The 230,686-nt window shown below is 59.9% G+C and carries 196 protein-coding genes, 10 tRNA genes, 2 pseudogenes and 1 CRISPR repeat array (1 of these 209 cut by a window edge); of the genes and pseudogenes, 43 read left to right on the top strand and 165 right to left on the bottom strand.

Features of this window, described 5'->3' with window-relative positions; translation table 11 throughout:
* On the top strand, nt 1–405 hold a 405-nt coding region (locus tag P272_RS0102595), incomplete at its 5' end, for a hypothetical protein (protein ID WP_029678016.1).
* Here the strand turns inward: P272_RS0102595 and P272_RS0102600 are convergent.
* On the bottom strand, nt 402–1,616 hold the full coding sequence (locus P272_RS0102600; protein WP_029678017.1) for a hypothetical protein: 1,215 nt from the start codon (nt 1,614–1,616) through the stop codon (nt 402–404). The genes P272_RS0102595 and P272_RS0102600 overlap by 4 nt on opposite strands.
* A gap of 241 nt (nt 1,617–1,857) precedes the next feature.
* On the opposite strand from P272_RS0102600, the gene P272_RS09055 reads away from it, so the two are divergent.
* Nucleotides 1,858–2,136, top strand: coding sequence for a helix-turn-helix domain-containing protein (locus P272_RS09055; protein WP_029678018.1), 279 nt, complete (start codon nt 1,858–1,860; stop codon nt 2,134–2,136).
* A gap of 286 nt (nt 2,137–2,422) precedes the next feature.
* On the opposite strand, the gene P272_RS0102610 is transcribed toward P272_RS09055, so the two are convergent.
* The 4 genes from P272_RS0102610 to P272_RS0102625 all read right to left on the bottom strand — a co-directional run bounded on the left by P272_RS0102610 (nt 2,423) and on the right by P272_RS0102625 (nt 6,888).
* Complete coding sequence (locus P272_RS0102610) at nt 2,423–3,322, bottom strand: ribokinase (protein WP_029678019.1); 900 nt, start codon at nt 3,320–3,322, stop codon at nt 2,423–2,425.
* Between the two features lie 175 nt (nt 3,323–3,497).
* Complete coding sequence (rpe, locus tag P272_RS0102615) at nt 3,498–4,181, bottom strand: ribulose-phosphate 3-epimerase (protein ID WP_029678020.1); 684 nt, start codon at nt 4,179–4,181, stop codon at nt 3,498–3,500.
* Between the two features lie 12 nt (nt 4,182–4,193).
* Nucleotides 4,194–5,195, bottom strand: a complete 1,002-nt coding sequence (locus tag P272_RS0102620; protein WP_029678021.1) for a LacI family DNA-binding transcriptional regulator — start codon at nt 5,193–5,195, stop codon at nt 4,194–4,196.
* A gap of 115 nt (nt 5,196–5,310) precedes the next feature.
* Nucleotides 5,311–6,888 (bottom strand): PTS transporter subunit IIC, encoded by a 1,578-nt coding sequence (locus P272_RS0102625; RefSeq protein WP_081709020.1) that lies wholly within the window; start codon nt 6,886–6,888, stop codon nt 5,311–5,313.
* Nucleotides 6,889–7,288: 400 nt separating this feature from the next.
* Between P272_RS0102625 and P272_RS0102630 the strand changes: the two genes are divergently transcribed.
* The 3 genes from P272_RS0102630 to P272_RS08585 are packed head-to-tail and all read left to right on the top strand — an operon-like array spanning nt 7,289 to nt 11,571.
* Nucleotides 7,289–9,301, top strand: a complete 2,013-nt coding sequence (locus P272_RS0102630) for a DUF4037 domain-containing protein (protein WP_029678023.1) — start codon at nt 7,289–7,291, stop codon at nt 9,299–9,301.
* Between the two features lie 12 nt (nt 9,302–9,313).
* Nucleotides 9,314–9,970 (top strand): DUF4125 family protein, encoded by a 657-nt coding sequence (locus tag P272_RS0102635; protein ID WP_029678024.1) that lies wholly within the window; start codon nt 9,314–9,316, stop codon nt 9,968–9,970.
* 44 nt (nt 9,971–10,014) lie between these two features.
* On the top strand, nt 10,015–11,571 hold the full coding sequence (locus tag P272_RS08585) for an alpha/beta hydrolase family protein (protein WP_052323151.1): 1,557 nt from the start codon (nt 10,015–10,017) through the stop codon (nt 11,569–11,571).
* Here P272_RS08585 and P272_RS09220 read toward each other — a convergent pair.
* Both P272_RS09220 and P272_RS0102645 read right to left on the bottom strand, forming a co-directional pair.
* The gene (locus P272_RS09220) at nt 11,512–11,925 is read right to left on the bottom strand and encodes an ABC transporter permease (protein ID WP_172636698.1); all 414 of its coding nucleotides are present in this window, start codon (nt 11,923–11,925) and stop codon (nt 11,512–11,514) included. The genes P272_RS08585 and P272_RS09220 overlap by 60 nt on opposite strands.
* Nucleotides 11,918–13,822, bottom strand: coding sequence for a PspC domain-containing protein (locus tag P272_RS0102645; protein ID WP_029678026.1), 1,905 nt, complete (start codon nt 13,820–13,822; stop codon nt 11,918–11,920). Before P272_RS0102645 ends, P272_RS09220 begins: the two co-directional genes overlap by 8 nt.
* A 113-nt stretch (nt 13,823–13,935) precedes the next feature.
* On the opposite strand from P272_RS0102645, the gene P272_RS0102650 reads away from it, so the two are divergent.
* Both P272_RS0102650 and P272_RS0102655 read left to right on the top strand, forming a co-directional pair.
* Nucleotides 13,936–15,351 carry an ATP-binding protein gene (locus P272_RS0102650; protein ID WP_253269654.1) on the top strand — a complete coding sequence of 472 codons (1,416 nt, stop codon included), beginning with the start codon at nt 13,936–13,938 and terminating at the stop codon, nt 15,349–15,351.
* Nucleotides 15,348–16,049, top strand: coding sequence for a LuxR C-terminal-related transcriptional regulator (locus P272_RS0102655; protein WP_029678028.1), 702 nt, complete (start codon nt 15,348–15,350; stop codon nt 16,047–16,049). The genes P272_RS0102650 and P272_RS0102655 overlap by 4 nt, the downstream gene beginning before the upstream one ends.
* A 120-nt stretch (nt 16,050–16,169) precedes the next feature.
* On the opposite strand, the gene P272_RS0102660 is transcribed toward P272_RS0102655, so the two are convergent.
* Nucleotides 16,170–16,736, bottom strand: a complete 567-nt coding sequence (locus P272_RS0102660) for a hypothetical protein (protein WP_029678029.1) — start codon at nt 16,734–16,736, stop codon at nt 16,170–16,172.
* A gap of 229 nt (nt 16,737–16,965) precedes the next feature.
* Between P272_RS0102660 and P272_RS0102665 the strand changes: the two genes are divergently transcribed.
* Nucleotides 16,966–17,577, top strand: a complete 612-nt coding sequence (locus tag P272_RS0102665) for a Type 1 glutamine amidotransferase-like domain-containing protein (protein WP_029678030.1) — start codon at nt 16,966–16,968, stop codon at nt 17,575–17,577.
* A 28-nt stretch (nt 17,578–17,605) separates the two neighbouring features.
* Here P272_RS0102665 and P272_RS0102670 read toward each other — a convergent pair whose 3' ends face one another.
* The 7 genes from P272_RS0102670 to P272_RS0102700 all read right to left on the bottom strand — a co-directional run bounded on the left by P272_RS0102670 (nt 17,606) and on the right by P272_RS0102700 (nt 23,795).
* Complete coding sequence (locus P272_RS0102670) at nt 17,606–19,099, bottom strand: ClC family H(+)/Cl(-) exchange transporter (RefSeq protein ID WP_029678031.1); 1,494 nt, start codon at nt 19,097–19,099, stop codon at nt 17,606–17,608.
* Nucleotides 19,100–19,292: 193 nt separating this feature from the next.
* Nucleotides 19,293–19,829, bottom strand: a complete 537-nt coding sequence (locus P272_RS0102675; protein ID WP_029678032.1) for a YbaK/EbsC family protein — start codon at nt 19,827–19,829, stop codon at nt 19,293–19,295.
* Nucleotides 19,830–19,902: 73 nt separating this feature from the next.
* Nucleotides 19,903–20,400, bottom strand: a complete 498-nt coding sequence (locus tag P272_RS0102680; RefSeq protein ID WP_029678033.1) for a hypothetical protein — start codon at nt 20,398–20,400, stop codon at nt 19,903–19,905.
* Nucleotides 20,401–20,590: 190 nt separating this feature from the next.
* A tRNA-Ser gene (locus tag P272_RS0102685) sits at nt 20,591–20,675 on the bottom strand.
* A 93-nt stretch (nt 20,676–20,768) separates the two neighbouring features.
* The gene (gene serS, locus P272_RS0102690) at nt 20,769–22,055 is read right to left on the bottom strand and encodes a serine--tRNA ligase (RefSeq protein WP_029678034.1); all 1,287 of its coding nucleotides are present in this window, start codon (nt 22,053–22,055) and stop codon (nt 20,769–20,771) included.
* A gap of 174 nt (nt 22,056–22,229) precedes the next feature.
* Nucleotides 22,230–23,105, bottom strand: a complete 876-nt coding sequence (gene sdaAA / locus P272_RS0102695; RefSeq protein ID WP_029678035.1) for an L-serine ammonia-lyase, iron-sulfur-dependent, subunit alpha — start codon at nt 23,103–23,105, stop codon at nt 22,230–22,232.
* A gap of 12 nt (nt 23,106–23,117) precedes the next feature.
* Nucleotides 23,118–23,795: a serine dehydratase beta chain gene (locus P272_RS0102700; RefSeq protein ID WP_029678036.1), complete on the bottom strand. Its 678-nt coding sequence runs from the start codon at nt 23,793–23,795 to the stop codon at nt 23,118–23,120.
* A 220-nt stretch (nt 23,796–24,015) separates the two neighbouring features.
* Here P272_RS0102700 and P272_RS0102705 point away from each other — a divergent pair, with 220 nt between their 5' ends.
* The 4 genes from P272_RS0102705 to rpiA all read left to right on the top strand — a co-directional run bounded on the left by P272_RS0102705 (nt 24,016) and on the right by rpiA (nt 28,733).
* On the top strand, nt 24,016–25,110 hold the full coding sequence (locus tag P272_RS0102705; protein WP_029678037.1) for a diacylglycerol/lipid kinase family protein: 1,095 nt from the start codon (nt 24,016–24,018) through the stop codon (nt 25,108–25,110).
* Nucleotides 25,111–25,171: 61 nt separating this feature from the next.
* Nucleotides 25,172–26,845 carry a phosphoglucomutase (alpha-D-glucose-1,6-bisphosphate-dependent) gene (pgm, locus tag P272_RS0102710; protein WP_029678038.1) on the top strand — a complete coding sequence of 558 codons (1,674 nt, stop codon included), beginning with the start codon at nt 25,172–25,174 and terminating at the stop codon, nt 26,843–26,845.
* A gap of 87 nt (nt 26,846–26,932) precedes the next feature.
* A complete protein-coding gene (locus P272_RS0102715) occupies nt 26,933–27,928 on the top strand; it encodes a ribonuclease H family protein (protein ID WP_029678039.1) in 996 nt (331 codons plus the stop codon).
* Nucleotides 27,929–28,034: 106 nt separating this feature from the next.
* The gene (gene rpiA, locus P272_RS0102720; RefSeq protein WP_029678040.1) at nt 28,035–28,733 is read left to right on the top strand and encodes a ribose-5-phosphate isomerase RpiA; all 699 of its coding nucleotides are present in this window, start codon (nt 28,035–28,037) and stop codon (nt 28,731–28,733) included.
* A gap of 137 nt (nt 28,734–28,870) precedes the next feature.
* On the opposite strand, the gene P272_RS09060 is transcribed toward rpiA, so the two are convergent.
* Both P272_RS09060 and P272_RS0102730 read right to left on the bottom strand, forming a co-directional pair.
* Nucleotides 28,871–28,960 (bottom strand): 30S ribosomal protein bS22, encoded by a 90-nt coding sequence (locus P272_RS09060; protein ID WP_004268639.1) that lies wholly within the window; start codon nt 28,958–28,960, stop codon nt 28,871–28,873.
* 67 nt (nt 28,961–29,027) lie between these two features.
* Entirely contained in the window at nt 29,028–29,681 is a 654-nt protein-coding gene (locus P272_RS0102730; RefSeq protein WP_029678041.1) for a hypothetical protein, read from the bottom strand.
* Between the two features lie 90 nt (nt 29,682–29,771).
* On the opposite strand from P272_RS0102730, the gene radA reads away from it, so the two are divergent.
* From radA to P272_RS0102750, 4 genes are all read left to right on the top strand, one after another.
* Nucleotides 29,772–31,181, top strand: coding sequence for a DNA repair protein RadA (radA, locus tag P272_RS0102735; RefSeq protein WP_029678042.1), 1,410 nt, complete (start codon nt 29,772–29,774; stop codon nt 31,179–31,181).
* A 124-nt stretch (nt 31,182–31,305) separates the two neighbouring features.
* The gene (locus P272_RS0102740; RefSeq protein ID WP_029678043.1) at nt 31,306–32,169 is read left to right on the top strand and encodes an ABC transporter substrate-binding protein; all 864 of its coding nucleotides are present in this window, start codon (nt 31,306–31,308) and stop codon (nt 32,167–32,169) included.
* A gap of 25 nt (nt 32,170–32,194) precedes the next feature.
* The gene (locus P272_RS0102745) at nt 32,195–33,052 is read left to right on the top strand and encodes an amino acid ABC transporter permease (RefSeq protein WP_029678044.1); all 858 of its coding nucleotides are present in this window, start codon (nt 32,195–32,197) and stop codon (nt 33,050–33,052) included.
* Nucleotides 33,049–33,816, top strand: coding sequence for an amino acid ABC transporter ATP-binding protein (locus tag P272_RS0102750; RefSeq protein WP_029678045.1), 768 nt, complete (start codon nt 33,049–33,051; stop codon nt 33,814–33,816). The genes P272_RS0102745 and P272_RS0102750 overlap by 4 nt, the downstream gene beginning before the upstream one ends.
* Nucleotides 33,817–33,837: 21 nt before the next feature.
* On the opposite strand, the gene ribF is transcribed toward P272_RS0102750, so the two are convergent.
* The 6 genes and pseudogenes from ribF to nusA all read right to left on the bottom strand — a co-directional run bounded on the left by ribF (nt 33,838) and on the right by nusA (nt 40,779).
* Nucleotides 33,838–34,971 (bottom strand): bifunctional riboflavin kinase/FMN adenylyltransferase, encoded by a 1,134-nt coding sequence (gene ribF, locus P272_RS0102755; RefSeq protein WP_029678046.1) that lies wholly within the window; start codon nt 34,969–34,971, stop codon nt 33,838–33,840.
* A gap of 119 nt (nt 34,972–35,090) precedes the next feature.
* Nucleotides 35,091–36,149 carry a tRNA pseudouridine(55) synthase TruB gene (gene truB / locus P272_RS0102760; protein ID WP_052323153.1) on the bottom strand — a complete coding sequence of 353 codons (1,059 nt, stop codon included), beginning with the start codon at nt 36,147–36,149 and terminating at the stop codon, nt 35,091–35,093.
* Nucleotides 36,133–36,636, bottom strand: coding sequence for a 30S ribosome-binding factor RbfA (gene rbfA, locus P272_RS0102765; RefSeq protein WP_029678048.1), 504 nt, complete (start codon nt 36,634–36,636; stop codon nt 36,133–36,135). The genes truB and rbfA overlap by 17 nt, the downstream gene beginning before the upstream one ends.
* 129 nt (nt 36,637–36,765) lie before the next feature.
* A pseudogene (gene infB, locus P272_RS0102770) lies at nt 36,766–39,018 on the bottom strand (translation initiation factor IF-2); the annotation flags it as partial.
* A 368-nt stretch (nt 39,019–39,386) separates the two neighbouring features.
* Nucleotides 39,387–39,537 (bottom strand): annotated as a pseudogene (locus P272_RS09665) (translation initiation factor IF-2 N-terminal domain-containing protein); the annotation flags it as partial.
* 183 nt (nt 39,538–39,720) lie between these two features.
* Nucleotides 39,721–40,779, bottom strand: a complete 1,059-nt coding sequence (gene nusA, locus P272_RS0102775; protein WP_029678050.1) for a transcription termination factor NusA — start codon at nt 40,777–40,779, stop codon at nt 39,721–39,723.
* 140 nt (nt 40,780–40,919) lie between these two features.
* Here nusA and P272_RS08845 point away from each other — a divergent pair, with 140 nt between their 5' ends.
* Both P272_RS08845 and P272_RS08850 read left to right on the top strand, forming a co-directional pair.
* Nucleotides 40,920–41,522, top strand: a complete 603-nt coding sequence (locus tag P272_RS08845) for a hypothetical protein (protein ID WP_029678051.1) — start codon at nt 40,920–40,922, stop codon at nt 41,520–41,522.
* Nucleotides 41,523–41,527: 5 nt separating this feature from the next.
* A complete protein-coding gene (locus tag P272_RS08850; protein ID WP_029678052.1) occupies nt 41,528–41,734 on the top strand; it encodes a hypothetical protein in 207 nt (68 codons plus the stop codon).
* A gap of 578 nt (nt 41,735–42,312) precedes the next feature.
* Here P272_RS08850 and P272_RS0102790 read toward each other — a convergent pair.
* The 9 genes from P272_RS0102790 to P272_RS0102830 all read right to left on the bottom strand — a co-directional run bounded on the left by P272_RS0102790 (nt 42,313) and on the right by P272_RS0102830 (nt 47,391).
* Nucleotides 42,313–42,398 (bottom strand) — tRNA-Ser (locus P272_RS0102790).
* Between the two features lie 108 nt (nt 42,399–42,506).
* A complete protein-coding gene (locus tag P272_RS0102795; RefSeq protein WP_029678053.1) occupies nt 42,507–43,448 on the bottom strand; it encodes a tRNA pseudouridine synthase A in 942 nt (313 codons plus the stop codon).
* A 101-nt stretch (nt 43,449–43,549) separates the two neighbouring features.
* Nucleotides 43,550–44,194, bottom strand: a complete 645-nt coding sequence (rplQ, locus tag P272_RS0102800; RefSeq protein ID WP_029678054.1) for a 50S ribosomal protein L17 — start codon at nt 44,192–44,194, stop codon at nt 43,550–43,552.
* Between the two features lie 126 nt (nt 44,195–44,320).
* On the bottom strand, nt 44,321–45,316 hold the full coding sequence (locus P272_RS0102805) for a DNA-directed RNA polymerase subunit alpha (protein WP_015022327.1): 996 nt from the start codon (nt 45,314–45,316) through the stop codon (nt 44,321–44,323).
* A 75-nt stretch (nt 45,317–45,391) separates the two neighbouring features.
* Nucleotides 45,392–45,790 carry a 30S ribosomal protein S11 gene (gene rpsK / locus P272_RS0102810; protein WP_015022328.1) on the bottom strand — a complete coding sequence of 133 codons (399 nt, stop codon included), beginning with the start codon at nt 45,788–45,790 and terminating at the stop codon, nt 45,392–45,394.
* Nucleotides 45,791–45,877: 87 nt separating this feature from the next.
* On the bottom strand, nt 45,878–46,255 hold the full coding sequence (gene rpsM / locus P272_RS0102815; RefSeq protein WP_015022329.1) for a 30S ribosomal protein S13: 378 nt from the start codon (nt 46,253–46,255) through the stop codon (nt 45,878–45,880).
* 132 nt (nt 46,256–46,387) lie between these two features.
* A complete protein-coding gene (rpmJ, locus tag P272_RS0102820) occupies nt 46,388–46,501 on the bottom strand; it encodes a 50S ribosomal protein L36 (RefSeq protein ID WP_015022330.1) in 114 nt (37 codons plus the stop codon).
* A 25-nt stretch (nt 46,502–46,526) separates the two neighbouring features.
* Entirely contained in the window at nt 46,527–46,745 is a 219-nt protein-coding gene (infA, locus tag P272_RS0102825; RefSeq protein ID WP_015022331.1) for a translation initiation factor IF-1, read from the bottom strand.
* A 184-nt stretch (nt 46,746–46,929) separates the two neighbouring features.
* A complete protein-coding gene (locus tag P272_RS0102830) occupies nt 46,930–47,391 on the bottom strand; it encodes an Hsp20/alpha crystallin family protein (protein WP_029678055.1) in 462 nt (153 codons plus the stop codon).
* 376 nt (nt 47,392–47,767) lie between these two features.
* Here P272_RS0102830 and gdhA point away from each other — a divergent pair, with 376 nt between their 5' ends.
* A complete protein-coding gene (gene gdhA, locus P272_RS0102835) occupies nt 47,768–49,114 on the top strand; it encodes an NADP-specific glutamate dehydrogenase (protein WP_024626778.1) in 1,347 nt (448 codons plus the stop codon).
* Between the two features lie 87 nt (nt 49,115–49,201).
* On the opposite strand, the gene P272_RS0102840 is transcribed toward gdhA, so the two are convergent.
* From P272_RS0102840 to adhE, 28 genes are all read right to left on the bottom strand, one after another.
* Nucleotides 49,202–51,880, bottom strand: a complete 2,679-nt coding sequence (locus P272_RS0102840; protein ID WP_029678056.1) for a glycoside hydrolase family 2 TIM barrel-domain containing protein — start codon at nt 51,878–51,880, stop codon at nt 49,202–49,204.
* Entirely contained in the window at nt 51,877–55,242 is a 3,366-nt protein-coding gene (locus tag P272_RS0102845; RefSeq protein WP_029678057.1) for a DUF5107 domain-containing protein, read from the bottom strand. The genes P272_RS0102840 and P272_RS0102845 overlap by 4 nt, the downstream gene beginning before the upstream one ends.
* Before the next feature lie 286 nt (nt 55,243–55,528).
* Nucleotides 55,529–57,541, bottom strand: a complete 2,013-nt coding sequence (locus P272_RS0102850; RefSeq protein ID WP_029678058.1) for an ABC transporter ATP-binding protein — start codon at nt 57,539–57,541, stop codon at nt 55,529–55,531.
* A complete protein-coding gene (locus P272_RS0102855; RefSeq protein WP_029678059.1) occupies nt 57,534–59,360 on the bottom strand; it encodes an ABC transporter ATP-binding protein in 1,827 nt (608 codons plus the stop codon). The genes P272_RS0102850 and P272_RS0102855 overlap by 8 nt, the downstream gene beginning before the upstream one ends.
* Before the next feature lie 293 nt (nt 59,361–59,653).
* Complete coding sequence (locus tag P272_RS0102860; protein ID WP_029678060.1) at nt 59,654–60,226, bottom strand: adenylate kinase; 573 nt, start codon at nt 60,224–60,226, stop codon at nt 59,654–59,656.
* A 247-nt stretch (nt 60,227–60,473) separates the two neighbouring features.
* Nucleotides 60,474–61,802, bottom strand: a complete 1,329-nt coding sequence (gene secY / locus P272_RS0102865; RefSeq protein WP_029678061.1) for a preprotein translocase subunit SecY — start codon at nt 61,800–61,802, stop codon at nt 60,474–60,476.
* Between the two features lie 184 nt (nt 61,803–61,986).
* Complete coding sequence (gene rplO / locus P272_RS0102870; protein WP_029678062.1) at nt 61,987–62,451, bottom strand: 50S ribosomal protein L15; 465 nt, start codon at nt 62,449–62,451, stop codon at nt 61,987–61,989.
* Nucleotides 62,452–62,453: 2 nt separating this feature from the next.
* A complete protein-coding gene (gene rpmD, locus P272_RS0102875; protein ID WP_015022341.1) occupies nt 62,454–62,639 on the bottom strand; it encodes a 50S ribosomal protein L30 in 186 nt (61 codons plus the stop codon).
* Nucleotides 62,639–63,400: a 30S ribosomal protein S5 gene (gene rpsE, locus P272_RS0102880; protein ID WP_029678063.1), complete on the bottom strand. Its 762-nt coding sequence runs from the start codon at nt 63,398–63,400 to the stop codon at nt 62,639–62,641. Before rpsE ends, rpmD begins: the two co-directional genes overlap by 1 nt.
* Nucleotides 63,397–63,768: a 50S ribosomal protein L18 gene (gene rplR / locus P272_RS0102885; RefSeq protein WP_029678064.1), complete on the bottom strand. Its 372-nt coding sequence runs from the start codon at nt 63,766–63,768 to the stop codon at nt 63,397–63,399. The genes rpsE and rplR overlap by 4 nt, the downstream gene beginning before the upstream one ends.
* A gap of 1 nt (nt 63,769) precedes the next feature.
* Entirely contained in the window at nt 63,770–64,309 is a 540-nt protein-coding gene (rplF, locus tag P272_RS0102890) for a 50S ribosomal protein L6 (RefSeq protein ID WP_029678065.1), read from the bottom strand.
* Nucleotides 64,310–64,325: 16 nt separating this feature from the next.
* Nucleotides 64,326–64,724, bottom strand: a complete 399-nt coding sequence (gene rpsH / locus P272_RS0102895; protein ID WP_024626787.1) for a 30S ribosomal protein S8 — start codon at nt 64,722–64,724, stop codon at nt 64,326–64,328.
* Nucleotides 64,725–64,804: 80 nt separating this feature from the next.
* Nucleotides 64,805–64,990, bottom strand: coding sequence for a type Z 30S ribosomal protein S14 (locus P272_RS0102900; RefSeq protein ID WP_015022346.1), 186 nt, complete (start codon nt 64,988–64,990; stop codon nt 64,805–64,807).
* Between the two features lies 1 nt (nt 64,991).
* Nucleotides 64,992–65,564: a 50S ribosomal protein L5 gene (gene rplE / locus P272_RS0102905; RefSeq protein WP_024626788.1), complete on the bottom strand. Its 573-nt coding sequence runs from the start codon at nt 65,562–65,564 to the stop codon at nt 64,992–64,994.
* Complete coding sequence (gene rplX / locus P272_RS0102910; RefSeq protein ID WP_015022348.1) at nt 65,561–65,896, bottom strand: 50S ribosomal protein L24; 336 nt, start codon at nt 65,894–65,896, stop codon at nt 65,561–65,563. The genes rplE and rplX overlap by 4 nt, the downstream gene beginning before the upstream one ends.
* A gap of 1 nt (nt 65,897) precedes the next feature.
* Nucleotides 65,898–66,266 (bottom strand): 50S ribosomal protein L14, encoded by a 369-nt coding sequence (rplN, locus tag P272_RS0102915; RefSeq protein WP_015022349.1) that lies wholly within the window; start codon nt 66,264–66,266, stop codon nt 65,898–65,900.
* 79 nt (nt 66,267–66,345) lie between these two features.
* Nucleotides 66,346–66,612, bottom strand: coding sequence for a 30S ribosomal protein S17 (gene rpsQ / locus P272_RS0102920; RefSeq protein WP_015022350.1), 267 nt, complete (start codon nt 66,610–66,612; stop codon nt 66,346–66,348).
* A gap of 2 nt (nt 66,613–66,614) precedes the next feature.
* Nucleotides 66,615–66,878, bottom strand: coding sequence for a 50S ribosomal protein L29 (rpmC, locus tag P272_RS0102925; protein ID WP_015022351.1), 264 nt, complete (start codon nt 66,876–66,878; stop codon nt 66,615–66,617).
* Nucleotides 66,878–67,297 carry a 50S ribosomal protein L16 gene (gene rplP, locus P272_RS0102930; protein WP_015022352.1) on the bottom strand — a complete coding sequence of 140 codons (420 nt, stop codon included), beginning with the start codon at nt 67,295–67,297 and terminating at the stop codon, nt 66,878–66,880. Before rplP ends, rpmC begins: the two co-directional genes overlap by 1 nt.
* A 3-nt stretch (nt 67,298–67,300) precedes the next feature.
* Entirely contained in the window at nt 67,301–68,146 is an 846-nt protein-coding gene (gene rpsC, locus P272_RS0102935) for a 30S ribosomal protein S3 (RefSeq protein WP_029678066.1), read from the bottom strand.
* The gene (gene rplV, locus P272_RS0102940) at nt 68,146–68,505 is read right to left on the bottom strand and encodes a 50S ribosomal protein L22 (protein ID WP_024626790.1); all 360 of its coding nucleotides are present in this window, start codon (nt 68,503–68,505) and stop codon (nt 68,146–68,148) included. The genes rpsC and rplV overlap by 1 nt, the downstream gene beginning before the upstream one ends.
* Nucleotides 68,506–68,526: 21 nt before the next feature.
* A complete protein-coding gene (rpsS, locus tag P272_RS0102945) occupies nt 68,527–68,805 on the bottom strand; it encodes a 30S ribosomal protein S19 (RefSeq protein ID WP_015022355.1) in 279 nt (92 codons plus the stop codon).
* 15 nt (nt 68,806–68,820) lie between these two features.
* Nucleotides 68,821–69,651 (bottom strand): 50S ribosomal protein L2, encoded by an 831-nt coding sequence (gene rplB / locus P272_RS0102950; RefSeq protein ID WP_015022356.1) that lies wholly within the window; start codon nt 69,649–69,651, stop codon nt 68,821–68,823.
* A 35-nt stretch (nt 69,652–69,686) separates the two neighbouring features.
* Complete coding sequence (gene rplW, locus P272_RS0102955) at nt 69,687–69,989, bottom strand: 50S ribosomal protein L23 (protein WP_015022357.1); 303 nt, start codon at nt 69,987–69,989, stop codon at nt 69,687–69,689.
* A 5-nt stretch (nt 69,990–69,994) separates the two neighbouring features.
* Nucleotides 69,995–70,669, bottom strand: coding sequence for a 50S ribosomal protein L4 (gene rplD, locus P272_RS0102960; protein ID WP_029678067.1), 675 nt, complete (start codon nt 70,667–70,669; stop codon nt 69,995–69,997).
* A 4-nt stretch (nt 70,670–70,673) separates the two neighbouring features.
* Complete coding sequence (gene rplC / locus P272_RS0102965; protein ID WP_015022359.1) at nt 70,674–71,327, bottom strand: 50S ribosomal protein L3; 654 nt, start codon at nt 71,325–71,327, stop codon at nt 70,674–70,676.
* Between the two features lie 16 nt (nt 71,328–71,343).
* Nucleotides 71,344–71,652, bottom strand: coding sequence for a 30S ribosomal protein S10 (gene rpsJ, locus P272_RS0102970; RefSeq protein ID WP_029678068.1), 309 nt, complete (start codon nt 71,650–71,652; stop codon nt 71,344–71,346).
* A 285-nt stretch (nt 71,653–71,937) separates the two neighbouring features.
* On the bottom strand, nt 71,938–74,721 hold the full coding sequence (gene adhE, locus P272_RS0102975) for a bifunctional acetaldehyde-CoA/alcohol dehydrogenase (RefSeq protein WP_155804955.1): 2,784 nt from the start codon (nt 74,719–74,721) through the stop codon (nt 71,938–71,940).
* Nucleotides 74,722–74,853: 132 nt separating this feature from the next.
* Here adhE and P272_RS09225 point away from each other — a divergent pair, with 132 nt between their 5' ends.
* Nucleotides 74,854–75,000: a hypothetical protein gene (locus tag P272_RS09225; protein ID WP_155804957.1), complete on the top strand. Its 147-nt coding sequence runs from the start codon at nt 74,854–74,856 to the stop codon at nt 74,998–75,000.
* A gap of 30 nt (nt 75,001–75,030) precedes the next feature.
* Here P272_RS09225 and rpsI read toward each other — a convergent pair whose 3' ends face one another.
* From rpsI to P272_RS0102990, 3 genes are all read right to left on the bottom strand, one after another.
* Nucleotides 75,031–75,522, bottom strand: coding sequence for a 30S ribosomal protein S9 (gene rpsI / locus P272_RS0102980; RefSeq protein ID WP_015022361.1), 492 nt, complete (start codon nt 75,520–75,522; stop codon nt 75,031–75,033).
* Between the two features lie 20 nt (nt 75,523–75,542).
* Entirely contained in the window at nt 75,543–75,992 is a 450-nt protein-coding gene (gene rplM / locus P272_RS0102985) for a 50S ribosomal protein L13 (RefSeq protein WP_029678070.1), read from the bottom strand.
* Nucleotides 75,993–76,195: 203 nt separating this feature from the next.
* Nucleotides 76,196–76,828, bottom strand: a complete 633-nt coding sequence (locus tag P272_RS0102990; RefSeq protein ID WP_029678071.1) for an AbrB family transcriptional regulator — start codon at nt 76,826–76,828, stop codon at nt 76,196–76,198.
* A gap of 108 nt (nt 76,829–76,936) precedes the next feature.
* Between P272_RS0102990 and P272_RS0102995 the strand changes: the two genes are divergently transcribed.
* Nucleotides 76,937–77,602, top strand: a complete 666-nt coding sequence (locus tag P272_RS0102995) for an IMPACT family protein (RefSeq protein ID WP_029678072.1) — start codon at nt 76,937–76,939, stop codon at nt 77,600–77,602.
* Between the two features lie 215 nt (nt 77,603–77,817).
* Here the strand turns inward: P272_RS0102995 and P272_RS0103000 are convergent.
* Nucleotides 77,818–77,904: transfer RNA gene (locus P272_RS0103000), tRNA-Ser, on the bottom strand.
* A gap of 226 nt (nt 77,905–78,130) precedes the next feature.
* Between P272_RS0103000 and dinB the strand changes: the two genes are divergently transcribed.
* Complete coding sequence (gene dinB, locus P272_RS0103005; protein ID WP_029678073.1) at nt 78,131–79,402, top strand: DNA polymerase IV; 1,272 nt, start codon at nt 78,131–78,133, stop codon at nt 79,400–79,402.
* On the opposite strand, the gene dapC is transcribed toward dinB, so the two are convergent.
* The 5 genes from dapC to P272_RS0103030 form a co-directional block, all read right to left on the bottom strand.
* On the bottom strand, nt 79,399–80,529 hold the full coding sequence (gene dapC / locus P272_RS0103010) for a succinyldiaminopimelate transaminase (protein ID WP_029678074.1): 1,131 nt from the start codon (nt 80,527–80,529) through the stop codon (nt 79,399–79,401). The genes dinB and dapC overlap by 4 nt on opposite strands.
* Before the next feature lie 71 nt (nt 80,530–80,600).
* Nucleotides 80,601–80,918, bottom strand: a complete 318-nt coding sequence (gene fdxA, locus P272_RS0103015) for a ferredoxin (protein ID WP_029678075.1) — start codon at nt 80,916–80,918, stop codon at nt 80,601–80,603.
* 56 nt (nt 80,919–80,974) lie between these two features.
* Nucleotides 80,975–82,498 carry an amino acid permease gene (locus P272_RS0103020; protein ID WP_029678076.1) on the bottom strand — a complete coding sequence of 508 codons (1,524 nt, stop codon included), beginning with the start codon at nt 82,496–82,498 and terminating at the stop codon, nt 80,975–80,977.
* Nucleotides 82,499–82,661: 163 nt separating this feature from the next.
* A complete protein-coding gene (gene uxaC, locus P272_RS0103025) occupies nt 82,662–84,068 on the bottom strand; it encodes a glucuronate isomerase (protein WP_029678077.1) in 1,407 nt (468 codons plus the stop codon).
* A 189-nt stretch (nt 84,069–84,257) separates the two neighbouring features.
* The gene (locus P272_RS0103030) at nt 84,258–85,289 is read right to left on the bottom strand and encodes a LacI family DNA-binding transcriptional regulator (protein WP_044097722.1); all 1,032 of its coding nucleotides are present in this window, start codon (nt 85,287–85,289) and stop codon (nt 84,258–84,260) included.
* 246 nt (nt 85,290–85,535) lie between these two features.
* Here P272_RS0103030 and P272_RS0103035 point away from each other — a divergent pair, with 246 nt between their 5' ends.
* Together P272_RS0103035 and P272_RS0103040 are read left to right on the top strand one after the other, a co-directional pair.
* On the top strand, nt 85,536–87,179 hold the full coding sequence (locus P272_RS0103035; RefSeq protein WP_029678079.1) for a mannitol dehydrogenase family protein: 1,644 nt from the start codon (nt 85,536–85,538) through the stop codon (nt 87,177–87,179).
* Between the two features lie 74 nt (nt 87,180–87,253).
* The gene (locus P272_RS0103040; protein WP_029678080.1) at nt 87,254–88,381 is read left to right on the top strand and encodes a mannonate dehydratase; all 1,128 of its coding nucleotides are present in this window, start codon (nt 87,254–87,256) and stop codon (nt 88,379–88,381) included.
* 328 nt (nt 88,382–88,709) lie between these two features.
* Here the strand turns inward: P272_RS0103040 and P272_RS0103045 are convergent, their stop codons facing one another.
* Together P272_RS0103045 and P272_RS0103050 are read right to left on the bottom strand one after the other, a co-directional pair.
* Nucleotides 88,710–90,200, bottom strand: a complete 1,491-nt coding sequence (locus tag P272_RS0103045; protein ID WP_253269657.1) for a tagaturonate reductase — start codon at nt 90,198–90,200, stop codon at nt 88,710–88,712.
* 255 nt (nt 90,201–90,455) lie between these two features.
* Nucleotides 90,456–91,688, bottom strand: a complete 1,233-nt coding sequence (locus P272_RS0103050) for an FAD-binding protein (RefSeq protein WP_029678082.1) — start codon at nt 91,686–91,688, stop codon at nt 90,456–90,458.
* Nucleotides 91,689–92,017: 329 nt separating this feature from the next.
* Here P272_RS0103050 and P272_RS0103055 point away from each other — a divergent pair, with 329 nt between their 5' ends.
* Nucleotides 92,018–93,349: an O-acetylhomoserine aminocarboxypropyltransferase/cysteine synthase family protein gene (locus P272_RS0103055; RefSeq protein ID WP_029678083.1), complete on the top strand. Its 1,332-nt coding sequence runs from the start codon at nt 92,018–92,020 to the stop codon at nt 93,347–93,349.
* A 134-nt stretch (nt 93,350–93,483) separates the two neighbouring features.
* Here the strand turns inward: P272_RS0103055 and rpmG are convergent, their stop codons facing one another.
* The 13 genes from rpmG to P272_RS0103115 form a co-directional block, all read right to left on the bottom strand.
* Nucleotides 93,484–93,651, bottom strand: coding sequence for a 50S ribosomal protein L33 (rpmG, locus tag P272_RS09065; RefSeq protein WP_015022386.1), 168 nt, complete (start codon nt 93,649–93,651; stop codon nt 93,484–93,486).
* 46 nt (nt 93,652–93,697) lie between these two features.
* Nucleotides 93,698–93,771: transfer RNA gene (locus P272_RS0103060), tRNA-Met, on the bottom strand.
* A 4-nt stretch (nt 93,772–93,775) separates the two neighbouring features.
* Nucleotides 93,776–93,847: transfer RNA gene (locus tag P272_RS0103065), tRNA-Thr, on the bottom strand.
* 1 nt (nt 93,848) lies between these two features.
* Nucleotides 93,849–93,930, bottom strand: a tRNA-Tyr gene (locus tag P272_RS0103070).
* A gap of 117 nt (nt 93,931–94,047) precedes the next feature.
* On the bottom strand, nt 94,048–95,043 hold the full coding sequence (gene nrdF / locus P272_RS0103075) for a class 1b ribonucleoside-diphosphate reductase subunit beta (protein ID WP_029678084.1): 996 nt from the start codon (nt 95,041–95,043) through the stop codon (nt 94,048–94,050).
* 170 nt (nt 95,044–95,213) lie between these two features.
* Complete coding sequence (nrdE, locus tag P272_RS0103080) at nt 95,214–97,409, bottom strand: class 1b ribonucleoside-diphosphate reductase subunit alpha (protein WP_029678085.1); 2,196 nt, start codon at nt 97,407–97,409, stop codon at nt 95,214–95,216.
* 51 nt (nt 97,410–97,460) lie between these two features.
* Nucleotides 97,461–97,958: a class Ib ribonucleoside-diphosphate reductase assembly flavoprotein NrdI gene (nrdI, locus tag P272_RS0103085; protein WP_029678086.1), complete on the bottom strand. Its 498-nt coding sequence runs from the start codon at nt 97,956–97,958 to the stop codon at nt 97,461–97,463.
* A gap of 175 nt (nt 97,959–98,133) precedes the next feature.
* Nucleotides 98,134–99,129, bottom strand: coding sequence for a class 1b ribonucleoside-diphosphate reductase subunit beta (gene nrdF, locus P272_RS0103090; RefSeq protein ID WP_044097768.1), 996 nt, complete (start codon nt 99,127–99,129; stop codon nt 98,134–98,136).
* 65 nt (nt 99,130–99,194) lie between these two features.
* Complete coding sequence (gene nrdI / locus P272_RS0103095; protein ID WP_029678089.1) at nt 99,195–99,683, bottom strand: class Ib ribonucleoside-diphosphate reductase assembly flavoprotein NrdI; 489 nt, start codon at nt 99,681–99,683, stop codon at nt 99,195–99,197.
* A gap of 178 nt (nt 99,684–99,861) precedes the next feature.
* Complete coding sequence (locus tag P272_RS0103100) at nt 99,862–100,962, bottom strand: histidinol-phosphate transaminase (protein WP_029678090.1); 1,101 nt, start codon at nt 100,960–100,962, stop codon at nt 99,862–99,864.
* A gap of 119 nt (nt 100,963–101,081) precedes the next feature.
* A complete protein-coding gene (gene groES, locus P272_RS0103105; RefSeq protein WP_015022393.1) occupies nt 101,082–101,375 on the bottom strand; it encodes a co-chaperone GroES in 294 nt (97 codons plus the stop codon).
* 182 nt (nt 101,376–101,557) lie between these two features.
* A complete protein-coding gene (locus P272_RS0103110; protein WP_029678091.1) occupies nt 101,558–102,988 on the bottom strand; it encodes a hypothetical protein in 1,431 nt (476 codons plus the stop codon).
* Nucleotides 102,989–103,064: 76 nt separating this feature from the next.
* Complete coding sequence (locus P272_RS0103115) at nt 103,065–103,718, bottom strand: GNAT family N-acetyltransferase (RefSeq protein ID WP_029678093.1); 654 nt, start codon at nt 103,716–103,718, stop codon at nt 103,065–103,067.
* Between the two features lie 79 nt (nt 103,719–103,797).
* On the opposite strand from P272_RS0103115, the gene P272_RS09070 reads away from it, so the two are divergent.
* Both P272_RS09070 and P272_RS0103125 read left to right on the top strand, forming a co-directional pair.
* Nucleotides 103,798–104,475 (top strand): 5-formyltetrahydrofolate cyclo-ligase, encoded by a 678-nt coding sequence (locus tag P272_RS09070; protein ID WP_172636699.1) that lies wholly within the window; start codon nt 103,798–103,800, stop codon nt 104,473–104,475.
* A 101-nt stretch (nt 104,476–104,576) separates the two neighbouring features.
* The gene (locus P272_RS0103125) at nt 104,577–104,792 is read left to right on the top strand and encodes an FmdB family zinc ribbon protein (protein WP_044097723.1); all 216 of its coding nucleotides are present in this window, start codon (nt 104,577–104,579) and stop codon (nt 104,790–104,792) included.
* A gap of 276 nt (nt 104,793–105,068) precedes the next feature.
* Here the strand turns inward: P272_RS0103125 and P272_RS09410 are convergent, their stop codons facing one another.
* Nucleotides 105,069–105,359, bottom strand: a complete 291-nt coding sequence (locus P272_RS09410; RefSeq protein ID WP_172636700.1) for a hypothetical protein — start codon at nt 105,357–105,359, stop codon at nt 105,069–105,071.
* Between the two features lie 562 nt (nt 105,360–105,921).
* Between P272_RS09410 and P272_RS0103135 the strand changes: the two genes are divergently transcribed.
* Nucleotides 105,922–106,332, top strand: coding sequence for an MscL family protein (locus P272_RS0103135; RefSeq protein WP_441293856.1), 411 nt, complete (start codon nt 105,922–105,924; stop codon nt 106,330–106,332).
* 9 nt (nt 106,333–106,341) lie between these two features.
* Here P272_RS0103135 and P272_RS0103140 read toward each other — a convergent pair whose 3' ends face one another.
* The 21 genes from P272_RS0103140 to rpsO form a co-directional block, all read right to left on the bottom strand.
* Entirely contained in the window at nt 106,342–106,575 is a 234-nt protein-coding gene (locus tag P272_RS0103140) for a hypothetical protein (RefSeq protein WP_044097724.1), read from the bottom strand.
* Complete coding sequence (locus P272_RS0103145) at nt 106,575–110,285, bottom strand: helicase (protein ID WP_155804961.1); 3,711 nt, start codon at nt 110,283–110,285, stop codon at nt 106,575–106,577. The genes P272_RS0103140 and P272_RS0103145 overlap by 1 nt, the downstream gene beginning before the upstream one ends.
* A gap of 8 nt (nt 110,286–110,293) precedes the next feature.
* Entirely contained in the window at nt 110,294–111,883 is a 1,590-nt protein-coding gene (locus P272_RS0103150) for a variant leucine-rich repeat-containing protein (RefSeq protein WP_029678100.1), read from the bottom strand.
* 259 nt (nt 111,884–112,142) lie between these two features.
* On the bottom strand, nt 112,143–113,678 hold the full coding sequence (locus tag P272_RS0103155) for a glycoside hydrolase family 30 protein (protein WP_029678101.1): 1,536 nt from the start codon (nt 113,676–113,678) through the stop codon (nt 112,143–112,145).
* Nucleotides 113,679–113,729: 51 nt separating this feature from the next.
* Nucleotides 113,730–115,271, bottom strand: a complete 1,542-nt coding sequence (locus tag P272_RS0103160; protein WP_029678102.1) for a glycoside hydrolase family 30 protein — start codon at nt 115,269–115,271, stop codon at nt 113,730–113,732.
* A gap of 325 nt (nt 115,272–115,596) precedes the next feature.
* A complete protein-coding gene (gene rplL / locus P272_RS0103165; protein ID WP_015022403.1) occupies nt 115,597–115,977 on the bottom strand; it encodes a 50S ribosomal protein L7/L12 in 381 nt (126 codons plus the stop codon).
* 103 nt (nt 115,978–116,080) lie between these two features.
* Nucleotides 116,081–116,602 (bottom strand): 50S ribosomal protein L10, encoded by a 522-nt coding sequence (gene rplJ / locus P272_RS0103170; RefSeq protein WP_024626821.1) that lies wholly within the window; start codon nt 116,600–116,602, stop codon nt 116,081–116,083.
* 376 nt (nt 116,603–116,978) lie between these two features.
* On the bottom strand, nt 116,979–117,713 hold the full coding sequence (gene mtnN, locus P272_RS0103175; RefSeq protein ID WP_044097726.1) for a 5'-methylthioadenosine/S-adenosylhomocysteine nucleosidase: 735 nt from the start codon (nt 117,711–117,713) through the stop codon (nt 116,979–116,981).
* 64 nt (nt 117,714–117,777) lie between these two features.
* The gene (locus P272_RS0103180) at nt 117,778–118,998 is read right to left on the bottom strand and encodes a 3-deoxy-7-phosphoheptulonate synthase (RefSeq protein ID WP_029678104.1); all 1,221 of its coding nucleotides are present in this window, start codon (nt 118,996–118,998) and stop codon (nt 117,778–117,780) included.
* Nucleotides 118,995–120,116, bottom strand: a complete 1,122-nt coding sequence (locus P272_RS0103185; RefSeq protein WP_155805001.1) for a 3-deoxy-7-phosphoheptulonate synthase — start codon at nt 120,114–120,116, stop codon at nt 118,995–118,997. Before P272_RS0103185 ends, P272_RS0103180 begins: the two co-directional genes overlap by 4 nt.
* A 177-nt stretch (nt 120,117–120,293) precedes the next feature.
* Nucleotides 120,294–121,658 carry a C1 family peptidase gene (locus P272_RS0103190; RefSeq protein WP_029678106.1) on the bottom strand — a complete coding sequence of 455 codons (1,365 nt, stop codon included), beginning with the start codon at nt 121,656–121,658 and terminating at the stop codon, nt 120,294–120,296.
* Nucleotides 121,659–121,770: 112 nt separating this feature from the next.
* Complete coding sequence (locus P272_RS08855) at nt 121,771–122,787, bottom strand: CPBP family intramembrane glutamic endopeptidase (protein WP_081709025.1); 1,017 nt, start codon at nt 122,785–122,787, stop codon at nt 121,771–121,773.
* A gap of 191 nt (nt 122,788–122,978) precedes the next feature.
* A complete protein-coding gene (locus tag P272_RS0103200; RefSeq protein ID WP_029678108.1) occupies nt 122,979–124,703 on the bottom strand; it encodes a cell division protein in 1,725 nt (574 codons plus the stop codon).
* A gap of 144 nt (nt 124,704–124,847) precedes the next feature.
* Entirely contained in the window at nt 124,848–125,567 is a 720-nt protein-coding gene (locus P272_RS0103205; protein ID WP_029678109.1) for a pyroglutamyl-peptidase I, read from the bottom strand.
* Between the two features lie 22 nt (nt 125,568–125,589).
* Nucleotides 125,590–126,381 carry an IspD/TarI family cytidylyltransferase gene (locus P272_RS0103210; protein WP_044097727.1) on the bottom strand — a complete coding sequence of 264 codons (792 nt, stop codon included), beginning with the start codon at nt 126,379–126,381 and terminating at the stop codon, nt 125,590–125,592.
* A gap of 119 nt (nt 126,382–126,500) precedes the next feature.
* A complete protein-coding gene (locus P272_RS0103215; protein ID WP_081709026.1) occupies nt 126,501–127,484 on the bottom strand; it encodes a polyphenol oxidase family protein in 984 nt (327 codons plus the stop codon).
* Nucleotides 127,481–128,362, bottom strand: coding sequence for an aldo/keto reductase (locus tag P272_RS0103220; RefSeq protein WP_029678112.1), 882 nt, complete (start codon nt 128,360–128,362; stop codon nt 127,481–127,483). The genes P272_RS0103215 and P272_RS0103220 overlap by 4 nt, the downstream gene beginning before the upstream one ends.
* 78 nt (nt 128,363–128,440) lie before the next feature.
* A complete protein-coding gene (locus P272_RS09480; RefSeq protein WP_029678113.1) occupies nt 128,441–130,693 on the bottom strand; it encodes a DUF2207 domain-containing protein in 2,253 nt (750 codons plus the stop codon).
* Nucleotides 130,690–131,274, bottom strand: coding sequence for a LemA family protein (locus P272_RS0103230; protein ID WP_029678114.1), 585 nt, complete (start codon nt 131,272–131,274; stop codon nt 130,690–130,692). The genes P272_RS09480 and P272_RS0103230 overlap by 4 nt, the downstream gene beginning before the upstream one ends.
* Before the next feature lie 109 nt (nt 131,275–131,383).
* Complete coding sequence (locus P272_RS0103235; protein ID WP_029678115.1) at nt 131,384–134,164, bottom strand: polyribonucleotide nucleotidyltransferase; 2,781 nt, start codon at nt 134,162–134,164, stop codon at nt 131,384–131,386.
* 250 nt (nt 134,165–134,414) lie between these two features.
* The gene (gene rpsO, locus P272_RS0103240; RefSeq protein WP_024626835.1) at nt 134,415–134,684 is read right to left on the bottom strand and encodes a 30S ribosomal protein S15; all 270 of its coding nucleotides are present in this window, start codon (nt 134,682–134,684) and stop codon (nt 134,415–134,417) included.
* Between the two features lie 419 nt (nt 134,685–135,103).
* Here rpsO and P272_RS09075 point away from each other — a divergent pair, with 419 nt between their 5' ends.
* Both P272_RS09075 and P272_RS0103250 read left to right on the top strand, forming a co-directional pair.
* On the top strand, nt 135,104–135,307 hold the full coding sequence (locus P272_RS09075) for a DUF4176 domain-containing protein (RefSeq protein WP_044097728.1): 204 nt from the start codon (nt 135,104–135,106) through the stop codon (nt 135,305–135,307).
* 636 nt (nt 135,308–135,943) lie between these two features.
* Nucleotides 135,944–137,170, top strand: coding sequence for a hypothetical protein (locus P272_RS0103250; protein ID WP_029678117.1), 1,227 nt, complete (start codon nt 135,944–135,946; stop codon nt 137,168–137,170).
* Between the two features lie 159 nt (nt 137,171–137,329).
* Here P272_RS0103250 and P272_RS0103255 read toward each other — a convergent pair whose 3' ends face one another.
* The 11 genes from P272_RS0103255 to P272_RS0103305 all read right to left on the bottom strand — a co-directional run bounded on the left by P272_RS0103255 (nt 137,330) and on the right by P272_RS0103305 (nt 150,401).
* Entirely contained in the window at nt 137,330–138,046 is a 717-nt protein-coding gene (locus P272_RS0103255; RefSeq protein WP_029678119.1) for a hypothetical protein, read from the bottom strand.
* A 351-nt stretch (nt 138,047–138,397) separates the two neighbouring features.
* Nucleotides 138,398–138,682 (bottom strand): hypothetical protein, encoded by a 285-nt coding sequence (locus P272_RS0103260; RefSeq protein WP_253269658.1) that lies wholly within the window; start codon nt 138,680–138,682, stop codon nt 138,398–138,400.
* 333 nt (nt 138,683–139,015) lie between these two features.
* Nucleotides 139,016–140,972: direct repeats of the CRISPR family, unit length 32 nt; unit sequence ATTTCAATCCACGCTCCCGTGAAGGGAGCGAC.
* 460 nt (nt 140,973–141,432) lie between these two features.
* Nucleotides 141,433–141,723, bottom strand: a complete 291-nt coding sequence (gene cas2, locus P272_RS0103265) for a CRISPR-associated endonuclease Cas2 (protein WP_029678121.1) — start codon at nt 141,721–141,723, stop codon at nt 141,433–141,435.
* Between the two features lie 12 nt (nt 141,724–141,735).
* Entirely contained in the window at nt 141,736–142,767 is a 1,032-nt protein-coding gene (cas1c, locus tag P272_RS0103270; RefSeq protein WP_029678122.1) for a type I-C CRISPR-associated endonuclease Cas1c, read from the bottom strand.
* 59 nt (nt 142,768–142,826) lie between these two features.
* Nucleotides 142,827–143,528, bottom strand: coding sequence for a CRISPR-associated protein Cas4 (cas4, locus tag P272_RS0103275; protein WP_253269660.1), 702 nt, complete (start codon nt 143,526–143,528; stop codon nt 142,827–142,829).
* 10 nt (nt 143,529–143,538) lie between these two features.
* Nucleotides 143,539–144,471 carry a type I-C CRISPR-associated protein Cas7/Csd2 gene (cas7c, locus tag P272_RS0103280; RefSeq protein WP_029678124.1) on the bottom strand — a complete coding sequence of 311 codons (933 nt, stop codon included), beginning with the start codon at nt 144,469–144,471 and terminating at the stop codon, nt 143,539–143,541.
* On the bottom strand, nt 144,464–146,257 hold the full coding sequence (gene cas8c / locus P272_RS0103285) for a type I-C CRISPR-associated protein Cas8c/Csd1 (protein WP_029678125.1): 1,794 nt from the start codon (nt 146,255–146,257) through the stop codon (nt 144,464–144,466). The genes cas7c and cas8c overlap by 8 nt, the downstream gene beginning before the upstream one ends.
* Nucleotides 146,254–146,910 carry a type I-C CRISPR-associated protein Cas5c gene (gene cas5c / locus P272_RS0103290; RefSeq protein WP_029678127.1) on the bottom strand — a complete coding sequence of 219 codons (657 nt, stop codon included), beginning with the start codon at nt 146,908–146,910 and terminating at the stop codon, nt 146,254–146,256. Before cas5c ends, cas8c begins: the two co-directional genes overlap by 4 nt.
* A gap of 45 nt (nt 146,911–146,955) precedes the next feature.
* Nucleotides 146,956–149,100, bottom strand: a complete 2,145-nt coding sequence (gene cas3 / locus P272_RS08595) for a CRISPR-associated helicase Cas3' (RefSeq protein ID WP_052323158.1) — start codon at nt 149,098–149,100, stop codon at nt 146,956–146,958.
* Nucleotides 149,087–149,335: a hypothetical protein gene (locus tag P272_RS0103300; RefSeq protein WP_029678130.1), complete on the bottom strand. Its 249-nt coding sequence runs from the start codon at nt 149,333–149,335 to the stop codon at nt 149,087–149,089. The genes cas3 and P272_RS0103300 overlap by 14 nt, the downstream gene beginning before the upstream one ends.
* Nucleotides 149,336–149,915: 580 nt before the next feature.
* Nucleotides 149,916–150,401: a helix-turn-helix domain-containing protein gene (locus P272_RS0103305; RefSeq protein ID WP_029678132.1), complete on the bottom strand. Its 486-nt coding sequence runs from the start codon at nt 150,399–150,401 to the stop codon at nt 149,916–149,918.
* A 1,157-nt stretch (nt 150,402–151,558) separates the two neighbouring features.
* Between P272_RS0103305 and P272_RS08600 the strand changes: the two genes are divergently transcribed.
* Nucleotides 151,559–152,563 carry a hypothetical protein gene (locus tag P272_RS08600; protein WP_044097729.1) on the top strand — a complete coding sequence of 335 codons (1,005 nt, stop codon included), beginning with the start codon at nt 151,559–151,561 and terminating at the stop codon, nt 152,561–152,563.
* 372 nt (nt 152,564–152,935) lie between these two features.
* Here P272_RS08600 and P272_RS0103320 read toward each other — a convergent pair whose 3' ends face one another.
* Nucleotides 152,936–153,427 (bottom strand): holo-ACP synthase, encoded by a 492-nt coding sequence (locus P272_RS0103320; RefSeq protein ID WP_044097730.1) that lies wholly within the window; start codon nt 153,425–153,427, stop codon nt 152,936–152,938.
* Between the two features lie 643 nt (nt 153,428–154,070).
* Between P272_RS0103320 and P272_RS09080 the strand changes: the two genes are divergently transcribed.
* The gene (locus P272_RS09080) at nt 154,071–154,472 is read left to right on the top strand and encodes an RDD family protein (protein WP_081709027.1); all 402 of its coding nucleotides are present in this window, start codon (nt 154,071–154,073) and stop codon (nt 154,470–154,472) included.
* A 901-nt stretch (nt 154,473–155,373) separates the two neighbouring features.
* On the opposite strand, the gene P272_RS0103335 is transcribed toward P272_RS09080, so the two are convergent.
* The 5 genes from P272_RS0103335 to P272_RS0103360 all read right to left on the bottom strand — a co-directional run bounded on the left by P272_RS0103335 (nt 155,374) and on the right by P272_RS0103360 (nt 171,193).
* Nucleotides 155,374–155,447, bottom strand: a tRNA-Gly gene (locus P272_RS0103335).
* A gap of 2,103 nt (nt 155,448–157,550) precedes the next feature.
* A complete protein-coding gene (locus tag P272_RS0103345; protein ID WP_029678140.1) occupies nt 157,551–166,910 on the bottom strand; it encodes a type I polyketide synthase in 9,360 nt (3,119 codons plus the stop codon).
* Nucleotides 166,911–166,961: 51 nt separating this feature from the next.
* Nucleotides 166,962–168,533 (bottom strand): acyl-CoA carboxylase subunit beta, encoded by a 1,572-nt coding sequence (locus P272_RS0103350; protein WP_029678141.1) that lies wholly within the window; start codon nt 168,531–168,533, stop codon nt 166,962–166,964.
* Entirely contained in the window at nt 168,530–170,317 is a 1,788-nt protein-coding gene (locus tag P272_RS0103355) for an acetyl/propionyl/methylcrotonyl-CoA carboxylase subunit alpha (protein WP_441293853.1), read from the bottom strand. Before P272_RS0103355 ends, P272_RS0103350 begins: the two co-directional genes overlap by 4 nt.
* A gap of 114 nt (nt 170,318–170,431) precedes the next feature.
* The gene (locus tag P272_RS0103360; protein WP_052323170.1) at nt 170,432–171,193 is read right to left on the bottom strand and encodes a biotin--[acetyl-CoA-carboxylase] ligase; all 762 of its coding nucleotides are present in this window, start codon (nt 171,191–171,193) and stop codon (nt 170,432–170,434) included.
* 522 nt (nt 171,194–171,715) lie between these two features.
* On the opposite strand from P272_RS0103360, the gene P272_RS0103365 reads away from it, so the two are divergent.
* Together P272_RS0103365 and P272_RS08860 are read left to right on the top strand one after the other, a co-directional pair.
* The gene (locus tag P272_RS0103365) at nt 171,716–173,608 is read left to right on the top strand and encodes a DUF6020 family protein (RefSeq protein WP_155804965.1); all 1,893 of its coding nucleotides are present in this window, start codon (nt 171,716–171,718) and stop codon (nt 173,606–173,608) included.
* Nucleotides 173,605–174,837 carry a PucR family transcriptional regulator gene (locus P272_RS08860; RefSeq protein WP_052323171.1) on the top strand — a complete coding sequence of 411 codons (1,233 nt, stop codon included), beginning with the start codon at nt 173,605–173,607 and terminating at the stop codon, nt 174,835–174,837. The genes P272_RS0103365 and P272_RS08860 overlap by 4 nt, the downstream gene beginning before the upstream one ends.
* A gap of 90 nt (nt 174,838–174,927) precedes the next feature.
* Here the strand turns inward: P272_RS08860 and rplA are convergent, their stop codons facing one another.
* From rplA to dapE, 12 genes are all read right to left on the bottom strand, one after another.
* Nucleotides 174,928–175,617, bottom strand: a complete 690-nt coding sequence (gene rplA / locus P272_RS0103375; protein ID WP_029678147.1) for a 50S ribosomal protein L1 — start codon at nt 175,615–175,617, stop codon at nt 174,928–174,930.
* Between the two features lie 64 nt (nt 175,618–175,681).
* The gene (gene rplK / locus P272_RS0103380; RefSeq protein WP_015022451.1) at nt 175,682–176,113 is read right to left on the bottom strand and encodes a 50S ribosomal protein L11; all 432 of its coding nucleotides are present in this window, start codon (nt 176,111–176,113) and stop codon (nt 175,682–175,684) included.
* 138 nt (nt 176,114–176,251) lie between these two features.
* The gene (gene nusG / locus P272_RS0103385) at nt 176,252–177,109 is read right to left on the bottom strand and encodes a transcription termination/antitermination protein NusG (protein ID WP_029678148.1); all 858 of its coding nucleotides are present in this window, start codon (nt 177,107–177,109) and stop codon (nt 176,252–176,254) included.
* Between the two features lie 30 nt (nt 177,110–177,139).
* A complete protein-coding gene (gene secE, locus P272_RS0103390) occupies nt 177,140–177,364 on the bottom strand; it encodes a preprotein translocase subunit SecE (RefSeq protein WP_029678149.1) in 225 nt (74 codons plus the stop codon).
* Between the two features lie 44 nt (nt 177,365–177,408).
* Nucleotides 177,409–177,484, bottom strand: a tRNA-Trp gene (locus P272_RS0103395).
* 119 nt (nt 177,485–177,603) lie between these two features.
* Nucleotides 177,604–178,812, bottom strand: a complete 1,209-nt coding sequence (locus P272_RS0103400) for a pyridoxal phosphate-dependent aminotransferase (protein ID WP_029678150.1) — start codon at nt 178,810–178,812, stop codon at nt 177,604–177,606.
* A gap of 43 nt (nt 178,813–178,855) precedes the next feature.
* On the bottom strand, nt 178,856–179,998 hold the full coding sequence (gene proB / locus P272_RS0103405; protein WP_029678151.1) for a glutamate 5-kinase: 1,143 nt from the start codon (nt 179,996–179,998) through the stop codon (nt 178,856–178,858).
* Entirely contained in the window at nt 179,995–181,674 is a 1,680-nt protein-coding gene (gene obgE / locus P272_RS0103410) for a GTPase ObgE (RefSeq protein ID WP_029678152.1), read from the bottom strand. The genes proB and obgE overlap by 4 nt, the downstream gene beginning before the upstream one ends.
* Nucleotides 181,675–181,800: 126 nt before the next feature.
* On the bottom strand, nt 181,801–182,052 hold the full coding sequence (rpmA, locus tag P272_RS0103415) for a 50S ribosomal protein L27 (RefSeq protein ID WP_015022457.1): 252 nt from the start codon (nt 182,050–182,052) through the stop codon (nt 181,801–181,803).
* A 32-nt stretch (nt 182,053–182,084) separates the two neighbouring features.
* Complete coding sequence (gene rplU, locus P272_RS0103420) at nt 182,085–182,393, bottom strand: 50S ribosomal protein L21 (protein WP_024626855.1); 309 nt, start codon at nt 182,391–182,393, stop codon at nt 182,085–182,087.
* Between the two features lie 155 nt (nt 182,394–182,548).
* Nucleotides 182,549–185,200, bottom strand: a complete 2,652-nt coding sequence (locus P272_RS0103425; protein WP_029678153.1) for an Rne/Rng family ribonuclease — start codon at nt 185,198–185,200, stop codon at nt 182,549–182,551.
* Nucleotides 185,201–185,436: 236 nt separating this feature from the next.
* A complete protein-coding gene (dapE, locus tag P272_RS0103430) occupies nt 185,437–186,666 on the bottom strand; it encodes a succinyl-diaminopimelate desuccinylase (protein WP_029678154.1) in 1,230 nt (409 codons plus the stop codon).
* Between the two features lie 144 nt (nt 186,667–186,810).
* Here dapE and P272_RS0103435 point away from each other — a divergent pair, with 144 nt between their 5' ends.
* Nucleotides 186,811–187,755: an AEC family transporter gene (locus P272_RS0103435; RefSeq protein WP_029678155.1), complete on the top strand. Its 945-nt coding sequence runs from the start codon at nt 186,811–186,813 to the stop codon at nt 187,753–187,755.
* Between the two features lie 22 nt (nt 187,756–187,777).
* Here P272_RS0103435 and P272_RS0103440 read toward each other — a convergent pair whose 3' ends face one another.
* The 9 genes from P272_RS0103440 to P272_RS0103480 all read right to left on the bottom strand — a co-directional run bounded on the left by P272_RS0103440 (nt 187,778) and on the right by P272_RS0103480 (nt 199,785).
* Complete coding sequence (locus tag P272_RS0103440; protein ID WP_029678156.1) at nt 187,778–189,127, bottom strand: Maf family nucleotide pyrophosphatase; 1,350 nt, start codon at nt 189,125–189,127, stop codon at nt 187,778–187,780.
* Nucleotides 189,117–190,169 carry a homoserine kinase gene (gene thrB / locus P272_RS0103445; RefSeq protein ID WP_029678157.1) on the bottom strand — a complete coding sequence of 351 codons (1,053 nt, stop codon included), beginning with the start codon at nt 190,167–190,169 and terminating at the stop codon, nt 189,117–189,119. Before thrB ends, P272_RS0103440 begins: the two co-directional genes overlap by 11 nt.
* Entirely contained in the window at nt 190,169–191,509 is a 1,341-nt protein-coding gene (locus tag P272_RS0103450; RefSeq protein WP_029678158.1) for a homoserine dehydrogenase, read from the bottom strand. Before P272_RS0103450 ends, thrB begins: the two co-directional genes overlap by 1 nt.
* Nucleotides 191,510–191,619: 110 nt before the next feature.
* The gene (locus P272_RS0103455) at nt 191,620–193,191 is read right to left on the bottom strand and encodes a diaminopimelate decarboxylase family protein (protein ID WP_081709029.1); all 1,572 of its coding nucleotides are present in this window, start codon (nt 193,189–193,191) and stop codon (nt 191,620–191,622) included.
* A gap of 26 nt (nt 193,192–193,217) precedes the next feature.
* Nucleotides 193,218–194,975 carry an arginine--tRNA ligase gene (gene argS, locus P272_RS0103460; RefSeq protein WP_029678160.1) on the bottom strand — a complete coding sequence of 586 codons (1,758 nt, stop codon included), beginning with the start codon at nt 194,973–194,975 and terminating at the stop codon, nt 193,218–193,220.
* A 43-nt stretch (nt 194,976–195,018) separates the two neighbouring features.
* Nucleotides 195,019–195,408 (bottom strand): Rid family detoxifying hydrolase, encoded by a 390-nt coding sequence (locus tag P272_RS0103465; protein WP_029678161.1) that lies wholly within the window; start codon nt 195,406–195,408, stop codon nt 195,019–195,021.
* Between the two features lie 103 nt (nt 195,409–195,511).
* Nucleotides 195,512–197,266 carry a pyruvate oxidase gene (gene spxB / locus P272_RS0103470; RefSeq protein WP_029678162.1) on the bottom strand — a complete coding sequence of 585 codons (1,755 nt, stop codon included), beginning with the start codon at nt 197,264–197,266 and terminating at the stop codon, nt 195,512–195,514.
* 1,180 nt (nt 197,267–198,446) lie between these two features.
* Nucleotides 198,447–199,292 carry a hypothetical protein gene (locus P272_RS0103475; RefSeq protein WP_029678163.1) on the bottom strand — a complete coding sequence of 282 codons (846 nt, stop codon included), beginning with the start codon at nt 199,290–199,292 and terminating at the stop codon, nt 198,447–198,449.
* Between the two features lie 420 nt (nt 199,293–199,712).
* Nucleotides 199,713–199,785: transfer RNA gene (locus P272_RS0103480), tRNA-Arg, on the bottom strand.
* A 366-nt stretch (nt 199,786–200,151) separates the two neighbouring features.
* On the opposite strand from P272_RS0103480, the gene P272_RS0103485 reads away from it, so the two are divergent.
* The gene (locus P272_RS0103485; RefSeq protein WP_029678164.1) at nt 200,152–200,781 is read left to right on the top strand and encodes a hypothetical protein; all 630 of its coding nucleotides are present in this window, start codon (nt 200,152–200,154) and stop codon (nt 200,779–200,781) included.
* Between the two features lie 12 nt (nt 200,782–200,793).
* On the opposite strand, the gene P272_RS0103490 is transcribed toward P272_RS0103485, so the two are convergent.
* From P272_RS0103490 to P272_RS0103500, 3 genes are all read right to left on the bottom strand, one after another.
* The gene (locus P272_RS0103490) at nt 200,794–201,759 is read right to left on the bottom strand and encodes a tetratricopeptide repeat protein (protein ID WP_029678165.1); all 966 of its coding nucleotides are present in this window, start codon (nt 201,757–201,759) and stop codon (nt 200,794–200,796) included.
* Between the two features lie 117 nt (nt 201,760–201,876).
* A complete protein-coding gene (locus P272_RS0103495) occupies nt 201,877–202,902 on the bottom strand; it encodes a hypothetical protein (protein WP_029678166.1) in 1,026 nt (341 codons plus the stop codon).
* A 2-nt stretch (nt 202,903–202,904) separates the two neighbouring features.
* Nucleotides 202,905–203,933 carry a hypothetical protein gene (locus P272_RS0103500; RefSeq protein ID WP_052323172.1) on the bottom strand — a complete coding sequence of 343 codons (1,029 nt, stop codon included), beginning with the start codon at nt 203,931–203,933 and terminating at the stop codon, nt 202,905–202,907.
* A gap of 112 nt (nt 203,934–204,045) precedes the next feature.
* On the opposite strand from P272_RS0103500, the gene P272_RS0103505 reads away from it, so the two are divergent.
* Nucleotides 204,046–204,981 (top strand): FKBP-type peptidyl-prolyl cis-trans isomerase, encoded by a 936-nt coding sequence (locus P272_RS0103505; protein ID WP_029678168.1) that lies wholly within the window; start codon nt 204,046–204,048, stop codon nt 204,979–204,981.
* A gap of 103 nt (nt 204,982–205,084) precedes the next feature.
* Here the strand turns inward: P272_RS0103505 and P272_RS0103510 are convergent, their stop codons facing one another.
* From P272_RS0103510 to P272_RS0103580, 15 genes are all read right to left on the bottom strand, one after another.
* Nucleotides 205,085–205,996: a cysteine ABC transporter substrate-binding protein gene (locus tag P272_RS0103510; protein WP_029678169.1), complete on the bottom strand. Its 912-nt coding sequence runs from the start codon at nt 205,994–205,996 to the stop codon at nt 205,085–205,087.
* Nucleotides 205,997–206,083: 87 nt separating this feature from the next.
* Nucleotides 206,084–206,959: an amino acid ABC transporter ATP-binding protein gene (locus P272_RS0103515; RefSeq protein ID WP_029678170.1), complete on the bottom strand. Its 876-nt coding sequence runs from the start codon at nt 206,957–206,959 to the stop codon at nt 206,084–206,086.
* Nucleotides 206,952–207,626: an amino acid ABC transporter permease gene (locus P272_RS0103520; RefSeq protein ID WP_024626872.1), complete on the bottom strand. Its 675-nt coding sequence runs from the start codon at nt 207,624–207,626 to the stop codon at nt 206,952–206,954. Before P272_RS0103520 ends, P272_RS0103515 begins: the two co-directional genes overlap by 8 nt.
* Complete coding sequence (locus P272_RS0103525; RefSeq protein ID WP_029678171.1) at nt 207,613–208,266, bottom strand: amino acid ABC transporter permease; 654 nt, start codon at nt 208,264–208,266, stop codon at nt 207,613–207,615. Before P272_RS0103525 ends, P272_RS0103520 begins: the two co-directional genes overlap by 14 nt.
* Nucleotides 208,267–208,787: 521 nt before the next feature.
* A complete protein-coding gene (gene nrdH / locus P272_RS0103530) occupies nt 208,788–209,030 on the bottom strand; it encodes a glutaredoxin-like protein NrdH (RefSeq protein ID WP_029678172.1) in 243 nt (80 codons plus the stop codon).
* A 235-nt stretch (nt 209,031–209,265) separates the two neighbouring features.
* Nucleotides 209,266–210,069 (bottom strand): endonuclease NucS, encoded by an 804-nt coding sequence (gene nucS, locus P272_RS0103535; RefSeq protein ID WP_029678173.1) that lies wholly within the window; start codon nt 210,067–210,069, stop codon nt 209,266–209,268.
* An 88-nt stretch (nt 210,070–210,157) separates the two neighbouring features.
* Nucleotides 210,158–210,454 (bottom strand): F0F1 ATP synthase subunit epsilon, encoded by a 297-nt coding sequence (locus tag P272_RS0103540; RefSeq protein WP_029678174.1) that lies wholly within the window; start codon nt 210,452–210,454, stop codon nt 210,158–210,160.
* A 2-nt stretch (nt 210,455–210,456) separates the two neighbouring features.
* Nucleotides 210,457–211,941: a F0F1 ATP synthase subunit beta gene (atpD, locus tag P272_RS0103545; RefSeq protein ID WP_029678175.1), complete on the bottom strand. Its 1,485-nt coding sequence runs from the start codon at nt 211,939–211,941 to the stop codon at nt 210,457–210,459.
* Nucleotides 211,942–211,949: 8 nt separating this feature from the next.
* Nucleotides 211,950–212,900, bottom strand: a complete 951-nt coding sequence (locus P272_RS0103550) for a F0F1 ATP synthase subunit gamma (RefSeq protein ID WP_029678176.1) — start codon at nt 212,898–212,900, stop codon at nt 211,950–211,952.
* A 3-nt stretch (nt 212,901–212,903) separates the two neighbouring features.
* Nucleotides 212,904–214,562 (bottom strand): F0F1 ATP synthase subunit alpha, encoded by a 1,659-nt coding sequence (gene atpA, locus P272_RS0103555; RefSeq protein WP_029678177.1) that lies wholly within the window; start codon nt 214,560–214,562, stop codon nt 212,904–212,906.
* 46 nt (nt 214,563–214,608) lie between these two features.
* Nucleotides 214,609–215,436: a F0F1 ATP synthase subunit delta gene (locus P272_RS0103560; protein WP_029678178.1), complete on the bottom strand. Its 828-nt coding sequence runs from the start codon at nt 215,434–215,436 to the stop codon at nt 214,609–214,611.
* A gap of 51 nt (nt 215,437–215,487) precedes the next feature.
* Nucleotides 215,488–216,030, bottom strand: a complete 543-nt coding sequence (locus tag P272_RS0103565; protein WP_029678179.1) for a F0F1 ATP synthase subunit B — start codon at nt 216,028–216,030, stop codon at nt 215,488–215,490.
* Between the two features lie 50 nt (nt 216,031–216,080).
* Nucleotides 216,081–216,308 carry an ATP synthase F0 subunit C gene (gene atpE, locus P272_RS0103570; protein ID WP_015022486.1) on the bottom strand — a complete coding sequence of 76 codons (228 nt, stop codon included), beginning with the start codon at nt 216,306–216,308 and terminating at the stop codon, nt 216,081–216,083.
* Between the two features lie 131 nt (nt 216,309–216,439).
* A complete protein-coding gene (gene atpB, locus P272_RS0103575; protein ID WP_029678181.1) occupies nt 216,440–217,255 on the bottom strand; it encodes a F0F1 ATP synthase subunit A in 816 nt (271 codons plus the stop codon).
* Between the two features lie 191 nt (nt 217,256–217,446).
* The gene (locus P272_RS0103580; protein WP_029678182.1) at nt 217,447–218,493 is read right to left on the bottom strand and encodes a homoserine O-succinyltransferase; all 1,047 of its coding nucleotides are present in this window, start codon (nt 218,491–218,493) and stop codon (nt 217,447–217,449) included.
* 95 nt (nt 218,494–218,588) lie between these two features.
* On the opposite strand from P272_RS0103580, the gene P272_RS0103585 reads away from it, so the two are divergent.
* Nucleotides 218,589–218,665 (top strand) — tRNA-Met (locus P272_RS0103585).
* A 654-nt stretch (nt 218,666–219,319) separates the two neighbouring features.
* Here the strand turns inward: P272_RS0103585 and P272_RS09415 are convergent.
* On the bottom strand, nt 219,320–220,042 hold the full coding sequence (locus P272_RS09415) for a hypothetical protein (protein ID WP_029678183.1): 723 nt from the start codon (nt 220,040–220,042) through the stop codon (nt 219,320–219,322).
* A 252-nt stretch (nt 220,043–220,294) separates the two neighbouring features.
* On the opposite strand from P272_RS09415, the gene P272_RS09420 reads away from it, so the two are divergent.
* Nucleotides 220,295–220,489: a hypothetical protein gene (locus P272_RS09420; RefSeq protein ID WP_172636701.1), complete on the top strand. Its 195-nt coding sequence runs from the start codon at nt 220,295–220,297 to the stop codon at nt 220,487–220,489.
* 641 nt (nt 220,490–221,130) lie between these two features.
* Nucleotides 221,131–222,063 carry a hypothetical protein gene (locus P272_RS09245; protein ID WP_155804971.1) on the top strand — a complete coding sequence of 311 codons (933 nt, stop codon included), beginning with the start codon at nt 221,131–221,133 and terminating at the stop codon, nt 222,061–222,063.
* A 2,016-nt stretch (nt 222,064–224,079) separates the two neighbouring features.
* Here the strand turns inward: P272_RS09245 and P272_RS08610 are convergent.
* Complete coding sequence (locus tag P272_RS08610; RefSeq protein ID WP_044097731.1) at nt 224,080–225,606, bottom strand: DUF2130 domain-containing protein; 1,527 nt, start codon at nt 225,604–225,606, stop codon at nt 224,080–224,082.
* A gap of 1,243 nt (nt 225,607–226,849) precedes the next feature.
* Between P272_RS08610 and P272_RS09250 the strand changes: the two genes are divergently transcribed.
* Entirely contained in the window at nt 226,850–227,419 is a 570-nt protein-coding gene (locus P272_RS09250; RefSeq protein ID WP_155804973.1) for a hypothetical protein, read from the top strand.
* A 321-nt stretch (nt 227,420–227,740) separates the two neighbouring features.
* Entirely contained in the window at nt 227,741–228,748 is a 1,008-nt protein-coding gene (locus tag P272_RS0103605; protein WP_029678184.1) for an aldo/keto reductase, read from the top strand.
* Between the two features lie 443 nt (nt 228,749–229,191).
* Here the strand turns inward: P272_RS0103605 and P272_RS0103610 are convergent, their stop codons facing one another.
* Complete coding sequence (locus P272_RS0103610; RefSeq protein WP_029678186.1) at nt 229,192–230,196, bottom strand: LacI family DNA-binding transcriptional regulator; 1,005 nt, start codon at nt 230,194–230,196, stop codon at nt 229,192–229,194.
* Between the two features lie 192 nt (nt 230,197–230,388).
* Between P272_RS0103610 and P272_RS0103615 the strand changes: the two genes are divergently transcribed.
* Nucleotides 230,389–230,686 carry the beginning of a glycosyl hydrolase 115 family protein gene (locus P272_RS0103615; protein WP_029678187.1) on the top strand. 3,407 nt of this gene lie beyond the right edge of the window, so only the first 298 of its 3,705 coding nucleotides appear in the window; its start codon is at nt 230,389–230,391; its stop codon lies off the right edge, out of view.

The following is a 230,686-nucleotide window of genomic DNA, read 5'->3' on the forward strand; positions in this document are numbered from 1 at the left end:
AAGTACGGCAGCCAGTTCAGAGAAGTAAGAGTGCATTATGTCTGGGGTAATCCTGGGGTCGGTAAGACCTATAGTGTCTACGCCGAGAATTCGCCTTCCGACATTTACAGAATTACCGATTACACCAGTCACCCTTTTGATGGGTACGAGGGCCAAACGATTCTGGTTCTTGATGAGTACGACAGCCAGCTGCCGTTCTCTTTCCTCCTCAATGTGCTTGACCGGTATCCTTTGACTCTTCCCGCTCGGTATCATAACCGGCAGGCGGCTTTCGATGAGGTGTGGATAATCAGCAACAAGCCCGTGGATGACCAGTATCCGAGAATCTCTTATATCCAACGCCGAGCGCTCATGCGACGTATAACAGATATGCGCTTGATTGAGCGACAGTCGAGTGAGAGCTAGTTTTCACCCACTTTAACGCCCGACTGCCCCTCACGCTTGATCATCCCCGCAAGGCAGGCCCGCATTTCCGTTGCGTACGCTGGCAACCTGTCCACATCCGCGAGACCAGGCACGGAATTATCAGGAAGTTCTTCCGGGCATGGCCACATAGCACTCCTTATGTTGTCGAAAATCCGCAGAATGGATTGGGTATATACATCTATGTCAATCTCGCTCCACACGGTTGCGGTTGGCAGAACCCGGTTGATTTCATCTTCCAGTTCGGCGCGTCTTTTCTTGAGGTTGGCGAGAGCGTCCTGCTTCTCTTGGTTGCGCCTTTTAACCTCGGCCACTTCGTGCCTGTAAGCTTGAATCTTTTGCTCATACTGCGCCTGAATTACACTATTCTGCGCCGCTATTTTCTTCCTCTGCCCTGAACACCATATACCTTCCAGCCAGTCAGCAATCATCTGGCATATAGGGTGCGCCAGCCACATGAGTCCCCAGAGAGCTACGACTACAAGACCTATGAAGAGAATGAGCATCGACAGTAGTTGGAGACCGCTTGAATGGACGGCTACGCTGTCGATAACCGCGAACACCACCAGCGCCAAGAGTCCCAAGAGGAACTGTTTTTTGTAGGCAGCCGATGCTTTGGGATGCCACCCTCGAGGATTGAAGGCAGGGTTCCTCATCAAGTCAGGGCTTTTCTCCGGGATTCTCCCGAAAGTTCCGTGCACAGGGTAATCCGGCGCGGGCTCCATTTTCGCTTCGAGAACCGCGGGATCCACCAGCTCGGGATGGTTACCGATTTCATCTTTTGCAATGCGCAGGAAGTCTTGAACCCGTGCCCGCTGCATAGCGTCGGTGCGTTGTTTGATGGTGTTTATGGATTGCTGGGCCTTTTTGCTCCACTGGCTGTATTGCTTTCCTGCATCGGTGGATGTTCTCCAAGTCGAAAACTGGGCGCGAACATTGGCTTTGGTCGCGTCAATCTGCTCTTCCTGGCCCGCAATGAGTGCTTTGGTGTTTTCAATGAGTATTGACTGGTTATCTGCTGAACGTTTAAATCCGGCCAGGAAGATTTTCTTTTGATCCGACAAAAGCACGTTGGTGTTTTCGATGGCTTTATTGGCTTGGGAGCTCTCACGTTTGAGGCTTTCCAGATAATTGTTGGTCTCCGCCTGCCGGGCTTGCAGCAGGTTTAGGTTCTGGTTCTGCTCAGCCAGCAATTCATTGTTTCGTTCCTGGGCGGCAGTCTGCGCACGTTCTTCCGCAAGTTGCGCCTTGCCATGAGTCCCACGGCTTTCTTCAAATCGTGAATTTGATTGCTACCGCTCTATCTCGCGCTCATTGCGATTGCCCAGATTGAATACATAACTGCTCCCTTAAGCACTATCCCAAATATGGCCTCTCAGAAGATGCCATACACAGGAGGCTAACAGATGGAAGTGACCAATTTAGCTTCGTATCATGGCAGTAGAGGAATCTTCAAAAAACTGGACAGCTTACATGAAACAGGTGGGATTGCGCCTGCAACAAGAACGCCTGGCACAAGGATTGAGCCAGGAGCGCCTGGCATATGCCGCAAACCTTTCCCGATACACATACCAAAAATTCGAGAAAGGCGAATCAAAGCCAGGTACGCCCGCGAACCCAAGCTTGCATAACATTATGGCAATTGCGCAAGTTCCGAACATAACCCTCGACGAACTATTGCCAGCCGAATGGCCTGATTTGAGAGCAAAATAGAGAACCGCAACACCCCCCCCCCCAGTTATTGCGGATTATTTGCCCACATTTTGCCCACAATCTATCACAAACACATCAGAATCAACGCGAACGACAAGTAACATAATCGCTGCAATTACAACGTTTTCCACAATCTCCCGCAGAATACCAAGCCTCTGACAAGGGTTCAAATCCCCCTACCCCGACAAATGCAATAAATAAGAGGCCGGCAATATTTGTAGGCCTCTTATTTTTTCCTGTTACTTCGTATAATCACCAAGCTGCATGATCCGGTGCTTAATCCATGTCAGCTCATATCGGCCAAGGTTGGGAAGACCTGATGATTGCCGACACGACTGACCTTGATGGCCGCTGCCTTGTTGGCAAAATTCACCGCCTTCAGGAAATCACCGTGCTGGGCATAATTGACGGCAAGGGCGCCGGCAAATACGTCACCGGCACAGACGGAGTCCAGTGCGTGGACCTTGACTGAGTCAATTTCGTAGATCTCCCCCTCGTGCAAAACCACGCTCCCATCGGCACCCAGCTTGACGATGACGGTCTTTGGACCCATGCCGGCTATGGCCTTGGCAGCCTTAACCGCCTCCACCTTGTCGGTCACGCGAATACCGGTGATCCGCTCAGTTTCCTGCTGGTTGGGCGTGACACAATCAGCATATGCGAGGGCCTCGAGGAAGAAACCATCCGCCGGAGCTGGGTCGAGGATGATATACATGCCCTTGCGTCTGCCGGCCTTCAGAGCCGCCAAGACGGACTCGCGACTGGTCTCCAGCTGCATAAGCAGAACCGGAGCCTCCATCTGATCCAAGGCTGTGTCCACTTCTGCGGCAGTGATGGTGTCATTGGCACCAAGCGTCCCCACCATGGTATTCTCGGAAGTCTGATCCACCTGGACGATGAACGTTCCGGTCCCCTCATTGCCATTGCGCATGACGAACCGGGTATCGACACCCCAATCGCTTAAATTGTCAAGCATCTGCTTGCCTGCGCCGTCCTCACCGACCGCGCCCAGCATGGCCACCTTGCCGCCCAACTTGGCTGCAGCCACGGCCTGATTCGAACCCTTCCCGCCTGGCAGCATGGTGATGCTCTTTGCTGTAGCCGTATCCCCATGTCTGGGATAGCTGGTCACCAGGGCCTTGACATCCAGGTTGATGCTGCCCAGAACTATAACGTCATAATGCATGATAATCTCCTCAAAATTGATATGAATTCGCCGCTATCAGGCAAGGCTTCGCCTCACGCAGCGGCTCTCGGCCTTAGCGTGTGTGTGATTTACGATTGGTATGGACTCAGCTGACAGGCATCATGGTGCGTAGAGATGGGATCGTCAGCAACAGCCCGAGCACAAGGGACGGATATCAGACCTCTTGCGGGCCCACCGCCTCCTTGAAGAGTTCACGCGTGGCACGAACATTTTCGGCAAGGCTGTGACCTTCGCGGAATATGGCGCTGGTGCCTCCGATGAATCTAGTCGCTCCTCTGCGTACACATTCAGGAATGGTTTGGCGGCCGATGTTCCCATCCACCTCAATGGGGATATTCATGCCTCGGCTGCGGATTCGATCGGCCAAATCACTGATTTTGCCGTACATGGGTTCGATGAATCGCTGCCCTGCGAAGCCGGGATTGACCGTCATCAGAATCACATAATCCGTGACGTCGTATATGTAGTCCAACACGTCCAGCGGCGTAGCAGGGCTGATGGCCACTCCCGCCTTGAGGCCTGCCTTATGGATTGCCGTCAGAGTCCCCTGCAGGTTTCTGGTGGACTCTGCATGAACGGCGATTCCGGAAGCCCCGGCCAGAGCGAACATGTCAATATAGCGTTCGGGCCGCTCCACCATCATGTGCAGGTCCAACGGCTTGTCGGTAATGGCCCGCACCTTGTGTACGAAGTCGGGACCAAGGGTGAAATTCGGAACGAACGATCCGTCCATCACATCGATATGGTAGAAATCAACGCCCGCCGCATCAAGCTCCCTGACATCACGTTCCAGGTTGCCCAGATCGGCGCACATGAGCGATGGCCCTATTTCCAGCATTACATCTCCTATTTACACGCCCCTTGTCTGTGAGCTGTCACGAATGACAAGGTGCGGTTCGATTGAACGTTTCTGCGGCTTCCCCTTGGTGGACACGGTGCTTTCAAACAGATCCATGATCTGCTCGCCTATGTCCTCGGGAAGCTGATTGACCGTGCTTAGACGTGGCACGGAATATTCAGCCAGTTCGATGTCGTCATAGCCAAAGACCCGCATGTCCTCAGGTATCCGGATTCCCAGGTCGGCACAGGCTCTCATGGCTCCGATGGCCATAATGTCATCAGAGCAGAAGATGCCATCCACGGACCCTGGGTGATCCTCAAGGAAACCCTTTGCCGCCTGGTATCCTCCGGTCAGGGAGAAGGAAGTCGTCAGTTTGACAACCGGCTTCACCCCTGCCTCGGTGATCGCCTTCAGGTACCCGGCATACCGATCCTCAGAACTTTTTTCCTGCTCAGGTCCTGATATGAACATGAGATGGCTGCAGGAACCCTGTTGGATCAGATACCTGGTGGCCTTGTACCCTCCCGCTCGGTGGTCCACATATAAGGCCGAATACGGATGGGAGAAGCATGCCCGATCCATCGTGAGTGTGAAGATACCCTGCTTATTGAGCTTGGTCAGGTCTTCTTCATCAACGAACAAGGAGCTGATGATGGCCCCGCGGACTCGGATGCCCTCCATAAACCGCAGATAATAATCGACCTTATCGCGTTCATCCTTGCTGTTGCATAGATATATATGGAGTCCTCGCCGGTCTGCGGCCTGTTCTATCCTCCCTGATAAATCAGCAAAGTAGGGATTGCCCAGGTCGGGAACCAAGAGAGCGACCAAATCCGATGACTGCTCGGACAGGGTCCTTGCCACGAAGTTCGGCTGATATCCAAGCTTTTTGACTATGGCGTTGACCTTGCTTACCGTCGCATCGCTGGCCCCTCCTTTCTTGTTGAGAATGCGCGACACGGTTGCTGTGGAAACACCGCTCAGCTCCGCAATATCCCTAATCGTCACCATCAGTCGATCCTTATATCTTTGCGATGGAGGGCCCTACATGGGATAGATTCCCTGGGCCTAACCGGTTACTTCAGGTTAAACCGGAGACGTGATTTCAGCGAGGTTTCCAGGACTTCTATAGACTCGAGGCATCACCCCCGACTCCAGCTCTGTCCGGCTCGTCCGCGCGCTTGCCGACAGGGGATAGAGAAGAAGATGATGAAGGCTCAAGGTCTGCGGCAACTCCACCTTGTACCGAAACCGAACCAGCCCCAGGGGCGGCATCGAGCTGGTCAACAGCAACCGAACCGACGCTGATTCCTGCTGCCGACTCCCTGCGAAGCCTTCTGACATACCAGGCGAAAAGCCCGATATAAGCCAACAAGGCCAGCAGAGCCAAGCCGATGGTTTTCAAGTCGAGGGTTCGAACCGCATTGCCGATCAGCATGGCCAACATCTTCTCCAGCGGGTCCGAATCCACGGCCGAAAACATCTCGTTCTTGCCAAGCCCGGCGGGGAAGACGCCCATAGCCTTCGAAGTCTGGGTCAGGAAGGGCGATATCAGGCTTGCGGCCCAAAGGAAGAGGGGAATCATAATGGTTCCTATCAGGGTCATTCTCACCACCTTGCCCCTGGCTCCTATGAGGAGTGAGGGCGCCAGCACGGTGAGGATGATCCCTCCGAGGGGAAGCACTGAATTGCCTGGAAGAATCATGGCGATCAGCAACAGAATGGGCGCCAGGATGTTGGCCACAGCCCAGAGCTCAGCCCGGGAGGCCAGAATGGGCCAATCAATGGCGATATACAGCTTGCGCCCTTTCATGCGACGCTCCATGAAAGAGGTGACACCCTCAGATAGGGGGCCAATAGCGGGAGCAAACCAGTCCCCTACGACTCCGAAAAGCTCCAAGCAGACACCGGAGGAGAATGCGAGTGCGCAGATATGGGCGGCATCCTGGCGACCCAGCAGACCCACGAATACACCCAAATATGCGCCTATGGCCCCCTTGCTTCCCAGGAATCCGATCTTCTTGTTCAGAGTCTCGGCATCGAAATCGAATCGATCAATGAAAGGCAGGACTTTGCTGATCAGACGATCGAGGAGGACAACCACTGGGGTGACAAGCAGCGCAGGGTGAGCCGTAGTGGTGATGTTGTCCTGATCGTACCCAAGCAGATCATCGATGGTAGGCTTCATGGCATCAGCGTTGAAGAGCATCAAAGCATAGATGAAAACCACGAAAACGGACATAAGGAAGAAGTTCCCACCAGCGCTCCAGTTGATGAGAAGGCCGAGTATGGATACATTCCAAATGTTGAACAGATCGACGTTCAGGGTGTTGGTAAGCTTCAAAGCCAGCATGACCAGATTGGTCACAATGCAGATAAGAGCGAAATAGAGCGTGTACAAGGAGCTCCAGGTAATGACGGCAATGGGCGCCCATCCCAGATCCGTGACCGACAGATGAAGGCCGGTATAACGCACAAAGGCCTTGAGAGCCGGACTGAAGGTGTTGGTCAACAGTCCAATGACCGCACTCATGCCGGTCAGAGCCATGGCCATTCTCAAGCCGCCCTCAAACGCCTTGGACAGTTTGACACCGAAAGCCAGCGACAACAGGGTGATGATGAAGAACATCATGGCTGCGCCGCCCAGGCCTATGAACCAATTGAAACCGTGGTCCAGTGCCTGCACAACTGAATCGAGATTCATGGTGCTGCGATACCTCCTTGTACGACACGATTGCGTAACCGGTTACTCAAAGTCTTATACCATTTGCAGCGATCGCGCAAGCAGCCGCAAGGCAAAAACGTCAATCACAAGAGACTAGGAAGTTGATTTTTCGCTGTTATAACAGCGTTTTGGATACTAAGAAAATCGCAACACCATTTGGACGAACAGCCCATTCCGCCTTTGACATCCTTATATATCCCACTAGATTACGAAACCGATTACTCATTGACGATAAATAACTGATCTCCTGACTGTGAGCAAACCGACCCAGACCCGCAGGTCCCCGCGGAAGTTCAAGCCGTAGAATGTATATGAATAATTGACGCATCGTATAATCGCGTGCATCACGATTCCATCATTGATGACGAGCGGAGGCCACATGGACGAGGTCGGTTGGCAGGACAGCAAGCAGAAAAAGCCTCAACAGTCCTACATGCAACCGGACGGCAGCTTCGACACCCAAGCCTTCCTGGATGGACTGGATGCCATCTTCAACGCCGGCAAGGCCCGCGACGAGGCCGAGCCATACCTGCAGCAGGCGTTGGTGGATGCGGAAAATGCGGGTGATGACGCCGGACTGCTGACCGTGCTCAACGAAACCATCGGATTTTACCGGTCCCAGGGGCGCCACCAGGAGAACATGTGGATGATTCAGCGTGCCATCGAACTGGCCTCACGCATGCGCATCGAGGGGTCCGATGCCTGGACGACCACGCTGATCAATGCAGCCACAGGTCTACGGGCAGCCAAGAAGTACGACCAGGCTGAGGATCTCTACCGGCAGGCGCTTGCCTCTGCAGCCAAAACCCTTGGGCCCAAGGACCGGCGGTTGGCGGCCCTGCACAACAACCTGTCCATGCTCTACAGCGAAACCGATCGACCCGACCAGGCCGAGCAGGAGCTGCGCCAGGCCATGGGCATCCTGGAGAATTCCAGTACTGATCCTTCCCGGGATCTGGATCTGGCCACCACACACACCAATCTGGCCCTTATGCTCATGCAACGCAATGACAATCCGCAGACCCTGCAGGAGGCCTGGGGCCAGGCTCGCACAGCCTTGGACATCTATCGAACCGGCCACCTGGAGAACAGCGCACACTATGCCTCGGCCCTGGCAGGCTTCGCCCAGGTCTGCTATATGACCGGACGATTCAGCCAGTCGGCAGACACCTACCGCAAGGCCCTGGCCATCATTGAGGATCGGTACGGCAAGGGCAGCGACTACTACCAGATCACCAAGGCCAATCTGGACCAGGCCCAGACCGCCGCCGAAAAAGCCAAAGACGAGGACCAATCCGACCAGGCCGGTGAAGCTGCACCCAGCCAACCGAAGGCCGGGAATCACAACAGTGACAAGGGTCCGCGTGATTCCCGCCCGGATATTCAAGGGCTGGACCTGGCCAAGGCCTACTGGGAGCAGGTGGGCCGCCCCATGCTGGAGGAAGGCTACCCCCAATATCGCAGCCGAATCGCCGTAGGCCTGATGGGCCATGGCTCGGACTGCTACGGCTTTGACGATGCCATCTCCCAAGATCACGATTTTGGCCCCGGCTTCTGCCTGTGGCTGACCAGCGAGGATTACCAGGCCATCGGCAACCAGCTGCAGAAGGACTACGAGGCTTTACCCACTGAGTTCATGGGGTTCGGCTCACGGACCGACAGCGTCAGAGCAAAGGGAGCCAACCGCCGCGTGGGCGTCTTCGAAATCGGCGCCTTCTTCGAATCCCTGACCGGCTATCGGCAGGCGCCCCCGGAAAATCATCCACACGAGTGGCTGCTCCTGGACGAGGCCACGCTGGCGGCGGCCACCAATGGCAGGATTTTCGCGGATCCTCTGGGACAGATGCTGGCCACCAGGCAGGGGTTCAAGGCCATGCCCGACGATGTGCGCTTCTGTCTGATCTCCCGCCGGCTGGGCATGATAGCCCAGGCTGGCCAGTACAACCTGCCGCGGAGTCTGCAGCGGGGCGACGGGGCAGCCGCCATGCTGTCAATCAATGAATTCGTGCGGGCCTGCGCCTCCTTGATCTTTCTGATCAACAATCCGCTGACAGTCGGTTATCTGCCCTATTACAAGTGGACCTTCGCGGCCCTGCGGCGGCTGAGCGGACGAATGGCTACCAGGCTGGCCGACCTTACCGGGCAGCTGGAGAGTATCCTGCGCCTGGCTTCGGCTGCCTGTTACGGAGGGCAAGGCTTTGGCGAGGGTGGCAAGGGATTCCGGCCGGCCGCCGAACGCGTAACCAAGCTTGTGGAGTCCATCTGCGCAAGAATCGTTGAAGAGTTGCAGGCGGAGGGCTTGACCAACAGCCCGGAAACCTTCCTGGAATGGCAGCGCCCCTATGTCGAGGCCCACATCTCCAGCGACGATCCGGTTCTGCACAGCATCTGAAAGGAGCCAAAGATGGCTAACGACGAGCAATGTCAGGATGAGGAATCCCTGCGCGAGCGGATCGTCCGCCACGAATGGGAACAGTTCCAGCAGGTCAACAATGAGGGTGGTCCGGCCAACTGTCAGGGCAACTGGCCCATGTTCCACCAGATGCGCTTGAGCCAGTTTCTGACTTGGCCGCATCCCCTGCTGACCAGCTATGCGGACGACCTGGATCAGGCCGACAAGGCAGGACGCAACCTGTTGACCGAGAAATATGGGCGGATGATGGAGTCCACAGCCCCGGACCTGTACCACAGCAATATCGCCCCCTACCTGCCCAAGCTGGGCCTGGATCGCCAGGAGCAGCAGGAGCGCATCATCGACCGGCAGGTGGCCTGGGCCAAGGACTTCCGCGAGCGCTACCCACGCTTGGGTCAGGAGATGCGGGTCCTGCGCACCAGCGAGGACACGCCGGAAGCCACCTCCTTCGAGACCTATCTGCGTGGCGAACTGGGCACCTACTCGGCCCGAACACTGGATCTTTACCAGTCCATGGTGGAGCAAATCAAAGCCAAGGGCGGCAACCTTACCGAGGAAACCATCCTGGCCACGGTGCAGTTGAACGGCTTTGAAACCCTGGACGAAGCCGAACAGGCCCAGGATAAATCACCTGAACCACAATCATGAGGTCCATCTGACCAACCAGTCGAGCGGTCAGGTAGAGTTGACGGGTGCAAAAGCTGAAACGGGCGGGCTTTACCGCCGCCTCCTTTGTGGTCATCCTGCTGGTCATGCTCATTTTGGGCCGGGCCATGACGCCGGACTGGCAGGTGGAACCCTACCGCGACCATCTGCAGGTCTCGACTCGGTCCACTGCCGTCGCTTCAAGCCTGGGCCCCACCACTCCTGAGGGCACCCACCCAGTCAGGGAACGGAAAATCGGCATTACTCTGGACGGCGGAGTCCGTATCCAAGCCATCGTCAGAGAGCCAAGCGACCGAAAGGGCACCGGACCGGCCTGCCTGTTCATCCATGGCGCCGGAACAGGCAAATCCTCCGAAGTATACGGCGACCTGGCTTCAGCCATGGCCTCGGCCGGTATCACCACCCTGGTGCCCGACAAACGTCTGGACACCTACACCACCTTCCACCGCGACTATCAGGCCATGGCCGCCGACTACGGGCGCTCCCTTGATCTTCTGCGCTCCTGGCCCGGTGTGGATCCAACCAAGGTTGGTCTTTACGCTGAGTCCGAAGGCACCTGGATATCGTCCATCATGACCGCCAAGGACCCCAGCATCGCCTTCTCCATCCTCACTTCGCCTCCCGTCTACCCGGGACGACAGCAGATGGCCATGGCGGCCACCAGCTACTTGGATCTGATTGGCGCACCCAAGGGAATCCGCAACGTGATACCCCGGCTCATGGGCATGGACCTGTCCCTGCTGGGCCTGGAGTACGCCGACTTCCCATCCCTGCCCTATCTGGACCAGCTGCGGATGCCGGTCATGATCAACTTCGGCACCAAGGATGTCTCCATGCCAGTCGAGCAGGGGGCGCGCGAGATCATCCGCAGAACTCATGCAAGCGGCAACGACAACGTGACCCTGCGCTACTACCCCACCAACCATCAGATACGTACCGGCAGTCGACTGGCCAAGGCCGGGTTACCCCTGGAACCCAGATATACCCATAATCTGGAAGACTGGATCAACGCCGTGGCACTGGGCACCCAGGCCAACCAGTGGTCAACTCCTATGATTGCCGGCAGCCAGCCCCATCAGCTCAATCAAGTGCCCGAGCACACGAATACAGGGTTGATACCTTCGCTCACCGCCCTGCTGGCGCTAATGGCCTGTGGCCCCATCCTGCTGGCTGCCGCCCTGGTATCTGCCCTGATTGGAGCCTTGAGTTCACATCTGCGAGCACGAGGCAATAACCACCGACGGTCAGGTTTCGGCAAAGGCCTGGCCGGACGGCTCTGGTCGCTAGGCCTGCTAGCCGCAGGACTTATGGCTGCCCTGCTGGCCTATGCATTTACTGTGGTCCGCCAGGCGCTTGGCCTTATGCACCTGTCCTCGATGATGGCATCATGCTGGTCCCTGTTATCCGTCCTGTGCCTGGTACTCATCCTGCTCCTGGCGAGCACCCTGACCTCTATCTTCAGCCGATCTGACGGCAAACCAGCTGTTGCCGGGGCTGGCCACTGGCTGACCCTGATCCTGACCCTACTGGGGTCTCTGGCCATCCTTGGCAGCCTGATCTTCTGGAATATCCTGGTCTTTTGAGACAGAGCGGGTGCGCCTTGCTGATGCCAGCCAGGCTAATACAGACGCGCCAATCAGCACTACGCCCAGGCCGGCAAAAATCAATGGAATAATCCGCTGCCAGGGTACGACTATGGTCAGATCCGTACCGTAACGCAGAAAGACCAATCCTAGAGCCAACATGGTCAGAGCCAAAAGTCCAACCAGGGCGCCAAAAATGATGGTAGGCAGGCTGGGCCCGCTAGGACGGACCGGCTCCGGCGGCTGCATCCGAACCTGGTATATCGGGGGTGGGGATTCAACCGGCATGGCCTTGGTGATGCGTTCCTGACGATCCATCGGCTCGTCTCCTTCTGGTTGCTGCGTATCAGTCATCTTCCTGATCCTCCCCAAACTGCCATGGATTGTAGCTGTAATCCCAATAATCATTGATCAAGCCGCTGTAGAGCTGCGCCCGCTTCGGCTGGGTAGCACTCCCCTGGGCTTGCACGGTGACCCGTGCACCGGCCATGAGATTGGCTTCGACAATCAATTCGGGCTCGTCGGGCATATGCCACTGATCCTCCTTGGACGCTCGCAGGGCTTCCTCCCAATCGCGTCGTTCAGCTGATGACGACGTATTGCCCCACCACATCCAGTTCCCTTGTTCCGTCTCGGTTATCCAGTCAGCCGCTCCTGATCCCAAGACCCTGTAGAGATCGGCGTGTTCCCTATAGGACAAACTGCATCCCTTAGGTATGAGCAGGCGAACGTCAGCATAGGCCACAGCCAGGCGGACGGTGCCCGTCGGGCAGCCTGAGACTGTACTCACCGCATCATCCATAATCTGAACACGATGGGTGCCGTGTTTCTGCTCATAACCAGTCAGGTCAATGACGGCACTTCCCTGATCGTGCTGGTCTCCGACCAGCTTGATACCGCGGCGATAACGCCTCATGTCTGCACTGTCCGCCCCCAACAAACGCCCATGGTTATTGCCGTTAACCTGAACTGTGGCGTAGTCGGCCAAGACCCTGCGGTTCTGAGTTTGCTCAATGCCTGGTATGGCCGAACCGGTGGCCAGAATCAGGACAACCAGGCAGGCCATCAAGGCAATGGGGGTCAACCCTCCAGACCTGCGGCCCATCAAGCCCAGGACCAGTATGACCACGCCAAGTGCCAGCGTGACGCCTCCAGCCCAGATCAGAGCATAGGCCAAGGCAGCATTCAATCCGCGATAGGGGTTCGCGGCCATCCACCAGACCCCTGCTCCGGAGACCAGGATCAGTCCTGATAGAAGACTGACCAGCACAGGTCCGGCGGGGCGACGTCGTAGCCGAGGCGGAACCGACGGAACCTTAGGGGCTATTCCCGGCCCTGTCGAGAATGACCCCCCTGTACCATAGCCCGGCCAGGCACTGAATCCATATGACTGATTCATATTCCCAGCAGGTTCTGCAGGGCCTTCCGCCCCCGTCCAACCTTCGGGAGCTGCACCAGCGATGGGATTGCCCCCATCTTGAGTATTATTCGAATCGCTGCCAGCGTTTGCCGAATCCTCTGTCTCAGAGATGGGTCCAAGAGAGGTTACCTCCCCTTGTTGCCCCAAAGTTCCATACGAATCGGAATGCTCCGGCTGATTCTTGAATCCTTCCGAGCTCGCATTGCTTGCCGTCTGTGCATTGCTTCGCGTCCCTGTGTAATCCTGGTATCCCTCATACCCCGAAAAGCTTGGGTACTCAGGCTGATTCGAATACCGCTGCGAACCTGTGCCACTCGGCCGTTCCGAATACTGCGGTCCCATCACCCAAGGATCGCCCGAAACCGGCCTGCCGGCATCCGGCCCAGCCCAGTACCCTCTTTGATACTCCAGGGCCTTGTTGCGGCTCCACCGGATGAGCAGGTACAGGATCAACGCGCCCAAAGCCAGGGAAAAGATTCCGACTCCAGGAATCAGGATTGCCAGCAGCCAATAAATGATGATGCCCACCATGGAAGCGTGCCAAATCCCGTGAATCAGCTCCTGGGCAATGATGACCCCACGCCGGTCCGGCAAGACGAACCAGGCAAAACCGTAGAAGGCAGCACCGGTGCCGAAGAAAAAGACCGCCAGAATCATCAGCGCTCTGACCAGGGTCACGCTCCAGCCCAGCCGACGGGCCAAGGCTACGCAGACGCCACCGATCCATCCCTGGTCACGAATCAGATAGGACTCCCTGCAGGCGCGGAAGAACCTGTCGGACTTCCACTGCCAGCCGTTCTCAGGGCCATTGCCGTTCATCTCACCATTCATGTCTTCATTACAACACCCAGCGAGCGTGAATCTTATGGGGGAACACCCTGATTCAACCCTGATTTCTTCCCCTTACTGCCTTATCGGCACCGTCCGAAAACGATAATGGAAGCATGAACGCAACCATGCAGGAACAACAAACGCTGAAGGAACCGCCTCCTCTGCACCCTGCGCGCATGCCCCTGATGAGGCCGCACAAGGGCAGGATCCTGTGCGGAGTCTGCAAGGGCGTCAGTTTGCACCTGGGTATCCCCGTCTTCTGGATACGCCTGGTCATGGTTCTCCTGGCTCCCAAAATGATCACCTGCGTGGTCTACTGCTTTCTTTGGTTGACACTTCCCCAGGGCGATCCCACCCAGGCAGTCCAACCGCATGATCCGCGGTCAGCCCCGCTGGCGCCCAGCATCCTTACTGGGCAACCAGGTCAGAAGGAGGATCACAGCATCACTCCCGGGCGGGTAACCAGACTGCTGGCAGGCCTGGGCATCATCCTCCTACTGACCGCGGTCATTCTGCTCAGCAGCGGTATGCGCCCCGCCTTTGTCGTCCCCTGCCTGCTTTTCTGCGCTGGACTGGTCCTGGCCTGGCTGAGGCCGGAGAACCAAGGAACCGGCTACCACCTGCCGGCCCTGATCGGAAGCCTGGCCCTGATCCTGTCGGCTGCGGTAATCTTCCTGCTGTCCACCCAGGAATTGCATTGGGCCCTGACCCTGATAGTCCTGGCCGGCCTGCTTCTTGTAGGCGTAACCGCAGTGGTCGTGCCCTGGGTCGGCTCAATCATTAGCCAGCTGGGTGATGAACGCGCCATGAAGGAACGCGAGGAGGAGCGGGCCGATATGGCGGCCCATCTGCACGATGGCGTTCTGCAGACCCTGGCCCTGATTCAGCTGCATGCCGACGACCCGCATACCGTCTTCACCCTGGCCCGATCCCAGGAGCGCGATCTGCGCAACTGGCTCTATCAGGAACGCACCCCCTCAGACCGGTCCGTCAGCACCGGGCTGAGCCAGATAGCCGCACAGGTGGAAGACGAATCCGGCAAGCCAATCGAGGTGGTCACCGTGGGCGACGCCATGCCCTGCGCCCAGACCGATGCCTTGCTCAACGCGGCCCGGCAGGCCCTGGTCAATGCCGTCACCCACGGTGGTGAACCCATCTCCGTATATTGCGAGGCCCGCAGGAATCAGGTTGAGGTCTACGTGCGCGACCACGGTTCGGGCTTTGATATGGATGCGATTCCAGCTGACCGTCTGGGAATACGCGAGTCCATCATCGGCCGGATTCGTCGGCGGGGCGGCAGGGTCGAAATCGTCTCCCGCCCTGATTGGGGCACCGAGGTCAGGATGCACATGCCGCTGTCCGAGGCCAGCCAGCATCAGGAGGGTAAGGTTGGTCGGGCCGAAAAAGGGCTGATGCCCAGCAATGATAGGATGCATGGTGAACCATTCATTCACAGACGCATGCCGGTCCGATCCCATCCACACTTGAGGACCCCGCGTCGGGAAAGGCGGGCTGAACCACGCCCATGACCACGACTGCAGCAGAGCCTCATCAAGCCCAGGATGGGTCCGCAAACATTCGCGTAGCCGTCGTCGACGACCATGAGATGTTCCGCACCGGCGTCATCACCACCCTGCAGCCGCATTTTCACATCGTGGGTCAGGCGGCGGACGTGGAGTCCTCCATCCTCATGGTCAGGCAGACCCGTCCCGACGTGGTTCTGCTGGATGTGCACGTGCCCGGCGGCCAGGGCGGCGGAGGTGCCGAAATTCTGAGCCGTTCCCATCCCCTCTCCCCCCAGTCGGTCTTTCTGGCCCTTTCCGTATCCGACTCACCCAGGGACGTGGGTTCGGTCATCCGCGCCGGAGCCCGTGGTTACGTGACCAAGACCATCTCCGCCAAAGATCTGGTCTCTTCAATCCGCCAGGTGCACGAAGGATACGCTGTCTTCTCGCCCAAGCTGGCCGGATTCGTGCTCTCCGCCTTCCAGGAAGACGAGGTCGCAGATGCCGGCCTGGCAGAAGACGACGAACTGGACCGGCTCTCCGCGCGCGAGCAGGAGGTCATGCGCCTGATCGCCCGGGGCTACACATACCGCGAGGTGGCCTCCGAGCTGTTCATCTCCATAAAGACAGTTGAGACCCACGTCTCCAACGTCCTGCGCAAACTTCAGCTGTCCAACCGGACCGAACTGACCCGCTGGGCCGCAGACCGCCGCATCGTCTGAAAGTCCGCTCAGCAGGCGATACCGCGTTGACGAAGATGCTGGCGGAGACTGCTGATGTCCTGGGCAAGAATTCCATCCATGCCTAGCCTGTCAGCTATAGCCACATGTTCAGGGTCTGCATCAACGAAAATCGTATGCCCGGGGCTGATGGCGAAGCGGCGTAGGGCCAGACGATAGAAGAGCGGATCGGAGAGATCCAGATGCTCCTTGGATGAGATGAGCGTGCCTTTCAGAGCAGAGAGCGGCGAAAGGACCTCGGATGCCGCTGCAATCAGCTGACTGGTCGTCGCCGCCAGGCCCCCAAAGGGTCAGGCCAGCTCGCCGCAGATCCCCCAGCAGCTCCGATGCACCAGGAAGAAGGCCTTTCACTGCCAGGGTGTAGTTTTCCAGACAGACCCTAACCACCCAGGCGACCGCAGGCCCGTGAGTGGCTTCATAGTCGGCCAGTGCCTGCTGCGGATCCACACCCAGATTGATCTGTCTTCTGACGCAGGCGAAGCCCCAGGGGTCTTCCGGGTCCAGCACCATATCGACCACCCCGTCAGGGTACTGTCCAACCAGAGCTCGGCGCGGATCCCAATCCACCAAGGTCCCAGGCAGAGCGAGGAGGATACTGCCGCCGGAGGCTGCGAGATCGGGACGGTCGTCGCTGAACCTGTCATTGCTGGAGAAATCATAACCAGACATGTCACTTGAGATGTCTTGACCGGATCCCTGCTGTAACTCCCGATGCCGCCTTGCCATGCCCCCAGAATAAACATCTGGACCTACAGGGCCTACGGCAGATTCCAGTAAGCACGCGGTCAATCACTAGGCGAAAGCCGCGGGATGGATATATTGAAACCAGCAATGATTGGATCTTACGTTTTGCAACCTGCCCTGGGCGGGAGTCCCGCCCGGTACGAAAGGAGCCGTCATGCGTCGGCTGCTGCTCACATCCTCATTCTCCGCTACCGCTGACAGGCTGCCCGCCTTCCTCGGGGACTCGCCCAAGAATCATATGGTGGCCTTCATTCCCACGGCCAACCTCCCACAGCGTTCGGATGGTTATGTCCAGGAAGCTCGCAAGGCATTCACTGACATGGGCTGCAGGATCGACGACCTGGAAGTCTCGACCGCCGATCCGGAAACCATACGCCGAAGCCTGGAGGAGGACGACCTGATCTACTTATCCGGCGGCAACACCTTCTTCCTGCTGCAGGAGCTGCGTCGCTCAGGCGCTGCGGATCTGATCAGACAGCAGGTGAATCAGGGCAAACCCTATATCGGAGAATCGGCTGGCGCTGTGGTGACCGGTCCCGATATCGGCTTCCTGGATGCCATGGATCCACGCTCGGCCGCCCCGGATCTGGACTCCACTACTGGGCTAGGTCTGGTGGACTTCCGCCTCCTCCCCCACCTTGATTCCGAACCCTTCGCCGAGGTGACCAGGAAAATTCTGGACCACTACGGCGACGATGGTCCCATGGTGGCCATCAGCAACAGCCAGGCCGTGGCTGTCCACGGGCAGTGCCTGACCATTCTTTAGAGAAAACTCCAGTTTAGAAAAGTACCTGTCAGCGACAGAGGCCTTCCATGACCCGGCGGGCCTGATCCAAGCTATCGCCCGGACAGAGCAGGATGACACCGTCTCCCGCGAGCAGCCGCAGGTCGCCTGCGGGAATCAGCCGATGCTCGCCCCTGCGCAGACCGACCACGGCACATCCATGCGGCCAGGGAACCTGCCCCAGCAGACGACCAGCCGCTGGGCTGCCATGCTCTATGGGGAACTCCACAGTAACCCTGTCAGGAACCTGGGCATCTGGAGCATGCCCCCGGCGGTAACGCTCCAACAGAGCCTCGTATATGGGCTCGACACGCAGCAAATCGGATACCATCAGGGCCGTGAAGGCACATAGGGCCACGGGCAGCATATGAACCAGAGAGCCAGACATCTCCACCGTCAACAGAATGGACGTTATAGGAGCCTTGACCGAGGCCGTCAGGGTACCTGCCATGGCACAGACCGCGCAGACCGGAATGATTCGAGCGGGCATTCCCAGGGCGGCCGCACCCATACCGCACAGGGACCCGGTCAGCGTACCAACCGCCAGAATAGGCATAAAGATGCCGCCGGGGGCGCCGCTGCCAAAGGAAGTGGCCGTAAAGAGCATCTTGACCAGAAGCAAAACCAAAAGGTTGATGGCCACCGACCAAGCCACCTCGCGAACGCCTTCCGCCTTGCCGATCAGGTCCTCGCCGCCACCCAGAACAGCAGGCAGCAGCAATCCTACCGGCAGGGCCAGGAAGAGGGAGATCACCGGTCCCAGCTTCGAGGGCAGGTGACTGTAAAGGCTCTGCGCGCCCAGCAACAGACGGTTCATGGCAGCTCCCACAAGGCCGGCCACCAGCCCAAGGGGAATCATCAGCAGATACTGGGCAATGGTCAACTGGGGCAGAGCCGTAAAGTCCAGGACCGGGCGCAGGCCGAAGCGGTTTTTGGCGATGAAATCAGCACTCAGGCAGGCCATGGCCGCCGAAAGAAGAATCATTGGCGAAAAGGACCGGTGGATCTCCTCCAGAGCAAAGACCATCCCCGACAAGGGCGCGTTGAAGGCTGCAGACAGACCGGCAGCCGCGCCCGAGGTCACCAGGCAGGTCTCCTCCACACGGTCCCGGCGCAATCCTCGGGAAACCAGCTGGGAACCGGCTGCGCCGATCTGCACCGAGGGCCCCTCGCGACCCAAAGACAGGCCGAACATGCCGCAGGCCAGACCGCCTAGAAACCGTACACCCAGCACGGGGAGGGCAGGCATGCGCATGCCGTGGATGACCACACCCTCCACCTGCGGAATGCCGGAGCCGGAGGCCATGGGAACCCGGCGGACCATCCAGGCCAGGGCCAGGCCGACCAGCAGGGCGGCCAACAGCCAAGGAAGGATTATCAGAGGTTGGTCACGCATCTGTGCGTAGGCCCATCGAGCGAACCGGGTGCCGTAACCGATGCCCTGCCGGTAGAGCACCACCAGTACTCCCACCAGCAATCCGCAACACGCTGCTCTGAGGGCCACTAGCCACCGGCCGGCTCGACCTGGTCGGGTCGCCTCCAACTGTTCGGAACGATGGGTCTGATCCGTCTTATCTGCCGACGACCCTCTGTTAGACAGATTCAGCCTCACCGGCCTGCTCCTTCCCTCCTTCGCGCACAACGGTTTCCAGCATCCCCCAAGGCAGAGACCAGAAGCAATGACCTGGTCGACGACTTCAACCCTCCGGCAGTATGAACACCCGGGATACCAGCTTCCGTGCAAGATCCGGAAGGCAGGAGCCAGGCAGACAGACGGATACATCGTCGGAGCCCAATGGCAGTGCTGTCTGTTCGTCTGTTGCCGTCAGACTACCGTCCAGGACGACGGTGTCAACCTGGCCGCGATGGCCCACAAGATCCAGTAGCGAGACCCGACCCGGCACCGTATCCAGACACTGGCGCAGGGTAGCAGCCGAGGCCATGTGCAGTCTTCTGCATCCGACCACTTCCCGCACCTGGCGCAAATCAGGCCGCACTATGCCCTTGGACACCAGGAGTATCAGCAGACCTCCAGCATCCTCCAACAGCAGGAACTTGGAGAGGTTTTCTACAGAGAGCCCCAGCAGATCAGCAATGCCCAGCTCCATGCCCTGGTCGATGGTGTCCAAGGGCGGATGCTGTACGACACGCCAATCGATTCTCAAACCGTCCAGTAGCGCTCGAACAGGCACAGGCATCTTCCTGTCCTCCGAGCCTATTGACTTCTGGCCCATATCGCCTGTAGAGCCACAGTCAGCTCCGGTTGCAGGTTCAGCGTTGTCACTGCCTGGTCTCATGGACGTCCCATCAGTCGTTGGCCACCTCTGAGTCGGGCTTCAGCTCCTTCTCCTTCTGGCCTATCCGCTTCCTGTCTATGCGGTAGTAAGCATTGAAGAGACCGCCGGAGGTCAGTAGAACGATCAGAAGGACCAGCAGCCATATGTTCTCTTTGGCCTCGTATGTCTCAAGCAATTCATAAGAGGAGGAGATCATCTTCAACCAGCCTGCAACTGACACGAAGTACCAGGCAGTCGCCTGGTCAAGGAAGCTCAGCGCCCGTCGCCGTTCTGATCGGGTCCTGGTGGCCTGACGGAGAATTTCGTGCCCGCGTTTGCGCTCCAAGTGGATCTTGACGATGGGGGCCAGCCACCACCAGGGCGAGACCTCATCCCAATTCTTGCTGAGCTGATCAAAGTCGTCCAGGAGCTCCTGATATTCCTGCAGCTCCATCAGCCCCTGGAAGAGTGGAAATGTGAAAAGCAACCAATCCCCGATCAGAGAGACAATGGCGATGAATTGATCCACGACCCGACCTTTCCCTTGCAGAGTCGGCACCCAAGGGTCGGCTCGCGTGATTAAGCATGGCTACCATCCAACATTGTAGACACCAAGTTCCAGCCCAAACCGCTCTGCAATCGCTGACCTCAGGACTGCAAGCATAGGATTCCAGCAAATACAAAAATGCCCCGGATATGGCTCCGGGGCATCAACCAAGCGGACAGGGCGGGATTCGAACCCGCGGTGGCTTGCGCCACAACGGTTTTCAAGACCGTCTCTTTCGGCCGCTCAGACACCTGTCCAAAAGACGTGCCAATCAGGCACGTCACTCATCATACGACATCAAGGTTGGTCCAACCACCAACGGAATGTCGGTCGCTTCCGACAGAGTCGGCTCAGGCCTCCCAGGTCTTGGGCTCGATGACCTCCTTGCCACCCACATAGGAGCGCATGGCCTCAGGGATGACGATGGAGCCGTCGGCGTTCTGGTGGTTCTCCAGGATGGCGACCAACCAACGGGTGGTGGCCAGGGTCCCATTCAGGGTGCTGACAGGACGGGTAGAGCCATCCTCCAGCCGCTCGCGTTCGTTGAGGCGGCGGGCCTGGTACTCGGTGCAGTTGGAGGTTGACGTCAGCTCGCGGTAGCGACCCTGGGTGGGCACCCAGGCCTCGCAGTCGAACTTGCGCGCAGCCGAGGATCCCAGGTCTCCTGCAGCGGTGTCGATGATCCGATAGGGCACGTCCACCTTGGCCAACATCTCCTGCTCCATGGCCAACAGCTGCTGGTGCTGGTCGCGGGAGTCCTCCTGCTTGCAGTAGACGAACATCTCCACCTTGTCGAACTGGTGGACGCGAATAATGCCCATGGTGTCCTTGCCGGCGGAGCCAGCCTCTCGCCGGTAGCAGCTGGACCAGCCGCAGTAGCGCAGCGGCCCCTTGCTCAGATCCAGAATCTCGTCCTCGTGCATGCCGGCCAGGGAGACCTCCGATGTACCCACCAGATACTGGTCGTCAGGCTCACGTAGACGATAGATCTCGTCGGCATGGGCATTCAGGAAGCCGGTGCCGGCCATGACTTCAGGACGGACCAAGGTGGGCGTAATGGTAGGAATGAAACCATGCTCCATGGCCTGATCCACGGCCATGGTCAGCATGGCGATCTCCAGCCGGGCCACATCCCCGCGCAGGAAGTAGAAGCGGGATCCGGAGACTTTGACGCCCCTGCGCATGTCGATACCGGCCACGCCCACACCCAGGTCCAAATGGTTCTTGGGCTCAAAGCCCTCCTTGGCGAAGTCGCGCGGAGTGCCGACCTTCTTGACCACCACGTAGTCATCCTCGCCACCCTCGGGGGCCTCGGGCTCCACTACGTTGCTGAACTTCCACATGAGATCGGTGTACCTGGAGTTGGCCTCATCGGAGGCTGCCTTGCAGGCGTTCACCTTGTCCGACAGGCTCTTGGTCCGGGCCAGAAGGTCGGCTTTCTCATCAGGAGAGGCCGAGCCCATGCGCTTACCGAGCGACTTCTGCTCGGCCCTGTAGCTCTCGTAATCCTGGAGTGCAGCCCTGCGCTCGCTGTCCGCCTTCAGCACTTCGTCGACGAGTTCGACCGATTCGCCGCGTTTGCGCTGTGATTCACGGACAACATCCGGATGTTCCTGAATGAACCTGATATCTAACATATCTGAATTCTATGACTTTCAGGGGACACGAAAACCGGCCCCGCACACCTCTTTCCGAGCCTTATGACCTCTGCCGCAACCGGCCTGGCCACCGCCGACCAGTCAGGAAGAGCAACCACGGCGAGAAGGCGAGCGGGAGCCATCCGTCCCTTATATATATGCGCCTGCCCCGCATCACTTGCCAAATACAGTCCTGCGGAACCGTTTACCGGTGGGAGTGCCCGCCAGCCCGCCGATGCCGGTCTCCCTCAGTGATGAGGGCATGCTCTCGCCTATGGACTTCATGGCTGCGATGACCTCATCGGGCGGGATCCTGCTGACGCCGCCCGATAAGGCGATGTCAGCAGCAATCAAAGCGTTGGCGGTTCCGATGGCGTTGCGATTTACGCAAGGCACCTCCACCAGGCCAGCCACGGGATCACAGACAAGGCCCAGCAGATTGCTCATGGCTATGGCAAAAGCCTGGGCACAGGCATCAGGATCGCCCCCTGCGCCCTCAACCGCTGCAGCGGCAGCCATGCCGGATGCGCTGCCCACCTCGGCCTGACAGCCGCCTGTAGCTCCGGAGATCATCGCCTTGTTGGCCGTAACCAGTCCAAAAGCCCCTGCAGTGAACAGGCAGCGGATCAGTCCATCGTCATCCAGTCCCAACCGATTTTTGAGCACGGTGAGTACTCCAGGCAGGGTGCCCGAGGAGCCGGCAGTAGGCGTCGCGCAGATGATGCCCATGGCCGCGTTGACCTCATTGGTAGCCATAGCGGCCTCAACGGCCTGCAGGATGGCATCGCCGCTCAGGCTGGTCCGCGTCTTCCGGTAATGCTCCAGCAGGGCCGCCTGACCACCACTCAGCCCAGTCTTGGAGAACACGCCATCGCCCTGGGATCCCCTGGCCACGGCGGCCTGCATGACCTGCAGGTTCTTGGCCATTCTTGCCCAGATATGTTCTCGGGTCTGATGCGAACGCCGCACCTCCTCGTCGATGGCCACTTCAGATATCGACGAGCCGCGCTCTTCGGCCATACTCACAAGTTCAGCGATTGAAGTGAACATGCGCCATGCCTCCTAGTCGATATAAATCATCCGGGACGAGTGACCCGCGATTTGCTTCTGCTGTTGCGCGGACAGCGGATTGTCCAAATCGAACTCGTACACCGCCATGCCAGCAGGACCATCGGGTTCATACCTGGTCTGCTTGGTCACGCCCTCCTCCCGAAGCAGATCGCGTATGCGCTCCAATCGCCGACCGGCGTCGTTTGCGGATTCATCCAGTTCCACCAGCAGGATGGGTAGAAGCCCTGGAGGAGTGATCAGGCAGCCGTCCAAGTTGATACGCCGCACTTCAATGGTCCCGCCCCCGATGGAACAAGCCGCATAGATCACCCGACCGGCTGGTCCCTGGAGGTCCAGGACGGCGGTGTTCGGGTGGTCGATGGGGCTGGGTTCGTCCTCCTCATGGAAGGTCAGCTCCATGCCCTGCCTGCGGGCGATGCCAATGGCATCAGGCACCCGGGGGTCGTCCGGGGCAAAACCCAGCAGGCCGCTGATGATGGCATAGTCGGTACCGTGGCCGCTGTGCGTGCGAGCGAAGGAATCATAATAATGAATATCAGCACGGCTCGGAACACCTCCGGCAAGGATGTGCCCAACCCGGCCGATGGCCACGGCCCCAGCTGTATGAGAGCTGGAGGGTCCAATCATGATGGGACCTATGATGTCGAACACGCTCTTGTACTTGTCCATGACTGCCTCCTCTCCCCATACCCCCTGGCTTTCCCAGACTTCCCGCGTACGAAGCCGTTGCAGCTCCAGACCGAGGGGACCACATGGACCGAGTGCAATCATAACTTTGCAGTTTTCATAACTCAATCAGCTCATACTGTCAGCGTGATTGCTGTAGAGAGTTCGTTCACGTCGGACACACCCAGATGTATCGGGTCGGCACGGCGCGCAAAATAGAGTCATGCCAATTCCAGCGGTCGTCATCCTCGCCATCCTGGCAGCGGCGGCCATTGTCGTCACTGCGGTGGTGCTGATTGTCCGCGCCCAAAGACGGCATAAGTTCGCCATGCAAATCCTGGCCCGGGACGATGACCAGCTCAGCTACGCTTTCGTCATCAACCCCTCCAAACCCCAGGCCGCCGCCGCCCGCGAGCGCATCCAGCAATACTGCCGGGACAAGGGCATCCGCGAATTCAGCTTCATAGAAACCCAGCTGGACCGGGATGGGAAAGCCTGTGCCCGCATGGCGCTGGAGCGTGGGGCAAACGTAGTCGTTGCCGTGGGCGGGGACGGAACCGTACGCACTGTAGCCAGCGCCATGGCCTCCAGCGACCATGTCATGGGCATCATTCCCATCGGGACCGGAAACCTCTTCGCCCGCAACATGGGCATTCCCGTAGGCGATCTGGACGCCGCCCTGGCCGTGGCCACCTCGCACGGGTCCACCCAGGTGGATGTGGGCCGCATGGCTCTGCTCGACGCAGACGGTCAGGAGCAAGGCCATGGTCATGCATTCCTGATCATCGCCGGCATCGGCTTCGACGCCCTGATGATTGACGACACCGACCCCAACCTGAAAAAGACGGTCAGCTGGCTGGCCTACTTCATCAGTGGCGCCAAGCATCTGTTCGCCCCCAAATACACGGCTGACATCTCCATCACCAGGCCCGACCAGGTCACACAGACCAACACCTCAGTGACCTTCCGCACTTTCATGGCCGGCAACTGCGGGGAGATTCCAGGATTCTCCCTGATGCCCGACGCCTCCTACGATGATGGCATCCTGGACTTCGAGATCATCGACACCTCCGCCGGCCTAATCGGCTGGGCCAACCTCTTCGGTGATGTGATGCATCAGACCATCACCCGCAAATCCAGCCAGAGCCCCCTGTCGACCAACTCCACGATCGTCCAGCTGCAGGGAACCAAGGCGGAGATCCGCCTGGAGAAGCCCGCCCTGGCCCAGGTGGACGGCGACATTCTGGGCGAGACCTGCCACATCGCACTCAGCGTGGAGCGCCAAGCCTTGGACGTGCGTGTGCCCCAGTCCGACTGAGACCGAAGTAGCCTGTCGCCCCTCCGGCCGTTTTTCATGCCGGGGTGGCATGATGGGAGCCATGACAGCACAGAATGCGGGCAAACCTGCCAGCCCAGAAGATCTGATCAACGTCGACGATCTGATCGGCAGGTACTACGATCTCGTCCCCGACCCTTCCAACCCCTCCCAGCGCGTATCCTTCGGCACCTCCGGGCATCGAGGCTCCGCCCTGACCACCTCCTTCAACGAGGCCCACATCGTGGCCATCAGCCAGGCCATAGCCGAACAGCGGACCAGGAACGGGGTCACGGGACCGCTTTACCTGGGCCGCGACACACACGCCCTCTCCCTGCCCGCCTGGAAGACGGCCATCGAGGTCCTGACCGCAAACGGGGTACGGGTGCGCATTGACGCCAATGATGACTACACTCCCACTCCCACCGTGTCCCAGGCCATCCTGACACACAACCGGGCGGCCGACGGCACCCAGCGCTTCTCCGGCAAGGACCTGGCTGACGGCATTGTGGTCACCCCCTCACACAACCCGCCCACCGACGGCGGATTCAAGTATGACCCGCCCACAGGCGGTCCTGCTCCGGCCGAAACCACCAACGCCATAGCGCAACGGGCCAATGAGCTTCTGGGCGACTACAGGCAGATCAAGCGAATCCCCTTCGAGGATGCCATCAAATCCGACCTGGTGGAGCGCTTCGACTACCGGGAACACTACGTGGCCGACCTGGGCAATGTCATCGACTTCGACCTGATCAGATCCTCAGGGGTCCGTCTGGGCATTGATCCGTTGGGTGGCGCCTCGGTCAACTACTGGCCGCTGATCAATGAAAAGTACGGCCTGAACATCGGCGTCGTCAACCCAGAGGTGGATCCGACCTGGCGGTTCATGACCATCGACCACGATGGAAAGATCCGCATGGATCCCAGCTCCCCGTATGCCATGAAGGGGCTGGTGGATCGCCTCAACGCCGGAGCCTGGGACTCCTACGACCTGGTGGGCGGCACCGATCCGGATGCCGACCGACATGGCATCGTCTGCCCGGGAACCGGCGTCATGAATCCCAACCATTACATCGCCGTCTGCGTGGAATACCTCTTCTCCGGGAACCGACCCGGTTGGCCCCAGGGCGCCGGCATCGGCAAAACCCTGGTCTCCTCCTCCCTGATCGACCGCGTGGCTGCCTCCATCGGTGCCAGGCTGATCGAGGTGCCTGTGGGCTTCAAGTGGTTCGTCGACCCCCTCTTCAAGGGCGAGGTGGCCTTCGGCGGCGAGGAGAGCTCCGGGATGAGCTTCCTGCGCCGGGACGGCCGTGTCTGGACGACCGACAAGGACGGGCTGATCCCCGACCTTCTGGCTGCCGAAATCACAGCCAAGACCGGGAAAAACCCGGCACAGCTCCACCAGGAGCAGGTGGAGCGCTTCGGCCAAAGCTGGTACAAGCGGGTGGACACCCCGACCACCTTGGAGCAGAAGCAGAAGTTCGCCCAGCTGAACGGCGACGATGTGACGGCCTCCACCCTGGCCGGCGAACCCATCACTGCCAAACTGACCGAGGCACCGGGCAATGGGGCCAAAATCGGCGGCATCAAGGTGACCACCCGGAACAACTGGTTCGCTGCCCGCCCCTCCGGCACCGAGAACATCTACAAGGTCTACGCCGAATCCTTCGTTTCCCCTGAGGCCCTGGACCAGGTTCTGGACGACGCCGACCAGGTGGTCGCCAAGGCCCTGGGCTGAACCGCAGACAAGACCGCCCGTCTTCCTCCCCCCGCATCGGTCATCACTGGCGCGGGGGTTCTCTATTTTCTCGCTTAGACTGAAACCATGACCAATGACACGAATCTGGTCGTCTCCACCGACGGCAGCGCACTGAGCAATCCCAATGGCCCCATGGGCTGGGCCTGGGCCGATCATGAGGGCGGCGACGCGGATGCGGGCGGCGCCAGCAACGGTACCAATCAAATCGGCGAACTCTGCGCTGTGCTCCAGGCCCTGCGCGCCCACCCAGGCGAGCGCCCTCTGGTCATCGAAACCGATTCCCAATACGCCATCAACTGCTCCACCACCTGGGTGCCCGGGTGGAAGAAGAAGGGGTGGAAGAACTCCCAGGGCAAGCCGGTCAAGAACCGCCCTCTTATCGAAGCAATCGACCGGGAGATCCAAGCGCGGACGGGATCGGTCAGGTTTGTCTGGGTCAAGGGCCACGCGGGCAACACCTTCAACGAGAAAGTGGACACCCTGGCCCGCGGCTACGCCACAGCTGCAGGCAAGGGCGACCGGGAAGGCTGTCTGCCCATCGAGGGCTGGCGTTCGCTGCTGGCCTCCCCCTATGCCCAGGGCACACGGGTGCCGCCCGCAGTCAAGGCTGAGCTGGACGGAGGACCGCAAGTTCTGAACGAGCTGGGTCGAAAGAAGACTCGCCTGAACCAGGAGGAGCAGAAGGACCTGGCCGAAACCGCCGTCGAGTCCGAGGCTGTGGATCCCGAGCAGGCCGAATCTGTGGCAGCAACAGCTGACGCAGGCAATGGCGCACCCGACCATGGCATAGCCGATGGTCAGGAAGACGAACCCGTATCGGCGCTCAAGGACACCTCGGACGCCGATACAGCTGACCAGGAGACCAAGAACTCCGGAGCTCGGGGACTGAGAGCCAGCGGCCGCATCCGCATCACGCCACCCCCGTCCGGCAGCAGCATGTTCACCGGGCAGGACCTGCATATCATCGGCAGCATCGATATAGATGCGGACATCGACCCTGACGGCTACGTGGCCATCCAGGAGGCGCCTTTCCGCCTGCATGCCATCGAAGTGGAGGATTGAGCGGTTCCTGGACCGTCAGGGGCCATCGTCTACACTGGAGTGAACCTGAACCAACAAGACCCGCAGATATCAGCGGTTGAGCGCATGCGGGCATGAAGGAGCGTGTATGGACAAGACCGAGCAGGACAGACTGAAGAAGGCCGCCGGCATCGAAGCAGCCAAGCTGGTCGAGAATGGCATGACCGCCGGACTGGGCACCGGATCCACGGTCCGGTTCTTCGTGGATGAACTGGGACGGCGAGTCAAGGAAGAGGGCTTAGAGTTCACCGGCGTGACCACCTCCCGGCGGACCAAGGAGCAGGCTGAGGGCTATGGAATCCGCATTGTCGACATCGACCAGGTGGATCACATCGATGTCACCATCGACGGGGCCGATGAGGTCGACAAGGACTTCAACGGCATCAAGGGCGGCGGCGCAGCCCTGCTCTGGGAGAAGATCGTGGCCGTCAACTCCCGAAGGATCGTCTGGATTGTGGACGAGTCCAAGGTGGTCGACACCATCGGCCGCTTCCCGCTGCCAGTGGAGGTCATCCCCTTCGGCGAGCGCCACGTCCTTGATCGTTTCAAGGAGCGCGGCTATAACCCCGTACTGCGGCTGGACGGCCAGGGGCAGCCTGTTCTGACCGACGAGCACAACCACATCATCGATTTGCATCTGGATCGGATCGAGCACCCGCAGGATCTGGCCCAGGACCTGATCACAACCGTGGGTGTCGTGGAACACGGACTCTTCCTCAACATGGTCGACACGGTCATCGTGGGCGACCCCAACGGGCCCCGGGTCATGACCAACGCCAACAAGTGATCATCCGCGAACATCTTGCCTCTCGGCTGGAAACATCCGGCTGGCCACGATGACCAGCGATGATATGAACATGAAGCCCCCCGCGTCCATTCGATGCGGGGGGCTTCGTTGGCCCTGATGGGCCATAAGTCATAAAGCTACTTGCGCTGGTGACGAGTCTTGCGCAGCAGTTTGCGGTGCTTCTTCTTGCTCATCCGCTTGCGGCGCTTCTTGATGACAGAACCCATCCGAGCCTCCGATCCTTAGTTACCTGGAAGTGTCCAACTTGCTTATCGTACACCGCTTGCGGGACGACTAAAGCGGGAAGGCCTTGTAAAAAGCCTCCAGAGCAGTCCGCTGGCCCTGGGCACGGAAGACCACGGTATCATTCTGCCAAATGACCAGCGCCTTGTGCTCGTCGTCGCCATCCGCCTTTTCCAGATAGGATCCGGTGACCGTGCCGCCGCTGCGAACATTGCCCGAGGCCAGCTCCTTGCCGGACATGCCCGTGGACTGGCTGTCGTAGAGTGCCTTGGCATCCTCGCTCCTGGACCACTGAGCCAGGTGAAGGGTCACATCCCCGCCCGACCTGCCTGTGGAGTAGACCAGGTTGTACTCCTCGATAGGTGTACGGGTGCTCCACTCACTGTCAGGATCCGCCTTGACGCGGGCGAACTCGCCCACCGTATCGGGCATGGCCTTGAGCAGCTCGGAAGCCGAATCGGGCAGAGGAACCGCCTTGGCCTTGGGACTGCTGGCTTGCGAAGGCTGTGAAGATGCGGAGGCCGAAGCCTGAGCGACGGGCTCTTGGCTGCGCACCGCCCAGTGAGGCCAGACGAAGGCCGATAGGAGCACCAGGACCACCACCGCCGCCAGGGCGATGACCAGACCGATCCGTCGACGGCGCTGCTTGGCGTGCGCGGAGGAGTCAGAGGAAGAGGTCAGGGGTGCAGAAGGATTGTCAGCCATGTCTCCATTCTCTCATGGGCAGGGTGTCGGCACTGCGAAGATGCCGTAAAAGCCCAGTTCCTCGTCCCTGAATCCCGATAGCGTGCAGGTATGGCCAAGACGACGACGCAATACGTGTGCACGGAGTGCGGATGGACCGGCGGCAAGTGGTTCGGACGCTGCCCGGAATGCGGCCAGTGGGGAACCATCGAGGAATTCCACGAAGCCCGTGTCGTAGGTGCAGGTGGGGGTTTGTCCTCCTCCGGCGGCAGCCATACGGCACCTGCGCCCCCGAAGAACGGCATGGCCCGACCCATCACCCGGATAGGTACGGACCAGGTAAAGCGCATCCCCACAGGATTCGAGGAGTTCGACCGGGTCCTGGGCGGGGGCATCGTACCCGGGTCGGTCATCCTCTTGGCCGGCGAGCCAGGCATAGGCAAGTCCACCCTCCTGTTGGAGACCGCCGGCCGCGTGGCCGACCGTGGCGGCGAAAAAGGCAAGGTGCTCTACGTATCCGGTGAGGAGTCCCAGGCCCAGGTACGGATGCGGGCCAGTCGGGTGGGAGCGCTCAAGGATTCACTGTTGCTGGCTTCGACGACCGACCTGGCCACGGTGCTGGGGCTGATCGAGCGTGAGAAGCCGGCACTGGCCATTGTGGACTCCGCCCAGACCATCGTCTCCAGCCAGGTTGACGGCATCTCCGGGGGCTCGACCCAGGTACGAGAGGTGGCCATCAGCCTGATCGACATGGCCAAATCGCACGACATCCCCATCCTCCTGGTCGGCCATGTGACCAAGGACGGCTCCATCGCCGGGCCGCGGACCCTGGAGCATCTGGTCGATGTGGTCTGCCAGTTCGAGGGCGACTCCCAGACCGCCCTGCGCCTGCTGAGAGCCGTCAAGAACCGTTTCGGCCCCACCGACGAGGTGGGCTGTTTCGACATGGGCGAGCAGGGCATTGAAGAGGTCAGCGACCCCACAGGGCTCTTCCTGTCCACGGCCGGGCAGGAGGTGGAGGGCACCTGTGTGACCTTCACTTTGGACGGCCACCGCAGCCTGCCCATTGAGATTCAGGCCCTGGTTACTTCATCTGTTCTGCCCACACCCAGACGCAACACCAACGGAATCGACGCCAACCGTCTGGCCATGCTGGCCGCGGTGCTCTACCGTCACGGCCGCGTCAACCTGCTGACACGGGACCTGTATGTGTCCACCATTGCCGGCGGGCTGGCCAAGGAACCCGGATGTGACCTGGCCATCGTGGCCGCGCTGGCCAGTGCAGCCAAGTCCCGGCCCATCCTGCGCACGACCTGTGCCATGGGCGAGATTTCGCTGACCGGGCAGGTCAGGCCCGTGCCTCAGCTCAATCACCGGCTGCAGGAGGCCGCTCGGCTGGGATTCACCCGGGCGCTGGTCCCGCCCGACCGGCATTCAGGAGGCCGAAAGCCCATTCCGGGACTGGAAGTGGTCGAGGTCACCTATCTGGCCGAGGCCCTGGAAGCCCTGGGACTGGTCTGAACCCGGTGGCCGCTGGTCCCCTACCGCACCCTATGGCACCCACCTGCCGACTCGTTAACCTGCCGGACTAGGATGGAGTCGCCGGAAGACCGACACCCATCATCATCGCGAGGAGCAGATCAGCATGACCATCTTCACCAGGAAAACCATACGCAGGCTGACGGCGGCCGCACTCACGACAGTCACGCTCATGGCCGGCGCGGCCTGTGGCTCCTCATCGAGCAACGGCGGGCAGTCAGCTACCAAACAGGACATCACCCAGCAGACCATCAAACCCGGCACCCTGACCATTGCCACCGGAGACCCGGCCTACGCCCCCTACGTGCAGGACAACAAGCCCGAATCCGGCAAGGGCTACGAGGCGGCCGTGGCCTATGCAGTGGCAGAGAAAATGGGCTTCGACAAGGCGCACGTCACTTGGACCCGGACCACCTTTGACGCCGCCATCGCCCCGGGGAGCAAGGACTACGACCTGAACATCCAGCAGTTCTCCATCACCCCGGAACGTCGACAGGCTGTGGACTTCACTCCCAGCTACTACAACTCCACCCAGTCGCTGGTGGTCAGGAACAACTCCCAGTACGCCTCCGCCACCTCCCTTGCCCAAATCAAGGACGCCAAGATAGGAGCCATGGTCGGCTCCACCTCCTACGAGATGGCCCACAAGCTGGTCAAGCCTGACATCGACACCTTCAACGACGACGTGGCCTCGTCCCAGGCCTTGGACGCCAATCAGATCGACGCGCTTGTCGTGGACACCCCCTCAGCCGTGACCATGGTCGATTCCGGGCAGGTCAAGAACGCCAAGATCCTCGGGCAGATCAAGGGCTCGCAGGACCCGGAGGGCATGGGCATAGTCCTACCCAAGGGCTCCAAGCTGACCCCGGCTGCTTCCAAGGCTGTCACCGCCCTGAAGAAGGATGGGACCTTGGACAAGCTGCAGAAGCAGTGGCTGCACGTCTACACCTCCCTGCCCACCCTGGGCTGAGAGAAGAAAGGAAACCTTGTCGTTCATGGCCACCTCGGCACAGGACGCGGTCAGCGATATCCAACGGGAACGGGAACGCTACGGCCGTCGACAGAATCTGCGCTCAGTGGGGATCAGCATCGCCAGCACGCTTGTACTGGCCCTGCTGATCGCCCTGGGGCTGCACGCCTCACCTGGCTGGCCCCGAGTCAAGCAGTCGTTTTTCTCCGGCGCCTACTTCGCCCAAGCCTTTCCCAAGGTCCTCCAGGGGCTTTGGCTCAATCTGGAGGTCCTTTTCTTCGCGGTCATCGGCGTGGCCATCCTAGGCACCCTCTTGGCCATGATCCGCACCAGCCGAAACCCGCTGCTATTTCCCCTACGGGTGCTGGCCCAGGTCTACACCACGATCATGAGGGGGATCCCCATGATCGTGGTCCTCTACCTGATCGGCTTCGGCATCCCTGGACTGGCCATCTTCAACCGGATTCCGGCAGCCCTGCTGGGCACTGTAGCAGTCATCCTCTCCTATTCGGCCTACATCGCCGAGGTGCTGCGGGCCGGCTTCCAGGATGTAGGCCCCTCCCAGAGGGCGTCTGCACGCTCCCTGGGCTTGACCTCGGGACAGACCATGCGTTTGGTGGTCATCCCCCAGGCCCTGCGCAAGGTGGCTCCGGCACTGATGAACGACTTCATCTCCATGCAGAAAGACGTGGGGCTGATCTCGGTTCTGGGAGCTGTTGACGCGGTCAGGGCGGCCCAGATCATTGTGGCCACCTCCTACAACTTCACCCCCTACGTGGTGGCCTCGGTGCTCTTCATCGCCACATCGGTCCCCTTCATTCTTCTCAACGACTGGTATTCCAACCGACTGCGCAAGCGCGAACAGAGCGGAGGCATGGTATGAGCGAACAGGCAGGCACCGATCAGAACCAGCCGGTGCTCCGTCTGGAGGATGTGCGCAAGACCTACCCCGGAGGCAACCAGGTCCTTCGCGGCATCTCCATGACCATCATGCCTCATGAGACCGTGGCCCTTCTGGGCCCATCCGGGTCGGGCAAGTCCACCCTGATGAAGTGCATCAACCTGCTGGAGACCGTCAACGACGGCAGGATCTGGCTGGGCGGCACCGACATCACCGATCCCAGGATCAACCAGGATGCCTGCCGGGCCAGAATCGGCGTGGTCTTCCAGCAGTTCAACCTCTTCCCCCACATGAACGTTCTGAAAAACGTGACCCTGGGAGCCATCAAGGTCCACGGCATGCCCAAGGACCAGGCCAAGGAGCGGGCCCTGGATCTGTTGGATCGGATTGGCATGAGAAAGAAGGCCGGTGCCTACCCCGACCAGCTCTCCGGCGGTCAGCAACAGCGGGTGGCCATCGTCCGAGCCCTGATGACCGACCCGGAACTGCTCCTGTTGGATGAGATCACCTCAGCCCTGGACCCCATGCTGGTGGGCGAGGTACTGGCCATGGTCTCGGAGCTGACCGCCGGAGGCACCACTATCCTCATGGCCACCCACGAAATGAGTTTCGCGCATCACGCAGCCAACCGGGTGGTTCTCCTGCTGGACGGAGTCATCGCTGAGAACGGAACTCCGCAAGAGGTCATGGACGAGTCGCAGAATCCGCGCACCAGGGAGTTCTTCAGCCACTTCCGGGGACTGTGAGCTCCCAAGCACCTTCAGCTTTCAGTTGGCGGAGAACACCCTTCCTGCAGCCTTGGTCAGCTCCAAGGTGCGATTGGCATCCAGGGCCAGCTGTCGTTTGAGGGGTTCCTCGCCTGCATACCGCTTCTGGCCACGCAGACGGCTGAGGAACTCCACCCGGACACGATGACCATACAGGTCCACCCAATCCGGCCGGACGGCATTGGCCTCCAGGATTCTCGGCACCCGCTCCCCCGGGGCCAGGAAGGTCTCCTTGGTGCCGATGGAGATGGCGGCAGGCATCCGCCAGGGCGAACCCTGAGCCAGCCGACCCTCCCGGCCCTCCGGCGTCGCCATCGGATCCGTAGGCAGTCCCAGGTCGACCAGCCAGCCTGCATAGACTCCATCAGCGGGCATCATCCCCTGACTGTCGGGAGCAAGGTTGGCAGTTGGAAATCCCAAACGGCGACCCCGCTGCTCCCCATGGACCACTGTGCCTTGGACCATGTGCGGCCGACCCAGAATATCCAGTGCCGCATCCACATCTCCATCCAGGATCAACTGCCGAAGATGCGAGCTGCTCCAGGCTCGTACCCGATGCCGCTCCAGGCCGTCAGCGTCATGCAGGGTGCAGTCGCCGGGACCCTGGTCGTCCACTACTTCCAGGTTGAACAGTCCAGTGTCCGCCAGATCACCAATGGCCTTGATGTCACCTACCCGCCCTGCACCCATCTGCGCATCGCGACCCAGGACCAGCGTCCGCATGGCCAGTTGCTCGGTAAGCTGCTTGAGGAAGAACCGATAGGACTTGGCTGCAAAGGTCAGCGTGTATCGCACCACCAGAACCTGATCCAGCCCCAGCTGGGCCATCAGTCGTAGGCGCTCCTCCAGAGGCATGATCTGATCAGGGTCATGGCGAATCAGGTCCAGGGACGGCTCAGTCATGTCATGGCTGTCGGCATAGCTATGGACCAGCTTGGGACTAGGGTCGAAGACCAGGGCCATAGGCCGGTCCTGTGCCTTGGCAGCGAGCTCCACCACTCGGCGCAGAAGGGCCTGATGACCCCGGTGCATACCGTCGAAGACACCGATGGTAATCACGCTGGACCGGGCCCCCAAGGTTCCCGGCCACCTGACAATGCCCGACTCATTCGGGCTGACCTGACTGACCTTCATCCGCTTCCCATCACCTAGTCATGGCGACCCCCGAACCCGGGCGCCGAAAATTCCTTAAGCACTGTATTCCCACCGTCGCACCCTGGCAAGACCCTGAGTTTAAACCCGAAACCGCACACTCAGGCCTCGGGGTGGAAGACCACATCCGGCTTGGCCCCGCCTCGTGAACCGGGCACTAGAATGGCAGCCAGCCGCTGCCTGTCCCCAGGTCCGGCCAGGGCGGCCGTGGGCCCGGTGACATGCAGATCCAAGAATCCTCCGTTGGCCACCCTGGCGGCCTGGTCGGCATTCAGGTTCAGGACAGGCATACTCATGCGTGCTGCCTGCTCAAGACTTAGGGAACCATCCAACATCCCCTGCCGGTCGCGGTCTGGGACCATACGACTGCGGACAACCGTCTGACCTTGTCGGTTCCGGTAGGTGTGCGGGACCACCTGACCGCCCAAAACCCTGGATGCCAGATTGGAATCCCCCAGATCGAATGGACCTACCCGAATCCTTCGTAGAGCGGTCAGGTAGCCGCCCAAATCCAGCCGCTCGCCCAGGTCGCGAGCCAGGGCCCTGATGTAGGTGCCGCTGGAGCAGGTCACCTCCACATCCGCATCGACCACCCTGACACCCTGGTCAGGCAGATCCACACGACGAAAGTCGAGCAGACGGAAGGATGCAATCCGAATGCGGCGGGGTTCCAGCCTGACCTCCTGGCCTGCGCGAGCCAGATCATAGGCCCGCCTGCCCCTGACCTTGATGGCGGAGAATACATCTGGCACCTGGTCGATCCAGCCGGTGAAGCAACGATCAATCAGGTCCTGCAGACCCTGGGCTGTCAGCTCGTCCACCCTCTGCACAACTCCAGGACGGGCCGGCAGCAATTCCCCGTCCGCATCGTCCGTGGTGGTACCCAGTCCCAGGCGCATGGTGGCCCGGTAGGTTTTGTCATGGCCGACGATGACCGTCAGCAACCGCGTAGCCTGGCCGAATCCAAGGACCAGCAGGCCGGTGGCCATGGGATCCAGGGTCCCGGCATGGCCTACGCGACGCATGCCGAGGCCAGAACGGACGGCGGCCACCACGTCATGGCTAGTCACACCGCTCGGCTTGTCAACAAGGATGATGCCCGAGGTCGGTTCACCATGACCAGAATCCATCACGTCCGACGACTCAGCGGTCGGCTTCATCCGCATCCTCTGCCGCAGGTTCATCAGGGACGGAGTCCGACCCACCGGTCTCTTCTTCGTCGTCATGCCTATATGGATCGGGGTCACCGGCATAGCTGGCATTGACCCGGGCCTTGGCCATGGCCTCGTCTCTGTGACGGGCCGCAGTCAACACATCCTCAATCTCGGTAGCCTCGGCAGGCACCTCATCGTAGATGAAGCGCAGCGTAGGCGTCAGTCGCAGACCGGCCCGGGCGCCGACCAGGGTGCGAAGCCTGCCTGAGGCCTGCCGCAGGGCCTGCTGGGCCCGCTTGCGCTCACCGGCCTCGTGTCCGGACCGACCCAGCTGGGTCCAGTAGATCTTGGCTATCTGCAGGTCGTTGGTGACCCGAACCTCAGTGACGGTGACCCCTGCCAGGCGCTTGTCGTGCATCTGGGACTCCAGCGCAGAGGCCACAACCCGTTGTATCAGGGCTGCTATGCGTACAGCGCGGGGATTTCCAGCCATCATGATTCCTTTCTCAAACCGTCCATAACCAATCGTCTCATTCATGGACATCCGCCCCGGCCAGGGAGTACCCAGACCGGGGCGGATCACCACAGACCCTCCGACATGTGGTCGGATGGTCGACAGGCCCTACTTGCGTTCCACTTCCCGCATCTCGTAGGTCTCGATGATGTCGCCCACCTCGATGTCGTTGAAGGAGCCCAGGTTGATGCCAGCCTCGTATCCTTCGGATACCTCGTTGACGTCGTCCTTGAACCGGCGCAGGGAGGAAATCTCCAGGTCGTTGATGGTGACCACCCCGTTGCGGGCGATGCGAGCCTTGGTGCCCCGCTTGACGGTGCCATCCTGGACCATGACGCCAGCGATGTTGCCGAACTTGGAGGAGCGGAAGATCTCGCGGATCTCGGAGTGGGAGGTGGTGACCTCCTCGTACTCCGGCTTAAGCATGCCCTTGAGCGCAGCCTCGATGTCCTCGATGGCATTGTAGATGACCGAGTAGTACTTGATCTCCACGCCCTCGCGGTCGGCCAGATCCTGAACCTGTCTGTTGGGCCGGACATTGAAACCGATGATGACGGCCTTGTCGACCGTAGCCAGGTTGACGTCGTTCTGGGTGATGGCGCCCACGCCCCGGTGGATGACCTGGATCCCGACCTCGTCGGAGACCTCGATCTTCATCAGGGAGTCTTCCAGGGCCTCGACCGAGCCGGAGGAGTCGCCCTTGATGACGATGTTGAGCATGTCCACCTCGGACTTGGCGAACTGCTCCTTCAAGCTCTCCAAGGAGACCACCTTGCGGCGCTTGGCCAGCTGTGCGGCGCGGGCCGAAGCCTCGCGCTTCTCGGCAATCTGACGGGCTGTGCGGTCGTCGGGTGCGACCAGGAAGAGGTCACCGGCGGTAGGCACCGAGGTAAGGCCCAGCACCTGGACAGGCGTGGAAGGACCGGCAGCGTCCATCTGCCGACCGTTCTCGTCCAGCATGGCACGTACACGGCCATAGGCCGATCCAGCCACAATGGCATCGCCTACATGCAGGGTTCCCTGCTGGACCAACACAGTGGCCACAGCTCCACGGCCCTTGTCCAGGCGGGCCTCGACCGTGGCACCGCGAGCGTCCATGTCGGGGTTGGCCCGAAGGTCAAGATCTGCATCGGCAGTCAGCAGGACGGCCTCCAGGAGCTTGTCCACGTTGGTACCCAGCTTGGCGGAGATGTCGACGAACATAGTGTCGCCGCCGTACTCTTCGGATACCAGTCCGAACTCGGTCAGCTGACCACGTACCTTCTGGGGATTGGCTCCCTCGACATCAATCTTGTTGACAGCCACCACGATGGGCACATGTGCGGCCTGTGCATGGTTGATGGCCTCCACGGTCTGCGGCATGACGCCGTCGTCCGCGGCCACCACCAGGACAGCCACATCAGTCAGCTCGGCACCACGGGCACGCATGGCCGTAAAGGCCTCGTGGCCAGGGGTGTCCAGGAAGGTGATCTTGCGATCCTCCCCATCCAGGGTGACCGTGGCCTGGTAGGCCCCGATGCGCTGGGTGATGCCGCCAGCCTCCTGGGTGGTCGTGTTGGTCTTGCGGATGGTGTCCAGCAGCCGGGTCTTACCATGGTCGACATGGCCCATGACCGTAACCACCGGAGGCCTGGGCTGCAGGTTCTTGTCGTCCTGGTCCTCACGTTCTTCGTCCAGGTTGATGTCGAACTGCTGAAGGAGCTCCTTGTCCTCCTCCTCAGCGGAGACGATGCGGATCTTCCATCCAATCTCGTCGCCCAGAATCTGGAAAGTGGCCTCATCCAGGGACTGGGTGGCCGTAGCCATCTCGCCCAGGTGGAAGAGCACCGTGACCAGGGCGGCAGGGTTGACGTTGATCTTGTCGGCCAGGTCGGCCAGGGTTGCGCCCTGACGCAGCTTGACGGTACGTCCATTGCCTGCGGGGATGCGCACACCGCCGATGACGGGTGCCTTCATCTCCTGGAATTCATGCCTCTTGGCCATCCGATTCTTGCGGGCCTTGGAGGACTTACCTCCCTGGCGACCGAATGCTCCAGCAGCACCGCCGCGACCACGACCACCACGGCCGGAACCGCCACGGAAGCCACCCGAAGGCGCCGACGAAGCACCGCCGAAACGGCTGCCGCCGCCCTGATGGGTCTGCTGGCCTGGACGGCTATGGCCCCACTGCCCTGGACGGGCGCCCTGCCCGGGGCGACCGCCACGACCGTTGCGGAATCCGCCCCGGCCCCTGCGGGAGTCGTTGACGGTGGGCCTGGCCATAGGATGCGGCCTGGGGATATCCGAAGGCATGGGGGCCTTCATCCCCTGCTTTCGGCTGAAAGGATTATTGCCCGGACGGGGCGTGGATGCTCCCGGCCGTGCGCCATGACGTGCCGCCGCAGCGTTGGAACCACCAGGACGACCGTTGTTGCGCGAGCCCTGGGGGCCGGGCCTGCCCATGGCTGAAGGCTTGGGTCCACGGGACTGGTTGCGCTGCTCATGCTCGTTGCGATTACCCTGGGATGCACCGGGCTTGGGGAAGTGGCCACCGTGACGCTGCTGACCCCGTGGCGCCTCGCCGTCGGCCGAGGACCGATGATTCTGTCCGGGCTTGGGCCCAGGTGTTGGCGGCTGGGTGCCGCCGGACTGCGCACGGCCATGCTGACCCTGGCCGCTTCCGTGATTAGGGCTACCGGGGCGGGCATTTCGCGCAGCGGCCTGCCCAGCGTCGCTTTGTCCCTTCTGGGGGAAAGCGTTCTTGAGTCGACGAACCACAGGGGCCTCGACAGTGGAGGATGCGGACTTGACGAATTCGCCCATGTCCTTCAATTTCGCCAGAACAGTCTTGCTGTCTACGCCAAATTCCTTGGCCAGCTCATACACGCGTGCTTTGGGCACTTACTTTCTCCTTACCGGACCGCGCATATGACCGGCGCGATCACTCTTTCATGACGGCGAACATATCCTGTCTCATCGTGCGACCATGATCGTGTTACCTCGTCTCTGTGCCGGGGCCGACGGCATGAACCTCCGGACTCGGGATACCGGGTCCAGCATACTCGCGTCGTCGGATGTTTGCTCTCAGGCGTCTTCACCAGCAGCCGAAGCCGATTGCGCCTGCAGTTCACGTAGTTTTTGCTGGTGGGCCTCCTCGGACTCGATGCCAATCTTCCATCCGGTCAGCTTGGCGGCAAGACGGGCGTTCTGGCCCTCTTTACCAATGGCCAGGGAGAGCTGGGCATCCTTGATGAAGGCAATGGCCGTGCGGTTGGGCTCGCTGACGATCTGCACCTGACGGACCACGGCCGGGGACAGGGCCGCAGCCACGAATTCGGCGGGGTCCTTGGACCAGTCCACGATGTCGATCTTCTCAGGTCCCAGGTTCTCCATGACGGCACGAACGCGAGCACCCGCCGGGCCGATCAGCGCGCCCTTGGGATTGACCCCCTTGGTGTTGGCACGAACCGCGATCTTGGTTCTGGCACCGGCCTCACGGGCAATGGCCATGATGGAGACTGCACCAGAGACCAGCTCGGGCACCTCCCGCTCAAAGAGGCGGCGAACCAGCTCCGGGTGGGAACGCGACACGATGATTTCCGGCCCCTTGAGCCCACGGGAGACATTGACCACGTAGACACGGATCCGCTGGCCGTGCTGGTAATGCTCTCCAGGCACCTGCTCACGCCGGGGCAAAATGGCCTCGACATTATCTACGGCCACATGCACGTTGCCGGGATCGCTGGCATCCTGCTGCACGACTCCGGTGATCAGATGGCCCTTTTGGCCCGAGAAAGCTCCGAAGACTCGCTCATCGTCGGCCTGGCGGAAGAGCTGACGGATGACCTGGCGGGCTGTGGAAGCCGCCAGCCTATCGAAGTCCTTCGGTGTGTCGTCGTATTCCTCGCCCAGATCATACCCCGGTTCGGGCTCTTCGGGGGTGGGTTCACGAGCGATCTCGTCCTGTGCCCAGATGGTAAAAGTCCCCGCACGTTCGTCCAGCTCCACACGTGCGTGTTTGGCTGCATGAGGCGACTTCTGGTAGGCCAGAAGAAGAGCCTCGCTCAGTGCTTGATCCAAGGTCTCGGCATCAATCCCTTGTTCGTGTGCCAGCTGATGAATTTCAGCCAGGTCCAGTTCCATGTCAAGACCTCCTATGAAGTTATTCAGACCGTGCTTCTTTTAGTCTGCAATGCCTACTATTCTAACCTTTCATGCAGACACAGCCGGTTCCTGAATACCACGGGTGGGCGAGTCGTCGGCCAACGATCCTGGCACGACGAATGAGGGCCGGTATCGCAGTTCTTCTGCTGGCTGCCACCATCTCAGGATGCGCACCCTCAGCGGTGCATGTCAGCCAGCACGACCCCGACAATCTCCGTCCCACAGCATGTGAGCAGGCATGGACGCGAGCCCGGCAGTCAGAACAGCTTCAGAGGGATCAGGCAAATAGCCGGGCCCAGGCCTGGATCCAAGCGGCCCGTGAGTGCCCTGCCCGCTTGGACGAAGCCACGGTACACGCAGCCCAGGCTTTGACGGCCTCCCAGGGCGGACAGGCCAATCGCCAAACGGCTACATTGAGGCTGGTTCAGGCTGCACAGCAGTTGGATCCACTGGCCAAGGCACTGCCGGTCGAATTGGCCGATCAGGCCATCATAGGCGAAGACCGTTCAGGATTCGAACTTTCGGTGCTCGCAGCACGCAAGACGGATGCCGCGTGGATGCTCACCCTGGCCGATGCACACACTGCAGCCGCACAGATTCTGGTCGGTCGCGCCAAGCACGATCCCCGGCAGGGGGTCTATTCTACCACTGATCTACTGGCGCACCCTCGAAAAGTCCACCGACCCCGCCAACCGGAATACAGACCCCTACCCCTGCCCTGATCGAGATGGATACGGCACGGACCCTACTGGCCGTGGGGAGAAAACTGAACGGCTCCTCAGGCGCCATACGAACCGATGCCAGTCAGAACGAGAAAAGCCACCGGCAGGCCACATCGGCCCTGGTCGACATGATCGTAGCCCACATGTCCATGGCCATGAACCTCGGCTACCCGGCCACTTCGTCAGCCCTGCTACAGGTGCCAAAGCACTGACGTCCAGGACGGACCAACCACCGGCAGGTTCCACTAGTAGCGTTCGCACGTCTCCTCATCCGCATATGCGAGCAACCCTTGCCCATTCATGCCCAAAACCTGGTCAATCATGAAGCGCAATCATCAAGCACAGCACATTAACTATTGCTTACCGCAGATTTCACGAAACCTTACGAGTGGCGCCAAAGTTTCAGACGGTGCTAATATAGAACGTGTTCCACAGGAGTATTCCACAGGAACGCAGGGGGGTATGAACCCGTGCAATGTAGGAGGCGAGCCGGTGTGACCACCACATCGCCTTCTGCATTGGACGGTCTTTTCATTTGCTGAGTATCGCTGCTCATGGTCATGCCAAACTAGGTAGTCAAAGATTGCATACGGAAAACCAATCACATCTGACATCCATGAACCAAACGGGTGCCATTCTCTCGGTCACTCCGCAAAAAGTCGGTCTTCTATGGACCGCATATCAGCAGCAATTATGAAACCTGATACTCCAAGTGTGCCACTAAACCGTGAAAGGCAGCAACAGGGTAAAACGTAAAAGGCCCCGACCATCGGGCCGGGGTCGATAAGGGCGGTTGAGGCGAGATTCGAACTCGCGGAGGGAGTTGCCCTCACACGCTTTCGAGGCGTGCTCCTTAGACCGCTCGGACACTCAACCATAGTCGTTGCCCGACACTGCCGAACAACAACTTTTCTATTATGCCACAGAGTCCCTACCTGGCAAGCGGCGTGGCGCAGCCAACGGCCACTGTGAACAACCAGGGAATCACAGTGTCCGGCGTGCTCGGATGGCCTGCGCCCGCTCAGCAAGCTGGTCATCAGGCGGGTAGGCCACATGCTCCAGGGTCAACCCTCGAGCATCTATAGGACCAGTGGAACCTTCACGCAGGGGGTGGGCCACCTTGTCGGCAAACCATTGCACGGAGCGTCGCCCCTGGCCCACCTGGATGCAGGCCGCAACCAGTGAGCGGACCATGTTATGCGCAAAAGCATCGGCTACAATCCGAAAGACGGTCAGCCCGGACTCCATAAAGGTCGGAAGGTATCCGACGGCATCCTGTCCCTGAGCAGCCTCGCACAGATTCACAGTGGGAACCAGGTCCCAGTGTGCTGCCAGGACCTTGCGGATGGTCGTGCCGCCAGGGTTTGGCCTGGCAAAGGATCCGAAGTCATGCAGACCGATACACTTCGCTGCGGCCTCGTTCATAGCTTGCAGATCCAGGCTCCCCTCCAGGTCCAGCACATAGCCCCGCATGCGCGGATCTCCTGGCTGACCCCCCTGGCTGACCCGATACAGGTAGGTACGTTCCAGGGCAGAGAAGCGGGCATCGAAACCTGTAGGGGCCAATCCGAGACCGAGCAGAACGATGTCGGCAGGCAACAGGTGCCGGAGGCGGCGTTCCAGGGCCAAAACACCATCGACCCCCATATGTCCCCTGCAGGATTCGAGCACAGCGACGGGAACGTCCAAGTGTGCCACTTGGTGAGATGCGTGGACCCCAGTGTCTGTCCTTCCAGCCACGACCAGTCTGGGTTCCCAGTCGGCTTGGCGATAGGAAACCTCACCATTCGATCTGCGGGCTCCGGTAATCAGAGACAGAGCATGCTCGATGCAACCCTGGACCGTGCGTAGCCCGGGCTGCCGGGCCCAACCATGGAAGCCGCCGCCGTCGTAGGCCAGGTCCATACGCAGCCTGACAAGGGACATCTTCCCTTTCTGATCCTCCATCACGACCTCCCTGGCAGCAATGACAAACGGGGCCGGAGAGCCATGCTCCCCGACCCCGTCACCAGATACACAAGGACCGATTACTCGGCAGCCTTCTCGGCATCCTCAGCCACGTCGGCATCTTCCTGAGCCTGGGCTTCAGCCTGATCAGCCTTGTCAGCGGTCTGCTCCAGATCCTCGGCCGCCTGGTCGGCCTGGGCCACGTCCTGATCGGACTCGTTGGCCTCAACGGCCTGGTCGACGGCATCCTTGGCAGCGCCTTCGGCGACAGCGGCATCGGTGGCTGCTGCCACCTCGGCGTTGTCGTCCTTGGCAGCCACCTTCGCCGCGGACTCAGCTTCCTTGACGACGGCCTTCTTGGCCGACAGGGGCTCGGTGACCAGCTCGATTACGGCCTGCGGAGAGTTGTCTCCGCGGCGGGGTGCAATCTTGGTGATGCGGGTGTAGCCACCCTCACGCTGCTGCATCTGCTCGGCAATCTGCGTGAACAGGATATGAACCACAGACTTGTCGCGGATGACGCGCATAACGCGGCGGCGGGCGGGCAGATCCCCGCGCTTGGCGAAGGTGATCAGCCGCTCAGCGAGCGGACGCAGGCGCTTGGCCTTGGGCAGTGTGGTCGTGATACGGCCGTTGGCGAAGAGGCTGGTGGCCATGTTGGCCAGCATCAACCGCTCGTGGGCCGGGCTGGAGGCCAGACGTGGGCCCTTGCTAGGTTTTGGCATTGGATTATCTCCTTACGGCCCGGGAGGACAGGTGGGCATACGCCCGAACATCCGACTTCCCGGAATTTCTGTCGGCAGACGACGGAACCCTTCCCCCTCGTCCGCTCATACGAAGGCTGCTATCCTTCACTCGTCGTCAGGCGAGAAGAAGGTGCCTCCCTCGAGATTATTGGTGTCGAAGCCCAGCGGGGAGGCCTTCAGCGACAGCCCCATGCCCTCAAGCTTCTCCTTGACCTCGTCGATGGACTTCATGCCGAAGTTACGGATGTCCAGCAGATCCTGCTCGGTATGCGAGACCAGTTCGCCGATGGTGTGGATTCCTTCGCGCTTGAGGCAGTTGTAGGAACGCTGCGTCAGGTTCAGGTCCTCAATCGGCACGGACATCTGCGGATCGGCCTCTTCCACCACAGGCTCGGGTCCGACCTCCACGCCTTCGGCCTGGGTGTTGAGCTCACGGCAGAGGCCGAAGAGCTCGACCAGGGTCGACCCAGCTGATGCCACCGCGTCACGCGGCGAGATGGCAGGCTTGGTCTCCACATCCAGAATCAGCTTGTCGAAATCCGTGCGCTGCTCGACACGGGTGGCCTCGACCTTGTAGCTGACCTTGAGCACAGGAGAGTAAATGGAATCGACCGGGATGCGGCCAATCTCATCGTTGTCCTGCTTGTTGAGCTGGGCCTGGACGTATCCACGCCCACGCTCCACCGTAAACTCGATCTCCAGCTCGCCATCCTCAGCCAGGGTCGCAATATGCAGATCAGGATTGGCCACGGTGACGCCGGCCGGCGGGGTGATGTCCCCGGCGGTGGCCTCACCCTTGCCGCTCTTGCGCAAATACATGACCACAGGCTCGTCGTACTCGCTGGTCAGCACGATGCCTTTGATGTTGAGCAGGATCTCAGTGACGTCCTCCTCCACACCAGGCAGCGTGGTGAACTCGTGCAGGGCACCCGAAATGCGGACCGAGGTCACAGCCGCACCGGGTATGGAGCTCAGCAGGGTACGACGCAGGGAGTTGCCCAAGGTGTACCCGAATCCGGGCTCCAAGGGCTCGATGGTGAAACGGGAGCGCTGGGCATTGACGACTTCTTCAGTAAGAGTCGGACGCTGTGCAATAAGCACTGTTGCTATCCTTTCAGCTCCGACCGGTGGTGCACTCACCGATCTTCGCGGGTGGATTCATGGGTTTTCTAGTGCTCAGACGCGACGGCGCTTGGGAGGACGAACGCCATTGTGTGCCTGGGGGGTCACATCGGAGATGGAACCGACCTCCAGGCCTGCGGACTGCAGGGAGCGGATGGCGGTCTCACGGCCCGAACCCGGGCCCTTGACGAAGACATCCACCTTCTTGACCCCATGCTCCATGGCCTTGCGGGCTGCGGATTCGGCGGCCATGCCCGCAGCGTAAGGAGTGGACTTGCGGGAGCCCTTGAAGCCTACGTCGCCGCCTGAAGCCCAGGCCACTACAGCACCGGAAGGATCGGTGATGGAGATGATGGTGTTGTTGAATGTTGACTTGATATGCGCCTGCCCGACCGGAACCGACTTGCGATCCCGACGACGAGGCTTGCGCGCGGCCTGCTTTGCTGCTGCCATTGATCCTCGTTTCCTTGTCACGAATAACGAATAACTAATTGCTAGTGCGAACCATCGGGGACCCTCATCCCCGCTTCGCATTCGGCCTTACTTGGTCGCCTTCTTCTTTCCGGCGACGGTGCGCTTGGGTCCCTTGCGGGTGCGGGCGTTGGTCTTGGTCCGCTGGCCGCGCACGGGCAGGCCCCGGCGGTGGCGCTGGCCCTGATAGCAGTTGATTTGGATCTTACGGCGAATATCAGCGTCGATCTCACGACGCAGATCACCCTCGATCTTGTAGTTTCCCTCGAGGTAATCACGCAGCGTAATGAGCTGCTCGTCCGTGAGATCCTTGACGCGGGTGTCCGGATTCACTCCGGTCGCGGCAAGTGTTTCCTTGGCGCGAGTACGCCCCACACCGAAGATATAGGTGAGGGCTATCTCTATGCGCTTCTCGTTGGGGATGTCGACTCCGGCAAGACGTGCCATTGCGATTCCTTTTTGTTCTACGCAGGTCGTGCACCGAGTCTTCCGGTCTCCCGGCCCGGGCCTGCGCACCCGGGGTTCAGCCTGCTGGCTGTGACTCAGCGCCTTTGGTGTTCGTTGCCGCTGGGAATCCGCTCAGCCCTGGCGCTGCTTGTGGCGTGGGTTTTTGCAGATCACCATGACGCGGCCGTGACGACGAATCACGCGGCAGTTCTCGCAGATTCTCTTCACACTAGGGCTGACCTTCATGGTTTTCCTTTGCTTGTGTACCTTGTTACTTATACCGGTACGTAATCCGTCCGCGGTTCAGATCATAGGGACTCATTTCGAGCACCACCCGATCCTGGGGCAGAATGCGGATGTAATTCTTGCGCATCTTGCCGGAAATGGTGGCCAGCACCAGGTGCTTGTTCTCGAGCTCGACGCGGAACATCGCATTCGGGAGGGCCTCGACCACACGCCCTTCCACCTCGATCACACCATCTTTTGCCATAAGCCTTCTATCCGATCCTCGGCCGGTTACACAGCGCGCCGAAAGACACGCCAAATGGCAAGTATAGCATTGATGGACCCAAAATTGGGCAATAGCGTGTTGACACGACAAAAGGGCCGTCTGAACGGCTGTCGCTCAATCAGTATAGCAGTCGTTCAGACGGTCCGATAAGGACCAGAATCCCTCAGTCCTCGATGGCGATGTTCTGCGTGTTGTCAGCCGGCTCAATGCTGGTCTTGGGCAGGGTCACCTCCAGGGTGCCGTTGGCATAGTGGGCATGAATGTCCTCCTGACGGACCTTGTCGCCCACATAGAAGCTGCGGGAGCAGGACCCGGTGTAGCGCTCACGCCGAATCCACCGTCCCTGGTCGTCCTTGTCGCCCTGGTCACCGTTCTTCTGGGCGGAGACAATCAGGTAGCCATCCTCCAGACGCAAGCCAATGTCCTTCTTGTCGAAGCCGGGCATATCGATGGAGAGCTGGTACTGCCCATCCTTCTCACGTACATCCGTGTTCATCAAGGGGCTGTTCAGCGCGTTCTTGGCGCCCTGACCCTGCCGACGCCCGTCACGCCAGTTGTTGAAGAAGGGATCGTCGAAGAAGTCACCGAAAATCGAGTTGTTCATCAATGCGGGAAACATAGCCATAATCACATCTCCTGATTCTGTAAGTCATAGTTTCTGCGGACCGGAACCCCAGGCGGACATCCTGACCTGTCTTCCCGGGATCCCTGCCCTTCACTTTGTCCAAACCGCGGACCCCGGGTTCCATGCCCGATGTTCACCCAAGGAATAAAAGTTGAGTCATATAGACTCAACTTTGCTGGCTGCTTTGATTGCTCGTTCTCTCACTCTTCGGGCCTTGAATGACCATATGTCAGACATTACGGACCAAAATTCTTGTGACGTAACTTTGAGGCATTTACCATAGGATAAGATTCCGCCAGCCCCCGTAGGCTCTTGAGGGCGGACCCAATCGTATGTGGACCGGATGGACCGGCCATTCCTAGTCAAAGGAGCTCAGATGCTCACCAACGAATACATCAAGCGCGTGTACCAGCAGGTCGAGAAGCGCGACGGCGACCAGCCGGAATTCCTGCAGGCTGTGCGCGAAGTTTTCTCCAGCCTGGAGCCCGTGGTGGAGCGGCATCCCGAGTATGAGGCCAACGGCGTGCTGGAGCGCCTGGTCGAGCCCGAGCGTGCAGTCAAGTTCCGTGTGGCCTGGACCGACGACCAAGGCCATGTCCAGGTCAACCGCGGCTACCGGATCCAATTCAATTCGGCCATCGGCCCATACAAGGGCGGCCTGCGCTTCCACCCGACCGTGACCGAGTCCGTCATCAAGTTCCTGGGCTTCGAGCAGATTCTGAAGAATTCGCTGACCGGACTGCCCATGGGCGGTGCCAAGGGCGGATCCGACTTCGACCCCAAGGGCCGCTCGGATGCCGAGGTCATGCGCTTCTGCCAGGCCTTCATGACCGAGCTGCAGCGTCACATCGGACAGTTCACCGATGTGCCCGCCGGCGACATCAACGTAGGATCTCGCGAAATCGGCTACCTGTTCGGCCAGTACAAGAGAATTCGCGACGAGTACTCGGGTGTTCTGACCGGCAAGGACCTGACCTTCGGCGGCTCGCTGGCCAGGACCGAGGCCACGGGGTACGGCCTGTGCTACTATACCCAGGAGGCCCTGCAGACGCTGCGCAAGGATTCCTTCCAGGGCAAGACCGTAGTCATCTCCGGTTCGGGCAACGTGGCCATCTTCGCCACCGAAAAGGCACAGCAGCTGGGCGCCAAGGTGGTAACGGCATCCGACTCCAACGGATACGTCTACGATCCCAACGGGATTGACCTCGACGTCGTCAAGGACATCAAGCTTGGTCACCGCGGCCGAATTCGCGAGTATGCGGACCGCGTGGACTCCGCTGAGTACCACGAGGGCTGCAAGGGCGTCTGGACTGTACCCTGCGACATCGCCCTGCCCTGCGCCACGCAGAACGAAATCGATGAGGAATCCGCAAAGACCCTGGTCGCCAATGGATGCACCGTGGTCTGCGAGGGCGCCAACATGCCCTCCACCCCCGAAGCCATCCAGGTCTATCAGGACAACAAAGTGCTCTATGGACCCGCCAAGGCCGCCAATGCCGGCGGCGTCGCAGTCTCCGGTCTGGAGATGAGCCAGAACTCGCTTCGGCTGCAGTGGACCTTCGACGAGGTGGATCAGCGGCTGAAGGACATTATGACCGGGATCTTCCAGAAGTCCTACCAGGCATCCAAGGAATACGGGCATGAGGGCGACCTGATGCTGGGCGCCAATGTGGCCGGCTTCACCAAGGTGGCCGATGCCATGGTGGCCCAAGGCATCCTCTGAGATAGTACTTAGCCCATCCGAGCAAAAGGGGCCGGCCCGCTGAAATTGTGGGTCGGCCCCTTATTGTGCTTTAGCGAACAGCAGGACTCAGGCGACCAGCTGGTCGATGACCTCGGGATCAATCCTCTGACGCGGGTTGAAGTCCTTGGAGCCCAGATACCGGTAGATGCTGGCCTGTAGGGCCCTGGCCTCAGGATATTCGGACAGATTCTGCAGGCCCATGGAGGAGAGGAGAAGCCGGCCCTTGCCGCAACGGCATTCCAGCAGCTGCGTCATGGGTCGCAGGTAGGCGTAGCTATCCATCTCGGTGATGATGGACTGGTAGCGCTCGGGCAGGACGATGGCCCGCTGGGTGGCCATGGGCCACCACTGCCAGTCAGTGTGCGAGTCGGTCGGAAAATCGGCAAAAACAGGGTGGTCGGCCTGAATGAACTGCCCCATGGTGCCGCTCTGGTCCTTGAACGTTCCCACCGACCAGAAGTCCGTGGAGAAGTGGGCCTGAACAGATCCGGGCAGGGACTGGGCCGTGGAGTCTGGACTCAGATAGACCGTGCCCCCCTGGTCCAGGACCCGACGCGCCTGCCGGTCGAACCTCCTGGCTTCGTACAGACCGTCTGGCCGGTCAGGCTGGCTGTCCTGGTAGACCCAGACCGAATAGACGTTGGCCACGCCGTCGATCTCGAGACTCAAACGGCAGCGTTGGTTGCCTTCAACTCCGTCCAGAGGCAATTCGAAGGCTCCCAGATCGGTCAGCTTGTCCACCGGACAGGTGACCTTGCGGAAGACATGTTCCAGATCAACCCCCGGGCCCTGCAACCGCAGCCGCAGATCACCCCGAAGGGTGCGTCGGCCGTAGTTGGCCACCCTGACCGTCCCTGAAAGCTTCTCCCGGTTGGTATAGGCGTAACGGTCCATGACTGCCAGCGGCAACTGATCGGTGAAGAAGGACCGGAAACGTTCAGGACGGGCGAAGGAAAAGCGCTTGGGGTGCAGGTGGGCATCCATCATGCCCACCAGAGCCGTGCCTTGTCCGGGAAAGTCCTGAAGACCCAGCAGCGAAAGCCCCGACATGGAAGGAGTTCGCAGGACGGACTCCACCTCCTCCCGGTAGCAGATCCGTGACAGTTCGCCTGTAGCGGCCACCCAATCCAGCCAGGTACGCTGGTCAAGGCCCGATTCACGAACCCTGTCACGGATCATTTCGTAATTGTCAGGACGGGTGACCCCGGTGAACTCTTCAATCTCCCGGAAGTCAGGCAGCACCTCATACTGCCCTACCTCGAATCCATAGACCGGCACCTCGCACTCTTTGCGGACTTCCTGCATGGTGTCCTCGAAATTGTGGGCAGTGCCCGGATGAACCGCGTTGGTGGACCCACGCATGTTGGCAAAGCAGCAGCGCAGGTCGTGGCCCTTATAAGACTCAGAGGTGTAGACCTCGTTGCAGTCGTCGCTGCCAAGCTGACCATAGTGCGGGTTGGAGGAATTGGCATAGAGCCGGGTATCGTCAATGCTCCGGGCATCCTGCACCAGCTGAGCCATGCGCTGGTGACCGGTCGCATCCGCAGACAGCTCGTTGCCCAGGGTGAGCATGACGAAGGAGGGATGGTTGGCCAGGAAGAGCAGTGTCTGCTCCAGTTCGGTGCGATAGTAGCGGTAGCTGACATCCTCCTGGAAGGCATGTTGGTGGTCCCAATGGGAGAGCTCGGGCTGCATCATCATACCCATCCGGTCCGCCGCGATGAAGGCTGCCTCGGGCGGGCAGTGCGAATGGAAGCGGACCACATTCACTCCGTATGAACGGTAGGCCTCCAGAATACGAATCCAGGAGCCCACGTCCATGGGCGGGAAGCCTGTCTGCGGGAACTCAGCGCAATTGGCCTCTCCACGCAGGAAGAAGGCCCTGCCATTCAAAGCCAGTCTCCCCTGCTCATCGGCAGCGAAGTCACGGATGCCGAAGTCCGTGCTGACCCGCGAGAGCACCCTGGACCCGTCCGGCGTCAAAAGTTCAACCGTTATGCCGTGCAGACAGCCCTGGTATTCGTCCCAGCGATCCGCATGGGCGTCAAGCGGCAGATCGGACCAGGTCAGTGTTCGCCGCCCAGGTTCCAGGTCTGCAGCAACCTCCAGAGGCTGGGCCAGCGCATCGGAAGAGAGCCTCAGGCGACCATGGAATCCCTGTCCCGAATCCACATCAGCCTCTACAGTCAGCGCATCGCCACGCGGGTAGGCACGGACCCTATCTATAAAGGTATCCTCCTCCACACGCAGGCCGATGTCCCCCAGAAGCCCGTTCCAGTTGGTCTGGGTGTGGTCAGTGGCGGTCGAGGAATCCAGAATGGCGTCGTGGGGCATGCCCTTGTAAGCATTGTCGGAATCCACCTGCAGCAGGTCATCGCCCGTCAGCAGTCCAGTCAGCTCGAAAACATGGGGGGTGTTCAAGGTCTGAGGACGGTAGGGCTCAACCAGGCGTTCACCGACCCTGACCTCCAGGCGGCGAGCGCGCTCCACCTCGAAAAAGACCCTCCGCCCCGGCTGCGGGGTCCATCGAATCTGCCGGGACAATCTGACTGTCCCCTCGAAGGTGTGCCGCCTGGTCAGCCGGGAGCCGATGGGTCCGGGCTTGCCGCTGCCATAGTCTGCGGACAACTCCTGATCATCATGTCCGAGTCCGTTGGTGTCCAGCGTGCCCGGCATCAGGACGGTTCCCTGCAGCTCAGACGGGGACTGAACCTGCCAGGCTCCAGCCAATGCAACCTTGGTCATGACTTCCTCCCGGCAAGAATTGTCCTGTGGTCCAATTCATCAGTGAACAACCCGGCCTGGATATGACCGGCATCCAGTTCCAGAACCTGCTTCAGACACTCCCGAGCCTGGTCGATCTGCCCTGTGCCGATGCGTGCCAGGGCCATCAGGTAGAGGCAGTGGACCCGGTTCATGCGGGTATAGTCCGCATCGAAGGTCAGGAAGTCAGGCAGGGAGACTGCAAAGTAGTCCTTTTCCACATGGTCGTCCAAGTGTTGCTCGCCGAAGTCCAGCAACCGGTAGTAGCAGGCGTTGGCCGGACCCTGCTCGCCCAGGGCCTGGTGGGCCAACCCCTGGAAGAGGACCATCTCGGCGGGCTGATCGTTGTAGTAGAGCGACTCCCCCACCTGTCCGGAGCCTAGGCAGGCCAGACGGAACTCCTGATCCGCAGCTTCCTCGTCACCCGCGGCCCGTCTGACCAGCCCCAGGTAGTAGTGCAGATCGTTGTCCTTCTGGCCTTCCAGTTTGCCTTCGCCCAGGTTTTCAGGATATGTCATGGCACGCTCCAGCAGGTCCGCAGCACGGTCCCAATCCTGGGCCGCCATGGCATCCTTGGCCATCAGCTTCAGGGAGATTCGGTATTGGGCGGTGATTTTGCCCTCGCCGCCCTCCCAGGGATGGAATCGCCGGCCACTCATCAGCTGATAGGCCCGTTCATAACTGCCAGTCTGGTTGAGCAGACTCAGGTATTCGATATAGAGATCGTCCCTGCGGGCCACAACCTCTGGATGCTTCTCGAATTCCTGCAGGCGGCGGGCAAAGCTCCAGCCCATCAGCCTGTGAAGTTGATCCCGTTCCAAAAAGACCCGTGCATCTTCAGGATCCAACCGACAGGCGGTCTCGATTTCCTGATCGGCGGCCTGCCAATCGTGTCGCTTGTTACCGTAGGCGATGGCCAGGTTGCGGTGGACGGTGGCGAAGTCGGGGTCCAATTGCCGGGAATGCTCCCAAAGCTTGATAGCCCGGTCCGCCAGAGACTTGTCATAGTAGAGGCAGCCCAGATAATAGGCTGCCTTGGGACCATCGACCAAGGTCATGGCTGTGCGCAGGGGGGCGACATCATCCAGGGAATTGGGAAAACAGTAGTCCGAAGGCGCGGCTTCAGCGGCCCGGAAGGCCTGAATGGCCTGATCCTTCCGCCCCAGCAGGTGCAGATACCAGCCTTGATAATACCCGACCATGGGCTGATGCTGATCGGCCTGGCCCAGCAACTGCAGCGCCTCCTCATAGGCGCCGAATGCAGCATAGTCTCGTGCCGTCCGCAGTAGGTTGAGGTAATCACCGCGCATCAGTCTGGACAGCTCGTCCGGATCACCGCCTGCCAAAACCCGCTCGTAGCCGGATACAAAGTCGAACCGATCCAGGGCCAGATTCTCGCGGACCACTTGGTTCGCCTGATCCCGCCTGCCCAGACGGCGCAGCAGATAGGCCTTGAGCCCGCGAGCCCTGATGTTGTCGGTGTTGCGCGTCAGAGCACGCTGAACGAAGTCCAATGCCTGCTCCAGCTGACCGCGACATGTCTCGATACAGGCCAGGCAGAAGAAGGCCCGTTCCTTTTGGGCATCGTCCCAGGTGGCCTTGTAGAAAGCGTCGTAGGCCTCGTCCATTCGTCCCTGATAGCTCAAGGCGAGACCCAGATTGTAATGAGCCTCGGAATCATAAGGTTGGCTGTTGCGCCAGGTCAGCCGCTTGATGGCCGTGCGGAAGTGCTGTTCGGCTCCGGCGAAGTCGCCGCGTCGAAGCAGGAGTCGGCCATAGGCGTTGTTGATGCGTGCATCGCCCGGGTCACGCTTGAGCCCCTCCAGGTAGTAGGGATCAGGCCGGTAGGTGGCATGGCGGTACTGTTCCAGGTGCAAACCGGTCAGCAGCAGTTCCTCATTGGTGGCGATACGCTCCGGCCGATCGGCGGCCTGCGCCGGCTCGGGAATCTTTCCATCGGCAGGTGGCTGTGGACGATAGCTGACCAGGAGCCGCCCTTGGGCGTCCTCCACTCGGGCTGTCAGTGCAGTTGCCGGATGATCGCCTGTCTCGAATTCGGCCCTGACCTGATTGTCGGGGCCAAGGGTGCCCTGCCACTGGTAAAGGATGGATCCGTCGTCTGCAGTGACCTGGACGCGCGCGTCCTTTTGAACCCGTGTGGCGTAGACGGTGACTCGCCCTTGCCCGGCCTTCAGCCCCTGGGCCTCGATCCCCTCATGCTCGCCGGCGGCTCCGAAGGTCTGCTCGGGGCCGACTTCCAGGTTGAGGGCCGCATCCACACTGGCGTTCTTGACCAGCCCCACCTGCTTGTAGGGCATGAAGTACTGGGTGAAGGTCTTGCCCTCGTAGGGCTTGAGCCAGGTGAAGTCAGGCTGGTTGTCAGTGAAAACACCGGTCATCAGCTCCACATAGGGACCGTCGGCATCGGTCAGATTGCGATCCCAGGCGTGGCCGAAGTCTCCGCAGCCCCAGGTCCACTGCTTCTTGCCCGGCGAGATGTGATGGTCAGCCACATGCAGAATGCCCGCCTGCCGCGAGAAATCGTAGCCGCCGACGAAGTCATAGTCCGAATGCGCGGCCATATAGGAGGTGGGCACCGGCACGTTCTTGTAGCGGCTGATATCCACTCCCTGGGAGTAGTCGTGCTTGTAGTAGATTCCCGTCGCGATGGGATAGCGGGAGACGTCGCGCTTGCCGTGGTCCATGACCGCAGTGACATCGGGTGGCATGACGGTCCTGGTGTGTTCGTTGACCGCCACGGCCGGGTTGGCCCACCAGAGGAAGGACTGGGGCAGGGGCGTGCCGTTGTAGAGCCGGGCCGAGATTTCGATGACGCTGACCCCGGGATGCAAGGCGATGGTGGTGGTGACCTGGGTGCCGTAGATGCGGTCGGTATCGTGGCAGACCACCGCCTTGCCACCGTCCGGCAGGTCCTTGAGGGTGCAGTCCACCGGAAGGAAGGTGCTGGGCCGATGGTGCTGCGGCCAGTTGAACTCGATGCCCCCGGAAATCCAAGGGCCGGTCAGGCCTACCAGGGCAGGCTTTATGACCCGGTTGCGGTAGACGAAGTCATAGTCGTTGGTCTTGTCCCGGGCATACTGGATTCGTCCGCCCAACTCAGGCAGGACGGTCACCTCCAAGTATTCGTTCTCCAGAATGACCGCCTTGTAGTCCTGATCCTTGCATTCATCCGAGATGGTCTCGATGACCGGATAAGGATAGACCCGTCCCGAAGAGCCCTGGTAGACTCGATTTTCAATAAATTGCGGATTCTTATCCGGTTTTCCGATTCCGTAGGTTGGAATCGTAAGCTCTGTGACTTTCACTGTGACGCCCATGGTCATCAGCCCCTTGTCTGCTCAGCAAAACTGTATATATTTGCTCTCAGTCTATAGTCGGAATCAGCCCTCAGAACTGCATAAATTGTTTGAAAATATTAAAAAATTGCTACTAGGCTGTCTTGGCTGATCAACACTTGTTCAGCTCGGGTCAACTGCTGAAAACGGACGGTCGCATATACATGAAAGGGGGTCGGCCCATCAAGAACCGACCCCCTAGGCTGGCGTTCGTCTAATGCCTGATCACGCCTTTCGGCATCTTCCCCCGACCGCTCGGCAATCCCATAGAGCCCTACTCCAGTTCCAGGGCTCCGGTATAGAGCTGGTAGTACTCGCCATGCTTGGCTATCAGCTCATCGTGGTTGCCGCGCTCGATGATCCGCCCATGGTCCAGGACCATGATCACATCGGAGTTGCGAACCGTAGAGAGCCGATGGGCGATGACGAAGACCGTCCGGCCTCGCATGAGTGCGTCCATGCCCTGCTGGACCACCTCCTCGGTCCTGGTATCGATTGAGGAAGTGGCTTCGTCCAGAATCATGGCTGGAGGATCGGCCACAGCCGCCCTGGCAATTGAGATCAGCTGACGCTGACCCTGGGACAGTCCGCTTCCATCCCCCTCAAGAACAGTCTGGTAGCCCTGGGGAAGCATGCGGATGAAGCTGTCGGCGTTGGTCATCCTGGCGGCTTCGATGCACTCCTGGTCCGTGGCATCCAGACGTCCGTAGCGGATGTTGTCCAGGACGGTACCCGTAAAGAGGTTGACATCCTGAAGGACGATGCCCAATGAGCGGCGGAGATCAGGCTTGCGGATGTTCTTCACATCGATCCCGTCATAGAGGATCTGGCCCTGCTGGATGTCGTAGAAGCGGTTGATCAGGTTGGTGATCGTGGTCTTGCCGGCACCGGTGGCACCGACCAGCGCAACCTTCTGCCCTGGCTTGGCGAACCAGGTGATGTCGTGCAGGACAGGCTTGCTCGGGTCGTATCCGAAGCTGACATCGGTGAATCGCACATCCCCTTGAAGGAGGGTGTATCGCCCATCAGGAGAGGTGATGGCTTGATCCTTGGCCTTAAGGGCCACGTCACGGGCATCGCCGGGAAGCTTCATGGCGGCCTCCAGCGAGCGCCTGCCGTCGTCATCCGCCTCGCGCTTCCAGGCCCAGTGCCCTGTTTCGTGGTCGACAGGGGTCATGGTCCGGCCGTCCGAGGCCAGTTCGACGCTGACCAATCTGACCGTACCCTGGTCGGACTCGACGGGCTGGTCCATCAGGTCGAAGATTCTGGAGGCACCGGCCAGGGCCATCATGACCATGTTGAACTGCATGGAGACCTGGCCGATGGGGTTGATGAAGGAGCGGGAGAGGGTCAGAAGGGAGACGATGGTCCCCAGGGTCAGCGGCCCCGCCCCGGTCAGTCCTACATTGCCCATGCCCGCAATACCGGCCAGACCTCCGACGATGGCCAGGATGACATAGAGCAGGTAGCCCATGTTGCCCACGACCGGCATGGTGACATTGCCGTAGGTGTTGGCCTGGGCCGAAGCCTGGAAGAGCTCCTCATTCCTCTCCTCGAAGACCTTGGCGGTGGCATCCTCATGGTTGAAGACCTTGATGACCTTCTGCCCGTTGACGGCCTCTTCCACGAAGGCGTTCACCTGGCCCAGATAGCGCTGCTGGTGAACGAAGTAGCGACCGCTTCGGGTGACCAGAACCCGGACCACCACAATCAGAACCGCCGCGAAGACCAGAGTCAGAACAGTGAATGGAATGGAGAGCCAGAGCATGGAGATCAGGGCCGCCAACGCGGACAGGACCGAGGAGACCATCTGCGGGAAGGACTGGGAGATGGCCTGACGGAGGGTATCCGTGTCGTTGGTGTAGCGGCTCATGGTGTCGCCATGCTCATGGGTGTCGAAGAAGCCGATGGGCAGCTCCTGCTGGTGGGCGAACATCTGATCACGGATGGTCTTCAGGGTGCCCTGCTCCACCTTGACGATCAGCCAGTTCCAGAACCAGGAGCAGAAGGTCCCCACCGCATAGAGGCAGCCCATCAGGATCAGGGTCCTCATCAGCGGTCCCCAGTCAGGGTCGGAGGCCCCGACCAGCGGCAGGATGTAGTGGTCGATCAGTGGCTGCAGGAAGAAGGCCGATGCGGCTTGGGCCCCGGCGCTGATGATGATGCAGACCACGATCACCGCCAGCTGCCAGCGGTAGGCCAACAAGTAGCTCAGGATGCGGCGGGTCGTTCCCGGCGCGGCCTTGTCCAGGCGGGGTTTGCGGTCCTTGAATGATCCGTCACTCATGGTCCTTGTCCTCCTCGCTCTGGTTCCTGGTCTGTGATTCGTAGATGGATCGGTACTCCTGACATGTTCGCAGAAGCTCATGGTGGGTGCCCTTGTCGAGAATCCTGCCCTCCTCCAGGACCACGATCATATCGGCGTCCTCCACGGAGGCCAGACGCTGGGAGATGATGATCTTGGTGGTGTCGGGGATCTCCTGGCTGAAGGCCCGGCGGATCAGCTGGTCGGTCTTGGTGTCCACGGCGCTGGTTGAGTCATCCAGAATCAGGATGTCAGGCTTCTTCAGAAGGGCCCGCGCGATGCACAGACGCTGTCGTTGGCCGCCGGAGAGGTTGGTGCCGCCCTCGTCCAGATAGGTCTGATAACCATCGGGAAACTCCCGCACGAAACCGTCGGCCTGAGCCAAAGTACAGGCGCGCACCAGCTCGTCGTCCGTGGCCTCAGGGTTGCCCCAGCGCAGGTTCTCGGCGATGGTCCCGGTGAAGAGGACATTCTTCTGGAGCACCATGGCCACCTGGTCGCGCAGGACCGTCAAATCGTACTGGCGCACGTCCACCCCGCCCACCTGGAGGGACCCATCGGTGACGTCATAGAGACGGGGAATGAGCTGGACCAGGCTGGATTTGGAGGAGCCGGTCCCGCCCACGATGCCCAGGGTGGAGCCCGAGGGAACGTCCAGATTGATATGGCTCAGAACCGGACGTTCGGACCGGTCCGAGTAGCGGAATGTCACATCCTGGAAGCTGATGGATCCGTCGGCCACCTTCATGACCGGCTTGGCGGGATCGTGCACGGTGCTGACCTCGTCCAGCACCTGGCAGATACGCTCGGCGGAAGCCTGGGAGATGACGACCATGACCACAATCATGGAGACCATGTTCATGGCCATCATGATCTGGATGGCATAGGTGACCAGGGCGGTCAGATCGCCCGTGGTCAGCCCCAGGGCAGCGTTGTTCCCGGAGGCAACAATCTGGGAGGCGCCCATCCAGGATATGACCAGCAGAGAGGCATAGATGCAGAAGTTCAACAATGCCGGGTTCAGACTCATGATCCGCTCGGCCTTGCAGAAGGCACGATAGATGGCCAAGGAAATACTGTTGAACTTGCGCTCCTCGTAGTCCTCCCGGTTGTATGACTTGACCACTCTGATTCCCTGGAGGTTCTCGTCCACCACATTGTTGAGGTGGTCGTAGGTGTGGAAGACGCGCTCGAAGATGGGGTGAACCAGCAGGGACAGCCCGATCAATCCGAAGCCCAGGATGGGGATGGCGATCAGGAAGACCAGGGATATGGGCCTGGAAATCTTATAAGAAAAGAGCCAGGCCACAATGACCATGATCGGCGCTCTGACACCGACCCTGATGACCATCTGATAGGCATTCTGCAGGTTGGTCACATCGGTGGTCAGCCTGGTGATGATGGATCCGGTGGAGAAGCGGTCGATGTTGGTGAAGCTGAAGGACTGCACCTTGGCGAACAGATCGCTGCGGACATTCTTGGCCAGGCCGGAAGAGGCGATGGCCGCATACCGCCCGGACATGAACCCAGAAAACAGGGAGACGGCCGAGCAGGCCAGCAGAATCAGCCCGAATTTGAAGATGGCCGGCATGGACCTCCCCGAGACCCCCTGATCGATCAGGGAGGCCATGATGGTCGGGATCACAATCTCTAGAACGCTCTCAAGAAAGACGAAGGCCGGAGCCAGAAAGCTGGCCTTCCGGTATTCGCGCAGGGAGCGCAGGATGGTGCGGATGGTATGCTTCGGACGCGCTGGTTCCTGTTTATCCGATCTGACTACGGATGCCGTAGACCCCTTCAAGTGAACCTCTTCTGTTTCTGTGCTGATTTCTCTATCTTTTACGGCCAATCACCGACATGCAATACCCTCGAAAGAGGGTCTGAATGCACCTAGGCTATCATCCTGTCCGTCAGGGTTGGGCGGACGCGCAGGGATTTCCGCCCTCCACAAAAAGAAGCTGTCACGCCCCTCGGGGTCATGCAGCTTCTATGCCTCGGTCAGTCGTATCAGCGAGTCTTGCCGGTGGATTCTAAGCTTGGCATTCCTACGATTGATTCAACTGGCGACAGGACTCTCGCCTGACAGGCTATGAATTATCGCTCGTCCAACTCTGTGATGATCTCCTTGGAGATCTGGTCGACCTCGCCCTGGCCATCCACTGCGACCAGAAGACCACGGGACTTATAGGTATTCAGCAGGGGGGCCGTCTCCTTGGCATAGATATCCAGGCGCTTGGCAATGGCCTCGGGTGTATCGTCTGCCCGCCCCTCTTCCTTGGCCCGCTTGGCGATGCGCTGCATGAGCACGTCATGGTCTGCATCCAGGGCCACCACAGCTGTCAGCGGAGTGCCAAGCTCCTGGAGCATCTTGTCCAGCGCCTCGACCTGGGAGGCCGAACGGGGGTAGCCGTCCAGAATCCAGCCCTGGGCGGCGTCGTCCATGCCAAGGCGGTCCTTGACGATCTTGTTGGTCAGCTCGTCTGGAACCAGTTCACCCTTGTCGGTGTAAGCCTTGGCCTGCTTGCCCAACTCGGTTCCGTTCTTCAGGTTGTAGCGGAAAATGTCGCCGGTGGAGATGGCAGGAATCCCGTAATGCTTGCTGAGCAAGGCCGCCTGTGTGCCCTTGCCAACACCTTGAGGTCCCATGATCAACAGTCGCTGTGCCATTCCCTATCCTTTGTTCGATCTTCTATTGTTCTTGGCTCTAAGGCCCAGACGATTTTAGCTGTCTGAGCCGTGTAGAACTCTCATTTACGTATGCTAGCGGCTATCTGGCCCAACGCAGGTTGCACTCACTAAACTCGTGCAAACCGTCTTCCGGATACAACAGGGTCCGACCCCATGCCACCAAGGGCCAGGGTCGGACCTTCAACTGTTTCGGTCAGCCATTACTCGCGGGTTTTCGGCAGAAGGGTCAGCCCTCCTTGTGTTCGCCCTCCAGCAGGAAGCCGGTGTACTGGAACTGTTCGGTCTGTGCCCTGGCCTGGCGCAGGGTGTCCAGGCCGACACCGGCGATAATCAGAATGGTGGTGCCGCCGAAGGGCAGCTTGGAGTTGATCTTCAGCAGCATGATCAGCACCGTCGGAATCAGGGCCACGAAGAGCAGATAGATGGCACCCACCGTGTTCAGCCGATTCATCACATATGACAGGTATCGACTGGTGGCCCGCCCGGCCCTGATGCCCGGGATGAAGCCGCCATACTCTTTCATGTTGTCGGCAGTCTCGTCCGGGTTGAAGGTGATGGACGTGTAGAAGAAGCAGAAGAAGACAATCATGACCGAGTAGAGCACGATGTACCAGACCGAGGTCGTGTTGGCCATGTTGGCATCAATCCACTTGACCCAGCTCTGATCGGAATTGCCGAACTGGGCAATAAGGGTAGGGATGGCCAAAATTGACGAAGCGAAGATGGGGGGAATCACGCCAGACATGTTGATCTTGAGCGGCAGATAGGTGGAAGATCCGCCGTACATCTTACGGCCAATCATCCTGCGGGTGTACTGGACGGGAATACGACGCTGAGCCAGTTCCACGTAGTCGACCAGAATCAGGATAACCAACAAGACGGTCACGACAATGCCGAACTTGACCCAGTCGCCATCCTTGCCGTTGGTCCCCCAACCGATGTTCCAGAGCTGCGGCAGGAAGCCGGAGCAGATGGAGATGAAGATCAGGACGGACATGCCGTTACCGATGCCCTTGTCGGTGATCAGTTCGGCCATCCACATAATCAGACCGGTGCCGCCGGTCATGATCAGAACCATGACGGCCATATTCCACCAAGAGCTGTCAGGGATGACATGCTGTTGGCAGGCACCACCGAAAAGCGCGCCCTTGCTGGCCGTAACCAGAATGGTCGTGGACTGCAGCACGGCCAGACCCATGGTCAAATACCTGGTGTACTCGGTCAACTTGGCCTCGCCTGACTGACCCTCCTTGTGCAGAGCCTCGAAACGAGGAATAACCACGCGCAGCAGCTGCACCACGATGGATGCAGTGATGTAAGGCATGATGCCCAATGCGAAGATGGACAGCTGCAGTAGAGCTCCGCCCGAGAACAGGTTCACCAGGCCGATGAAGTCCTCATTGCCAGCCGTGGTGATGCACTTCTGCACGGCGGGATAATCCACGCCTGGGGTAGGTATGAACGACCCGATGCGATAGATGATGATGATGCCAAGAACGAAGAAGATTTTCTTCCTCAACTCCTTGGTCCTGAAGGCCTGGATTAACGTCCTCACCTAAGTTCCCTCCCTACGCGCCCACGCGTTGGTCCCGGTGCATCGCACCTTCTTGCTCCGACCAGCTTAGCCGATGGCTCCGTCAAAACCGACGGCAACCAGGCCGGAAACGAGTTCCGGCCCCCGCCCGCTTGGAGCGGGGAGGGCCGGAATCATCTGCCTTACGGTCTGTCCCCTATGAGTATCAGTCCTCGGAGACGGACCCGCCTGCGGCTTCTATCTTGCTTCTGGCCGAGGCCGAGGCCTTGACGCCCTTGAGGGTGAAAGCAGCCTTGACGTCACCATCACCCAGGACCTTGACGGGGTGACCCTTGCGGACCGCTCCCTTATTGACCAGATCCTTGACGGTGACTTCGCCACCCTTGGGGAAGAGCCCTTCCAGAGCACCCAGGTTGACCACCTGGTACTCCTTCTTGAAGGGGCTCCTGAACCCGCGCAGCTTGGGCAGCCGCATGTACAGGGGCAGCTGGCCGCCTTCAAAGCCCGGACGGACCTGGTAGCGGGCCTTGGTGCCCTTGGTGCCACGACCGGAGGTCTTGCCCTTGGATCCCTCGCCACGACCGACGCGGATACGGTCGCGCTTGGCGCCTGGAGCCGGACGCAGGTCATGCATCTGCAGGATGGTAGGCTCTTGCTTGTCGCTGGCCATAATCAGTCTGCCTCCTCTACGTTCACCAGGTGGCGGACCTTGTCAGCCATCCCCCGGTAGACGGGGGTGTCCTCACGAAGGACTGACTGGCCGATCTTGTGAAGGCCCAGAGACCTGACGTTCTCCTTCTGGCGGTCGGTGGCATGAGCCACGCCCTTGACCAGGGTGATCTTGATCTGCTTGGTCATCACTCACCTGCCTTCGACTGCTCGTCAGCCTTGGCCTTGGCCTCTTCGCGCTCCTTACGCTCGTCGGCGATGCCGGCGGCACGTGCGCGCAGGAGGGAATCGGGGGCGACCTCCTCCAGAGGCAGACCGCGGCGTGCCGCGATCTCCTCGGGCTCCTCCAGCTGCTTCAAGGCAGCTACAGTGGCCCGCACCATGTTGACGGCGGTGGCCGATCCCATGGATTTGCTCAGGATATCAGTGATGCCGGCACACTCCAGGACGGCGCGGACCGGACCACCGGCGATAACGCCGGTCCCGGGGGCTGCAGGCCGCAGGAGAACCGTGCCGGCCGCATCGTGGCCGATCACCGGGTGGGTGACAGTGCCGCGGATACGGGGGACGGTGAACATGTGCTTCTTGGCATCCAGCTGACCCTTGGAGATGGCTGCAGGAACCTCACGGGACTTGCCGTAGCCAACGCCCACAGTGCCCTTGCCATCGCCCACGACTACCAGAGCCGCGAAGCTGAAGGTACGGCCTCCCTTGTGGACCTTGGAGACACGGTTGATGGTGACGACCCTGTCGAGCATGTCGTCACGCTCGTCGCGGTCGCGACGACCACGACGGCCATCCCTGCGGCCGTCACGGGAACCGCCACGACGACCACCGCGGCGATCATCGTTCCGGTCGTTCCGGTCCCTTCTGCCACCCTGGCTGGACTGAGTATTTGTGGAATCTTCAGTCACCTGGGTTGTTTCCTTTGTCGTTTCGTTGTCGCTCACAGTGCCAAACCTCCCTCACGGGCGCCTTCCGCAACCGCTGCGACCCTTCCGTGGTACTTGTTGCCACCACGGTCAAAGACCACGGTGGTGATGCCGGCCTTCTTGGCCTTGGCCGCAATCTGCTCGCCCACCTTGCGGGCGGCCTCGGTCTTGGTGCCTTTGAAGGAGCCGTAGTCCGAAGCCATGGTCGACTCGCTGACCAGGGTGACACCCCTGGTGTCGTCGACAATCTGGGCGATCATGTTGCGGTTGGTTCGTGTGACCACCAGACGGGGGCGCTCTGCCGTGCCGGAAACGCGCTTGCGCAGACGGGCATGGCGGCGCAGACGGGCGATCTTCTTGCCTTTGCCTAGTATCGAGACCGTCATATCACTTACCAGCCTTTCCAGCCTTGCGCAGGATGTGCTCGTCGGCGTACTTGATGCCCTTGCCCTTGTAAGGCTCGGGCGAACGCAGGGCGCGGATGTTGGCGGCAGCCTGGCCGACGGCCTGCTTGTCGATACCGGAGACGACCACTTCGTTGGCGTTCGGCGTCTCGAAGGTGATGCCCTCCGGGGGGTCAACGGTGATGGTGTGCGAGTAGCCCAGCGAGAACTCCAGGGACTTGCCCTTGGCGACCACGCGATAGCCGGTGCCGACGATCTGCAGGTGCTTGCTGTAGCCCTTGGAGACGCCTTCGACCATGGAAGCCACGATGGAGCGGCTTAGTCCGTGCTTGGCCTTGGTGGTGCGGTCCTCGTCGGCGGGGGTCATGATGATCTCATTACCCTCGACCTTGCCGGTGATGCCCTCGGGCAGCGTGTATCCGTCCGAGCCCTTGGGACCCTTGGCGGTGAATTCCTGGCCCTTGAAGGCCACCTCCACACCTGCCGGAACGGCGATGGGGAGCTTACCGATATGCGATGCCATGTTCAGCTCTCCTTTCTCACCATACGTAGGCGACGATCTCGCCGCCGATGCCCCTGTCGAGGCATTCCTTTTGGGTCATCAGTCCCGAGCTTGTCGAGATGATGGCGATTCCCAGCCCGCCCAGGGGCATGGGCAGGGAATCCGACTTGGCGTACCGGCGCAGACCGGGCTTGGAGACGCGCTTGATCCCCTGAATGGACTGGCGTCCATCGGGGCCGTACTTGAGCGTGATCTCCAGATCCTGCCCGACGCGCGCCTCCTTGGCGCGGTAATCGGCGATGAAACCTTCGCGCTTGAGGATCTGCGCGATGTTCGCCTTGAACTTGGAGTACGGCATGTCGACTGTTTCATGCTTGGCCGCACTCGCATTACGCAGACGTGTCAGCATGTCTGCGATGGGATCTGTCATTGTCATGTGGGCTTATGCCCTTCCTCGCCGTGGTTTCCGCCGCCCGGCAGCAAACTGCCGCGACCGCGGACCTTCAGCGTCGATCTTTACCAACTGGACTTCGTCACACCCGGCAGCTCACCGCGATGGGCCTTCTCGCGAAGGCAGATGCGGCACAGGCCGAACTTGCGATAGACGGAATGAGGACGACCGCAGACCTGGCAGCGCGTGTATCCACGCACCTTGAACTTCGGCTTGCGTGCCGCCTTGTTTCTCAGAGCGGTTTTTGCCATATCAGTTCTCCTTGAAGGGGAAGCCCAGCTGCTTGAGCAGCGCGCGGGCCTCCTGATCGTTCTTGGTGGAGGTCACCACGGTGATATCCATACCACGCTGGTGATCGATCTGATCAGGATCGATCTCGTGGAACATGGACTGCTCCGTGAGACCGAAGTTGTAGTTGCCCTGGCCGTCGAACTGACGGTCACTGATGCCGCGGAAGTCGCGGATACGGGGCAGAGCCAGTGTCAGCAGACGATCCAGGAACTCCCACATGCGCACGCCGCGCAGGGTGGCGAAGGCGCCGATGGCCTGTCCCTCACGCAGATGGAACTGCGCCACGGACTTCTTGGCCTTGGTGATCTTGGGCTTCTGGCCGGTGATGGCCGTCAGGTCCTTGACTGCGCCCTCAATCAGCTTTGAGTCGCGTGCCGCGGCACCCACACCCATGGAGACCACGACCTTCTCGATCCTGGGAACCTGCATGGGGTTGGAGAATTTGAACTCCTTCTCCAGCTCGGGCACGATGCTCTCGCGGTACTGCTGCAGCAAACGAGGGACTGCCGGTGCTTCAACGGTGGTATCGCTCATGACAGCTCCTTGCCTGACTTCTTGGCGAAGCGGGTGCGCACGACCTTGACCTTGCCGTCACGCGCCTCCTCCTTGATGTTCACGCCGATGCGAGTCGGCTTCTTGGTCTCCGGGTCGATGACCATCACGTTGGAGCGATGGATGGGCGCCTCGGTCGGGACGATGCCCGACTCCTGACCCTGCTGGGTGGCCCGCACATGCTTCTTGACGATCTGAATACCCTCGACGATCAAGCGGTCATTGGGCAGAATTCGCAGAACCTTGCCCTCCTTGCCGCGATCCTTGCCGCGGATGACCTTGACCTGGTCGCCTGTCTTGATCTTGGCTACCACTTCAGATCACCTCCGGTGCCAGGGACACGATCTTCATGAAGCGCTTGTCGCGCAGCTCACGACCGACCGGTCCGAAGATACGAGTGCCGCGGGGCTCACGACCTGTGCCGAGGATGACCGCCGCGTTCTCGTCGAACTTGATGTAGGAGCCGTCGTGACGACGATGCTCCTTGACCGTACGGACGACGACCGCCTTGACGACCTCGCCCTTCTTGACCGACCCGCCGGGAATGGCATCCTTGACGGTGGCGACGATCACATCGCCAATGCCGGCATAGCGTCGCTTCGACCCGCCGAGCACGCGGATGGCCAGGATCTCCTTGGCACCCGTGTTGTCGGCGACCTGAAGCCGCGATTCCTGCTGAATCATTGATTCTCCTTAGCCGCGCTGGTTCTCCGCAGACACCCCGCACCGGGGCGGGATGAAATGCGGAGCCTGGCCGAACTTGTTACTTGGCGCGCTCGACGATGGAGTCGAGACGCCAGCGCTTGGTCTTGCTCAGAGGACGGGTCTCCATGATACTCACGAAGTCGCCCACATGGGCCTCGTTCTTCTCATCATGGGCCTTGACCTTGCGGTTGCTGCGGACGACCTTGCCGTACAGGGGATGGGTCGAACGCTGCTCCAGCTCGACGGTGATGGTCTTGTCCATCTTGTCGGACACGACGTAGCCGCTGCGAACCTTGCGGAAGTTGCGCTCCTGCTTGTCAGCCATGCTTACTTCTCCTCAGCTTTGCTCTCGGCCTTTGCTTCGGCGGGCTCCTGGCTGATGCCCAGCTCGCGCTCACGCAGGACGGTGTACATCCTGGCGATGTCGTGCTTGACGGCCTTGAGGCGGGAGGTGTTCTCCAGCTGACCGGTTGCCGACTGGAAGCGCAGGTTGAACAGCTCTTCCTTGGACTTCTTCAGGAAATCCTCGATCTCCGCATTGGTCTTTTCATTCAGATTCTTGATGGAATACTCGGCTGTTCCGACTGACATCAGATGTCACCGCCTTCACGTGCAATAATCCGGCACTTCATGGGAAGCTTGTCAGTAGCGCGGCGAAGGGCCTCGCGGGCCACATCCTCGCTCACGCCGCCGATTTCGAAGAGCACCCGGCCGGGACGGACGTTGGCCACCCAGAACTCGGGCGCACCCTTGCCGGAACCCATTCGGGATCCCAGGGCGTGCTTGGTCAGGGGGCGATCCGGGAAGACCGTGATCCAGACTCGGCCACCACGCTTGATGTACCGGGTCATGGCGATACGGGCCGCCTCGATCTGCCTATTGGTCAGGTAGGCCGGAGCCAGGGCCTGGATGCCGTAATCGCCGAAAGCGATCTCGTTGCCGCCCTTGGACATGCCCGAACGACCCGGACGATGCTGTTTGCGGTATTTAGTCCTCTTTGGGATAAGCACGGCTCACTCCTTTGCTTCGGTTGCGACGGGGGCCGAGGCGGTCTGCTCCTGAGCCGCCGCCGGCGGCGCGGCCACACCGCTGTTCTGCTTGGCTGCATCCTGCTCGCGGCGGGTGCGTCCCTCGGAGGGACGGACGCCACGACGGGGACGACGATCGCCGCGCCGACCGGGGCGGTTGTTCTGCTGAGCCTGCTGCTCCTCGAACTGACGCTCGGTCATATCGCCCTTGTAGATCCAGACCTTGACGCCGATGCGGCCGTAGGTGGTCCTGGCCTCGAAGAAGCCATAGTCGATCAGGGCGCGCAGAGTCTGCAGAGGCACACGGCCCTCGCGGTAGAACTCCGAACGGCTCATCTCGGCTCCGCCCAGACGGCCGGACAGCTTGATCCTGATGCCCTTGGCGCCGGCCCGCATGGCATCCTGCTGAGCCTTGCGCATAGCCCGACGGAAGGTGACGCGGTTAGTCAACTGCTCGGCGATGCCCTGAGCCACCAGCTGGGCATCGATGGAGGCGTTCTTGACCTCGAAGATGTTCAGTTGGACCTGTTTGCCGGTGATCTTCTCCAGCTTGGCGCGCACGCGCTCGGCCTCTGCTCCACGACGGCCGATGACGATGCCCGGCCGGGCGGTGTGGATGTCGACGCGCACACGGTCACGGGTCCGCTCGATGACGATCTTGGAGACGCCTGCGCGCTCCAGATCCTTGTTCATCTCCTTGCGGATCTTGTCGTCCTCGAGGACGAAGTCGCTGTAACGCTCCCCCGCCTTGTTGGAGTCGGAGTACCACTTGCTGCGGTGCTCCTCGGTGATGCCGAGTCGGTACCCAAACGGGTTGATCTTCTGCCCCATTATCGGGCTCCTTCCTTGTCGGCCACCACGACGGTGATGTGGCTGGTCCGCTTGTTGATGCGGGCCGCACGACCCTGGGCGCGGGCGCGGAACCGCTTCAGGGTGGTTCCCTCGTCCACGTAGGTCTCACGAACCATCAGCTCGTTCTCGCGGAAGGGCTGGTTGGCCTTGTCCGCCTTGACACGCGCGTTGGCGATGGCGCTCTCCAGGCACTTGCGGACCGGAACGGCCGCGTCCTGGGGGGCGAACTTCAGAATGGTCACGGCCTCGGTCGCCTGCTTGCCTCGGATGAGGTCGACGACGCGGCGAGCCTTGCGAGGCGTCACGCGAACGTGACGTGCAATTGCCTTAGCTTCCATGTGTCTCTACTCTCCCTCGCCTCAGCGGCGTGCTTTCTTGTCGTCCTTCACGTGACCCCTGAAGGTCCGGGTGGGGGCGAACTCGCCGAGCTTGTGACCGACCATGGCCTCGGTGACGAAGACCGGGACATGCTTACGGCCATCGTGCACAGCGAAAGTGTGCCCGATGAAGTCCGGGGTAATCATGGAACGACGGGACCAGGTCTTGATGACGTTCTTGGTGCCCTTCTCGTTCTGCTCGTCGACTTTCTTCTGCAAGTGGGCGTCGACGAATGGGCCCTTCTTGATGCTACGAGTCATCTTTCCGACACTCCCTTACTTGCGGTTCTTACCATTTGGACGACGACGCACGATCATCTTGTTGGAGGCCTTCTTGGGCCTGCGGGTGCGGACCTCGCCCTTGCCCCAGGGAGACACTGGCGGCTTTCCGCCGCGAGTGCGTCCGCCATGCGGGTGGTCGACCGGGTTCATGGATTCACCACGGGTGATGGGCCTGCGTCCCATCCAGCGGGCACGTCCTGCCTTGCCAAGCTGGACGTTGGCGTGGTCGTTGTTGCCGACCTCGCCCACCGTTGCACGGCAACGGGAGTCGACGTTGCGAATCTCGCCGGAGGGCATACGCAGCTGGGCGTAAGCCCCGTCCTTGGCCACCAACTGGACGGCAGCACCGGCCGAGCGCGCGATCTTGGCGCCACCCAGGGGCCGCAGCTCAATGGCGTGGACGATGGTGCCGGTGGGGATGTTCCGCAGGGGCAGGTTGTTGCCGGGCTTGATGTCGGCCTGGGGACCGGTCTCGATGACGTCACCCTGCTTGATGCCCTGCGGGGCGATGATGTAGCGCTTCTCGCCGTCTGCAAAGTGCAGAAGGGCGATGCGGGCCGAGCGGTTGGGATCGTATTCGATCTCAGCAACCTTGGCGGGCACGCCGTCCTTGTCCCAGCGACGGAAGTCGATGAGGCGGTACTGGCGCTTGTGTCCGCCGCCCCGATGGCGGCTGGTGACACGACCATAGGAGTTGCGTCCGCCGGTCTTACTCAGCTTGCGAACCAGCGACTTCTCGGGCTTGGAGCGCGTGATTTCGGCGAAGTCCGAAACCGAGGCGTTGCGACGGCCCGCGGTCGTCGGCTTGTATGTACGGATAGCCATAATCTAGTTCTTCCTTAACTTTTCTCGGCTAGCCTTCAGTTGTTGGTACCGAAGACATCGATCGACTGGCCCTCGGCCACCTTGACGATGGCGCGCTTCTCGGCGGCGCGACGACCCCAGCCCGTACGGGTCCGGGTCCGCTTGCCCTGCCGATTGAGGGTGTTGACCGATGTGACCTTCACGTTGAAGATCTGCTCGATGGCCTGCTTGATGGCGACCTTGTTGGCATCAGGGTCCACCACGAATGTGTACTGGCCGCGGTCCGAGTTGGCATAGCTCTTCTCGGAGACGACCGGGCGCAGAATGATGTCGTGTGCTGGCTTGTGAATAGCTGCCATGAAAATCAGGCCTCCTTGACGGTCTCGGACTTGGCGCCGCCCTTGGCAGCCAGGAAGGCATCAAAGCCATCCTTGCTGAAGACGACATCCTCGGCCGTGACCACATCGTAGGTGTTGAGCTGATCGGCGAAGAGGACATGGACGGTTGGCAGGTTCCTGACGGAGAGCCACTCGTTGATGTTCTCACGGGACAGCACGACGGTGGTGAATCTGTTGTCGACCAGGGGCAGCAGGGCTGCCTTGGCGGCCTTGGTGGACGGGGTCTCGCCAATGCCGAAGTCAACCACGTGCACGCGCCCGGCATTGACCCGGTCGGACAGAACGTAGCGCAATGCTGCGGCCTTCATCTTCTTGGGGGTGCGCTGGGAGTAGTCGCGCGGCTGCGGGCCGTGGACAATGGCGCCTCCGGTCCACTGGGGAGCGCGGATGGAGCCCTGACGAGCACGTCCGGTGCCCTTCTGCTTCCAAGGCTTACGGCCACCACCTGAGACGGTGGACCGGGTCTTGACCGAGTGTGTGCCCTGGCGGGCTGCAGCCAGCTGGGCGACAACCACCTGGTGGATCAACGGCACGTGTGAGCGGACATCCTCTTCGGCAATGCCGAAGATCTGCTCGGGTGCATCCACAGTCCCGGTGTTCTTGCCCTGGGCGTCGGTGATGTTCAGAGTCAACTTAGCCATGATTTCAGGCTCCCTTCACTGCCGAACGAACCAGGACGATGGCGCCGCGGGGCCCGGGCAGGGCACCCTTGATGGCGATGACGCCCTTCTCGGCATCTGCGGAGACGATGGTCAGGTTCTGGACGGTCGAGGTGTCATGACCCATACGGCCGGCCATCCGCTTGCCCTTGAGGATGCGGCTGGGCGTTGCGCAAGCGCCCACTGAACCGGGACGGCGCTCGTTCTTGTGCGAACCGTGGGTGCGGCGGTAGGACTTGAAGCCCCAGCGCTTGATGGTGCCGGCAAAGCCCTTGCCCTTGGTGGTGCCGGTCACGTCGACCTCGCTGCCCTCGGGCAGCAGGTCCAGACCCAGCTCCTGGCCGGGCTGATAGCTGTCAGCATCGGCGGTGCGGACCTCGACCAGGTGGCGACGCGGGGTCACTCCGGCCTTCGCGAAGTGGCCAGCCAGCGGCTTGGTCACCTTGGTGGGGTCGATCTGCCCGTAGCCGATCTGGATGGCCTGGTAGCCGTCCTTCTCCTGGTTCTTGACCGCGGTCACCACGTTGGTGGACACGTCCACCAGGGTCACCGGGACGAAGAAGCCGTTCTCGTCCCAGACCTGGGACATGCCCAGCTTGCGGCCCAGGAGAGCCTTGCGGTTCCTCTGCTCTTCAGCCATGCGGTTTCCTCCTCCCCTACAGTTTGATCTCAATGTTGACGTCCGCCGGCAGATCGATGTGCATCAGCGAATCCACAGCCTTGGGCGTGGGATCCACGATGTCGATCAGGCGCTTGTGGGTGCGCATCTCGAAGTGCTCGCGGGAGTCCTTGTACTTATGAGGAGAACGGATGACGACATACGCGTTCTTCTCAGTCGGCAGCGGAACGGGGCCAACCACAGTTGCGCCCGCGTTCGTCACCGTCTCGACGATCTTCTTCGCCGATTGGTCGATGACCTCATGGTCATAGGACTTTAGCCTGATGCGGATTTTCTGTCCCGCCATTGCCGTCCGCCCTTTCTAGCGATCTATGAACTGATTACCCAGTCTGTTTCGAGGGCACGGAACGACGGCCACAGGAGACATTCCTCCCGACAGGCCTCAGCCGGATCCATGCGCAGCCGTGGAGAATCCCGTGGGGATGGGATTCCTCGCTGCACCCGCTATTGTGATTGACAAAATGCGAGCCCAAAACAGGCAACTTTCTTATTAAAGCACGAGGGTTCCCCTAGAAGAATCCGGGCGTGTCGCGCCGCTTCCAGAGGAACCCTCGGTTCAATTCTGGCCTCGTCAGGCCCCTTGTGAGGCCTCCTGGACCACATCCTTGCCCTGCCGGGCAACCCTCATCCGGTGGCCCTCCTCCTGGCTGACCCCATAGTAGGCGGCCACGGCGATGTCCTTCATGTCCTCAATCAGCGGAATGCGCGGGTTGGCCGGCGTGCACTGGTCCTCATAGGCTCGCATGCCGATCTGATCCAGGGACTGCCAGTAGAGGTCCTCGTCCACTCCGGCCGCCTGGAAGGAGTCATCCATACCCAGGCGCTCGTCCCTGTAGGATTCCACAGCACGGGCCAAGAGCTCCACACCCTCCTCGGGAGTAGCGGATTCGATGCCCAGTACGTGTGCCATCTCCCGGTAGCGCTCCGGGGCCACATACTCGCTGTACTTGGGCCAGCTGGTCGGCTCGTCCGGAATCCGTCCATTGTAGCGGATCACATAAGGCAGGAGGATGGAGTTGGCGCGCCCATGGGCCACATGGCAGAGGGCTCCGATGGTATGCGCCATGCCGTGGCACATGCCAAGGAAGGCAGAACCGAAGGCCATGCCCGCCATGGTCGCCGCATTATGCATCTTCTCCTGTGCGCGCACCTTGGCCTCGCCGCCGGCAGTGCCTACGGCAGGCTCCAGGTTGTCCCAAATCAGCTTGGCCGCATGCAGGGCCATGGCGTCGGTGTAGTCATTGGCATAGACGGAAACAAAAGCCTCCATGCAGTGGGTCAGGGCATCGAAGCCCGAGTCGCAGGCCAGCTGCTTGGGCTGGGTGCGGGCCAGAACCGGATCGACGATGGCCACGCTGGGGGTCAGGGCGTAGTCGGTGATGGGGTACTTGTACCCGGTCTTATGATCGGTGATGACCGCGAATGGGGTGACCTCCGAACCCGTGCCCGAGGATGTGGGGATGCAGACTAGCCTGGCTTTGGTGCCCAGGGGCGGAATCTTGAAGGCCCGCTTGCGGATGTCGAAGAACTTCTCCCGAACATCGGCAAAGGAGATCTCCGGGTGCTCATAGAGCAGCCACATGATCTTGGCTGCATCCATAGGGCTCCCTCCACCCACGGCGATGATGGTGTCGGGGCCGAACTCATGACGCATCATGGCCGCACCGCGCTCCACCGTCTCCACGCTGGGCTCCGGTTCCACGTAGTCGATGATGCGGAAGGTGACCGGCTCGGGCCGCGCCCGCAGCTGATCGATGATCTTGTCGACAATCCCCAGCTGCTCCATGACCTTGTCACAGACGATGACGGCCCGGCGGATACCGAACATGTCGCGCAGGTAGCGGATTGAGTTGGGCTCGAAGTAGGTCTTGGGGGGCACCTTGAACCACTGCATGTTGTTGTTCCTCCGCGCGATCCGCTTGATGTTGATCAGATTGACCGCCTGGACGTTGCCTGACACCGAATTGCCGCCATAGGAGCCGCAGCCCAGGGTCAGGGAGGGAGCGATGGCATTGTAGATGTCGCCGATGCCGCCCAGGGAGCTGGGCTGGTTCCAAACAATCCGGCAGGCGTGCATGCGTTGGCCGTACTCGCGTACCAGCCTCTCGTCATCGGTATGGATGGCGGCTGTGTGCCCGGCGCCGTAGCGCAGCATCTGCTCACAGAGGGTGAAGCCCTCCTCCTTGTTGCTGGCCTTGAGCACAGCCTGAACCGGAGCCAGCTTCTCCAAGGTCAGGGGTTCCATGGGGCCGACCTGGTCGCATTGGGCAGCCAGGATTGTCGCATCCTCAGGTATCTCGAAGCCGGCCTGACGGGCGATGAACTGGGGGGACTTGCCCGGAACCTCGGAGTTGAGTTTAGGAGCTGGTGCATCGGCGCCGGCATGGGCCCGCACGCCGAACATGTACTCCTCCAGCTTGGCCTTCTCCTCGGGGTTGACGAAGTAAGCCTTGCGCCGCTTCATCTCCTGGATTACCCGGTCATAGACATCCTGATGGGCGATGATGGCCTGCTCTGTAGCGCAGATCATGCCGTAGTCAAAATGCTTGGACAGGATCAGGTCGTTGACTGCCCGGGGAACGTTGACCCTGCGGTCCACATAGGCCGGGGCATTGCCGGCTCCTACACCCAGGGCAGGCTTGCCCGAGGAGTAGGCGGCCTTGACCATGCCAGTGCCGCCGGTGGCCAGAATGGTGGCCACGCCGGGGTGCTGCATGAGGGCGCCGGTAGCCTCGACCGAGGGGTGCTCAATCCATTGGATGCAATCCTTTGGAGCACCTGCTTCGATGGCCGCGTCGCGGACGATCCGGGCCGCCTCCACCGAGCAGCGCTGGGCGTAAGGGTGGAATCCGAAGACGATGGGACAGCGGGTCTTCAGGGCCAGCAGCGACTTGAAAATGGCAGTCGAGGTAGGGTTGGTCACCGGGGTCACACCGGCCACGACTCCCACCGGCTCGGCCACCTCGATGATGCCGTCCACGTCGTTCTCGCTGATGATGCCCACGGTACGCTGCCTGGCCAGGTAGTTGGTCACGTGCTCGCAGGCGAAGATGTTCTTGGTGGCCTTGTCTTCCACCAGGCCGCGTCCGGTCTCCTCCACGGCCATCTGAGCCAGGGACAGATGCTTGTTCAGGGCCGCGATCGAGGCCTTGGCCACGATCCGATCCACCTGTTCCTGGTTGAGCTCCTCAAAGGCGCGTAAAGCCGACTGCGCGCGTACGACCAGAGCATCCACCTCCATGCGAGCCGGCTCACTGCCGTCGACCTGGCAGCATCCCCTGCCAGCTGACGACTCCTCCACTTGATGCTCATGCTTTTGCTTCTGCGTTCCAGCCAAGATATTGGCCCTCCTCATGTTCCGCGAATGCCGATAAGGGCCAGCAGAAGGTCTCAGCAGTCTCAAGACCGTGCCCGTCCATGAAAAGCATTCGTCATAACGTGACGAAAGTCACAATATAGACCCGAGGGGGCACCATTGAGCCCCAGGATGAGCGAACGTTCACTTGAAGCGTGTCGTGTGGGAATTCGTGGTTTTTCTGGTCATTTTCCGCACCGCAACGTGCGCTTTGTCGTTCGCTTGGGACTTGGCCGTCCAAGCGTGAATCCAGGCATGAAAAATCCCCAAGGTCCGTGAGGACCTCGGGGATAAAGGAAACTGCGAACGTCAGCGCTTGGAGAACTGCGGTGCGCGACGGGCCTTGTGCAGACCGGCCTTCTTGCGCTCCACCACGCGGGCGTCACGGGTCAGGAACCCGGCCTTCTTCAAGGCAGGACGGTTGGCGTCACGGTCGATGGCGTTCAGGGCGCGTGCGACACCCAGGCGGACTGCGCCGGCCTGGCCGGTCACACCGCCGCCCTCGACGCGCACAACCACATCGAACTTGTTCTCGAGCTTGAGCAGCACGATGGGCGAGTTGACCTCGCGCTGATGCAGCTTGCTGGGGAAGTACTCCTCCAGGGTGTGCCCGTTGATGCTCCACTTGCCGGAACCGGGAATCAGACGGACGCGGGCGACTGCCTCCTTGCGGCGGCCGGTGCCATAGCCCGGCTCGATGGCGGAGGTGCCGGTGCCTGCACCGGCGTTGGTCTCGGAAGTGTAGGAAGCGCTGGTCTCCTCGGCCTCAAGAACCGCGGAGCTGTTGTTGTTGTCAGCCATAGTGATTATCTCCTCTGGTCCTACTTGGCCTGCTGGGCGACCTGATGGATCTTGTACTCAATGGGCTGCTGAGAGGTGTGAGGATGCTCCTCGCCTGCGAACACCCGCAGCCTGGTCAGCTGGACCTTGGCCAGCTTGTTCTTGGGCAGCATGCCCTTTACCGCCGTCATGACGATGCGCTCGGGGTTGTGCTCCATCAACTGCCCGTAGGAGTCGCGACGCAGACCGCCAGGACGGCCGGAGTGGGTGTAGAGCACCTTGTCGGTCTTGTTGCCCGTCAGCACCATCTTGGAAGCGTTGATGACGATGACGTTGTTGCCTGAGTCAGCGTAGGGCGCATAGGTGGGCTTGTTCTTGCCGCGCAGCAGATCGGCCACCTGGGCTGCCAGACGCCCCAGCACCACACCGGAAGCGTCGACGATATACCAGTCATGTGTCAGATCGGCTGGTTTCGGGGTGAAAGTCTTCACGATTCAACCTTTTCCTTGCATTGTGTTTCGGGCTCTCCGCGCCGCATGCTGCCATGCTGGCCGAAAGCCATGTATTCCGTGGGCTCCCTGAAAGTCCTAGACGGCGAGTGGGAAAAGCGCTTTGAGGACCCCTTAGGGAAACACAACAATCCATTATTGTAACGCCTGAGTGCCGTTCGTCAAAATTCGCGTCGGACCCAGTCTCAGCGGGAGGCCGCTGCCCTTGCCACCTGCCCGTCCGGGTCCTCGCGAAGGGCATCAAGGGTCGCCTGCCCGGTGTTGGGATTCAGGGCCACGGCCCGGCGCACCATAGCGGCCAGCACACGAGGGGCATTCTGTTCATTGCGAGTGCCCAGAGCTCCCAGAAAGTCCAGGGTGTCAGCATCGGTACGCTCGTCCTGGGCACCTTCCAGGCGCATCTTCCAGGAAGTCATGGGGTTGGTCAACGCAGCAGCCCTGACTCCGGCATCCTCGTCCTTGGTGAGCAGACCAGCCAGCCAGTTCTTGTCGTCCTTGTTGGCAGCCACCGCCCGACGGACCTCCGGGCTGGAATCCTGGGAGAGCTTGACCAGGATGTTGGGGAAGGGCATGGTCTGCGCCAGGTAGATCCTGTCCTCCACCGGCGTGTGCTCGTTGCCGGCCACGGCCTCCAACAATGCCGTGAAGCGGGAGAAGGCGGCCTGGTCGGACCTGTCGGGCAGGGGGCTGCGGGCGAATTCGTGCAGCTCGGCCGTATCTGTAGAGTGCCTGAGCCTTTCATAGAAAACGGTCAGGGCCTCGTGGGGCTTGCCGGCTGACGGGGATTCGGTTTCCGGTTGGTCCTGGGGATTGGTCATGCGGCCAGCTTAGGTCGCCTCCTTGATAACAGGCTCGGCCCGGGATCCCCTCTAGCATGGAGATAGCGCAGGAACCGAGGAGACGATAGGCATAGGAGGCAAACCGATTTGCTCACCATACTGGATACGCCGCAGAAACCGGCCGCAGGCTCTCTGACCGATCGGAAGTCCGAGTTCATCGGCCAGGCCTGCCATATAGAGGACCAGGAGGCGGCCATGGCCTTCGTCCAGGAGGTCCGCCTGCAGCACCCCAAGGCCCGGCACGTCTGCCACTGCGCGATCTGGGGACCCGAGGGCCGCACCAGCGAGCGCATGAGCGATGACGGTGAGCCCTCCGGAACGGCCGGTAAACCCATACTTGAGGTCATGCGTCGGCAGGGGCTGACCGACTGCGTCCTGACCGTAACCCGATACTTCGGAGGGATCCTTCTTGGGTCGGGAGGATTGATCCGGGCCTATTCCTCGGCAGCCTCCCTGGCACTCAAGGCGGCGAAATCGGCACGCATACTCCTGACGCAGCGCTTCACGATCACTGTGGACTACCCGGAGTACGACCCTCTCCGCCGTCTGATCCGCAACTATGGAGGCCACGTGGAGACCGAGGACTTCACCGATAGGGTCCGATTGACCTACGACCTGGAGCCCACAGCGGTGCCGGCTTTTGATGGTCGGCTGGACGACCTTCTGCAGGGCCGGGCCCAACCCAGTGCACTGGGTGAAGGCCGCAGGCTGATTCCCCTGTCGAAGGACAAGGCTTCATCTGCCTCCCGATAGCCAAGGAAAACCGTACAGCCGCTGCCTGGCTGTGGTCTACCCTGCCGGACAGGTTCATGCCAAGTACCGCCGGTCCTCTGCCACGCAGACCAGGACCCTTCCAGGCCACGACATGAGAAAGAATATAGAAACCAAAGAAAACACAGAGAAATAAAGGCCATTGGAAATCGACAAGACCGGCAATCGTCCAAGATCAACGATCACCGGTCATCAGGCGGAGACGAGGAGATTCGAACTCCTGGACCGCTTGCGCAGTCAACACCTTAGCAGGGTGCCCCTTTCGGCCACTCAGGCACGTCTCCATGCAGGCTCCCGAGCCGGGACCTTAGCCCCAAAGTTTCGAGAACAAAACAATAGAATACCATGATTGACCGACCTGACTCGCCGGGGCGACAGGAAGCGGCGAGGTGGAGCACAGAACCGTTTACTTTTATGGACAAAAACCACAAAAATGAATTTTTCCCGAGAATTTACGTTTGAGAATAATTTATCGCATGTTCCTCCGGGGCCTCCTTATATCATGGAGCCATGAGTACCGCACCAAGGCTTGCAGCCGCCAAGAAGGACTGGGGACATGACGAGACCGGCTGCACGGTGCTGCACATTGACATGGATGCCTTCTACGCCTCCTGCGAAGTCGCCCGACACCCGCAATTGCAAGGCCGGCCGGTCATCATAGGTACAGGACGGCGTTCGGTGGTCTCCGCCGCCAGCTACGAGGCCAGGTCCTTCGGCATCAACTCGGCGATGCCCCTGGCACGCGCCAGACGACTGTGCCCTCAAGGGGTCTTCCTCCCGGTTGACATGGCCTATTACCGGGGCATCTCACGACGGATATTTGATACGGTTTTCTCACGAATCACCGATCAGATCGAACAGGTCTCTGTGGACGAATGCTACATGGACGTGTCCGGGGCGCTCATGCACTGGGGTATGCCCACGGCCATCGCCCGGTGGATCCGATCCAGCGTGGCATGTCAGTTCCACGTGACCTGTTCAGTGGGCATCGCCACCAACAAGTTGGTGGCCAAGATGGCCTCAACCAATGCCAAGCCCGACGGCATGCTGCTGATCCCCAAGGCCCGGCAGGCCGAGTTCGTCCAGCTGATGCCCCTGCGCGGCATTCCCGGCATCGGCCCTGCCTTGGAGAAGCGGCTCAACGCCTGGGCCATCAAGGATGTAGCCGACCTGGCCACCATGAGCGAGCGCGATCTGACTCGGGCCACAGGCTCGAGTCTTACAGCCAGGAAGCTGGCACAGGCCTCCCATGGACTGGACGACGATCCGGTCCAGCCGCGGGCGCCAGAGAAGTCCCTGGGCGCGGAACGCACCTTTCTGCACGACACCACCAGCATGAAGCAGGTCTGCGACCTCCTGCGCGTCTGCAGCAACGAGGTGGCCACGGGACTGCGATCGCACGACCTGATCGCCCGGACCATCACTGTCAAACTGCGCTTCGATGATTTGCGCTATATGACCAAGGCCCACACCCTGGAAACACCGGTCAACTCAGCCAACCGCATCTATCCGCAAGCGGTCGGCCTGCTCAAGGCCATGCTGGGGCTGCCCGATGGTGTGCCCATGGACACACCCCTTCCCCGGCTGATCCGTCTGGCCGGTGTCAGCGCATCCGGTCTGAGCCGGGTGGAGGACACTCCCATCCAGCCGTCCCTGGACGACATCATCCACGAGAGCAAACGTCACACGGGCAGCGAGGCCCAACGCCTGGATCAGGCAGAGGCCACCATGGACTCCATCAGGAGCCGCTATGGCAAGGGCTCAGTCAGCATGGGCCTCTAAGCGACGCTTCGCAGACGTCCCAGCGCCAGCTCCAGCTGCTCGTCAGCGATGGTTGACGAGAACCGCAGATAGTGGCCATCCCCATAGAATTCACCGGGACTGGCCAGAATACCCAGACGGGACAGGTCAGCCATATCGGCCCAACAGTCTCCCGAGCGGGCTTGTGCCCAGATATAGAGACCTCCCTGAGGCATGACGGCATCGTACCCGTAAGAGCTGAGAGCTTCAGCCAGGACATGCAGACGACGGGCGTAGACCTCGCGCTGTGCCATCACAGCCTCGCCGTCCTCCAGAGCGGCCCTCATGGCCCGCTGCACCGGACCCGGCACAATCAGTCCCACCTGCTTGCGGTAGGCGGTCATGGCCTCCACCAGATGAGCATCTCCGGCAACCAGTGCTGCCCTGTACCCAGCCATGTTGGACTGCTTGCTCATCGAGTACAGACAGAGTATCCCAATGGCATCGCCGCCACAGACTTGAGGCTCCAGGATGCAGGGCGCGGCTCGGGTGGGCCCTGACCAATCCAGCATGGCATAACACTCGTCGCTCATGACCGTCGCCCCTATCGAACGGGCCGCCCGCACGACCTTAGCGAGCCCAGCTTGGTCGATGATCCGCCCACTGGGGTTGCCTGGCGAATTGATCCATATTGCACGCACACCAGGCAGATTCACCCAAGAATCTATATCTGTCGGATCGTCCACGGTCGTGACCTGTGCTCCGGCCAGCTGGGTTCCGATGGCATAGGTGGGATAGGATACCTTCGGCTGCACCACCCGGTCCCCTGGTCCCAGATGCAGAAGGGAGGCCATGAGCGCCACCGCCTCCTTGGACCCAACCGTGGGCACCAGGTCCGCGTCCACGGCATCCAGATCGACCCCCCGATAGCGAAGGAACCAGTCGACCGCAGCCTGCCTCAGGGGACCATCACCGGCAGTTTTTGGATAACCTCGTGCCTGGCCATCATCCGAAGCCGCCGCCAAAGCATCCCTGACAGACCTGGGTACAGGATCCACCGGCGAACCCACCGACAGGTCGACCAGACCGCCGGGGCACTGCTCAGCACGCCGCCGGTAAGAATCAATCCTTGACCAGTCGTAGGGGGATTCGAAAGAGTGGAAGCCCATGGCCCGCCTTTCTCTTATAAATAAGCCGCGGTGGGATGGCTCCCATCCGCGGCTCGTCAGCCTTTATCGACTTACTTGTTGGGTGGCAGGGCCGCCACACCCTCCGGATCGTGATCGTAGGGGCCGACCGCAGCAGCGCCGCCGGCATCCCCCACCTCGGCGAAGAAATCAGTAGCCGCGTCCTTGTACCAGGTCCACTCCTCGGGCAGGTCGTCCTCGTAGAAGATGGCCTCCACCGGGCAGACCGGCTCGCAGGCACCGCAGTCCACGCACTCGTTGGGGTTGATGTAGAGCGAACGGACGCCCTCATAGATGCAGTCCACCGGGCATTCGTCCACGCAGGCCTTGTCCTTGACGTCCACGCAGGGCTGAGCGATGACGTAGGTCATGGGTTACCTCCTGAGTATGCGAGTACTCACTCTACACTGCAGCGCCGACGCTCCAGTCAGTCCAAACCGGCCTGCGTGGCCTTGGATATCTTCCCGCTGAGCTGATGCCGACCGAGCAGGGAGTGCCGGTAGGAATAGCCGAAGTATATGGCCAATCCTGCAGCCAGCCAGACTACGAATCGGATCCAGGTCAGCACGGTGAGGTTGAGCATGAGCCAGAGGCAGGCCAGGGCGATCAGAATGGGAACCCAGGGGTTGCCTGGCATCTTGAAGGACCGGGGCAGGTCAGGCCGGCGCTTGCGCATGATGGGCAGAGAGATGGCCACCAGCAGGAAGGCCGAGAGCGTGCCGATATTGACCATGTCGGACAAGACGTCTATGGGGAAGCAGGAGGCCACCACGGCCACCACGATGCCACCCAGGATCTGAATGCGGGCAGGCGTGCCATGACGACCAGTGCGGGACAGGGCACGTGGAAGAAGTCCGTCGCGGCTCATGGCGAAGACAATACGGGTCAGCCCCAGCAGGAGCACCATGACCACGGTGGTCAGCCCCACCACGATGCCGAAGGAAATGATCTTGGCGGCCCAGGGAGCACCGACCATCTCGAAGCCGGTGGCCAGGGAGGGGTTCTTGGCCTTGGCCAGATCCTTGTAGGAGACCATGCCGGTGGTGACGATGGCGACCAGTATGTACAGGGTGATGACGATCAGCATGCCCAGGCCGATTCCGCGGGGAATGGTCTTGTGAGGTTCCTTGGCCTCCTCGGAGGTAGTAGCTACAATATCAAAGCCCACGAAGGCGAAGAAGACCAGGGCAGCGCCTGAGAGGATGCCGGGGACACCGTAGATGGTGGGCTGCATGCCCGAGACCCACTGCCAGAGCGGCTGGCCCATGATTCCCGGCACGCTGGCACCAGGAACAGCCGAGGCCGGTTCGGACGGCGGGATGAAGGGCCGGTAGTTGTCCAACTTGACATAGAAGAAGCCCACCACGATGACGAAGACCACAATGCCGATCTTGAGGACGGTCAAGGCGCCGTCGAACCGGGCAGAAAGTTTGGTGCCCAGAACCAGAAGGACCGTGAAGAGGGTGACTACCGCCAGCGGGGCCAGGTCCACGTCCAGGCCGCCCACATGGAAGCTGGAGCTGAATGAGGTGCCCCCCATCAGATGGATGAAGTCGTTCAGGTAGACGCCCCAGTACTTGGAGATGACCGAGGCGGCCATGAGCATCTCCAGAATCAGGTCCCAGCCGATGATCCAGGCCACCAGTTCACCCATGGTGTTGTAGGTAAAGGTGTAGGCCGAGCCTGAAACCGGGATCATGGAGGCGAACTCCGCGTAACACATGACGGCTGCCGCGCAGACGATGCCTGCGATGACGAAGGAGATGATGACGGCCGGCCCCGCATGGAAGGCCGCCGCCTGGGCCCCCACCGAGAAGATGCCGGCGCCTACGGCCACTGCGACGGCCATGATGGCCAGGTCCCAGGTGGTCAGCGTCCGTTTGAGCGACCTGCCCTCCTCCCCGGTCTCTGCCAGGGTCTGTTCAACCGATTTCTTCCTGAATAATTCCATCCTGCTCCCAATCGTGAGGTATTGTGCCGTAAGCTCCTCCGGCCCATCACTATAGGAGATGGGAATACACAAGTCCGGACTTTGCCCATTTCGGGATACTACCCGCTGGGGAGCACGACCGGAACCACCTAATGCAAGCCGTGCGCTTCCGCTAACCTGCGCATCAGCTCTTGAAAAGTGCCAGGGCGTTCTCATAGGAGACCGCGCGGACCAGAGGGGCAAGATACTCCTCGTCATCAGGAATGACGCCTTGGGCCGCCCAGTCGCCCAGGAGACCGCAGAGCACCCTGCGGAAGAGCTCGTGCCTGGGGAAGGACAGGAAGCTGCGGGAGTCAGTGGTCATACCCACTGCATTGCCCAGGAGTGAGGTTTCTGCCAGAACCTCAAGCTGGCGGCGCATCCCGGTGATGGTGTCGTTGAACCACCAGGCGTTGCCAAGCTGAAGCTGGCCCCGATCATCGCCGCCGAAGCAGCCCAGGTCAGTGGCTATGGCCATGTAGTCGTTGGGATTGAGGGAATAGACGATGATCCTGGGCAGGGTGTTCGAGCGCTGCGCCTGGTCAAGGAGGGCCGCCAGGGGGGCGGCCACCGAACCGTCCGCCATGGCGTCATAACCCGTGTCGGCACCCAGCCGCTGGAAGGCTGTCGAATTGTTGTTGCGGCTGGCATGAAGATGGAGCTGCATGGTCCAACCTTTATCCTTGTAGATCCGCATGAGCTCAAGGAGGAGGGCTGCACGGTATTGGGCCTGCTCCTGCCTGCCCAGCCCGGACCCGGCTCTGGCCTTGCTGAAGATGGCATCCAGCTGCTCAACAGTCGCCGGAGCGAACTCCACCACATCGACAGCATGGTCGGAGAGTCTGGAACCATGCTGATGGAAGTAATCCACACGACTGTGCAGAGCGTCGACCAGGTCGCTGAAGTCATTGATAGGCTTGCCACAGACCGACTCCATTATGCCGATCCACTCGCCATACCCCTTGGCGGTCGGGTTCAGGGCCGCATCCGGGCGGAAGGCAGGGACCATCCTGAAGGACTCCCCCTCCTCAGCAAATCGATCGTGGTACTCCAGACTGTCCTCAGGGGAATCCGTGGTGCAGACCACCTTGACGTTCATGCGACGCAGAAGCGCTCTTCGCGAGAAGTCCGGAGTGGCCAGCTGCTCGTTGGTCTTGTCAAAGATGGACCTGGCGGTCTTGGTGGTCAAGGGTTCGCAGATGCCGAAGTACCTCCGTAGCTCCATGTGCGTCCACAGATAGACCGGGCTGCCCACAGCCTGTTCCATGGTCCGGGCATAAGCCATGAATTTGCCCCAAGGGTCGCCGTCACCGGTGATCAGCCGTTCCGGAACGCCATTGGCCCTCTCCAACCGCCATTTATAATGGTCTCCATAATTGTGACCATCCGTCAGCCAGGCATCGACGATATTATCGAAGTTGGGGTCCTCATAGATCTCCTTGGCGTGCAGATGGCAATGATAATCCACCAAAGGAAGATTCTCAGCCACATCATGGAACAACTCCCGAGACAGCTGCGTCCCGAGAAGAAAATCGTCATCCAGAAAAGCCACTACAAACTCCTTAGTCGAAAACAGCAGGTCCGGCATTCGAATTTCCGCGTTGCTCTCAATTCTCCTGTACGGGCCAAGGGGCAGGCGGGGCATCTACACGATCGGAACTCTCATATGCTGTTAGTCAGACTATGCGCGCCAGAAAAGGCACAGCATGATGTTGCCATGATTTGTCGGGACCTGCCCTGATCAGGAACCTGACGCAGCCTTGCCCGTACTCTGTCTGATGACCAGACGGGCCGGAACCGTCGGGGCTACAGACAGGTTGGCTCCGGAAAGGCGCTGCATGAGGAGGTCGGCGGCTCCCCGTCCAAGGGCTGAAAGGGACATATGAATGGTGGTCAGAGGCGGACTGCTCACCATGGACATGATGTCGTTGTCGAACCCGATGACCGAGACATCACGAGGACACTCGCAACCAAGCCGTCTTAAGGCCGCGATCAGGCCTATCGCCATCAAGTCGTTGTGGGCAATGACCGCTCCCGTAGGATTCTCCAGATATTTCTCGGCAAAGGAATAGCCTCCGTAAAAGGTGGGGGCGCAAGGCAGCGAGCGCTTGACGTTCATCCCCTTGGCCTCACCCTCATTGAAGATGTGCCGCCACCGTATGCCACCTGACCAGGAGGCTGCCGGTCCGTCCAAATAGGTAAGACTCCGGTACCCCAATGCGTGCAGGTAATCGACCGCCTGACATGCCCCCTTGGACGAGTCGATGCTGATGCTGGAGACGCCCCGAACATTACGGTTGACGCTGACCAGAGGACGCAGCTGGGCGCACTTGCGGATCATGGCATCGGGCATCCTAGGAGAGACCAGGATGATTCCCGAGACCACGGGGGCGACCGCATCGATGATCCTGCGCTCCCTGGTGATGGACTCCCGCGTATCAAGAATCAGGGTTTCGAAGTGGAAACGCTCGCACTCGTCCTGGATATTGCGGATGACGCCTGTGAAAAACTGATTGCCCAGGTCGGGCACAATGACCGCCACCAGCCCCCTGCCCTGGGAGTCTGACCTGCTGTCGACCATGTCGCTGTGATAACCCAACGAATCAGCGACCCGCTGAACCATCCGAGCGGTCGAAATGCTGACCCGATCCGGACGCGAAAAGGTGCGCGAGACCGTTGAAGGAGACACACCAGCCTGGCGGGCCACATCATATATGGTGATGCGGCGGCTGCCCTTGGAGGAACCGTCATCCGAATCTGCTTCGGTCTTCATCTATCCGTATCAGCCTTTCCTCCTCAGCCCCATGGCGCATGGAACACAGGCTAACGAGGCCGAGTACTTCTTAGCTTCCAAGTATAAGAAATTCCCCAGTGCCCATAACAGCCCACAGCAGTCTGGTGAGAAACAAACGGCAACTCCGAAGGTACACAAGCTCCGACTTGGGTAGGTTCGCAAGCAGGGGGTCTAGCGAATACGCCCAGTCCCCGCGGAATGGCTTTTTGATAAAGGAAGACACCGATGCTTCACCTGAGCGACGAGATACATAATAAGACTGCAGCCTGGCAGGAAGCGGGCGTGACCTTGCCAACCTATGACATTGAGGCCATGCGCCAGGCCACCAAGCGCTCGCCTACCTGGGTCCACTTCGGAGCAGGCAACCTCTTCAGGGCAGTTCACGCCCCCATTGCCCAACAACTTCTGGATTCAGGAGCCACCGACCGAGGCATATTGGCAGCCGAATCCTTCGACCCTGCCATCATCGACCAGGCCTACACCCCCTTCGACGGCCGCTATCTTCAGGTCATCCTGAAAGCGGATGGATCCATGAAAACCTCCTTGGTCGCCTCCGTTGCGGGCGCCTACCCGCTGGGCGAGGACCCGAAGCCCTTGCATGATCTGAAGCTGGTCTTCCGCAATCCAAGCCTGCAGATGGTCACCACGACCATCACCGAGAAAGGCTATGCCCTGGTCGACTCCCAAGCCCGGCCGCTGCCGTGGATCGCTCCGGAATTCGAGGGCGGACCCGACAAAGCCAAGAGCGCCATCGCAGTCATCACGGCCCTCCTGCTGGAGCGCTACCAGGCCGGTGCCCTTCCACTGGCCCTGGTCAGCACCGACAACTTCTCACGAAACGGTGAGCGGTTCGGCCAAGCCGTCAGACAGATGGCTGACGAATGGATAGGAAGGGGCCTGGCCGAAAAAGGCTTCGGCGACTACCTCAGAGACAAGAACAAGATCACCTTCCCGCTGACCATGATCGACAGAATCACTCCCAACCCTGACAAGGAGGTGGGTCGCCGTCTCAAGGCTCTGGGCATCGCCGATGCGGAACCTTTCCGGACCAGGGGCGGAACCGCTATGGCCCCCTATACCAACACTGAGGAAACCTGGTATTGGGTTGTCGAGGACGACTTCCCTGCAGGACGCCCGCCTCTGGAGAAGGCAGGGGTCTACATGGCCGACAAGGATACGGTCAACGCCGCCGACCAGATGAAGGTCACCACCTGCCTGAACCCCCTGCACACGGCCCTGGCCGTCTTCGGGATGCTCCTAGGATATCCGACCATGTCAAAGACCATCGCCGACCCGGACCTCAAGGCTTTGGTCACCCGCCTGGGGTATGTGGAAGGACTGCCCGTGGTCGAGGACCCGGGCATCTTCTCCCCCAAGGAGTTCCTCCGCCAGGTCATCGAGATCAGGGTCCCCAATCCTGGCCTGCCCGATACACCGGCACGCATCTGCGCCGACACCTCCCAGAAGATTCCGGTCAGATACGGAATCACCATCAGCAAGTACATCCAAGCCAAGGACCTTGACACCGCCGATCTGGAAGCCATCCCACTGATCATCGCCGCCTGGCTGCGGCTGCTGATCGGTTCGAACAGCAATGGAACTAACGATGCCGGACGGCCGGTCAAGTTGAGCCCAGACCCGCGCCTGGAGGAGCTTCAAAGGATTCTGGTTGACATCCCACTCAATGGGTCAGCCAAGAAGGAGACTCTGACGACGACCATCAAGTCCATCCTGGCCGATACCTCCATCTTCGGAACCGATCTGAACACCACCCCGCTGGCCGACAAAATCGAGACCTTCCTGACCGCCATGTGCCAGGGCAATGGCGCTGTAGCGAGCACCCTTCACAAGGCTGCAAGCGCCTGGTGACATCGGCAGTCCACTGATTGAACAAGGCAGGCAATGGCCGGGTCCGCCCGATCCGGATGTAAGGAGAAAACATCATGCACATGGGATTCCGCTGGTATGGCCAGGGCAACGACACCATCAGCCTGGACGATATTCGTCAGATTCCTGGGGTGGAGACCATCGTCTGGTCCCTGCACCATAAACAGGCAGGCGAGGTTTGGCAGCCGGACGAAATCGAAGATGCCATGTCCACAATCACCGAGTTGTCCGCCAGGGATCGGGCGGCAGGCGTAACCAAGACCTTCAACGCCGACGTGGTTGAGTCTGTCAACGTTCATGAGTCCATCAAGACCGGTTCGACGGTCCTCGGAATCAGCCGGGACCAGGCCATTGACGCCTACATCGAGACCGTAGCCAACCTGGGCAAGGCCGGGGTCAAAGTCGTCACCTACAACTTCATGCCGGTCTTCGACTGGCTGCGCACGGAGATGTTCCACCCTTGCCCAGACGGGTCCACCGCCCTCTACTACAACCAGCACCAAGTGGACCAGCTCAGCCCGCAGGGAATCATCGACGAAACCCTGAAGGGGGCCGGATCCCTGACTGTGCCCGGCTGGGAACCTGAACGGCTTGCCCATCTTCCTGAACTGATGGAGGCTTATCAGGGAATGGACCACGAGCAGATGTACGCCAACTACAAGTACTTCCTGGACGCCGTGGTCCCCACCTGCGAGCGCTACGGGGTCAAACTGGCCGTCCACCCAGACGACCCTGCCTTCGACCTGTTCGGCTGGCCGCGCGTGGTCTCCAGCAAGGAGGGAATCCAGCAAGTGCTGGACCTGAATCCCAGCCCCTGCAATGGGCTGTGCCTGTGCCTGGGATCCTTCTCATCCAGACGGGGCAACGACGCCGTGGATGCAGTCAAAACCTTCATGGACAGGATCTACTTCAGCCACGTGCGCAACATCCGGTTCACCGATGAGCAGGGCTCATTCTACGAGGTGGGTCACCGCGCTAGCGAGGGGAACGTGGACACCGTCGGCATCATGAAGGCCTACGCCGAGGCCGATTACCAGGGCTACATCCGCCCCGACCATGGACGGCATTTGTGGAGCGAGAACACGGAGGCCGGCAGACCGCGGCCAGGCTACGGCCTTTATGACCGTGCCATGGGCATCCAGTATCTGCTTGGAGTCTGGGACGCTTACCGCTACAACCGTTGATGAAGTATAAGCCAGGCAAGGGGGCCCTTTATTTTCTCATTGCCGCCGCTCTAGCACCTTATTGCTTGGTCTCATCCGCCAAGACAAGCCTGGCCCGACGGCGAAGCAGACCTGAAATGTGAAGCAGAAGGAATCCTTAACAATAAGGAAGTGTCTGATGCCAGTCAGGGTCAATCGCAAACCCGACCCGGCATCAGACACTTATTCAGTGTTCCCGCCAGGACCACGCCCTGCAGGAAGTCTCTTTCAACCTTGGAAAGCCAACATACTGCAAATGCGATAGTCAAAATTGCCTCGAGGCAACTGACCCCTCGTTTGCGCTGTTGGCTCATGCCAATCGGTCAATCAGGGGCTGGACACCCCGGTCAGCCAAATCGTCCAGGTTCTTCTGCATAGCTTCCGTTAGTCCAGCAATCCTGGTCAGGTCATGGCCCCAAATGGAAGCATCGGAAAGAATCCGATTGACAAAATCCTCCTGACCAGCAGCCTTGTGGAAGGCATCGATGACCTTTTGATCATCCTGAATCTTCACAGCCTCACCGGCCTTGCCGCCATAAGTCCACAATAGGCAGGACAGCGCCAGGATGATGCGTTCGGGAAGCCCACACCCCTGCTCTAGGTTGGCCGTGACCAGCGGGAGAAGACGGGAGACGAATTTGGAGACCGAGTTCAACCCTATCGAGTCCAAAGAATGCTGGACAAAGGGGTTGTCGAACCGCTCGCGAACCGCAGCAGCGAAGTTCTCCAGCTCCTCCTTGGGCAGGGTCTGAACGGGAATAATCTCCTCCTCCATCTCGCGGGTAATGAAAGAGCGCATGGTCTTATCGCCCATGACCTGTCCTACAGTCTTGAATCCGGCCAGCCGAGCCACCTGGGCCATGGTGGTATGAGGACCGTTGAGCAGATAAACCTTGCGCTCACGGTAGGGCTGTACAGCATCGCAGGTCACCAGGTCGATTCCTGCCTTCCGCGCGGGAAGCAGCTCTTGAACCTTGCGCTGGGCGGTCTGGTCTCCGGCTACGACCCAGAGCAGAAAGGGTTCGGCCTTGACCATGTTCTGGTCCTCGTAGCCCAGCATCTCCCAAAGCTCCTGGGCATCTTCGCGCGGGTAGCCGGGGACTATCCGATCCACGAGAGTGGATACGAAAGTGTTCTCCCGATCGAGCCATTCGATGAAGTCCTTACCCCATCCGAACCGTTCAGCGACATTTATCAGAGCCCGATGCAAGGCCGGACCGTTGTCAGCGATGAGCTCACAGGGCATAATCAGGTAGCCTGGCATGGACCTGTCGAACCTCCGCTTGAGCAGATCAGCCAACTTCGCCGGATATCCCGCTGGTGGCTGATCCGTGACCTTATCCCCATCGTTGACGGCAATGCCTGCTTCGGTGGTATTGGAGATGATGATCTGCGTGTCGGGATCATCGGCAAGAGCCAGAAACCCCTCCCAGTCCCGGTAGGGGTTGATAGTCCTGCCGATGGAGTCAATCAACTCATGGCTGCGGACCGGCTGTCCATCCTTGAGACCTTCCAAAACGACTGTATAGAGCCCTTCCTGGTCCTCCAGGGCTTGGACTCTGCCATTTGCACGGGGCTGGACCACTGCTACGTTTCCCCCAAACACGCCCTTGTTGTTGAGCTGCTGCACTATCCACTCAACAAATCCTCTGAGGAAATTTCCCTCACCGAACTGTATGATCCTGATGGGCCGTCGAGTTGCCTTTGAACTGGTCAATCCCAGATGCATGGCCACTGCTTCCTGCAGTCTTTCCACAATGCTTCCTCTCCGTCCTTTTGCCTGGCGCCCGCTGACCGCCATGTCCTGGGAAACCGCATAACTTTCCTTCCATAACCAGGACTGATGGATCCGACAGGCCTGTCTCAACCAGCGACAAAGCGGGTGAAGGTCCGATTCGATCATTGCAGTTTTCAAGCTATGCGATAGGGGAATGGCAGAGGAATATGTTGCCGGCTGTTGCTTGTCCTGGCATTGCTGATGGGCATCTGTCAAAAACAGACCCTCAGATCTTCGGATCGATCTGAGGGTCGGAAGAAGAGGATCCTGAAGATGGGGCTACCAGGCCAAGTCGATGCCCGGAGTAACGGGCTCGGGAATCAGGCGGATGCCGAAGGTGGAATCGACGCCTTTCTGTATGGCACGGGCCAGGGCCACCATGTCGTCTGAGCCGGCACCTCCCCGGTTGGTCAAGGCCAGCGTGTGCACGTCGGACAGGGCGGCAGCCGACCCCTGCTCCAAGGCGAATCCCTTGTGGAAACCTGAATGATCAATCAGCCAAGCTGCAGAGGTCTTGACCAATGCCGAACCCTCGACAGGGTAACGAGGGGCATCCGCCGGCAGGGCATCAGCGGCCTCACGAGTGATGATCGGATTGGTGAAGAAACTCCCGCAGCTGTGGCGGTCAAGCAACACCCGCTCGCCCCTGGGGCCGTGAAGGTCATCCTGGACCGACTCCAGAGCCTCTTCCAGGTCGGAGGTTCGACGGCATGATCCCATCCAATCGGTCAGGTACCGGTAGGGATCCTCCAACATCCCCTTGTCTGCTCTGACGGTCAGAACCGCCTGTCGAATCCGCTCAAGGGGAAGCGTTGCTCCTGGCTCCACGCCCAGTGCCTTGGCCAGCTGGACCGAACCCACCCGAGCTTCTGATCCGTGTCGCAGGACCAGGGTGACCGAAAGCACCACGTAGCGCGGCGTTGGGAAGAACCGTGCGTCGGGCACAGCCGGCGCCTGGTACATGGTCTGCTTGAGCAGGGAGGTCCTGTATCCGAAATCCAAATCCGAGGCGTGCAAATAAGCGGTGACTTTGTCCTGGCGATCCCAGACCTCAACCGAGTCGACCAGGCGTCCGACCTCCTGGCCGTAGGCGCCGATGTTCTGGACTACCGAAGCCCCGACAGTACCTGGGATGCCGGATAGACCCTCCAACCCGATCAGGTGCATGCGCACGCAGTAGGAGACGAGGTCATCCCAGTTGGTCCCAGCCGTGGCATTGATGTGAACGACGGGAAGGCCACCCTCAGGCGGTGCCACCTCGTCAGGCACGCTGATGTCCTGACGGGTATCACGCACAACCACGCCCGGGAAATCCTGGTCAGAGGCAAGCAGGTTGGACCCCCCACCGATCAGGCAGAGAGGCAGCCTCTTGGAATCCGCGCCCTCCACAGCCTCGATCATATCCACACGGCTTCGGGGCTGAACGAAGGCGGCCATGCTCCCGCCCACACCTATGGTGGTGATATCGGCAAATGTCGGAGTTGAGATGTTGGCAGTGGCTGCTTCTGACATGTATTTCACTGTATCATCGCAGGCGACAGAGTTGATCTAGAGCCTTTCTTGCCTACCAGCCATCTGATCTGCTGTCCTGATCTGCCTTCTCGACCCACTGGCTCGATACAGTGAATTACGGCAGACAAAAGCAAAATATAGAGCCGCACATGGGTAGGTGCTCTTGATTTATCCGCGGTCAGCCGATGCTACCAACAAGGACGGCAGAGTCTGAATAACCTCTTATAAGGAACGCCTATAGAGGCGCTGTTGTCTCAGCATCCGAAAACGGGTTTGATAATCCCTGAAGCACGCCAACGTCTAGGCCACATTCAGAGGAGCGGGCCGTCATGAGCAAAGGATTCGCAACAAAAGCCGTCCATGACGGCTATGACTGTCAAAACCTTGTCGGAGGCGCGGCCAGCGTCCCCATCTATCAGTCGGCCGCCTTTGACATGGTCACTGCCGACCGGGGGGATGCCCTGGCCGCCGGTGAAATTCAAGGATTCTCCTACTCACGCCTGGCAAACCCCACGGTCAAGGTCCTGGAGGACCGCCTGGCCAGCCTGGAGGGGGGCAAGGGGGCCGTGGCCATGGCCTCAGGGATGGCCGCCGTGTCATCAGCCCTCATGTGTGCAGCCGAGGGCGGCGGGAGGCTGATCTCCCCGGTCGACCTCTATGGGACCTCCGTGGATGCCATGAAGACTTTCTTCCCCAACTTCGGTATTGAGACGGATTTCGTGGACGACATCAACGACCTTGATGCAGTGGAATCCCTGATCCAGGACAACACCAGGGCCATCTTCGCCGAGTCCGTGGCCAATCCGTCCACAGCCATCGCCGACATCCCCGGTCTGGCCGACCTGGCCCACCGGCATGGGCTGGCCCTGATCATAGACAATACGGTGCCCACGCCATATCTGCTCAACCCAATCGACTTCGGTGCCGACATCGTCGTCCACTCGACCACCAAGGGGATCAGCGGCCACGGCAACGCCCTGGGCGGGGTCATCGTGGATGCAGGACGGTTCGACTGGGGCAACGGCCGCTTCCCGCAGATGAGCCAGCCCGAACTGATCATCAGCGACGAGCGGCACGGGTCCATGGTCAGCTTTCTGGAAGCCTTCGGCAAGATGGCCTTCCTCCACAGGGTCCATACCAAGTACCTGCATACCTTCGGGGCGGTCATGAGCCCCTTCACCGCCTACCTACAGCTGACCGGCCTTGAGACCCTGGCACAGCGGGTCGCTGCCGAGGTGAAGACGGCGGAAGTCCTGGCCCGCCATCTGCTGACCATCCCCCAGGTGGAGCGGGTCAACTATTCGGGTATTCCCGAGGGCCGGCACCAGGGCGATGCGGACCAGCAGGACCGCCTGGCCTCGACCCTGCTGCCCAAGGGTGTCGGCACCATCCTCTCCTTCAAAGTCCAGGGAGGCTATGAGCAGGTCAAGCGCATCGTGGACTCGGTGCGTCTCATGAGCTACATGCCCAACATCGGCGACTGCCGCACCCTGATTGTGGACCCGGCCAGGATCACCCACAGGGAGGTTCCGGGCCCCTATCGCCTCAGCGCAGGCGTGGGCGACGATCTGATTCGAATCTCCGTGGGTCTGGAGAACCCGGGCGACCTGATCGCCGACCTGGATCATGCCTTTGCGGCCGCCTACCGGGACACTCTCTGAAGACCGAGCCCCTATATCGCAAAACCCATAATGCAGGGCAGGCATGTAGACAGATTTGCATAAGGAAACACCCTTGCATAAAAAAGAACCCGGCCAAATGGTCGGGTTCCGATGAAGCCAAAAGACGGGAAAACTCAGCGGGTCTCCCGGTGCAGGGTATGCTTGCCGCAACGGGGGCAGAACTTCTTGAGCTCCAGACGGTCAGGAGTGTTACGACGGTTCTTGGTCGTAATGTAATTACGCTCCTTGCACACGGTGCACGCCAGCGTAATGCCAGGACGGATATCTGCGGCTTTTGCCATGGTTCACCTCTATAGTCGTTGCACGACCGACGTATGTCGGCCACAGTAGCGAGGAAGAGACTCGAACTCTTGACCTTACGATTATGAGTCGTACGCTCTAGCCAGCTGAGCTACCCCGCCAGAGAGCCTCGGGTGAGAATCGGACTCACGACCTCTTCCTTACCAAGGAAGTGCTCTGCCACTGAGCTACCGAGGCGTGGCGGATAGAGGATTCGAACCTCTGAAGCATTACGCGGCTGATTTACAGTCAGCTCCCTTTGACCGCTTGGGAAATCCGCCATGCCGCACTAGAACCGGAGCTCCGTACGGCAACTTGCCTATAATGACATGTTTTTCCGTTTTCCGCAAGTCCCGCTCCAACGTCGTGTCTTCCCTGTCAGAGCGGGACCGGACAGGTCAGAAATCCCAGTCGTCGTCGTCCGTTTCCACGGCCTTCCCCATGACGTAGGAGGAGCCCGAGCCGGAGAAGAAGTCGTGGTTCTCGTCGGCGTTGGGGCTCAGCGAAGCAATGATGGCCGGATTCACATCGGTGGTGTCCGAGGGGAAGAGGGCCGGATAGCCCAGGTTCATCAGCGCCTTGTTGCCGTTGTAACGCAGGAACTTGGTGACATCCTCAACCAGGCCCACCCCTGAGTACAGGCTCTCGGTGTATTCCACCTCGTTGTCGTACAGGTCGCCCAGGAGCTCATAGGTGTAATCGCTCATGGCCTGGCGCTCGGAGTCGGAAACCTTGGCCAGCCCCTTCTGGTACTTGTAGCCGATGTAGTAGCCGTGGACGGCCTCGTCCCGGATGATCAGACGGATCAGGTCGGCCGTGTTGGTCAGCTTGGCATGGCTGGAGAAGTACATGGGCAGGTAGAAGCCCGAGTAGAAGAGGAAGGACTCAAGCAGGGTGGAGGCCACCTTGCGCTTCAGGGGGTTGTCGCCCTCGTAGTAGTCCAGGACGATCTGTGCCTTGCGCTGGAGGAACTCGTTGTGTTCGCTCCACTCAAAGGCGGCGTCGATCTGAGGCGTGGAGGCCAGGGTGGAGAAGATGGAGGAGTAGGACTTGGCGTGGACCGACTCCATGAAGGCGATGTTGGTATAGACCGCCTCCTCATGGGGGGTCAGCGCATCCGGGATCAGGCTGACGGCGCCCACGGTCCCCTGGATGGTGTCCAGAAGGGTCAGCCCGGTGAAGACCCGCATGGTCAGGGTGTGCTCTTCCTCGCTCATGGCCTGCCAGGAGGGCAGATCATTGCTGACAGGGACCTTCTCGGGCAGCCAGAAGTTGCCGGTCAGACGATCCCAGACCTCCAGGTCCTTCTCGTCCTCCAGACGGTTCCAGTTGATGGCGGAGACCCGGTCGATCAGCTTCAGCGGCTGCCGGGGAATGGAAATGGGTGGGACCATGGTTGATTGCTCCTTGTTGGATAGGTGTTCGACAGTGCGACGCGAATCATGACAGGACCGTCAGTCTACCGCATGGACGGACCGACCTGTGGATGTGGATACCAAAGGGTCGGTGCCGCCCTTGAAGACGGCACCGACCAGTGATTGCATATGTCTTAAGGACAGGTGCCTTAAAGCATGCAGCTGACGCAGCCCTCGACCTCGGTGCCCTCCAGCGCCTGCTGGCGGATCCTGATGTAGTAGAGGGTCTTGATCCCCTTGCGCCAGGCGTAGATCTGAGCCTTGTTCAGATCGCGGGTGGTGGCCGTGTCGGGGAAGAAGAGGGTCAGCGAGAGCCCTTGATCCACATGCTGGGTGGCCTCGGCGTAGGTGTCCACGATCTTCTTCCAGCCGATCTCGTAGGCATCCTCGAAGTAGTCCAGGTTGTCGTTGGTCATGTAGGGGGCCGGGTAGTAGACGCGCCCGATCTTGCCCTCCTTGCGGATCTCGATCTTGGATGCGATCGGGTGGATGGAGCTGGTGGAGTGGTTGATGTAGGAGATGGATCCGGTCGGCGGAACAGCCTGGAGGTTCTGGTTGTAGATACCGTCCTTGAGGATGGCCGCCTGAAGTTCTTTCCAGTCCTCAACCGTGGGAATGTGGACCTGGTACTGGTCGAAGAGGTCCTTGATCCGCTGGGTCCTGGGCTCCAGGGAACGGCTGCCCTCGGTGTACTTGTCGAAGTAGTTCCCCTGCCCTGCCGGCTTGGCATAGTCGGACTTGGCGAAGGAGGCGAAGGCCTTCCCCCGCTCCACGGCCAGGGCATGGGAGGCCCTGTAGGCGTGGTAGGCCACGGTCATGAAGTACATGTCCGTGAAGTCCAGCCCCTCCTCGGACCCGTAGTGGATGCCCTCGCGGGCCAGGAAACCATGGAGGTTCATCTGACCCAGACCGATGGCATGGCCCTCGTCGTTGCCCCGCTTGATGGAGGGGACGGCCTCGATATTGGTGTGGTCGGAGACGGAGGTCAGTGCCCGCACCGAGGTTTCGACCGTGTCGGCCAGGCCGCCGTCCATGGCCTTGGCGATGTTGAGGGACCCCAGATTGCATGAGATGTCACGGCCGATATGCTCATAGTCCAGGTTCTCGGAGTAGGTGCTGGGCTCCTGGACCTGCAGGATCTCCGAGCAGAGGTTGGACATGGTGATCCGGCCGTCGATGGGGTTGGCCTTGTTGACCGTGTCCTCGAAGAGGATGTAGGGGTAGCCGGACTCGAACTGGATCTCGGCCAGGGTCATGAAGAAGTCGCGGGCGTCAATGTACTTCTTGTGAATCCGCTTGTCCTTGACCATCTCCTCGTAGTGCTCGGTGATGGAGATGTCGGCAAAGGGCTTGCCGTAGACCCGCTCCACGTCGTAGGGCGAGAAGAGGGCCATGGGCTCCTTGCGCTTGGCCAGCTCGAAGGTGATGTCAGGGATGACCACGCCCAGGGCCAGGGACTTGATGCGGATCTTTTCATCTGCATTCTCCCGCTTGGTGTCCAGGAAGCGCATGATGTCAGGATGGTGGGCCGACAGGTAGACGGCGCCGGCACCCTGGCGGGCACCCAGCTGGTTGGCGTAGGAGAAGGAATCCTCCAGGAGCTTCATGACCGGGACCACGCCGCTGGACTGGTTCTCGATGTGCTTGATGGGTGCACCCATCTCACGCAGGTTGCTGAGCAGCAGGGCCACGCCGCCGCCCCTCTTGGACAGCTGCAGGGCGGCGTTGACGCCACGGGAGATGGACTCCATGTTGTCCTCGATACGCACCAGGAAGCAGGAGACCGGCTCGCCGCGCTGGGCCTTGCCCAGATTCAGGAAGGTTGGGGTGGCGGGCTGGAAGCGTCCGGAGATGATCTCATCCGTGTACTTCATGGCGGCCTGCTCGTCTCCGTCGGCCAGCTCCAGGGCCACGGCCACGCAGCGCTGGGGGAAGTCCTCCAGGTAGCGCTTGCCGTCGAAGGTCTTCAGCGCGTAGGAAGTGTAGAACTTGAAGGCGCCCAGGAAGGTCTCGAACTCGAAGCCGCTCTCGGCCGCATGCTTGTAGATCCTGTCCAGAAACTCCGGGGTGTAGCTCTCGAAGACCTTCCGGTCATAGTACTCGTGGTCCAGAAGGTAGGCGATCCTCTCGGCCGTGGAGGGGAAGGTCATGGTGTTGGGACCCACGTGCCGGTCCATGTACTGGCGCTCGGCCTCATGGTCCTTGTCGAACTGGATCCTGCCGTCCTTGTCATACAGGTTCAGCATGGCGTTCAGGGCATGGTAGTCGTGAGCCGGATCGAAGGTCTCCTCATCCTCGGATGCGGTCCTGTCCAGAGCCAGGGACGTGTCCTCGTTTGCTCCCATCGGGTGTCCTTTCATGAATGTGGCAATGATGATACGTGTAAGAAAATTTGCTCAGGACTCGGGGTGGTTGCGGAAGAAATCCACGACCCCGCGGCGGACCTTCTCCTGGTCCTCCTTGGTGCCCATGAGCTCGAAATAGTAGAGGAAGGGCACATTGCACTTGCGGGAGATGATATCCCCCGCCATGCAGAAGGCCTCCCCGAAGTTGGTGTTGCCCGAGGCGATGACCCCGCGGATACCGGCCCGGTTGGCCGGATCATTCAGGAAGCGCTTGATCTGGGGCATGACCGCCTTCTTGGCTGATCCTCCCCCATAGGTGGGGACCATCAGGATGTAGGGCTGCCGAATGTTGAGCGGCGGGTCCTTGGGCCTCAGAGGGATGCGGAAGACGTCAATCCCCTCGTCATCCAAATGGCAGTTGGCGATGAACCGGGCGGTGTTGCGCGAGGCCGATGAGAAGTAGACCACGGCCCCCAGGCGCTGACCCTGGGCGGCGAACTCGGGAGCACTGAGCTCCGAATCAGTTCCGGCGGTCTGCTGTTGCTCCATGCTTCCTCCTGATCAGGCCATCCAGAGCCTGTCTTGACGGTTATGTCCGCCCTGAGAACGGACCGATCAGAACCCGCCCAACGCGAGCCTGAACTACTATATGTGCTATCGATATCGAAAACGGTGAGCATATATAGGGTTTTCTGTGCCCAATATCACACCGGTTCCAACTGGACTAGAAGTCCCAGTCGTCGTCGTCCGTGGACTCGGAGTGCCCCATAACGTAGGAGGAGCCCGAACCCGAGAAGAAATCATGGTTCTCGTTGGCCGATGGCGACAGGGCCGCCAGGATCTCCGAACTGACATCGGTCTGGTCGGCTGCGAACCGGGCCGGGTAGCCCAGGTTCATCAGCGCCTTGTTGGCATTGTAGCGAACGAAGGCGAAGACATCCTCGACGAAGGGGAAGCCCTCATAAATCTGCCCGGAGTAAACCATCTCCAGATCATAGAGCTTGTCCAGCAAATCATTGGTGAACTTCTCCAGCATGGCCTGGTCGGCCTGGGTCCTCTCCTCAAGACCCCGCTGATACTTGTAGCCCGAGTAGTAGCCGTGGATGGCCTTGTCGCGCAGGATCAGCCGAATCATGTCAGCCGTGTTCATCAGCTTGGCATGGCTGGAGAAGTAGAGGGGCAGGTAGAAGCCCGCATAAAGCATGAGGGAGGAGAGCATGGTGGAGGCCACCTTGCGCTTCAGAGGATCCTCGCTGACATACTCGTGCAGGACTGTGTGGACGCGCTCCTGGAGGACGTCGTTGGCCACAGCCCAGCGGTAGGCCTTGTCGATCTCCTCGCTGGAGCAGAGGGTGGAGAAGACCGAGGAGTAGGAGCGGGCATGGACCGACTGCATGAAGGCGATGTTGGTGTAGATGGCCTGCTCCTGCTCGGTGCGGGCGTGATCGATCTGCACCAGCTCGCCGATGGTGGCCTGGGTGGTGTCCAGCATGGTCAGTCCGGCGAAGACGCGGACCGTGGTCTGGCGCTCGTGATCGGTCAGCGTGTTCCAGGATGGGATGTCGTTGGACAGCGGCACCTTCTCGGGCAGCCAGAAGTTGGAGACCAGACGGTTCCAGACCTCCAGATCCTTCTCGTCGGTGATCTTGTTCCAGTTGACCGGGCGAATCCTGGCCTCAGGGGTGACACGGTATTGGGGCGGGGTGATGGATTGGCGCATCATCTCGTCGTCGGCATAGACGCCGGCCTCTGACTTGGTGCTTTCTTGCGTGCTTTCCTGCTGGCTCATGACAAAACCGCCTTTCGTGAATCAGTCGACTGCTGCTGGAGCTGCACTCCCATACCGGCCAGAATGGCCCTGACCGCTTGAACATCCTCCGAGGTGCCCAGCAGCTCGAAGCGATAGAGCTCAGGGACACCGCACCGGCGGGCTATCAGCGGGCCGGCCGCACAATAGGCGCTGCCGAAGTTTCGGTTGCCCGAGGTGACGACCCCGCGAATCAGCCCGCGGTTGACCGGATTGTTCAGGAAGTGGATGACCTGCTTGGGCACGGCTCCCTTGGCTGACCCACCACCATAGGTGGGCACCAGCAGAAGGTAGGGCGCATCCATAACGGGCATGGGCTGGCGTCGTTCATACAGAGGGATGCGGATGGGCTCCTTTACGCCCAGCCGCTGAACAAAGCGGTGGGTGTTGTTGGAGACGCTGGAGAAATACACCAGCCTGAAGGCGCCATCGGGAGGATCGTGCCGATCCACATCTGCTGAAGACATAGTGACTGCTGCTCCTTGGTAAACACTATATATTGGATAGACTTGGCCAGCCAACCACAATATATAGGTTTATCCAAGACGACACAAGTTCACAACGGCAAAACCGCCCCCGCTGTGACATTCCATACAAGAGCGAAGACGGCAAGCATTTACATTTACGTTCGCGCCATTGCGACCGTTAGTCAGAGATCTGGTCCTGCGGCAAACCCTGTCGGCGCAGGTCCGCGCAAACCTCCAGGACCCGGTCGTTGGCCTCCCGCTCCCCCACAGTGATGCGGATGCCCTCGCCAGGGAAGGTTCTGACAGACAGGCCGGCGTCGCGGAAACGCTGATCAGCCTGTGCGGCGGCCTGGCCCAGAGGCAGCCAGTAGTAGTTGGCCCGAGGTTCGGGGATATTCCACCCCTGCTCCTTCAAACCAGACAGGATTCTGGCCCGTTCCTGCTTGAGTGCCTGGACCCGTTCGGCCAGGCGATCCTGTGCGTCCAGGCTGGCCATTGCCGCCGTCTGGGCCACATCGGTGACGCCGAAGGGCAGGGCCACCTTGTTCATGCCGGCAATGATCGGCTCGGCAGCCACGGCGTATCCGATTCGCAGACCGGCCAGTCCGTAGGCCTTCGAGAAGGTCCGGGCCACTATCACATTGGGGTGCTCGCGCATGAGCGACAATCCGTCGGCTCGATCAGGGTCGTCGTTGAACTGTATGTAAGCCTCATCAAAGAGCACCGGCAGATCGGCGGGCAGGGCTTGCAACAGCTGTTCGGCCTGGCCGCGGTCGACGTTGGTCGCAGTTGGATTATTGGGATTGTTGACAATGACCAGTCTGGTGTGGTCGTTGACCGCGGCGATCATGGCATCGATGTCATGCCGCCCCTGCTTATCCAGGGGCACGGGCACTCCGGTGGCGCCAGCCATGGTGACGATGATGGGATAGGCCTCGAAACTGCGCCAGGGATAGACCACCTGGTCGCCATGACCAGCCACCAGGTCAACCAGCTGGGTGATGACCTCGGTGGATCCGCATCCCAGCTGGATGCATGCGGGATCGACGCCGTGCATCTGGGCCAGCCGCTCTACCAGAAGGGTGCCACGCATGTCGGGATAGCGGTTCAAATGGCCCAGGGCTTGCTGGGAGACGGTCTGAAGCACGCCGGGCAAGGGCGGGTATGGGTTCTCGTTGCTGGAGATCTTGTAACTGGTCAACCCGGGAACAGATGGTGCCGGGCTGCCCTGCCGGTATCCGGGGAGGGAATCAATGCTGGCGCGATGACGATAGTACATGGACACCATGCTAGTGGCCGCCATATGTCCCTGCGGCGTTTGTTCCGCTGCACGGTACTGACGAGACGCAAATGGCCCCTGGTCCTTCTGCGGGACCAGGGGCCACTATCACCGCCTCGCTACTTGAGGATGGCCAGAACGTCGCGTGCGGACACAATCAGGTAGTCCTCGCCGCCGTAGTTGACCTCGGTGCCGCCGTACTTGGAGTACAGAACCTTGTCGCCAACCTTGACATCCATGGGGATGCGCTCGCCCTTGTCGTCACGACGGCCGGGGCCTGCCGCCAGCACCTCGCCCTGCTGGGGCTTCTCCTTGGCGGTATCGGGGATGACCAGTCCGGAAGCGGTCTTGGTCTCCGCCTCAGCCTGCTTGATGACGATCTTGTCTTCCAACGGTGTGAGTGAAATCGACACTGTGGACCTCCTACATCTTGTGAGAACAGCCAATGAACCCACGCCGGAACGTCGATGAGAGGCTGACGAACACTCACCACGCATTCCTTTGCGCTACAAGTCATAGTAGCGCGAAATTAGCACTCTGCCAACTTGAGTGCTAACGCTGGTGGTGAAAGAGGGGTCGTCGATTGGCTCCTCTGTCAGGACTTGGCTGCCGGACGACGCCGGGCCAATATAGCCTCCACGCCGATGGACAGGGAGTCCTCGCTGCGATCAGGCGCCTCGACCTGGGCCTGCATCTCCCGCTTGTGAAAGTCGTCGGGCTGCCCATCGGCCTTCTTCTTTTCGGGGGGACGGGCCACGGAGACCTGCCGGGTGGACTTGATCTCCAGGCTGTGAGGGCCCTCATCTTCGTTATGCTTGCCATCCTTGTCTGATCCCTCGCCACGGTCTGATCCCAAGGAGAAGGAAATCAGATCCTGGCCAGCCGCCATACCGAAGGCATCCAAGGCCGGAGATGGATTGATACGTTCGAGTTCGTTGGTGGCATCGTCCTGGGCCTTAGCCGAAGACGATGATTCTCCGGATGTGGAGGACTGAGCCGACGAAGCTGAGTGCTCTTTGCCGGCAGACACAGAGACCGATCCAGACTTACCTGACCGGGTGGTAGCGGATTGCACGGATGCCGACTGCGGAGAGGCAACTGACTTGTCCACTGACGACTTGGACGCTGCTGGCTTGGAGGCAGCCCTTTGGACCCTTGAAGATTTGGTAGTTGCTGGTTTCGAAGCCTCCGGTCGAGAAGCCGCTTGTTTGGCTGGGGTCCGTTCAGAGGCTTTCTTGGCGGCGGACGGCTTGTTCGACGTATGCCCGGTCTGTGCAGCAGTCTTTTCGCTCAACTTGGCGGACCCGGCTGAACTCTTGGCCTTGCTGCTACTGACTGCAGACTTTGCGGGCTTGGACGAATTGTGCTGCCTGGCTTTGAGGGCTGCCTGCTGATCAGCCTTGGCCTGGACCAGTGTTCGACGAATCTCACCCTGGTCAAGCACATCCGTGGCAGTTTCCGCGCGACCCTCATTCTTGGCCTGCCCAGGTTTGCTGGGGGTCTTGCTCTTAGTCAGAATGGCTGCCTGCTGACGACGCTGCCGGGCACGCCGCTGGGCTAAATTGCGCTCCCAGGCTCGGGCCTGGGCTGAAGCATGGGCACCTGCGGCCAATACCATTATCACCAAGGCCAGAGGAACCAAAGTAAACCATGGGCTGTAGCCCATGAGGAAGGAGAGTCCAGTCACCAGCAGGGTGATGACCAAGAGGGCAAGGACCAGAATGCGACGACGACGTATGGCCGCGCGGCGCAACTGTCTGATCTGCTTGATGCGCTGGGCCTGACTGCGCCGGTTGCCATCCTGCTGCCCTTGCTGCATGACCAACCCTTTCACCGTCCTCGACTGCCTGTCGCAGAACCTCATGCCGTCTTCCCGACCCACCATGTGCAGGGAGGTGGAAAGCCTGTCCTGGCGATGCTCCGAGGCCCGCTTCATGCCTTTGACGGTGCGAAACGGCAGCCAACCCAGCACCAGAATCACCGCAATCACCAAAACCACAATGCTGCTGAGTGATTCATAAACCATAGGTACTACGTTAGTTGACGGTATGCCCCAAGCGGCAAGTCAAACCCAGCGTGTCGACCATGTCCGCCCCAGAAGCTTATAGACGAGCCAGCAAATCGGGATCGAATTGGTCACTGACCCAGGCAAAGGTCAGGTGATCCCGCCACTGTCCGTTTACATACATATAGCTGCGGCGCAGTCCCTCCGACTCCATTCCCAGCTTTTGGACCACACGTAGGGAGCGCTGGTTTTCAGGCAGAATCGCCACCTCCAGACGGTGCAGATGGGGCCCCCTCCTGTCCCTGAAGGCCCAATTCGCCAACATGGCCAAAGCCAGGGGTGCGAATCCGTGACCGATCCAATCCTGGTCCACCCAATAGCCCACAGTCGCCGTGCACATGGACCCATAGCGGATGGCGCCCAGGGAAATCTGCCCCACTATGCTCTGATGAAACTCCATCAGAAAGACCGCTGAGGTGCCCTCCTGCCGGGAATGCTCCAACTCCTGCATCCACTGGGCATAGGTCATGCCGGGTCCATGACGGGGATCCCCTGATTCCCATGGGGCCAGCCAATCACGATTCCTCCATCGGACCGCGTTCCAGGCTGCCTGGTCCCCCTCGCGGATGGGCCTAAGCAGGAAATCCCCATGGCCTGGGGGCGGAGTCAGACGATCAGGCAGATCCAGGGCATTGTTCGAACGGGCTCGGGAACCCTGCCAGACCTGGCGGAAGGTATGCAGAACCGACATGATTCCATGTTCTCACCGAACGGCATCCGAGGCAGGCATACGTCCATTAGGGAGAGCCCCTGCTGGTAGAACTGAGTGCATGAACAAGCAGGAACGCATCGATATGGACAAACAGAATCGGCGCGGCCGGCTGCTGGAAGCTCGACGGCGCATCAATCGGGCCCAATGCCTGGACGCAGGCCGTAAGTTGGCCGACCTGTTGGCCGACCAGGTGCTTGCCAAGGTCGAGCGCTCCCAAGGCCGCCAGAGCCTGACCGTGGCTGCCTTTGCCTCCATTCGCGGGGAGATAGCCATGGACCCCAGCCTGGACCTCCTGCTGGGCCGGGGCTACCAGGTGCTTATCCCCATGCTTGGCACGGGCACCCAAGTAGGTTGGGGACGCCTCCAATCAGAGCGGGATCTGAATGACATGAAGCGGATTCCCGGCTGGCGGCCGGACGAACCCGATATGTCGGCCCTGCCAGCACAGGCCTTGAATCAAGCCGGTCTGATCCTGGTGCCCGCACTGGCCATCGACCATGCCGGCATTCGTCTGGGTCGGGGCGGGGGCTGGTATGACCGGGCTCTGTGCCTGCGAGCAGAACAGACTCCGGTGGTGGGCATCTGCTGGCCCGGCGAATTCGTGGAAAAACCTCTGCCGCATCTGGACCATGATCTTCCTGTGGATGCCGTCCTGACGCCCGAAGGTTTCACGCCCACAGCCGCAGGTCTGTCACGAGGGCCCAGAGCGGACCATAATGGTGATGAACAAGACTGACGAAAGGCCCGGTGCCGATTCTTCTGGTCGAAGCCACCACTAGGATATTGGGTGTTGAACCAATCGTCGCGCGAACCGACCATCAGCGGAGGGAAAGAACGGTGCCCACCTATCATTATCGTTGCAAGAACTGCGGATACGACTTTACCAAGGAGCAGTCTTTCAACGACGAGCCCATCACCATCTGCCCCAAGTGCGGGCAGCAGCAGGTCCGCAAGGTCTTCTCCGCAGTGCCCATCGAGTTCAAGGGCCATGGTTTCTACCGGACCGACGGAGCCTCATCTTCCTCCTCTTCAAGCTCCACAAGCAGCAAGTAGACCGAGAGGCACATTCGACCACATCGACCATGCGGACCCATATGCCTGCCAAAATCCTGACAGGCTGGGCGCATGGTCGATTTTTCCATATTCAGCAATAAGGACAAGCCTTCAGCTGCCGCCGGTTCCCTGACCCGCCGACGGCGGCTTTTTAAGCTGCGACATGCGGGAGCCGCCCTGGCATTGGGGCTGGCAGTCTTCTGCACCCTGCAGATCCTGGTCCAGGCCCAGGGCCGCCTGTCAATACTGGTCGCCTCGCGGCCTATTGCACGCGGATTAGCCATCGAGCCTGGCATGGTTGAAACGCGAATCCTGCATGGCAGGGAACTGCTGCCCGGCCTGATCTCTTCGTTTGGACAAGTACGTGGGCGGCGGCTGATGATCAGTCTTCACACAGGGCAACCGCTGACCACGGCCATGATCAGCAACAGACCTGCACAGCCGCCCGGGACCACCCCGGTGACCGTCCGCCTGGCCGATGATCCAGGAGACCTGCAGGCTGGCGACAAAGTGAATTTGCTGGCCTCGGGAGACTGCCCAGCCGGTGCCGGCGCGCATTCTGCACATCAGAATCCTCTGCCACCCTCCTCAGCGCGAGACCGGCCTAGCGCTAACAGGGAACCTGAGTTTCCCCATGTCCAGCAAGTCAAGAGCCGGCAGACATCGACTCCCGAGCAGACCCCAGGCGGTGGACACTGCATGATAGCCGAGCAGGCACTGGCTCTGCAGCCGGCACAGACCATCGCCAGGGATCGATCCGATCTGGATGGACGGGAGGGCAATCAAGTCCGCCAAGGGTCCCAGGCCGTCTTCGCCCTGGACGCCAGTCAGGCTCTGCTCCTGTTATCGCTGGATCCATCCATCCCGGTCATTGCCATCCGACCCGACAAAACTTCTGCATCGACACCCTCCAATCATGTCGGAAAACCGAAACAATCCTGGGCCCGCGATAATGGAGAAAGAAGCAGGCATGGGCTTTCCATGCCTCATATCAGCTACGGAAGGATGCAGAATGGCCTCGATCAACCAGGTGGCGGCCAAAGATACCGCCGAAGCAGTCCACAAAATCTCGCAACTCAGCAACAAGGGCGTGCTGGGCGAATTCAAGCAGTTCATCTCGCGTGGGTCCATGGTCGATATGGCCGTGGGTGTGGTCATGGGTTCAGCAGTGACCAGCGTGGTCAACGCCATCGTCAACAATCTGATCAGCCCCCTGATTGCCATGATCTTCGGCAAACCGGACCTGTCGGGACTCCTGACCATCACCTACCGGAACGCCACAATCTCCTTCGGCGCCATTCTGACAGCCCTGCTCAACTTCCTCTTGATCGCCATCGCCGTCTACTTCTGCATCATCATGCCCATCAACAAGTTGCGGCAGTTGAGCCGGGCGGCCTCGGGCATCAAGGACCAGCCCAACGCTCCAAGCCCCCAGGACCAGAGCCTTCAGTTGCTGCGCCAGATTGCCGACGACATCCACCAATCAACGAACACAGACGGTCAACAGGTCGGAACCAGACTGCCCAAGAGCCAGAACTAGGCCCGACAGTCAGTCGCCGCGCTCATTGGGGAAGAGCCCCCAGTGAGGCGGCAGCTCGCCCAGAATCCGTCGGTCATCCCCGTCAAGCCGATCCTGTGTACAGATACGGTCCTGGGGATCCTCCTCGATGCCATCAACATCGAACCGCTCCTTGCCTGGACGAACCACCCGCCGATGCCGACGTCGGTGCGGAGCCGCAGGCTCATCGAACTGATTATCGCGATCCAGCTGATTATCCGCCATCAACGCGCCTGCTGGTAGATATCGGCAAGACGGGCAACGATCCTGTCGGCTTCTTTATCGGGGTTGACAAAGGCCGAAACACTCCAGACGGTCATGACCGACCAGCCAAGATACTGCAAGTCCTCAGTGGTGAACCGGTGACGCTCCCGGGTGGACTGGGTGTGCATGAACTCGGCATCGTCGGTCAACACGGCCAAAGCATAGGGCTTGTTCTTGAGCCCCACCACCAGCGGAATTCGGGGCGCCTGATCGTACCCGTAATCCAGGGCTACATCCAGCCCCCGGGTCCGCAAGCGCTGGGCAAGATCCCCGAAGAGCACATTAGTGGACTGCTCGGCTTGCTCGGGCCGTGTCGGTTCCGTATCAGGATGCTCAACCCAGTTCAACAGATCCTTGAGCAAACGCGGTCCGGGCTGGTGAATGCGGTCGGCCTCCAGATCATCAGCCGAGAATGCCGCGACGATGTCCAGATTCCGATCCGGCAGGACCAGAGCATCCAGCAACATGCCCTTGCCCCCTTCGCCTTCCAGATCGCCGAACTGCTGCAGAAGACGGCCGTGGGTGGTCTTCGCAAAACCCAGAGTAAGGATCACGTCCGTGGCCCTGGCTCCGCAGACCTCGTCAATGCCAACGATGCGTACATGCCGCAGGAACTTGGCGAAAGCCCTGTCCTTGGCCGCTGCCGACTTGAGTTCGGCGCCCAGCCTGGAGCGGTGGGTTGCCGACAGGGTGACCACAGTCAGCAGATAGCTGTTCGGCACCAGGGAGAAGGATCCGGCCTTGCGTCGGAGCATGTCGACAACGGCGGCCACCTCCTGTTGGCTGGACTCGACCAGCCCAGTGGCCATTACAGGGACGCCAGCACCCTCCACCCTGGTCAGGGTTACCCTCCCAGGCTCCCGGCAATCAGGGACGGGCGCCGACAGATCCCCATAGCCATGATCCTTCAGGAAGGTGTCCAGCCGAATCGAGCGGCGCGAGGGCCGGGCTTTGACCGTGACCGGGACCAGATGGTCGACCAGCTGCAAGAGGCCATCCGAGGTGATGGTAGGCCGGTGGGCGATGACCGCCACCTGCCGGGCACGAGCCAGCACGGTCAGCACCTGGATGGAAGGCATATGGGCTCCGGCATCGATGATGACCGTGTCAGCCAGCTGTGTCGGATTCGTCCTGGTCGCCAACGTAGCCGGAGTCGCAATGATGATGGGCTTGGCCGCCGACAGGATGCCGGGGTGGGCCTGCTGGAAGACCGCAAGGGAGGCACCGGGACTGCCGGCCAGCATGGTGTGCAGCTGATTGGCCTCCTGGGTGCGGGAGAAGAGCAGCTCGGACAGGCGCTTCTCGCTCTCCTGGGCAACCATGGGCCCTACGCTGGCCACGTGCTGTGCATCCACCTGGCTGAAGCGGTCGGCTGCATTGGATAGGGCGGAACCGTCCTGGTTGGAGATGATCTGCGAGGAGCGCATGATGTCATCGAAGACCGTGGTCCACCAGGTCAGCTGCAATTCAGCCCGTACCGCCTTGCCCCCAACCTGACGGTTGCGCAGGTCCTGGACCAGATCCTGCAACCCCGCCTTGTTGAATTCGTCCTCCAGGGCGCAGCGCTCAGGCAAGGTATCCAGGGCTGTATGGTCGTCAAAGAGGGCCTTGAGCCGCTCCTCAACCTTGTTCAAGTCCATGGTCTCAAGATCGCCGCCAGCCGGAGTCGAGGCCAGAACGGTGTCCAGAGCCGTCATGTCGCGAATCAGGGATTCCTGAGTATCGATGATGACGTCCAGCTTGGGCGGCAGGACCGGCCAGCCGCCGTGGGGGACAAAAGTCCGCCATTGCTCTGCCTGCTTGGAGACCACCACCAGCGACTCATGCAGATCCTCGACCTGGGCACCGGGCCTGAGCAGGCTCTTGGCCTCCTTGACCAGACGTCGGCGTTCCCAGAATCCCAGATTGGTGCCATTGGCCTTGCGGTCGGCCTTGGACTTGGTGGCCTCGATCATGGCGGGAATGTCACGCTCGAAGATGGAGGGCTGGAAGACATCCAGTACCCGGCGCAGATTCTTGAGGACGACCACCTGCCTACCCCAATCCTTGACGGTGGCCGGCACGGGGAATCCGCAGGTCTCCACAGTGGATTTGACCTGTTCGCGGGTGTCCGGCAGAAGCCGCTGCAGCAGGCGAACCACACGGGAGTATGCGTCCACAGCCTCGTTCTCGCTGACCAGGGTGGCGCCGAACCAAGGCGTGTCCTGAGGACCGATCACGAATTCGCCCAGCTCGGCAGCCCTTTCCAGCTTGTCTGCCCAGGCATCCAGCTCGGGCTGCAGGTTGTGGGCCGTGGCCGCGCCCAGACGGACACGGGTGGCAGGGTGCGTAGGCATATTGGCGATGTTGGCCAGATTCTGAATGGTCTGGTAGGCCGAAACCCCCCAGCTGGAATCCACTCCATGCAGATCACCCAGGTAGCGGGTCAGCCGGGAGCGGACACCCACAAGCTCGTCAGCCACCTGATCGAAGTGTTCGCTGGCCTTGCCGGGTTTGAACCCCACTGCATCGATCAGCCGCTGGTCCAGGACCCGGCCCAGCTGGTCGTCGGTCAGGTCAAGAGCCATGTCCGCCATCCCGGCGGCATCCAGACGACGCTGGAAGCGCCGCTTCTCCTCCACCACGCAGGGCACATAGAGTACGGTTCTTCCAGCAGTGACGCAGCGCGAGGCGATGGCCAGAGCATCGTCGGCGCTGTGGCGGCCGGTCTGCTCATCCACGAGCACGCTGTGTCCGGTCGCCACCAGCTGGGCGGCATAACGGACCCGGTTGTCCACATCTCCGGCTTCGAACTCACTGTGAGGGTCTGCATCGAAGGGGCTGTAGTCAGGCACAGGTCCGCCCTTGAGCCGCTCGGAGGCAGCCTGGTCGCCAGCCAAGGCATCCAGCAGATCGTTGCCGGTGGACCCGGTGGTCATCCGGTCCAGAATCCGAAGGCTCTCGCCCAGCAGCTGGGCCGACGGCTCGATAAAGCATCCCAGAACGATTTTCCGTTCGATGGTGAAGTCGCTGATATGCGGCGTGATCAGGGCCGTCATGTCCTTGAACAGGGATGAAGTTTCGGGGGTGCCGCCCTGATAGTGGGAAGCTGAAAACAGACGGTCAGGATCCAGGGTGATGCCCCGCTCACGCATGGCCGAGATCAGGGCAGGATTAAGGTCCACCTTGCCTGTGAACCTGATGGAGGCCCTGGAGGCCCCCTGTGTGCTCTCGTCGATACGCACGGGATAGAGCAGCACGGGCATGTCGCGCCCCTGCCAGGCAGCCACTCCCACCACCATGGAAAGCTGGGCGAAACCGCTGGCACGCTCCTTGGCAGCCTGATCGTCCAGAACCCGCTCCATGCGCCGGTGGGCTGCTCGCAGCATCCCACGGTCTCGGAAGAGCGCATCCAAATGGACCTGGCCGCTGGCGAAAAGCTGGGCGATGCCTGAAGGATGCGCATGCGTCAGGTCCATCTGCGCCGCCAACTGCGACACATTCTCCAAGGGGGTCAGGCCCACCTGGTTCTGGTAATCCTGGCGCCATCCTCGAATTCGCTCCAGGGGAGTCGACGGAGCCTTGACCTCTTCTGCCGCGCGATCGGAGGAAGAACCAGCCGTTGATGCCTGGGCATCTTCAGCACGTTTGTCCTCTTCCGATCCCCCGGTGCTCATTACCGTCTCGCTCATCCGTTCACTCACTTCCGCACGGCGTTCAGATATTCGTGATACCCGTCATTGTTGCGCAGGGCCGCGTCGATGTCCTGGTCGCCCTGAGCCTCCAACCAAGCGTACAGATCATCATAGAGAGACGGATTCATCGCCAGGAAAGGCAGCAGCTGCCGATGCTTGGCCATGGCGAACTGCAGGGCGAAGTCCCCGGTACGCTTGGCATCATCTGAGCTCATCCCGTCCACTACGATGGCCTCCTGGCTACGGTCGTAGTTCCCCTTGGAGACCCGTTCGAAGACGGATCCGGGCTCGAAGGCTGGCTGATAACGCTGGTCATCACCTTGCTCGTCCGCTTGCTGGGGACGCCGGGCCTGATCCGATTCCTTCTTGGACAGGCGGGCCAATTCTACAGCTCCCAGCGGGGTGAACCCCTGAGCCGAGTCCGCTTGGTCTCTCCGACCCTGCCGTGACTGGCCGTCCGCATAGCCGCTGCGGCCGGAAGTTGCACGATCGTCACGATGACCACGATCGTCACGGACATCACGGGCATCGCGAGCATCCCGGTCGTAGCGAATCTGATCAGAAGCGGATTCAGCGGAACGGGAACGGCGAGCATCTGCGAAAAGGTCGCGGTCGACAGGCTGACTATCCTCCTCCTGGGTGCCGACCAGCGGCAGGCCCTGCTCGGATTCTTGCTCCTGCCATGGCAGAGGCCGACGAGCTTCGCCACGGGCGCCCTGGGCCTGGAAGTCATTTGCACGCCGGTCACCCTGGCGGTCTTCGAATGCCCTGTCATCCGGCTGATCGGCATAGACCCTGCGACGGTCCGATTCCTGATCATCCGCTGAGTCTGCATCAGCCGCCCCCCTGTCAGCCTGGCCACGCTCGGCTGAATCAGAGTCGTCAGAATACCGGGCTTGCGAGCCCCGCGAATCTGCGGGCTGCGACGGATTGTCCTGCGAGTCGCGAGCGAATGGGGCAGACCTGGGACGATCTTGTGGAGCGCTGTCGGCCTCTTGGGAGGAATCGGCTGTCTTGGCGGCGCCCAGAGCCATATCGTGCAGGGCAGTGACCCTGTTGCGGACCCCATCGGCCTTGAAGATGCCAGTGGGCTCGCCGGCGCGCATGTCCAGAATGTCATCGACGGACATTTCAGCTGCATCAGGTTCAACCATGCCACGGGGCTGTGTGGAGTATGAGAACAGGTCAGGCACCCGGGTCGAAGGGTCGGTCTTATCTTCTTCAGGATTGCTGATGCGCACGAAGTCGACAGGGACATCACCGAATTGGAAACGAGCCGAGCTGCTGGACAGGGGAAAGGCGGCATCCACAGGCAGCCTGACCAGGGATCCGTCGGACTGGATCAGATAGGACCCATTGGTGGAACCCATGTCGCGCAGAGTGGCCAGACCATCCTTGTCGACGGCGAAAATGGCATGTCGTTTGGACATGGATTTAGTCTTATCGGGCACCTCCAGACGACGCCGACCATCATCGGCCAGTGGACGCAGAGGCTTGCGGCCGATCTCGACGGTCTCGCCAGGCTTGAGCCGGGTCTCTTCCGCCCCATTGAACTTGACTATCCACACCTGCCCCGGTCGCCGATCGTCACTCACGTTTTCGACCTCCCAAATCTGCAGCCGCCTTCACTCGGTACTATCGCCTATTCTGTCATGAAACCCAGAGATAGGATTGATTGCGTGCCGAATTAACTGATAAAGGACACATGAAAGGCTGGCGGGCATGCCGGTGCAGTGAACCCTTCCTGCAGGCATGGCTTTGGCAACGACGCGATCGACTCGATCGACAAGAAACGGCGGCCGCCCTTACTCTGGATCCAACCATCAGAGTCAAGCAACGACCGCCGTTGTCGGATCAGTCCTGGCCGTCCTCTCCCTCGTCGTGGTCATCAGCTGGGTGTGGAGTCATATGGACGACGAATTGGTCATCCTCGGGCACCGTGCTGCGGTTGAGGTGGTCGGAGCTCGACATGTGGCAGGAGACCGTCCCGAAGGCCGGTACGCTTATCGATCGCCACCTGGCTCCCCAGCCATTGACGGTCAGGGCAGCCTGGATGGGCACTCCGGTCGGATTGTAGAGGATGACGCTGAGCTCACCGTCGTCGCGAACGAAGGCGACCGAACCCAGACCGCCGGTCCGGCCGTCGCGGGTATGGCTGGTGGAGGCCACCCTGCGAGCGCCGACCGGTACGTCCTGTCCGAAATTGCGAAGCATGAAGTATTCCAGATTGCGTCTGACCCCGCCGGTTCGTGAGTCGACAGTGATGACCCCGCGCCGGCCCATGGTTCGCGCCCAGCTGGGCAGACCTTGCTCATCCAGGGCCAGATTCCACAGGTCGATCATGCCCACGCCCTGACGGACCAGTCCGATGCCTATCTCCCCGAACATGACGTGGCTTGCCTCGTCCACCCGCTCGTCCAGCATGCAGCGGCGCTCACTCATGACCGAGCGCCATCCCGGGAACTGTCTGGTGGCGTTCACCACCCACTTGGGCAGGCCGGAGTATGTATGCATGGCCGTCCCGGCGAAGCTCAGGGCCTCCACAGGAGTCATATAGTCGCTGACCGGGCGACTGAAGAACCTCAGACCGTCATCACCGAAGAAGATCTCCACCTCGGGGAAGCTACGGTCCAGTGCCGGACGCAGGTAGTCCACGCCCCAGCGCACCAGCTCCTCAGGAGTCCAGATCGTCATGGGCCATGGCGGATTGTTGGAGGGCTCGTTCTGCATGGTCACTGCCGAGATGGGAATCCCCAACTTCTGGTAGGCCTCAATAAACCGGACAAAGTAGCGAGCATAGGCGGCATCGACCGTGTCACGTGAACGGTAGCCGTTGCCGCAGTATTGACCCAGCCGCAAACGCCCAGCCCCGTCCAGCCGACCGCTGTCCTTCATCCAGGCGGGTGCACTCCAGGGAGAGGCCAGGATCCGCACGCCCGGGTTGATGGCCATGATCTCCTGAAGGACGGGTACCACGTACTTCATGTCCCTGGTGGCCTCGGGCGAGCCTGGCTTCCCCTGCCCAATGGAGAAGTAGGCCATGCCCGGATCCGACATAACCCCTTCGGGCAAATCATCATAGGAGTAGTAGCGCTGGCTGGAGAAATCGCAGGACCCCATCGAGATCCTCAGGGTGGAAAGGCCCGCCTGAGCCGGGTCGAAGAGCTCGGTGAGAATCCGATGACGCTGGTCGGCATCCATGGCCGTCATGAACAGGTAGGCGCTGGAGTCCGTCAGAGCAGCACCGGCCCCCTCCCAATACTGGTAGCGCCTAGTTGGATCGATGACGATAGGGACGGCTGCGCCGGGTCCACTCGTCGTCTCTGGAATCGCTATCGGTTCTCGCCGCTGGGACAGATCCCCTGCCGTTGCGGTCCAAATCTCCTTCATGTTCGTACGCCTCCTTCTGCCGGGCTCTTCCCGGCATCGCCATTCCGGTCCTTAGTCCTGTCCGGGAGCCTTGTCATCCACGGTGTACTCAGGCAGTTGCAGGGCGAAGTCCTCATCCTCGGGTACGGCCGAATCATTGATCCGCTCGCTCGTCGTCACGTGCATGGTCACGGTCCCCCAGGCCGGCACGGTCACACTCTGCCAGCGGTCCCCCCAGCCGTTGATGGTGACAGCCGCCTTGATAGGCTTGCCTGTGGGGTTGTAAATATGTGCGGCGATGGATGCATCCGGCGCCAGGAAGGCCACTGAGCCCAGCGAACCACTCCAGCCGTCCGGGGTGTAGTTGCTGGAGTCGATCACCACTGAGCCCGGTTCCACGTCCTGGCCGAAACTACGGAGCATGAAATACTCCAGGTTTCTGCGGACCTTGCCGCTGCCATGATCGATGGTGACCACCCCGCGTCTACCGTCGGCACCGATCTGGTTGGGCAGCCCACGCTCGTCCAGGGCCATGTTCCACAGGGTGATAAAGGAAGAGCCATGGCGGACCAGCCAGTTGCCGATGACCCCGGACATGATGTGAGCGGCATCCTCGGGGGTCTGGTCCAGCATGCAGCGACGTTCAGTCATGCCATAGATCCACTGCGGATAGACCCGGTTGGCATAGTCCAGTTGCGGGTAGTCGTTGTCATAGGTGTGCAGCGTCAGACCATCGATGGAACGGGCCTGCTCGGCTGTGACATCCTTGTCGACCGGTCCGGTCAGGCAATGTGCCGAGTCGTCGTTGATGAAGATGCGCACCTGGGAGTGCCGACGGTCCAGCGCAGGACGCAGGAATCGGTGGGCGAAGTCGGCCTGCTGGGCCAGAGTCCAGGTCATGGCCGGCCAAGGGGCGGCGTTGGAGGGTTCGTTCTGCACAGTGACCGCCCAGATAGGGATGCCTATGGCTTCCATCTCGTCGATGTAGCGGGCGAAGTACCGGGCATAGACGCCCTCTATGGAATCCTCAAGCGGATCATAGCCGTTGCCGGTCCACTCGTCGAAGCGCAGGTGGCCGCCCATGCACAGGTGGCCGGTGCTCTTCATCCAGGCCGGGGCGCTCCAAGGCGAGGCGATGATCTTTACCGCAGGATTGATGGACAGAATCTCCTGGACAACGGGGATGATGTACTTGTAGTCCTTGGTGGCGTCCGGAGCGCCCGGCTCGCCCTCGCCCAGGGAGAATTTAGTCAGGTCCTTGTCATGCTCGCCATAGGGAATGTCGTCGTAGGTGTAGTAGGGCTGGGAAGATGGCTCGCAGGAGCCCAGGGGGATGCGGATAACCGAAAAGCCGCCCTTGTCAGGGTTGAACATGTCATCCAGCAGGGCATGCCTTTGCTGTGCGGATTGGCTGCCCCAGATCAGTGAAGCGGCGGCATCGGTGATGGCGGCTCCGGCACCGAGCCAGGGCTGATGCCGTTGGCAGGGATCGATGACGATGGGCTTGGCATCCTTGGGCCTCTCCCCCATCGGAGGGGCTTGCAGGGGCCGGCGGCGATCGGTCAGGTCTCCGGAGGTCACGGTCCAGAACTGGTTGGTGAAAGTGATGGTCATGATTGCTCTCTCGTTGTCGTATCTGGGCATCGGCGTCACGGTCGATAGGACAGAGCCTTAGCTTAGTTGCGGTTCTAATCATGAAAAAATTGTTGCAATCTATTGCAATCGTTCCGGCTATAGGTCATCCCTATGCCCCAGGGCGGCTGAAACTGCGTCCACAACAGCGGGACGAACATACGTATATCCCGTGTGAACGTCGGCTCTGCACGGGGCAGCGCAACCATCCCTGTGCGCACGGTCGGACAAGATATAGAAAAAGCCCCGCGCTGTCGATGACAGCACAGGGCCTTCAAGCATGCAGTTGCTCAGACAGAGCCGATGACTACTTGAGCTCGACAGTGGCGCCGGCCTCTTCCAGCTGGGCCTTGGCCTTGTCGGCGTCTTCCTTCTTGGCACCTTCCAGGACGGTCTTGGGGGCACCGTCAACCAGAGCCTTGGCATCGGCCAGACCCAGGTTGGTGATGGCCTTGACAGCCTTGATGACCTGGATCTTCTTGTCGCCGATGGCGGAGAGGACGACGTCGAACTCGGTCTTCTCCTCCTCAGCAGGAGCAGCAGCACCGGGAGCAGCGGCGGCCACGGCCACAGGGGCGGAGGCCTCGACGTCGAACTCGTCCTCGAACTTCTTGACGAAGTCGGACAGCTCGACCAGAGTCATTTCCTTGAACGCGTCGATGAGCTCGTCAGCGGAGAGCTTGGCCATAATGGCTTCCTTTCATTTGTGGCGACCGGCATTGACTGGTAGGCCGACCACCGAACATCTTTTCTTGTGTTTGCCGTATGAATCCGGGCCAGTGGCCGTGGACTCAGGCGGCCTTTTCCTGCTTCTCGCGCAGGGCGTCGAACGTGCGCACGGCCTTGGTAGGCACAGCGACGAACAGGTTGGCGGCCTTGGACATGGTGCCCTTGAGCGCGCCGGCCATCCGGGAGAGCAGAACATCGCGGGATTCCAGATCCGCGATCTTCTTCATGGCATCCGCGTCAGCAACAGCTCCATCGATGAAGCCGCCCTTGACAATCAGTGCCGGGTTGTCCTTGGCGAAATCACGCAGCGTCTTGGCGGCATTGACGTAATCACCCTTGACGAAGGTGATGGCGCAGGGGCCGGCAAGCATCTCATCGAGACCCTCGATTCCAGCCTCTTTGGCCGCAATCCGGGCTAGCGTGTTCTTCGCCACGTTGTAGGAAGTATCGCGGCCTAGCTTGTTTCGCAGATCGGCGACCTGCGGAACACTGAGCCCGCGGTACTCGGTGAGGATGATGGCATCGGCGTCACGGAACTTGTCCGTCAGCCTGGCGACAGCCTCTTCCTTTTCGGGCCTTTTCATGGCGTTCCTTCCTAGACAGACCTCTGGAGGGAGCCGGACGACCAAGCATGGCAGGCAAAAAGAAAGCCCTGCCGACAGGCAGAGCGGAAAACAGGTCGCGAGGACCGATTTGAAACTCAACCTGTGCTGGCTCGATCAACCGAACTTAGGAGACCCAAGGGTCCCGACCAACGGTCTTTGGTATGCAAGGGGCAATACTACACAGATCAGCCACGACCGTCAAATCCGCAGACACGACAAGTTCAGCACCAGCCGGATCCGAGGACCGCAAGACCGCAGCAGATTTATGGTTCACAAACCTTAACGGCGCAACCAATCAGCTCACATGCCCACGGTCGCCAGGCCAGACACCCAGGAGCTCCTTACCGATCTGCGATCAGAGCCCGCGCACGATGCCCAGCACCAGCCTGGCGGCCGTGTCGGCGTATTCGGAGATGTCGAACTCCCGGAAAACCTCGTAGTCGGTATCGGCGTTGTCGCTCAAAGCGCGGATGACCAGAGCCGGAACCTTGTTGCGGGCCGCCACGTGGCAGACGGCTGCTCCCTCCATCTCGACCGCATCGGCCCCGGTCTGCTCCTTGACCTGGGCAATCTTCTCCGGGCTGTCCACAAAGTAGTTGCCCGTGGCAATAATGCCGACGATGTGCTTGATTCCCATGGCATCCAGAGTGCGGCCTGCCAGATCCAACAGGTGAGGGTCCGAATGGAACTCCTCGGTGCCGGGGGCCGACTGGGCCACCAACCGCATGTCCGTGTCCAGATAGCGCAGGGTGCCTCCAAGAACCACGTCGTTGATGTGCAGGTCCTTGTTCAGGTTGCCGGCAATGCCGGAGAAGATCACGGCCCTGGGATGGAAGGCATCAATCAGATACTGCGTGGTGGCGGCGATGTTGACCGTACCCATGCCGCCCACTGTGGCAGCCAGTCGAACCGGGCCCTGCGACCCCTCAAGGGTTCCACATATGACTTTCAGCCCAGCATCGCTGGCGTGCGAATCCTGATCCGCCTGCTTCAGGCCTTGGCCAATCAGGGCCACCTCCTCGTCCATGGCTCCTATGACGACAACCGGCCGTCGATCTTCACCCTCCAGGGAACCGTCTGTTTTGCTCATGCCTGACTCCTTATCCATGTTTCACCCGCGACTGCGGCCCGACCAGCCTACTGCAGGCCGTAAGTCAACGAGCCGCGCCGCGACGACGGTCCACTGCCTGTGCCAGCTCCTCCAGCAGGTCCTCAGTGTCAGGCCAGGAGATGCAGCGGTCAGTGATCGAACACCCATAAACCAGTTGGTCCAGGGGGGCCGGCTTCTGATTGCCTCCACGTATGAAGCTTTCCATCATCAGCCCGGTAAAGCCTTCCTCGCCGTCGCCTATCCGCTGGGCCAACTCATGGACAACCTGGATCTGGCGCCGCTCATCCTTGCCGGAATTGCCATGGGAGGCATCGATAAGCAGTCCGTGGGCAGCCGCGCTGTCCTTGGGCATGCGCTGGCGCAGCACGGCGAGCGCCGCCCGCACCGAGTCCTGATCGTAGTTGGGACCGGATTTGGAGCCGCGAAGGACCAGGTGGCAGTCGGGATTGCCCATGGTCGCAACGGCTGCAGCCTGACCCTCGTGGTCTATGCCGAAGAAGGTGTGGCGTTGCGAGGCCGCGTAGCAGGAGTCGATGGCCACATCCACGCTGCCGTCCGTGGCGTTCTTGAAGCCGATGGGCATGGACATGCCGCTGGCCAGCTGTCGATGGACCTGGCTCTCCGTGTTCCGAGCACCTATAGCCCCCCAGCTGACCGCGTCAGAAATGTACTGTGGCGATGTAGGCTCAAGGAATTCCGTGGCCGCCGGAAGCCCGGTCTCCAGCACACCCAGAAGGATGCGCCGTGCCAGAACCAGTCCCTTCTGGATGTTGTGGCTGCCGTCCAGGTCGGGGTCGTTGATCAGCCCCTTCCAACCGACCGTGGTCCTGGGCTTCTCGAAGTAGACCCGCATGACAATCAGCAGCCGATCCTTCAACCTCTCATTGACGGCCGACAGACGACGGGCATAGTCCAGCGCGGCATCGGGGTCGTGAATGGAACAGGGGCCCACAATGACCAACAGCCTGTCGTCCCGTCCATGCAGACAGTCCACAATCTCCTGCCGGGAGCGGATGACCAGGTCCTTGGCCCGGCCATCCAAGGGGTATCGGGTCAGCATCTGCGCGGGCGAAGGCAGGCGGTCAAGCTCAAAGACCCGCCTGTTGACAATCCGACCTATGCCTACCTCGTCTTCCCACCTGGGCACGTTCCCGGTCTGCAGGGGGTTGACGCCGGCCGCCAGCGCCTTGTGCACCAGTTCAACCTCGTAGGCCTTACTGGGTCGGGGCAGAGGCTCCTGTGGCTCATCCTTCATCCCACTCATGCCTTCATCCTTTCCCGACGGGCTTGCACGGCATCGGCCAGAATCTGCAGCAGTTCCTCGGTCCTGTCCCAGGCAATGCAGGCGTCGGTGACGGACCGACCGAAGACCAGCTGGTCCAGTGGGGCCGGCTTCTGGTGACCGCCCTCAAGAAAACTCTCCATCATGACACCCGACAGGCCCTGCTCGCCCTTGGCAAGACGGTCTGCCAGTTCCTCGACCACCCGGGCCTCGCGTACGGGGTCCTTGCCGCAGTTGCCATGGGCTGCGTCCACAATCAGACCCCGGCATGCACCAGGGCCCAACGGCGCCTGATGCAGGACCTCCAGGGCGGACCGGACGGATTCCGCATCGTAATTGGGTCCATGACTGGAACCGCGCAGAATAATGTGGCAGTCAGGGTTGCCCATGGTCTCCGCAGCGATGACATGACCATCCAGGTTGATGGACAGGAAATGATGCTCGGATGCCGCAGCCAGACAGGAATCGACCGCAGCCTCTACACTGCCCTCGGTCGAGTTCTTGAAGCCCATGGGCATGGACATGCCGCTGGCCAGCTCCCTGTGGACCTGGCTCTCTGTATTCCGAGCACCTATGGCCCCCCAGCTGACCGCGTCGGAAAGATACTGTGGGGTGATGGGATCCAGCCATTCTGTGGCCGCCGGAATCCCCTGGCCCAGGACCTGCCAGAGCACCTGACGGGCCAGACGAATCCCCTTGCGAATGTTGAATGTTCCATCCAGGTCGGGGTCGTTGATCAGCCCCTTCCAACCGACCGTGGTCCTGGGCTTCTCGAAGTAGACCCGCATGACAATCAGCAGCCGATCCTTCAACCTCTCATTGACGGCCGACAGACGACGGGCGTACTCCAGAGCAGCCTCCGGGTCGTGAATGGAGCAGGGGCCGGTGATGACCAGCAGCCTGTCATCCCGCCCATGCAGAACATCGCGAATGGCCTGGCGGGAGTCCCGGACCAGCTCCATACGCTTCGAATCCAGGGGCCGCGAGCGCAGAAAAACCCTAGGTGCCGGGATGGGATCCAGCTGACGAATGTTGACATCCACTGTTTCGGGAAAGACGGCCGTATCGGCAAAATACTGCCGCTCCTCTTCCGGGATGATATCCGGTTCCTTGACGAATGCCACGGTCGCTCTCCTCTCTGTCGCGCTACGACGATCATGCCCGAATTACTTATGGCCGTCCACATCCGGGCCAATGTGGACAATCCGTTCCCGAGATCCTCTAGACCACGGGAACGAACAGTTAGATGGGTAAATATGGCTCAATGGCGCTGTTGCTCAGGCCAAGGCACCCATGGGGTCCCAGGCGGGCAGCATGATGGCCTCCTGGTCGAAGGCCTGGCGATACTGCTCGGACAGCATGGACTTGGGAACGGCCACCTCGTAGACATACTGGCTGAACCAGTCGTCGCTCATGGTGAAGTAGCCCTTGTTGGCGATGTCCCCGCCCCAGGAGTTCTCAACCCGCCAACGGTTGGTGGTCCGGCCGTCATCGGCCACATCCACGCCTACGAATGCCATGGCATGGTTCTGGGCCGAATCGCCGAAGCGCACCCGCTGCTCCTTGTCCATGTCGAAGTCCACACCGTAGACCCGACCGTACTCGAACAGGTCGGTTGCCCACTGACCGGCCTTGCGGTCCATCATGGGGTGGCAGTCGGCGCCGAACCAGACCGGCAGTCCCTGCTCGCTCATCAGGCGACGGGCGCAGTCCTTCATGACCTCCACCGGGACGTTCAGGTACTCGGTGGGATCGCCGCCAGCCACGTTGCCCAGGTGCTCGATGCCGATCTTGCGGCCCTTGGGGTGCTCGGGGCGCGGATCGTCGACCAGGCAGACATAGTCCTCAAGCCCGGCATTCACATAGCGCTTCCAGAACTCCTGCGGGGTGATCCGCCCATCCCGGTGGAAGACGCCGTCCTTGTCGGTCCACTCCCAGTCGAAGCTGGTGGGCGGGGTGCCCAGATGAATGGTCAGGATACGGTGACCAGCCTCCAGGGTCCGGTCGATGATCTCATCGATGCCGTCCGGGTTGGCCACCATGTGAGCCGTGGCCTGGTGAAGCAGACGACGCAGCTGATCGTTCATCTGGCTGGTGTTCTGGGAGGAGGCGGTCTCGGGATAGTACTGCTTGGGCACTGCGCCGTACTTCTTATAGATGTTCATGGCCATGATCCACTGGCCGCCATCGCCCATGACATCGCCCATCAGGAAGCGCATGAGCTGGGAGTCCACGGGCTCGCCGGCCCGCACCAGAGCCGCCACGTCACGCAGGAAGTAGTTGACGCGCTCAAGCTTGTCATAGTACATGGCGTAGTTCTGGGACAGCTCGAAGTCGCCCATGGGGTTGGCGGTGCTTTCGCCATCAATGTTCAGAGCCTTGCGGGCCACGAATCGAGCCACATTCAGCGAGCTGAAGAGCCAGCAACGGCCGGAGTGCGCCTGCGAGGTGACCGTGCCATTGTCAATGCTGACCGAGAATCGGTGCTGGAGCAGGCGGGAGCGATTATAGTTATGAGCCACTTCGTCAATACCTACCTGAGTGACGGCGTTCATGGCGACGTGGTTGGCCTCGCGCTCATCGAAAGCGGTGCGGAGGCTCTCCAAACGGGTCTGATCCAGTGGTGTCAGTGCTGATGTCATACGGTCTGTCCTTGTTTCCTTTCATGCGGATGTATCTGCATCCCTGCATCCAGCATAGCGGGAATCGGTCATCGAGGGTTCGTCTGGAGGAGGATGTGGACAACTGTACCTATCAAGCCAGAGAGAAGCGCTGGGCTGCATTAATCACTGCCAGGACCACCAGGACGGCCAGCCCAAGAGATATCCAGCCCTTATAGGTTCCGTGGCGTGAGCGGTTGGCGCGCAGGTAGTCTGCCAGCTGTCCCCGGATCAGCCAGAGGACGACCAGTCCCCCAACCAGGCCCAGAATGGTCATCCCTTGGTTAATCATCGCGCCGGTGCGGGCAGGCACCGTCTGGGTCAGCCACATCATGGCGTCAGCCAGGACCAGGTTGTTGAAGATATGCAGAGCCATGGACCAGAGGATGGAGTATTCCATGGCGATGAAGCCCAGGACCAGACCCAGCAGGAAGGTGAACAGACTCTGGGTGATGTCTCCGTGCAGACAGGCAAAGATAAAGGAGGAGGTGACGATGGCGAAGGTCCGTCCATAGGGTCTGAGCCTGCCCATGACCACGCCGCGCAGCAGGAACTCCTCGACGACGGGGACCAGGATGGCCGTGTCCAGGGGAGATAGGAACCCGTGCTGGCCCGCAGCGATCTGGGAGGTGGTGGAATGGTAGACCAGCCCCAGGGCCTGGGATCCCTGGTTGACCACCCAGGTGAAGCCAGTCTCGATGCTGCTGGCCAGCATGATCAACAGAATGGCCCCGATCAGCAAGGCCGGACCGGGATTAGTCTGAGCCTTGTAGCGCACCGGGTTGGAGCCACGGCCGAGCAGGTCCTGGCCGCGAGTACCGAAGAGAAAGACCAGCATAACCAGATCACCCAGCAGATCGGCCAGACCTGGTTGACGAGCAATGCCCAGGGCTGTTGCCACCGAGGGAAGATTCAGAACTCCCGCAATCAGGTTGGCCACCACCAGGTACAACAGAGCATAAAGAGATTGCAGGTCCACACCACGACGCACCTGGGCACTCCATGAGCGTACAGGTCCTTCAGATGCGCTCGACTCTTCCTGTCTGCCCGCATCCGTCTCGATCGAATTCGTGGCAGACACATGTGATGATGCGTGCTGTGAATGCTGCATGACGCTCTCCCAACCCTTTGACCTCTGGCCTGCACCCTTCCACAATTGACTCTAGGCCAAGGCAGCGGTTCGGATCGAGATTGACGCCCATGCCGGTTCGGCATGAGGTCACGCAATTTCCAGGAAAACAGAAAGGCCGGGTTGCAAATCATGCCTACAACCCGGCCTTGACGAATATAGATGTTCGCTGATCAGTCCCGATCGGTCGGGGTCACGTCATCGTTGATGGGCGGAATGACCGTGGTCTCCTGGTCAGCGACCGCCTTCTCCGCCTGTCCATCCTTGGCCTGGGCCGGCGCATCATCGGCCTGGACGGATGCATCGGGCAGGACGCTCGGCGCCGGGGAGGGCAGGACCTGAGTCGGCATATTGGCCGAGGAACGGACAGCCACAGCTGCGCTGACATCATCCTTGGAATCGTTGACGGAATCAGCTGCCGCGTCATCAGCTGCCAGGTCATCGGCTGGCTGGCTCGTTTCGACAGAATCGACCGAAGTCTGAGTGGCTTCTTCCTGGGTCTCGGTGACGGGCTGGCCGGCACTTTCATCCTCGCCTTCGGCCTTCCGCGCCGGAGCCGGCAGCGGGTCCGCGGCAGGCACAGCATTGACCACAGGCACGCTGGGAGCCTGCCCCTCGTCCTCGTCATTGACCACAGCCTCATCGTGGAAGCCATCGAAGTTACCGAAGGACTTGGAGAAGATGTTCCGCAGCTCGTCAACCCGGGAGGTGATGGTGGCTTCCCTGTGCTGCAGCTTGGTGATGTGGTCCTTGAGCCCGTCCAGTTCAGCCTGGGCGGCCTTGCGATGGGCCTCGACCTCGGCCTGGGCGCGCTGCTTGGCCTCCTCCAGCAGCTGGCTGGCCTTGCGCTCGGACTCCTCACGCTTGAAGGAGGCGAACGAATCGGCATCCTTGCGGGTTGCCTTGGCCTGTTCTATCAGCTCCTGGGTCTCCTTCTCGGTCTTGACCCGCCGTTCCTCCAGGCTCTTGAGCAGCTCGCCCACCTTCTTGGTGGCATCCTCCTGCTGGGCTGCGATGTCGGAGCGGACCTGCTCGGCCTCGGCGTTGACCTTGGCCATGGTCTCGGCGCTGGTGACCTTGGACTCGTCCACGATCTGCTGGGCCTCGGACTTGGCCTTGTCGGTGATCTCCGAAGCCTGCCTGCGGGCGTCGTTCAGGCTCTTGGAGACCTGCTCGCGCACGTCGGCCAGCTTCTTGTTGGCCTCGGCCAGGGCCTTCTGAATCTGATCGTTGGCATCCTTCTTGAGCTTGGCGATCTCCTCGTCGCTCTTGCGCCGCTTGTCGGCGATCTCCTTGGCAGCCTTGGCCTTCTGCTCGGACAGCTCCTTGTCCTGGGTGGCCTTGCTGGTGGCCAGTCGCTTCTCATGCTCCTCGCGGGAGTTCTGCAGCTCCAGATCCAGGGCCTGACGGCGTTCCGCCACGACCTTGTCTGCTGCGGACTTGCTCTGCTCGCTCTGCTGCTTGGCGGTGGTGGTGACGGTCCTGGCTTCGTCGTTTGCTGCCTCGACGATGGACTTGGCCTTGGCGTTGGCCTCGTCCACGATGTGCTTGGCTTCAAGCTGGGCCTCGTTGACCAGGGTCGTCGCCTTCTCCTGGGCGGAGGTCTTGGTGGACGCCGCATCCTGCTTGGCGCGGTTGAGCAGCTCGGTGCTGGTCTGCTCGGCCGAAGCCAACAGCTGCTGGGCATTGGCTCCAAGGGAGGCGAAGGAGTTGCGCGGCTGTTCGACCTTGCGTGACTTGGCCTCCTGAAGCTCAGCCTCCAGCTTCAGAATGCGATCATCATCAGCCTTGATCTGCTGACGCAACCGGGCCAGATTGCTCCGCGAGGCCGCCAGGGCCTGGTCGACCCGCTCCTTGTCATAACCTCGCAGGACAACGGGAAACTGATCTTCGGCCATGGAAACACTCCTCTTCGCCACCAGGACATGCCGGCCCGCGACAAGGTTGTCTTCGGTCCGGTGGATTTACCTCGACTCTACCCCATGGCAGGCCAAAATTCGCCGTCTGACCTGCCGCCGACACATTGGCCTTACATACCGGTCTCAGGCAATAAGAATAGGGCTGGAGGAGGGCCTGCGGTAGTAGCGAATGGTCTCGTTGACCACCTCGCGCACAGCCTGTATCTGCTGGTTCAGGGGCAGGCCGCACTCCTGACCGCCGCTTTCGTTGACCAGGGGAAGGCTGACGAACCCGGCCAGGACATCCTTGTGTCCTGCGGCCCATGCCAACAGGTTGTAGAAGAGCGCGTTGCAGACATAAGTCCCCGCGTCCGAGCTCAGCGTGGCGGGAATGCCACAGGTGCCGAAATCGTGCAGGATGGCCCTCAAGGGCAGCCGTGTCCAGTAGGCGGCCGGACCCTGGGGGTCGATGGGCTGACGGCTGGCCTCGCGGTCGTTATCTTGAGGCTCCTGCTCCCCCAAGTTCTCACGGTCATCAGCGTCGTCCTCCTTGAGGTTGACGGCGCAACGCTCCATGGCGATGCCGCGAGCCCGACGCTTGAGACCTGTGGCGATGATGATATCGGGGCGCACCCGCTCTATGGCCTCATGCAGTATGGGCCAGGCCTTGGCGAAGCTGACTGGCATGGTGACGGAGGAAATAGCCAGGTCCACGCCCTCCAAAGGGTCCTCCTCGGTGGGGCCGACAGGGCGCATGCCCTCCATGCCATGCTCGGCCAGAGCCTGTGAGACCTCATAGGAGGGGTTGACGTCAACACCCTGGTAATGGTCGTATCCGGCTACGATGACCTTGATCTGCTCCATGTGCCCCATGGTACACAGGGCTTCACCCGGCCAGGGAGCGCGCTATCCATTCAGCCATGGGCACGTCCGAGGGCAGGGTGATCTTCATGTTGGTCACGCTGCCGGCCACGATGGCCACCGGCTCCTCAGGCAGGTAGTCCACCACAACCCGGGTGTCATCAGTGGGATGGAAATCGGGGTCCGCGGCAGCCAGGTCGTAGGCCTTGCGGAGCGTGCTGAAACGGAAGGCCTGCGGGGTCTGGGCCCGGAACATGTTGTCACGGTCGGGCACCTGGCGCACCACCTTGCGTCCGCCCAGGTCACCGCCCATCAGCATGGTGTCGGTCGAGGCCACGGCCACGGTTGCGGCGTTGAAGGTATCCAAGGCATCGATGCAGCCATCGATGGACTCCTGGCTGACGAAGGGGCGTACCGCGTCGTGGATGAGCAGCTTGGCATCCTGGGGGATTTCCGCATCAGCCAGGGTCTGCAGGGCCGCCTCGGTGCTGTCCATGCGCTCGACACCGCCCTGGATGACCGTGCGGACCTTGTCGTAGGTGTCATCTGCCACAATGGCCTCGACGGCCTCCCGCACCCGATCATTGACCACGACCAGGATGTCGGTGACTCGGGCATTGGACTGGAAGGCGTCGATTGACCAGGTGATGATGGGTTTGCCGCCCACCTGCACCAGCTGCTTGGGGTTGCTTTCGTCAAATCGAACGCCCAGCCCGGCCGCAAGAATCACCGCCACAACTGGCTGAATCTGCTCCTCCGATTCTGCGCTATCCTGACTGACATCGGACGGGGCTGCTGATGCTCTGCTCTCACTCATAGACTCAACGGTACCCATACGAAAACACAGATAGGTGCAGACCCGGCGCTATCTGCACCGAACATCTGCACCCGAGGCCTGCTCCTGCTGCCAGGGGCAGGATCAATCAGCACACAACGTCAGTCATCGGCCAGAATAAGGGCCAGCATGCGCCCCTCCCCCGACTTGCTGGCCAGTGAGGCCCGGCGGTGTGAGTACCAGAGCGGATTCTCCAGCGTACATAACGGTCGGCGCAGATCCTCAAGACGCTTGGACAGGGAGGGACCTTCACCGTCCTGGCTGCACAGCTCTTCCAGGTCCGGGTCCTGACGCAGATAGCTGGTGGCGGCACCGACCCTGGGGGCGGAGTCCACAATATTGGTCACTCCTGCCGCCTTCAGTTCCATCCTGGCTGCAGCGGCTATGTCGATGGCGATTCCGCCGAACCGGCACGGTCCGGATGCGCTGGGGAAACGCTTCTCGAAGTCATCGGCCAGATCAGAACCCACCTGATAGCAATCTGCACAGATCCGGGGTCCCAGGGTTGCCACAATCCTGGACGGGTCGGCACCCTTGTAGGCCATGGCCTGGACTGTGGCCGGAATGACTCCGGCCACCAGACCACGACGGCCGCAGTGGGCCGCCCCCATCACACCGGTCCGGGGGTCGGCCAGAAGCACGGGAAGGCAATCGGCGGCGAAGATGCCCAAGGCCAGGTCACGACGGGTGGTCACCTGAGCATCGGCCTCGCAGCGCCCCTGGGGCTGACCCTGGTCGGCATCCCAGACCCGGGCTGAGTGAACCTGGTCCACCAGAACTATGGGACGCTCCAACTGGCGGCCCACGGCCTGACGGTTGGCAGCCACCGCCTGCGGGTCGTCGCCCCCCTTGCCGCCTAGATTCAGCTGGGCATAATCCCCTGATGAGACCCCGCCCAGCCTTGTGGTGTAGACCACCTTGATCCCTGGCGCCAAGGTTATGGGAATGGTGACTGGGATGGGCCGACCCTGTTCGTCCAGCGAGGATAGGGGGCTGCTGTCCAGCAGGGTTCGTTCCCGATCCCAGGCTTCGCCCTGAAGGCTCTGGGCATCCTGCTCGCTTGATCGGGGCTTGAGACGACTCATGCAGTCGCCGCCCGGTTCAGACGGTCCATCTCCTCCTCGCTCAGCTCCATATCGGCCGCCTGCAGGGAGTCCAGAATGGTGGCCGCCCTGTGAGCCCCGGGAACCACAAAGACGTTGCTGTTCTGGGACAGTTCCCAGGCCAGGACCACGCGCTGGTGGGAGACGCAGCGCTCCTGGGCCACCTGCCGGAAGGGGTCATAACGGGTTTCATCCTTGGGTGCTCGGAAACCTCCCAGAGGGCTCCAGCAGACGAATGCCAGCCCCAGCTCGGCCGCATGGTCCAACTCCTGGCGGGAGCTGGTGAAGGTGGGCGAGAACTGGTTCTGCACGGCTACGAGGTCGTCGCCCAGAATCTGGCGAGCCAGGTCCATCCGCTCGATGTCTACGTTGGAGACGCCCAGGGTCCGGGCCACACCCTGTTTGACCAGCTCGGCCATGGCCTCCAGGGACTCCTGGTAGGGCACCTGCGGGTCAGGACGGTGCATATAGAGCAGATCGATGGTGTCCACACCCAGGGCCTGGGCAGACTCCTTGGCGTGCCGGATCAGGCTCTCCGGCCGACCGTCCACAGCCCAGGTGGGCCGCCCGTCGGTGAAGTTGCGGTAGTGTCCCACCTTGGTGGCCACCAGCACATCCTGACGGGGTCCCTGCCAGGAGTCCAAAGCCTGGCGGACCAGTCGCTCGTTGGTCTGTTCGGGACCGCCCGATTCGTAGTATGACCAGGCGGTATCCAGATGCCGGCAGCCGGCATCCAGGGCCTGGTGGATGACGTCGATGGCCGTTGCCTGGTCCGGCTTGCCCTCGATGGACAATCCCATGCAGCCCAGTCCGACCGCTGTCGTAGTAAAGGGCCCCAAGGCCCGCATCGACGATATCATACATGTACTCCCGTCTTGTAGATTGATGCCAGCTTCAATGCCGCCGGCTTCCTATCGAGCTTAGCTTGTGGCCCAGTATCAACGACCGCCGAAGGAGCCACCACCGGAGCCACCACCGGAGCCGCCGAAGGAACCACCACCGGAGCCAAACCCACCAATACCACTGCCGGAACTGTTGCCGCTGGCCTGGCCGATCAGGCCGCCGATCTGGTCGAGTCCTTGGGTCAACTGAGTACCCAGATCAACCACCCCGCCTTGGCCAAGCATTGAATTTGCAGCCAATGTTTCAGGGCCACTCACGGAGGAAGCCACCGGAAGATTCTGGCTGTAAGGCAGGAAGGTACAGTAGAGTAGGCTCCCGCGCGCATTATTATTCAGCCAGTCGAAGTCGGTCAGTTCAGGGCTGGCCTGTGCCAGCTGAGTGACGACCCGGTCGCTTATGCCGAAGGCCGCAGCGTAGACCAGGTAGCGGTCCCAGAGCACCAGATCCTCCACGCCCCGATGACTGAAATCGCTGAAGTCCAGCAGATAGCGCCGAAGCCCTGACACCTGACCAGCCATGAGCTGTCCATTCCTGCTGAGCACTTGCGAACTACCATAACGAATGGAGAATGCTGCAACAGCCACCAGAAGCACGGCCAAGGGCGCACGTACCAGCACGGTGCCCGGCAGGAATCCGGCCAGCAGGATGAAAGCGGCCAAGAGCACGGCCAGGAAGGGCAAGACCTCTATACCATGACGATAGGCACGCAGGTCAGCATTGTTGGTCTCATACTTGACGGCCTTGTCGAAAGTCTCCAGATAGACCTTGCCATGATTAGCTTCGGTGCTGGAGAAGAGAGCAATCATCTCGTACAGGTCGAAACGTTCATCCTTGGAGCCCATCAGAGTGGAAGCACCTTCCAGCATGGTCAGGCAGGCTTCCTCGCTTAAGGACAGGGCCAGGGAGGCTCGATCCTGACTGCAGACCGGATTAATGACCACCTCCATGGACTGCCGTTTGCCTTTGTGGAGCAGCGAGCGCATCGCCTTAGTCAGGGAACCTCCGCCGGAATTCGCCCGGTCCTCATACTTGGCCGGAACCAGAGCGATGGCCCGCTTGGAGGCCAAAGAGAGAATGGTTGCTGACAATTGCCTGCCAATAGGGGATTCTCGGCTCAGCATCAGATCGTTGATAACGGCGGCCACAGCCGGTGACAGATCAGGAGGCTGACGGTAATAGATGATATCGCCTCGGTACTGGGAGTCCCCATAGGTGCGGAAGGTCTGCCAGAGCATCACTACTATCAGCGCGATAGCAGCTAAGACGGTCAGTACACCAGCCAAAAGTCCGATCCGCGCCCATCTGGTCTGCTCGGCGTGCCAGTGCTCATACTGCTGGCGCTCCTGCTTGATGATGCGGTCACGCGCCGGTTGAGAGTCGGTCCTGACCACCGAGGAAACCCTCTTCGCATCGAAGAGAGCCACCAAATCCAGATGCTGACCTGGCCCGATCTGGTCAGCTGAAAAGTGGATACTGCTGTCATCGCCCACCTGGTAGGAACCCTTGCCAGCGAAATGGAGCCAGGCCTTGGCATCCTTGTCCTTCTCTGTTCCTATCTGCTTGGGCAGCTTGACATCGGCGCTTATATGCTCAATGGGAATCTGGTTGGTGTCGCCCACGGGCTCCCATTGGAATTCAGCCACATCGGGATGGGCAGTAGTGACACCGTGGAAGGTCATGTCGATGCGGAAGCGCCGACCTGAATCCTCGGCAATCTGCGGAATGTTCCAACCCAGCTCCACCTGACACCGGTCCCCCTGGGCGCCGCAGGCGGATCCTTGGTCCGAGTCGCCCGGCTTGTAGGATTCCAATCCTGAGTCCGAGACTGTGCCCATATACCAGGTGCCAGCCATGGTCTTATCCCAGTCGGGAACCTGATCGAGGTTATCAGGATCCGTCGGCGGATCGGCCTGCCTATATGTAGAGCCATTGGTCAGGTCGCGCACGCTTATGTCACTGATGCCCGTCAGCCGGTCAGGCTTGATCTGATAACGCTGGTAGAGCTCCCTCCAGGGTCGTTTATCGCCGTTGTCGTCCTCACGGGAGTTCATGGTTACGGTCAGGTCCTGACTGATGCGCAAATCGCCGTTATCCAGGACCTGGACATCATAATCCACTGAATCGTATACCAGGTCGGGCCGATTCCTATTGAAGACCAGCAGGGCAGCAACCAAGCACGTCGCCAAGCCTGCCACAAGAGCCAGGACCAGGGCTCGGAAGAAACGGGAGGTGCTCCAGGAGGGATGGCCTGAGACCGGTTTCCCAGAGGAGGCCACTGGGGCGTTCACTGTCCGAAGTCCACTACGGGCGCCTGGCGGCTACCCTCGTCGGCCTGGAAGTACTGGGCCTGACGGAAGTGGAAAAGTGAGGCGATGATGTTGGAGGGGACCGTCTCGATGCGGGTGTTGAACTTCTGGACCACGTCATTGTAGAACTGCCTGGCGTAGGCGATCTTGTCCTCCAGGTCCTTGAGCTGACGCTGCAGATCCAGGAAGTTCTGGTTGGCCTTGAGCTCAGGGTAGGCCTCCGCCCGGGCCATCAGGGTGACCAGGGATTGACCCAGCCGCTGCTCGGCATCGGCACGGGCCTGCATCCGGTCCCCGCCAGCCGTCTGGGCCTGAGCCACGTCGGCGCGGGCTTTGGTCACCTCCTCCAGAACGGTGGACTCGTGTGAGGCGTAGCCCTTGACCGTCTGAACCAGGTTGGGCACCAGATCGGCACGCTGCTTGAGCTGGACGTCGATCTGGGCCCAGCCATTGGCCACGCGGTTGCGCAGATTGACCAAGCCGTTGTAGGCCCCGATTCCCCAGATGACCAGCAACACGACCAGCAGGACAATGACGATAAGCACAATCAGTGATACGGACATGTTCCCAATTCTCTCACGGAAGGGTCTGCATACAAAACAGGACCCCGCCCATTGGAACGGGGTCCTGTCGGAAAATACCGAATCAATCAACATCCGGCATCAGTGGGAATCAGTCCTCACTGTCGAAGGGATCGAAGTCCCTGCGCACGCGGCGACGGGGACGCTCGGAACGCTCCTCCCGGTCGGCCCGGTACTCGTCGTAGTGCTCGTCGGCGGCATAGCGCGGGTTCTCCCTGCGACCACGGTAACCGCCACGCCCGGAAGAGCGACGCTCATGACGACCGCCACGATCACCGCGGTCATCACGCTCGGAACGGCTGCTACGGCCACGACGCTCGCCACGGCCACGGCCGCCACGATCCTCGTCCTCGTCGCGGGAGGCCCGACGACGATCGCGACGGGAGCCACGGTCCTCGTCCTCGAACCAGTCTCCGCCATCCTCATAGTCGCGATCGCGGCTCTGACGACGGTGCCGGGGACGATCCTCCTGGTCCTCGTCGTCATAGTAGCGGTCATCACGCTCTGAGCGGGAGCGGCGTGGGGCCTCATACCGATCCTCACGCTCTGAGGAACGGCTGCGGCGATCACGACGATCACGGTCACCACGGCCGCTGCGCTCACGGCGATCACCGCCACGGTCACGACGGTCTGTGCGACCGCCGCGATCACGGCCTCCTGCGGACTCCTGGTCCTCGAAGCCAGGGATGGCCAGGGAAATCTTGCCACGGTCGTCCACACCCTGGACGATAACCTCGACGGTGTCGCCCTCCTTGAGGACGTCCTCCACGGAGTCGATACGCTCGCCGTTGGCCAGGTTGCGGATCTGCGAGATGTGCAGAAGTCCATCGGTGCCAGGGGTCAGGTTGACGAAAGCGCCGAAGCTGGTGATCTTGACCACCTTGCCGTTGAAGGTCTCCCCCGCCTCAGGCACGTGCGGGTTGGCGATCTGGTCGATGACCTCCTTGGCCTTGGCTGCAGCCTCGCCACCCTCGGAGGCTATGTAGACCGTGCCGTCATCCTCAATGGAGACGTCAGCGCCGGTGTCCTCCTGGATCTGGTTGATCATCTTGCCCTTGGGTCCGATGACCTCACCGATCTTGTCAACCGGAACCTGGGTGGTGATGATGCGCGGCGCATAGGGGCTCATCTCGGCAGGCCCGTCGATGCACTCGTTGATGACGTCCAGGATGGTGGCCCGGGCTTCCTTGGCCTGCTGCAGGGCGGCGGCCAGGATGTCGGCGGGGATGCCGTCCAGCTTGGTGTCCAGCTGCAGGGAGGTGATGAACTCGGAGGTGCCGGCCACCTTGAAGTCCATGTCGCCGAAAGCATCCTCGGCGCCCAGAATATCGGTCAGGGTCTTGTAGGTGGGCCGACCGTCGACCTCACCTGTGACCAGGCCCATGGCAATGCCCGCCACAGGTGCCTTCAGGGGCACGCCGGCAGCCAGCAGAGACAGGGTGGAGGCGCAGACGGAGCCCATGGAGGTGGACCCGTTGGATCCGATGGCCTCGGAGACCTGACGGATGGCGTAGGGGAACTCCTCGCGGCTGGGCAGAACCGGGATCAGAGCGCGCTCGGCCAGGTTGCCGTGGCCCACCTCGCGGCGCTTAGGCGAACCCACGCGGCCGGTCTCGCCGGTCGAATAGGGCGGCATCTCGTAGTTGTGCATGTAGCGCTTGGTGGTGGGGCCGGACAGGGCGTCGATGGTCTGCTCCATCTTCAGCATGTTCAGGGTAGTGACACCCAGCACCTGGGTCTCACCGCGCTGGAAGAGGGCGGAACCGTGTACGCGGGGCACCACGTCCACCTCAGCGGACAGGGTGCGGATGTCGCGCAGGCCACGGCCGTCGATGCGGTAGTCCTGGGTCAGGATGCGGCGACGGACGATCTGGCGCTGGAGCTCCTTAAAGGCATTGCCCAGCTCCTTGTCCTTCTCGGCATCATCCATGTCGGTGAACTCGTCGGCCAGAGCCTCGCGGACCTTCTCCTTGATCTCGTGGATACGCTCCTGGCGGGGCAGCTTCTCCGCGATGGACAGGGCCTGGTCCAGGTCGGCGTGGGCCACCTGGTCGATGCGGGCATAGAGCTCGTCGGTGTACTCGGGGAAGAGCTGGAAGTCCTTGGTGGGCTTGGCAGCCTTGGCCTTGAGCTCGCTCTGGGCCTCGCACAGAACCTTGATGAAGGGCTTGGCAGCCTCGAGACCCTGGGCAACCACCTCTTCGTCGGGCTTGATCTGGCCCTCGTCATAGATCAGGCTCCAGGCGTTCTTGCCGGCGCCTGCCTCGATCATGGCGATGGCGACATCCCCGCCCTCGACCACACGGCCGGCCACGACCAGCTCGAAGACGGCGCGCTCGCGCTCGCTCCAGCGGGGGAAGGCCACCCACTGACCATCGATCAGGGCCAGACGCAGACCCGAGACCGGCCCCTCGAAGGGCAGTCCGGAAATCAGGGTGGAAGCGGAGGCCGCGTTCAGGGCCAGCACGTCGTAGGCATCCTCGGGGTTAACAGCCAGGATGGTCTCCACAACCTGGACCTCGTTGCGCAGGGTGTGCGGGAAGAGGGGGCGCAGGGGGCGGTCAATCAACCGGCAGGCCAGGATGGCCTCGTTGGAGGGCCGACCCTCGCGGCGGAAGAAGGAGCCGGGGATCTTGCCCGCAGCGTACATCTTCTCTTCCACATCGACGGTCAGCGGGAAGAAATCGTAGTTCTCCTTGGGGCTGGACCCGGCGGTGGTGGTGGACAGCACCATGGAATCGTCATCAAGATAGGCGGCTACTGCCCCATCCGCCTGCTGGGCGAGACGACCCGTCTCGAAGCGCACCGTGCGCTTGCCATATGATCCGTTATCGATCGTGGCTTCTACAGCCGTGATTTCGGGACCCTCCATAGGGTTCCTCCTTTTGTTTACTGCTTGTTTACTACCTGATGTCAGGATGCTCGGCATCAATTGACTGCCGGAGATCCTTCTACTTCGGTCTGGTCCTGCCGAACCCCATGTCCGGCTATCTTCATTCCTTGCGGACCAACCTTGCATTTCAACTCGGCACCATCTTCTACAACCCCATCCCGGGGTTAACGGTGCCTGGTTCAGTCATGCAAAAGCGCCCGAGCGCTAGGCCCGGGCGAAAGCATGCATATTAGTGGCGCAGTCCAAGACGCTCCACCAGGGAACGGTAGCGGTTGATGTCCACCTTCTTGAGGTAATCCAGCAACCGGCGACGATGGCCGACCATGAGCAGCAGACCGCGACGCGAATGATGGTCGTGCTGATGCTGCTTGAGGTGCTCGGTCAGGTCGGAGATGCGCTTGCTCAGCAGAGCCACCTGGACCTCGGGGGAACCGGTGTCACCCTCGTGGGTCGCGTATTCCTTGACGATTGCCTGCTTCTGCTCACTCGTAAGAGCCACGGCTCCTCCTCTTGCATTCTTCCGTTACGCGGTGCACCAGCCCTATGCTGAAGCGCTCTCGATCCGCGGGCGAAACACGCCAAAAGTCTATTATACACATTTTGCGGACCAAACAAACAGCGACGGAATCAACAAAATGAAGGAAAGCATAACGAAAATTGGATTAGTGCCAATGAGGAATGGGCCATTTCACTCCGATGTAACGAAGATGCCGCACTGTGTTGCACGAACCGACCGTGATTTACCGTGTAGCCCTACCATAGGTTTTAGAGAAGTTGAAGGAATGTAACTTCATTCATCCACCAAAGAGGGCACCTAATGAAACAATCCGAGCAGAACTCCATCAAATCAGAAAATATCATTCTTCCTTTGGGATCCGTAGTGAAAACCAGAAGAGACCCTGGTACCCTGCTGGTTACATGCATGGTACAACGGGTTACTTTGACTATGGTGCCGTACAATTCCCGTATGGCATGACTGATCCGGCCAAGATCGTTTTCTTCAACCGCCAAGACGTGACGGAAATAGTGTTCATGGGATATATCAACGCCGAGGAACGATCCTATGAACGAAGGTTTGATGAAGTCACCAAATCAACCTCCTACCCCCACCTTCATCTCTGATTCAGTTACCGGTCACATAGGACATACTCGATAAAAGGGATAGAGGGGAGAAGACCAAAAACGGCCTTGACGGATGCGTTAATGAAGCAACCGCCTAGGCTATGCAACTCAACACATTGAACCGCTCTTTCATGGTCGGCGATTTTCTTTCTGGCGGTTTTGAATCATTGAACGGCATTGCTGATTCCTTCGGCACATACTGACAACAGGCAGCTACCCAAGATGCTATGGCTCATGGCCTGATCACTGCCTGTGGTGGTGTTATCGGTGCTGCAGCATGAGCTGCCGCTGGAGCAGTTGTGGGATTCAATCGCCCCTGGGCCAAGTACGATTGTAGGAGGTGGAATTGGTTTAGCCGTAGGATACCTCGGTACAGTAGCCGGCAACGCTTTTTACGACGATTCCGTCAATCGCGGGAATGGAGATGACAGTGGGGCCACATGAAGGACAATCTATGGTAGCTTTCCCACTGTCTTCTGCATCGCCATGTGCGCGGCTCGGATTGAAACCGGGGATGACATTAGTGGGGGCGTACTGATGTTGTACCTATTGATAGATGTCGTATTAGGCTCTCCGGCGATGCTGGTCTGGTTGTTTGTGTTGATGTCGTTCAATGCGTGGAGGTCGAGGCGGCTGATGGACCGCGTCCTGGCGCCCTACCTCCTGGCGCGGGGCCTGTGCCTGCAGACCTTCCAGGGGCATGTGTGGCGGCGGCGCGGCAGGATCGGCCGGCCCCGGCCTGGGCAGGTCCTACCCCTGGGCTCGCTGGTCGTCCTGGCCGACGGGCCTGCCAGCGTATCCGGGGCCTACAGAGGTACCGGATGGTTCGACGGTCTGGGAGAGGACGGGCTAGTGGTCCGTCTGGTCGGCCAGTATGTGCAGCCACCCGAACAGACCACCGGGTCATCCGGTCCATGGTACGCGGGCAGGATCTGCTCCGTTGGCGGCCTTGCCTGCGGACCCGGCGTAGTTCCCGGGGGCGACGCCCCCCTGCCCGAGGTCGGCGTCGGCCACACCCCCGACCCCGACCTGGTCATCTTCACCCAGGACCAGGTCAGCCTCCTGGCCTGGAAGGGACCCGACAACCCCGTCACCAGGCTCCTGCGCGCCCGCCAGGTCCGCGCCCTCGCCCGCGATCACCGGCGGGAGGACCAGGTTCGCCGCCGGACACAGCCGACGCCGAACTGGCACGCCAGCCGCCCCGCATGGTGGCGCTACGAAGCCATCGGCTTCCTGCCCGACCGGTTCACCCGCGTCTACTGGGACCGCGTCCGCAACCAGCCCGTTAAGGCCCCCATGCGCTACCGGACCCCGGAAGCCAGGGAATACAACAGAAGACACTACTCTGTCCCCTTATCCATCATCGCGCTGATCGTCATCATCTTCATATCCGCCTTAAAAATAGCCCGCGCATGGCACCGCTTCGAACCGTACCATCCACTCCAGGGCGGCGATGTCCTCCTGGGCATGCCCCGACGGACCACAGCGATCGTCAGCTGCGTCCTAGGCCTCGCCATCGGCGTCGGCGCATGGGTTTGGGCCACCCACCGGCAATTCCCCCAACACCAAATGACCCCGGCCAGCAGCCGCGAACTCCAAATCGCCCTCGACAATTACTGGATCGGCATGCGATACATCACAGGAACTACCATCCCCTACACCATGCATGTCCTCGGCTACAGCGTTTACATCCTGGTGCCGCTCATGCTCCTCACTGATTTCTTCACCCTTCCCGAATGGGTCCATACCCTCATGGGCTGGCCCGTGGTCGCTCTGTTTGTGACCTGCGGGAGCCTAATCATCATAGATACCTCCTACGCCGAGCGGATAGCCAAACGCCTGGATCGGGAATTAGCGGAGTAAAGCCCATATGCATCAACCCCATCCCCGTGATCAATTGCGCTCTGGCCTTACGCTCGCGCCTCTTGACAGCGTGCAGACAGGAATCAACCCAAAACAACAACTGACAGTTACCGACACCCATCGTGCAGCATATTCTGGTAAATTCAGCGATCCTATGATTCATGCCGCGGTGATGAGGCCTCCGAAGAGGACGATGGCGATGGCCGCCAGCTCGATGATGAAGAATAAGGAGAGGGCCGACCAGCTGTGGGTCAGCGTGTTCCAGGGGGAATCCTTGCGCACGCAGACCAGGATGGCAACGAAAACGACCGCAAAGACCGCCACGCCCAGACCGGCCGCGATGATGCCCAAGTTGGCCGCGTTGGCCAGGATGGCCTGATGCTGGTAGACGACAAAGGTGCTGTACCAGAAGTTCATCTTGAGCAGGCAGAGTCCGGCGATCAGCTGTTCTGCAGCCAGGCCCAGCACGAAGACCACCCGCCAGAACCATGAGGACGACTCGATGATGGACATGCCGATGCCCATAAAGGTCAGCACGGTCACTGTCCAGGCAATCAGGGCTATGCCTCGCGGGTCCAGGACCGAGGCATAGTGGAGAACGCCCTGGGTGTGGTTGATGGCCAGCGAGCGGCCATATCCATAAGGAATGACGATGGCCAGGAGGACCGCCAGCGCGAAGACAACCCAGCGAACCGGACGGGCACGGCGCTGCTCGATCTCAGCCAACGAGTACTCCGAATCCGGAATGGTCGCCTCAGGATGAGCCGAGACCTTGTTCACCGCAGTCGCCTCATCCGGGTGCGATGGTACGGCTGTGGAACCAGTTGAATCGCTTTTGCCGGGTTCCGCGCCATCCGCATCGTCGAATTGCTCCATCGGCGACCACACCTCCAAGTCCGCTGCTCGTGGACACATCGCCTACAAGCTTATACCGGGAGGCGCATCCGCACCCAGGAACACCCGGGCCGCATCTTCTGCCCAACCAATCATGCGCATCTGAAAACCATGACAATCCGTATTCAAACACCCCGCTAGTCATCTGCTAAGCGGTAATGGACGCCTTGAAGGCAGAAGCAACCTTCAATCAGGGCGCACCAATGCGATTGCTGGGGCTGAAGGAGAATCAAACACTCATGTTCGAACCATGAAGCGGTGATGGATGCTCCCCGGCGCTCCTATAGCGCTCCATTTACCGATTGCAACAACCTATAGGAGCCCCGGAATGAGTCAGTCGAACTGCCTGATGCCGAGGACATCGTAGAAACTCACCTTGCTATTGCCGCCGAAGCCAGCACCATAGTTCGTCCCATAGTATGTACGATCAGGCTGGATCATTTTCCTGTCCTCATCATCCAGCGAATCCCAGACCCGGCGTTCGGTCTCATCCATATCATCAGTGATGGGATACCATGACGCGTAACTGTTGATCCGGTCATCAGGAATATGGTCATGAGTGGTGCAGGCCTTATCCTTGGATGCCATTTTTCTCATGAAATCCTCATCCATAGCCATTCATCTCCTCTCATATTTGTGTTCCTGAAAGGCATCATCCGATGGCCCGTAGAACCATTCCTGCAGATGCAGGGGAGCACGGCACTTTCGGGGGCTAGTAACAAGCAAATGGTATAAAAACGACTGACACAATACCGAAGCAACAACTCGTAATCCTGCTTAGTAGGAGTACAATTTATCACGGAGTTTTGGTGAAAGAACTGATTTGATACGTGTTACCGATAGAAAACAGTGCTGTCTGGATAATTCAAAGTAACGCAATCAGTTTTCCAATTCAGGCTTCTATGAAAGGGGCTACGCATTTACCGCAGGTAGAGAACCATCGTAGTGGTATTCCCAACCCACGCTCCCGTGAAGGGAGCGACGCCGCACCCTCCATATCAGCTCCATCCGAACACATTTCAATCCACGCTCCCGTGAAGGGAGCGACCCGGGGCCTGCCTGCGGTCGTTGGCCTGGTCGATATTTCAATCCACGCTCCCGTGAAGGGAGCGACAGACGGGCCGGATTGCACTGTCGTACAGCCAATGATTTCAATCCACGCTCCCGTGAAGGAAGCGACGTCTGTCAACTGAGATAAGGACGCAGATGCAGTGGGCATTTCAATCCACGCTCCCGTGAAGGGAGCGACACATCACGCCCGTTGGCAGCAACGGCTTGGATATATTTCAATCCACGCTCCCGTGAAGGGAGCGACTGCTATGCGATAGTCGCCTACCGGCTGGCATCAGAATTTCAATCCACGCTCCCGTGAAGGGAGCGACGATCGCGTGAACGTCCTCGAAGCCGGTCCAGGTATTTCAATCCACGCTCCCGTGAAGGGAGCGACGGCCAGGCAAGTAGGGTGCCCGCAGGGAGATATATTTCAATCCACGCTCCCGTGAAGGGAGCGACCACAGTGGGCAAACTGGCAGACCATGTATCAAAGATTTCAATCCACGCTCCCGTGAAGGGAGCGACTAGTCGATGCGCCGCTCCTGCGGGCTCCCCTTGTCATTTCAATCCACGCTCCCGTGAAGGGAGCGACCTACATAGAGCACCTCCTTTCAGGTGTGTATCTCATTTCAATCCACGCTCCCGTGAAGGGAGCGACCTGACCGGGACGTGTGACATGCCCAAGGTCACACCAATTTCAATCCACGCTCCCGTGAAGGGAGCGACCGGGTACACCAGGCCGAAACCCTTATCCCCGTAGAATTTCAATCCACGCTCCCGTGAAGGGAGCGACCGCGACGAGGTCGTCACAGTCCGTCTTCCTCATTGATTTCAATCCACGCTCCCGTGAAGGGAGCGACCGGCCTCGATGCAAGTGGCCGGCAGCCGCTCGGGATTTCAATCCACGCTCCCGTGAAGGGAGCGACGGCAGCTCCAGGCCCAGACTGCCGTCGAAGCAGATATTTCAATCCACGCTCCCGTGAAGGGAGCGACTTCTGCCTTCGACTTCCTGCGCGTCTTTGGGGCTATTTCAATCCACGCTCCCGTAAAGGGAGCGACGGGCATGACCACCTCGCCCAGGCTGTCGACGTTGCCATTTCAATCCACGCTCCCGTGAAGGGAGCGACCAGCGAAGCCCTGCTGGAAAAACTCCTGGTCAGATTTCAATCCACGCTCCCGTGAAGGGAGCGACCGTCATAACCCTGGTGCAGCCAGCCGCGCGTGGTATTTCAATCCACGCTCCCGTGAAGGGAGCGACTTGCGGGTCTGCTCCTGGTAATCGGCATCTTTGATATTTCAATCCACGCTCCCGTGAAGGGAGCGACTCATTCATGACACCAAGCGCCGACACTAACCCGATTTCAATCCACGCTCCCGTGAAGGGAGCGACCTGACCTGCCCTGAGGGCAGCTGGGCGCTGACGATATTTCAATCCACGCTCCCGTGAAGGGAGCGACACCTGGATGATAGGCCGGATCAGCAGTACTATGCGATTTCAATCCACGCTCCCGTGAAGGGAGCGACCGGAAATCAACGTCTCCAGGAACAAAAAGGGGCGATTTCAATCCACGCTCCCGTGAAGGGAGCGACCCTCGCAGGATGTTGCAGATTCGGTGCGCGTGCCTATTTCAATCCACGCTCCCGTGAAGGGAGCGACGTTATCTACCAGACGACACCAGACCAAAACCCGCCAATTTCAATCCACGCTCCCGTGAAGGGAGCGACCCCCCTTGGCCTTCCATTGGGCGAGCGTATCGGTATTTCAATCCACGCTCCCGTGAAGGGAGCGACCAAGAGGAGAAGCGCGATTTTACGGACGAGGAATTTCAATCCACGCTCCCGTGAAGGGAGCGACAGCGCAATGATACATCCAATGGCCAATATATGGTCGGCCTTTAATGGCCGACGACTTCCAAAAGCCTAACCCAACTACCTAGTTTCTATCACTAGTCGCGGAATTGAAACAGTGCTTTAAGTCGATAACATCACTATTCAGTTATCAAACAACCGTTCATCCGTTTCACTAAAATTCTAGCTTTTTTCGCACCTATAGCTTTCCGCTTGTAACTTTGAAAAGAACACTGACCACAAAAACATGCGAAATTTAGCTCGGATGTTGTCATAAAGCAACGATCTGCAGCGCGAAGGATCAGACGAATACATGATTGCTAGAGTTTCGCGTCAACTATGGTCCAGAACATCAGTCAGCATAATGCACTGTTTACAGAATTACACCAACCACTTAACCAGCGTCTAATTTCAGTGACTCAAACAATACAAGACAATCAAAATCATATAACCAAAGTCCCATGATTCTATAGCATCATCACTTGATCAACAGGGATATGGCGCCTCACCCCGTAGTAATGGATCCTTCGGGAATACCTGGCACCCAGGTCGTACATAATCAAGCTGTCTTCCTGAGGATTGATCAACGTCATCAGCCGCTGTTTTAGGAGCTCACGGTCTGCAGGAGTAACCACGCATTCAAACACACTATTTTGCACACGCTGCCCAAACTTCATGCACTCATGGCCGACCTGTCGCAACCGCTTCCGCCCAGCCGCCTCACAGGTGTCGACATCATAGGCAACAACCACCATCATGATTCTTCCACCCTACTTCCAGAACATTGGAGGATAGGCATCCATATCCCCACGTATGTATCTAGCCAGCAATAATGCCTGCACATAGGGCACCAACCCCCATGGCACTTTCTCCTTAAGAAAGGGGTGCATGATTTGCTCATTTTTGCGCTTCTGCCAGGCTGAAAGCACCTGCTTCCTCCCCTTGTCGTTAAGGTAAGTTCCTCCGTTCTCTCGAATCTCGAAATCTCCGGCCTTAACCATATGGGTGTTGACCAGGGACAAAGCCAGCCGATCCGCAAAGACAGGGCGCAATTCCTCAACAAGGTCCAGAGCCAGCGAAGATCTGCCTGGCCTGTCTGTATGTAAGAAACCGACATAAGGATCAAGGCCGACACCTTGAAGTGCAGAACGACAATCTCCTGAAAGTAGCACGTAGATAAATGAGAGCAGGGCATTCATCCTATCCATCGGTGGCCTCCGGCTGCGCTGCTCGAAGTAGAAATCATCCTTATTTGTGAGGATGAGATCATCAAAGGCATAAAAGTAGCACTTCGCGGCCTCCCCCTCCACACCACGAACCGAATCCGCTGTTAGGCAACCGTCCAATTCCTGCAAGGCTGCCAACAGACGGGCACTCTGCTTTTTGACACGAGGCACATTGATCCGTAAAGCATGGTCTCTGGTAGCACGCTCCAACACCTGTCGGGCATTGAATATCTTGCCCATGACGAACGAAGCTGCAATCGAACAGACCTCATTATCATCATCGGCCATGTGATACTGACGGCGTCGCAAAAGCACATTTCTGTTAGCTTCTCCAAGCATAGACCCGTAGTACTTGCCCTGAGGAGAATAGAAGGCAAATGAGACTCCAAATTCATTGCACTTACCCAGCAAGGCCGGCGAGGCACCCTTGTAACTGAAGCAAAGAATAGACTCCAAGGCACGTAGAGGAATCCGCCCCATGACGTGGTCCCCCTCATTCACCACGACGTTCTCCTGCTCCAGGGAAAGGTAGGCATCCTCTGTAGTGACAAACAAGGTGTTCAACATCTGTCTCAATGGATCATCGCTTCCCTCTGGTGTTTTCCCTCAATAGACTCTCATTGCTCAAATTACCCCTACAATTCTTTCAAGGTCTTTCGAATGTAGTCAGCAGCGGAAGACTTATGCACAAGTTCGGGCAGGCAGATATCCTTCAATGAGCATGACCGGCATCCTGTCTTTGGCTTCACCTTTGGAGTACGGCCTCGCCGATAAAGGTCCCGCATCTGCGCCAGATCATCGACTACCTGAGCGCGAAGATCATCGTTGAGTTCGACCACTTCACGGCGCTTGGTCCGCTGGTAGAACAAGGCCCCCTGGCTGATGCTGCAGGAGAGCATTTCTTCCAGACACATGGCTTCGCCGCACAATTGCAAACGGTCAGCATTATTGACTTTGCTGGAACCATGCTTGTACTCAATAGGATAGGGTGTCCACCGTCCTCTTCTGCCTGTCAATGCAACTCCATCCTGAGCTGCATGAAATTCAACGATGTCACAATCGCCGACCACTCCCAGCCTTCGGGAGAATACACGCAGGTCGCGCAGTATCAAGGTGTCGCCACGTTTTTCTGAAGCATGGTAGTCGTGAGCACGCCGATGTTCGAAGTCTCCTGCATATGTTCTGGTGTTGTCATGCCATTGCTCCTCTATGTGGATCAATGCCCATTGGCGCTTGCAGAATTCGAAATGCTGAATGCCAGACAGGGCCAGCCATTCATCCTCAGGATATTCGGCCGGCCCTGTGGCCATGGACAAGTCCATGGAATTATCACTCATTGCAGCAGACTCAGCCATCCACCATTTCAGTCAGTTCGACCGACTGCGGAATAGCTGAAGTATCGACCGTCACATCGTAATCCGAGAAGCTGCGCGGGGTCTCAACCTCAGGCTTATGAGCCACATGAATGCTATCGAACAGCTTGTAGGAGGGAGCATCGCCAAGATCGTTGCTGTGCTTGAAGACGTAGAGTTTGCGAACGGCCATCTTGCCCCTAGCTGCAGAATGATCGAACTCGAACATGTTGAGAATGGCCTGCCAAAGCATAGCCAGGTCCTCCTCGCTAAATCCGGTGGTCTTTTGTGCAAGCTTGGCATTCACATAGCCATCAGCGCGGTATAGACCGTAAGGAACAATGGACTTGTTGCCCATCTCGTTATTCTTGTTCTCTTGGTCTTTTTCCGTAGTAATGGCCACTCTGGTTATGGTGACAGACTGCGGGAAAATCGGATCGATGGACCTCGAGAATCCAAGTTGCACAGGGCCGCGCACCTGGCCACAGGCCAACCCGCCCTTGACGAAGGTGGTCATCACCGCGCCAAAGGTCCTGATATCGAAGAAATTGGAGCACATGTAATCGAGGATTAATCTATCCAGCTCGCCGTTTTCCTTCTTGGCCTTCTTTAAAGCCTTCCCGATACTGTCCACATCGGGATCCCCATTGACGCCAACCGCTTTCAGCGCCTCAGCATCAAGACGGTTCAGCGGAACCTGCTGCTTGATATAGATACGCCAGGGCGCCTTATCCCCATTAATCAGCTGCACATAGTTACGTATCTTCCTCTTCAGGCAAACATCGGTAACAATTCCAATTCCGGTCTCACTATCGGTTCGTGGCATATTGCCTGATTCCGGATCTCCGTTGGGATTGCCATTCTCAACATCGTAAAGAATGGAGAAATCGTACCTATTTTGGATAGCCTTGGCTGTTTGCTCACTCATTTGCAACTCCTTCTTCCTTGTTGGTTTCCTTATTGTCGTCCTTGTTTTTGCCCTTGTAGCGCTCCTGAGTCTCGAAATAGTATCCGAGCTGGAAAGCCCCTTGTTCAGGCAGCGATAACCTCGTTGGGAAGTTCTCGCCGATTCTGGTCATCAGATCTGCGATACGCTTGGTATAGTAAATCTGCGTTCCAGTTGATAGTTTTCGTAGGTGCTTTTTCGCCAAATCACCCAAGTGCGGGAAAACCACGGCTGGCATGGTCGATGCGTTAGTAAAGAAGCGGTCACCAATCGTGGTATTGATACCGGGATTCGCAGCATGTTGTATGTCCTCATATAGGGCGAACAGTCGTCCTAGGACATAGGGCACATTAGTGCTTTCTTTGTTGATGGACACTTGCAATACCTCCTTAGGGCATTGGTTGTTTGGGTGACGAAGAAAATACGCTTTGATGATTGCAGCCTTGGCGCGGGGCACGTCATGCTCAACGCCTATGCGGTTCTCAACAGCAGTCAGGAGCGACGTAGGATAGGGCGCACCTGTAAGAATGGCCTTAAAAAGGTCGGAAACTGTATGGGGGGAAGCTGGGATCCTCTTTTTCCCACCATTGGCGGGCGGTACAGTTTGCGCAAGCAGCATCCACACAGGTAGGTCACGACGCTTGTCAAATTTCGGGCGTTCGATATCCAGATCTTCATAATGCCGACGTACATGCTCCATGTAACTGCCATAGGTGTCCTTCAAGAAGAAGGACACCGAAAGTCTGGCGGCGTTGGGGGCAAGTCCAAGGATGTAGAAATGCTCATCCGGATTAAGCCTGACACCATTGAAATCAACTGGGTTTCCTTTAGACAAGGCCGTGACAGTGGCTATCAGATCCTGTTGATCAACCCCTACGGCGCCTTCAATACACATGTTCATCTCGGCTGAGTACTCAGCCTGTCCTGATTCTGCCCAGGAGACAATCGTCAAGGAACCATCATTGATAGTTCTTGTGTACTGATCGTCCTTCAACACAGTATTTAAGGCTGTGGTGTAAGCGAAAGCTTCACGCTTGCTCATAGGAGCATTTTGGTCCTGCTTTTTGTTGTAGGAAAGATACGCTGGAGCATTGAAAGACACCAGTGCGGATCCGCTGGATTGTGCGTTGCGGACGCCTCTGATATTTGGATGAGTAAGAGCGGGAACGACGGCTTGGCCTGAAACAACACTTTGCATGGTTTCAGAACCAGCGGCCGGATCATCACCGTCCTCGTCACCCGAAGAGAACCATGAATCCCAGTATCTTTGCATGGTTGGGTTTTCAGATAAAGGTAAGCCGCTGCGGCAGAGGACGAAATTACCGGTCAAGGCCTTCTTCCAGTCCCCTTCGCCTAATTTCTCCTCGACAACTGCCGCTTGAGGCGTCCGGGAAAAGAAAGCGAGCACTGCACGGGCTTCAGCATCTTCGGCATTTGCAAGCACTTGCCGATGCAATTTAGCAGCAGCTGCAAAGCGCTTGGCCGCCTTGTCTGTTGCACCGTTGGCATCTGCACCTAGCAGGTAAGAGGAGTTGTCGCAGAGGAAATTGGCCTGAATTTTCACCGTTCGTAATGCATGTGCCGGAACAGGCATCATACGTCTGAACTGCTTGTTCTTTGTCAATGTCCCAAACGGAATGACATGGGTTATGGCCCCGTCATCCGCTATGTCCAGTCCCCACGGAACATTTTCAACGCTGTATCCATACCGCGGTGCCTGACCAGCCTCCACCAGCCGGTCGTAAAGTCTGACTAGTTCGCCAATCATGAGCTCACCCTCGGATCAGTTGCATCCAGCACGCCGTTAATCAATTCAGCTCTGAAAAACATAGGTTGCGGGTCCGCAGGGTCTCGATAGTCCATGTCGTATAACATGTACCCCAGATCCCGATGACCATTTTCGAATCCCTTGGGCTGACCCTTATCGACATCCCAAAGCCGAAAATCGACAGGGAACTCCCGTGTTCCGAAATAAGGGTGGTGATAGTACTGCCCGTTCTGAGCTCGTCTATTGAACATGCTGATGAACTTAGCCGGCGTATCCCCTGCAGCAGCTTTGCTATTCATTTCAAAGTGTGCCTCAATCACATAGTGAACATCCCGCAGAATGGTGGAGGCACGCTGCTGAATGTCTGAGGAAGCATAGATCGCGCTGTCTTTGGACGGATCATTGATCATCGACCGGATAGTATCGGCCGATATCACGCTGCTGACCTCATTGCGACGAACACTGGTGAATCTGATGGGATTCATAACCACGATCCTGTCAATCCGCCAGACCATGCCCGGATGCCAGAACACCGCCTCCAAAATTCCCCGTGCCGCCGACGGCGTCATCACGTCGTACGAGACCCTCTCTACTTTCATTTCCGGTCTGGTGAAGAGGGCGTACGGACCCCAGACCTCAAGTTGTACTGTCATTGGTCTCCTTTCCTGTTGCCGGTATTACTAATTACGATTCAGCCATCAATACAGCAGACCGTTTTGAGGCAACTGATCTTCATCGACCTGCAGACCTGTAGCACTGTCGTACATGCCCATGTCCAGCAGAACAAATGCATCGTCATCCGACCTGGCACCGTGCTCAGCCAAAGCGGATATCTTCCCAGCCTCTTTGAGTCTGTCCAGCTGTCTAGGCCAGACATTGACCGCGTACCGGCCCAATCTGCGGAACAGCCCTCGCGTATAGCAACGAGGATCAGTCAGCTGGGCACACAGGGCGCTCGCTTCTTCATTGACCGGTATATAGACGGGAACAGTTGGCGTATCAATCAGCTTGAAAAGCTCAGCAATCTGAGCGAACGGCATACGGCATCCTGATATTCCACGCTCATGAGCCTTAAGAATCTGACGCTGATCGAGACTCTCGTCCCCTCGCATTCCAAAGAGCCTGGTGAAATATTCATGAATCGCTTTTGAAGATGCCAGGTCAGCATTGCCTTCCCGTACCAACTCGAAAGCCAGCATATTCTGTTTCAAAAACGAAACCTGGCCCTCATCAGTCGAAAAAACATGAACCAACGAGGCATCCGCTTCACGTCGACCTTCTCTATTGCAACGGCCTGCTGTCTGAAGAATCGAATCAAGACCGGTCTGTTCCCTATATGCCTCAGGAAAATCGACATCCACTCCTGCCTCTATCAGAGACGTGGATACGACCCTGCAAGATTCTCCCTGGGCGAGGCGATCCCGTATCTGCTTCAGCAACCGTTCCCTGTCATAGGCACATTGCAGTGTAGTCAGGCAGAAAGTGCCGTCTTCAAAGCCATGCTTTCGCACCATTCCGGAGATGTACTGCGCCTCCTTACGTGTGTTGACCACGCACAGAACCTGATTATGGCCTTCTACTGCTTCAGCCATCTCATCCATGTTCTTATGACCGTCATCGACGATTCGGTTGCGCCTGAATTCCGAGCGCTCCTTTTCACTCAATGGTGCAATTTCAGGGATGGTCAGATTTGGGCATTGAAGAGCCTGAGCAAACAATTCCTGCAAGGCCGGCTGTGTTGCTGTGCACAGCACCGCGGTGACGTGATAGTTGGCAACCAGTTCAGCTATGGCCTGTACACATGGTTTCAGCTGAGGCAAGGGCAAGGTCTGGGCCTCATCGAAGATCACAACAGAGTTAGCTATGTTATGAATCTTCCTGAGTTTAGAGGCCTTGTTGGCGAACAGGCTTTCGAAAAACTGCACAGCAGTGGTTACGATAACCGGCATATTCCAGTTTTCGGCCGCAAAACTGCGATGCAAATCGTTTGCTGTAAGCTCGTCTTCCTCTTTTAATTGAAAAGCAGCATCTGCATAGTGTGGTAGAACCGCATCTGGCCCAAGGAGGGTTTCGAATTCCTTTACCGTCTGGTCGATGATTGACGTGTAGGGCACGACGTAAATAACCCTATCCATATGATGCGTTTTGGCGTGTTCTAGCGCGAACGTAAGCGAGGAATCAGTCTTGCCGCCGCCTGTGGGAGCGGTCAGCGTGTATAGACCTGGTTTCCATTCAGGATCGGCTCCGTGAGTAAGGCAGTCACGCAATATGGCATTGCGTTTTTCATTCAATGACGTACTTGCCTTTGCCGACAGGAAGGACTCAGCCCTGCGCTCCATGATTTCAGCAAGCGCCTTGATTCTGATCGACTGATGGTCACGCAGCTGCCCAGCCAGCGCTTTGCTTATTTCGCGTAATTCCTGTGGAGGCGGCATAATAGAACTGGACAGACGATCAGGACCGAGATCCTGAAGCAGCTGCTCGAGAAATGGCGATTCATCGCGCTCTACTTTGCCATTGACAAAGAACTCAGCATCCAGCCGATCCGCATCCACTAGCGCTGATTCGTGCATACGGATACGCATCATGTCCGAGAAATGTGAGCCCAAAGAAGCAAGCGGCTTGACTTCGGGAAGAGTGATCTCATCCTTCCAATGCGATGCATCAGGGTTGGGACGCTTCATTCTGCCGACCAAGGTGCTTGAATTCTCGGTATCAATACGATTGCCAAAATCCGGCAACCCAGCATGATGCCCTGCAATGGCAAATGTGGCTTCTTGAAGATGGAGCTTATAGGCTACTTTCATCCCGTATGAAGAGTGATTGACACTACTGCTCATCATAGGCCTCCCTGATCATCCTCTGGAATTCCTCCGAATACTTGCCTATGTCGTGAAGAAGGCCTGTATCCAGACCCATATCAGCCTGATCTTGGTCATACAGATAACCAGCCAGCCTGCCGGCGAAGGCTGCATCAAGACATCCAGTCATCACCAGATGCTGCACGCAGACCTCGAAACCATGATCTTTCGAAGTGCGGGCCAGATACTCGTCTATCTCATCGCCTTCGGTCGTCATGCGATCATCTCTTCCTGACTTCGGTCACTGTTGAGCGGTTGCGTTGTATTGACCTGAATCCAAGGCGTCAATCGCCATACACAGACCGGCTTCCCGCATATAAACACAGAATCATCAACCATCGCCCCATCTCCTTCGTATAGGCGATTAACTCATGTACTAAAGTAAAAATATATCTATACTTCCAGAAAGTCAACTTCGGTTAAGTTGTAATTAAGAAAATTACGAAGTTTTATTAATCAAAAGCGAGAAAAAGGCCCTCGCTCAAAAAAACAAGAGGCTCATCGAACATAGCCGATGAGCCCTCTATACAGAAATAACAACATAACCGTTTCAACCCACGCCTCACGGCGACTATCCCTCCATACATATCAATGCCTGCAAACACCATAAATGATGGAAAATGGAACACAAACCGACTGCAAACATGAGCATGCGACTAGGTCCGCCCCGTTTGAACCGATCTGTATCACATTACGGATACGCTCTACTCTACTCTCCACAGCACAAGCACTTGATATGTTCATTGACCTTATCCGCTATCTACAAAGTACGGCGATGGATCTACATAGGAGACTCTCTACTTTGGATTTAGGAGCGCTGCAAAAGACGGAGGCTTGGAACATCCGCAATTCAGAGCTATCTGCTCGACAGGCTTAGAAGAATTGTTGAGTATGCTTCGAGTTGCATTGGTTAGCGCGTCCATAGCATAGGCATGAGGCGTATAACCGGTTGCCTTTTTGAATACCCTAATGAAGCTAAGCTCACCGAGACCAGTCATAGCGGCTAGCTGATGATTGGCAATATATGTCATCACCATTTGAATGTCATGGCCGCTCCTGTCAATGTCACCCTGCCCCACCGGCGCATCAACGAACCAGGTCAGAATGTCCGTCACATATTTCGCAAGCATTGTTTCGGATAAATAGGTGCCGAACCGAAATATGTTGTAAATGGTCTTTAGCGGATGCAATGCCTTTTCAACCTGCTCCAGGGCGAAGATCGGCCCCCGCTTGGCAATTATCTGCTGATAATAAAATCGGGCCGTCTGACCATCGAAGTGCATCCAAAGCTTCCCTGTCGGCCCCACAGACCGATAGCGATGGTATTGGTAACAATCCAAAAGCACAAACTGACCACCATGGGCAACGCCCCACATAGCATTGGTACGCGGTGTGAGCTCGCCTGATTTCAAATACGTGATTTGAAAACTGGGATAGGTGTCGCGCTAGGTGCAATGACCGTTGAGCCTATAGTAAGACCTTCTTGGCATTGAGACTGCGAGCAAGAGTCAGAAATGCTTGGTATTTACTTATTCATGAAGCCGAGGCCCTGCAGAAGAGTGCTAAGGAATCCGGGGATTACCCTATTCAGGATGGCAAAGCCGATGATAACGACCGCTATGAAGACGACGACCCCTATTAGCTCGTCACGCTGCTGCTGACGGCGTTCAGCCTCACGCGCCGCAGCCATCCTCTTGCGGTAAACCACCGGACACGTCGTCCCTGGACGATGACGATGTACAGGACACTCTGGATCATACTGACACACACCATTAGCATAAGCCTTCTCACCGGGTCCATTCATTGGTACTAGCACGTAAGTTCCATTAGCTTCATCCTTGTCTGGCCACACCACACAACCTCAAGATTGGGCGTGATCCCATCAAAACATATTTAGCAGGGTTATACGCTAGCCAAACCAATCGCCCAAAACCGTTTACCTCCTTCAAAGACAAGGCTGAAGATGTAAAGTTGGCTGCACTTATCGCGGTATTCCCTATGCCTGCCCTCATCGATGAGCTCAGAGACACCAGCAGCGACCCCATATATGCGAGCACTGAAGTCAAAGACAAAGGGCGAAAGACATACCTGCTGCACTCTCACGCGACGACAGAACGATTCGAAATCACTCTGGTTGTTGGTTTTGAATTATCGTGGCGAACCTGTCAGCCATCCGTTCTGAAATCTTTGAACCCAGAGTAAGCGAAGAGGTTTGGACCAATGACAACGATGTTCCTCTTGATGGAATCACGCCCGCGGATGCAGGGAACGCATGAAGTCCAGTCCGGCGAGCCTGCTACAAATGTGATTATTCACACGTATGCGGGGAATGCGCGTAGTATGCACAAAAAAGTTTGCATCAGTAAGGATTATCTTCGAGGATGCAGGCGTTCTGTCGCAGACCATACAAGGCCTGCACCATGAGGGAAGGGAATCAGTCATGGCATGGAAGGGGAATGCGCAGGGCGCATCGGCGAAGGCCGACCATTGGCATTTCATCGTCGGCCTCGTGGCCGTCCTGGTGGTTGCCGCGGGCCTGTTGCTAGGGGTGTGGGCTTGGTCTTCGCACGTCAAGGCGGAATCCCTGGCCGACTGCCGGTCGCAAGCGGCTTCAGCGGCTCGGAATGTGAAGGCCTACAAGACGGACCGGGCTGCGGCGCAGCGGCGGGCCCGGGCCATACCCCAGGGCGACGTGTCCGACGTCAAGGTCGTGGCCGCCGTGGACAAGGCCGCCAAGCCCTCCGTCCCCGCAGTGCCTTCGTGCAGCGTGGACGACTCGTGGAGTTCGTTGAGAGCCTTGGCACAGCAGGCCGACCAAGTTGCCGCCAAGGCTGATGCCGCCGACCGCGGCGTCAAAGCGGCCTCGGAGAAGGTGGCCCATGACGAGGCCAGGACGGTCAAGGCGCACCTGGACAAGGCAATCGCTGACGGGGACTCGCTGCTCTCGGGCAGCGACGGACAGGTGGCGGACAACGCTGTGCGCGACGCCCTGAAGACGGTGCTCGACCAGGCCAAGGCCGTGCAGGCCGACGCCAAGGCAGACGCCAACGTGCGGCGCAAGGCCATCCAGGACCTCGCCAACCAGATGCAGGCAGTCAGTGACTCGAAGACCGCCAAGGCCAAAGCCGACCAGGAGGCCGCCGATCAGCAGGCCCAGCAGGCGGCTGTTGTGGCTCCGGCGCCTTCCTCGGGCCACACACGAAGCGGCTCTGCCAGCACTTCGGCCCGTTCCAACGGCTCCAGATATGCACGAGGCGGATTCCGCAGCGGCCAGACCGCTCGTCGGGGAGGCGGATCAGGAGGCGGCTATACCGCTCCCGCGCCTTCGTCGGGAGGTAGCGGCTCCAGCTACGCTCCCGCCCCTGATCACTACACCCAGGAGCAGATCGACGGGGCCCATCATTATCTGTGCATAATGCAACCTGACATTACCAGCGGATGCTGAGCTTCCCGTGCATGCAAAAGGGCCGTCCCTCCGGCTTCGGAGGACGGCCCTTCGCGTCTTCGATCATCACGCCCCTGCCATGCCGCACCTGAATTCCTTGCGGACCCACAACCTAACGCTACGCTGGGATCATCTCCACGTGAGCAGGGAACACGCATCAAGAAGAGGCTGTATGTAGTCTACACGCGAACCGCAGTCAACCCTTGGAGCGAGGCATGTAATACATGTGCTGACTACATCTGAAGCCTTGAAGATCGAATTCGACTTCGACACAGTCAAAGTATCGCCTCACATGCCGAAGACTTCATATTTAGCCACCTAAGGCTATAGCCAGGGATTAACGCCACATGCGTCACATGTCCTTGTCTAGTTTCAGACACGCCTGCACAAAAGTACAACCGCCGAAGCCATCGGTCCATCATGGCTGAGAGCGATGTGCCAGCACAACTGCACTCGATCGACCTGACCACCGGTTAGAGGCAAGGAATCGTAAAGCTTGGCTTCCACGGAGGACTCTAGATTGACGCTCGGCCGACCTCGGCTGTCGTCCAAGATTTCCACCCCGCTCCAGGGGAAATCATCCAAATCATAGGGCGACGGCTCAGACCCCAGGGCCTGCGACCAGGCCTTGAGCACCGACTCCTTACCGGCCCAGCGCACCGCCAAGTGCGCCGTTATGTCGTCACGCTTGAGCAGGGACCGCTGCCCGGCCTGCCGCCGCTCTCGTGGCGAGAACAAGCTCGTCATGCGCGTGCCCGGCATGGCCAGTTGCCGGCCGAACTCCTTCAGGTCGACCAGGTCATGTCCCAACCCCAGCACTTGTCCAAACCCGGCATCTTCCATAGGCCCGAGTATGCCCCTCATCGGCCCCTGCAGCAAATCATCCGGTCAGAAGCTTGAAGACTACAGAACCTATGGTCCTAATGAACAATCACTGCAATCGTGCACAAATAGCCCGAGGAAGGAATAAACCATAAGGAACAAGAGGTTAGCAAGAAGGGAAGGTATGGATAGGAATAGATAGAGTGAGAGTCTGCCGCATCTCATAGCGCGCAGTCGGCAACCTACTCGGAAGTCAGCGGGATGGGCCAACCGCACACAAATCATTGAGGAACATTCAGAGCAGCAACTCAGAGACTCTTCGCAGGACCTGAGGCCACAGGAATCCAATCCATGCGACGATGAGTACACATTGTCCTTAGCTTGTCACGTACCTGCGAACGGAGGTACAGAAACCAGTGGCAAAAGAATCATGAGCGGCTGGACATTGATCAGGAGTTCAAATCACTCGGTCATGCTCTTATGCCTATGCGTGAATCCCGGACAGTGCGGTTCACGCCTGTTTGTTTGTTCGGGAAGCACTGCGACCTTTTCCAGCTCGGAGTGGAGTTGCTTGAGTCCCTCGCTCTCGATGCGCAGCCCAGAGAACGTCATCATAGACAATGCAGGACTACGCTTGTCGTACCGAAAATAAAAGCAAGAGAGTGGTGTTGAGAGGAGGGTAATAATGTCAGCTTTATGGTGGCGCAGAGTGGCGTCATACCTGCTTCGCATAGTATTGCCTGCGTCGTTGCTATCGCAGTTGGTGGGGACCATTGCATTTGGAAGATCTTCGCCAGGCGGATCTGCTCAATCCTGGATCGATTGCGCTTCTGTGGCTGTTGCCTGCGTGATTTCCGCATGGTCCGCGCACAATGGGCAATCCTGGGCGCACCGTCTCCTCAAGCTTCAGGTATGCGATCAGGATTCCAACCTGCCCATATCCGGTCTGAGAATGGGCGTGCGGGAGATAGCGCATCTTGCTGATTTCCCATCGCTTTTCATTGGTTTTCTTCGGCCTTTATGGGATGGCAGAGGGCAGACCTTCGCCGATAAGATCATGGGAACAACAGTGACCAGAAAACAATAGGCATGCCTGCAATGCCGCGACGACACCCTGTACCTATCGTGCAGGCATGCGAAAAAGATACGGCTTCCAACAGCAAGCACGCTGCAGGCATTAGTGCGCATGGCGCAGCAAACTATAGCTGGTTTTCATCCGTATCCTGCTGGCCGCTATGTATCTGCTTGACAATGGCGACCGCCGACCGTATAGCCACGTATATCACCAGCAGTGCTATAGCGATAATCCAGTTAGTCATGGGAATCGAACCCTTAGGGCCACTCATGAAATGCAGTGAGACAAACCCCAGAATTATCAACGCCAGGCATAGCAGAACAACAAAGACTGCCCGGCCAGTGGTCACTCCTTTGGGGAATAGACGAGTCACACACTCGACCAGGCAGATAATTGACAGCGCAAAACCGACGGATGCCACAATACTCACTATCATCACCTTGCCAATCCCTTGAACAATGCCCGACAACCATCAACACCGAGGGCTGCCAGCAGTGTCTTTCCTAAAGTGTTCTCGAAATTCTTTCAATCCTTAAGGAAGCGGCAACTTTCTTGCCAAGCTTATTACCTCGTAATGCACCAAGCATACTTGACTGGATATAACAACTCAATTAGCTTTCCATTCTTGGCGGTCCGTTTTATTGACTGTCCAACCTGGTCATAGGGCCCAAAAATGGTTCCAGTGGAAATACCAGTAGCCTCTCCCGTCCTGGACGATTACGATACCTATGCAGCATTTGGAAGCTCTTGTCGTTGTAGTCAGCTGAGCATCTCCGATGCGTATCCTATCGTGTACCCATTTAACCAGTAAAGCGCCGAATGCTGGGGAAGATTTCGCTCAGTCAGGCCCGATCCTGACCGCTCCAAGTTGTTGGAAAACCCGCCGAGAATGGCGGAATATCAACGATAATCATGGAGCGGGCGACGGGAATCGAACCCGCGTAATCAGTTTGGAAGACTGAGGCTCTACCATTGAGCTACGCCCGCAAAGCCGTTGGCTCGGTAAAGAGCATAGCACACGGGCCAGCCGGAACATGCAGCAAATTGGTCATCCGAGGTTTTATTCAGCGCGAAACCTATGTAGACATCTCTGGACCGAATCCCTGTGCGACATGGAGACCTGCGCCGATTACCCCTCCCCAACAAATAGCCGTGAAGATTCATACAGAAATTCTGGCCCTTGCCGACCGAACTAATATCAGGCAGTTCATCCACATTGAATAAAACCCTCTCTCGCCAGTATCGCTTCATTGGGTATGCATGGATCAATCCCGTGGATTCGAGGAACATCTTGCGTGTACCCGCGACTGCCTGAGCACTGCGGAATCATTCATGCTAACGCGGTAGCCACTCATTACTGAATACTATGTATGGAAAAGAAAAAATATTCCGCAAGATCTTTCATTTTTACAGAGCGAGGCGAATAGGACTGATATCGAGCCGCCATTCGATCTTGAAGAAAGAAAATAATAGGGAATTGACATTGACAGCGGCAAGTTCGCCGCGCACATCAGCCTCGTCTTTCGACGATGGAAATTCCACTATGCCCGAGCATCGATTGCAATGGCTGAAATCATGCGGACGATAACAGTATGAGCATTAATTCTTCTGATACCATCTAAAGCAACGTCAACAGATATTTATTAAACAGTTCTCAAAAACGAGAACAGCGGGAAACAAGTAGTTGGCCACAGTTGAGAAGGGAACTATAGCCAAACATAATTGCCGAGTAGTTAGCCTAAGTTCTTCTGCTTTGATTAACGAAGAGATGAGATTTGTTTGCAGATGAGGTCAGATGTCAGCTTGTTGCTGCGGAGCTAGCATCATAACCTATGCGACAACTTGTTCTGCTTCAGTATCGACAGATTGACCCTACCTGATTTTGGCAGCTTTTCATCTTGCAGCTCCTTCTCAAGAAAGGAAATGAAATGATATTAGCCATTAAACATTTTCTGTCACTATGTTCAGATGACCTCAAGAACAATTGGTGCGAGCCAGATTACATGAAGCACCTCGTTGGGGCTACGATATTCGGATTGTGCGGTGTAGCTTTTGGTGTCGCGATGTTCGTTTTATTTCCTTAGACATGCACGATACCTCGCTGCAATATAGTTATATCTACGAGCGCAGCAAACACCGATGAGTGCGGTGTCTTTGCGGAAACGCCGAGTCAGTACGAGCTACCATTATTCACTGGCTGTCGCTTCCCATCAGGGACACCTATCCGTGGGGCAACAATAATCAGTGAGGTTTAGACGACAACATCGTGCACACACGGGGCATGCCTGTCTTTGTTCTGAAAGATAAAGCGGTACTCCTTACAAATCCCTCCAGTCAGCATAGGAACCTTCCAGTCCCTAGGCCCTGCCTCAGGCATAAGGACTCATGTCTAGGAAACCAACTCGAATAGGCAACTGGAAACAGGCGATCCCCTCAATGCAGTAAATCGCCCGATCCGACACCACCAACAACCAGTACCTGCGTCAGCTTTTAAGGGTCCCACCCACAGCATAAGGGGAAAAATATCGGCGTGGCTATGGTGGTCGGGCTTCTTGGCATGAGTATTATGGCAACAAACCTCAGCCGCAGGAATCCCATAGCAGCGGCCACTAACACTAACACTTCGCACGAGTAAGCGGCCGGACGACTCCCCCAAGACAAGTTCGGCCATTCTGGTGGCCCAGCAATAATCCCAAGTAAAACCTGGGCCACCCATCTACTTTTTTATACCTTTTCATGAATGGGGTCCAACCATGTTCAGGTTGTAAGGGCCACCTGTCCCTCAAGCAGCTTTGAAGCAACCCAATGCACGCCCTTCTTAATCGTACTGAAACCAGATACAGATCGTATGCCTGTGTGGGACAAGACAAGTGAAGGCCATAACCAAGCCTGACGTACCCAGAATCATTTCAATCCACGCTCCCGTGAAGAGAGCAATCACCCGAGTACGAGCAGTTGATGAGATCTATCCATAACAAAAGAGGAGGTGAGCCGTCTGGCCCACCTCCTTGATCAGCGCAGTGATTGAACGCTCACCGATTTCCTATTTCCCACTGCAGAGAATAAGAAACCAACCAACTCAGGCTGCTTTCAGCTCCGGTCGTAGTAGCCGTCGGCACCCAGTCGGGCCTGGGGATCCAGCAGCATGGCCTTCTCGATCTCATGGCCCACATACCCGTGGCCGTCCTCATGGAAGCGGCGGTTGTCGATGGGCTCATAGAGCGGGGCCCGACCCATGCGGCCCTCCTCCAAACGGCGCTGGCCAGCGGCCAGACGGTCGTTGGCCCGGCGACGCCACTCGTCCAGGGCCTCCTGGCCGGAGGTCTTGAGCACGGCTGCTTCGAAGGCTCCGGGGTTGACAATGACCCCGATGCCGGAGACATGGCCGAAGCCCAGGGAGGTGACCAGCCCGGCCTTGACCTTACCCACCTTCAGGGGCTGTTCCAGCCAGACCAGATGGTCGTCGCGTCTCAGGACCGGATCCACGCAGTCCAGGGAGGCATTGACCGGGATGATCCCGGACCGGAAGAGCTGGGTGAGCCCGTTGATCTGGAAGATGCAGGCACCGCCCTTGGCATGGCCGGTCAGGCTCTTCTGGGAGATGACGTAGAGCGGGTTGCCGTCCGTCCGCCCGATGGCGTGGGCCAGGGTGTTATGCAGCTCGGACTCGTTTGGGTCGTTGGCGTTGGTGGAGGTGTCATGCTTGGAGACCACGGCGATGTCGTCGGGGTCCACGCCCAGCTTGGCCAGCGAGCGCACCAGGTCCGAGTCCTTGCCGCCCATGCCGGCAGCCAGAGCCCCCAGTCCGGGTGCAGGGATGGAGGTGTGGGCACCGTCCGCGAAGGAGTGGATGTACCCTACCACACCAGCCACAGGCAGACCCATGCGCAGGGCGATGTCGCCACGGGTCAGCAGGATGGTTCCGCCGCCCTGGGACTCCAGGAAGCCGCCGCGCCGACGGTCGTTGGCCCGGGAGAAGAACCGAGGCTGGATGCCCTTGGAGTACATCTCGGCGGAATCGGCGGTGGCGTTCATGTTGCCGAAGCCGATGACAGACTCCACGCCGATGTCGTCGATGGCGCCCGTGACCACGAAGTCAGCCTTGCCCAGGGCGATCTTGTCGGCGCCCTCCTCAAGGGAGACCGCGGCCGTGGCGCAGGCCGAGACCGGCTGGACCATGTTGCCGTAGCCGCCGATGTAGGACTGCATGACGTGCGCGGCCACCACGTTGGGCAGAGCCTCCTGAAGGATGTCCGTGGGGATCTCCTTACCCAGGAAGCGGTCCAGGTAGAGCTTGCGCATGGAGGCCATGCCACCGAAGCCGGTCCCCTGGGTGGAGGCAACCTTGGAGGGATGCACGGCCTGCAGGATCTCCACAGGGGTGAATCCGGCCGACAGGTAGGCGTCCACGGTGGTCACGATGTTCCAGAGGGCGATCGGATCCACGTCCCCGACCATGGAGGCGGGAATGCCCCACTTGACCGGGTCGAAGCCCTTGGGGAACTGGCCGCCCACGGTCCTGGACATGGTGGCCCGGCGCGGCACGCGGATGCGGGAGCCAGGCAGGCGGGTGACGGTCCACTCGCCGGACTGCTCATCGCGGGCGACGCTGGTGTGGTCCGGATCCTGGGCCACGTACTCCTGAGCCATGTCCCTGGTGGGCACCGAGAAGGCCACGTCGTGATCCAGGAAGACGTCCACCTCCTCCTCGTTGGTGCCCTGGCGGTAGTCGGAGCCCATGCCGTCGTCGAAGGGACGGATGCCGGAGCGGGCCACCACCTGGTCGTGGTAGCGCTCGGCGATGTCCTGCTCGGGGACCAGCTCGCCGTCGGTGTCGTACCAGCCCGGCTTGGGGCTGTCCTGCCACTCGACCAGACCCATGTTCCAGGCCAGTTCGAGGACGGCGGCGGCGCTCAGGTCGACCTGGCCATCCGAGTGGATGCCCATCTCGGCCTCGAAGCGGGTGCGGCCGGAACCCCAGGGACCCATCTCGCCGATGGAGACGATGACGATCTGATCCTCGGGCCGAGCGGTCACGCCCTGCCAATCCTGCAGATCCACCGGGGCCTGGGCGGGCACCCGGGGTGTGGGCAGGGCCTTGATGACCCGGTCCGGATCCTTGCCGGCATCTGCGGGCGCATCACCGGACTTTCCGGCTGGGGCCGGTGTCGACGGATCGTCATCCTGGGCAGCCTCGGCCTTCAGGGCCTTGAGGTCCAGAGGGCTGGAACCCAGCCCACCGGTCAGGTCGGCCTTAAGCGGGGCCTGGAGAGCCTGCTGACGAGCCTGAACAGTGCAGAGATCCAGCAGGGAATCAGCCATCTGCTCGGTGGAGTAGGTGTGGACGCCGTGGCGCTCCACCACCTTGACCAGCGGATCGTTGCCGCCCATGAGCCCGGTGCCACGCACCCAGCCGATCAGCGGATGGGCGAAGGTGACCCGGCCGGACCAGTCCTGCTCGGGGCGGGACCGGTTGACGATGGCGTCCAGGGCGGCCTTGACCTCCCCGTAGGCTCCGTCGCCGCCGAACATGCCGCGGTTGGGCGAACCGGGCAGGACCACATGCAGACGGTGGTCGACGTCCGTGTCCGCCCCGATGCCGGCGAACCCGACGATCTGGCGTTCCAGGCTCCAGAGCATGAGCCGGGCTTGGGACTCGAAGAGCCGGCCCGAGTCGGCCATGGTCCCGTGCATGGCGGGGGCTGCGAAGGGCAACAGCAGGGTGGGCTCGTAGGCGGGCTTGAGCACGGTGGTCGTGGCCCCCGTGGTCTTGCGCTGCTCATTGCCGACCCAGTCGACCAGGGCATCCACATCCCGGTAGCTGGACAGATTGGCGGACACGATCCAGAGACGGGCACCGCCCACGGCATGGCGACGGTAGAGGTCGCGGGCCCAGATGACGGTCTGCGGCTTCAGGGAATGGCAGACGGCGATGACCGTCGCCCCACCCTCCAGGAGGCCCGCAGTCAGCGATCCCGCGATGGACTTGGGGGCCACGCCGGTGACCACGGCTACGTCCTTGGCGAATCGTGCTGCGGTCTGGTCCGAGTCGGCAGGGGTCATGGCCTGGTCGGCGATGCCGCTGAAGACCCGTGCCAGATCCTGCTCGCCGCGTTTGCCTGCCTGGTCGGCGTACCAGACGGCCTGATCGTGCACCTCGCGTCCGGCTCCTACGAAGCTCAGGCGGCTGCGGTCGTCATCATGCTCGTGGTAGATGTGAGCCAGATCCTCGCGGGCGCTGGCCCAGCGATCGTCGAAGAGGACGGCGCGCGAGGCCTCGAAGCGTGGCGCCACCTGCTCGGGCCAGTCGCTGCCCAGCTCGGCATCAACGGCGGCCACAACGGCGGCATCCTCATTCTCGCCAGGCTGGACAACCGGAGGCTTAAGCCCCAACTTGTCCAGGAGGAAGCGTGCGGTAGAGGCCAGCACACCCTCAGAGCCGGTCACCTGGGCTGCGAAGGCATCCAGGGCGGCGGAGTCAACCACGGCACCGCCAGCAGCACCGCCTGCAGAAGGCATGGAGACCGTGACGCCGTGACGCTGGGCCACCTGCTGAACAGCCTGGTCGATCAGCGCATTGGCCGCAGGCACGGTGGAGACGGCTTCGGTGGGCAGGAGCGCCAGGTCGCCGCCACGCGAGGAAGCACCCTCACGGGTGTCCAGGACCAGGCTGGCCACGGTGGCCGAGACCCAGCCTGCACCCAGCTGCCAGACGTCGGAGACCCGTTGCTCGACCTGCTGCAGCTTGAGGCCGGAGGGGCCGAAGAGGTCACGGATGCGCTCACGCACGATGTCGGAGAGCACCGGACCGAAGGGCCGATAGTTGGGGGCCACCTTGTTCACCAGGGCACTCAGGTCGGTCATGCTGGCCTCGGCGGCACCGTCCACGCTGGCCACACCCAGCTCGGAGCTGATGTCCATCAGCAGCTGGTTGCGCCTGGAGGAGACACCGTTGGTCAGGGTGTCGGTGGTGTCGGTCTGCCCAATCTGTTCGGGGCGGATCTTGGTGGAGTAAGCCAGCAGGACGGCGATGGCATCCGAGGCCTTGAAGGGCAGGTCGGCCACATCGGCACCCGATGGACCGCCGGTCACCGCGGCCGGAACGGGAACCGAATCCTCGGCTGCTGCAGGGGCAGAGGCAGGGGCTGGAGTTGGCTCCGATGCCGGTGCAGGTGCAGCAGCAGGAGAAGGTTCAGGGCTGGAATCCTGGACCGGAGCTGCGGGCTCCTCCTCCACTGGGGCCATGGGATCGGTGTCGGTCAGATAGACCCGGCTCTCGTCCCTGCCCAGGTTGTAGACGCTCACGTGACGCTCGCGGAAGTCGGGCAGCTTCAGGGTCTTGGTGCCCAGGTTGGCCAGGGTGGGCGAATGGCCCAGCCCTACCTCGATCAGCTGCTCCACGCCCAGTCCGCCCTGCTCGGGGGCATCGAACATGATCGCCTGGGTCTCGATCCAGCGCACCGGGGAGGCGAACTGCCAAGAGAGCAGCTCGGTCAGCAGCAGACGGCCCAGCCTCTGGTCGTCGGCCGCATACCGGTCCCAGACCTTGGGATCGTCCAGAGCCTTCTTGATGCGTTCGGAAGGAACCACCTCCAGGATGGAGGCCGCGAACTCCTTGGTCATCTGGAAGGGCCGTGCAACCAGGTTGGGTATGTAGCGACCCTCCAGGCGGGAGTAGTCGATATGCTCGGGCAACAGGGCATCCAGGGTGTCACGGAACTCGGGCACACCCTTGCGCAGCAGGGTGGAGTGGAAGGGCACGTCGATGCCGGGCACGTACATGAAGGCCGGCTTGCCGCCCGCCTCCTTGGCCCGACGGTTGGCGTCGGCACGCAGATACTCCAGGCCTGCGATGGTTCCGGCTATGGCGTACTGCTGGCCGGCCAGGTTGTAGTTGACGATCTCCAGGAATTCGCCGCACTCCTTGGATACGGACTCCACATACTGCTTGACACCGGAGTCCCCCACGCCGAACTGGTTGGGACGCAGGGCGCCCATCCGGTAGTTGCTGCGCCCCTGCTCGTCGCGTTCGATCAGGGAGTGCATGGTGGATCCGCGGTGGAAGACCAGCTCCAGGACCGTCTCCAGGGACATGACCCCGGCGAAGGAGCTCAGAGCATTGTACTCGCCCAGGGAGTGGCCGGCGAAGTAGGCGGGCCAGATGTCCATGCCGGACTCACGCAGGCGGGCGGTCTGGGCGAAGGCCACGGTGGCCAGGGCCACCTGGGTGAACTGGGTCAGGTTGAGCAGACCCTCCGGATGATGGTAGGTGACTCCCTTGGCCGTCAGGGTGTGCGGGTTATCACGCACCACGGCTAGGATGGAGAACCCAAGCTTGCTGCGGGTCAGGGCATCGGCCCGTTCCCAGGTCTCGCGGGCGGCGGGCGACTTGGCCCGCTCGTCCAGAACCATGCCCTGCTGCTGGATTCCCTGGCCGGGATAGACATAGGCGGTCCGTGGGGCGCGCGCAATCGCCGTGCCGCGGGAGACCAGCTGGCCGTCGATCCTGCAGGTGACCTCCAGGACCAAGCCGTCATGGCGCACCTTGCCCACACGCTCCAGGCTGATCTCCACCTTGTCGCCCAGCTGGACCATGCCGTACATGTTGTAGGTCCATCCGGCGATCTCATAGTGGACGCCCTGCTCGTCGGTGGCCTGGGCCGCGTACTGGGCGGTGGCCGACAGCCACATGCCGTGCACCAGCGGCGCAGACAGGCCGGAGACCGCAGCGCCTCGCTTGGAGGTGTGGATTGGGTTGAAGTCCCCGGAAGTGCGCGCAAAGGCGGTCATATCCGTGGGGGCGGTGACGGTGACGCGGCGCAGCAGCCTGCGGGGTGTGTCCACCGTGTCGGCGTGGATGCCGCCGTACTCGGGAGCCTCCTGGGGCAGCTGGTCGCTGTATGCGCGGCCACGGATGGCGAAGCGCTCGACCTCGCGGGCCAGCACGGTTCCGTCCTGGGCGGCGTGGACCACATGGATGGTCACCACCCGACCGGAGGCGGACTCCTGGTAAGGCTCGGCCCAGCTGGTCAGTCCGATCCGCTGGCCGGTATGCTCCAGCAGGCGCTTCTCGGGGACCTCCAGCTCAATCAGATGGTCCAGGTGGACCGCGTTGAGCAGTCCCTCGATGATGGGGAAGCCATCCACATAGACGGACCCCAGGGCTGCATAGATGGCCGGCCAGGCCGGACCCACCAGAGCGTCGGGGGCGAAGCCGGAGGGGATCAGCGCATCGGGCAGGGCGCCTCCGGTGGCCGCCTCATGGTCGAAGCCCAGGTTGGCCGCCAGGGTGTAGCCGCTGTGGGCCAGACCGAAGGGGTGGTCCTGGTCGTCATCGTCCTTCTCGATGACAGGCATGGCCTCCAGCTTGTCGCCGGTGATGGTGGTGTTGCCGATGCCGGCCGTGTCGGCCAGCATGGCGTAGACATCCTTGGGCAGGCGGCTACGGTCGACCACCGGGAAGAGACCGACCTGGTCGCTCTTGAGGGTCAGCGGCACGACGATGTCGCGCACCGCATGCCGGTCCAGGCCGCCGTCGGGATCGTCGTCCCAGTAGGTGTCCAGGTGGATGTCCAGGTCATAGTGCTCGCCCTGGTCGTCCTGGCCGGTGGCGGTGATGGTGTAGTTGGGGTCGTCCATGGCCGTGCCGTAGGCCGGATTGGCCATCAGGTGGCCCACCCAGGAGATGTTGGGGCTGCGGCGGATGAACTCCTGCGCGTCAGCGGCGCCTGCCAGCTGGCTGTAGGCCTTGGCGGGACTGCTGTCCAGGTCGCGCACCCCGTCTATGGCCGCCTGCTCGAACCGTCCCAGAATGGAGGCCACCGGCTCGTCCACCGTGGTGATGCCCGCCACGGAGATGGGCCCGGGGATGGCCCTGACCGAGTCGGCGCCGTAACGGGGGTCCTCGGACTGCCAGAGCTGATCCTGGCCCCACCAGCGCAGCAGATCGTTGTCGATGACCGGCACAAAGGGCATAGGCTTGGGGTACTCGCGCACCAGGACGGGGAACCAGGCCACGTCGGTGGGCACTACCTTGAGCTCGGCTGCCTGGGGGTAGGCCTCATGCAGTCGGCGAAGCGCCTGCTTCGGCTCGGCCACATCCTGCCTGGAGGCGAAGATGGAGTCGAACTCGCCGCTCTGACGCTCGCAGACACGGGCCTCGATCCGCCGCAGCAGGTGCAGGAAGCGGTCGATGTAGGTTTCGTCGGCCCAGGGGTAGGCCAGGTCGGCGAAGCGCTGGGCCCAGTCCTGGTAGGTCATGGTCTCCAGATCGCCGAAGTAGGGCTTGGCGGTCTTGTTCAGAGCCTCAATGATTTCCCCGCGGCGGGTCTCCAGCTCCTCGGGGTGCTTCATGACCCGGACCAGCAGACGGCCGCACTCGGCGGAGGAGTTCTCCATCTCGTAGATGTCCGCGTGCAGATGGCTCAGGCCGGAACCCACGCCTCCCACGGACTTGCCGCTGGGCACCCACTTTTCGCCCATGGGGGCGAAGGGGTCCGGATCGGGGGTGGAGGTGTCGATGCCGGGGGTGGCCACCAGAGCCCGCTTGATCTCGGGGTTGGTGTGGGCCTCCTTGGCGGTCATGGCAGCCGTGCCGATCATGACACCGTCCACAGGCATGTCCGGCAGGTTGTAGGCACGGGACCACTGGCCGCTGATGTAGTCGGCCGCCCGCTCAGGGGTGCCGATACCGCCGCCGGCCACCAGAACGATGTTGGGGCAGGCGCGGACCTCGGCATAGGTGGTCGAAAGCAGGTCGTCCAGGGACTCCCAGGAGTGGTGGCCGCCTGCGGCCCCGCCCTCGACCTCCATGAGGATGTGGGTGGGGGCGACCTTACGGGCGATGGCCACGACCTGGCGGATCTGGTCCACCGTGCCGGGCTTGAAGGCCACGTAGGGGAAACCCTCTTCGTTGAGCTGATGGATCAGGGTCACGGCCTCGTCCAGCTCGGGAATACCGGCAGAGATGACCACCCCGTCGATGGGGGTGCCGGAGGCGCGCTTCTTGGGCACGATGTGCTGGCTGCCGAACTGGAGATTCCACAGGTAGCGGTCCATGAACATGGCGTTGAACTCGACCGTGCGGCCCTCCTGCAGCTGGTCCTCCAGCTGGGACACATGGCGGTCGAAGACCTCGGCGGTCACCTGGCCGCCGCCGGCCAGTTCGGCCCAGTAGCCGGCGTTTGCGGCCGCAGCCACAATCTCGGGCTCCACGGTGGTCGGGGTCATACCGGCCAACATGACCGGGGGCTTGCCGGTCAACCGGCTGAAAGCCGTCTCCACCCGGGGACCGGCAGGAGTCTCAAGCAGACGGGGAGCCAGCTTGGACCAATCCTGGGTGCGGGCCGGATCCTCCTCCATGGTGGACAACTGTGCGCGCCGGGCCTGGTTGGAGGCCTCGACCACGCCCACGCCGGTGCCCTGGACCAGGTTGTCCACCAGCTTGCCCAGGGTCTCGCCCGGGCCCAGATCCACCAGCCAGAGGGAGGCGGCATTTTGCTGGTCCATGACCTCGGCAATCCGGCCGGCCCAGTCGGCATGGTTGAGCAGAACCTCTTCAGACAGAACCCGGGCACGCTCGGTGTCCAGACCGCAGCGGGCGGCCCAGTCCACGCTCAGATCCACGGCCTCCCTCATGAGCGGCGAGTGGAAGGGCAGGGTCACATCCAGGTACTCCAGAACAGGTGAGAAGGCGGTTCCGCCACGGACCTTGTCCTCGCGCAGTTGGCGCTGGTGCTCGCTCTCCTTGCCTGCCTCGATGGCGAAGGCGGCCAGATCCTCCGGATAGCCGGACAGAACCAGGTTGCGATCCGAGTTGGTCACGGCCACGCTGATGGGACCACGAGCGCCAGGAACCCGGTCAACCAGGACCTCCACCTGATGGCGGGTGGCACCGCGCACCGACAGCATAGGGGTGGCCTCACCCTGGCGGTGGATGCCCAGACGACGAGCCTGGCGGGTGCCGGCCGCACCGATCAGCATAGCGGTGGCCAGAATCTGATCGATGGCACCTTGGGCAGCCTTGAGAGACCCTGCAGCCTGAATCTCCTGGACCATGTGGACACCGATGATGCCCTGGGAGTGCCCCAGCAGGGCCACCGGACGAGCCTGGGCTGCGTCGTAGCCCAGCTGGTCCATGTCCATGAGGGCGCCCAGCTGCACCAGGGCTATGCCTGGCACGCTGACAGCCGCGTCGGCCGCCGGCCCCAGCCTGACCGGGTCTGGCCTGTAGCCGAACAGGTCCAGCTGACGGCCGTTGGTGGCCAGCAGATCGGGCTTGACCGCCCTGAGCAGGTCGGTGGCCGCCGCCATGCGCTCCCTCAGGGCCTTGTCGATGTCGGGATCGCCCTGCAGATCGGCCAGAGCCACGGTCCAGGGGTTGGACTGACCGGCGAACATGAGTGCGTGCGGCTGCTCAGCGAGACGGTTGATGAAGAATGTACTGGTCATGATGTCCTATTCATAGAGAGTTGGGGATTGCTGATAATGACGAAGGAAAGCTCATAGAGGCTGGTTGCCGTGGTGCTTGTCGTTGACCCTGACGCGCTGCTTGTCCGCCAGGAGGTCCATGGCCTGGACCAGGACCGGTCTGGTCTGCTCCGGGTCGATCATGGCGTCCAGCTCGCCCATCTCCAGGGAGAGATTGGCGTTGACAGTGCTGGTTTCATACTCCTGGGCCAGCTTGTTCCGCAGCTCATCCACGTCCCGGCCGGCCTCCTTGGCCTCCTGCAGGTCGCGCCGGTGGATGATGTTGACCGCGCCCTGGGCTCCCAGCACTGCTATCTGCGAGGAGGGCCAGGCATAGTTGAGGTCCGCGCCAATGGCCTTGGAGCCCATGACGATGTAGGAGCCGCCGAAGGCCTTGCGCAGCACAATGGTGACCATGGGCACCTGGGCGTTGGCGTAGGCGTAGATGACCTTGGCCCCCCGGCGGATGATGCCGGCATGCTCCTGGTCCGAGCCCGGCTTGTAGCCAGGGGTGTCCACCAGGGTGATGACCGGCAGGTTGAAAGCGTCGCAGAGGCGGACGAAACGGGCCAGCTTCTCGGAGGATTCCACATCCAGGCTGCCCGCGTCCACCATGGGCTGGTTGGCCACGATTCCCACCGGTCGACCCTCCAGGCAGGCGAAGCCCACCACGATGGACCGGGCATAGAGCTCCTGGACCTGGACCAGCTCGCCGTAGTCGACGATGGCATGGATGACGTCCAGCACGTCGTAGGGCTGCCGGTCATTCTCGGGGATGACCGTGGCCAGGCGCTTGGCGGCCTGACGCTCGGCATGACCGGAGATGAAGGCATAGCGGGGAGGCTCCTGTCCGCTGTTGGCAGGCAGGTAGGCCAGGACGGTCCTGGCATAGTCGATGGCATCGGCCTCGTCCTCCCCCAAGTAGTGGGCCACGCCGGAACGGGTGTTGTGCACGTAGCCGCCGCCCAACTGGTCCATGCTGATGGTCTCGCCGGTGGCCGCCTTGACCACGTCGGGACCGGTGACGAACATGTCCGAGTTCTCCTTGGTCATGATGATCAGGTCGGTCAGGGCCGGGCAGTAGACGGCACCGCCGGCGCAAGGGCCCAGGATTAGGGAGATCTGCGGGACGAAACCGCTGGCCTGGCAGGTCTTGCGGAAGATGCGGCCGTACTGGGTCAGGGCGGCCACACCCTCCTGGATGCGGGCGCCTCCCGAGTCGATCATGGCCACGATGGGGACCTTGATCCGCAGGGCCATATCCATGAGCCGGCAGATCTTCTCGCCCTCGGCCCGGCCCAAGGTCCCGCCGCGAACGGAGAAGTCCTGGGCGTAGACGCCGACCTTGCGCCCGTAGACCAGACCGAAGCCGGTGATGACAGCAGATCCCGCCCGGTCCCCGGCGATGTCGCCGCCGGCGAAGCGGCCCACCTCCTCGAAGGTGTCCTTGTCGAAGAGCAGATCCAGACGCTCACGGGCGGTCTGCTTGCCCTTGGCGTGCTGACGGTCACGGGCGTGCTCCTCGGCCTGCTTGGCCAGGGCGGCGGCCCGGTGGATGCCCTGTCGTACCGGCTGGGAGCCCAGGGTGGATTCGGTGACGCTCATGCCTGCTCCTCCCCGCCCAGATCCAGGGTGACCAGGGTCTGGCCCGGATCAACCCCCTGGGCCACGGACACGTCGATGGTCTTCACACGGCCCTTGGCCGGGGCATAGACGTAGTTCTCCATCTTCATGGACTCCAGAACCACCAGCAGGTCGCCCTTGTCCACCTCCTGGTCGGGGGCCACGTTGATGCGGGTGACCACAGCCTGCATGGTGGCCACGATGACCCCGGACCGGGCTGCATCCTGCCGGGGTGCGCCCGGCTCCTGATCGCGCAGCCCACGCCCGCGCAGGGGCTGCCGAGGCCTGGAAATGCCGCCGTGGCCGCCGGCGCCACCCATGCCGCCCAGCAGTGACTGGGGCAGGGACAGCTTGACCCGCTTGTCATCGATCTCCACGTTGTAGGTCTCCATGGGATCGCTGTCCCGGTCCTGTTCCTGGGCGGAGGCGCCGGAGACCGAAGCGGGCTGACCACTGCCGTTGGAGGCAGGCTCCACATTCAGGTAGACCCGTTCCAGCCACTTGGTGGACACGTCGAAGGAGTGACCGCCCTCGGCGGTGAACTCGGGGTTGGTGAAAATCTTCTGGAAGAGGCCGGCCGGAGTGGGGACCCCGCTGATGCTCATCTCGCGCAGGGCCCGACGGACCCTGGCCACGGCCGACGGACGGTCCTGGGCGGTCACGATCAGCTTGCCCATCATGGAGTCGTCCCTGGGCGAGACCGTGTCGCCCACCTCGACGCCCGAATCCACGCGGATGCCGGGGCCGGAGGGCCATTGAATCGCCTCGATGGTCCCTGAGCTGGGGGTCAGGTTGGTGGCAGGATCCTCACTGGTGATGCGTAGCTCGAAGCTGTGGCCTCGGGGCGGAGGCGCCACGTTCAGGGAGCCGCCGTCGGCGATCCGCAGCTGCTCGCGGACCAGGTCCAGTCCGCAGACCTGCTCGCTGACCGTATGCTCCACCTGCAGCCGGGGGTTGACCTCCATGAAGTAGACGTCATCCCTGGGGGTGACCAGGAACTCACAGGTGCCCAGGCCCACGTAGCCCACCGTGTCGAACAGGCGGCGGGAGAATCCCTCCAGCTGGGCGATCACATCGTCGGACAGGAAGGGGGCCGGGGCCTCCTCCACCAGCTTCTGGTTGCGGCGCTGGACCGAGCAGTCCCTGGTGGAGTAGACGGTGAACTGGCCGTGGCTGTCCCTGCCGGACTGGGTCTCCACGTGCCGGGCCCGGTCCACGAACTTCTCTATGAAGTAGTCACCCAGGTCGCCGCCCTGAAGGGCATCATGGTTCATGTAGAAGGTACGCAGCTCATCGCTGTCGTTGATCAGGGTGATTCCCCGGCCGCCGCCGCCGTCAGCCTTCTTCATCATGACCGGATAACCGTGCTCGTCGGCGAAGTCCAGCAGGGGACGCATGTCGGTGACGGGCTCGCTCAGGCCCGGCACCACAGGCACCCGGGCCCGCTCGGCCACCTTGCAGGCGGTGATCTTGTCGCCCAGCTCGTCCAGGACCTCCGGATCAGGCCCCACCCAGGTGATGCCCGCCTCAATCACCTTTCGCGCGAAGGAGGAGAACTCGGACAGGAAGCCATAGCCCGGGTGGAGGGCGTCGGCGCCGGCCCGGCGGGCGATGGAGACGATCAGATCCTCATTCAGATAGGTCTCCATGTTGGTGTCCCCAGGCAGTAGGTAGGCCTCGTCCGCCATCTGGGCATAGGGGGCGTCCCGATCCTGGTCGGCGTAGACGGCCACGGTGGCGATGCCCATCTCCTGGGCGGTGCGCACAACCCGTAGGGCTATCTCGCCGCGGTTGGCGATCAGCAGTTTTTTTCATTCCCCTCTCCTCACTGGTTGCTCAAGGGTGATTCGGACTGACGGAAAGCACGAACAGTTGGGGGTTTAGACCCCCACAGCAGCTACTTCAGGCAGGACGCCCACGTCTGCCGTGGAAACGTCAACTTGGCTGCCGTCGGGCAACCGCACGCGCAGGGAGGCGTCCGGATTGATCTCCAGGGCACGGCCCTCCACGGGCTCACCGGCCACGGGAACGACCCTGACCCGCCTGCCCAGCGTCCAGCTGAGCGCGGCAATCCGCGAGCGCAGCCCCTGCGGCCCGTTCAAAGTCCTGTCCAGCGACCCGTCAACGCCGAGGGGGGCCATCTCCCCACTCAGGTGCCAGCTGATGGCGTCGACCAGGTCGTCGCGCAGGGTCTGGTAGTCGGGCAGGTCCCGGTAATGGAGCTGCAGGGAGGTGGACTCCGCAATAGGCAGCGCCTGCCGGGGCAGGAAGAGGTTGATGCCGATGCCGACAGCCAGGGCCGACCAGTCCTGATCCACCCGGACCAGCTCGCAGAGGATGCCCCCCAGCTTGGCTCCGCGGCAGAACAAGTCGTTGGGCCACTTGAGGGTCAGGACCCCGTCAGGGTCGCCGCCGTCAGCCAGTCGGCAGCCGTGGTACTCAAGCACGTCCTGCAGGCCTTCCAGAGCAGCCAGTCCCGCCACCATAGGCATCCATCCGCCAAAGGGTCCAGTCAGCAGGCTGGTGGGCAGCGGCAGTGCCCAAGTGGCCAGCAGGGAGCGTCGGGGCTGATTGACCCAGGTTCGGGCGAGACGACCGCGGCACCGGGACTGCGCATCGGCAACCGCTACGCTCAGCGGCATGGTGCTCCCCCCGGCGCCCGGCCATCGCCGAATACCTTTACTTGCGACTCTTCCCTCGTATCGTGTAGTCGTAGAAACACCCTGACGGGCATTTTTTCGAGGCGTATCTTCGGCTTTTCCCCTTGTGCCAGAGGCCAGTCCCTTCACGGCCTCCGTGCTCGTTGTCGCTTCACCGCCCCCAAACAGCCGCTCGACCCGGTCGCGCGCATCCGAATACGTCGAGGCTTCCAGAGCATGAGCCACGAGCGTATTGGTCGAATCGACGGTGTCGAGCACCACGATCGAGGAGAGTACGCCACTGTCCAGCGATGCCGATGGCTGCCACTTGATATTCTGATGAGGCACGCGTTCCACTATACGGCACAAGGGGTCAGCCCCGGTAGCGAACCACCCACAAAAGCGAAGGCCGGTTTTTGTATCTTTTCACAGGGGACCCCTGGACAGCTCTGAGCGCATCCTCGGATGGGCACTGGATAAAATGGGGAAGCCGTACACCAGGCATGACCCGCGAAAGGGGTTCTTTTGAGCGCAGACAGCGGAAGGGCGCAAGCGAGAGAGGCGGGCGAACAACCTGTGCAAACATCGGCCTTGCAGACCAGGAGGCCTGGTTCCCGTGCTTCCCGGACCATCGGCCTGGTCCTGGCCCTGCTGGCCTGCCTCTGGATCGCCTGCTGCACCGGTCTGGGCCCCATCTACCGTCAGCAGGGTTCGCTGACACAGTTGGGTCTGCCCCAGGTGCTGATCATGCTGGGAACCCTGGCCGTCTGCCTGGCCCTGGTCCTGGCCTTTCGCCGGATTCTGCTGGGCTCCGAACCCCTCAGGATGCCGCAGCGGCTGACAGCCCTGGCACAGCGCCCACGGATGCGTGCCTACGCGACCTTCATCACCCGGCAGACCAGCGGCTGGCGACCCATCATGCGCCTGCTCCTGCTGGGCTGGGCCTGGGCCTTTCTCACCCTGCTGGCCGCCTACGGGGCCGACCTGTATGCGCAGGCCCAGGAATGCGCCAACTTCCTGGCCCAGCTGCAGGGCGATCAGCCCCCCTACGGCGGCAATGCCTTCACCCAGATGGACGTCTACCCCATCGGCCATTACCTGTGGCCGGGGCACCCCACCTTCCTGACCGACCAGCACAACATGGTGCTGACCCTGGTCTACGGGATGACCATCATGGCCTCCAACCATCTGACCGGATCCTATGATGCAGGCATCGTGCTCCTGGCAGGGTTGCAGGTGATCTTCGCGGCCTTCTGTTGCGCCGTCACTGCCGACCGCTTCCTGCGCGGCAGCGGAACCGGGCAGGTCGGTGCCCTGGCCCGCACCCTGGTCGTGCTCTTCTTCCTCTTCTCCCCCTTCGTGGTCTTCAGCACCTTCAGCCTGACCAAGTCCCCCCTCTTCGCCTTCGCCTTCATCTGGTGGTTCGGCATCTGGCACCAGCTGGAATCGGGGGACAAGAACTCGCCGCTCTACGCCAGCCAAGCGGCCCGGTTGTGGCCCGGCCTCGCCTTGAGCACCCTGATCATGCTGATCAGCGCCAAGTACGCCCTCTACATCGTCCTGGCCCAGCTGGTCCTGGCCCTGATCATCCACCGTCGCCAGTGGGCCACCATCCTGATAGGACTCCTGCTGCCCCTGCTCCTGTTCACTGGAGTGACCGGGGCTCTGACGGCCACGGGAACAGTCATCCAGGGTGACCCTGTGGAGAGCCGCAGCATCCAGCTGCAGCAGATCGCCCGGGTGGCCAAGCTCAACCCCCAGGGGATTCCGGCCCAGGCAAGGGCCGACCTTGAGCCCATCATGGACCTGGACAATGCCGCCATCCAATACACCCCCTGGGAGGCCGACCGGGTCAAGTCCTCGGGCAACCAGCCCAAACTGATCGTCTATCGCTGGAGGACCGTCACACCCGAGCAGCTGTCCCGGCTGAATCGGGCCTGGCTCCAGGTTGGAATGCGCAACCCGGTGATCTACCTCGATGCCTTCATGGCCGAGTCCTACGGCTACTTCGACCCCGGCGACCCTGCCTACGTGGCCATGTCCTACTACCTCAACAACGGCTACGTGCAGAACTCGGGCTCCTGGCTGGCGGCCTGGTGCCACGACTGGCGCAACGGGGTGACCGGATTCGTCAGAACCTGGGCCGACACCCCCCTGCTAGGCCTGGTGGCACGGGCCAACTTCTGGGTGGTGGCCGCCCTGCTGCTGATAGTCGCACGCCTGGCAGCCGGTCACTGGCGCGGGGCCCTCTGCTGGTTCCCCCTCCTGCTGATCATGGGGGTCATGATCACCGCACCAGCCAACAACTTCGAACGGCACATGCTCCCTGTGGACATGGTGGTGCCCTTCCTGATCCTGGACATGGTCCGGCAGAGCCGCCGCGCCCGCGCCGAAAACCTGATGGACCGGCCGACATGATCGGCAAGTCGAAGCGGCCCAGACCGAAGGACGACGACCCTGCCGAGGCGCAGGAAACTCACCGGACACCTGCCGCCTCCGATGCCGCCATGGAGCAGATTCTCCTGAAGACACTGGATCATCTGGAGGAGGCACTGCCCTGGACCGGGTCCCTGCCCGCCGATGGGCGCAGAACCTTGGAGGGGGCCATTCGAACCGCTCTGGACGACCTGCTCTCCCGACTTAACACCAAGGGCACGGAAGACAGCGAAGTCCCCTCCCCCGTGCCAGCCGAGCTCTCCCGGAGCCTGGGCCCGCACCGGGCCATGGAGCTGACCCGGGTCATTCTGGACATGCTTGAGGATGCTGGCCGGACCATGGGTGCCGAGGGGGAACGGTCCACGCTGGTCTACACCCGTCATGCCGCCACCGCAGCAGCCGCTCTCTATGCCGACCTGGCCGAGGCAAGGAACGGACGCAAGGCCGCAACGGAGTCCAGAATCATCCGGCACTTGATTGAACAAACGGCAGATACACGGACCGTTGACGATCTGGCACGGCTGGGATGGCCGACCGAATTCGACTGCTTCGCCGTCGTTGGCGAGGCCCGGGGCAACGATGACGGACAGGGCATGGAGAACGCCCGCCAGCCCATCCACACTACGATGGCCCGTCAAGGCGGCAGGGCATTGATAGGCGAGAGCGAGGGACTGATGGTGGTCCTGATCGACCCCAACCGGTCGGGCACTCCGACCGACTTCTGCGCGTCCATCCTACGCTTCTTCTCCGACGAGTCAGCTGTCTGCCTGGGGCCGCTGAACCACGGGATCCCCGGTGCGGGAGCCTCCATTCGAGCCGCCCTGAGCACACACGCGGCGGCCCCGGCTGTTGCCGACCCCATCACCGCCGCCCTGCCCAGGCCACTGCACGCCGATGACCTGCTTCCCGAACGAGCCCTGAACGGGGACAGGGACGCTGCCGATCAGCTCTACCAGGAGGTCTATCTGAGCCTGGCCGGCCAGGATCCGGACGGGCCCCTGCCGACCACCCTGCTGACCTTCCTGCGCTCGGGCAACTCGCTGGAGGTCACCGCCAAGAAGCTGGGAATCCATCCCAACACCGTACGCTACCGGCTCAGGCGCTGTGTGGAGGTAACCGGCTGGGATGCCATGGACCCACGAGAATCCTTCGTCCTCCAGGCAGCCCTGATCATCGGCAGAATCCGAAGGCCGCATCCGGGTGCCGACTGACTGAGGCCTGTCCAACTGCTGCCTGGCCAAGATATGAAAAGGGCGGGGACCCGAAGGTCTCCCGCCCTGGAAGTATACAGCCGAACCGGCTTAGAGCACCGCGATGTCCAGGGGGACGCCCGGACCCATGGTGGTGGTGACGGTGGCCTTGGTGATGTAGCGGCCCTTGACCGTGGCCGGCTTCAGGCGCTTGATCTCCTCGTCGACCGCGTGGAAGTTCTCCTCCAGAGCCTGCTGCTCGAAGGAAACCTTGCCAACCGGGAAGCTCAGGTTGCCGTTCTTGTCCACACGGAACTCGATACGTCCGGCCTTGATCTCGGTGACCGCCTTGGCCACATCCATGGTCACGGTGCCGGTCTTGGGGTTGGGCATGAGGCCACGGGGACCCAGCACACGGCCCAGACGGCCGACCTTGCCCATCATGTCGGGGGTAGCCACCACGGCATCGAAGTCCAGATAGCCGCCGGCGACCCTGGTCACCAGCTCGTCGTCGCCCACCTCGTCGGCTCCGGCCTCGGCGGCTGCAGTCGCCTGGGGACCACGGGCGAAGACCAGGACGCGCACGGTTTTGCCGGTGCCGTTGGGCAGGCTGACGGTGCCGCGGACCAGCTGGTCGGCCTTGCGGGGATCCACGTTCAGGCGGTAGACGGCCTCCACGGTCTCGTCAAACCCGCGCTTGGGCATGCTCTTGAGCAGGGCGATACCCTCCTCGGGGGTGTACAGGTTGGTGCGATCGACCTTCTCGGCCGCCTCGCGGTACTTCTTGGAACGCTTGGTCATCTGCTTCTCCTATCAGCAGTCGCGGTGCGGGCAAGCGTATGCCCTACCGCTCACAACGAAAATTTCAGTCGGTGACGGTGATGCCCATGGAACGGGCGGTGCCTTCGATGATCTTCATCCCGGCCTCGACGTCACGGGCCGACAGGTCCTCCATCTTGGTCTGGGCGATCTCGCGGACCTGGGCCTTGGTGACGGATCCCACCTTGGTGGTCAGCGGGTTGCCGGCACCCTTGGAGACACCGGCCGCCTTGCGCAGCAGGTCGGCTGCCGGCGGAGTCTTGGTGATGAAGGTGAAGGAACGATCCTCGTAGACGGTGATGATGCAGGGGATGACCTGGCCCATCTTGTCCTTGGTGGCATCGTTGTACTGCTTGCAGAAGTCCATGATGTTCACGCCGTGGGAACCCAGTGCAGGACCCAGCGGGGGCGCGGGGTTGGCCTTGCCGGCCTCTATCTGCACCTTGATCAGCGCGGTGACTTTCTTCTTTGCAGCCATATGCTGGTTCTTCTTTCTACGAAGCGGTGATGTCGGAGATCATAAATCCCCTCCCGCAACCTGTTCTTTCCAAATGTGCTCCACAAGGGAGCACAAGCTTGACGATTATCGCATCGACCGAGAACCGGCCGACGGCACTCAGACGATCTTTTCCACCTGGTCGAAGCCCAGCTCCACAGGAGTGTCCCTGCCGAAGATGGAGACCAGAACGGTCAGCTTCTGCGTGGTGGGCTCCACGTCGGAGACCACGGCGGCCATGGTGGCGAAGGGTCCTTCGGTGACGGTGACCTGGTCGCCGACGGCGTAGGAGACCTCCACCGTGCGCTTCTTGGCTGCCTCAGGCTTGTCCCCAGCGGCCTTCAGTGCCTCGGAGGCAATCATGGGGGCCATCATCTGCACGACCTCCTTGCGGGTCAGCGGCGCCGGCTCCTTGCTGGGGCCGACGAACCCGGTGACACCCTCGGTGTCGCGGATGATACGGCGGGCATTCTCGTCGGGCCACATGCGAATCAGCACATAACCGGGCACACGCACACGGGTGACGACCTTCTTGCCCTTGTCGGTGTGCTTCTCGACCTCCTCCATGGGAATCTCCACCTGGAAGACCTTGTCCTCCAAGCCGAAGGAGGCCACGCGGGACTCCACGTTGGCCTTGACGCGCTTCTCGTAGCCGGAATAGGTGTGCAGAACGTACCACTTGCCCTCAAGGGTGCGCAGCTTCTTGGAGAACTCGTCCACGGCACGCTGACCGGGGTCCTCCTGATCAGCCTGGTCATCGTCAGAGGAGCCGTCGGAATCGGAAGAATCGGCCTGAGTCTGCTCGGTCTGTCCGGATTCGGCGGGTGTGCCGTCCTGCTCGGCCTGCTCCGAAGAAGTTCCGAGCTGCTGATCCTGGACCTGGGCATCCTCCTGCGTGGGGGCATCATCGGACGCCGACGGGACCGACTCTGCGGCCTGATCGGGGTCCAATCCCTCTCTGGTCAGATCATCACTCATGGATCACTCCACCTTCTACCTTGTCACGGCTCAGCCAAATATCAGGAAGGCCAGTTTGCCCAGCCCGAAGTCCATCACGGTCACGAAGACCATCAGCAGCAACACAAAGATGAAGACGGCCACGGACCAGCCCACCAGTTCCTTGCCCGTGGGGGTCACGACCTTGCGGATCTCATCGATGACCTGCTTGATGAAGAGCCCGATACGCATGAAGAAGTTCGGCTTGGCTTCCTCAGCCCCATCCTTCTGTGCCATGGTCATCCGTCCTTCGTTTGTTCTGCATCATCTGCTGCAAGCCTTGGCAGGGAAGGCGGGATTCGAACCCACAACCTACGGTTTTGGAGACCGTTGCGCTACCAATTGCGCCACTTCCCTATCGGAACTTCCCCCAGCCTACTCGACAGGGAGGAAAAACCGCCAAATCGCAAGTCTAGCCTAAAGGGTGGATTGCGTCCAACCGTGTTGCCCCGAGAGCATTTTGCCCGGAAGCCGGATCAGGCGCTGACCCAGTCCCCAAGACGCCGCATGCCCTCGGCCAGATCGTCGTCGGCCAGCGCGTAGGAGAAGCGCAAGCAGCCGGGCGCGCCGAAGGCCTCACCAGGCACGGCCGCCACCTGGATCTGCTCCAGGATGACCTCGGCCAACTCACCCGAGGTGGTACAGACCGTGCCTTGCGGACCCACTGGCCGATTCAGCAGACCAGTCACGTCGGCAAAGGCGTAGAAGGCACCCAGGGGTTCAGGGCAGGTCACCCCATCCATGTCATTCAGCGCATCCACAATGGCCCGTCGACGCAGGGCAAAGGCCGACCGCATGGCCTCAACGTCCTCCAGACCGCCGGTCAGGGCTGCCAGGGCCGCCTGTTGGGAGACGTTGGCCACGTTGGAGGTCATATGCCCCTGAAGCTTGGCAGCCGCCTGGGCCACCGGCAGGGGTGCAACCAGCCAGCCCACCCGCCAGCCGGTCATGGCATAGGTCTTGGCCACACCGTTGACCACGATCAGCTGATCGCGCACCTGGGGCACCAGAGCGCCAGGATAGGGGGTGCGCGCCCCCTGGTAGGTCAGGTGCTCATAGATTTCGTCACTGATCACCCAGATCTGGTGCTCCATGGCCCAACGGTCCACGGCAGCCACCAGGTCGTCGTCCCAGACCGCCCCGGTGGGATTGGCAGGCAGATTGAGGATGATGGCACGGGTATGCTCGGTTCGGGCCGCCTCCAGCTGCTCCAGGCTGGGGATATAGCCCTGGTCGGCTCCACTGAGCACCGGGACCGGCCGACCACCAGCCAGCAGAACCATCTGGGGATAGCTGGTCCAGTAGGGCGCGGGAATGATGACCTCATCGCCGGGGTTCAAGAGGATCTGGAAGGTCTCGTAGACCGCCTGCTTGCCGCCGTTGGTGACCACCACCTGATCCGGGTCGATTTGATAGCCCGAGTCGCGCAGGGTCTTGTCGGCGATGGCCTGCTTCAATTGGGGCAGGCCCGCTGTGGGCGTATAGCGGTGGTTGCGCGGATCCAGACAGGCGCGGGCCGCAGCCTGAACGATGTGGTCAGGTGTGGGGAAGTTGGGTTCGCCGGCACCGAAGCTGATCACATTCATGCCTTGGGCCTTCATGGCCTTGGCTTTTGAATCCACAGCCAGAGTGGCACTGGGGGCCACCGCATCTATGCGTCTGCTCAGGGTCTGCCATTGCGCCATAGTCATGTGGCCATGCTACCGCCCAGCACCCCCAGGGCTGTGTTCAGACCAGGACCAGAGAGTCCCGATGCACCAGCGGGTGGGCATAGTGGGCGCCCAGTCGGCTGCGGAGCTCCTTGGTGTTTAGGCCCAGCATGTCCTGGGCCTCCTCGGAGTCGTAGCCGGACAGGCCCTTGGCCACCTGGTGGCCAGACTCATCGTGGATCCAGACAGGATCGCCGGCCGAAAACTCACCCTGAACCGATCTGGCGCCAGCCGCCAGCAGGCTGGCCCGGCCGCCGCGCAGGGCTTTGACAGCCCCCTGATCCACCAGATAGCCACCCCGGGGACGGGAGGCGAACTTGATCCAGAGCCGATGCGAGGAACCACGCGGACGGATGGGGGCGAAGAGGGTGCCCACCCGGTCGCCGGCCAGGGCAGGACCTGCAAGGTCGGCACGGGTCAGAACCACGGGCATTCCGGAGGACGCAGCAATCCGGGCCGCCTCCAGCTTGGTGGACATGCCTCCGGTCCCCAGCCCGGAGACGGATCCCTGGGCATCCACCTGGTCCATGATGGCCGCCACATCGGGCACGAAGCCGATCTTGCGCGCCCCTGGCCTGGATGGGGGCTCGGTGTAGAGGGCATCCACATCAGTCAGCAGGACCAGGGCATCGGCGCTGACGATGTTGGCGATCAGGGCCGAAAGGTGGTCGTTGTCACCGAAACGGATCTCGTTGCTGGCCAGGGCATCGTTCTCGTTGACGATGGGGATGACCCCCAGATCCATCAGACGGCAGAGGGTGCGCCGGGCGTTGCGGTACTGGACGGCATGGGTGGTGTCACGGGCTGTGATCAGAATCTGGCCAACACGCAGGCCATAGCGGGCGAAGGCAGTCTCATACTGGGCCATGAGCAGCCCCTGGCCCACCGAGGCCGTAGCCTGCTGGGTGGCCACATCATCAGGGCGTTGGTCAAACCCCAGGGTGCCGAAGCCGGCAGCAATGGCTCCGGAGGTGACCAGGACCAGGCGAGCACCATTGACGGCCGCAGAGGCCAGGGCGCCCACCAGCGAACGCAGGCGGCCAAGGTCCAAGTGCCCGTGAGAATCAGTCAGAGAGCTGGAACCTACCTTGACCACCATGGTGCGGGCCTGGGCCACCCGGGAACGGACCGCGGCCTCGTCGGATCCCTCCCCTCCGGTCATTGCCCGGCCTCCTTCGAACTGGCGGACTCAGTGTCCCCGCGCCCCAGCAGACCCTGCCTGTCGTGGGGATCGTCGTCCACGGAGGGGTCGGCCCAGTGCCCCTGACGCCGCTCCTGCTCCATGACCTGTCGGACCGCTTGCCGTGCATCCATCATCTGGTGGTACTGCCGGCGACGTTCACTGTTGGTGCGTCGGCGGTTGAGCCCCTGGCTCTCCTCCAGACGCAGGTCACGGCCCCGGGCCACCTGGGGGGTGCCGTCCAGCATTTCAGCGCCGGCCGCCACGCTTGGATCCCAGTCGAAGGCCACCGCATCGTCGCCAGGACCGATGCGGACCTCGTCACCTGGCCTGGCTCCGGCCTTGCGCAGGGCATCCTCCACGCCCATCCGTGCCAGACAATCGGCCAGATAGCCCACGGCCTCCTCGTTGTCGAAGTTGGTCTGGCGAACCCAGCGCTCGGGCTTGGCTCCGCAGACCCTGAACCAGGTCTGTCCGGACCGGGTCTGATGCCGCTCAAGGGTGAAGTCCCCGGACTGGTCGGCATTCCTGCGCCGACGCTCCAGGGGGCGGATGACCACACGCTCCTCCTGCCTGGCTTCCTGCTGCTCCTGCAGCTGCCTGCGCAGGCGGTCCACCAGCCCGGCCAGGTAGTAGCCCAGCTCCTTGAGCCCCTGATGCGAGGCCGTGGAGACTATGAAGACCTTGAGGCCCAGGGCCTCGAAGTCGGGACGGACGAATTCGGCCAGTTCACGGGCCTCCGGCAGGTCGGCCTTGTTGAGGATGATCACCCTGGGCCGCTCGGCCATGGGGATGACCCCCAGCGGAAGCTCCAGGCGATCGGCATAGCGGGAAAGCTCCTCCTCCAGGGCCCGATAGTCGCTCATGGGGTCCCGATCAGGCTCCAAGGTGGCGCAATCGATGACATGGGCGATGATCTCGGTGCGCTCGATGTGCCTCAGAAACTCCAGCCCAAGGCCCTTGCCCTGGGAGGCCCCCGGAATCAGCCCTGGCACGTCGGCCATGGTGAAGCGGCTCTCCCCTGCCTGGACCACGCCCAGGTTGGGCACCAGGGTAGTGAATGGGTAGTCGGCGATCTTGGGACGGGCCGCGCTCATGGCCGCCACCAGGCTGGACTTGCCCGCGCTGGGGAAACCGACCAGGGCCACGTCGGCGATGGATTTGAGCTCCAGCACCAGGTCGCGCTCCTGCCCGGGGTCCCCAAGCAGTGCGAAGCCGGGAGCCCGCCTGGCCTTGGTGGCCAGGGAGCGGTTGCCCAGGCCGCCCACGCCACCCTGGGCCGCCACGAACCGGTCCCCCACATGAGCCAGGTCGGCCAGGCGTTTACCCGGCTGCTTGCGCTCGCCTTGGCCTCCCTTGGCGGTAAAGACCACGGTGCCCACCGGCACCGGCAGAATCAGATCCTGGCCACGACTGCCGTCCTTGTCGCCGCCCAGACCCATGGTGCCCGATCCGGCCTGGCGGTGGGGCAGGAAGCGGTAATCCAGCAGACTGGTGGCGTTGGCATCGGCCTGAAGAATGACCGAACCGCCCTGGCCGCCGTCGCCCCCATCGGGCCCGGCCAGGGGCTTGTACTTCTCGCGGCGGATGGAGGAAGCCCCATTGCCGCCATCGCCACCCTTGACATGGACGGTGACCTGATCCACAAATGCGCTCATAGGGGCCCATGGTACTCAATCCGGCCTGACATGCGGCCCCTGAGAGCTGAATGCCCGGCATCTCCATACATATGCAAAAAGGCCACCCATGACAGGGATGGCCTTTGACTGATGCCGATAAGGCAATCAGGCGGTAAGCACGTCAACGACCTTGCGGTCACGCCGGTTGGCGAACCGAACCGTTCCGTCCGTCAGGGCGAAGAGGGTGTGGTCCTTGCCCAGGCCGACGTTCTGGCCGGGGTGGAACTTGGTGCCACGCTGGCGAACGATGATGTTGCCGGCCACTACGGCCTCGCCGCCGAACTTCTTGACGCCCAGGTACTGTGCATTCGAATCGCGCCCGTTGCGTGAGCTGGACGCGCCCTTCTTATGTGCCATGTCTGGTTCCTTTCCTACCTCGACCTAGGCCCTCAGGCGATGGCCGTGATCTTGACCACGGTCTGCTTCTGGCGGTGGCCCTTGCGGCGCGCCACGCCGGTCTTGTTCTTGAACTTCTGAATGTTGATCTTGGGACCCTTGGCCTCGTCATCCACGACCTCGCCCTTGACGGAGATCTTGGCCAGATCCTTGGCGGCCATGGTCACCTTGGATCCATCGACGACCAGCGCGACCGGAAACTCGACCGACTCGCCCTTCCTGGCAGCCAGACGGTTGACCGTGATCTGGTCACCGACCTCGACCTTCTCCTGATGGCCTCCGGCCTTCACAATCGCGTACATAGCCCTACCTTGCCTGTTGTCCAAAGCTGTATGCGCCCGGCAACCGAATCCCGCCATGCGATTGACGGACCCGTCCAGACACCAGCTAACCAGTATAGAAGCAAACACACCGCGTCGTCAAATGTGCCTGCCCCGCCGACAAAACGAGATTAAGTTTATGACTCCTTGGCGACATCCGCCGTCCCAGCCTGGGCATCGTCCTCGTCCGATGCCGCCTGGGCCGCCGCAGCGATCCTGGCCAGCTTGGCCTTGACAGCAGGTGTCGAGCCGGTGGACAAGGTCTCCTTGGCAGAGGAGCCATGCCCATGCTTGTTGGTCTTGACGAAGGGGTCGCCGCCCTTGACCGCGTACGGATCGGCATAGGAGGCGGAGATGGTCGGCTTGTCGTGGAGGATGAAGCCTCGGCCATGGCAGGTGGGGCACTCCTCGGAGAAGGCCTCGACCAAACCCTGGCCCACCCGTTTGCGGGTCATCTGCACCAGACCCAGGGAGGTGACCTCGGCCACCTGATGCTTGGTGCGGTCCCGGGCCAGGCACTCCACCAAGCGGCGCAGGACCAGGTCGCGGTTGGCGGGCATGACCATATCCACATAGTCGATCATGATCATGCCGCCGATGTCGCGCAGACGCAGCTGCCTGGCGATCTCCTCGGAGGCCTCCAGGTTGCAGCGGGTCACCGTCTCCTCCAGGGACTTGCCCTTGCCTATGAAGCGGCCTGTGTTCACATCGATGGTGGTCATGGCCTCGGTGCGGTCGATGACCAGGGAGCCACCGGAGGGCAGGTAGACCTGACGCTCCATGCCCTTGCGCAGCTGGCTGTCGATGCTCCAGCGGTCGAAGACATCCTTGCCCTGGTGCTCGGCCGGATCCCAGTGCTCAAGCTTCTCCTCCAGGTCGGGCGCCATGGTCTCCAGGTAGTTGCGGACCCTCTCGTAGACCCCCTCGCCCTGGACCACCAGCTTGGCGAAGTCGTCGTTAAAGATGTCACGGACCACGCGGATGGCCACGTCCGGCTCGCCCTGCAGAAGCTTGGGGCGTTTGCCGTGCAGAAACTCCTTGCGCTTGTCCTCGATCTTGCTCCACTGACGCTGCAGGTTCTCCAGGTCCTTGGTCAGAGCCTCCTCGCTGGCCCCCTCGGCCGCGGTTCGGATGATGACACCCATGTCCTTGGGAGCCACCCTGGAGACGATGCTCTTGAGGCGGGAACGCTCGCGGTCGGGCAGCTTTCGGCTGACGCCGGTCATGCCGCCCGAGGGTACCAGGACCAGGAAGCGGCCGGCCAGAGTGACCTGTGAAGTCAGCCGGGCGCCCTTGTGACCGATGGGATCCTTGGTGACCTGGACCAGCACGGGATCGCCGGACTTGAAGGCCAGCTCGATCCGGCGGGGCTGACCTTCCAGACGGGTGGAGTCCCAGTTGACCTCGCCGGCGTAGAGCACGCCGTTGCGGGCCTGGCCGATGTCCACGAAGGCAGCCTCCATGCTGGGCAGGACGTTCTGGACCCGGCCCAGGTAGATGTTGCCGACAGTGGAGACCTCCTGGATGTCGGAGACGTAGTGCTCGACCAGGATGTCGTCCTCGATGACCGAGATCTGGGTGTGGTGCTCCTTCTCGCGCACCACCATCAGACGGTTGACGTTTTCGCGGCGGGCCAGGAAGTCCTGCTCGACCAGCTGGGACTGGCGGGAGCGCTCGCGGCGGTTGTCCCGCCGACGCTGCTTCTTGGCCTCCAGGCGGGTGGAACCCTCCACGTCGGTGATCTCATCGATATATTGCTGCTTGCGCGAACGGCGGGTGCCGGACTCCTCGGACTCGCCCTCAGCGGACTTGGAACCCCTGCGACGGCGGCGACGACGGGTCAGCGGGGCCTCGTCCTCGTCATCCTTCTCCTTGTCTTTCTCCTGCTCGTGCCCGCGACGGCGGCGACGAGTGGAAACGGATTTCTCAGTGTCCTCGTCATCACTCTTGGAACGGCGGCGACGACGGGTGCGTGTACTGGACTCATTCTGATCCTCGTCCTGCTCCTGGTCCTCGTCGACCACGAAGGTGATGCCCTCGTGATCCAGATCCTCCTCGATCCGCTCCACCTCGTCAGCGGCCCTGCGCTCCTCGGCGTTGAGCCTGCGGGAACGGCGTGAACCGCCCTCCGAAGTGCTCCTGGATCTGCTGCGGCGGGAGGTATTGGGCGATTGCTCGGCATCCTCGTCTTCGTCATCCCGTTCTTCGCGCTCATCCTGCTCAGGCCGGGAGGTGGGTATGACGGGCTCCTGGAAGAGCAGGGATGTCATGGGCCGGGGGCGGGAGGCGCGCGGACGCTCATCCTGTTCCTCGGCCTTCCGGCCTGCCCTCTGGCTGCGACTCGAGGTCAGAGCCTCCACAGCCTCAAGGGCACGTTCCTGACGGTCTTGATCAGGTTCGCCCTCCTGAGCATGCTCCTCGGTGTGTCGACGGGCAGTAGTTCGGGTGCGACGACGAGTGGTCGCCCTGGCCGGCTTGGACTCGCTCTCATCCTCCTGGGCGCTCTGATCGGCCGCCTGATCCTCCTTGGGCTTGCGGGTGCGACGGCGACGGGTGGCGGAGGGCTTGGACTCGTCGTCCTCCTCCTTGGCCTTGCGGGAGGCCTTGCGCTTGTCGGCCTCGACCTTCACAGGTACGTCGGCACCGGCGGCGCCGGCCACCCTGACCACACGTCGTCCAGTGCGGCGGCGGGTGCCGGAACTGGCAGTCTCCTCGACCTGCCGCTCCCGCCCATCACCGATGGTGGACCTATTATCCTGGGTATCCTCAGTATTCGTTTTTTCGGGCACAATGCTCCTTGCGGCACGCCGCCTCGCGCCGCTCTCACGGTTCCGATCCGTCCTCACGCTGCACTCTCACTGCAACCGCGCACCTACGTACGCCCGATCGAAACGCCTTGGCAAAAAGTCTTCCTGACGCAGGCGGACACCGACGCCCACACGGATCACTGGGTCTCCGTCCGGGGGGATCAACGCCTACGCTGCAAGTGGTCAGGCAGAACCACCGTCCTCTAGTATGACACAGATCAGCGGCCTTCAGGTCCATTGAGCCACTCGACCAGTATTGCCTCCAGCCGGACCAGGTCATCCAGGGGCACTTGTTCGTCGGCCTTGTGGGCCAGCAGGGGGTTCCCTGCACCTAGGTTGACGGCTGGTAGGCCAAGGGCTGAAAAACGAGCCACATCGGTCCATCCCAGCTTGGCGCGAGGCTGCTTGCCCGTGGTCCGGGCGACCAGGTCCGCCAGCGAACGTGCCCAAGGCGAATCCAGACCTGGACGAGCTGCGGGCGATTCGTCACACATGCGCACCGAGAACCCCTGGAAGACCCCGCCCAAGGCCATATGCTCGCCATTGCCCAGCTCAGCGCCTGTCCCCTGACCCATCATCAGCTCCTTGGCCTGGTCCAGACTCTTGTCGGGGGCGAACCGGTAGTTGACGTGCACCCGGCAGCGATCGGGAATGACGTTGGTGCCCAGGCCGCCCTCAATCATGGTGGCGTTGAGCCCCTCCCGATAGTCCAGGCCGTCCACCCGTACCGTGGCCGGCCGGTACTGCTCCAGACGATCCAGAATGGGCGCGGCCGCGTGGATGGCGTTGCTGCCCATCCAGGCCCGGGCGGAGTGGGCCGTCGTGCCGTGGGTAATCAGGTCGAAGCGCATGGTTCCGTTGCAGCCGGCCTCTATGGCGCAGTCGGTGGGCTCGCCGATGATGGCGAAATCCCCCCGTACCCAGTCAGGATGGGCAGCCACCACCCGGCCCAGCCCGTTCAGGTCGGCCTGGACCTCCTCATGGTCGTAGAAGACGAAGGTCAGGTCATAGACCGGCTCCCGCAGGGTGAGTGCCAGATGGAGAAAAACGGCATCCGAGGCCTTCATATCGGCTGTGCCCCGGCCGTAGAGCACCCGGGATCCAGGGTGGGCGACGGACAGGTCGGTGCGGATGGCCGGGTCGCCGGGCTCCAGCCAGCTCGGGGGCAGGTTCCCATCCACGGGTACGGTGTCCAAATGCCCGGCAAGGACGATGCGGTGGGGGCGACCCAGCTGGGTGGAGGCCACGACCGTGTCGCCCAGCCGACGGACCAAGAGGTCAGCCCGTGAGGACAGGGCCCTCTGGACGGCATCGGCCAAGGCGGTTTCCTGACCGCTGACCGAGGGCAGGGCGGTCATGGACTCCAGTATCCTTGCCAGGGCCTGGGCAGGTTCAGACCCCCGGACGCCGGCGAGAAGATCAATATCCGTCTGTGTGTTCTTGGCCATAGTGCCATGCTAGCGGGCCGAGGAAGCGCGGATGGACCTGGAGCCGCAAGCAAGAGGTCCGGGTGGCACAATGGGGACGACGGAAGCGGTGGCCCTCCGCCCGGGAGGCCGCCGTCCACCATGCGAGACGAGGAGGATGCCGGAGTGCCTGGACTGCTTAGTGCCATGGAAGGGTTCTTCATCATCGGCGTGGTCATCGCCGTGGGCTATGTGGCCGCCCGCTTCCATGTAGGCGGTCCCACGGCCCAGCTGGTGCTCAACAAATACTCTTTCTTTGTGTCAACGCCCTGCCTGATGTTTGCCATCCTCTCCAAGCAGAAGCTGTCGGTCATCTTCCACCCCAGCATCATCGTGGCCTTCCTGTCGGCAGCGGCTGTGGGCCTGCTCTTCGTGGCCCTGAACGCAACCAGCTTCCACCTGCCGGCCGCCGAAACCACCATCGGCGCTCTGGACTCCCTCTATTTGAACTCCAACAACATCGGATTGCCCGTAGCCACCTATATTCTGGGCAATCCCACACTGGTGGCACCCATCCTGGTCATGCAACAGGCCCTGTTCACCCCAATTGGACTGACCGTTCTGGACGCGACCACCTCCGGCAAACTCTCGGTCAAGACCATCCTCAAACAGCCCCTGAAGCAGCCCATCCTCATCGGCTCCATAGGCGGCATAGTGATTTCGGCCATCAGTGCCCAGGCCGGACATTTCATCATTCCCGACTTCGTCTACAAACCCATCGACATGATCGGGCAGTCGGCCGTGCCCATGATCCTCATGGCCTTCGGCATGTCCCTGCGGGGTTCACGGCCCATGGGCCAGGGCACCGACCGTCGTGCCACCCTCTGCGCGGTGATTCTGAAGAATCTGATCATGCCGATAATCGCCTACCTGCTGGCCCGGTTCATGATGGGTTTCAGCGGAGCGGAACTGTACGGATGCGTGGTTCTTGCGGCCCTGCCTACCGGCCAGAACGTCTACAACTATGCGGCCCGCTACGAGGTGGGAACCACCTTCGCCAGGGACGGCATCCTGCTGAGCACAATCAGCTCGCCCGTAGTCATCGCCCTGATCGCTCTGCTCCTGAGTTGATGAGCCCGGACAGGCCTTCCACTCAGCCTTCGGCCGCCAGGGCCTTCAAGCGTTGCCGGAAGTGCGGCCAATCCTGACCGAAGGCCTTCAGAAGGGGCAGGTCCGCGACCTTGTCCAGATCCACCCATTCCAAGGCAATGCTCTCATCGTCATTCATGTGGGGATCGACCTGGTGGCCGGGACGCTCGAAGGCCAGGATGGTCGTGTAACCCCAGGGACCATGGTCCTCCAGGTAGGAACCCACCACCTGAATGTCCTCCGGGCGGATGTTGGCCTCCTCATAGCTCTCGCGCAGGCCGCCCTCCAGGGGGTTCTCCCCGTCGGAGATGGCACCGCCCGGCACACCCCAGGTGCCGCCCTCGGCGCTCCAGCGCGCCCGGTGCTGCAGAAGCACGCTGACCGGCTCACCAGTGCGGGCATCACGCCGGGCCAGCAAGACGCCGGCAGCCCCGTTGAGCCCCCAGTGCCGCTTGCCGCAGGCACAGTTGACCCATCCGTCGCCAGGCTGATGGACGTTCTCCACCGGGGCGACCAATCCCTCAGGACCATGCGTCGGTCCTTCTGCCCGCTGCCGCTCGGGCAGGACCCGTTGGGCCCACAGGTCAGGCCAGGAGACGCCCAGCTCCTGGGCCAGGGCGCGCAGGGTAGGCATGCTCAATCCCATCACCCCGCTGGGATCGCCTTGGATGCCCTGGATGAAGGCGCTGCCCAATCCCTCCAAGGTGAAGGACCCAGCCACCTCCAGTGGTTCGCCGGTGTCCACATAAGCCTGCATGGTGGCCCTGTCATAGTCTCCAAAGACCACCTGAGCGCTGCTGACCGCTCGGGCCCGGCGACCGGTGGCCAGATCGATCAGACAGTGGCCGGTGACCAGGGTGCCGGTTCGGCCGCGCATGGCCATCAGCCGCTCCAGAGCACGCTCCGGCTGGTGAGGCTTGCCCATGACGGCGCCGTCCATGCTGAACAGCGAGTCGCACCCCAGCAGGAGGGGGCCACGCCCGGCGCCGAGCATCCCGCCCCAGGTCCCGATGACCTGGCTCATGGGATCCCTGGAGGATGCATCCGAATCACCCTGGCTCAGAGGCCTAAACGTGACCAGGTCGCCCCGCGAGCGCCTTTCGGCATCCTTGACGGCATCCATGGTGGCTTGGACAGCCGAAGCCTTGGCCTCGGCCAAGACACTGACCCGTTCGCGCACACCCAGGTCATCCAGGCGACAACCCAGTTTACGGGCCCGTTCCGCCAGGACGGCCGGCTCATCCACCTTTGAGGGTCGGATGATGGGATCAATACCCGCCTGGACCAGAAGCCGCCGCCTGGAGGGAGAGGATGATGCCAGGATGAGCGGGATATGCCTGTCTTCAGTGTTCACGATTGCCTTCCTGGTCCCGTTCCACCTGGACCCCCCTGCCATCCACGTCCAGGGGCAGAATCCGCCAGCGGCCGGAATCCAGATAGTCCTTGGCAAGGGTCCACAGCTGATTTTCGGCATCTCCGTAGTGTAGGACGATAATGCAGGGCCCGGCTCCAGATACGGCCGCCGCATAGCCCTGACGGCGCAGGAGCTGCAGGAGCTTGGTTGATGAGGGCATGAGCCCGGCCCGGTATGGCTGATGAAGCCGGTCCTGGGTGGCTACGAAGAGCAGGGCATTGGCCCTGGCGGCCTGCTCGGCTGCATCAGTTCCCAAGTCATCCAAGGACCCGGGGTTCAGAGCCCCGGGAATCAGGGCCGCCCTTGACAGGTTATGAACGGCATCCGCGTAAGGCACCCGGTTGGGCAGGGCCTGCCGGGCCTTCTGAGTGGACAGGCGAGCGCCAGGGACGAAGACCGTGGCTTTGATGGCCGGGTCCACCTTATAGCGCAGGGTGTGGTACCCCCCCTCCAAGGGCGCACCCCCGGCTATAGGTAGGGAACCCACCCCTTCGCCAGTGGCCAGGTCGTAGGAAACGGTCAGCCCCCCGTAGACGGCAGGCGCCACATTGTCGGGATGCCCCTCGATCTGGGCAGCCAGTGCGAAGACGGCATCACGGCGCAAAGGGCCGGTGTGGGCAAAGGCCGCAGCCGCAGCGATCCCGGCCACGATGGCCTCGGCACTGGATCCCAACCCCCTGGCCTGGGGGATGCGGTTGACCGCGCGCATGATGAAGCCGAACCTTGGCAGTCCAAAGACCTGGCAGGCCCGCCTAAAGGTGGAAACGACCAGATGTGTCTCGTCTCGGGGCAGGGTCCGCTCACCCTCGCCCTTGATGACCACATAGGCGGTGGTATCGCCCGGGTCCACGGAACGGGTGAAGACGATTTCGTCATGGTAGTCCAGTGCCAGACCGACCGCATCGAAACCCGATCCCAGGTTGGCGCTGGTGGCCGGCACACGCACCCGCACAGTGGACGGGCCCTCTGCAGCAGTGGTCATCACTGGGCCTGCCGATCGAAGACGCGCAGGATGGAGGCCTGCCCGGTGACCGAATCGAAGGTGGAGATGCGCTTGACCACCTGTCGCAGGGTCACCTCGTCGCACAGGTGGGTAACCACGCGCAACTGCTGGATCTCACCACTGTAGCCCGGGTCGTGCAGGGTGGGCTTGATGTCCTGGTTGACCCCGTTGATGGAGATGCCCGCCTCGGAAAAGACCTTGGCGATGGCCGCCAGCACGCCAGGCTTGTCGTGAATCAGGAAACGGACGGCAAAGGCGGCCCGGGATGCATCCAGCGGGGCCATGGGAATGTTGGCATACATAGGGATTCCCGGACCCATGCCATGCTGGACGATGTGGCGGGCCTCGGTGACCACGTCCCCCACAACGGCTGATGCTGTGGGCGCTCCGCCGGCACCCCGGCCGTAGAACATGAGATCGTCGGCGGCCTTGGCGGTGACAAAAACCGCGTTGAAACTGCCATGGACCGAGGCCAGGGGGTGACTGTCGGGGATCAATGCCGGATAGACCCGGGCGGAGATGCCCTGTTCGCCGCGTTCGGCCACGGCCAGAAGCTTGATGACCCTGTGCTCGGTCTGCGCTGCCGCAATATCGTCGGCGGTGATGGCGCGGATGCCCTCAACAGGGACATCATCCAGGCGCACGTCGGTGTGGAAGGCCAGCGTAGCCATGATGGCGGCCTTGGCGGCTGCATCCAGCCCGTCCACATCGGCAGTGGGGTCCGCCTCGGCGAAGCCCTTGGCCTGGGCGTCGCGCAGGGCCTGATCGAATTGAAGACCCTTGGTGGTCATCTCATCCAGAATGTAGTTGGTGGTCCCGTTGACGATGCCCACCAGGCTGGTGATGCCGTCACCCACCAGGGATTCGCGCAGGGGCCGCACGATGGGGATGGCCCCGCCCACGGCCGCCTCGAAGTAAATGTCAACTCCACGCTCTTCGGCAGCCCGGTAGAGCTCAGGGCCATGCTGGGCCAGCAGGGCCTTATTGGCGGTGACCACGCTGGCGCCGGACTCGATGGCCTTGAGCAACAAGGTGCGGGCCGGCTCGATGCCGCCGATCAGCTCGATGACGATGTCCGCCCGGGTGACCAGGCTGGCTGAGTCTGTAGTCAGCAGTGACGGATCGATCCAATCTGCCTTGACCTTGTCAGGGTGGAGGACTGCGATGCCCACCAACTCCAGAGGACGACCCACTCGGCTGGCCAGATCCTGGCTCTGCTCCACCAGGAGGCGGGCGGTCTGGGAACCCACGGTCCCTGCCCCCAGAAGTGCTATGCGGATGGGCCTGACATCCTCCTGCTGCTGCGTATTCTTGGGCATATGGATCCTCCATCCGCCCCAACGGGGCCGGTCACCGTGTGTTGCTCCATCTTAGAAAGCCAATCCGACACCCGCATCCACATCAAGGACGCCTGCATCCGGAGCGGGACTCATCCTTGGTCCAGGGCCAGCAGGTCATCCATGGTTTGCCGCCGCATCATCAGATGGGCGCCGGACTGGTCCAGGCCCACCACAGGAGGGATCAGGGCCTGGTTGTAGTTGCTGGCCATGGTCCGCCCGTAGGCGCCGGTCACCGGCACCAGGAGCAGGTCACCCCGGCGAATGTCGGCAGGCAGGGGCACATCCTGCACCAGGATATCCCCAGATTCACAGTGCTTACCCACCACACGGGCCTGGATCCGGTCCGCGCTGCCATGTCGGTTGGCCAGAACAGCGGTGTATTCGGCCCCGTAAAGGGCCGGACGGATGTTGTCACTCATACCGCCGTCGACCGAAACGTAAGTGCGCACGCTTCCGTCAGACAGGGGGACGGGCTTGACTGTGCCCACCCGGTACAGGCTCATGCCGCAGGGTGCCACAATCCAGCGGCCGGGCTCGAAGGCAATGACCGGCATGGGCATGCCCAACCGACGGTTGATGGCGACCATGTCAGCCCCCAGACCGGTCAGGGTCTGGTCCAGGTCCATCCGATCCTCACCCGGGGTGTAGGGCACGGAGAAGCCGCCACCCAGATCCACCTCGGGCATCAGGTATCCATCGGTGGCCCAGAAGGTGTGCCTCAGCAACATCATGCGCCGGGCAGCCTCGATGAAAGCCGAGGAATCATGGATCTGGGAGCCGATATGGGTATGGATGCCTACCAGCTCCAGTTCTCGCTCGTAGGAGCGAATCTCCTTGAGCAGGGCGATAGCCGGTCCGTCAGCCAGGGCGGACATGGCCTTGATTCGGGCGGGATCAGCCGGTTCAGCAGGCCCATTGGCAGCGGAATACAGGGCTGAAGAGGAGGGTGAGAGCACGGAATCGACAGGAGTCGAGGAGCCGTTCCCCTTCATATCCGCCGAAGTCACTGCTCCAGCCTGTTCGGTAGAACCGGGCTCAGGCCCAAGGTCCAGCAGCCCCACATCGGTGCCCTGGGGCAGCAGGGGGATGCCGAACTTCTGATCCTCATGTGCCGTGGAGATGTACTCGTGGCCGCCGGCGTGCACACCCACGGTCACCCGGAGCATGACCTTGGCGCGGCGACCCTGGGCCCTTGCGGCAGCGGCGATCCGAGCAGGCTCGTCGGGCGCGTCGATGACGATGGCCCTGTAGCCCTCCCTTACAGCCAGGTCGATCTCCTGATCGGACTTGTTGTTGCCGTGCAGGACCAGACGGCGGCCAGGTGCGCCAGCGGCCCGGGCAATCAGCATTTCACCCAGGGAGCAGGTATCGATATCCAGCCCCTGGCGCAGCATGATCCGCACGGTCTCCTTGCTGAGGAAGGCCTTACCGGCGTAGCTGACCCTGGTGGTCGCACCACCCAGGTCTCTCAGGGCCGTCTGTCGGAAGGCCGATGCCCGTTCCGCCATCATCGCGGTGTCCATCAGATACATGGGAGTGCCGTAACGCTTGACTAGTTCCTCCATGGAGCACCCATGCATGGTCAGCATGCCCTGGCTGTCCCGCCGCAGAGCTCCGGGCCAGAATCCGTCGGACCCCAGCCCGCACATCCCTGTTTCCATCAACGACCTCCCGGTGACCTTCAGGCTTACATACGGTCCGGGGCCTGGACGCCCAACAGATCCAGACCGTTGGCGATGACCTGCTGCACGGCGTCATTGAGCCGCAGACGCGCCGCCGCCCGGGCCGGCTGTGGATTCCTGTCCTCGTCCTGGTCCAGATCCGCCCGGCCAGTAGGCTCCATGGGTACCACGCGCTCCAGGTTGTACCAACGGTGATAGACCCCAGCCAGCTGCTCCAGGTAGTGGGCCACCCGGTGGGGGGCCTTCTGGTCGCCGGCGGTCTGAACCACATTCGGATAAAGGGCCAGGACACCCAGAACATCGTTGTCAGCGGCAGTGTCCAGCAGGGACAGGTCGGCCCCGGACCGGTCGATGCCCGCCTGGGCTGCGTTCCGATCCACGTTTTTAGAGCGGGCGTGTGCGTACTGCACGTAGTAGACGGGGTTGTCGTTGGTGTGCGAGGCCAGCAGATCCAGGTCGATGTCCACGCTCTGGTTGTAGTCGGTGCGGGCCAGGGAATACCGTGCGGCATCCACCCCCACGGCATCCACCAGATCGTCGATGGTGACCACGTTGCCTGCCCGCTTGCTCATGCGCACGGCCTGGCCGTCCTTGATGACGTTGACCATCTGGCCAATCAGAATCTGCATGTTCACGCCTGGGGTGTCTCCGAAGGCCGCGCAGATGGCCATCATCCTGCCGATGTAGCCATGGTGGTCGGCGCCCAGCATGTAGATGGCCTCATCGCAGGGATCCTTGGCCCTGCGCCGCTTGTTCAGGTAGTAGGCGATGTCGGCCGCCACATAGGCTGCGTGGCCGTCGGACTTGATGATCACCCGGTCCTTGTCGTCACCGTAAGTGGTGGAGCGGAACCAGGTAGCCCCGTCCTTCTCAAAGATGTCGCCCTTGGCCCGCAACTCATCAATGGCCCTGTCCACCTGGCCGGACTCATAAAGGCTGTTCTCATGGAACCAGACATCGAAGTTGACCCGGAAGTCACGCATGGACTGCTGGATCTCGGCGAACATCATGGGCACGGCCCGGGTGCGGAAGGCCTCGCGCTGGGGGCTGTCACCCTCGGCGCCGTCCTCGTCGCGCACCCTGGGCATGGCCAGGATGTCCTGCCCTTCGTCGGCAGCCTCCTTGACCACCCGCGATGCAATCTCATCAATGTAGGAGCCCTTGTAGCCGTCAGCGGGCACGGGCTCGCCGTGGGCCGCCGCCACCAGCGAACGGGAGAAGCGGTCAATCTGTGTGCCGTGATCGTTGAAGTAGTACTCCCTGACCACCTTGGCGCCGTTGGCCTCCAGGACGCGAGCCATGGAGTCGCCCACAGCCGCCCAACGTGTGCCGCCGATGTGGATGGGACCCGTAGGGTTGGCCGAGACGAATTCCAGATTGAGCGTGCGCCCGCTCAGGTGATCGTTGCTTCCGAAGGCGGGTCCCGCATCCAGGACCGCATCGACCACAGCAGCCGCTGAGGCCGAGTCCAAAGTTATGTTGATGAAGCCGGGCCCTGCCACGTCCACCTGGGCGATCCCGTCGGCCTCTCGCAGGGCATCGGCCAGGGCCTGCCCCAGTTCTGCAGGCCTCATGCCAGCCTTCTTGGCCAGCTGCATGGCGATGTTGGTGGACCAGTCCCCGTGGGAACGGTCCTTGGGACGCATGACCGCCAGATGGTCGGCGTCAGGAACCATGCCGGGCTCCAGGCTTCCCAGGCGGCCTGACTGGGCCATCCGGACGGCGGTCGAAGAGATGATACGGGCAAGTGCTTCAGGACTCATGCCCTCAAGTCTAGCGACGGCGGGGACCAGCAGCCGACCTGTATCAGGCCAGAGCCACGACCTCGATCTCGACCAGGGCGCCCTTGGGGATGTCCGCACCGCCGAAAGCCACACGGGCCGGCCGCACCGAGCCGATGAAAACCTGTGAGTAGGCCTGGTCCACCTGGGTGAAATCCTCCACCCGCCGCATAAGGATGGTGGCCTTGACCACTTTCTCCATGCCGCTGCCGGCTGCATCCAGGATGTTCTTGACGTTCTTCAGAGCCTGGGTGGCCTGGTCAGCCGCAGTGCCTTCCACAAGCTCGCCGGTGTTCGGGTCGATGCCCAACTGCCCGGAGACAAAGACAAAGCCCCCGGCCTTCACAGCCTGACTGTAGGCTCCCAAGGCCTGGGGCGCGTATGGCGTGCCGATCTCTTCCGGTCCATCTTCCATGAGTCCGTCCTTTCTTCAGGTCCGCCGCACCCATACCGGGCCGAAGCCCCGGGCGGACACCGTCCACTATAGGAGTGCCCGCCCGGCGCAAGTGGCAACAGTCTCAGCCCTTGCGGGCCTCCTGGCCCATCCAGTAGGCCAGGGAGCGCAGATCGCCGGCCTCGTAGGTCTTGACGAATTTCTCGACCTGGTCCGGATCCGAGCAGGTCTCCGGGAACCGCATGTAGCGGGTATCCAGAGGGCTGGCTCCTGTCAGCTTGATGTCAATGACCGAAGACCTGTCGGCCTTGCGGGCCTCGGAGAAGGCGTGACGGGCATCATCCACCGTGCGCACAGTGAAGCCCAGGGCGCCCATGCCCTCGCCGACCTTGGCCCAGTCGGTGTCGGGCAGATCCACCCCGCTCAGGGGCTGATGGCTGTCGTCGCGCTGCTCGGCCTCGATGTAGCCCAAGGACTGGTTGGAGAAGACCACGTTGATGACCGGGGCATGGTACTTGAGCTGGGCCAGCACCTCCTCGCCGAGCATGGCGAATCCGCCGTCGCCGCTCAGGGAGTAGACGGTCGATTCCGGATGCTCCAACTTGGCAGCCAAGGCGGCCGGCACAGCGTAGCCCATGGTGGCGTGCTTGCCGGAGACGGTCCAGCGGTTGGTAGGCTTCAGATGCAGCAGACGCAGGAAGTCGATGTCCACATTGCCCACGTCGGGGATGACAATGTCATTGTCCTCAAGCTGCTGATCGATGACGTGGAAGACAGGCTCAGGCCTCAGGGGCGTGCGGGTGTCTTCGTTGAAGGAGGCCAGCCACTGGTCCCAGTTCTCCTTGCTGCGCAGGCAGGCCCTGTAGAAGACGGACTCCTCCTGATCCTGACCAGCGGCGGTTATCGCCTTGAGGGCCTCGCGGGCATCGGCCTGGATGGCCAGAACCACGTTGGCCTGGAAGCGCTTGCCCAGCTTGACCGGGTTCAGATCGATCTGGATGACCTTGGTGTTGGGAGTGACGAACATGGACCCGAAGGGGTTGTCCGAGCCAACCCAGACCGTCAGATCGGAAGTGTAGATGGCCTCCGTGGCGGTCTTGGTGGCCACACGGCCGGCCGACTGCAGGTAGGCAGGATAGGTGTCCTCCACAATCCCCTTGGCCGGGAAGGTGGAGACCATGGGCATCTTGAAACGCTCGGACATGGCGACCAGCTCATCGCGAGCACCGGCAGCGCCCTGGCCGAAGTAGAGCAGCGGAGCCTTGGCGGACTGAATGATCTCCACCGCCTTGCTGACCTGGTCGGCCGCAGGCTTCAGAGGCTCAGGCTTGCGGAAGTTAGATGCAGATGCCACTGGGCGGTCGTCGATCTCGGCCCAGGCCAGATCCTTGGGAATGATGACCACGGAAACCCCGTGGCTGGCATAGGCGCGGCGGATGGCCTCGTCCACCAGGGCCGGCAGTCCTTGGGCGTTGGTGGCGGCCCGGGCGAATACGGCCACATCGGTAAAGATAGGCACCTCGTCCATGGCCTGGAAGAAGTCCATGTTCATAAAGGCCTGGGGCACCTCGCCCACCAGGGCCAGCACCGGCACGCCGTCCTCACGGGCATCATAGAGGCCATTGAGCAGATGGACCGCGCCAGGACCAGACGAGCCGAAGCAGACACCAATCCGACCGGTCAGCTTGGCCTCGCCGGCAGCAGCCAGGGCTCCGGCCTCCTCGTGACGGACCTGGATGAAGTCGATGCGCTCGCGCTCGTTGTGGATGGCGTTCATCATGGAGTCGAAGGAGCCGCCGGGCAGACCATAGATGCGCGGCACCCCCCACTGCTCCAGGACGTGAAGAACAGCATCCCCTGCATTGATTCGATTGGCCATGTGAACTCCTTTGCTTCGCCGCGGAAAGGAGGCTCCGCCACAACGCGGAAGCGTCGGTCCTCCCCGACGTTCGGTCTTACCCTTTCACTATGGCACCTGAGAACGAAGACACAAGCGGGCCAAGGGTCATGTTCCTCAAAAGCTTAGTGATTCACCACACATAAGATGTGTGTAAAGAGCTTCTACAATTTGCATGGTTAAGCATCCATTCAATCCATCAAGGAATGCTGCCAGCTTTCTATACTTCAAAATTTCAATTATCGTCCATAAAATTATCTTTATGCTTTGCCTATATTATTTTATTCAATAATTATCTAATACAATAAAAGCTGCTCGCTTTAAAGCGCCGATAACCCAGACATGCTTCTTTTCTTACAGGAGCTTTGTTTCTCAGACCTGCCGTCCGCTACACAATCCCTCCCATGAGGTCTATAGGTATCTTTATTGATTGAGCCAATCTTTAAAGTCAATAACTACTTATAATGAGGGCGCAGACGTCAATAAATAGATTAAGAATTAGATTCCAATCCACTCAATTCTCAAATAGAGCAATACTTTCTTTTAAAGTCCTCATGTGCGTAATGGCTTTCCTGACCAATCATCCACGATTACAGGTCAGAGGCAAGATAGAATTTTATAGCATCACGAACTAAGTCTTTTTCACTCAGCAGCAACGGCAGAACTTATTAGATCTCTGTCAGCCCCCTACCCCCTTTGCAACCAGGAAACAGGACATGCCGATAAAATTGATACCAAGTGAATAATCGTCAAGAAACTGCAGATTAGTTGGTTTAGAGCGAACGGGATATTTACGACGAAACCCATACCTGTCTGGAACGACCGAGAAATATAATATTCCCACATCTAGACTGAAACAAACTGAGCTAGATTTAGTTGCGTTGTTTCGAAAGCACCCCCATCTTTTCCTTCGGATGTCGCTTTGTACCTGTCGGACTTGCCAATCCAGGTCGCCTAGCCAAAACACTCCTTTGCCGATAGAGTAAAAATCTTCTCACCTTTTGAGGAGTCGCCAACACTAGATATAAAAATGAATTTTCAACACCTACTGAAGAACGCCCAATCGGTAGAACGCAATACTAAAGCTTGCTCAGTGTCAAACTCCAAAGCCGAAGACCATATTGTTGAAGGCATGGGGCAATCTATTCTGTGTGATTCTCCTTCATACTTTTTCGACGGTCATCTCCTTCAGGAAGGCTTCACCACTCTCTGTTATACGTAACGTCTTATCGTTTGTCGAGTGGTTTATGCGGTTGCCTGCTCGATGACTACGTGCTGCTCTGGATATATTCTTGCTATCCACAGCATTTCCTAGTTCATTGGTCAGCCAAGCAATTGCAGAGGTTTTAAGCCCGTTGATGTTGTTATTTTTTGCAAAATATAATGCCCACAGCACCCGATCTGCTTCAGTTTTCATTTTCGCATAATCGGGTATACCTTCTATCTGAGGTGAGAATTCGTCTATCTCTGAAAACACTTCCGGCTTTTCTTTTGTGGCTTTATTTGCGCTCCTTGTTCTGCTAACGTGCGACCCTGCCTTAGGGAACTTGAAGTTACCGTCGAAAATTCCATTAATTTTGTTGGTAATATAGTAATTACCAGGAGTAGCTTCATCAATCCAGCCTTCTCTGATAGCACAGTTGAGGTCGCGGGAGAAGTTCTTAGGAGCTATCTCTCGTGCGCGATGAAACTGACTTTTGATTTCCTGCGCCGTAAACGAGTTCCCACCATCCTGCATTATGTATTTTCCAAGAGCAACTATTTTTTCCGGGTTTGTCTTTGCGTTCGAGCGGTTAAGCGCATCTCGTGCACTGGTGACTAATCTTCCGGAATTCTTGTAAGCTGAGGTTCTGTAGCTATCTATAGCTACAGGCATTTTTGTTTCAGCGTTATCTTCGTTCTCTTCAGAGTTGAGCAATAGGATGATGTTAGCCGCTTGGTCAACAGAAATCGAGTCGTCATAAGTGATTTTACCGCTCATCTTGAGATTAACTGTGTTTGTCGTCATACTCTACATCGTATCACATCATTACGAATATGTCGCATTGTAGTACATAACTACATCAACTGTGGTACCAATATTCGTGTATACACACATTCGCATAAATCGCTGTGATTTCGTTAGTAATTCATGGCAAGATCTCAGCTTTAGAAAGCGCAAGTCCGTAACTTGAGAAGATCTGAATATCTAGAGCAAATCTGCGTTTTGACGACGCTCGAACAAGTACCAACTGTATATGTGAAATGATCGCGTTCGGCCATCAAGTGGATTAATCCTGCCAACGGAAACATTTAAATTCGAGCACCCACTATGACATAAGCCAGATTAGTCAGTCTTTTCGTTTTGAACATATCCCTAAACACTGTCCTACTTTAAGACAGCGAAGAGACTATTGATAAAGTCACGTGCCTAATAACAATCACGAAGTGGGCTCGAAGGGATTCGAACCCTCGACCTTCTGTTCCGGAGACAGACGCTCTATCCGCTGAGCTACGAACCCGAGAAACCACCTTACAGTGGACATCAGAAATAATAATAGGACACTTTGCGCCTTTACGCATCTAAGCGCGTCTTGCCGTGTCGGTCTGACTCCAGTCACTCTCGGCGTGTTGCCGCAAGATTCCGGGCGTTTCGCAGGTATCGTGATGGCAAGGCCTCGTGCCACCGCCCCGGTTGCGCCATTGCATCCTCATGCGGTGGCGCGAAGCCGCCAACATTCCCGGATGATCTTCTCTCGGGATAGTCTCCACTGTAGTTCCTTCACCCGGCCATCACAAGCGGCCTTCACATACCTGGACAACTCCAATGGGCCGTGAACAGCAAATGGTGGCCGCAACCGGCCTACCGTACCATGGGAAGCATGGCCATGAATGAGGACGAGGACGATTTCGAGTTCGAGCGCAGATTCTTCTGCCGGGACCTCCCCCGGGAACTGCTCGGAGAGAGTCGGCCGACCCTGATTGTTCAGAGTTACTACGTGCATGAAGACAACTTCGCCCTGCGGGTTCGCCTTCAGGGGCAGGTGGATCCGGTGGTGCCCATGACGGCCCGGACCGATGCCCTCCATACCCTGCTTGAGGAGGGCGACCACTTCGACGCTGCCTCAATGACAGCCAAGGGGCCCTCCGTCGGCGGCACACGCTACGAGGCTGAACGGACCATCGACCCAGGCATCGCCCTGGAGCTGATCCTGCGCGGCGGCATTCCCATAGTCAAGAACCGGTATGGGGTCTGGCTAGACGAGGACTGGTGGAACCTGGATGTCTTCGGGGACGGCAACGCTCCCCTGGTGGTGGCCGAGGTGGAGCGGACCGGGCCGGTGACCGACCTGACCATCCCCGACTTCTGCGCCACTGAAATAACCGACGACCCACGGTTCTCCAACGACGGGCTGGCCAACCACCCCTTTGGCGACTGGGCGACCGACTTCGACCGGGAGCTGAAAGCCAGCGGACCGCGCTTCCTGACCAACTTCGATGGGAACCGTGAGGCCTGACCCAGGAACGGTTCAGTACATCAGTGTGGATAGACGGCGACGGGCCTTGGCCAGCCGGGGATCAGTCGGTTCAGGAATGACGAAGTACTCCAGCAGACGGCGGCGGATGGGATCGGTCTGATCCCGGTGCCCGGCCAGAAAGTCCAGCAGGCGATCGAAGGCATCCTGAATCTGGCCGCCGATCATGTCCACATCGGCCACATCCAACTGGGCCTGCAGGTCGTCAGGGGCATCGGCGGCCGCCTGACGGACCTTGCGGACATCGGCCTTTGCTGAACGGGCCATCAGCAGGCACTTGGCCTGTTCACGCTTGGCCAGATCGTCGGTCGAGTCGGCCTGGACCAGCTTGCCATAGGCCTCGGCTGCAGCTGCATAGTCGCCCTCCTGGGCCAGCCGATGGGCCTCTTGATGGGCAGGCGGGATGGCATCAGCCGCTGACTGGCTGGCCTGCTCATCTTGCCCCTGGTCGTCGGTCTCCTGGTAGGGAGCACTGCCGGTGATACCGGCCTTCTGTGCCATCTGAATCACCTGGGGAATGAGCTGATCGGTGATCTGGTTCATCTCCTCATCGGTGGGCAGCCCCTGCAGAATAGGCATGGGCCTGCCGGCCAGCAGGGCGAAGAGGGCCGGGGCGCCCTGCACCTGGAAGGTCTGGGCGATCTGCGGATTGGAAGCGATATCGATGCGGGAGAGCTGGATGTGTCCCTCCTGGGCGTTGACGGCCTGGGCCAGACGGGTGGCCAGAGGGAAGAGGCGGTCGTCGGTGGGCACCCAGAGCAGGATCAGAATGGGGAAGGTGGTCGAGGTCTGGACCATGGCCTGGAAACTGGCCTCGGTGGTATCGATCACGTAGCCACCGGCTGCGGGCGCACCTCCCTGCTGACCTGGCTCGGCATCGACCTGATGCTTGAGAGCGCCCAGGTCAACCGCTCCTGCCAGCGAGACACCCGGCTGCCCCTGCCCGTTCTTGTTCGCCATGTCAGTCCTCCTTAACCCCGCGGACGCCGACTGCAGCTTCGGCCCGCCCTCGATTGCATACTCCTGGAAGCCAATCTAGTCCAAGGCCCGGGCGTTCACCCAGCGCAATCCCGCTCCTCAGACCGCCTCCACCTTGATGGGCTCACGTTCGGCACCCACGGCCCTGATGGGCTCATGCGAGTCCGCAGAAGGCACATAGAGGGCGATCACATTGACATAGGTGACCTTCATGGTGCTGGTGGGCTTGCCCTGCCCAAAGAGGGCCGTCTCCGCATCCGAAGCAGGCGAGGATTCACGTCCCTCACCTGCCTGCCTGGTCCAGACCGAATCGATCCGGGCCACGACCAGGTCGCCTCCATCGGAGGAGTGCATGACCCGCAGCTGCCCCTGTGCCGGGGTGAAGGTCTGCGACTGACTGCCCTTGTTGGCCTCGATCCCCTGCTGGACCACCTGAGTCAGCGTGCCCAGCGAGTTGCGGAAGTCATCCTGGGCGAACTCCTTGGCATACTTGCTGCCCTGGGGGTTCTGCAGGAGGTCGGCGTAGCGGCGCACGGCCTCCACCGGCGTAGCCTTGAGCCCCTGATCGTCGCCCTGCCCCATCCTGGCGCCTATGGTGGCCACCGGGAACTTGGGCAACTGTGCTCCTTGGAAGAGCCGGGCCACACCCCATAGCTTGTAGTTCTCACGGGCGGACTCCTGGTCGAGGACCAAGAGGCGCTTGGACTGCTGATCCTGAGTGGTGGTGGTAATCGAGAAGACCGAGCGCGGCCAGCCTGGATCGCCGGGGATGACCGTCTGGGCGATGGTGGTAGGAATGGTCGTCTTGGGATCCAGCTGCCCGGTGGCCCGGGCTATGGTCAGTTCGCTGGTGCGGATCTCCAGCTGGGGACCGCTGACCCGCTGGTCCAGCCCGGCAGGGTCTTTGGCCTCGTTGGCCTGGTCCAGAACAGCCCCGATGCTCTTGCGGATACGGGCTTCCTGGGCCGGGGTCAGGTTGGGCGCGGGAGCAGTGGTTGCAGTGCTTTGAGGCTCTGTCCGGCGGGCCTGGGGAACCTGCCCCTCACAGGCGGACAGACCTGGCAAAAGAGCCAAGGACAAGGCCAGCGCAGCTGCAACCGCCACCTTGTTCATCGATTTGTTCATACTCATTGGCGCCCCTCCTCCCCCTCGTGGGCAAGCCTGGCTAGGTAGGAGGCCATCTCCTGGCTGCTGATGACCCTGGTGGACGACATATCATCGGCTCTCCGGTCGTCACCCTCCTGTTGGTCAGCGACCAGGTTCCGATTGCGTGGATCAATCACCACAGGCGGCCTGGGCGGGGGTCCCGGATCCCCCTGCCGCGCCTGGCCGCGGGCGTGACGCAGGCGCCGGCCGGAAGCCGGGCTACGCCGATTCCCGAGACCAGGCAGAATGGCGTTGCCCAAAGCCTGGGCCACGCTGACTTCGGGAGTCTCCTCAGCCTCCTGTTCAGGCTCGGTCTGCTTACGGCGCTTGACCGGATCCATGGCGAAGACCGTAGCCGAAAGAACAGCCAGCAGGGCCAGAAGCCCGCCTGCAAAGTAGAAAGGCATGGCAAAGTTGGGCAGTTTGTCGCGCTGCCAGAGCATCTCCAGCCCCAGGGAATGAGCGCCTTGGGGAACCGCCACCAGCAGGACGGCCTGCGGATCGTCGGTCTTCAGGGACATTGACACGCTGCTGTCGGAGCAGGTGACCTGTTGCCACATATCCGAATCCTGAAAGGCCACGCCCTGATCACTTTTGACGGACTTGCCAGGACTGGTGTCCCTGCCGACGGACAGGGTCTGCCAATTATCCAGGCCTCGCACCCGGGCCACATCTTGTCCGGCCGTCCAGCCAGCTGCATCCTTGGCCGTGGTCAGGGCCATACAGACGGCGGGCTTCTGCGAATTCTGATCTGCTGACGCGGCAGTCCCAGTCGATGCCGCATCCACGCGCATGGTCACTTTGCTGTCCACCAAGGGAAGCACACCTGGATCGGTCACCACATAGGCCGCCTTGGTGCGCGCATGCGCATCCACATGAGCCGAAGGCTTCCAAACCGTGGCATTGAGAATACCCAGCACAATGGCCGTTACAGCCAGCAGTCCGAAGATGGGGGTGACGATGCCGCGCATGATCATGCTGTGACGCGAGGGCTTACCAGGCCGCGTCATCTCATCTTTTTCCTCGGGTACTTGCTCCATATTATCCACATTCTACCGTCGGCCCCCTATGAGATGGTTTCCAGCACCGGGAAATCACCTATAAGCCCTAAACTGGTCTTCTATGACTATCAACGCAAGGAAATCAGGCATCAAGCGCCTGCTTGGCGCCATGACCGCTCTGACCCTATGTCTTGGACTGTCAGCCTGCAGCGGGAAATCCGATGGGGGCGGGCACTCGGGTGACACCATGCAGGGCGTATCGGCCAGTGGCAAACTCGGCAGCAAGCCCGACATCAGCTTCAAGACCCCCTTCAAGGTCGAGAACCAGACCCATCAGGTCATCCAGGAGGGCAACGGCGCAGTCATCCGCGACGGGGACCGCGTATGCACAAGGAGCCTGGCCCTGGATGCCAAGACCGGCAAGGTGATCAACTCCACCTGGGACAAGAGCAGCCCGGAGTGCTCCATCGTCATCAGCAAGAAATCCATCCCGGCCTACTACGACACCTTCAAGGGCCTCAAGGTCAACTCCACCGTGGCCGTGGGCATCGATGAGTCAGGCTCCGGCAGCAGCCAGGGAACCGACTCCTATATCATGGCCCTGACCTTCGTCTCCAGGTCCAAGAACCTGACCCGCGCCCAGGGTAAGAAGGTGACCGACCTGCCCAGCGACCTGCCAAAGATCAGCTTGGACGACAAGGGCAAGCCCTCCCTGGATCTCAACGGATACAAGCCAAAGGGAGGATTGGTCGTCCAGCCCCTGATCAAGGGCGAGGGGGCCAAGGTCGGCGAGCATCAGAGCGTCAGCGCCAACTACACCGGCTGGCTGGCCTCCGACGGCAAGCAGTTCGACTCCTCCTGGGACAGGGGTGAGGCCAGCGACTTCAGCCTGGACCAGGTGGTCAAGGGCTGGCAGCAGGGTCTGGCAGGCCAGACGGTGGGCTCTCAGGTTCTTTTGGTCATTCCGCCCGACCTGGGCTATGGCAGCCAGCAACAGCAGAAGATTCCGGCCAATTCGACCCTGCTCTTCGTGGTCGACATCCTGGCCGCCTACTGACCAGCCGATCCACCAACTCAGACAGATCAGACAAGCAGGGGCCCGTACCCATCCAGTCGCATTCGGATGGGCTCGGGCCCCTGTCATAAACCAGATGGTCGGGTCAGTCCTTGCCGCCCTCGACCACGATCTCATCGGGGTTGGCTGCGCTGCCGTAGACCGGTTCCAGGGTCTTGCGGTAGTCCTCATGGAAGAACTGCTCCTGGCCCAGCTTGACCAGCTCCTTGTTGATGTAGTCCAGCAGGGGCTTGTTCCCCTTGCGCACGGCCGGGGCGATGACCGCCTCATCCCCAAGCTTGGTGATACCCACCGAGAAGCCCTTGTTGGCCTTGGCCCAGGCCAGCACCTCGGTGTTGTCGGTGCTCATGGCGTCGCCACGGTGGTCCAGCAGGGCGTTGTAGGCATCGGCATACTGGTCGTACTTCTGCAGCTTGACTTCCGGATAGTGCTGCTCGAAGTAGGGCTCGGCCGTGGTCCCCTTGGCGATGATCAGGGTCTTGCCGTTGAGCTCCTTGACATCCTTGATCGGCGCCGAATCCGGGGAAACCACGCCCAGGAAGACCTTCATATAAGGCTTGGCGAAGTCCACCTTGCGAGCGCGATCATCAGTGACAGTGAAGTTGGCCAGAACCACGTCCACCTTGTTGCTGGACAGCACGTCCACCCGGGCGGCCGGGTCCACCGAGGTGTATTCGGGCTTGACTCCCAGGTCCTTGGCCAGGCGCTCGGCCAGGACCACGTCGTAGCCTTGGTTCTTGCCATCCTTGTCCACGTAGCCGAAGGGGGCCTTGTCGGTGAAGACCGCCACCTTGAGCTTCCCGGACTTGGTGATCTGCTCCGGGGTGCGTGCAGACCCGGATGCCGCCGAGGAGCCGGAGTTGCTCCCCGAGCCGCTTCCAGCGTCACTGGGGGTGGCCGCCGAAGGGCCGCAGGCCGCCATGGAAGCCATCATCGCGATCGTCGCCCCCGTGGCCAGCGCCGCCCGTATCAATCGGTTCATTACCCTTGCGGTCATGATCCCTCTTTTCCTATTCTTTCTCTTTCCTTTGGCCGCCCCTGGGGACGGTTCCGGCGAATGCCGCCGGACGAATATGCGGAGTACTCATCGGGACTCCTGATCCTGGTCCTGATCCCGCCTACGCTCATAGGTGAAGGTGGACAGGAAGCGTTGCGCCCGGTCAGTGGCCGGGTGGGTGAAGAAGGCCTCCGGGTCGTCGGACTGCTCAACCAGGGCGCCTCCATCCAACAGGACGATGTGATCGGCGATGCCCCTGGCGAAGGCCATCTCGTGGGTGACGATCATCATGGTCAGCCCCTGGTCGGCCAGCTCCAGAATGACCTGGAGGACTTCGCGCACCATCTCCGGATCCAGAGCCGCGGTCACCTCGTCAAAGAGCATGATCTCGGGATGGAGGATGAGCGCCCGGCAGATGGCGACCCTTTGCCGCTGGCCGCCCGAGAGCTGGCTGGGCCAGGCGTCCCGACGGTCGGCCAGACCAACCCGGTCCAGCAGCTCCAGAGCCTCCTGACGCGCCTGCTCCCGCTTGCGCTTCTGAACCAGGACGGGCGCCAGGGTCACGTTGTCCAGCACGGTCCTGTTGGGGAAGAGGTCATAGCTCTGGAAGACCATGCCGATCCTGGTGCGCAGGTCAGAGCTGCGACTGCCCGACATCAGTCCTCCAGGACCTCCGCTGTGCTTGCCCAGGGGATGGCCGGTCTCCACCACCTGATCGTCCAGAAGGATGCGGCCGCCCTGTATGGGCTCCAGTCCGGCTATGGTCCGCAGCAGGGTGGACTTGCCTGAGCCCGAGGGGCCCAGGACCACAAAGACCTTGCCCTTGGGCACCTGGAAGGAGATGTCATTGAGCACAGGGCTTTGCGCCTGCGGATACTGCTTGACCAGGTGCTCGACGGTCAGTACCGCCCCTTCCTCCTGGTCATCCTGTGGCTGATTCGCCGTCGTTTGCCCCTCAGTCATGGGCCCACCTCTTTTCCAGATGCCGGGCCACCAGGGACAGGGGCCAGCAGATGAAGAAATACATGAAGAAGATCACCCCGTAGATCCACAGGGTCGCCTGGGGGTAGGCGAAGCGGTTGGCATCGATGATCTGCTGGCCGACCTTGATGACCTCGATGACGCCCAGCAGGGCGGCCAGGGAGGTGGTCTTGACGATCCTGGTGGCCAGGTTGACGCTGGCCGGCAGCAGTCGGCGCAAGGCCTGCGGAAGGATGATCCTGGAGAAGGTCTGCCAGGAGCTCAGCCCCAGAACATAGGCCGACTCCACCTGGGTGCGGGGAATGGACTCCAGGGCACCGCGGACCAGGTCGCCCAGCTCGGCCCCACCCCAGAGCACGAAGACCAGCAGGCAGGCACCGGTGGCATCCAGATTCAGGTTCCATGCCCTGGACAGCCCATAGAAGGCGATGAAGAGCAGGGCCAGCTGGGGCATGATGCGGATGAAGTCCAAATAGATCCTCATCAGGAAGCGGATCAGGCGGTTGCGCCGGGTCATCAGCCATCCGACCACCAACCCCAGGGGCAGGGAGAGCAGGACCGAGACGCCTGCTATCCAGACGGTCACCCAGAGCCCCTGGAAGAGCCTGGGCATGACCCCTGGCTGGAAGAGCACCTCAACGCCGTGCATAGTCGAACCTCCGCTCAAGAACGGTTCCGATGACGGAGATGGGCAGCAGGATGACCAGGTAGGTGACGATGAGCAGGGTCAGCGACTCGTAGGTGTCGTAGGAGGTGCCCATGAGGTCCTTGGTGACATACATGACATCGGCCAGAGCAATGGCCGAGACCACCGAGGACTCCTTGATCAGGAAGATAATGTTGGCCACCACGCCCGGTATGGCGCTGCTCAGGGCCTGGGGCAACACGATTCTGGACAGGGTCTGGGCTCGCGTGAATCCCAGGACGCGGGCTGACTCGATCTGCACCCGGGGCACCGCCTCCAGTCCGCCACGCATGGCCTCGGCCATGTAGGAGCCACCCAGGAAGGCAAGCCCAACGATGGCGCAGGTCTGTGCGCTCCAATTGACCCCAAGCTTGGGCAACCCGAAATAAAGGAAATAGAGCTGAACCAGGAGCGGGGTGTTTCTCGACAGCTCAATGTATACCCTGGCCACCTGCGAGAGCAAGGGGATCCTGAAGACCTCCAGCCCGGCGCAGACCAACCCGATCAGCATGGAAAACACCACACCGAAGAAGGAGATGAAGACCGTCACATAGGCCGCGTTGACGAAGAAGTGCAGATTCTGCGCCATAAAGGTCCAATTCATACCCCCACCCCCCTACTTGCTTGAGTCCTGTTCATCGTCTCCTCTTCACCGCTTCTCGCCCGCTTCCCGCCGCCTGCGGCATATAGTGGACCATCCTAGGGAACGCGGGCTGTTTTCCTCTGCTTTTCGATATACGAATACCGGATACCGCGTTATCATCCGCGCTCGCAGCAACCTGTACGGCGATTCGTATTCACGCCACAACCAGAGAGCAGCAATGAGATAGCCACTGGTCGGCAAAAGCTAACCGACACCTGCAGGTCGTGCCTCCCGAACTATCGGATACACTCCAAAACCACAGATGGTCTCTCTGTCATTGCAACACTTATCAAGTAGGCAGTGCCCAATCGAACAAGTTCAACTGATCAAGCACTTGCAGAACAAACATCAGCCAATTACTTACCTACCAAGCATCTACTAACCAAGTAGGCGCACAACGCGATTTGTACTAACCCGACTGCTGACCAAGCTATGAAAAAGCCCGGTCCACATATTCGTGAACCGGGCTCCGAGTGCTTTGATCAGGCGAAAACCTTGGCGCTCTGCGCTACCTTCCTGATCAGATCGGGGCGATACCCGCTCCACGTCTCCTGGTCAGTGACTACGATGGGGGTCTGCTTGAATCCCTGGGCGATGAACTGGTCGATCAAGGTCTGATCCTCAGTCAAATCCACCTGCTCGAAATCCAGCCCCTGCTTGGTCAACTGACGCTTGGTGGCATCACACTGGGGACAGTGCGCCTTGGTGTAGACCGTGATGGACATAATCGCCTCTCCCTTAAATGTAGCCGTGATATTCCAAGCCCTATAGCCCTCTGCTTGGAACCTGTTGATTGCACTCTACACAATCCCAGACACAAGCACAATACCACCTGTAGTGGCGTGTCAGACCATAAACCCCAATATCTAGTAGCTTTTTGGGTCTTTTGAGCCAAATGAGAATCTACGTGAGCTGCCTGACATGTTGACTATACAAAACGATATAAGACTGAAAACTGTCTCAGAAGAGGGTCAGTTCATCGCTGTCAGCGCCCTTCATGGCCTCGTAGTCCAGGATCAGGCACTCGAATCCCCTGTCCTCGGCAAGGACCCTGGCCTGGGGTGTAATGGTCTGGGCCGCGAAGATTCCGCGGACAGGGGCCAGCAGAGGGTCGCGGTTGAGCAGGCGGCAGTAGCGGGTCAGCTGTTCCACCCCGTCGATGCCCCCATGCCGCTTGATCTCGATGGCCACATGCCGTCCCTGGCCATCCACGGCCATGATGTCCACCGGGCCGATGGGCGTGGGATACTCCCGACGGACCAGGGTGGCTCCCGGGCCGATGCGGTCAATCTGTTCAGCCAGGTAGCGCTGCAGATGCGCTTCCACACCGTCCTTGACCAATCCCGGATCCGTCCCCAGGTCGTAGCTGTCGTCGGCATAGACCTGGTAGAGCCTGATGGTGAGTACATCGCTGGATTTGACCGCCGAAACACGCAGAACCTTACGGACAGGTCGAGCCTGGTCCTGATCCTGCTCCTGGGCGATCAGCGCGGCGGGCGCGGCGGCTTCGACTACCTCATCCGGCCCGGTTCCAGCCACGGAATCAGTCTTGACACCCGCGCCGTCTTTGCCCGCCTCCTCGGGCTCAATCTCCCTGATGGTGCAGGGGGCGCACATCCAGTTCAGGGGCTTGTAGGAGCCCAGCTCCGAAAAGATCAGACAGCTCATGTCGGCCTTGATCAGCAGAACGCGCCTGGCCGGCGGCAGGCTGGCATTGAGACGCCCGGAGTATTCGGCGGAGCAGTCGGCAACAATGATTCGCACAGGTGCCAATATATCAGTCGCTGTTCCGGGCGAGAAAGAAAAAGCCCGGCCGATGCAAGTGCACCAGCCGGGCGGAAGAGGATGGGAGTCAGGACTGCTGTCCCTGATCAGCATCCTCCAGGTAGTGGTCCACGGCCACAGTCAGCTTGTTGCTGTCGAAGGAGGCGAATCCGCTGTCCACATGGAAGGACTGACGACCGCCATCCGTGGCCTGAACCCGGATGTTGCCCTCCTGCAGCAGGGCCAGCACCGGTTCGTGGTCGGGCATGATGCCCATGGACCCCTGGGTGCCGGGCACGGTGACCGACCGTGCCTGACCCGACCAGATGGGCCTGTCAGCCGAGACGATGTTGACCTGCATGGAGGTCTTGCCAGTATCCGTCATGACTACCGGTATTCCTTCTGCATATCGTGCCACTTGTGCTCAAGGTCGTCGATTCCGCCGATGCCGGAGAATGCCTGCTCGGGCACGTCGTCATAGGCACCATCACAGATGCGGGTGAAGGCCTCGATGGTCTCGTCCGCAGGCACGTAGGAACCCTTGCGACCGGTGAACTTTTCTGCTACGTAGAAGTTCTGACCCAGGAACTGCTCGATCTTGCGGGCGCGGTTGACGGTGGTCTTGTCCTCCTCGCCCAGCTCGTCGATGCCGATCAGGGCGATGATGTCCTGGAGCTCCTTGTTCCTCTGCAGGATGGCCTTGACCCGGTTGGCGCAGTCGTAGTGGGCCTGCCCCACGTAACGTGGGTCCAGAATCCTGGAGGTGGAGGCCAGCGGGTCCACAGCCGGGTAGATGCCCTGGGAGGCAATGTCACGGCTGAGCTCGGTGGTGGCGTCCAGGTGGGCGAAGGTGGTCGCAGGTGCCGGGTCGGTGTAATCATCGGCCGGCACGTAGATGGCCTGCAGGGAGGTGATCGAGTGGCCACGCGTTGAGGTGATCCTCTCCTGCAGGGCACCCATCTCGTCGGCCAGGTTGGGCTGGTAGCCCACGGCCGAGGGCATGCGGCCCAGCAGGGTGGAGACCTCGGAGCCGGCCTGGGTGAACCGGAAGATGTTGTCGATGAAGAGCAGCACATCCTGGTTCTCCACGTCGCGGAAGTACTCCGACATGGTCAGGGCGGTCAGGGGCACACGCAGACGGGTCCCCGGGGGCTCGTCCATCTGGCCGAAGACCAGAGCGGTCTTCTCCAGAACGCCGGCCTCGTCCATCTCGCCGATCAGGTCGTTGCCCTCACGTGTACGCTCACCCACGCCCGCGAAGACTGAGACACCGCCGTGGTTCTGTGCCACGCGCTGGATCATCTCCTGGATGAGCACGGTCTTGCCCACGCCTGCGCCGCCGAACAGGCCAATCTTGCCGCCCTCCACGTAAGGGGTCAGCAGATCGATGACCTTGATGCCCGTCTCGAACATCTGGGTCTTGGACTCCAGCTGATCGAAGGCAGGCGGGTTGCGATGGATGGGCCACCGTTCGGTGACCTTGATCTGCTCACCCTCCTTCTTGTTGAGGATGTTGCCGGCCACATCGAAAACGTGCCCTTTGGTCACGTCGCCCACGGGCACCATGATGGGCCCGCCGGTGTCGGTGACTGTAGCGCCACGAACCAGGCCGTCGGTGGGCTTCAGGGCCACGGTGCGGACCGTGGAATCGCCCAGATGCTGCTCCACCTCCAGCATGATGGTGGTCAGCGACTCACCCTCGGTGTCCGAGGACTTGCTCAGATTCACGGTCAGGGCATTGTAGATGTCCGGCAGATGGCCTGCCGGGAACTCCACATCGATGACCGAACCCTGGACTCGGGTGACGCGCCCCTTGGAGGCCGAATCCGGCTTGCGGCTCGCTGTGGTCGGCTGTTCTTGCTGTGCAACCATTGGCGTTCCTACTCTTCCTCTTTGTTGAGCGCATCGGCGCTGCCGACGATCTCGGTAAGTTCCTGCGTGATGGCCGCCTGACGCGTGGCATTGAGCCTGCGGGTCAGGTCGTCGATCAGCCCCTTGGCGTTATCAGTGGCGGTGTGCATGGCATTCTGCCTACTGGCGGTCTCCGAGGCGGCCGAAGTGAGCAGACATTCATGGATGCGCGACTGAATGTACTTGGGCAGAACGGCATCCAGCACCTCCTGCGGGCTGGGCTCGAAGTCGTAGAGGGCCGCATATCGGTCACCCTGGCGTCCATGTTCATCGTCCGGCACTGGGGCATCGATGGCCTCCTCAGGCTGCTCCTGGTCAGGCCTGATCAGTTCCAGTGGCAGCATGCGCAGCACCCGAACCTTCTGCACCACCATGTTGATGAATTCAGTGAAGACGATGTAGAGCTCGGAGACGCCGCCCTTGGCCGCTGGAGTCATGTAGGTCTCCAGCAGCGCTTGGGAGATTTCCCTGGCCACATCCACACCGGGCCGATCGCTGTTGCCCTCCCAGGTCTTGACGATGCTGCGGTTGCGGTAGCGGTAGTAGGAGACGCCGCGACGACCGTAGACGAAGAGCTGGGGCTGTCGGCCCTGCTGGTCCAGGCGGGCCAGCAGAGATTCCGTCTCGCGGATGACCGAGGAGGTATAGGCCCCGGCCATGCCACGGTCGGCCGTCAGCGCCAGCACAGCCACGCGCGGGTTCTTCTCGTCCTTCCTGACAATGGGATGGCGGATGTCGTCCGTGTGGGCCACCAGAGCCTGGACTGCATCGAAGATCGCATCGGAGTAAGGCTTCGCTTCCATGGCCACGGTCCTGGCCTTGGCGATATGCGAGGAGGCTATCATCTCCTGGGCATTGAAGATCTTCTCCAATGCCGATGTGGAGGCGATCCTTGACTTGAATGCGAGTTGTGAGGCCATGGTCTACCGCTTCCCGGCCTTGCTGCCGCTCTTGCCTTCGGCCACAAGCTTCTCCTGCTGGACGGCCACCGGCTGCTCTTGATCCTGATCGGCCTTGTGACCATCCAGGGTCTCACCCTTGTGGGTCACGAAGGTCTTGGCGAACTCGTCCACGGCCTTATCCAGGGCCTTCTCGGTATCGTCGGTGAAGTCCTCCGTGTCGCGGATGGTCTTGAGGATGTCCGTGTTGTGGTCCAGGTAGTCCAGGAGCCCGGACTCAAAGGGCAGCACGTCCTCCAGGTCCAAGTCGTCCAGCTTGCCGTGGGTGCCCACCCAGACGGAGACAACCTGCTTCTCCATGGAGTATGGGGTGAACTGAGGCTGCTTGAGCAGCTCGGTCAGCCTGGCACCGCGGGTCAGCTGGGCCTTGGAGGCCGCATCCAGATCCGAGGCGAACATGGCGAAGGACTGCAGAGAGCGGTACTGGGCCAGGGAGATCTTCAGGGTCGAGGAGACCTTCTTCAGAGCCTTGGTCTGTGCGGCGCCGCCCACTCGGGAGACGGAGATGCCCACATCCACGGCGGGACGCTGGTTGGCATTGAACAGGTCGGACTGCAGGAAGATCTGGCCGTCGGTGATGGAGATCACGTTGGTCGGAATGTAGGCCGAGACGTCGTTGGCCTTGGTCTCGATGATGGGCAGACCGGTCATGGATCCGCCGCCCAGGTCATCTGAGAGCTTCGCGCAGCGCTCCAGCAGACGCGAATGCAGGTAGAAGACGTCGCCAGGATAAGCCTCGCGCCCCGGCGGACGACGCAGCAGCAGGGAGATGGACCGGTAGGCCTCGGCCTGCTTGCTCAGGTCGTCAAAGACAATCAGGACGTGCTTGCCGCCATACATCCAGTGCTGGCCGATGGCCGAACCGGTGTAGGGGGCTATGTATTTGAAGCCTGCAGAGTCGGAAGCCGGGGAGGCCACGATGGTGGTGTACTCCATGGCGCCGGCCTCTTCCAGGGAGGAACGGACCGAGGCGATGGTGGTGCCCTTCTGGCCGATGGCCACGTAGATGCACCGTACCTGCTTCTTGGGATCTCCGGACTCCCAGTTGCGCTTCTGGTTGATGATGGTGTCGATGGCGATGGCCGTCTTGCCGGTCTGCCGGTCGCCGATGATCAGCTGGCGCTGACCGCGGCCGATGGGTGTCATGGCGTCGATGGCCTTGATGCCGGTGGCCAGGGGCTCATCGACGGGATGCCGGTGCATGACGTCGGGGGCCTGGGCCTCCAGGATTCTGCGGCCCTCGCTCTTGATTTCGCCCAGGCCGTCGATCGGCTCGCCCAGAGGGTTGACCGTACGACCCAGATAGCCGTCGCCGACGGGCACTGAAAGCACCTCACCGGTCCTGTGGACTTCCTGGCCCTCTTCGACACCTGCGAAGTCGCCCAGGATGACCACGCCGATCTCTCGGGCGTCCAGGTTGAATGCCAGACCCAGCGTGCCGTCCTCAAAGGTCAGCAGCTCGTTGGCCATGCAACCAGGCAGTCCCTCCACATGCGCAATGCCGTCACCGGCCGTACGGACGTAGCCCACCTCCTGGGTGGGGGTGTCCGTCGGCTTGTAGGACTCGACGAACTGGTCGAGCGCCTTGCGCACCACGGCGGGATCAATGGTCATTTCTGCCATGATCACTCCTTATTTCTATTCTTGTTCAAGTCTGTTGGTCCCCTGCTTATCCCGCCACGGCCATTCGCCGCTTCAGATGCTTGAGCTGGGTGGCCACCGTGCCGTCGGTGGAGACCGAGCCGTACTGGACCTTCATGCCACCTATGACCGAGGGATCGACAACCGAGTTGATGTGGACCGGCTTGCCCAACTTGCGCCCGTAGACCTCCTGCAGGCGGCTGACCTGCTCGTCCTTCATGGAGACCGCCGTGGTGACGGTGACCATAACCTGGTCCATGTGCTCGGAGAAGCGATCCACCAACCAAACGATGGTGTCGGGGAAGCGTCGTCCGCGCAGATCTATGGTGGCGTTCAAGGCCATCTGCTCGGTGACTGGATGCATATGCTGCCCGTCAAGGAGCGCCTTGAGCAGGTCGGCCCGGGGCTTGGGATCACTGTACTCATCCGAGAGTCGGAAGAGCACCAGAGGCATCCCGAGCAGGGCCGAATGAATCTCAGCCAGCTCGCCGGCCACTTGGTTGGTGATGCCCAGAGCATCGGTGTAATAGGCGGTGGCATCCACTGACATGTCCTCGGCAGCGTTGGCGATGTGCACCACACGGCTCCACTGATGATCGGTCAGATCATGGAGGATATCCACGGTCAGTGGGTCGGCCTTATCAGCCAGGATGGTGTCAATCACACGCCACTTGTCCTCAGCCGGACGGGAGGGGTCGGTCAGCGCACGCTCCAGGGGCCTGTTGGCATCAAGCAGGGTCACGAAGGTATAGAGCTCCATGGCCACGCGGAGGGCATCTTTCCCTTTGCTCTTGAGCAAAGGGGCATACTTGGCCCTGGTCTCCTTATCGGAGCTCAGCGAAGTCTCTCCTCGCATGTCACCTCCCCTTTCGCGGAATCAACGTACCCATCGTCCGCCAATCAGTCATCATGCCTGCCGCTTGTCCGAGGACTGGCCGCCCTGGTCCGCAATGATCGAGTCGATCATGGAGGACTGCACGGCATCATCCTGAAGCTGCGAGCCCAGAATTTTGCCTGCAAGAGCCGTAGCCAGCGTGCCCACCTCGCCCTTGAGCGAGACCAGCGCTTGCTGCTGCTGGGACTTGAGGGATCGCTGGGCGTTCTCGGTGATCTGGTTGGCCTCGGTCTCAGCCCGGGTCCTGGCATCCGCCACAATCCTGGAGGCCTCGGCGCGGGCGTCATCACGGATCTGGGAAGCCTCAACACGAGCCTTGCCCAGCTGATCCTGATACTGCTTACGGGCCTGATCCGCCTCTTCACGAGCCTTGGCGGCTTTCTGGATGTTGCCCTCGATCTTGGACGAGCGCTCATCGAAGATGGCCTGGAACTTGGGCATGAAGAACTTGTAGAAGAAGACGGCCAGAATGACCAGGATGACCAGCGACCAGAAGATATCGTAAATCGGAGGAATAAACAGCTTGATTCCTTTGCCTGCCGCTAGAGCGTACATTGGCTCCTCCTTTCCTTTATCGAAGCCGGATCATGCAGGAATCGCACGGCTCAGGCGATGAAGAGCGCCACGAAGCCCAGCAGGGCCAGCACCTCGATCAGAGCCAGGCCGATGAACATGGTTGTGCGCAGCTGTCCGCTGATCTCAGGCTGGCGAGCCATGCTCTCGACGGTCTTGCCGACGGCGATGCCCAGACCCAGTGCGGGGCCGAGAGCTGCAATGCCGTATCCCAGGATGCTCAGATTGCCGGAGACCTCAGCAAGTGTGATGATGTCCATTTATTTTCCTTTCCTCCACCGTTGCCGGTTCTTGGATTGTGGTTCGGCCCCGACCCCCGTCTACTGGTCGGAACCAACGAATATGTAGGCTGCGGCCGCTTAAAACGCCGACCACGGCTTGTTCTTTTCGCTCAACCTTCTTCAGGGTAACTCATGGAGATGTAAACCGTGGTCAGGATGGCGAAGATGTAGGCCTGAAGGGCCGCCACGAAGATTTCAAAGGCCGTCAGGGCGAAGCCCAGAACGAACCAGCCCACGCCAGCCAGGGCCAACACCTTATTGCTGGCCTCAACAATGTAGAACTGGGTAAAGGCTAGGGTAACCGCCACCAGCAGATGGCCGGCGATCATGTTGGCGAAGAGTCGGATGGTCAGAGAGGCCGGCTTGACGATGACCATCTCCAGAAGCTGGATGGGCGTGAGAATAATATAGAGAGGCCATGGCACACCCGCTGGGAAGAGCTCCGACTTGAAGTAGCCCCAGACGCCCTGCTCCCGGAATCCCGTTACCATGTACTGGCAGAAAGTCCAGATGGCGAAGACCAGAGGCATGGTGATAGTGGCCGTGGCCGCTATGTTCATGCCTGGCACGATGCCACAGAGGTTGAAGACCAGGATGGTCAAGAAGATGGTCGTGATCATGGGCACGTAGCGCTTGCCACGAATTTCGCCCAAGGTGTCGTAAACGACCGAGTCACGGATGAACTCGATGACCCACTCAATGGCCCCCTGCCAGCGGGAGGGAATCAGCTTGGCCCTTGCGGCAGTGATTCCCAGCACCAGAAGAATGATGACCATGGCCACGAACCTGATCAGGATGATCCGGTTCATGGCAAAGGGCGTTCCCTGGAAAAGAATCTCAGGAGGCAGGAAATCTTCGATGGAAGGCAGCTCACTCGGCTTGGCCATGGCCAGACTGAAAGCTTCACTTCCCATTGCCTCTAGCATCTATCGCCTCCTGAACGACACAGTGAACACTATAGCGCGCATGCGACTCATGGCTGCACCGTATGGGTAGTGTAGCCCACACCAAGAGCCACGGTAATCATAGATTCATCCAGTGTGTCACAAATAGTGGCCCCAGGTCCAATCCGCACCGCGACGTGGACAGGCCGATGATGAACTTAATGCAATCGTCATTAACTTTTAACGGCGCCCGGAATAAGCCCGTACCCGTCGGCTGCCAGAGGGCGGTATCCGTCGGCGCGTGGGCTGCCAGGGGCGTGTCTGATGGATCGGTCAGTGCCTAGCCGGCCCGCAGCCCGCAGAGTCGGCACCTGGTCCAGGTCATAGGGAGTGGTCTCGTAGACCCAGTTCAGCCAGTTGCGCCAGAGCAGGTTGGCGTGGGCCCGCCAGGAGAAGACCGGCTCCAATGTTGGATCGTCGTGAGGATAGTAGTTGACCGGGAAAGGCACCTGGTCCAGGCCCTTGGCCATGTCACGCTGGTACTCGTGGGCCAGAGTGTCACGGTCGTACTCCCAGTGACCCAGCACGAAAATCTCTGAGAAATCCTGGGTGCTGATAAGCCCGGGACCGGACTGGGGACCCCAGGTGAGCACCTGCAGATCCGGACAGGCCCGCACCTGGTCTTCGTCCACCCCGGCCCAGCGGGAGTGGGGCTGCAGGGCGATCTCATCGAAGCCATTGGTGATGAAGCAGTATTCGTCCTGCAGATACTGAGGAAAGACCCCGAAGACCTTGCGATCCAGGTCGCGCTTGGCGATGCCGTGGCGGTAGTAGAGCCCGGCCATGGCCCCCCAGCATAGATACATAGTGGAGAAGACGTGGGTAGAGGCCCAGTCCAGAATATGGGTCAGTTCATCCCAGTAGTCGACTTGCTCGAAGTCCATCTGCTCCACTGGAGCGCCCGTCACGACAAGACCGTCATAACAGTTGTCCTGGAAGGAATCCAGATTCTCGTAGAACTTGACCAGGTGATCCATGCTGGTATGCACGGCCTGATGGGTGGAAGTCTTCATGAAGTCGATTTCCACCTGAAGCGGCGATTTGGAGATCAGCCGCAGCAGCTGGGTCTCGGTCTCCACCTTGGTAGGCATCAGGTTGAGGATGACCAGCCTAAGCGGACGCATCTCCTGGCGCTCCGCCTCGTGGCTTTCCAGGGCGAAGATGCGCTCCGAATCCAGGATGGATCTGGCCGGCAACCCGGTGGGGATGGTGATAGGCATGACTCTATTATGGCCCAGTGCAGGCATTCCCACACACGGACTTGACAAGTGCGCTGGAATCCGTAATATAGATAACTGCTGTGTTGAACAGCCGACGCGGGGTGGAGCAGTTCGGTAGCTCGCTGGGCTCATAACCCAGAGGTCTCAGGTTCAAATCCTGACCCCGCTACCAGTAAGTTATTTAGCCCAAAAACTAATCCTTGTATTACTCTAGTTTTAAGAGTTTATTTATATATTTGAAATGGATTATATAGCGTCATCTTTTGAGTTTCCGTATGTAGCTCCCCCTTATATCCAGCTCCCATTAAATGAAACAAATAATGACCAATAATTGTGGACAGTTCAGCCTGATTCGTTCCCTCCCATCCCCGCTATACAAACGTCAGTACTCGCAATAGCACTCAAAGCTGGCGTTTATATTTTGTTTTTTGTGTCGCAGTTTCATTGCTTAACCGCAATGAAACTGTAAATCAATCGCCAAAGTCTCCCCTTAGGAGGAAATTACATCCTTTTCGGTGAGATATGGAGTATAATTTTACTGCATAACTTCATATCCATTCGATAACTTTGAAAGTACAAAGATGTCTTCTCAGTCTCTTTGTCGAATCAGATTTAGCTTGCAGTCTTAGAGAATTGCTCTATCATTTTAAAGAAACTTTACGGCCGTATAGTTTACACTTAGTAAGATAGATTCAATTTCGCATATATCAACAAAATCAGAAATTAAGGTTGAAATTTACCCTTCCTTGTGAATATATGGAGATTGAAAAGGAGTTTATTGCAACAAAGAAAACTAGTTAAAGTTTTCTTGACTTAGTGAAAGCGTTCAAGGAACGGGAGTGTGTGGTTCGTTATTGTTTTCAGAAAGCATGCCTGTGCCCACCACTACATACTTATAGTGGTTTGCACCAAGCCAGTTTGTAGCATTATCAAACGCTGACATTTTGTCTTTAGTGATGTCATGAATATATCTACGCCGATCACCGGTTACTGCCTCATCAAAAAGTTGACCTCCGGCGTATTCTTCTTTTTTCTTCTGTCTTCTGGTTGGTTTTGAATACAGCTGGAGCAAATATGTTGTGGGTATGAGTTCGCTAAGTTTGAATCGTTCGAATCTGATTGTCTTCGAGTCGCTGTGAGTAACGTATTCGAGTACTACTGTGGCGTCTTCTCCTATGTTCTTACATGGTATATTCATCGATTGCCCCGGCATGAGAATATTACTAATCGTCTCATTCCTGAGAGACATCATTTTGAACGACACCTCGCAGCTCTTCATCCATATCATTTGGATGCACATGCCAGTCGCTCCGATATTTTGGATACGAAGATACGATCCCTGTTTAAGCAACTCGGTCCCTCGTTTGGCAGTCCAAGTCCCAATATTTGCGATGTCGGGGAAAGCATCAACGATACGTGACTTGTCTTTAGCCCATTTCCATGCCGTTATAGCAAATGTTACGCACGTTGTAACAGACGCAATGAGACTGACTATCGATATACCGAAACTAGCCCATTCAACCCAAGTCGTAATTTCTCTCCCTCTCATCTATTCTTACTACCGCATTTCGAGTTTAGAGCGGCTGGTGGCCTTAATGCAATGAAGTGGAACTTGAGGTAGCTCTATCGAGTCAATATTGCATCGTTTATGTATCCGGCGGCTGTGATTCTAGCTGTGATAAATGTGCAAGACTTCTAGCAGAACAAGACGAACAGGGCGTGGGGAGGAGGGCATGCCCTTAGGCGCTGTGAGCTAAGTTCAAGCTGTTTAGCAGCTTATGCTGTCCCCGAAACCATTCGGATGGGCTGGAAGTCGGAAACGAACAACAATGGGATTGTCAGCGGTGGCAACAATCCGCTCAGCTACGTCTCAAACATGCTGCAAGACAAGCTTTCTGCAGATAGTCTACTGAACGAGGCAACATCGGGTGTCCTGAATGACACCATCAAGAGCGCGAATGTAATTCGCAAGCTCGGCCGCACGCATCCGCGTTAGACGGAACAATTCGTATCGATACGCATGTCCTTTAATCTGATTTAAAAGTACAAAGTACACTGTCTGTAGAATCGTAAAGCACCGTGCCATAGTTTGTTTACCAGATTAAAAGCGAGCTGTTTTGAGACTTCCACTAAAAGCCTGAGGGCTTAGCGAACCGAAGAAGCACATTACAACAAGTACGGTGGAACACCTTCACTCAACTGGAGCATTCCATCGCAACCATCAACTTGAGTTCGCCCACTCCTTTAAAGCCATGCTGCCTTAGCTCCGTCATATAGCGCCAAGGGAACATCAAAGCCGGCAAAGAATGTAATACGCGTTTTCGTTCCCATCACCGAAGCCCCGCCAACCAAAGGTGAGTTTCTCATCAGACATTGGTCTGAGCGACAGCTCTATTAGGTGTATAAAAGATTATACAGTCAATACGATTTCTCAGAAGTTATATGTATGCTCAATATGCAATTGGTTTTTACTTGTACAAACTCTTCGACCTTTCTGTAAACAAGCTGTTTTAGGTATATACAAGCATTTCAACATACACATACATTGTTATAACTAAGAGTATTATAACCCGAGTGTTTAGCATCGATTGTTTAGAAGCTATTCCATTCAGCTTACTGAAGGATAGGGTTGATAACATGTCTTCTAATAAACATAATGCAACAACCGAACGTAAGGCGCGCTTAGGAGCAATTGCACAATGGGCAAAAGTAGGGGTACTAAAACCACGCGAGCTGTTTTCAATTGAAGAAATATTCATGAAAAGAGTCGAGGCGAAGACCAACACCTTTTTCAGACCCATACAAATCGGCGAGCTCAATTCGGTTGAGTTCAATCGACAACTGAGTTATCTGATCGATGCCTTTGATTCTCTTCCGGGACGAGTTGATATCGCTTTCGATTCAACGTGGAAAGCATTCGAACTCGAAACTAGAGAATTTGCTCCGCGACAAAATATTACTGATCGCCTTAGAACCATTGCCGAAGCTGTAGATAAAGATGTTATTGATTTGATTTGTTCGAACTTTCCCGTTCAATCATGCGAATACCTTTACAAACGACTTATCTCTGACGTCGTGGATAAAAACGTAAATTATGGTCTTAAAAATAGAATAAACTATTCAAAAAATAATCAACAAATTTGCCAACTTTTAGAGCATTTAGAATTAAAATATAAGAAAGGTTCTAGTGTAACACGCAGAAATGGTGCTCTACTAATTCGCCGAGCATTAGAAGGTGAGCAGCTCAAGTTAGCGAACAGCTCGGGTGTTACTTTTGTTACCTTGGGCAGCAATTCGAAGACACAAATCCTTATTTCGCTCTTCCTATATACTGCCAGGAACGAACGAGTCCACGGTTCTACTTTTTCACCCTTTATCAGTAGTGCGGCAAGCCTCCGCACATACACGCATCCTTACTTTGCATTCCTTGCGACCTATTATCTGCTAATATCTCTTTGGAAGAGAAAACATCCTCAAGTGCTGATATTAAACCAAGGCTCAGTGATTACGTCCTTAAAGGAAAATATAGAAATAGCAAGAAAGATACTCGGAAGCAACTGGAATAACTAACCAGTTTGATAATGAGCGAAACTCATTTAGAAAAGGTAACAGTCTAATAAAGCTACTCTTTTGATTTGTTTATCATAAACCTCCAACAACTGAACAAATTGCAGATACTAGACATCGAGCGCTTTAGTTTTTTAATATTACTTTAGTGTTGAGGTATTTCATCAGGCAGCAGCTCATAATCTGATATAAATAAACAGTCTGAAACAGACAAACGGTTTCTAACTTATCGGATGTTCTGTCCGTTGGATTATTTTGCTAGGAGCGATCATATGATCTATGCCGATAACAAGATGCTTGTGTTGCATTTAGCGCTGAATCTTCAACATGATTTATTCTTTTTCTTTCGAAGTATCCCGGTGGGGGGGGGGGGGGGCAATTCAAAGTTATATTTTTGTCCCTCAAAGTCGAGTCTAGATTAAATGCTCTTGGTGTCATTAACTCCATACACGAGCTATTTAATTTAAGCAAAACTGAGTTTCTAAAAGTGGCGACGGTGCCTATTCTGTTACAGTTCCACTCGACTTCTCATCTGTACGCAAATTGGTGAACTTTCATTCTAATGAAACCTCTTCCCATACCGAGGAACTTCCTTTGTCTTCGACTAAAGCTGCCAAAGAGCTTCTTCTCTACAAACAGCAGAATCGGACATTTAACTATGCCCCGAGCATTAGAGTCTCGAGTAGCAACTGCGCACCACGCTCCAGGAATACAACATCCTAAATCAACATTCTAACTATCATGATAATTGCTCTTCAGATCCTAGATTGTCTCTTAAGAACATAAAATATCTTATACTTACCATGATACTTATCAGTGACGCGATGCTTAAAGACCTGAGTAATCTAAGACCAAATACCGAGCCCACTCTTACACCCCTATAACTTCGCAGAACCATACTGCAGTAATTTTACTATTTTGCTCGTCGCTCCTAATTCTTGGGCGAACAAAATCGGACGCGCTTTGATAATCTTCCAATTTAATGATCTCACCGATCTAGTTCGAATCACTTGATATCTTCCCACGAGTTGCAAAGGTTGTGTCCGGCCAATCATCCGAGCTATCCCTCACGCCTTACTTACAACACAACCTCATAGACTCTTCGTGTATAGGAATTAAAGGTATGTTATGGATGCATTCATTTTCAAGTTTACTTTTTTAGTAATCGCTAGAGCTGAATCAATAATTCGACTTCCGCCCAGATAATTTGCAATCTAACTAATCTTCATGACCAGACCATCACATTTTAGTGGCTATATGGACAATGAGCGTTAACGTCTCAAATTAAGCTGAAAGATATTCGCCTGCTTTGGACGCGTACACAATTTGCTAATTTTGGTATTGTCAAACTTCTGCTTGTATATAATTAGCCGCGCCTTTAATGAGGCTTTACTCTCCCTGACCACGAGACGACTACAGCTGATGTGGTAACCCGTGTGTCATTAGTATCAGTTTTACTCAAGGAAACTACATATGTCTGAATTTACATTCGATACTTTACTCTGAATTACATTACTTAGACATCCTTCACCTATGAATTCTATTTACACTTAATAGAGCTAGAAAAAATGACCAGTAGTAATAAGCCGATTCTGTATTAAAATCAGATAAATTTGCAATTCTACAACGTTCATCATTCACTGCTAACCTATGTTTATGTGTGAGACCACATTCTTGCAATTCTACCAACACGGCTTTAAATTCGAAATCTAATGCAATCAGAGAACGACTAACGCTGGCTTTTGATCTTTCTCATACCAGTCTTTGTATACACCGTATACACTCTGACGAACACAACTTATGAATCGCGTGGACCTGGACTAACTGTTTCAAGATTTAGTTCTGAGATTATTGACCGTATTCATCCCTTATTGTTTTACCTTTTCCACAGATTTACTGTTTTCTCAAATTAGATTCTTATAGACTGCGTGGCGTAACAGTGATAACTACGACGACTCGAACGTAAACGAAAGACAGCCTCTACATCCAGTTCCTTACATAGATGCACCGTTCATGGTCTCAGGCTCCTATCGCCTTCGACTTCTTTACTTCGTCGAACTTGGCTTTCATAGTCTCATTGTTTCTGGTCAGTCTTCGTATAGTTACGTCCTGCGCCTTGTTGTTGGCCAGACGAAGCTGGTTCTCGGAACCCAGCAGGGCGTCCTTGATCTTGTTCAGATGACTGATAGATTTGTCGATCTCCTCCACTGCGGTCTTGAACTTCTTCGAAGCGATATCATAATTGCGGCCAAAAGCGCTCTTGAAAGACTCCAACTCGTCCTCAAAATGCGTTATATCGATGTTCTGCGCTCTCTCCTCTTCAAGTTCGTTCTTGTATTGCAGAGAGTTCTTGGCGGCATCACGAAGCAGGGTGATTATCGGTATGAAGAACTGCGGGCGGACGACATACATTTTCGGGTAGCGATAGGAGACATCCACGATACCCGTGTTGTACAGGTCACTGTCAGGCTCCAGCAGGGAGACCATGATGGCGTATTCGCAGTCCTTTTCCCGCCTGTCCTTGTCGAGCTCCTTGAAAAAGTCCTCGTTCTTATGCTTGGTGGAGGTGGTGTCCATCTCATTCTTCATCTCGAACATGATGGACACGATCTCCGTGCCGGAATCATCCTTGTCACGGAAGATGAAGTCGCCCTTGCTGCCCGTCCGCGCATCGTTGTCCTTCTCAAAGTAGGCATTGGTGAAGGCCGTGGACCTCAGTTTATTGAATTCAATCTGGCAATGCTGCTCAAGCGTCTCCCCCACCATCTTGGTGGACAGCTTCGCCTTCAGATCACGCAGCCGCTCAATCTGCTCGTCACGATCCTGGATCTGGACCTCGTAACGCTCCTTGAGGGACTTGGCCTCGACCTTGCTCTGCAGCTCCGCCTTGTCCAGACTGCTCTTCAACTCTGCTATCTCGGAATCCTTGTCCGCGACGACCGCCTGCAGCTGCGATTTCAGCTGCTCCTTGGAGAGCTTCTCCTCTGACTCCTTTTCAAGCCGCAACCTCTCAAGCCTACCCTTGAAATCATCCCTCTCCTTCTCCACCGGACTCAAAGCCTGGGCAAGCTCCTGCTTCTTCTGCAACTCAAAAGCATCAAGCTGATTCTGCAATTTGACGATCTCGGCCTCTTTGTCCGCAGCCGCCTTTTGCAGCTCGCTTTTGGAATTGGCCTCTGCCAGATCGAGCGCTTGTTGCTTCTCCGACTCGGCCTTATCCAGTTTGGCGCTCAGATCGTCTTTCTCCTTCTCGACCTTCCGCAAGGCTTCTGAAACAGCCAATTCCTTTGCAGCCTGCTCAGATTCCAGCTTTGCCTGCAGCTCCTGTATCTGGGCATCCTTGGCGCTTTTGGTCTTCTGCAAGATTTGCTCGGCCTGCGCCTTGTCCAGTTCGCGGATCTTGCTATTCTCACGTTCAGTCTGCTCAAGCCGTTCATGAAGCTGCCTGTCAAAATCCTTATCACGAACCTGCTTCAGGATATCGGCATATCCGGCCTCGTCAATGGTGAATGCGGTTCCGCATTTGGGACAAATAATCTCGGGCATACACAATCCTTTCTTTCCGAACCTGTGTTAAAAACCACTCTTGCTCTAAGCAGTCTGCACTAAAAACCGAGTACCTACGACACTTATTAAAACTATATTTGATATACGGTAATGCCGTTACAAGCATTCAATAATCATGGACCAAGTGATGATCTTCCTGATTGCTCCGCAGGCTCGGCGATAGTCTCCCGCCTGTCTCGCAGCCTCGAAAGCTTCTGCTACAATCGGTTTTTCAATGCCAACCGCCTCGGCAATCCACAGCAACGAGGCAGCATTCTCCAATTTGTTATAACAATTTTTGCACTTTTATTTGGCTTCTGCCGGGAATAGGCGCCCGATCCATGGGTTGTATTATTTGCAAACCACTGCACCATATGCTGCTTTTCCGTCCTTGCACGACTATCCGGCGAATTGCCCACCTCGTGAAGATACTTATCGGAATACGGATAATGCGGGCGCTTGAAACGCAACAAATATGAAAAAACACCACAGCTTATATCGTTTCCACTTGCCACGTGAGCCTTCTTCATTAAAGGTTAGATTCAACTTTTATCTTGATTGTATCAGCGGGAAATAATGGCGCAGGTGCCGTTGGCAATTAGTCTGATGGCATTGCTCAGGTCACATCTATGAGACTGGCAAATGCGTTTGTGCTGGCTACCGATTTCTGGCCGAGTGTGCTGGAATCGCCAGCATTTTCATCAGTGTCACCCTCAAACGACTAGGCAGGGGCAGGGGGGGGGGGGTACTCTGGACCCCGCTTGCCACGACTCTTGTAGGCATCTGATCGATACAGGCCCCTTTGGCTTACACACTGCATCGCACCTACAAGCTCATTCTGTAAAACGGTATATGCAGTCGCCAATCTGGCATGCTGGACCATTTACATAGATAGAGCTATAAAAATTTTCTTCGCTCTCGCCTCTTTTGATATTGACTGAGTGCATGACTGTTGAGCTGATCTTTAATTTCGAAGCGGCTTTCTTATTAAACTCCTTCTTAATAGATGCACATCTTTACTTAAAGCGCTATCAAGATCGCCTGAGCGTGAGGAATAGGTCTCGAACCCATGGTTCATGGATAATTAACCATAGACGAAAACAGCAGTAGTTGATTTTAGCTTAATAATATAAATATTCAGACACGGTTATTATGCGTTTCCGAGCGATATAGATACGATATAATTGAATTTGCAGAGTTGCACCATCACAACGACTCATAGTGATGTTACAAAAGCACTCGAATGAATGCAGCAAATCATAATGGCAAAAAAAGGGGCAAAGCAATGCAACTATTCTCCGTCGATGCACAAGTGGAAATAAATGTACCACCTGTCAATCAGCCTTATACAAAGCCGTCTCTTGCTATCGATTTCATGACTGAAAACAAAGAGGCCGAAAAGCTAATTACGAACGAATCACCACTTTATGATTCTGGTATGTGTGATGTAGCTTGGCGAATACATGGTCCGGCTAAAAACGAGACATGCTTTGTACTGTTTCCAGGAAAGGACAATACAATTCGTTCCTCTATTTCTAATAATCTCGATACTCCTAAAACCAACTATTTCATAAGTCAGTCTCTTCCTTATTTGGATACACCTTCAGAAAGCAGAGTGCACTTATTCTCTTATTACGTCTGTCCTAAAAATCATCATATTTATTGGTTATACCGTGGAATTTATACCTTGGCAAAGGAATTCAAATCTACTTTGTCCATTGACCAGAGTACTTCCTCGCTTCATAGAACTAAGCTACCCATAACTGGGAACATTCCCGTATATCTGTCTTTATGGTCAAGCACGATTGAATGATGCAGCAATAACTGAATCACTATAAAAGTTAAACGATGTACTTCCATTACTCTTCTTAACGTGCATTTTGAAAAGCCCGCTTTGACTTTAATGGAAGTACATTAGCATGCTTACACGGTTGATATCGATAACGCACAAACATTGTAATTTTCAAATTGAACTGGCTCGGAGCACACCAAAGTAGGCTTAAGCGTTCATCAAGCACAGAACACCTTCCACCCAGTGATCTAAACACCACAGCTATCTCACAAGTAGACTTCCACCGACTCAAACTTGCTAGCATGATTGCATCAGCACCAAGGAAGGCCAAGGGGGCTCATCATGCAATACACACAACTGGGTAAAACGGGCATCAACATATCGAAAATCTGCGTGGGGTGCATGAGCTTCGGCAAACCAGGCACCATGCACGACTGGACATTGGATGAGGAAGGGACTGACGCGGTCGTTGCGCACGCACTCGATCTGGGCATCACCTTCTTCGATACGGCCAACGGCTACTCCGCCGGGACCAGTGAGGAATATCTGGGAAAGGCGCTTAGAAAGCATACAAGCCGCGACCGGGTGGTCATCGCCTCCAAGGTCTATTTCAATGAGGGGCGACTTTCATCCAAGGCCATCCATCGGGAGATTGATGGAACGCTCAAGCGACTGGGCACCGACTACCTGGACCTCTACATCATCCACAGGTTCGACTACGAAACCCCCATCGAGGAGACCATGGAGGCGCTGAACGATCTGATCCAGGCTGGCAAGGTGCGAGCGCTGGGCGCCTCAGCCATGTACGCCAGCCAGTTTCAGGATATGCAGAAAGTCGCCCAAGACAACGGCTGGACCCCTTTCAGCGCCATGGAAAACCATTACAACCTGCTCTACCGGGAGGACGAGAAGGACCTGATACCCTTCTGCAGAAAGACGAACGTCTCGCTCATGCCCTACAGCCCTCTGGCCGCCGGACATCTGACAAGGCCTACCTGGACCGCCGACACTCTGCGCAGCGCCACTGACAAGGTCTCGCGCGGCAAGTACGACCGGGCCGAAGACAACGACCTGGCCATCATTGACCGCGTACAAAAAGTGGCGGAGCAGCACAATACTCCGATGGCTCAGGTAGCCATAGCCTGGCAGTGGGCCAAAGGCGTTGCTTCACCGATCATCGGAGCCACCAAAGCCCGGCACCTTGACGATGCGGCGGCCGCACTGGATTTGAAACTCACACCCGAGGAAATCGCCTCCATGGAGGAGCCCTACCTGCCACATGAGACCGTGGGAGCCATCGACAGCAATCCTCCCCAGGGCGTGGTGTTGCTGGATGCAGAAGAGAATTGACTCTGCCAACATCCCTCCGCGTCAGGACTTTCTACGGCAAACGCTTCGAAGTCGGCTTCCCCAGCTGTGTGGAGGTCTTACGCACTGCAGAACCAACAGCAGTGGCGCCAAACATAGTGCGGACATCTCGCTAAAAGTCCGATCCCGCAGGAAACGCGATGAGCCGGAATCTCCATCCAACGCGCTTTTGTGAGGTGCAAGGCCATGGCATGTCCTTTCTTCATCAAGTGGGATACGAGACGCCGAAAGGATCATGATCGCTGACGCTGGAAACCAGACCAGACGGCCTATGGCTGGATTCTGAGCGGCAGCTCCGGCACTGGTCATGGTAAGAAGAAAATTTGTTAAATAAAAAAGTTGCTGACAGTTAAAGAGTGAAAGACTCGCTTGTGTCAGTAAGGTCGCAATTGTATGACCCTCTGAAATCTGCCGACGGACTGGCTTTACAACGGCATTCTGGTAGAGGCTCGCTGAACAAGCGTACCCTTGACATATTCGATGCCCTGGTGATCTCGGCCGTCCAGCATATCAGCCAGGCAGCTGGCCGCCCTGGTACCGATGGCCTTCAGGTTCAGGTCAACGCTGGTCAGCGGGGGACGCGAGTTGCCGACAATGACCTGCCGATTGTCAACCCCAACCACCGATACCCTATCCGGCACGGAGACTTGGCGATCATGCAGGATATCCAGACATCCCCGGGCTATCTCGTCGTCGCCGCAAGCCACCCCATCGAAGTCGATGCCCTCATCCAGCAAGCCAACCATGGTGCGACGTCCGGTCTCTTCGTTCCAGCCTCCATACCGAACCGTACGCACGGGCGCCAACCCACGGCTATCCAGTTCGGCCATCTCGCCCTTGAGCCGTCTGACCGAGGACTGGAAGGCCGGATCACCAGCGATCAGCACGATTTTTCTAGATCCACCCTCGACCAGATGCCGGACCATCAGCCGCCCGATATCCTCGTTGTCAGTGACGACCGAGCAGTCATGGGGATCCAGGGACGCCTGGTTGGCATAGACAACCGGCACCGGGCAACTAGTCAGCGCTGGCCGCGGATCGGTACGCCATCCGACCATCAGCAGACCTTTGACGCCATAGGCCAGCAGATTGTCTATGTGGTGCTGTTCAAGAGCCGGGTCCCTGCCGGCGTTACAAAGAAAAACAGGGATGGACTCGACCCCGAAGTAGCTTTCCGCGCCAATCAGGATGGGCATGGAGAACTGTCCATCCAGGTCCGATGTGACCAGGCCCACCGACTTGGGCAGGCTTGGGGGCTGGGACTGCTTCTGACGCTCATTGAGCGAGAAGGAGAGCTCCGCGGCAGCCTTGAACACCTTGGCCCTTGTCGGGCCGCTGACCTGTGCGCTGTTGCGCAACGCCTTGGAGGCCGTGGACACAGCAACCCCTGCCTTGGCAGCCACGTCGGCCAGCGTCACTTTCTTGCTCATCGGATCGCCTCCCGGCTCTGCTGTACTGTAAGCGTCTCCAACCATGGTAACGGAATGAAGCGGCCGCCATGCTCTCCAAGTCGCGCTTATTTTTTCCTTATTGAAAATTTTCCTAATCCGATGTTAGCCTATGGATGTCCGAACACAGGCGGCAGATCATCCGCCTGATCAGCAGACAGTGGGAGCGCCATCATGGTCACCTTGTTTCATCCTCAGCCCGGAACCATACCAGTGACCGCCGAGTCGGGCGCAGTTCTGGCCGATTCAGGGGTCCGGCCCAATTGGCTACTTGGTCATGGGGAGAATTCTGCCGTGCAAATTGCGGCCGACAATCTGATGAGGGATTTCGCGACCGTGACAGGCCGGACCCAGAGGTCGACCAGTCTGATCGATGAGGGCAGCCCGACCATTTGCTTGGGCACTCTGGGCCATTCCAGCTGGATCGATTCGGCTGTCTGCTCCGACAAGATTGATCTGACCCCACTCAAAG

Source organism: Bifidobacterium sp. 7101 (genome assembly GCF_000499285.1).
In the GTDB taxonomy this organism is placed as follows: domain Bacteria; phylum Actinomycetota; class Actinomycetes; order Actinomycetales; family Bifidobacteriaceae; genus Bombiscardovia; species Bombiscardovia apis_A.

Coding starts and splice junctions, on each gene's coding strand:
- P272_RS09415 (WP_029678183.1), bottom strand. CDS start 220,042: ATGAGAGGGAGAGAAATTACGACTTGGGTTGAATGGGCTAGTTTCGGT.
- P272_RS0102860 (WP_029678060.1), bottom strand. CDS start 60,226: ATGGCACAGCGACTGTTGATCATGGGACCTCAAGGTGTTGGCAAGGGC.
- P272_RS0103140 (WP_044097724.1), bottom strand. CDS start 106,575: ATGGCGGATAATCAGCTGGATCGCGATAATCAGTTCGATGAGCCTGCG.
- nrdF (WP_029678084.1), bottom strand. CDS start 95,043: ATGGTCCCACCCATTTCCATTCCCCGGCAGCCGCTGAAGCTGATCGAC.
- P272_RS0103035 (WP_029678079.1), top strand. CDS start 85,536: ATGCTTCACCTGAGCGACGAGATACATAATAAGACTGCAGCCTGGCAG.
- P272_RS09245 (WP_155804971.1), top strand. CDS start 221,131: ATGTCTTCTAATAAACATAATGCAACAACCGAACGTAAGGCGCGCTTA.
- mtnN (WP_044097726.1), bottom strand. CDS start 117,713: ATGAGCAAAACAGACGGTTCCCTGGAGGGTGAAGATCGACGGCCGGTT.
- rplF (WP_029678065.1), bottom strand. CDS start 64,309: ATGGCATCGCATATCGGTAAGCTCCCCATCGCCGTTCCGGCAGGTGTG.
- nrdH (WP_029678172.1), bottom strand. CDS start 209,030: ATGTCCATCACGGTCTACACCAAGGCGCACTGTCCCCAGTGTGATGCC.
- P272_RS0103135 (WP_441293856.1), top strand. CDS start 105,922: ATGGTCGATATGGCCGTGGGTGTGGTCATGGGTTCAGCAGTGACCAGC.
- P272_RS08600 (WP_044097729.1), top strand. CDS start 151,559: ATGGCATGGAAGGGGAATGCGCAGGGCGCATCGGCGAAGGCCGACCAT.
- cas4 (WP_253269660.1), bottom strand. CDS start 143,528: ATGAGTGATAATTCCATGGACTTGTCCATGGCCACAGGGCCGGCCGAA.
- atpB (WP_029678181.1), bottom strand. CDS start 217,255: ATGCTAGAGGCAATGGGAAGTGAAGCTTTCAGTCTGGCCATGGCCAAG.
- rplC (WP_015022359.1), bottom strand. CDS start 71,327: ATGGCTGAAGAGCAGAGGAACCGCAAGGCTCTCCTGGGCCGCAAGCTG.
- cas2 (WP_029678121.1), bottom strand. CDS start 141,723: ATGATGGTGGTTGTTGCCTATGATGTCGACACCTGTGAGGCGGCTGGG.
- rbfA (WP_029678048.1), bottom strand. CDS start 36,636: ATGGCTGGAAATCCCCGCGCTGTACGCATAGCAGCCCTGATACAACGG.
- P272_RS0103300 (WP_029678130.1), bottom strand. CDS start 149,335: ATGACGACCGAAGGCGATGAGATAGACGAGTATCTGGCCCGCACTTCG.
- infA (WP_015022331.1), bottom strand. CDS start 46,745: ATGGCAAAAGATGGTGTGATCGAGGTGGAAGGGCGTGTGGTCGAGGCC.
- P272_RS0103505 (WP_029678168.1), top strand. CDS start 204,046: ATGACTATCAACGCAAGGAAATCAGGCATCAAGCGCCTGCTTGGCGCC.
- P272_RS09070 (WP_172636699.1), top strand. CDS start 103,798: ATGAACAAGCAGGAACGCATCGATATGGACAAACAGAATCGGCGCGGC.
- P272_RS0103305 (WP_029678132.1), bottom strand. CDS start 150,401: ATGCACTTCGATGGTCAGACGGCCCGATTTTATTATCAGCAGATAATT.
- P272_RS0103110 (WP_029678091.1), bottom strand. CDS start 102,988: ATGGTTTATGAATCACTCAGCAGCATTGTGGTTTTGGTGATTGCGGTG.
- P272_RS0103020 (WP_029678076.1), bottom strand. CDS start 82,498: ATGGAATTATTCAGGAAGAAATCGGTTGAACAGACCCTGGCAGAGACC.
- P272_RS0103045 (WP_253269657.1), bottom strand. CDS start 90,200: ATGGCGGTCAGCGGGCGCCAGGCAAAAGGACGGAGAGGAAGCATTGTG.
- P272_RS0103475 (WP_029678163.1), bottom strand. CDS start 199,292: ATGACGACAAACACAGTTAATCTCAAGATGAGCGGTAAAATCACTTAT.
- P272_RS0103230 (WP_029678114.1), bottom strand. CDS start 131,274: ATGTCCGTATCACTGATTGTGCTTATCGTCATTGTCCTGCTGGTCGTG.
- P272_RS0103500 (WP_052323172.1), bottom strand. CDS start 203,933: ATGACGCGGCCTGGTAAGCCCTCGCGTCACAGCATGATCATGCGCGGC.
- rpe (WP_029678020.1), bottom strand. CDS start 4,181: ATGCTGGAAATAGGGCCATCGCTCATGTGCGCCGATCTGGGCAACCTG.
- argS (WP_029678160.1), bottom strand. CDS start 194,975: ATGAGTCCTGAAGCACTTGCCCGTATCATCTCTTCGACCGCCGTCCGG.
- cas3 (WP_052323158.1), bottom strand. CDS start 149,100: ATGATGAGCAGTAGTGTCAATCACTCTTCATACGGGATGAAAGTAGCC.
- rpsS (WP_015022355.1), bottom strand. CDS start 68,805: ATGACTCGTAGCATCAAGAAGGGCCCATTCGTCGACGCCCACTTGCAG.
- P272_RS08845 (WP_029678051.1), top strand. CDS start 40,920: ATGAGGGCCGGTATCGCAGTTCTTCTGCTGGCTGCCACCATCTCAGGA.
- P272_RS0102850 (WP_029678058.1), bottom strand. CDS start 57,541: ATGAGTGACGGATCATTCAAGGACCGCAAACCCCGCCTGGACAAGGCC.
- P272_RS08610 (WP_044097731.1), bottom strand. CDS start 225,606: ATGCCCGAGATTATTTGTCCCAAATGCGGAACCGCATTCACCATTGAC.
- P272_RS0103515 (WP_029678170.1), bottom strand. CDS start 206,959: ATGACTGAGGGGCAAACGACGGCGAATCAGCCACAGGATGACCAGGAG.
- P272_RS0103220 (WP_029678112.1), bottom strand. CDS start 128,362: ATGATATCGTCGATGCGGGCCTTGGGGCCCTTTACTACGACAGCGGTC.
- P272_RS0103205 (WP_029678109.1), bottom strand. CDS start 125,567: ATGGAGCAGATCAAGGTCATCGTAGCCGGATACGACCATTACCAGGGT.
- P272_RS0103580 (WP_029678182.1), bottom strand. CDS start 218,493: ATGCCTATCACCATCCCCACCGGGTTGCCGGCCAGATCCATCCTGGAT.
- atpD (WP_029678175.1), bottom strand. CDS start 211,941: ATGGTTGCACAGCAAGAACAGCCGACCACAGCGAGCCGCAAGCCGGAT.
- cas7c (WP_029678124.1), bottom strand. CDS start 144,471: ATGAGTGAGCAAACAGCCAAGGCTATCCAAAATAGGTACGATTTCTCC.
- dapC (WP_029678074.1), bottom strand. CDS start 80,529: ATGGGCTTCCACTCTTTCGAATCCCCCTACGACTGGTCAAGGATTGAT.
- P272_RS0103455 (WP_081709029.1), bottom strand. CDS start 193,191: ATGGAAACAGGGATGTGCGGGCTGGGGTCCGACGGATTCTGGCCCGGA.
- P272_RS0103215 (WP_081709026.1), bottom strand. CDS start 127,484: ATGAGTCGTCTCAAGCCCCGATCAAGCGAGCAGGATGCCCAGAGCCTT.
- P272_RS0102650 (WP_253269654.1), top strand. CDS start 13,936: ATGAACGCAACCATGCAGGAACAACAAACGCTGAAGGAACCGCCTCCT.
- P272_RS0103100 (WP_029678090.1), bottom strand. CDS start 100,962: ATGTACTATCGTCATCGCGCCAGCATTGATTCCCTCCCCGGATACCGG.
- rplQ (WP_029678054.1), bottom strand. CDS start 44,194: ATGCCAAAACCTAGCAAGGGCCCACGTCTGGCCTCCAGCCCGGCCCAC.
- P272_RS0102620 (WP_029678021.1), bottom strand. CDS start 5,195: ATGGTGACGATTAGGGATATTGCGGAGCTGAGCGGTGTTTCCACAGCA.
- proB (WP_029678151.1), bottom strand. CDS start 179,998: ATGACCGGAGGGGAGGGATCCGACGAGGCCGCGGTCCGTTCCCGGGTG.
- P272_RS09225 (WP_155804957.1), top strand. CDS start 74,854: ATGAGCGAACGTTCACTTGAAGCGTGTCGTGTGGGAATTCGTGGTTTT.
- P272_RS0102630 (WP_029678023.1), top strand. CDS start 7,289: ATGGACGAGGTCGGTTGGCAGGACAGCAAGCAGAAAAAGCCTCAACAG.
- dinB (WP_029678073.1), top strand. CDS start 78,131: ATGAGTACCGCACCAAGGCTTGCAGCCGCCAAGAAGGACTGGGGACAT.
- nrdI (WP_029678089.1), bottom strand. CDS start 99,683: ATGTCTTCAGCAGATGTGGATCGGCACGATCCTCCCGATGGCGCCTTC.
- P272_RS0103255 (WP_029678119.1), bottom strand. CDS start 138,046: ATGGAGCAATTCGACGATGCGGATGGCGCGGAACCCGGCAAAAGCGAT.
- rplO (WP_029678062.1), bottom strand. CDS start 62,451: ATGGCCAGCGACAAGCAAGAGCCTACCATCCTGCAGATGCATGACCTG.
- P272_RS0102645 (WP_029678026.1), bottom strand. CDS start 13,822: ATGAATGGTGAGATGAACGGCAATGGCCCTGAGAACGGCTGGCAGTGG.
- P272_RS09060 (WP_004268639.1), bottom strand. CDS start 28,960: ATGGGTTCTGTCATCAAGAAGCGCCGCAAGCGGATGAGCAAGAAGAAG.
- rplN (WP_015022349.1), bottom strand. CDS start 66,266: ATGATTCAGCAGGAATCGCGGCTTCAGGTCGCCGACAACACGGGTGCC.
- gdhA (WP_024626778.1), top strand. CDS start 47,768: ATGCTCACCAACGAATACATCAAGCGCGTGTACCAGCAGGTCGAGAAG.
- truB (WP_052323153.1), bottom strand. CDS start 36,149: ATGAAGCCGACCGCTGAGTCGTCGGACGTGATGGATTCTGGTCATGGT.
- rpmC (WP_015022351.1), bottom strand. CDS start 66,878: ATGTCAGTCGGAACAGCCGAGTATTCCATCAAGAATCTGAATGAAAAG.
- ribF (WP_029678046.1), bottom strand. CDS start 34,971: ATGAAGGTCAGTCAGGTCAGCCCGAATGAGTCGGGCATTGTCAGGTGG.
- P272_RS0102750 (WP_029678045.1), top strand. CDS start 33,049: ATGAGCGAACAGGCAGGCACCGATCAGAACCAGCCGGTGCTCCGTCTG.
- adhE (WP_155804955.1), bottom strand. CDS start 74,721: ATGAGGAGGGCCAATATCTTGGCTGGAACGCAGAAGCAAAAGCATGAG.
- P272_RS0102625 (WP_081709020.1), bottom strand. CDS start 6,888: ATGAATCTCGATTCAGTTGTGCAGGCACTGGACCACGGTTTCAATTGG.
- P272_RS0103160 (WP_029678102.1), bottom strand. CDS start 115,271: ATGACCATCACTTTCACCAACCAGTTCTGGACCGTGACCTCCGGAGAC.
- rplJ (WP_024626821.1), bottom strand. CDS start 116,602: ATGAAAAGGCCCGAAAAGGAAGAGGCTGTCGCCAGGCTGACGGACAAG.
- fdxA (WP_029678075.1), bottom strand. CDS start 80,918: ATGACCTACGTCATCGCTCAGCCCTGCGTGGACGTCAAGGACAAGGCC.
- P272_RS09410 (WP_172636700.1), bottom strand. CDS start 105,359: ATGTGCAGAATGCGCGCCGGCACCGGCTGGGCAGTCTCCCGAGGCCAG.
- rplB (WP_015022356.1), bottom strand. CDS start 69,651: ATGGCTATCCGTACATACAAGCCGACGACCGCGGGCCGTCGCAACGCC.
- P272_RS0103560 (WP_029678178.1), bottom strand. CDS start 215,436: ATGCGAGGAGAGACTTCGCTGAGCTCCGATAAGGAGACCAGGGCCAAG.
- P272_RS0103345 (WP_029678140.1), bottom strand. CDS start 166,910: ATGACCAGTACATTCTTCATCAACCGTCTCGCTGAGCAGCCGCACGCA.
- pgm (WP_029678038.1), top strand. CDS start 25,172: ATGACAGCACAGAATGCGGGCAAACCTGCCAGCCCAGAAGATCTGATC.
- P272_RS0103200 (WP_029678108.1), bottom strand. CDS start 124,703: ATGGCCGAAGATCAGTTTCCCGTTGTCCTGCGAGGTTATGACAAGGAG.
- P272_RS0103610 (WP_029678186.1), bottom strand. CDS start 230,196: ATGAGCAAGAAAGTGACGCTGGCCGACGTGGCTGCCAAGGCAGGGGTT.
- P272_RS0102740 (WP_029678043.1), top strand. CDS start 31,306: ATGACCATCTTCACCAGGAAAACCATACGCAGGCTGACGGCGGCCGCA.
- thrB (WP_029678157.1), bottom strand. CDS start 190,169: ATGACCACTGCTGCAGAGGGCCCGTCCACTGTGCGGGTGCGTGTGCCG.
- P272_RS0103115 (WP_029678093.1), bottom strand. CDS start 103,718: ATGTCGGTTCTGCATACCTTCCGCCAGGTCTGGCAGGGTTCCCGAGCC.
- rpsC (WP_029678066.1), bottom strand. CDS start 68,146: ATGGGGCAGAAGATCAACCCGTTTGGGTACCGACTCGGCATCACCGAG.
- P272_RS0103055 (WP_029678083.1), top strand. CDS start 92,018: ATGAGCAAAGGATTCGCAACAAAAGCCGTCCATGACGGCTATGACTGT.
- rpmD (WP_015022341.1), bottom strand. CDS start 62,639: ATGACCAAGCAGATCAAGATCACCCTGGTCAAGGGCGTGGCTCATGCC.
- P272_RS0103495 (WP_029678166.1), bottom strand. CDS start 202,902: ATGAACAAATCGATGAACAAGGTGGCGGTTGCAGCTGCGCTGGCCTTG.
- rpmA (WP_015022457.1), bottom strand. CDS start 182,052: ATGGCACATAAGAAGGGCGCGTCCAGCTCACGCAACGGGCGCGATTCG.
- P272_RS09075 (WP_044097728.1), top strand. CDS start 135,104: ATGCATGGTACAACGGGTTACTTTGACTATGGTGCCGTACAATTCCCG.
- P272_RS0103510 (WP_029678169.1), bottom strand. CDS start 205,996: ATGACCGCAAGGGTAATGAACCGATTGATACGGGCGGCGCTGGCCACG.
- P272_RS0103260 (WP_253269658.1), bottom strand. CDS start 138,682: ATGGCTATGGATGAGGATTTCATGAGAAAAATGGCATCCAAGGATAAG.
- P272_RS0102990 (WP_029678071.1), bottom strand. CDS start 76,828: ATGACCAATCCCCAGGACCAACCGGAAACCGAATCCCCGTCAGCCGGC.
- P272_RS0102635 (WP_029678024.1), top strand. CDS start 9,314: ATGGCTAACGACGAGCAATGTCAGGATGAGGAATCCCTGCGCGAGCGG.
- P272_RS0103040 (WP_029678080.1), top strand. CDS start 87,254: ATGCACATGGGATTCCGCTGGTATGGCCAGGGCAACGACACCATCAGC.
- P272_RS0103250 (WP_029678117.1), top strand. CDS start 135,944: ATGGACCGCGTCCTGGCGCCCTACCTCCTGGCGCGGGGCCTGTGCCTG.
- P272_RS0103050 (WP_029678082.1), bottom strand. CDS start 91,688: ATGTCAGAAGCAGCCACTGCCAACATCTCAACTCCGACATTTGCCGAT.
- P272_RS0102705 (WP_029678037.1), top strand. CDS start 24,016: ATGCCAATTCCAGCGGTCGTCATCCTCGCCATCCTGGCAGCGGCGGCC.
- rpsK (WP_015022328.1), bottom strand. CDS start 45,790: ATGGCAGCAGCAAAGCAGGCCGCGCGCAAGCCTCGTCGTCGGGATCGC.
- atpA (WP_029678177.1), bottom strand. CDS start 214,562: ATGGCAGAAATGACCATTGATCCCGCCGTGGTGCGCAAGGCGCTCGAC.
- P272_RS0103350 (WP_029678141.1), bottom strand. CDS start 168,533: ATGAGCGTCACCGAATCCACCCTGGGCTCCCAGCCGGTACGACAGGGC.
- P272_RS0103450 (WP_029678158.1), bottom strand. CDS start 191,509: ATGCCCAAGAATACGCAGCAGCAGGAGGATGTCAGGCCCATCCGCATA.
- P272_RS0102830 (WP_029678055.1), bottom strand. CDS start 47,391: ATGGCTATGTTTCCCGCATTGATGAACAACTCGATTTTCGGTGACTTC.
- atpE (WP_015022486.1), bottom strand. CDS start 216,308: ATGGACATCATCACACTTGCTGAGGTCTCCGGCAATCTGAGCATCCTG.
- P272_RS0102795 (WP_029678053.1), bottom strand. CDS start 43,448: ATGTCCCTTGTCAGGCTGCGTATGGACCTGGCCTACGACGGCGGCGGC.
- rpmG (WP_015022386.1), bottom strand. CDS start 93,651: ATGGCAAAAGCCGCAGATATCCGTCCTGGCATTACGCTGGCGTGCACC.
- P272_RS0103235 (WP_029678115.1), bottom strand. CDS start 134,164: ATGGAGGGTCCCGAAATCACGGCTGTAGAAGCCACGATCGATAACGGA.
- P272_RS08860 (WP_052323171.1), top strand. CDS start 173,605: ATGATCGGCAAGTCGAAGCGGCCCAGACCGAAGGACGACGACCCTGCC.
- P272_RS0103145 (WP_155804961.1), bottom strand. CDS start 110,285: ATGAGCGAGACGGTAATGAGCACCGGGGGATCGGAAGAGGACAAACGT.
- P272_RS0102900 (WP_015022346.1), bottom strand. CDS start 64,990: ATGGCAAAAACCGCTCTGAGAAACAAGGCGGCACGCAAGCCGAAGTTC.
- P272_RS0102610 (WP_029678019.1), bottom strand. CDS start 3,322: ATGCATTATGACGTTATAGTTCTGGGCAGCATCAACCTGGATGTCAAG.
- P272_RS0103550 (WP_029678176.1), bottom strand. CDS start 212,900: ATGGCCTCACAACTCGCATTCAAGTCAAGGATCGCCTCCACATCGGCA.
- rplW (WP_015022357.1), bottom strand. CDS start 69,989: ATGGCAGCTATTCACAAGCCAGCACACGACATCATTCTGCGCCCGGTC.
- rplR (WP_029678064.1), bottom strand. CDS start 63,768: ATGACGGTCTCGATACTAGGCAAAGGCAAGAAGATCGCCCGTCTGCGC.
- secE (WP_029678149.1), bottom strand. CDS start 177,364: ATGGCACAGAAGGATGGGGCTGAGGAAGCCAAGCCGAACTTCTTCATG.
- rpsH (WP_024626787.1), bottom strand. CDS start 64,724: ATGACAATGACAGATCCCATCGCAGACATGCTGACACGTCTGCGTAAT.
- P272_RS08850 (WP_029678052.1), top strand. CDS start 41,528: ATGGATACGGCACGGACCCTACTGGCCGTGGGGAGAAAACTGAACGGC.
- P272_RS0103525 (WP_029678171.1), bottom strand. CDS start 208,266: ATGAATTGGACCTTTATGGCGCAGAATCTGCACTTCTTCGTCAACGCG.
- rpsI (WP_015022361.1), bottom strand. CDS start 75,522: ATGGCTGACAACAACAACAGCTCCGCGGTTCTTGAGGCCGAGGAGACC.
- P272_RS09250 (WP_155804973.1), top strand. CDS start 226,850: ATGAATGCAGCAAATCATAATGGCAAAAAAAGGGGCAAAGCAATGCAA.
- dapE (WP_029678154.1), bottom strand. CDS start 186,666: ATGGCCAAGAACACACAGACGGATATTGATCTTCTCGCCGGCGTCCGG.
- rplE (WP_024626788.1), bottom strand. CDS start 65,564: ATGAGCGATACCACCGTTGAAGCACCGGCAGTCCCTCGTTTGCTGCAG.
- P272_RS0103190 (WP_029678106.1), bottom strand. CDS start 121,658: ATGACATCAGCACTGACACCACTGGATCAGACCCGTTTGGAGAGCCTC.
- rpiA (WP_029678040.1), top strand. CDS start 28,035: ATGGACAAGACCGAGCAGGACAGACTGAAGAAGGCCGCCGGCATCGAA.
- rpsM (WP_015022329.1), bottom strand. CDS start 46,255: ATGGCACGTCTTGCCGGAGTCGACATCCCCAACGAGAAGCGCATAGAG.
- P272_RS0103180 (WP_029678104.1), bottom strand. CDS start 118,998: ATGAGTGGGATGAAGGATGAGCCACAGGAGCCTCTGCCCCGACCCAGT.
- P272_RS0103320 (WP_044097730.1), bottom strand. CDS start 153,427: ATGAGGGGCATACTCGGGCCTATGGAAGATGCCGGGTTTGGACAAGTG.
- rplU (WP_024626855.1), bottom strand. CDS start 182,393: ATGTACGCGATTGTGAAGGCCGGAGGCCATCAGGAGAAGGTCGAGGTC.
- nrdF (WP_044097768.1), bottom strand. CDS start 99,129: ATGCGCCAATCCATCACCCCGCCCCAATACCGTGTCACCCCTGAGGCC.
- P272_RS0102660 (WP_029678029.1), bottom strand. CDS start 16,736: ATGTCTGGTTATGATTTCTCCAGCAATGACAGGTTCAGCGACGACCGT.
- P272_RS0102745 (WP_029678044.1), top strand. CDS start 32,195: ATGGCCACCTCGGCACAGGACGCGGTCAGCGATATCCAACGGGAACGG.
- obgE (WP_029678152.1), bottom strand. CDS start 181,674: ATGAGCGCATTTGTGGATCAGGTCACCGTCCATGTCAAGGGTGGCGAT.
- P272_RS0103485 (WP_029678164.1), top strand. CDS start 200,152: ATGAATGAGGACGAGGACGATTTCGAGTTCGAGCGCAGATTCTTCTGC.
- nrdE (WP_029678085.1), bottom strand. CDS start 97,409: ATGGGAGCAAACGAGGACACGTCCCTGGCTCTGGACAGGACCGCATCC.
- rpmJ (WP_015022330.1), bottom strand. CDS start 46,501: ATGAAGGTCAGCCCTAGTGTGAAGAGAATCTGCGAGAACTGCCGCGTG.
- P272_RS0103210 (WP_044097727.1), bottom strand. CDS start 126,381: ATGAGTGAGAGCAGAGCATCAGCAGCCCCGTCCGATGTCAGTCAGGAT.
- sdaAA (WP_029678035.1), bottom strand. CDS start 23,105: ATGTTCACTTCAATCGCTGAACTTGTGAGTATGGCCGAAGAGCGCGGC.
- P272_RS0103540 (WP_029678174.1), bottom strand. CDS start 210,454: ATGACGGATACTGGCAAGACCTCCATGCAGGTCAACATCGTCTCGGCT.
- P272_RS09080 (WP_081709027.1), top strand. CDS start 154,071: ATGTCAGCTTTATGGTGGCGCAGAGTGGCGTCATACCTGCTTCGCATA.
- P272_RS0102840 (WP_029678056.1), bottom strand. CDS start 51,880: ATGACCAAGGTTGCATTGGCTGGAGCCTGGCAGGTTCAGTCCCCGTCT.
- P272_RS08855 (WP_081709025.1), bottom strand. CDS start 122,787: ATGCAGCATTCACAGCACGCATCATCACATGTGTCTGCCACGAATTCG.
- P272_RS0103400 (WP_029678150.1), bottom strand. CDS start 178,812: ATGGCGCAATGGCAGACCCTGAGCAGACGCATAGATGCGGTGGCCCCC.
- P272_RS0103465 (WP_029678161.1), bottom strand. CDS start 195,408: ATGGAAGATGGACCGGAAGAGATCGGCACGCCATACGCGCCCCAGGCC.
- P272_RS0103605 (WP_029678184.1), top strand. CDS start 227,741: ATGCAATACACACAACTGGGTAAAACGGGCATCAACATATCGAAAATC.
- rplK (WP_015022451.1), bottom strand. CDS start 176,113: ATGGCTGCAAAGAAGAAAGTCACCGCGCTGATCAAGGTGCAGATAGAG.
- nrdI (WP_029678086.1), bottom strand. CDS start 97,958: ATGGAGCAACAGCAGACCGCCGGAACTGATTCGGAGCTCAGTGCTCCC.
- cas8c (WP_029678125.1), bottom strand. CDS start 146,257: ATGATTGGCGAACTAGTCAGACTTTACGACCGGCTGGTGGAGGCTGGT.
- P272_RS09220 (WP_172636698.1), bottom strand. CDS start 11,925: ATGACTGATACGCAGCAACCAGAAGGAGACGAGCCGATGGATCGTCAG.
- rpsQ (WP_015022350.1), bottom strand. CDS start 66,612: ATGGCTGACAAGCAGGAGCGCAACTTCCGCAAGGTTCGCAGCGGCTAC.
- radA (WP_029678042.1), top strand. CDS start 29,772: ATGGCCAAGACGACGACGCAATACGTGTGCACGGAGTGCGGATGGACC.
- P272_RS0102845 (WP_029678057.1), bottom strand. CDS start 55,242: ATGACCATGGGCGTCACAGTGAAAGTCACAGAGCTTACGATTCCAACC.
- spxB (WP_029678162.1), bottom strand. CDS start 197,266: ATGGCCAATCGAATCAATGCAGGGGATGCTGTTCTTCACGTCCTGGAG.
- P272_RS0102715 (WP_029678039.1), top strand. CDS start 26,933: ATGACCAATGACACGAATCTGGTCGTCTCCACCGACGGCAGCGCACTG.
- nusG (WP_029678148.1), bottom strand. CDS start 177,109: ATGAGTGATGATCTGACCAGAGAGGGATTGGACCCCGATCAGGCCGCA.
- P272_RS0103360 (WP_052323170.1), bottom strand. CDS start 171,193: ATGCCGCTGAGCGTAGCGGTTGCCGATGCGCAGTCCCGGTGCCGCGGT.
- rpsJ (WP_029678068.1), bottom strand. CDS start 71,652: ATGGCGGGACAGAAAATCCGCATCAGGCTAAAGTCCTATGACCATGAG.
- P272_RS0103030 (WP_044097722.1), bottom strand. CDS start 85,289: ATGAAGACCGAAGCAGATTCGGATGACGGTTCCTCCAAGGGCAGCCGC.
- P272_RS09420 (WP_172636701.1), top strand. CDS start 220,295: ATGGGCTGGAAGTCGGAAACGAACAACAATGGGATTGTCAGCGGTGGC.
- P272_RS0102730 (WP_029678041.1), bottom strand. CDS start 29,681: ATGGCTGACAATCCTTCTGCACCCCTGACCTCTTCCTCTGACTCCTCC.
- cas5c (WP_029678127.1), bottom strand. CDS start 146,910: ATGACAGTACAACTTGAGGTCTGGGGTCCGTACGCCCTCTTCACCAGA.
- P272_RS0103565 (WP_029678179.1), bottom strand. CDS start 216,030: ATGTACGCTCTAGCGGCAGGCAAAGGAATCAAGCTGTTTATTCCTCCG.
- serS (WP_029678034.1), bottom strand. CDS start 22,055: ATGTTAGATATCAGGTTCATTCAGGAACATCCGGATGTTGTCCGTGAA.
- rplA (WP_029678147.1), bottom strand. CDS start 175,617: ATGACCAAGCGTTCCAAGAAGTACCGCGAGGCGGCCGAGAAGGTCGAT.
- P272_RS0102675 (WP_029678032.1), bottom strand. CDS start 19,829: ATGGGCCAGAAGTCAATAGGCTCGGAGGACAGGAAGATGCCTGTGCCT.
- rplV (WP_024626790.1), bottom strand. CDS start 68,505: ATGGAAGCTAAGGCAATTGCACGTCACGTTCGCGTGACGCCTCGCAAG.
- P272_RS0103490 (WP_029678165.1), bottom strand. CDS start 201,759: ATGGCGAACAAGAACGGGCAGGGGCAGCCGGGTGTCTCGCTGGCAGGA.
- P272_RS0103155 (WP_029678101.1), bottom strand. CDS start 113,678: ATGAAGGAGATTTGGACCGCAACGGCAGGGGATCTGTCCCAGCGGCGA.
- P272_RS0102700 (WP_029678036.1), bottom strand. CDS start 23,795: ATGGACAAGTACAAGAGCGTGTTCGACATCATAGGTCCCATCATGATT.
- rplD (WP_029678067.1), bottom strand. CDS start 70,669: ATGGCTAAGTTGACTCTGAACATCACCGACGCCCAGGGCAAGAACACC.
- P272_RS0102655 (WP_029678028.1), top strand. CDS start 15,348: ATGACCACGACTGCAGCAGAGCCTCATCAAGCCCAGGATGGGTCCGCA.
- rplL (WP_015022403.1), bottom strand. CDS start 115,977: ATGGCCAAGCTCTCCGCTGACGAGCTCATCGACGCGTTCAAGGAAATG.
- nusA (WP_029678050.1), bottom strand. CDS start 40,779: ATGGAACTGGACCTGGCTGAAATTCATCAGCTGGCACACGAACAAGGG.
- P272_RS0102665 (WP_029678030.1), top strand. CDS start 16,966: ATGCGTCGGCTGCTGCTCACATCCTCATTCTCCGCTACCGCTGACAGG.
- P272_RS0103520 (WP_024626872.1), bottom strand. CDS start 207,626: ATGCACGGCGTTGAGGTGCTCTTCCAGCCAGGGGTCATGCCCAGGCTC.
- P272_RS09055 (WP_029678018.1), top strand. CDS start 1,858: ATGGCAGTAGAGGAATCTTCAAAAAACTGGACAGCTTACATGAAACAG.